The 230,686-nt window shown below is 64.5% G+C and carries 203 protein-coding genes, 2 tRNA genes and 4 other RNA genes (1 of these 209 cut by a window edge); 103 read left to right on the top strand and 106 right to left on the bottom strand.

Annotated elements, in window-relative coordinates; all coding sequences use genetic code 11:
• From H6955_14420 to speE, 3 genes are all read right to left on the bottom strand, one after another.
• Positions 1-621 carry the start of a hypothetical protein gene (locus tag H6955_14420; GenBank protein ID MCP5314750.1) on the bottom strand. It extends 882 nt beyond the left edge of the window, so the window shows 621 of its 1,503 coding nt (coding positions 1-621); the start codon lies at positions 619-621; the stop codon falls past the left edge of the window.
• Positions 622-660: 39 nt separating this feature from the next.
• Complete coding sequence (locus H6955_14415; protein MCP5314749.1) at positions 661-1,473, bottom strand: outer membrane lipoprotein-sorting protein; 813 nt, start codon at positions 1,471-1,473, stop codon at positions 661-663.
• A gap of 211 nt (positions 1,474-1,684) precedes the next feature.
• The gene (gene speE, locus H6955_14410; protein ID MCP5314748.1) at positions 1,685-2,545 is read right to left on the bottom strand and encodes a polyamine aminopropyltransferase; all 861 of its coding nucleotides are present in this window, start codon (positions 2,543-2,545) and stop codon (positions 1,685-1,687) included.
• Between the two features lie 148 nt (positions 2,546-2,693).
• Between speE and speA the strand changes: the two genes are divergently transcribed.
• Together speA and H6955_14400 are read left to right on the top strand one after the other, a co-directional pair.
• Entirely contained in the window at positions 2,694-4,568 is a 1,875-nt protein-coding gene (gene speA / locus H6955_14405) for a biosynthetic arginine decarboxylase (protein MCP5314747.1), read from the top strand.
• 169 nt (positions 4,569-4,737) lie between these two features.
• Positions 4,738-5,067 (top strand): hypothetical protein, encoded by a 330-nt coding sequence (locus H6955_14400; GenBank protein ID MCP5314746.1) that lies wholly within the window; start codon positions 4,738-4,740, stop codon positions 5,065-5,067.
• A 62-nt stretch (positions 5,068-5,129) separates the two neighbouring features.
• Here H6955_14400 and H6955_14395 read toward each other — a convergent pair whose 3' ends face one another.
• Entirely contained in the window at positions 5,130-5,672 is a 543-nt protein-coding gene (locus tag H6955_14395) for a sigma-70 family RNA polymerase sigma factor (GenBank protein ID MCP5314745.1), read from the bottom strand.
• 156 nt (positions 5,673-5,828) lie between these two features.
• Complete coding sequence (locus H6955_14390) at positions 5,829-7,181, bottom strand: sigma-54-dependent Fis family transcriptional regulator (GenBank protein ID MCP5314744.1); 1,353 nt, start codon at positions 7,179-7,181, stop codon at positions 5,829-5,831.
• 190 nt (positions 7,182-7,371) lie between these two features.
• Between H6955_14390 and H6955_14385 the strand changes: the two genes are divergently transcribed.
• Positions 7,372-8,607, top strand: coding sequence for a diguanylate cyclase (locus H6955_14385; GenBank protein ID MCP5314743.1), 1,236 nt, complete (start codon positions 7,372-7,374; stop codon positions 8,605-8,607).
• An 85-nt stretch (positions 8,608-8,692) separates the two neighbouring features.
• Here H6955_14385 and H6955_14380 read toward each other — a convergent pair whose 3' ends face one another.
• The 4 genes from H6955_14380 to H6955_14365 form a co-directional block, all read right to left on the bottom strand.
• Positions 8,693-9,667, bottom strand: a complete 975-nt coding sequence (locus H6955_14380) for a class I SAM-dependent methyltransferase (protein MCP5314742.1) — start codon at positions 9,665-9,667, stop codon at positions 8,693-8,695.
• Positions 9,625-10,008, bottom strand: a complete 384-nt coding sequence (locus H6955_14375) for a DUF423 domain-containing protein (GenBank protein ID MCP5314741.1) — start codon at positions 10,006-10,008, stop codon at positions 9,625-9,627. The genes H6955_14380 and H6955_14375 overlap by 43 nt, the downstream gene beginning before the upstream one ends.
• Positions 10,008-10,559, bottom strand: coding sequence for a hypothetical protein (locus H6955_14370; GenBank protein ID MCP5314740.1), 552 nt, complete (start codon positions 10,557-10,559; stop codon positions 10,008-10,010). Before H6955_14370 ends, H6955_14375 begins: the two co-directional genes overlap by 1 nt.
• An 81-nt stretch (positions 10,560-10,640) precedes the next feature.
• Positions 10,641-11,318 carry a thioredoxin family protein gene (locus H6955_14365; protein MCP5314739.1) on the bottom strand — a complete coding sequence of 226 codons (678 nt, stop codon included), beginning with the start codon at positions 11,316-11,318 and terminating at the stop codon, positions 10,641-10,643.
• A gap of 400 nt (positions 11,319-11,718) precedes the next feature.
• On the opposite strand from H6955_14365, the gene aprB reads away from it, so the two are divergent.
• The 3 genes from aprB to H6955_14350 all read left to right on the top strand — a co-directional run bounded on the left by aprB (position 11,719) and on the right by H6955_14350 (position 15,380).
• Positions 11,719-12,186, top strand: coding sequence for an adenylyl-sulfate reductase subunit beta (gene aprB, locus H6955_14360; GenBank protein MCP5314738.1), 468 nt, complete (start codon positions 11,719-11,721; stop codon positions 12,184-12,186).
• A gap of 47 nt (positions 12,187-12,233) precedes the next feature.
• The gene (locus tag H6955_14355) at positions 12,234-14,237 is read left to right on the top strand and encodes an adenylyl-sulfate reductase subunit alpha (GenBank protein ID MCP5314737.1); all 2,004 of its coding nucleotides are present in this window, start codon (positions 12,234-12,236) and stop codon (positions 14,235-14,237) included.
• 243 nt (positions 14,238-14,480) lie between these two features.
• Positions 14,481-15,380 carry a YkgJ family cysteine cluster protein gene (locus H6955_14350; GenBank protein ID MCP5314736.1) on the top strand — a complete coding sequence of 300 codons (900 nt, stop codon included), beginning with the start codon at positions 14,481-14,483 and terminating at the stop codon, positions 15,378-15,380.
• A gap of 103 nt (positions 15,381-15,483) precedes the next feature.
• On the opposite strand, the gene H6955_14345 is transcribed toward H6955_14350, so the two are convergent.
• From H6955_14345 to H6955_14315, 7 genes are all read right to left on the bottom strand, one after another.
• The gene (locus H6955_14345; protein ID MCP5314735.1) at positions 15,484-15,774 is read right to left on the bottom strand and encodes a hypothetical protein; all 291 of its coding nucleotides are present in this window, start codon (positions 15,772-15,774) and stop codon (positions 15,484-15,486) included.
• Between the two features lie 124 nt (positions 15,775-15,898).
• A complete protein-coding gene (locus tag H6955_14340; GenBank protein MCP5314734.1) occupies positions 15,899-16,288 on the bottom strand; it encodes a sulfur globule protein CV1 in 390 nt (129 codons plus the stop codon).
• Between the two features lie 296 nt (positions 16,289-16,584).
• Positions 16,585-17,349 (bottom strand): phosphate ABC transporter substrate-binding protein, encoded by a 765-nt coding sequence (locus tag H6955_14335; protein ID MCP5314733.1) that lies wholly within the window; start codon positions 17,347-17,349, stop codon positions 16,585-16,587.
• 445 nt (positions 17,350-17,794) lie between these two features.
• Positions 17,795-18,694 (bottom strand): CoB--CoM heterodisulfide reductase iron-sulfur subunit B family protein, encoded by a 900-nt coding sequence (locus H6955_14330; protein ID MCP5314732.1) that lies wholly within the window; start codon positions 18,692-18,694, stop codon positions 17,795-17,797.
• Positions 18,695-18,709: 15 nt separating this feature from the next.
• A complete protein-coding gene (locus H6955_14325) occupies positions 18,710-19,330 on the bottom strand; it encodes a 4Fe-4S dicluster domain-containing protein (protein MCP5314731.1) in 621 nt (206 codons plus the stop codon).
• A gap of 12 nt (positions 19,331-19,342) precedes the next feature.
• Positions 19,343-21,634: a hydrogenase iron-sulfur subunit gene (locus tag H6955_14320; protein MCP5314730.1), complete on the bottom strand. Its 2,292-nt coding sequence runs from the start codon at positions 21,632-21,634 to the stop codon at positions 19,343-19,345.
• A gap of 3 nt (positions 21,635-21,637) precedes the next feature.
• Positions 21,638-22,918, bottom strand: coding sequence for a CoB--CoM heterodisulfide reductase iron-sulfur subunit A family protein (locus H6955_14315; protein MCP5314729.1), 1,281 nt, complete (start codon positions 22,916-22,918; stop codon positions 21,638-21,640).
• A gap of 353 nt (positions 22,919-23,271) precedes the next feature.
• Between H6955_14315 and H6955_14310 the strand changes: the two genes are divergently transcribed.
• From H6955_14310 to H6955_14275, 8 genes are all read left to right on the top strand, one after another.
• Positions 23,272-24,087: a CbbQ/NirQ/NorQ/GpvN family protein gene (locus H6955_14310; GenBank protein MCP5314728.1), complete on the top strand. Its 816-nt coding sequence runs from the start codon at positions 23,272-23,274 to the stop codon at positions 24,085-24,087.
• Between the two features lie 173 nt (positions 24,088-24,260).
• Entirely contained in the window at positions 24,261-24,719 is a 459-nt protein-coding gene (locus H6955_14305) for a prepilin-type N-terminal cleavage/methylation domain-containing protein (GenBank protein MCP5314727.1), read from the top strand.
• Positions 24,720-24,723: 4 nt separating this feature from the next.
• Entirely contained in the window at positions 24,724-27,555 is a 2,832-nt protein-coding gene (locus tag H6955_14300; protein ID MCP5314726.1) for an EAL domain-containing protein, read from the top strand.
• Between the two features lie 211 nt (positions 27,556-27,766).
• Positions 27,767-28,171 (top strand): prepilin-type N-terminal cleavage/methylation domain-containing protein, encoded by a 405-nt coding sequence (locus tag H6955_14295; GenBank protein MCP5314725.1) that lies wholly within the window; start codon positions 27,767-27,769, stop codon positions 28,169-28,171.
• A gap of 196 nt (positions 28,172-28,367) precedes the next feature.
• On the top strand, positions 28,368-29,231 hold the full coding sequence (locus H6955_14290; GenBank protein ID MCP5314724.1) for an alpha/beta fold hydrolase: 864 nt from the start codon (positions 28,368-28,370) through the stop codon (positions 29,229-29,231).
• On the top strand, positions 29,224-31,491 hold the full coding sequence (locus tag H6955_14285; GenBank protein ID MCP5314723.1) for an EAL domain-containing protein: 2,268 nt from the start codon (positions 29,224-29,226) through the stop codon (positions 31,489-31,491). The genes H6955_14290 and H6955_14285 overlap by 8 nt, the downstream gene beginning before the upstream one ends.
• A 134-nt stretch (positions 31,492-31,625) precedes the next feature.
• Positions 31,626-33,743 carry a nitric oxide reductase activation protein gene (locus H6955_14280; protein ID MCP5314722.1) on the top strand — a complete coding sequence of 706 codons (2,118 nt, stop codon included), beginning with the start codon at positions 31,626-31,628 and terminating at the stop codon, positions 33,741-33,743.
• Between the two features lie 162 nt (positions 33,744-33,905).
• On the top strand, positions 33,906-34,589 hold the full coding sequence (locus H6955_14275) for an ABC transporter substrate-binding protein (protein ID MCP5314721.1): 684 nt from the start codon (positions 33,906-33,908) through the stop codon (positions 34,587-34,589).
• A 57-nt stretch (positions 34,590-34,646) separates the two neighbouring features.
• On the opposite strand, the gene H6955_14270 is transcribed toward H6955_14275, so the two are convergent.
• The gene (locus tag H6955_14270) at positions 34,647-35,291 is read right to left on the bottom strand and encodes a DsbA family protein (protein MCP5314720.1); all 645 of its coding nucleotides are present in this window, start codon (positions 35,289-35,291) and stop codon (positions 34,647-34,649) included.
• A 68-nt stretch (positions 35,292-35,359) separates the two neighbouring features.
• Here H6955_14270 and H6955_14265 point away from each other — a divergent pair, with 68 nt between their 5' ends.
• The gene (locus tag H6955_14265; GenBank protein MCP5314719.1) at positions 35,360-35,896 is read left to right on the top strand and encodes a TIGR02281 family clan AA aspartic protease; all 537 of its coding nucleotides are present in this window, start codon (positions 35,360-35,362) and stop codon (positions 35,894-35,896) included.
• Between the two features lie 60 nt (positions 35,897-35,956).
• Here H6955_14265 and H6955_14260 read toward each other — a convergent pair whose 3' ends face one another.
• Positions 35,957-36,346 (bottom strand): HU family DNA-binding protein, encoded by a 390-nt coding sequence (locus H6955_14260; protein ID MCP5314718.1) that lies wholly within the window; start codon positions 36,344-36,346, stop codon positions 35,957-35,959.
• A 153-nt stretch (positions 36,347-36,499) separates the two neighbouring features.
• Between H6955_14260 and H6955_14255 the strand changes: the two genes are divergently transcribed.
• From H6955_14255 to H6955_14245, 3 genes are all read left to right on the top strand, one after another.
• On the top strand, positions 36,500-37,078 hold the full coding sequence (locus H6955_14255; protein MCP5314717.1) for a chalcone isomerase family protein: 579 nt from the start codon (positions 36,500-36,502) through the stop codon (positions 37,076-37,078).
• A gap of 61 nt (positions 37,079-37,139) precedes the next feature.
• Complete coding sequence (locus tag H6955_14250) at positions 37,140-41,207, top strand: cyclic nucleotide-binding domain-containing protein (protein MCP5314716.1); 4,068 nt, start codon at positions 37,140-37,142, stop codon at positions 41,205-41,207.
• Entirely contained in the window at positions 41,204-41,572 is a 369-nt protein-coding gene (locus tag H6955_14245) for a Rieske 2Fe-2S domain-containing protein (GenBank protein ID MCP5314715.1), read from the top strand. Before H6955_14250 ends, H6955_14245 begins: the two co-directional genes overlap by 4 nt.
• Positions 41,573-41,604: 32 nt before the next feature.
• On the opposite strand, the gene H6955_14240 is transcribed toward H6955_14245, so the two are convergent.
• Entirely contained in the window at positions 41,605-41,814 is a 210-nt protein-coding gene (locus H6955_14240; protein MCP5314714.1) for a hypothetical protein, read from the bottom strand.
• A 134-nt stretch (positions 41,815-41,948) separates the two neighbouring features.
• Positions 41,949-42,992, bottom strand: coding sequence for an NADP(H)-dependent aldo-keto reductase (locus H6955_14235; protein ID MCP5314713.1), 1,044 nt, complete (start codon positions 42,990-42,992; stop codon positions 41,949-41,951).
• Between the two features lie 38 nt (positions 42,993-43,030).
• Between H6955_14235 and H6955_14230 the strand changes: the two genes are divergently transcribed.
• From H6955_14230 to H6955_14215, 4 genes are all read left to right on the top strand, one after another.
• Positions 43,031-43,696: a molecular chaperone DnaJ gene (locus H6955_14230; protein ID MCP5314712.1), complete on the top strand. Its 666-nt coding sequence runs from the start codon at positions 43,031-43,033 to the stop codon at positions 43,694-43,696.
• A 33-nt stretch (positions 43,697-43,729) separates the two neighbouring features.
• Positions 43,730-44,548, top strand: coding sequence for a co-chaperone DjlA (gene djlA, locus H6955_14225; GenBank protein ID MCP5314711.1), 819 nt, complete (start codon positions 43,730-43,732; stop codon positions 44,546-44,548).
• A 101-nt stretch (positions 44,549-44,649) separates the two neighbouring features.
• Positions 44,650-44,898: a DUF350 domain-containing protein gene (locus H6955_14220; GenBank protein ID MCP5314710.1), complete on the top strand. Its 249-nt coding sequence runs from the start codon at positions 44,650-44,652 to the stop codon at positions 44,896-44,898.
• A 24-nt stretch (positions 44,899-44,922) separates the two neighbouring features.
• On the top strand, positions 44,923-45,468 hold the full coding sequence (locus tag H6955_14215; protein ID MCP5314709.1) for a transglycosylase SLT domain-containing protein: 546 nt from the start codon (positions 44,923-44,925) through the stop codon (positions 45,466-45,468).
• 21 nt (positions 45,469-45,489) lie between these two features.
• On the opposite strand, the gene H6955_14210 is transcribed toward H6955_14215, so the two are convergent.
• The 4 genes from H6955_14210 to H6955_14195 form a co-directional block, all read right to left on the bottom strand.
• Entirely contained in the window at positions 45,490-46,581 is a 1,092-nt protein-coding gene (locus tag H6955_14210; GenBank protein MCP5314708.1) for a hypothetical protein, read from the bottom strand.
• 78 nt (positions 46,582-46,659) lie between these two features.
• A complete protein-coding gene (locus H6955_14205) occupies positions 46,660-48,225 on the bottom strand; it encodes a sigma 54-interacting transcriptional regulator (GenBank protein MCP5314707.1) in 1,566 nt (521 codons plus the stop codon).
• 364 nt (positions 48,226-48,589) lie between these two features.
• Positions 48,590-51,142, bottom strand: coding sequence for a response regulator (locus H6955_14200; protein ID MCP5314706.1), 2,553 nt, complete (start codon positions 51,140-51,142; stop codon positions 48,590-48,592).
• 178 nt (positions 51,143-51,320) lie between these two features.
• Positions 51,321-51,584, bottom strand: coding sequence for a hypothetical protein (locus H6955_14195; GenBank protein ID MCP5314705.1), 264 nt, complete (start codon positions 51,582-51,584; stop codon positions 51,321-51,323).
• Positions 51,585-52,007: 423 nt separating this feature from the next.
• On the opposite strand from H6955_14195, the gene H6955_14190 reads away from it, so the two are divergent.
• The 3 genes from H6955_14190 to H6955_14180 are packed head-to-tail and all read left to right on the top strand — an operon-like array spanning position 52,008 to position 54,089.
• Positions 52,008-53,471: a phosphomannomutase gene (locus H6955_14190; protein MCP5314704.1), complete on the top strand. Its 1,464-nt coding sequence runs from the start codon at positions 52,008-52,010 to the stop codon at positions 53,469-53,471.
• A 58-nt stretch (positions 53,472-53,529) separates the two neighbouring features.
• Positions 53,530-53,829 (top strand): PilZ domain-containing protein, encoded by a 300-nt coding sequence (locus H6955_14185; GenBank protein ID MCP5314703.1) that lies wholly within the window; start codon positions 53,530-53,532, stop codon positions 53,827-53,829.
• Positions 53,826-54,089 carry a hypothetical protein gene (locus tag H6955_14180; protein MCP5314702.1) on the top strand — a complete coding sequence of 88 codons (264 nt, stop codon included), beginning with the start codon at positions 53,826-53,828 and terminating at the stop codon, positions 54,087-54,089. Before H6955_14185 ends, H6955_14180 begins: the two co-directional genes overlap by 4 nt.
• A gap of 41 nt (positions 54,090-54,130) precedes the next feature.
• Here H6955_14180 and H6955_14175 read toward each other — a convergent pair whose 3' ends face one another.
• Together H6955_14175 and H6955_14170 are read right to left on the bottom strand one after the other, a co-directional pair.
• Positions 54,131-54,802, bottom strand: coding sequence for a hypothetical protein (locus H6955_14175; protein ID MCP5314701.1), 672 nt, complete (start codon positions 54,800-54,802; stop codon positions 54,131-54,133).
• Between the two features lie 58 nt (positions 54,803-54,860).
• Positions 54,861-55,139, bottom strand: a complete 279-nt coding sequence (locus tag H6955_14170) for a YcgL domain-containing protein (protein MCP5314700.1) — start codon at positions 55,137-55,139, stop codon at positions 54,861-54,863.
• A gap of 166 nt (positions 55,140-55,305) precedes the next feature.
• Between H6955_14170 and H6955_14165 the strand changes: the two genes are divergently transcribed.
• Both H6955_14165 and H6955_14160 read left to right on the top strand, forming a co-directional pair.
• The gene (locus H6955_14165) at positions 55,306-55,866 is read left to right on the top strand and encodes a Slp family lipoprotein (GenBank protein ID MCP5314699.1); all 561 of its coding nucleotides are present in this window, start codon (positions 55,306-55,308) and stop codon (positions 55,864-55,866) included.
• Between the two features lie 2 nt (positions 55,867-55,868).
• Entirely contained in the window at positions 55,869-56,375 is a 507-nt protein-coding gene (locus H6955_14160) for a Slp family lipoprotein (protein ID MCP5314698.1), read from the top strand.
• Here the strand turns inward: H6955_14160 and H6955_14155 are convergent, their stop codons facing one another.
• From H6955_14155 to H6955_14145, 3 genes are all read right to left on the bottom strand, one after another.
• Positions 56,376-56,576, bottom strand: coding sequence for a hypothetical protein (locus H6955_14155; GenBank protein ID MCP5314697.1), 201 nt, complete (start codon positions 56,574-56,576; stop codon positions 56,376-56,378). It lies immediately after the preceding gene.
• A gap of 156 nt (positions 56,577-56,732) precedes the next feature.
• Positions 56,733-57,929 (bottom strand): iron-containing alcohol dehydrogenase, encoded by a 1,197-nt coding sequence (locus tag H6955_14150; GenBank protein ID MCP5314696.1) that lies wholly within the window; start codon positions 57,927-57,929, stop codon positions 56,733-56,735.
• A gap of 106 nt (positions 57,930-58,035) precedes the next feature.
• Positions 58,036-59,148 carry a PilT/PilU family type 4a pilus ATPase gene (locus H6955_14145; protein MCP5314695.1) on the bottom strand — a complete coding sequence of 371 codons (1,113 nt, stop codon included), beginning with the start codon at positions 59,146-59,148 and terminating at the stop codon, positions 58,036-58,038.
• An 80-nt stretch (positions 59,149-59,228) separates the two neighbouring features.
• Between H6955_14145 and H6955_14140 the strand changes: the two genes are divergently transcribed.
• The gene (locus tag H6955_14140; protein ID MCP5314694.1) at positions 59,229-60,017 is read left to right on the top strand and encodes an MOSC domain-containing protein; all 789 of its coding nucleotides are present in this window, start codon (positions 59,229-59,231) and stop codon (positions 60,015-60,017) included.
• A complete protein-coding gene (locus H6955_14135; protein MCP5314693.1) occupies positions 60,014-60,565 on the top strand; it encodes a DUF1415 domain-containing protein in 552 nt (183 codons plus the stop codon). The genes H6955_14140 and H6955_14135 overlap by 4 nt, the downstream gene beginning before the upstream one ends.
• A 20-nt stretch (positions 60,566-60,585) precedes the next feature.
• Here the strand turns inward: H6955_14135 and H6955_14130 are convergent, their stop codons facing one another.
• Positions 60,586-60,852, bottom strand: coding sequence for a hypothetical protein (locus H6955_14130; protein ID MCP5314692.1), 267 nt, complete (start codon positions 60,850-60,852; stop codon positions 60,586-60,588).
• A 186-nt stretch (positions 60,853-61,038) separates the two neighbouring features.
• On the opposite strand from H6955_14130, the gene H6955_14125 reads away from it, so the two are divergent.
• Complete coding sequence (locus tag H6955_14125; protein ID MCP5314691.1) at positions 61,039-61,785, top strand: sulfite exporter TauE/SafE family protein; 747 nt, start codon at positions 61,039-61,041, stop codon at positions 61,783-61,785.
• Positions 61,786-61,815: 30 nt separating this feature from the next.
• On the opposite strand, the gene arfB is transcribed toward H6955_14125, so the two are convergent.
• The 6 genes from arfB to H6955_14095 all read right to left on the bottom strand — a co-directional run bounded on the left by arfB (position 61,816) and on the right by H6955_14095 (position 69,535).
• The gene (gene arfB, locus H6955_14120) at positions 61,816-62,229 is read right to left on the bottom strand and encodes an aminoacyl-tRNA hydrolase (protein ID MCP5314690.1); all 414 of its coding nucleotides are present in this window, start codon (positions 62,227-62,229) and stop codon (positions 61,816-61,818) included.
• Positions 62,230-62,231: 2 nt separating this feature from the next.
• Positions 62,232-63,365 (bottom strand): PQQ-dependent sugar dehydrogenase, encoded by a 1,134-nt coding sequence (locus tag H6955_14115; GenBank protein ID MCP5314689.1) that lies wholly within the window; start codon positions 63,363-63,365, stop codon positions 62,232-62,234.
• A gap of 101 nt (positions 63,366-63,466) precedes the next feature.
• Positions 63,467-65,611, bottom strand: coding sequence for a hypothetical protein (locus tag H6955_14110; protein MCP5314688.1), 2,145 nt, complete (start codon positions 65,609-65,611; stop codon positions 63,467-63,469).
• Positions 65,612-65,753: 142 nt separating this feature from the next.
• On the bottom strand, positions 65,754-67,658 hold the full coding sequence (locus H6955_14105) for an ATP-binding cassette domain-containing protein (GenBank protein MCP5314687.1): 1,905 nt from the start codon (positions 67,656-67,658) through the stop codon (positions 65,754-65,756).
• A gap of 65 nt (positions 67,659-67,723) precedes the next feature.
• Positions 67,724-69,232 carry a YifB family Mg chelatase-like AAA ATPase gene (locus tag H6955_14100; protein ID MCP5314686.1) on the bottom strand — a complete coding sequence of 503 codons (1,509 nt, stop codon included), beginning with the start codon at positions 69,230-69,232 and terminating at the stop codon, positions 67,724-67,726.
• A gap of 45 nt (positions 69,233-69,277) precedes the next feature.
• Positions 69,278-69,535 carry an accessory factor UbiK family protein gene (locus tag H6955_14095; GenBank protein ID MCP5314685.1) on the bottom strand — a complete coding sequence of 86 codons (258 nt, stop codon included), beginning with the start codon at positions 69,533-69,535 and terminating at the stop codon, positions 69,278-69,280.
• Between the two features lie 289 nt (positions 69,536-69,824).
• Here H6955_14095 and H6955_14090 point away from each other — a divergent pair, with 289 nt between their 5' ends.
• The 3 genes from H6955_14090 to H6955_14080 all read left to right on the top strand — a co-directional run bounded on the left by H6955_14090 (position 69,825) and on the right by H6955_14080 (position 72,233).
• Entirely contained in the window at positions 69,825-70,508 is a 684-nt protein-coding gene (locus H6955_14090; protein MCP5314684.1) for a hypothetical protein, read from the top strand.
• Positions 70,509-70,579: 71 nt separating this feature from the next.
• Positions 70,580-70,918 carry a P-II family nitrogen regulator gene (gene glnK / locus H6955_14085; protein ID MCP5314683.1) on the top strand — a complete coding sequence of 113 codons (339 nt, stop codon included), beginning with the start codon at positions 70,580-70,582 and terminating at the stop codon, positions 70,916-70,918.
• Between the two features lie 16 nt (positions 70,919-70,934).
• On the top strand, positions 70,935-72,233 hold the full coding sequence (locus tag H6955_14080) for an ammonium transporter (protein ID MCP5314682.1): 1,299 nt from the start codon (positions 70,935-70,937) through the stop codon (positions 72,231-72,233).
• 73 nt (positions 72,234-72,306) lie between these two features.
• Here the strand turns inward: H6955_14080 and H6955_14075 are convergent, their stop codons facing one another.
• From H6955_14075 to H6955_14060, 4 genes are read right to left on the bottom strand one after another with little or no spacing between them, the layout of a single operon-like run.
• Positions 72,307-73,356, bottom strand: coding sequence for a succinylglutamate desuccinylase/aspartoacylase family protein (locus H6955_14075; protein MCP5314681.1), 1,050 nt, complete (start codon positions 73,354-73,356; stop codon positions 72,307-72,309).
• 1 nt (position 73,357) lies between these two features.
• The gene (rimK, locus tag H6955_14070) at positions 73,358-74,263 is read right to left on the bottom strand and encodes a 30S ribosomal protein S6--L-glutamate ligase (GenBank protein ID MCP5314680.1); all 906 of its coding nucleotides are present in this window, start codon (positions 74,261-74,263) and stop codon (positions 73,358-73,360) included.
• A gap of 5 nt (positions 74,264-74,268) precedes the next feature.
• Positions 74,269-74,700 (bottom strand): ATP-dependent zinc protease, encoded by a 432-nt coding sequence (locus tag H6955_14065; GenBank protein ID MCP5314679.1) that lies wholly within the window; start codon positions 74,698-74,700, stop codon positions 74,269-74,271.
• 14 nt (positions 74,701-74,714) lie between these two features.
• Positions 74,715-77,000: a mechanosensitive ion channel family protein gene (locus H6955_14060; GenBank protein ID MCP5314678.1), complete on the bottom strand. Its 2,286-nt coding sequence runs from the start codon at positions 76,998-77,000 to the stop codon at positions 74,715-74,717.
• A gap of 101 nt (positions 77,001-77,101) precedes the next feature.
• Here H6955_14060 and H6955_14055 point away from each other — a divergent pair, with 101 nt between their 5' ends.
• Positions 77,102-77,578 (top strand): DUF4124 domain-containing protein, encoded by a 477-nt coding sequence (locus H6955_14055; GenBank protein ID MCP5314677.1) that lies wholly within the window; start codon positions 77,102-77,104, stop codon positions 77,576-77,578.
• Positions 77,575-78,228 carry an alpha/beta fold hydrolase gene (locus H6955_14050; GenBank protein ID MCP5314676.1) on the top strand — a complete coding sequence of 218 codons (654 nt, stop codon included), beginning with the start codon at positions 77,575-77,577 and terminating at the stop codon, positions 78,226-78,228. The genes H6955_14055 and H6955_14050 overlap by 4 nt, the downstream gene beginning before the upstream one ends.
• 19 nt (positions 78,229-78,247) lie before the next feature.
• Here H6955_14050 and H6955_14045 read toward each other — a convergent pair whose 3' ends face one another.
• Positions 78,248-79,297: a fructosamine kinase family protein gene (locus H6955_14045; protein MCP5314675.1), complete on the bottom strand. Its 1,050-nt coding sequence runs from the start codon at positions 79,295-79,297 to the stop codon at positions 78,248-78,250.
• Between the two features lie 130 nt (positions 79,298-79,427).
• On the opposite strand from H6955_14045, the gene H6955_14040 reads away from it, so the two are divergent.
• Positions 79,428-79,865 (top strand): cytochrome c, encoded by a 438-nt coding sequence (locus H6955_14040; protein MCP5314674.1) that lies wholly within the window; start codon positions 79,428-79,430, stop codon positions 79,863-79,865.
• Positions 79,866-79,878: 13 nt separating this feature from the next.
• On the opposite strand, the gene H6955_14035 is transcribed toward H6955_14040, so the two are convergent.
• Positions 79,879-80,478 carry an HNH endonuclease gene (locus H6955_14035; protein MCP5314673.1) on the bottom strand — a complete coding sequence of 200 codons (600 nt, stop codon included), beginning with the start codon at positions 80,476-80,478 and terminating at the stop codon, positions 79,879-79,881.
• Between the two features lie 523 nt (positions 80,479-81,001).
• Between H6955_14035 and H6955_14030 the strand changes: the two genes are divergently transcribed.
• The 3 genes from H6955_14030 (at position 81,002) to H6955_14020 (ending at position 85,685) form a co-directional block, all read left to right on the top strand.
• Positions 81,002-83,197: a primosomal protein N' gene (locus H6955_14030; GenBank protein ID MCP5314672.1), complete on the top strand. Its 2,196-nt coding sequence runs from the start codon at positions 81,002-81,004 to the stop codon at positions 83,195-83,197.
• A 73-nt stretch (positions 83,198-83,270) separates the two neighbouring features.
• On the top strand, positions 83,271-85,031 hold the full coding sequence (locus H6955_14025; GenBank protein MCP5314671.1) for an arginine--tRNA ligase: 1,761 nt from the start codon (positions 83,271-83,273) through the stop codon (positions 85,029-85,031).
• A 78-nt stretch (positions 85,032-85,109) separates the two neighbouring features.
• Complete coding sequence (locus H6955_14020; GenBank protein ID MCP5314670.1) at positions 85,110-85,685, top strand: SPOR domain-containing protein; 576 nt, start codon at positions 85,110-85,112, stop codon at positions 85,683-85,685.
• A 9-nt stretch (positions 85,686-85,694) separates the two neighbouring features.
• Here H6955_14020 and H6955_14015 read toward each other — a convergent pair whose 3' ends face one another.
• Positions 85,695-86,480: a DUF3530 family protein gene (locus tag H6955_14015; protein ID MCP5314669.1), complete on the bottom strand. Its 786-nt coding sequence runs from the start codon at positions 86,478-86,480 to the stop codon at positions 85,695-85,697.
• Positions 86,481-86,748: 268 nt separating this feature from the next.
• On the opposite strand from H6955_14015, the gene rpe reads away from it, so the two are divergent.
• The gene (rpe, locus tag H6955_14010; protein MCP5314668.1) at positions 86,749-87,438 is read left to right on the top strand and encodes a ribulose-phosphate 3-epimerase; all 690 of its coding nucleotides are present in this window, start codon (positions 86,749-86,751) and stop codon (positions 87,436-87,438) included.
• Positions 87,435-88,127: a phosphoglycolate phosphatase gene (locus H6955_14005; protein MCP5314667.1), complete on the top strand. Its 693-nt coding sequence runs from the start codon at positions 87,435-87,437 to the stop codon at positions 88,125-88,127. Before rpe ends, H6955_14005 begins: the two co-directional genes overlap by 4 nt.
• Before the next feature lie 103 nt (positions 88,128-88,230).
• On the opposite strand, the gene H6955_14000 is transcribed toward H6955_14005, so the two are convergent.
• Entirely contained in the window at positions 88,231-88,569 is a 339-nt protein-coding gene (locus tag H6955_14000) for a sulfur globule protein CV1 (GenBank protein MCP5314666.1), read from the bottom strand.
• Positions 88,570-88,924: 355 nt separating this feature from the next.
• Here H6955_14000 and H6955_13995 point away from each other — a divergent pair, with 355 nt between their 5' ends.
• Complete coding sequence (locus H6955_13995; GenBank protein ID MCP5314665.1) at positions 88,925-90,421, top strand: anthranilate synthase component I; 1,497 nt, start codon at positions 88,925-88,927, stop codon at positions 90,419-90,421.
• A gap of 202 nt (positions 90,422-90,623) precedes the next feature.
• Here H6955_13995 and H6955_13990 read toward each other — a convergent pair whose 3' ends face one another.
• A complete protein-coding gene (locus tag H6955_13990; GenBank protein MCP5314664.1) occupies positions 90,624-93,542 on the bottom strand; it encodes a hypothetical protein in 2,919 nt (972 codons plus the stop codon).
• Between the two features lie 778 nt (positions 93,543-94,320).
• On the opposite strand from H6955_13990, the gene H6955_13985 reads away from it, so the two are divergent.
• The 4 genes from H6955_13985 (at position 94,321) to trpC (ending at position 97,754) form a co-directional block, all read left to right on the top strand.
• Positions 94,321-94,851 carry a PEP-CTERM sorting domain-containing protein gene (locus tag H6955_13985; GenBank protein ID MCP5314663.1) on the top strand — a complete coding sequence of 177 codons (531 nt, stop codon included), beginning with the start codon at positions 94,321-94,323 and terminating at the stop codon, positions 94,849-94,851.
• A 479-nt stretch (positions 94,852-95,330) separates the two neighbouring features.
• Positions 95,331-95,909 carry an aminodeoxychorismate/anthranilate synthase component II gene (locus H6955_13980; GenBank protein ID MCP5314662.1) on the top strand — a complete coding sequence of 193 codons (579 nt, stop codon included), beginning with the start codon at positions 95,331-95,333 and terminating at the stop codon, positions 95,907-95,909.
• A 25-nt stretch (positions 95,910-95,934) separates the two neighbouring features.
• Complete coding sequence (trpD, locus tag H6955_13975) at positions 95,935-96,957, top strand: anthranilate phosphoribosyltransferase (GenBank protein MCP5314661.1); 1,023 nt, start codon at positions 95,935-95,937, stop codon at positions 96,955-96,957.
• Complete coding sequence (gene trpC / locus H6955_13970) at positions 96,957-97,754, top strand: indole-3-glycerol phosphate synthase TrpC (GenBank protein MCP5314660.1); 798 nt, start codon at positions 96,957-96,959, stop codon at positions 97,752-97,754. Before trpD ends, trpC begins: the two co-directional genes overlap by 1 nt.
• A gap of 57 nt (positions 97,755-97,811) precedes the next feature.
• On the opposite strand, the gene crp is transcribed toward trpC, so the two are convergent.
• Positions 97,812-98,483, bottom strand: coding sequence for a cAMP-activated global transcriptional regulator CRP (gene crp / locus H6955_13965; protein MCP5314659.1), 672 nt, complete (start codon positions 98,481-98,483; stop codon positions 97,812-97,814).
• Positions 98,484-98,579: 96 nt separating this feature from the next.
• Here crp and H6955_13960 point away from each other — a divergent pair, with 96 nt between their 5' ends.
• The 3 genes from H6955_13960 (at position 98,580) to speD (ending at position 100,296) form a co-directional block, all read left to right on the top strand.
• Complete coding sequence (locus tag H6955_13960) at positions 98,580-98,999, top strand: OsmC family protein (GenBank protein ID MCP5314658.1); 420 nt, start codon at positions 98,580-98,582, stop codon at positions 98,997-98,999.
• Positions 98,996-99,418, top strand: a complete 423-nt coding sequence (locus H6955_13955; protein MCP5314657.1) for a VOC family protein — start codon at positions 98,996-98,998, stop codon at positions 99,416-99,418. The genes H6955_13960 and H6955_13955 overlap by 4 nt, the downstream gene beginning before the upstream one ends.
• A 65-nt stretch (positions 99,419-99,483) precedes the next feature.
• Complete coding sequence (gene speD, locus H6955_13950) at positions 99,484-100,296, top strand: adenosylmethionine decarboxylase (GenBank protein ID MCP5314656.1); 813 nt, start codon at positions 99,484-99,486, stop codon at positions 100,294-100,296.
• 31 nt (positions 100,297-100,327) lie between these two features.
• On the opposite strand, the gene H6955_13945 is transcribed toward speD, so the two are convergent.
• Positions 100,328-101,167, bottom strand: a complete 840-nt coding sequence (locus H6955_13945) for a symmetrical bis(5'-nucleosyl)-tetraphosphatase (protein ID MCP5314655.1) — start codon at positions 101,165-101,167, stop codon at positions 100,328-100,330.
• 23 nt (positions 101,168-101,190) lie between these two features.
• The gene (gene apaG / locus H6955_13940) at positions 101,191-101,562 is read right to left on the bottom strand and encodes a Co2+/Mg2+ efflux protein ApaG (GenBank protein ID MCP5314654.1); all 372 of its coding nucleotides are present in this window, start codon (positions 101,560-101,562) and stop codon (positions 101,191-101,193) included.
• A 170-nt stretch (positions 101,563-101,732) separates the two neighbouring features.
• Here apaG and H6955_13935 point away from each other — a divergent pair, with 170 nt between their 5' ends.
• Entirely contained in the window at positions 101,733-102,200 is a 468-nt protein-coding gene (locus H6955_13935) for an ankyrin repeat domain-containing protein (protein ID MCP5314653.1), read from the top strand.
• Positions 102,201-102,607: 407 nt separating this feature from the next.
• Here the strand turns inward: H6955_13935 and pdxA are convergent, their stop codons facing one another.
• The 3 genes from pdxA to lptD are packed head-to-tail and all read right to left on the bottom strand — an operon-like array spanning position 102,608 to position 107,119.
• Positions 102,608-103,606 (bottom strand): 4-hydroxythreonine-4-phosphate dehydrogenase PdxA, encoded by a 999-nt coding sequence (pdxA, locus tag H6955_13930; GenBank protein MCP5314652.1) that lies wholly within the window; start codon positions 103,604-103,606, stop codon positions 102,608-102,610.
• A 1-nt stretch (position 103,607) separates the two neighbouring features.
• Positions 103,608-104,921: a peptidylprolyl isomerase gene (locus H6955_13925; protein ID MCP5314651.1), complete on the bottom strand. Its 1,314-nt coding sequence runs from the start codon at positions 104,919-104,921 to the stop codon at positions 103,608-103,610.
• Positions 104,918-107,119 carry an LPS assembly protein LptD gene (lptD, locus tag H6955_13920; protein MCP5314650.1) on the bottom strand — a complete coding sequence of 734 codons (2,202 nt, stop codon included), beginning with the start codon at positions 107,117-107,119 and terminating at the stop codon, positions 104,918-104,920. Before lptD ends, H6955_13925 begins: the two co-directional genes overlap by 4 nt.
• A gap of 685 nt (positions 107,120-107,804) precedes the next feature.
• On the opposite strand from lptD, the gene H6955_13915 reads away from it, so the two are divergent.
• The 7 genes from H6955_13915 to H6955_13885 all read left to right on the top strand — a co-directional run bounded on the left by H6955_13915 (position 107,805) and on the right by H6955_13885 (position 114,083).
• Positions 107,805-108,788 carry a phosphotransferase gene (locus H6955_13915; GenBank protein MCP5314649.1) on the top strand — a complete coding sequence of 328 codons (984 nt, stop codon included), beginning with the start codon at positions 107,805-107,807 and terminating at the stop codon, positions 108,786-108,788.
• A gap of 239 nt (positions 108,789-109,027) precedes the next feature.
• The gene (locus H6955_13910; protein ID MCP5314648.1) at positions 109,028-109,690 is read left to right on the top strand and encodes a hypothetical protein; all 663 of its coding nucleotides are present in this window, start codon (positions 109,028-109,030) and stop codon (positions 109,688-109,690) included.
• A 22-nt stretch (positions 109,691-109,712) separates the two neighbouring features.
• Entirely contained in the window at positions 109,713-109,997 is a 285-nt protein-coding gene (locus H6955_13905; GenBank protein MCP5314647.1) for an HPr-rel-A system PqqD family peptide chaperone, read from the top strand.
• A 29-nt stretch (positions 109,998-110,026) separates the two neighbouring features.
• The gene (locus H6955_13900; protein ID MCP5314646.1) at positions 110,027-110,896 is read left to right on the top strand and encodes an HprK-related kinase A; all 870 of its coding nucleotides are present in this window, start codon (positions 110,027-110,029) and stop codon (positions 110,894-110,896) included.
• A gap of 24 nt (positions 110,897-110,920) precedes the next feature.
• Positions 110,921-112,018, top strand: coding sequence for a nucleotidyltransferase family protein (locus H6955_13895; protein MCP5314645.1), 1,098 nt, complete (start codon positions 110,921-110,923; stop codon positions 112,016-112,018).
• On the top strand, positions 112,015-112,728 hold the full coding sequence (locus H6955_13890; protein ID MCP5314644.1) for an HAD-IA family hydrolase: 714 nt from the start codon (positions 112,015-112,017) through the stop codon (positions 112,726-112,728). The genes H6955_13895 and H6955_13890 overlap by 4 nt, the downstream gene beginning before the upstream one ends.
• Before the next feature lie 47 nt (positions 112,729-112,775).
• A complete protein-coding gene (locus H6955_13885) occupies positions 112,776-114,083 on the top strand; it encodes an ABC transporter substrate-binding protein (GenBank protein MCP5314643.1) in 1,308 nt (435 codons plus the stop codon).
• 33 nt (positions 114,084-114,116) lie between these two features.
• Here the strand turns inward: H6955_13885 and H6955_13880 are convergent, their stop codons facing one another.
• The 5 genes from H6955_13880 to H6955_13860 form a co-directional block, all read right to left on the bottom strand.
• Positions 114,117-114,377, bottom strand: a complete 261-nt coding sequence (locus tag H6955_13880; protein MCP5314642.1) for a hypothetical protein — start codon at positions 114,375-114,377, stop codon at positions 114,117-114,119.
• 101 nt (positions 114,378-114,478) lie between these two features.
• Positions 114,479-115,684 carry an ABC transporter permease gene (locus H6955_13875; protein MCP5314641.1) on the bottom strand — a complete coding sequence of 402 codons (1,206 nt, stop codon included), beginning with the start codon at positions 115,682-115,684 and terminating at the stop codon, positions 114,479-114,481.
• A gap of 8 nt (positions 115,685-115,692) precedes the next feature.
• Positions 115,693-116,454: an ATP-binding cassette domain-containing protein gene (locus tag H6955_13870; GenBank protein MCP5314640.1), complete on the bottom strand. Its 762-nt coding sequence runs from the start codon at positions 116,452-116,454 to the stop codon at positions 115,693-115,695.
• A gap of 138 nt (positions 116,455-116,592) precedes the next feature.
• On the bottom strand, positions 116,593-118,569 hold the full coding sequence (locus H6955_13865; protein ID MCP5314639.1) for a VWA domain-containing protein: 1,977 nt from the start codon (positions 118,567-118,569) through the stop codon (positions 116,593-116,595).
• Positions 118,570-118,616: 47 nt separating this feature from the next.
• On the bottom strand, positions 118,617-119,276 hold the full coding sequence (locus H6955_13860) for a hypothetical protein (protein ID MCP5314638.1): 660 nt from the start codon (positions 119,274-119,276) through the stop codon (positions 118,617-118,619).
• A 62-nt stretch (positions 119,277-119,338) separates the two neighbouring features.
• Between H6955_13860 and H6955_13855 the strand changes: the two genes are divergently transcribed.
• The 4 genes from H6955_13855 to H6955_13840 all read left to right on the top strand — a co-directional run bounded on the left by H6955_13855 (position 119,339) and on the right by H6955_13840 (position 126,390).
• Positions 119,339-119,938 (top strand): endonuclease, encoded by a 600-nt coding sequence (locus tag H6955_13855; protein ID MCP5314637.1) that lies wholly within the window; start codon positions 119,339-119,341, stop codon positions 119,936-119,938.
• A gap of 205 nt (positions 119,939-120,143) precedes the next feature.
• Positions 120,144-120,554 carry a hypothetical protein gene (locus tag H6955_13850; protein ID MCP5314636.1) on the top strand — a complete coding sequence of 137 codons (411 nt, stop codon included), beginning with the start codon at positions 120,144-120,146 and terminating at the stop codon, positions 120,552-120,554.
• The gene (locus H6955_13845) at positions 120,551-121,768 is read left to right on the top strand and encodes a hypothetical protein (GenBank protein ID MCP5314635.1); all 1,218 of its coding nucleotides are present in this window, start codon (positions 120,551-120,553) and stop codon (positions 121,766-121,768) included. The genes H6955_13850 and H6955_13845 overlap by 4 nt, the downstream gene beginning before the upstream one ends.
• Complete coding sequence (locus H6955_13840) at positions 121,768-126,390, top strand: PAS domain S-box protein (GenBank protein ID MCP5314634.1); 4,623 nt, start codon at positions 121,768-121,770, stop codon at positions 126,388-126,390. The genes H6955_13845 and H6955_13840 overlap by 1 nt, the downstream gene beginning before the upstream one ends.
• Positions 126,391-126,532: 142 nt before the next feature.
• Here the strand turns inward: H6955_13840 and H6955_13835 are convergent, their stop codons facing one another.
• The gene (locus H6955_13835; protein ID MCP5314633.1) at positions 126,533-126,937 is read right to left on the bottom strand and encodes an SCP2 sterol-binding domain-containing protein; all 405 of its coding nucleotides are present in this window, start codon (positions 126,935-126,937) and stop codon (positions 126,533-126,535) included.
• 208 nt (positions 126,938-127,145) lie between these two features.
• Between H6955_13835 and metH the strand changes: the two genes are divergently transcribed.
• The gene (gene metH / locus H6955_13830) at positions 127,146-130,844 is read left to right on the top strand and encodes a methionine synthase (GenBank protein ID MCP5314632.1); all 3,699 of its coding nucleotides are present in this window, start codon (positions 127,146-127,148) and stop codon (positions 130,842-130,844) included.
• A gap of 30 nt (positions 130,845-130,874) precedes the next feature.
• Here metH and H6955_13825 read toward each other — a convergent pair whose 3' ends face one another.
• A complete protein-coding gene (locus H6955_13825; protein ID MCP5314631.1) occupies positions 130,875-131,117 on the bottom strand; it encodes a hemerythrin family protein in 243 nt (80 codons plus the stop codon).
• A 135-nt stretch (positions 131,118-131,252) separates the two neighbouring features.
• Between H6955_13825 and H6955_13820 the strand changes: the two genes are divergently transcribed.
• From H6955_13820 to H6955_13805, 4 genes are all read left to right on the top strand, one after another.
• The gene (locus tag H6955_13820) at positions 131,253-132,092 is read left to right on the top strand and encodes a formylglycine-generating enzyme family protein (protein ID MCP5314630.1); all 840 of its coding nucleotides are present in this window, start codon (positions 131,253-131,255) and stop codon (positions 132,090-132,092) included.
• A 100-nt stretch (positions 132,093-132,192) separates the two neighbouring features.
• On the top strand, positions 132,193-133,458 hold the full coding sequence (locus tag H6955_13815) for an HD domain-containing protein (GenBank protein ID MCP5314629.1): 1,266 nt from the start codon (positions 132,193-132,195) through the stop codon (positions 133,456-133,458).
• Between the two features lie 151 nt (positions 133,459-133,609).
• Positions 133,610-134,998 carry a nodulation protein NfeD gene (locus H6955_13810; protein ID MCP5314628.1) on the top strand — a complete coding sequence of 463 codons (1,389 nt, stop codon included), beginning with the start codon at positions 133,610-133,612 and terminating at the stop codon, positions 134,996-134,998.
• Complete coding sequence (locus H6955_13805; protein MCP5314627.1) at positions 134,995-135,747, top strand: slipin family protein; 753 nt, start codon at positions 134,995-134,997, stop codon at positions 135,745-135,747. Before H6955_13810 ends, H6955_13805 begins: the two co-directional genes overlap by 4 nt.
• 13 nt (positions 135,748-135,760) lie before the next feature.
• Here H6955_13805 and H6955_13800 read toward each other — a convergent pair whose 3' ends face one another.
• Positions 135,761-136,237, bottom strand: coding sequence for a GNAT family N-acetyltransferase (locus tag H6955_13800; GenBank protein ID MCP5314626.1), 477 nt, complete (start codon positions 136,235-136,237; stop codon positions 135,761-135,763).
• A gap of 205 nt (positions 136,238-136,442) precedes the next feature.
• Between H6955_13800 and H6955_13795 the strand changes: the two genes are divergently transcribed.
• Positions 136,443-137,714: a DUF1631 family protein gene (locus H6955_13795; GenBank protein ID MCP5314625.1), complete on the top strand. Its 1,272-nt coding sequence runs from the start codon at positions 136,443-136,445 to the stop codon at positions 137,712-137,714.
• 75 nt (positions 137,715-137,789) lie between these two features.
• On the top strand, positions 137,790-140,045 hold the full coding sequence (locus H6955_13790) for a DUF1631 family protein (protein ID MCP5314624.1): 2,256 nt from the start codon (positions 137,790-137,792) through the stop codon (positions 140,043-140,045).
• Positions 140,046-140,051: 6 nt separating this feature from the next.
• On the opposite strand, the gene H6955_13785 is transcribed toward H6955_13790, so the two are convergent.
• Positions 140,052-141,194, bottom strand: coding sequence for a HupE/UreJ family protein (locus H6955_13785; GenBank protein MCP5314623.1), 1,143 nt, complete (start codon positions 141,192-141,194; stop codon positions 140,052-140,054).
• A 229-nt stretch (positions 141,195-141,423) separates the two neighbouring features.
• On the opposite strand from H6955_13785, the gene H6955_13780 reads away from it, so the two are divergent.
• Positions 141,424-143,331, top strand: a complete 1,908-nt coding sequence (locus H6955_13780) for a 5'-nucleotidase C-terminal domain-containing protein (GenBank protein MCP5314622.1) — start codon at positions 141,424-141,426, stop codon at positions 143,329-143,331.
• 52 nt (positions 143,332-143,383) lie between these two features.
• Here the strand turns inward: H6955_13780 and H6955_13775 are convergent, their stop codons facing one another.
• Positions 143,384-144,007 (bottom strand): arylesterase, encoded by a 624-nt coding sequence (locus H6955_13775; GenBank protein MCP5314621.1) that lies wholly within the window; start codon positions 144,005-144,007, stop codon positions 143,384-143,386.
• Between H6955_13775 and H6955_13770 the strand changes: the two genes are divergently transcribed.
• The 5 genes from H6955_13770 to H6955_13750 all read left to right on the top strand — a co-directional run bounded on the left by H6955_13770 (position 143,988) and on the right by H6955_13750 (position 150,733).
• Positions 143,988-144,671 (top strand): ATP-binding cassette domain-containing protein, encoded by a 684-nt coding sequence (locus tag H6955_13770; GenBank protein MCP5314620.1) that lies wholly within the window; start codon positions 143,988-143,990, stop codon positions 144,669-144,671. The two genes, H6955_13775 and H6955_13770, sit on opposite strands and share 20 nt — an antisense overlap.
• Entirely contained in the window at positions 144,668-147,145 is a 2,478-nt protein-coding gene (locus H6955_13765) for an FtsX-like permease family protein (protein ID MCP5314619.1), read from the top strand. The genes H6955_13770 and H6955_13765 overlap by 4 nt, the downstream gene beginning before the upstream one ends.
• Positions 147,146-147,253: 108 nt before the next feature.
• On the top strand, positions 147,254-148,141 hold the full coding sequence (locus H6955_13760; protein MCP5314618.1) for a hypothetical protein: 888 nt from the start codon (positions 147,254-147,256) through the stop codon (positions 148,139-148,141).
• A complete protein-coding gene (locus tag H6955_13755) occupies positions 148,129-150,210 on the top strand; it encodes a tRNA(Met) cytidine acetyltransferase (GenBank protein MCP5314617.1) in 2,082 nt (693 codons plus the stop codon). The genes H6955_13760 and H6955_13755 overlap by 13 nt, the downstream gene beginning before the upstream one ends.
• Positions 150,211-150,271: 61 nt before the next feature.
• Positions 150,272-150,733: a peroxiredoxin gene (locus H6955_13750; GenBank protein MCP5314616.1), complete on the top strand. Its 462-nt coding sequence runs from the start codon at positions 150,272-150,274 to the stop codon at positions 150,731-150,733.
• A gap of 39 nt (positions 150,734-150,772) precedes the next feature.
• Here the strand turns inward: H6955_13750 and H6955_13745 are convergent, their stop codons facing one another.
• The 4 genes from H6955_13745 to H6955_13730 all read right to left on the bottom strand — a co-directional run bounded on the left by H6955_13745 (position 150,773) and on the right by H6955_13730 (position 154,015).
• On the bottom strand, positions 150,773-151,183 hold the full coding sequence (locus tag H6955_13745) for a CBS domain-containing protein (protein ID MCP5314615.1): 411 nt from the start codon (positions 151,181-151,183) through the stop codon (positions 150,773-150,775).
• Entirely contained in the window at positions 151,180-151,530 is a 351-nt protein-coding gene (locus tag H6955_13740; GenBank protein MCP5314614.1) for a P-II family nitrogen regulator, read from the bottom strand. The genes H6955_13745 and H6955_13740 overlap by 4 nt, the downstream gene beginning before the upstream one ends.
• Positions 151,531-151,532: 2 nt before the next feature.
• On the bottom strand, positions 151,533-153,140 hold the full coding sequence (locus H6955_13735; protein ID MCP5314613.1) for a DUF1538 domain-containing protein: 1,608 nt from the start codon (positions 153,138-153,140) through the stop codon (positions 151,533-151,535).
• Positions 153,141-153,307: 167 nt separating this feature from the next.
• Positions 153,308-154,015 (bottom strand): pseudouridylate synthase, encoded by a 708-nt coding sequence (locus H6955_13730; GenBank protein MCP5314612.1) that lies wholly within the window; start codon positions 154,013-154,015, stop codon positions 153,308-153,310.
• Between the two features lie 64 nt (positions 154,016-154,079).
• Between H6955_13730 and H6955_13725 the strand changes: the two genes are divergently transcribed.
• The 5 genes from H6955_13725 to H6955_13705 are packed head-to-tail and all read left to right on the top strand — an operon-like array spanning position 154,080 to position 159,138.
• Positions 154,080-156,386, top strand: a complete 2,307-nt coding sequence (locus tag H6955_13725; protein ID MCP5314611.1) for a response regulator — start codon at positions 154,080-154,082, stop codon at positions 156,384-156,386.
• Positions 156,387-156,390: 4 nt separating this feature from the next.
• Positions 156,391-157,257: a response regulator gene (locus H6955_13720; protein ID MCP5314610.1), complete on the top strand. Its 867-nt coding sequence runs from the start codon at positions 156,391-156,393 to the stop codon at positions 157,255-157,257.
• A gap of 17 nt (positions 157,258-157,274) precedes the next feature.
• Positions 157,275-157,613, top strand: coding sequence for a helix-turn-helix transcriptional regulator (locus H6955_13715; protein MCP5314609.1), 339 nt, complete (start codon positions 157,275-157,277; stop codon positions 157,611-157,613).
• Positions 157,614-157,670: 57 nt separating this feature from the next.
• Positions 157,671-158,747, top strand: coding sequence for a cell division protein ZapE (locus H6955_13710; protein ID MCP5314608.1), 1,077 nt, complete (start codon positions 157,671-157,673; stop codon positions 158,745-158,747).
• A gap of 55 nt (positions 158,748-158,802) precedes the next feature.
• The gene (locus H6955_13705) at positions 158,803-159,138 is read left to right on the top strand and encodes a DUF2782 domain-containing protein (GenBank protein MCP5314607.1); all 336 of its coding nucleotides are present in this window, start codon (positions 158,803-158,805) and stop codon (positions 159,136-159,138) included.
• A 55-nt stretch (positions 159,139-159,193) separates the two neighbouring features.
• On the opposite strand, the gene H6955_13700 is transcribed toward H6955_13705, so the two are convergent.
• Both H6955_13700 and H6955_13695 read right to left on the bottom strand, forming a co-directional pair.
• Entirely contained in the window at positions 159,194-160,147 is a 954-nt protein-coding gene (locus tag H6955_13700) for an HlyD family secretion protein (protein MCP5314606.1), read from the bottom strand.
• A gap of 11 nt (positions 160,148-160,158) precedes the next feature.
• Positions 160,159-160,494 carry a DUF3302 domain-containing protein gene (locus tag H6955_13695; GenBank protein MCP5314605.1) on the bottom strand — a complete coding sequence of 112 codons (336 nt, stop codon included), beginning with the start codon at positions 160,492-160,494 and terminating at the stop codon, positions 160,159-160,161.
• Between the two features lie 497 nt (positions 160,495-160,991).
• On the opposite strand from H6955_13695, the gene H6955_13690 reads away from it, so the two are divergent.
• Entirely contained in the window at positions 160,992-162,044 is a 1,053-nt protein-coding gene (locus tag H6955_13690; GenBank protein MCP5314604.1) for an efflux RND transporter periplasmic adaptor subunit, read from the top strand.
• A complete protein-coding gene (locus H6955_13685; GenBank protein MCP5314603.1) occupies positions 162,037-165,270 on the top strand; it encodes an efflux RND transporter permease subunit in 3,234 nt (1,077 codons plus the stop codon). Before H6955_13690 ends, H6955_13685 begins: the two co-directional genes overlap by 8 nt.
• 383 nt (positions 165,271-165,653) lie before the next feature.
• Here the strand turns inward: H6955_13685 and H6955_13680 are convergent, their stop codons facing one another.
• A complete protein-coding gene (locus H6955_13680; GenBank protein MCP5314602.1) occupies positions 165,654-166,892 on the bottom strand; it encodes a TraB/GumN family protein in 1,239 nt (412 codons plus the stop codon).
• Between the two features lie 45 nt (positions 166,893-166,937).
• On the opposite strand from H6955_13680, the gene H6955_13675 reads away from it, so the two are divergent.
• A complete protein-coding gene (locus H6955_13675) occupies positions 166,938-167,369 on the top strand; it encodes a hypothetical protein (GenBank protein MCP5314601.1) in 432 nt (143 codons plus the stop codon).
• A 9-nt stretch (positions 167,370-167,378) separates the two neighbouring features.
• On the opposite strand, the gene H6955_13670 is transcribed toward H6955_13675, so the two are convergent.
• The 3 genes from H6955_13670 to H6955_13660 form a co-directional block, all read right to left on the bottom strand.
• Positions 167,379-170,921 (bottom strand): PAS domain S-box protein, encoded by a 3,543-nt coding sequence (locus H6955_13670; GenBank protein ID MCP5314600.1) that lies wholly within the window; start codon positions 170,919-170,921, stop codon positions 167,379-167,381.
• Between the two features lie 246 nt (positions 170,922-171,167).
• Positions 171,168-174,215, bottom strand: a complete 3,048-nt coding sequence (locus tag H6955_13665; protein MCP5314599.1) for an EAL domain-containing protein — start codon at positions 174,213-174,215, stop codon at positions 171,168-171,170.
• A 148-nt stretch (positions 174,216-174,363) separates the two neighbouring features.
• Positions 174,364-175,635: a TlpA family protein disulfide reductase gene (locus tag H6955_13660; protein ID MCP5314598.1), complete on the bottom strand. Its 1,272-nt coding sequence runs from the start codon at positions 175,633-175,635 to the stop codon at positions 174,364-174,366.
• Positions 175,636-175,736: 101 nt separating this feature from the next.
• Here H6955_13660 and H6955_13655 point away from each other — a divergent pair, with 101 nt between their 5' ends.
• A complete protein-coding gene (locus H6955_13655; protein ID MCP5314597.1) occupies positions 175,737-177,224 on the top strand; it encodes a YdiU family protein in 1,488 nt (495 codons plus the stop codon).
• A gap of 69 nt (positions 177,225-177,293) precedes the next feature.
• A complete protein-coding gene (locus H6955_13650; GenBank protein MCP5314596.1) occupies positions 177,294-177,977 on the top strand; it encodes a hypothetical protein in 684 nt (227 codons plus the stop codon).
• Between the two features lie 15 nt (positions 177,978-177,992).
• Here H6955_13650 and H6955_13645 read toward each other — a convergent pair whose 3' ends face one another.
• Both H6955_13645 and H6955_13640 read right to left on the bottom strand, forming a co-directional pair.
• Complete coding sequence (locus tag H6955_13645) at positions 177,993-178,694, bottom strand: SIMPL domain-containing protein (protein ID MCP5314595.1); 702 nt, start codon at positions 178,692-178,694, stop codon at positions 177,993-177,995.
• 124 nt (positions 178,695-178,818) lie between these two features.
• Positions 178,819-179,166 (bottom strand): sulfur globule protein CV1, encoded by a 348-nt coding sequence (locus tag H6955_13640; protein ID MCP5314594.1) that lies wholly within the window; start codon positions 179,164-179,166, stop codon positions 178,819-178,821.
• Positions 179,167-179,419: 253 nt separating this feature from the next.
• On the opposite strand from H6955_13640, the gene H6955_13635 reads away from it, so the two are divergent.
• From H6955_13635 to H6955_13625, 3 genes are all read left to right on the top strand, one after another.
• The gene (locus H6955_13635; GenBank protein ID MCP5314593.1) at positions 179,420-180,811 is read left to right on the top strand and encodes an FAD-dependent oxidoreductase; all 1,392 of its coding nucleotides are present in this window, start codon (positions 179,420-179,422) and stop codon (positions 180,809-180,811) included.
• An 83-nt stretch (positions 180,812-180,894) separates the two neighbouring features.
• Positions 180,895-181,500 (top strand): glutathione S-transferase N-terminal domain-containing protein, encoded by a 606-nt coding sequence (locus tag H6955_13630; protein MCP5314592.1) that lies wholly within the window; start codon positions 180,895-180,897, stop codon positions 181,498-181,500.
• A 7-nt stretch (positions 181,501-181,507) separates the two neighbouring features.
• Positions 181,508-182,923 carry a deoxyribodipyrimidine photo-lyase gene (locus tag H6955_13625; protein ID MCP5314591.1) on the top strand — a complete coding sequence of 472 codons (1,416 nt, stop codon included), beginning with the start codon at positions 181,508-181,510 and terminating at the stop codon, positions 182,921-182,923.
• A 30-nt stretch (positions 182,924-182,953) separates the two neighbouring features.
• Here H6955_13625 and H6955_13620 read toward each other — a convergent pair whose 3' ends face one another.
• The 7 genes from H6955_13620 to H6955_13590 form a co-directional block, all read right to left on the bottom strand.
• Positions 182,954-183,145 carry a hypothetical protein gene (locus tag H6955_13620; GenBank protein MCP5314590.1) on the bottom strand — a complete coding sequence of 64 codons (192 nt, stop codon included), beginning with the start codon at positions 183,143-183,145 and terminating at the stop codon, positions 182,954-182,956.
• Between the two features lie 156 nt (positions 183,146-183,301).
• Positions 183,302-184,312, bottom strand: a complete 1,011-nt coding sequence (locus H6955_13615; protein ID MCP5314589.1) for a MerR family transcriptional regulator — start codon at positions 184,310-184,312, stop codon at positions 183,302-183,304.
• A gap of 94 nt (positions 184,313-184,406) precedes the next feature.
• Positions 184,407-184,850 carry a DUF3429 domain-containing protein gene (locus tag H6955_13610; protein ID MCP5314588.1) on the bottom strand — a complete coding sequence of 148 codons (444 nt, stop codon included), beginning with the start codon at positions 184,848-184,850 and terminating at the stop codon, positions 184,407-184,409.
• A 16-nt stretch (positions 184,851-184,866) separates the two neighbouring features.
• The gene (locus H6955_13605; protein ID MCP5314587.1) at positions 184,867-185,424 is read right to left on the bottom strand and encodes a glutathione peroxidase; all 558 of its coding nucleotides are present in this window, start codon (positions 185,422-185,424) and stop codon (positions 184,867-184,869) included.
• 133 nt (positions 185,425-185,557) lie between these two features.
• On the bottom strand, positions 185,558-186,667 hold the full coding sequence (locus H6955_13600) for an osmoprotectant NAGGN system M42 family peptidase (GenBank protein MCP5314586.1): 1,110 nt from the start codon (positions 186,665-186,667) through the stop codon (positions 185,558-185,560).
• 116 nt (positions 186,668-186,783) lie between these two features.
• The gene (gene ngg, locus H6955_13595; GenBank protein ID MCP5314585.1) at positions 186,784-188,508 is read right to left on the bottom strand and encodes an N-acetylglutaminylglutamine synthetase; all 1,725 of its coding nucleotides are present in this window, start codon (positions 188,506-188,508) and stop codon (positions 186,784-186,786) included.
• A gap of 9 nt (positions 188,509-188,517) precedes the next feature.
• Positions 188,518-190,290, bottom strand: coding sequence for an N-acetylglutaminylglutamine amidotransferase (locus H6955_13590; protein MCP5314584.1), 1,773 nt, complete (start codon positions 190,288-190,290; stop codon positions 188,518-188,520).
• 145 nt (positions 190,291-190,435) lie between these two features.
• Between H6955_13590 and H6955_13585 the strand changes: the two genes are divergently transcribed.
• Positions 190,436-190,924, top strand: coding sequence for a MarR family transcriptional regulator (locus H6955_13585; GenBank protein ID MCP5314583.1), 489 nt, complete (start codon positions 190,436-190,438; stop codon positions 190,922-190,924).
• A gap of 15 nt (positions 190,925-190,939) precedes the next feature.
• On the opposite strand, the gene lipB is transcribed toward H6955_13585, so the two are convergent.
• The 11 genes from lipB to H6955_13530 all read right to left on the bottom strand — a co-directional run bounded on the left by lipB (position 190,940) and on the right by H6955_13530 (position 201,670).
• Positions 190,940-191,572, bottom strand: a complete 633-nt coding sequence (gene lipB, locus H6955_13580; protein ID MCP5314582.1) for a lipoyl(octanoyl) transferase LipB — start codon at positions 191,570-191,572, stop codon at positions 190,940-190,942.
• Positions 191,573-191,579: 7 nt separating this feature from the next.
• Positions 191,580-191,846 carry a DUF493 domain-containing protein gene (locus tag H6955_13575; GenBank protein MCP5314581.1) on the bottom strand — a complete coding sequence of 89 codons (267 nt, stop codon included), beginning with the start codon at positions 191,844-191,846 and terminating at the stop codon, positions 191,580-191,582.
• Positions 191,839-192,708, bottom strand: coding sequence for a D-amino acid aminotransferase (locus tag H6955_13570; protein ID MCP5314580.1), 870 nt, complete (start codon positions 192,706-192,708; stop codon positions 191,839-191,841). The genes H6955_13575 and H6955_13570 overlap by 8 nt, the downstream gene beginning before the upstream one ends.
• Before the next feature lie 27 nt (positions 192,709-192,735).
• Positions 192,736-193,872: a D-alanyl-D-alanine carboxypeptidase gene (locus H6955_13565; GenBank protein MCP5314579.1), complete on the bottom strand. Its 1,137-nt coding sequence runs from the start codon at positions 193,870-193,872 to the stop codon at positions 192,736-192,738.
• Positions 193,873-194,237: 365 nt separating this feature from the next.
• The gene (locus tag H6955_13560) at positions 194,238-195,092 is read right to left on the bottom strand and encodes a septal ring lytic transglycosylase RlpA family protein (GenBank protein ID MCP5314578.1); all 855 of its coding nucleotides are present in this window, start codon (positions 195,090-195,092) and stop codon (positions 194,238-194,240) included.
• Positions 195,093-195,110: 18 nt separating this feature from the next.
• Entirely contained in the window at positions 195,111-196,085 is a 975-nt protein-coding gene (mltB, locus tag H6955_13555) for a lytic murein transglycosylase B (GenBank protein MCP5314577.1), read from the bottom strand.
• A gap of 29 nt (positions 196,086-196,114) precedes the next feature.
• A complete protein-coding gene (gene rodA, locus H6955_13550) occupies positions 196,115-197,224 on the bottom strand; it encodes a rod shape-determining protein RodA (GenBank protein MCP5314576.1) in 1,110 nt (369 codons plus the stop codon).
• Positions 197,225-197,250: 26 nt separating this feature from the next.
• Positions 197,251-199,116: a penicillin-binding protein 2 gene (gene mrdA, locus H6955_13545; protein MCP5314575.1), complete on the bottom strand. Its 1,866-nt coding sequence runs from the start codon at positions 199,114-199,116 to the stop codon at positions 197,251-197,253.
• 15 nt (positions 199,117-199,131) lie between these two features.
• Entirely contained in the window at positions 199,132-199,614 is a 483-nt protein-coding gene (gene mreD / locus H6955_13540) for a rod shape-determining protein MreD (GenBank protein ID MCP5314574.1), read from the bottom strand.
• A complete protein-coding gene (gene mreC, locus H6955_13535; protein ID MCP5314573.1) occupies positions 199,611-200,555 on the bottom strand; it encodes a rod shape-determining protein MreC in 945 nt (314 codons plus the stop codon). The genes mreD and mreC overlap by 4 nt, the downstream gene beginning before the upstream one ends.
• Positions 200,556-200,620: 65 nt before the next feature.
• The gene (locus tag H6955_13530; GenBank protein MCP5314572.1) at positions 200,621-201,670 is read right to left on the bottom strand and encodes a rod shape-determining protein; all 1,050 of its coding nucleotides are present in this window, start codon (positions 201,668-201,670) and stop codon (positions 200,621-200,623) included.
• Between the two features lie 219 nt (positions 201,671-201,889).
• On the opposite strand from H6955_13530, the gene gatC reads away from it, so the two are divergent.
• From gatC to H6955_13510, 4 genes are all read left to right on the top strand, one after another.
• The gene (gatC, locus tag H6955_13525) at positions 201,890-202,177 is read left to right on the top strand and encodes an Asp-tRNA(Asn)/Glu-tRNA(Gln) amidotransferase subunit GatC (GenBank protein MCP5314571.1); all 288 of its coding nucleotides are present in this window, start codon (positions 201,890-201,892) and stop codon (positions 202,175-202,177) included.
• A 66-nt stretch (positions 202,178-202,243) separates the two neighbouring features.
• Entirely contained in the window at positions 202,244-203,698 is a 1,455-nt protein-coding gene (gatA, locus tag H6955_13520; GenBank protein ID MCP5314570.1) for an Asp-tRNA(Asn)/Glu-tRNA(Gln) amidotransferase subunit GatA, read from the top strand.
• Between the two features lie 38 nt (positions 203,699-203,736).
• Positions 203,737-205,182 carry an Asp-tRNA(Asn)/Glu-tRNA(Gln) amidotransferase subunit GatB gene (gene gatB, locus H6955_13515; GenBank protein MCP5314569.1) on the top strand — a complete coding sequence of 482 codons (1,446 nt, stop codon included), beginning with the start codon at positions 203,737-203,739 and terminating at the stop codon, positions 205,180-205,182.
• Between the two features lie 138 nt (positions 205,183-205,320).
• On the top strand, positions 205,321-206,358 hold the full coding sequence (locus H6955_13510) for a FemAB family PEP-CTERM system-associated protein (GenBank protein ID MCP5314568.1): 1,038 nt from the start codon (positions 205,321-205,323) through the stop codon (positions 206,356-206,358).
• A 9-nt stretch (positions 206,359-206,367) separates the two neighbouring features.
• Here the strand turns inward: H6955_13510 and H6955_13505 are convergent, their stop codons facing one another.
• From H6955_13505 to H6955_13470, 8 genes are all read right to left on the bottom strand, one after another.
• The gene (locus H6955_13505; GenBank protein MCP5314567.1) at positions 206,368-207,423 is read right to left on the bottom strand and encodes a GGDEF domain-containing protein; all 1,056 of its coding nucleotides are present in this window, start codon (positions 207,421-207,423) and stop codon (positions 206,368-206,370) included.
• Between the two features lie 98 nt (positions 207,424-207,521).
• A complete protein-coding gene (locus H6955_13500) occupies positions 207,522-208,124 on the bottom strand; it encodes a methyltransferase (GenBank protein MCP5314566.1) in 603 nt (200 codons plus the stop codon).
• Positions 208,125-208,151: 27 nt separating this feature from the next.
• Entirely contained in the window at positions 208,152-208,724 is a 573-nt protein-coding gene (locus H6955_13495; GenBank protein ID MCP5314565.1) for a hypothetical protein, read from the bottom strand.
• Positions 208,721-209,461, bottom strand: coding sequence for a molybdopterin-synthase adenylyltransferase MoeB (moeB, locus tag H6955_13490; GenBank protein MCP5314564.1), 741 nt, complete (start codon positions 209,459-209,461; stop codon positions 208,721-208,723). Before moeB ends, H6955_13495 begins: the two co-directional genes overlap by 4 nt.
• Before the next feature lie 41 nt (positions 209,462-209,502).
• The gene (locus tag H6955_13485; GenBank protein MCP5314563.1) at positions 209,503-209,913 is read right to left on the bottom strand and encodes a hypothetical protein; all 411 of its coding nucleotides are present in this window, start codon (positions 209,911-209,913) and stop codon (positions 209,503-209,505) included.
• 63 nt (positions 209,914-209,976) lie between these two features.
• Positions 209,977-210,804, bottom strand: coding sequence for a peptide chain release factor N(5)-glutamine methyltransferase (prmC, locus tag H6955_13480; protein MCP5314562.1), 828 nt, complete (start codon positions 210,802-210,804; stop codon positions 209,977-209,979).
• A 34-nt stretch (positions 210,805-210,838) separates the two neighbouring features.
• Positions 210,839-211,918 (bottom strand): peptide chain release factor 1, encoded by a 1,080-nt coding sequence (gene prfA / locus H6955_13475; protein MCP5314561.1) that lies wholly within the window; start codon positions 211,916-211,918, stop codon positions 210,839-210,841.
• Positions 211,919-212,001: 83 nt separating this feature from the next.
• Entirely contained in the window at positions 212,002-213,273 is a 1,272-nt protein-coding gene (locus tag H6955_13470; protein MCP5314560.1) for a glutamyl-tRNA reductase, read from the bottom strand.
• A 142-nt stretch (positions 213,274-213,415) separates the two neighbouring features.
• Between H6955_13470 and H6955_13465 the strand changes: the two genes are divergently transcribed.
• Positions 213,416-215,164, top strand: a complete 1,749-nt coding sequence (locus H6955_13465) for a tetratricopeptide repeat protein (protein MCP5314559.1) — start codon at positions 213,416-213,418, stop codon at positions 215,162-215,164.
• Positions 215,161-216,009, top strand: coding sequence for a 4-(cytidine 5'-diphospho)-2-C-methyl-D-erythritol kinase (ispE, locus tag H6955_13460; GenBank protein MCP5314558.1), 849 nt, complete (start codon positions 215,161-215,163; stop codon positions 216,007-216,009). The genes H6955_13465 and ispE overlap by 4 nt, the downstream gene beginning before the upstream one ends.
• An 84-nt stretch (positions 216,010-216,093) precedes the next feature.
• On the opposite strand, the gene H6955_13455 is transcribed toward ispE, so the two are convergent.
• Genes H6955_13455 through H6955_13445 form a run of 3 tightly spaced genes read right to left on the bottom strand, consistent with a single transcriptional unit; the run spans position 216,094 to position 218,563 of the window.
• Positions 216,094-216,672, bottom strand: coding sequence for a GNAT family N-acetyltransferase (locus H6955_13455; protein MCP5314557.1), 579 nt, complete (start codon positions 216,670-216,672; stop codon positions 216,094-216,096).
• Positions 216,669-217,607: a GNAT family N-acetyltransferase gene (locus H6955_13450; GenBank protein MCP5314556.1), complete on the bottom strand. Its 939-nt coding sequence runs from the start codon at positions 217,605-217,607 to the stop codon at positions 216,669-216,671. Before H6955_13450 ends, H6955_13455 begins: the two co-directional genes overlap by 4 nt.
• Positions 217,604-218,563, bottom strand: coding sequence for a polysaccharide deacetylase (locus tag H6955_13445; protein MCP5314555.1), 960 nt, complete (start codon positions 218,561-218,563; stop codon positions 217,604-217,606). The genes H6955_13450 and H6955_13445 overlap by 4 nt, the downstream gene beginning before the upstream one ends.
• 690 nt (positions 218,564-219,253) lie before the next feature.
• Between H6955_13445 and H6955_13440 the strand changes: the two genes are divergently transcribed.
• From H6955_13440 to pth, 8 genes are all read left to right on the top strand, one after another.
• Positions 219,254-219,328, top strand: a tRNA-Gln gene (locus H6955_13440).
• A gap of 31 nt (positions 219,329-219,359) precedes the next feature.
• A non-coding RNA gene (locus tag H6955_13435) (RtT sRNA) lies at positions 219,360-219,490 on the top strand.
• Between the two features lie 31 nt (positions 219,491-219,521).
• Positions 219,522-219,652, top strand: a non-coding RNA gene (locus tag H6955_13430) — RtT sRNA.
• A gap of 31 nt (positions 219,653-219,683) precedes the next feature.
• Positions 219,684-219,814: non-coding RNA, RtT sRNA (locus H6955_13425), on the top strand.
• A gap of 31 nt (positions 219,815-219,845) precedes the next feature.
• Positions 219,846-219,976: non-coding RNA, RtT sRNA (locus tag H6955_13420), on the top strand.
• A 193-nt stretch (positions 219,977-220,169) separates the two neighbouring features.
• Complete coding sequence (locus tag H6955_13415; GenBank protein MCP5314554.1) at positions 220,170-221,108, top strand: ribose-phosphate diphosphokinase; 939 nt, start codon at positions 220,170-220,172, stop codon at positions 221,106-221,108.
• 94 nt (positions 221,109-221,202) lie between these two features.
• On the top strand, positions 221,203-221,832 hold the full coding sequence (locus tag H6955_13410; GenBank protein MCP5314553.1) for a 50S ribosomal protein L25/general stress protein Ctc: 630 nt from the start codon (positions 221,203-221,205) through the stop codon (positions 221,830-221,832).
• A gap of 241 nt (positions 221,833-222,073) precedes the next feature.
• Positions 222,074-222,652, top strand: a complete 579-nt coding sequence (gene pth, locus H6955_13405; protein ID MCP5314552.1) for an aminoacyl-tRNA hydrolase — start codon at positions 222,074-222,076, stop codon at positions 222,650-222,652.
• Between the two features lie 77 nt (positions 222,653-222,729).
• Here the strand turns inward: pth and H6955_13400 are convergent, their stop codons facing one another.
• From H6955_13400 to H6955_13385, 4 genes are all read right to left on the bottom strand, one after another.
• A complete protein-coding gene (locus H6955_13400; GenBank protein MCP5314551.1) occupies positions 222,730-225,498 on the bottom strand; it encodes an MMPL family transporter in 2,769 nt (922 codons plus the stop codon).
• A 98-nt stretch (positions 225,499-225,596) separates the two neighbouring features.
• Positions 225,597-227,768, bottom strand: a complete 2,172-nt coding sequence (locus tag H6955_13395; protein MCP5314550.1) for an RNA polymerase-associated protein rapA — start codon at positions 227,766-227,768, stop codon at positions 225,597-225,599.
• 78 nt (positions 227,769-227,846) lie between these two features.
• On the bottom strand, positions 227,847-228,806 hold the full coding sequence (locus H6955_13390) for an outer membrane lipoprotein-sorting protein (protein ID MCP5314549.1): 960 nt from the start codon (positions 228,804-228,806) through the stop codon (positions 227,847-227,849).
• Positions 228,807-229,073: 267 nt separating this feature from the next.
• Positions 229,074-230,411: a UDP-glucose/GDP-mannose dehydrogenase family protein gene (locus H6955_13385; GenBank protein MCP5314548.1), complete on the bottom strand. Its 1,338-nt coding sequence runs from the start codon at positions 230,409-230,411 to the stop codon at positions 229,074-229,076.
• Between the two features lie 190 nt (positions 230,412-230,601).
• Here H6955_13385 and H6955_13380 point away from each other — a divergent pair.
• Positions 230,602-230,686 (top strand) — tRNA-Tyr (locus H6955_13380).

Genomic DNA, 230,686 nt, shown 5'->3' with positions numbered 1-230,686 from the left:
CACCCGGTCGGCCAACGGCAACTCGTCGAGACGTCCCCAGATGACGGTCTGGGTCCCGAGCGTCAGACGGGTACGCTCGCCATGCAGGCGCACATAGCTCTCGCCGTAGTCTGCACCGAGCGTCGAGAAATCATTGTCACCATGCTGGTCGTGGGCATCGGCGCGCGCAGCGAGCTGTAGCTCCCACTGCGGGTTGGCACGCCAGTTGGCCGACACCTCGATCTTGCCGTACAGGGCGCTGTCGGCTTCGGAGTCTGCGTCGGTGAACGCGCCGTATTCGGCCCGCACGTCTTCGATGCGCAGCGTGACAGGCCAATCATTGGCCGCAGGCTGGGCAGTGTCGGCGACGGCTGCGGATGCTGCGGGCGATGCTTCCGCAGGGCCGGTGTCGATGACGATCTCGTCCGGTGCGTCCGCAGGGCCGGCGTCGATGACGATCTCGTCGACCGCGGGCGTCTGGCCGGTGGTGTCTTCGATCAGGATCTCGTCGGCGCCACCGGGCAGCCCATCGACCTCGATCACGATCTCGTCCATCTGTGGGTCGGCGGCGAATGCACCGCTCAGCGCGATACAGGACAACAGCGGCAGCAGGTGGATCGAGCGTGACGGGAAATCTGGCATGGTCGGCGGCCCTTGGTTATTGCAAGTCGATCGCTCGGTCTACGGCCGGTAGGGAATTTCAGCGCTGTCGTTGGACAGGGATTGGCTGGAAAACAGGCGATCCGGGATTTTCTGGTCGTATTTTACCGCCGATTGTGAGATCCGCGTCACATGTCCGCTCTCCAGATCCTCGACCTGGCTCTCCATGACGGTCCAGTAGCCCTGGATGCGCTTGATGCGTTTTGCGGTCAGTCGCTTGATCGGTTTGTCGGAATGGGCCTGGTAGAGCTCGGCGCGCAGCACCAACAGCGTCTGCGGGTGTACCCAACTCACCCGCTTGGTATAGACGGAGTTGTCCGGGTCAACCGGTTCGCTGACCAGTACCTTGCACAACAACTTGCCGAGATGCTCTTCGCCGACCAGGCGATGACGGTCCATGGACACTTCGCGGTCACGCAGGTCTTCGAAGAACAGATCAGATCCGACGAATCGGCCGCCCTTGCGCGCCGACGAGACGCGCCGTACCCGATCCAGCGCCGGCAGATAGAGCCACTGATCGTTGTTGTCGCCGGGATAGTCTTTGGTCAGCAGGCCGACGCCCTGGATGTCCGCAGGGCTGGTAAAGCGCGTCAATGACCAGCGTTCGCCGGGGCCCTTGTCGATCGCCAGCGTGTACATTTCGCGTTCGCGCGGCGCGCGACCCTTTTCGACCAGCGTCATCATCGCGCGCGACGCGAAGTCGTCGCCGTTGGGGGCGTCATACACGGCTTGGGCGAGCGCGCGACCTGCCGTTTCCGCCTGGTCTGCGCCAACCGATCCGGCACACAGCAGCCCGGCCAACAGGGCATACAGCATATTGTGCGGCAGATGCATGGGGTACTCCCGGTGTCGGGACGCGTCCGGAGGCGGCGTCCGCGATGCGTTCGAAAGCGTAGCACAGGGTGTCGAGATGCCCGCTGGCAAACCGTCATCACCCGCCCCGGCAGATCGTGCGGCGGGTCTCCGCTGCAACTCGGTCGTCAACCGGGCTTGCCTCTAGATCGACCCCGCGTGATCGGTCTTTAATGGTGTGCAGCGACCGGCGTCAGCGCCACGTTGTGCGTGCGCGCCTGAAGAACTCCGGCTCGGCGAAGGCCGCGCGGTGGATGTCGACGTTGTAATACTGGGTATCGAACGGCCGTGCTGCGGCATCCGCGTCGCGAAAACCCTGCAACGGTTCGTCTTTGGCGCCGATGGTCGCCGACCACCAGCCGGTCGGATAGATCGGCTGCGGGAAGAACAGCGTACGGCCGTCGACGAAGCCCGCGGTGCGCAGGCTGCGGTAGATGCGTTCGAGTATCGGCATGTGGATCAGCGGCGATTCGCTCTGCTGGACGATCAGGCCGCCGCTGTCGAGCGCGCGGTGACAGGCGCTGTAAAAATCGGCGCTGAACAACACCTCGCCGGGACCGATCGGGTCGGTCGAGTCGACGATGATGACGTCAAGCGACCCCGGTGCCGCGTCTTTCATCCATTGGATTCCATCGATGAACAGCAACTCCGCACGCGGATCCTGGTTGGAGGCGCACAGCTCGGGGAAATGCAGTTCCGCCGCACGGGTCACCACCTCGTCGATGTCGATCTGCACCGCGTGTTCGACCTCGGGGTGTTTGAGCACCTCGCGCAGGGTGCCACAGTCGCCGCCGCCGATGATCGCGACCCGCCGCGGTGCGCGGTGGCTGTACAGTACCGGATGACTCATCATCTCGTGATACAGGAAGTTGTCGCGCGTGCTGACCATGGTGCAACCGTCGATCAGCATCAGCTTGCCGTAGGTGTCCGTCTCGAATACCTCGACCTTCTGGTAGTCCGACTGCTGTTCGAACACCTTCCGACCGGCCCGCAGCGCGAACGCCGATCCGCCGTCCTCACAGATCTCCGTGACCCAATCGTCGTCCAGGCCCATCCCGCTCTCCGCGTTTGACAGTTGTGCGATGGCGCGCACCTTAGCGGCCCACAAGTTGTCCGGCAACCACTCCGTGTGCCGGCGCACCGGGCATGCGTGCGCCGATGAATTCCACGATAATCGACGCTTCACGTACAGAGGGTCGGTCATGTCTGCAAAGGTTGCGTCGGTCCCCCAGACTTACGGAGTTGCACGCTGGGGCGAGGGTTACTTCGGTATCAACGCCGATGGCCACGCGACGGTCCGCCCGAGGCCCGAACTCGACGCAGAGATCGATCTCTACGAACTGGCCTGCAGCCTGACCGCGAGCGGTCTGCGCCTGCCGGTGCTGGTGCGCTTCAACGATATCCTGCGCCACCGTGTGCGGGACCTGTGTGGCGCCTTCCACGGGGCCGCGGAGGCGATCGGCTACCGGGGAGGCTACCGCGCGGTCTACCCGATCAAGGTCAACCAGCAGCGCAGCGTCGTCGAGCAGATCGTCGCTGGCGGCGGTGACTGCGTAGGCCTCGAAGCCGGCAGCAAGCCGGAACTGATGGCGGTGCTGGCGACCGCCCCGCGTGGTGGCGTGATCGTGTGCAACGGCTACAAGGACCGCGAGTACATCCGCCTGGCACTGATCGGTCGCCGACTCGGATTCGCGGTATACATCGTGATCGAGAAGCCCAGTGAGCTCGAGCTGGTGTTTGCCGAGGCCGCGGATCTCGACATAGAGCCGTTGCTGGGCGTGCGCGTACGGCTGGCGGCAGTCGCCACCGGCAAGTGGCAGAACTCCGGTGGTGCGAAATCGAAGTTCGGCCTCTCGGCCGCCCAGGTCCTGACCCTGGTCGAACGTCTGCGCGCGCACGACCGTCTGCACTGGCTGGTCCTGCTGCATTCGCATATCGGTTCTCAGATTCCCGACCTGCGCGACATCCATCGTGGCATCAGCGAGGCGACGCGGTTCTACGTGGAGCTGCATCGCCTGGGCGCGACGATCGAGGTGATCGATGTCGGTGGCGGCCTGGGGATCGACTACGAGGGCAGCCGGTCGCAGCACTACTGCTCGGTGAATTACGACCTTGCTGCGTACGCCGAAGAGGTATTGCGGCCGATCGCGCGGGTCTGTGCCGAGCACCAGCTGCCGCAGCCGATGGTCTTCTCCGAGTCGGGACGCGCAATGACCGCGCACCATGCGGTGCTGGTCACCGACGTGATCGAGCGCGAGCCACCGTTCGTGGAGCCGGCCGATCGCACGCCCGCCGGCGACGATCTGCTGCAGCGTCTGCATGATCTGCTCGGCGCAGTGAACAGCGCCGACGCGCCGCACAGCCTGCAGAATGCCCGCCACCTGATGGCCGAGGCCAATGAGCGCTTCGGCCAGGGCACCATGGGGCTGGCGCAGCGTGCCTCGGCCGAGACCCTGTTCTACGCGATCGCACGCGCAGTGAAGGGTGCGCTGCGCCTGGAGTCGCGGCGTCACCGCGAACTGCTGGAGGAGCTCAACGAGATGCTCGCCGACCGCGTTTTCGGCAATTTCTCGTTGTTCCAGTCGTTGCCGGACATCTGGGCGATCGACCAGATCTTTCCGGTAATGCCGCTGCATCGCCTGGACGAGCGCCCGGACCAGGCGGCGTTGATCCACGATCTGACCTGCGACTCCGACGGCTGCATCGACAGCTACGTCGACCAGGACGGTGTCGAGAGCACCCTGATGTTGCACGCACCCAGGCCGGGTCAGCACTATCTGCTGGGGATCTTCCTGGTCGGCGCCTATCAGGAGATCCTCGGTGACATGCACAACCTGTTCGGCGACACCGATGCGGTGAACATTGTCCTGGACAGTGAGGGTCGCTACCGGCTCGCAGAGCCCGAACGGGGTGATTCGGTCGATGAGCTGTTGCGCTACCTGCATTTCGATCCTGCGGTGATGCTCGAGGCCTATCTGCGCCGGCTGCGTGAACAGGGGGTCGGCGAGGCCTACATCGACAGCTACTACCGGGAGCTCAAGGCCGGGCTGCATGGTTACACCTATCTGCGCAGCTGATTCGATGCCGGCCATCTTCGATACCCGCTATCGGGCGTTTTTCAATGTTGACGAGTGATCTATTCACGAGGCGGGTGCTTGCACGCCGACGGTAGAACGGAATAATCTGCTACGGTGCGTCTATAACGCCAAAAATAATGTCGGGGCGTACCGGTGAGGAGGCTCACAGATGACAATCATTGAAAACCTGCATGGCATGCTCGAGCGCGGGATCGACGGCGCACTGCTGCGGTATTCCCTGGGCAGCGAGTTCCTCAAGGTCGGTGATGCCGATCTGGCGATCATGCACCTGAGGGCGGCGCTGGAACACGATGCCGAATACTCGGCTGCGTGGAAGATGCTCGGCAAGGCGCTGGCGAGCACCGGCGCGCACGCCGAGGCAGTGGATGTATTGGGACACGGCATCGCGGTTGCGGAACGGCGCGGCGACGTTCAGGCGGCAAAAGAGATGGGCGTATTCCGCAAGCGCTCGCAGGCACAGCTTTCCGCTCCCGGCTGAGCGTGCCGCAGGGCACGTCGCGCCTGCGGCCGCCCGGCCCGGTTTTCCCCAGATTTTGGCGATCAGGTATTGCCTTCGAGCATGCCGCGCAGCTTTTCGCGCGCGCGGAACAGCCGCGTGCCGGCACCAGCGACGGAGATCCCCAGGTGTTCGGCAATCTCGCGTTGGGAGTATCCGTAGATCACCTGCATCAGCAACGGTTCCCGGTAGTCCTCCGGGAGCCGCTCGAGTGCGTTGCGCAAGACGAACGCGTCGGTCGATGTGTCGTAGTCCCGGTGCTGCGCGGCCAGCTGATCGGTCGGGACGTCGCTCTCCGGCAGGCGTTTACGCTCAAAACGGCGAGCATTCTCGCGCCGCAGTATGGTCAGCAGCCAGCCCTTGGCGGCGGCATCGTCCTGCAGGCTGTCGAGTGAACGCCAGGCGCGCAGCAGGCTTTCCTGCAGCAGGTCTTCGGCGAGCGAGGCATCGCCGCACAACCAGCGGGCGTATCGATACAGGTCGCGCGTGTGGGTCGTCACCAGGCGATCGAAGCGACGCTCGCGGGTCTCGGTTTGGTCGCGGTCGGTGCTGGGGGTGCACAGGTCGGCGCAGGCGATGGCAGTCATGTCGGTTCCTCGTGGATATCGGATGACAGACTGTTTGCAGCGGACGTGCCAACTTGTAACTAGTTGTTATTGAATGATTTATTTCGTCAACAGGGGTATCTGGCTGAACGTTCCGTTGTAACGAAACGTTAAAATCCATCACCGCCGGCGCGGTGCCTAGGCGTCGCGCGCCGGCAGGCGGAGGCGGTATTTCTGGATCTTGCGGTCCAGTGCCGGGCGGGAGATGCCGAGGATCTCGCAGGAGCGGCCCTTGTGTCCGCCGGTATGGTCGAGGACCCGTTGGATATGTGCCGCCTCGATCTCATCGAGCGACTGCAATGGCGATGCGGGATCGCCCTGAGGCGCACGCCGATCGTCCGCTGGTGCCTGCAGGCGGACGTGCTCGCGCGTGATCGGTCCACCGCGTGACAACACCATCGCCTGGGTCAGGACGTTTTCCAGTTCGCGCACGTTGCCCGGCCAGTCGTGGTCCAACAGCATGGCGAGGGCCTCGTCACTCAGCGCCGGCACCGCCTGATGGTGCTGACGCGCCGTCTTGTCGAGCAACGCCGCGGCCAGCAGCGGGATATCGTCGCGCCGATCGCGCAGCGGCGGCAACGCGATGTTGATGACGTTCAGCCGGTAGGCCAGGTCCTCGCGGAAGGCCCCCTCGCGCACCCGTGCGAACAGGTCGCGATGGGTCGCAGCGATGATCCGCGCCCGCACCGCGATGCTGCGGGTGCCGCCGACCCGCTCGAAGGTGCGTTCCTGCAAGGCGCGCAGCAGTTTCGCCTGCAGCGGCGCCGCGAGTTCCGCGACCTCGTCGAGAAACAGGGTGCCGTCCCCGGCCAGCTCGAAGCGTCCCGGTTTGCTGCGGTCGGCGCCGGTGAACGCCCCCTTTTCGTGACCGAACAGTTCGCTCTCGAGGAGGGTGTCGACGATCGCCGCACAGTTGACCGCGACGAACGGGCCGCTACGTCCACTGTGATCGTGGATCAGGCGCGCGACGATCTCCTTGCCGGTGCCCGATTCGCCGCTGATCAGCACGGTCGCCACATTGCCTGCGCACAGTGCGATCTGTTTGCTGACCTCGAGCATGGCATCGCTGCGCCCGATCAGTTCGCCTGCCGGCGCGGGCCGGGCCGCCGAAGCCGGACGCCGTGCCCTGCGTCCGGCCAGCACCTTGTCCACGGTCGCCTGCAGCGTCGCGGTCTTGATCGGCTTGTGTACGAAGTCGAGCGCCCCCGCTTTGATCGCCCGGATCGCCAGTTCCAGGTCGTGCTGGCCGGTCATCATCACCACTGCGGCATCGGATCGCACCTCGAGCAAGCGGGGCAGCAGCTCGATACCCAGGCCGTCCGGCAGCTGCTGGTCGAGTAGCACGATGTCCGCGTCGGAATCGCGGAACTGCGACAGGCCGTCGCTGCAGTCGACCGCGCATACCGCCTCGAACCCCTGCTCCTCGAAATGCAGCGCCAACATCTGCCGCAGTGCGCTGTCGTCGTCGATGATCAATACGCGGGCCATGATCACGGCATATTAGTGCCGTGGCCTCGAACGCGGTACCTCGCGGGGCGCTTTCGTTAAAGATACTGTCTCGCCGGCCGATCTAGAGTCCCAATCCGCACCCTCGCCAATCGGGGCCTCAGCAACCGTGGACATCCCGCTTGCAGAGCCGCAAACGCTGCATCCTTCCACCGACGTTTGTGGCGAACGCGTCTTGTTGATTGAAAACAGTCGGTCGATCGCAACGATCCTGGCTGCGCGAATCAGTGTCCACGATGCAACGGTCTGCGATATTGCGACCGACGCGGCACAGGCGCTGGTCCATCTGGAGCAACACGCGACCCGTTACTTCGTGGTGGTGCTCGACCTCGACGTCCCCGACCTGTCCGACCGGCCGCTGTTGGGGCGCGCGCAGCAGGCGGGCATTCCGGTGATCGCATTGACCGGGCGGATCGATGCGCAGCGGCGTGACGCGATGTTCGCCGCCGGGGTCGCGGACTACGTGATCAAAGACAATATGGTCGGCATCGATTATGTCGCGCGCCTGGTGAGCCGGCTTCTGCACAACCGCGGGACCAAGATATTGCTGGTCGACGATTCGCGGGCGTTTCGCGATTACCTCGGCAGCCTGCTGCAGCAGCATGGCTACGCGGTGATCAGCGCCTGTGACGGGGTGGAGGGGTTGCAGGCGCTGAATGACGAACCCGATATCCGGCTGGTGATCACCGACTACAACATGCCGCGCATGAATGGTCTGGCGATGGTCTCGGAGATCCGCAAGATCCGCAGCCACGAAGAACTCGCGATCATCGGTGTATCCGACTCGGCGGGACAGGACGTGCTGGCCAGTTTTCTCAAGGGCGGTGCGACCGATTTCCTGCACAAGCCCTTTTCCGTGGAAGAGCTGTACTGCCGGGTCGATCAGAATATCGACATGCTGCGCGTGATCCGCAATGCGCGGGATGTCGCGAACCGCGACTTCCTCACCCGCCTGTACAACCGACGCTACTTTTTCGAGCACGCCAGACGCCTGCACCAACGCGCGAAGTCGGGTGAGATGCAGCTCATGCTCGCGGTGGTGGACGCCGACCACTTCAAGCAAATCAACGACAACTTCGGTCACCAGGCCGGCGACCAGGCGCTGGTCGAGATGGCCACGGTACTGCGGGACCGCATGGACGGTAGGGGCCTGGTCGCGCGCTTCGGCGGCGAGGAGTTCGTCTGTCTGCACCTGTTGAACTGTGGCGCGGAACCCGACGAGTGCCTCGAGGATCTCCGTCGGCGGATCGAGGCGATCGACTTCCGACTCGATGGTGCACGCGTGCCCATTACCGCCAGTATCGGTGCGACCACGAGACTGCATGCCTCGATCGACCAGATGCTGTCGGAGGCCGATGCCGCCGTTTACGAGGCGAAGCGCGCCGGACGCAATCGGGTCGTGATCGTCTGAACCCGGCCGTCTTTGTCGGCCTGCGTGTCGCAGCCAGCCCGATCGATACACCCGCTGTCGGTATTGCAGGTCGCGTACGCGCCGGTCAGCCGCGCCGCAGGATCCAGCAACGGTGCGGAGTGTGGCGGCGAAAGTCGATCGGCACCGTCTGCCCGGTGATCTCGGTCACGGTGGCGAGCTGTGCGACCGCATCGTCGAGATGAAACCCCTGCCGATTGTTCGAAAAAAACAGCTCGCCGCGGGGCGTGAGCAGCTCCAGGGTCGCGCGCAACAGCCCGACATGATCGCGCTGCACGTCGAACGTGGCCTGCATGCGTTTGGAATTCGAAAAGCTCGGCGGGTCGAGCATGATCAGGTCGAAGCGTGCGCGCGCCGCACGCATGCGTTCGATGAACGCCAGCACGTCCGCCTGAACGAAGCTGTGGCGCTGCGGGTCGTCGAGGCCATTGTGCAGCAGGTTGCGCCGGCTCCAGGCCTGATAGGTCGCTGACATGTCGACCGTGACGCTGCGGCGTGCACCTCCCGCGGCCGCGTACACGGTGAAACTGCCGGTGTAGGCGAACAGGTTCAGGAAAACGGCGTCACCGGCCCGCTGGCCGACCATCTGCCGGGTGTCGCGATGGTCCAGAAAAAGGCCGGTATCGAGGTAGCGCATCAGATTGACTTCGAAGCGCAGGCCGCGTTCGGCGACCCGGAAGGACGGTGCCCGTGCCGCAGAGCGTTGGTATTGTTCCGTGCCGCGCTGCCGGCGGCGGTGTTTGATCACCACCTGTGGCGCCGGTACCGCGAGGGTCGCCGACAAGGTCTCGCGAATCGCCGCCAGTTCGGGATCGGTCAACGGGCGCTTGCGTTCGTAGACCTGGACATGGAGCCAGTCCGCATAGCGGTCGATCGCCAGCGGAAACTCCGGCATGTCACGGTCGTAGAGCCGATAGGCCTCGATGCCTTCGCGTTTCGCCCAACGGGCCAGTGCGCGCTGGTTCTTCAGCACCCGGTTGGCGAGCGCCTGCGGGTCTATCACGGCGCGGCGCGAAACGCATGCCAGGCGAGCGCCACCCATCCGACCAGGAACGCCGTCCCGCCGAACGGCGTGACGGCCCCCAGCAGCCGGATGTCGGTGAGCGCCATCAGGTACAGGCTGCCGGAAAACAGCAGGATGCCGACCGCGAACGACCAGCCTGCCAGGTCGAGCGCGCGGCTCGGTCGGCCGCGGTCGGCCAGTATGCCGACCGCCAGCAGCGCCAGCGCGTGTATGGACTGGTATTCGACGCCGGTGCGGAATGCGTCGAGCAGACCGACGCTGAGCAGGCCTTTGAGTGCGTGTGCGGCAAAGGCGCCGAATGCGACCGCGAACAGTCCACACAGCGCGCCGATGAAGATGAATTGGCGGGATGCGTTCATCAATGGAGCTCGAGTCTGCCGAGTTCTTCGAGGATCTGCAGAAGCAATTGCCGGCCTCGTGTGTCGAGTCGTTCGGCGAGGCGATCGGCATCGCGCTCGCCATTGATCATCGGGCGGATCACTGCCGCGAGGCGGCTCAGGTCTCCACCCGCCCGGCTCATCTGTTCTGCCATCTGGCTGATCAGCGTCAGGGCCTGCACGTCGCCACGGGCGGCCGCATGGATCATGTGGGCGAGTCCGGGCGCCGCCAGGGTCGGGTCGGCCGACCGGGTCGGGTCCGGCAGACTGCGCGGATCCTGCAGGCCGCTGAGTATCGCCGTCGCGATCACGCGGTCTTCATCGTCCAGCGCATCGAGACCGCGCAGGTCGCGTTGGCCGTCGGCCATGCGCCGGATCGCTGCGACCAGGGCGTGCCAACCCTGCTCGGCGGCGCCGCGCAACAATGCGTCGAGCCGCGGGCCGCCATCCGTCTGCTGCAGCAGGCGGACGGCTTCGCAGATAAAGCCGGCATGTGCCTGCACGATCTGTTGGTCTCGCTCGGGTAACTGCATGGTCGACGGGGGATCCAGTTGCCGGTCTGCGCAGTCTATCCGACGCCACCCACCCGCGACGACCACCGCTGCGCGTCCCGCTCAAGGATCGGGCGACGTGCCGGCAGCCAGCGATTCCTCGGCGATCTCGCGGACGTCGGCGTCGGCGTCCCCGCTCAGCCGGTCGAGCACCGCGCGCGCCTCGGCGCCGCCGGTCAGGCCGAGGAAATGGGCGGCGTCGGCGCGCAGCTGTGCGTGGGGGCTCTCCGCCAACGTGGCGAGATCCACGACCAGCGACGGCGGCAGCCCTTCGGCCGCCAGCTCCTCGAGTACCGCGCCGATCCCGATGCGTACCGCGTACGGGGTGTCCAGATCACCGGCCAGACGGACCAGCGGCACCAGCAGATGCGGGCTACGCCGGCAGGCGTTGATCACGCTGTCCAGCTGGCCGCCGGCGAGCGCCTCCAGCAGGTAGTCGCGCATGCCGTCCTCGCTGGTCGCGCGCGTGGCCCAACCGGCGAGCTCCTGCTGCGTATAGGCGCCGTTCAGTTCGAACGGGCCTATCCGGATCCAGGGCACGCCCCGTACGCCACGCGCCTCCGCGGCCTCCGGGTGACGGGCGATGTTGGTCACCTCGAGACGGCCGATGCGCCCCTGTTTGACCAGTTCGGCGAGCGCGGCCAGTACCGCCGGGCAATGCGCGCAACCGGTGGCAAGCATGAGTTCGGCATCAGGCGCTTGTTCTGAGACCACTGAAGACTCCCTCTGACGATCCTGCATTGTGTCACACTGATACGGCGTCGATCGCGCCAAGCTGGCCCGCTCAGCCCCGGGGTCGGCGATAAAAAACGAAGTAGAAACAGTCGGTTAATTAGCTGTATTAGAAAAAGAAATAAGGCTAATTTATGCCTGCCGGCCGTAAAACTGTTTGGCCTTTTTTCCCTGCGCTCACTATGTTTACCCACCCCGAGGCCCGGCCGGGCGCCTGCGCGTGAAGACGAGCACGTACCTGACCTGGCAAGTCATCGGCTATCCGGAAGCCGGGTTGCCAGACAGCAGGGCCGAACCGACAGAAGTTTTCGGGTGAGTCCGGTGGACCGCTTCCGGATCACTTCTTAGAGAAATTTGTCGCCCCCGGGCGGCGTCAACACTGCAGTGTAAACCTCAGGAGAAACCATCGATGCCTACATTCGTACGTACCGATAAGTGCGATGGCTGTAAGGGCCAGGACAAGACGGCGTGCATGTATATCTGCCCGCACGATCTGATGAAACTGGACAAGGACGGTTCTGAGACCGGCCATGCCATGAAGTCGTACAACCAGGAGCCGGAGCAGTGCTGGGAGTGCTACTCCTGCATCAAGATCTGCCCGCAGAACGCCATCGAAGCGCGTCCGTACGCAGACATCGTGCCGCTGGGTGCCTCTGTGCAGCCGCTGCGTGGTACCGACTCGATCATGTGGACCATCAAGTTCCGCAACGGCACCATGAAGCGCTTCAAGTTCCCGATCCGCACCACCCCGGAAGGCTCCATCGATCCTTACGGTGGCAAGCCGGCCGCTGACATCAGCAAGATCGGTGAAAACAAGTTTTTCGTCGAAGCAAACGGCTACCGCGCTGGCGATCCGAGCGAACTGATCGCGAAGTAATCGCGCTCCGCACGGAATCAAGAGATTTAGGTAAAGAGGTATAAACAATGGCTGAATTTGGTAAACCAGACGTCGTCGAAGAAGAGGTAGACATCCTCATCATCGGCGGTGGCATGGCTGCGTGCGGTACCGGTTACGAGATCGGTCCGTGGCTCGACGCTGCCAAGGCGCAGGGCGTCGACATCAAAGTCAAGCTGGTCGACAAGGCCGCTATGGACCGCTCGGGCGCCGTCGCCCAGGGTCTTTCCGCAATCAACACCTACATCGGTTCGGAGCAGGACCCGGCGGACTACGCCCGCATGGTCTCGAACGACCTGATGGGTATCACCCGCGACGACCTGGCCTACGACCTGGGCCGTCACGTCGACGAGTCGGTGCACCTGTTCGAAGAGTGGGGCCTGCCGATCTGGAAGACCGACGAGAACGGTGAGCGTCACGACGGTTCGAAGGGCATGACCCCGCTGAAGGACGGCGGCAAGCCGGTCCGCTCGGGCAAGTGGCAGATCATGATCAACGGCGAATCCTACAAGTGGATCGTCGCCGAGGCCGCGAAGAAGGCACTGGGTACCGACCGTATCCAGGAGCGCGTCTTCATCGTCAAGCTGGTCAACGACAAGAACGACAAGAACCGCATCGCCGGTGCTGTCGGCTTCTCGACCCGCGACCACAAGCTGTTCGTCTACAAGTGCAAGGCTGCCCTGCTGGTCGCCGGTGGCTGTGTGAACATCTTCCGTCCGCGTTCGGTCGGTGAAGGCCAGGGCCGTGCCTGGTACCCGGTGTGGAACGCAGGCTCGACCTACGCGATGGCCGCAGAAGCCGGCGCCGAGCTGACCATGATGGAAAACCGCTTCGTACCGACCCGTTTCAAAGACGGCTACGGTCCGGTCGGCGCATGGTTCCTGCTGTTCAAATCGCAGGCCACCAACGCCTTCGGCGAAGTCTACATGCAGCGCAACAAGGAGATGCTGGAAGACTATCCTCCGTATGGTCTGGCCAAGGTTCCGGCTTCCTGCCTGCGTAACCACCTGATGCTGAAAGAGATGCGTGAAGGTCGCGGTCCGATCTGGATGGACACCGTCACCGCTCTGGCGAATCTGCGTGAAACCCTGTCGCCGCGTGAGGTCAAGCACCTCGAAGCCGAGGCATGGGAAGACTTCCTCGACATGTGTATCGGCCAGTGCGGTATCTGGGCGGGTGAGAACATCGAGCCGGAGAAGAAGAACTCCGAGCTGATGCCGACCGAGCCGTACCTGCTGGGTTCGCACTCGGGCTGCTGCGGCATCTGGGCATCGGGCCCGACCGACGTCGGCGCTCCGACCAGCGAAGAGCATCCGGAAAAGGACAAGATCCCGGGTCACCTGCCGGAAGGCTGGAACTGGGGCTACCGTGGCATGACCACCGTCCAGGGTCTGTTCACCGCCGGTGACGGCGTGGGCGCGTCCGGCCACAAGTTCTCGTCCGGTTCGCACGCCGAAGGCCGTATGTGTGCCAAGTCCATGGTCAAGTTCGTCATGGACAACAAGGATTGGAAACCGGAGCTCGACACCGACGTCGACACCCTGATCGAAGAGATCTACCGTCCGGTCCGTAACTTCCTTGAGCACAAGGACTACACCACCGCGATCGACGTCAACCCGAACTACATCACTCCGCGCATGCTGCAGTTCCGTCTGCAGAAGATCATGGACGAGTATGTAGCCGGCGTTGCCACCTACTACACCACCAACGAGCACATGCTCGCACTGGCGGAGCAGAAGCTGGAAATGCTGAAGGAAGACGCCCTCAAGATGCGTGCGAAGGACCTCCACGAGCTGCTGCGCGCGTGGGAGAACTATCACCGCATCCTGACCGCGGAAGCTCACATGAAGCACATCCAGTTCCGTGAAGAATCCCGCTACCCGGGCTTCTACTACCGCATGGACAAAAACTTCGTCGACGAAGAAAACTGGCACTGCTTCGTGAACTCCGTCTACGACAAAGAGTCGAAGCAGTGGACCTGCTTCAAGCGCGCCCACAAGGATCTGGTCGACAAGTCGAAGCTGTTCAAGTAATCATCGCTTGACAGTCTGATGACTGATTGGCCGGGCACCGCAAGGTGCCCGGCTTTTTCGTTTTCGGGCCCGCCTCCGGCGGGTGGACTGCGGCGCCGTACCGCCGACCATCGCCGACGCGCCGCTCTGTCTGCAAGAAGATCAGAAAAACCTTATAATCACCGCCCCTTGCGCCCCGGGGCCCTGCGCTAACGTTCCAGGGTGGGCCAGAAGATACGGCGTTGCGCGCCGAGGACAGATGCCATGAGCGACGAGAAATTCGACATTCCCGACCAGTTCGCCAGTCCCGCCATACCGGCGGTACTGACCGAAGACAGCGTCATCCAGTTCAGGTGCTACAAGGGCATCTCGTGTTTCAATGCCTGCTGCAGACACGCAGACGTGACCCTCGCGCCCTACGACGTGCTGCGGCTGCAGAAGCGCCTCGGCATGAATTCCGAGGAGTTCCTCAAGGCGCACACGGTACCCTTCCAGCTCGACGCCGACGGCGTACCGGGCGTGAAACTGCGCACCGACAACGACGGCGCCTGCCTGTTCCTCGATGGCGACAACGGCTGCAGCGTGTATGAGGACCGCCCGACCGTGTGTCGCTACTATCCGGTCGCGTTGCTGAACATGCGCGAGAAAGACACCTACGAGGCCAAGCAGCAGTACTCGCTGATCCGTGAGGCGCACTGCAAGGGGCACGAAGAGGCGCGCGAGATAACGGTCGGCGAATACCGCAAGGAACAGGGCGTCGAGGAATACGACGCGTTGAACAAGAGTTGGTACGAACTGATCCTGAAGAAGAAGTCCGGCGGTCCCGGTGTCGGCAAGCCGAACGAGATGAGCCTGCAGCTGTTTTTCATGGCCTCGTTCAATTTCGACATGCTGCGGCGCTTCGTCCTCAGTGACAATTTCAAGGCGACCTACAATCTGCCCGCCGAGACCTACGCCGAGGTTGCCGAAGACGACATCGCATTGATGAAGCTCGGGAATCGCCTGATGCGTCAGGCCTTGTTCGGTGAAAAGACCATACCGGAGAACGCCGGCGCCTGGGACAAGCGCGTCGAGGAGCGGAAAGAGGTCTGGGAGGCGCGTGCCAAGGCCGAGATCGAGGCACGCAATGCCAAGCTCGAGGATCAGATGCGCGACGAGACCTGACGCCCGCCTGCCGTTCCGGACTCAACGACCGCGGTCACGGCCGCGGTTTTTTTGTGTCCGGCATCCGCCCGGGTCTCCCGGAGCCGTGTGCGATCCGGGATGTTCAGGTATTCGTGATCTCGCGTCGATGCCGCCAGATGCGGATGAACGGGGCGCCGATCGACAGCAGCAGCACCAGCATCGCCAGTGACAGCCGACCCTGGCTCACCAGCGAGATCACGATCGCGAAGGCCGCCAGCATCGACCAGGTCGAGTCGATCAGCGCCTGGCGAATCATCCGGCGGCGCACGGCTTCCGGTTCCCGTCCGGTGATGAACAGCACCAGCACCGGCAGCAGATAGTGCAGCGGCGCATAGAACGCGGCGATGATGATCCAGACAATGATGTCGTCCACGCGAGATCCTGCGGCAGGGTCGGTCATCCGGGCCCGATGATGACACAAAGACCCCGCACCCCCGGGAGGGATGCGGAGTCAGGCGATCATGCCCACCCCGGGCGCGGGGTGGACAGAAACGCGATCACTTCTTGGTTTCGGTCTTGCTGGACGTGGTCGGAGCGACCGCGCGCGGCGCGTAGCCCCAACCGCCGTAATAGGGACGTCCGCCCCAGCCGCCATAGTAGGGATAGCCGCCGCCATAGCCCCACGGACGGCCGCCCCAGCCGCCGTAATAGGGATAGCCCCCGCCATAGCCCCAGGGGCCGCCGCCCCAGCCACCGTAGTAGGGGTAACCGCCGTAGCCCCAGGGGCCGCCGCCACCCCAGCCGTTGCCACCGAAGAATTCTTCCATCCAGTAGCGCGGGTCCCAGGGGTCGTACGGATTCCAGCCGCCGCCCCACCAGGCGGACGCGTTGCCTGCTGCGGCCAGCAGAACGCCAGCCAACAGCGCGAGCAGGGTCTTTCTGTTCATGATCCTCTCCCTTCTGTGCCAACAATATAAGTATAGGCTAATTTACTTTTTACCTAAACTTCGCGTCCGGCTGTTTGAGAGACGTCAACTAGAGGGCATTTCGAAACATCGCCGCGCCAACGCAGTGCAGGAGGGCGCCGCCAATTTGGATCGCGGGCATAGACCGCAAACGAGGGCGGTCGAGGCCGGCGTTGCCGGATCGCCGCAAAGAAAAATGCCATGGACGGCATTTCTCGAAGGCCGCTCCAGGCCGAAAACGCCCGGTGTGCCGCCCCGGACGGGCCATCGCCCCGGTGTCAGGGGTTGGCCGCCGTGCGCGCCGCGCGCCGCTGTTCGCGTTGCTTGTGGACCAGGCGCAGCGCCTCCAGGTAGGGCACGCTGCCCTGGTTGCGGATGATCTCCCGGCCGGCCCTCGAATGCGCGAAGTCGACAAACCGCTTCACCTCGGCACTGCGCTCGCCGGTTGGATTGACGGCGATGTAGAGGGGGCGGTACAGCAGGTACTCGCCGCTGCGTACCGTGTCGTAGTTCGGCTCCTTGCCCTCGAGATTCAGCATGCGCACATTGCGTTTCCTCGCGCTGCTGATGCCGGTGACGCCGATGGCCGCGACGTTCTGCTCGACCGCCTTCTCCAGCGGGCCCGTCGAAGGAAACACCTTGGTCGCGGCGAACTCGTGATTCGCATCGGCGAACACCAGCTCGCGGAGCGTCAGGCCCACACCCGAGATCTTGCCCTTGCGCACCATCACTTCGATACGGCGGTCGGGGCCGCCCAGCTCGCGCCAGTTCGCAATCCTGCCGTCGTAGATGTCTCGGATCTGCTCCAGCGTGATGTCCTTGACCGGGTTGTCCGGGTGGACGATCACCACGAGGGCGTCCCAGGCAACCGGAACCAGCTGGGCCGTCGACTCCTCGGTACTGTCGAACAGCTTTGGCCGACAGGTGCCGCCCATGTCGACAGTTTTGTCGCTAATGCGTCGAATACCCTTTGTCGCGCCGCCGCCCTCGAGTATGACCTCGACGCCATATTTGCGCTGGTACTCCGCCGCCAACTCGGCCATGAAGGCCTTTTTCGTGATGCCGCAGCCGGCCCAGACCAGGGGCGCAGTGGCCGCTGCGCCGGTGCGAACGACACAGGACAGCATCAGGATGCCGAGCCAGAAAGCGAATCTGTTCATGTCAGGCCCCCTTGGTCAGTGCGAAGAGACGCGCCGCAGACCCCAGTGTCCCAGCCGCCCGAATGTATCCCATCGGCGTAGAAACGCCAAAATTTAGGTCGATTTTTTGGGACCGGATACCCGACTGTGACGCAGTTGGCAGAAGCATGCGATGCGCAGTCCGGTGGACCGCTGGGGGCAGGGTGGCCGGGTCGCGGGGCGGGTGTCCCGGCCCTGCCGTGGGGGCGGCGTGGACCGGGCAAAGAAAAAGCCACTCGACGTGGCTTCTTCTTCGGACACCCGACCCCGAAGGGTCGGGCAGTTCGTTCGGCATCGATTCCGGGAGATTTTACTTCGCCGCGAGTTCCTCGAGCTGTTTCGCCGGGATCACCTGCCCGTCCAGCGCCGCATCCTTGGCCGAGCGGCCATAGGCCACCGACATCAACGTCGAGTAGTACACCACCGGCATCTTGAACTTGGTACCGTAGGTGGCGTTGATCTGGTCCTGATAGACCTCGACGTTCATCTGGCAGACCGGGCAGGGCGTGACGATCATGTCGGCGCCATGGTCGTAGGCCGCCTCAATGATGCCTTTGATCATCGCCTGCGACTTCTCCGGCTCCGAGAATGCCAGCGCGCCGCCGCAGCATTGCACCTTCTTCTCGTAGGTCGGGACCGAATCGCCGCCGAGCGTCTCGACCAGCTTGTCGAGATACTTCGGGTTCTCGTAGCTCTCGCCGGAGATGCCGAACGGCCGGTTGGTCTGACAGCCGACATAGCCGGCGATCTTGATGCCTTCGAGCGGTTTCTTGACCTTGGCGCCGATAGCGTCATAGCCGATGTCCTCGATAAGGACTTCCGCCATGTGCTTGATCGGGGTCTCGTTCTTGAGTTTCAGGCCGGCCTCGGCGAGCGCCGTGTTGGCCTCGGCGAGCAGGCCCTGGTCGTGCTGCAGACGCTCCTGGGTCTCGCGCGTGGCGAGCCAGCAGGCGGCGCAGGTCGCCACGATCTCCTGGCCCGGGTTGTGTTCTTCAGACAGCGCGATATTGCGCGCCGACAACGCCAGGCGCGGCAGCTCGCCGCCACCGGCATAGCCGATCGATGCCGAACAGCAGTTCCAGTCCGGGATCTCGTTCAGCTGGATGTCCAGCTCCTCGCACATGGTCTGCACCGAGACCAGGTAGTTCGATGAGGATGCACCCTTCTGAGAGGAGCATCCGGGGTAAAAAGAATATTCACGTTTTGCCATGGATACCTACTCCTCTCAACCGCCGTGCTTGGCGATACGGGCGTCTTCGAGTTCCTGGGCCTTCTGGATCATCTTCTGCAGGCCGGAGACGTCTTTGACCGAGTGACCGCCGAAAAACTCCATCGGGTTGAGGCGCTTGGCCTTCCACATTGCCAGCCCGATGTCTTTGTTCTTCAGTGCGGTCTTCATGCCTTCGCCAACCTTGAAGTACAGGTCGATCCCGAGCTTGAGCTCGTTCACACGACCCTTCTTCATCAGGTTGTCCCAGAACAGCTGGGCGAATTTCGCCGTCGGCTGTTCCTTCGGCACTATCCCCAGGCGTTTCGCGTAGTGCGCCAGGCCATGCATGATGTGGGTGATCGGCAGTTCGCGCGGGCAGCGCACGATGCAGTTGTAGCAGGAGGTGCACATCCACATCGAGTCCGAGGTCAGCACCTCGTCACGCTTGCCGGCGCGGATCATCATGAAGATCTTCTGCGGTGTGTGTTCCCAGGCGTTGCCCAGCGGGCAGGAGCCGGCGCACACGCCGCACTGCATGCACATCTTGACCCATTCGCCTTCTTCGACGTTCGCCTCAACCTCCCCGAGGAAGCTGTTGCGATATTTTTCGATCATCGCGGTGTTCATATCGCTCATGACGGACCTCGCTTAGAACTTGAACGGGCTCATGCCCACTTTCTCGACGACCTCTTCCATCTCCTTGATCAGGCGCGGTGCGCGCTCGATATCGGTGATGGCGACCTCGTGCACGACCACGCGCTCGGGTTCGAGGTTCAGCGTCGACAGGGTATCGCCGACCTTGGCCATGCGTTCCGCCGCCATGGTCGAGCCGCGCACGAAGTGACACTGGTAGTCGTCGCCGCGCTGGCAGCCCATCATCACGATGCCGTCGTAACCGCTGTTCATCGCGTCGGTGACCCATGACAGCGAGACCGAGCCGAGACAGCGGACCGGGATCACGCGCGCCCAGGGGCTGATCTCCTGGCCACTCATCGCGGCCTGGTCGAGTGCCGGATAGGCATCGTTCTCGCAGGCCATGACCAGGATGCGGGGCTTCTCGGAGAACTCGTCCGGGATATCGACGTTCTTGATCTGCTGGCCGACCGAGTCGATCGAGTAGTTCTCGAACGAGATCACGCGCACCGGGCAGGCGCCCATGCAGGTGCCGCAGCGACGGCAGCGCGACTCGTTGAACATCGGATAACGCTGCTCGTCCTCGTTGATCGCGCCGAAGGGGCATTCCACGGTGCAGCGTTTGCACTGGGTGCAGCCCTCTTTGCGGAACTTCGGGTACGACAGGTCGCCGACACGCGGATGTGCGGCCGAACCCTGTCCGGCGTTGACCGCCGCCTGGATCGCCTTCATCGCGGCACCGGTCGCATCGTCCTGGGCCTGCCTGATGTCCATCGGGCGACGCACCGGGCCGGCGGCGTAGATGCCGGTACGACGCGTCTCGTACGGGAAGCAGATGAAGTGCGAATCGGTGAAGCCCCACTTCAGCTGCGGCAGATCGGTACCCTGGCGGTAATCCAGGTTGAGGATCGAGTCGACGCTGACCGCGGTCTCGCGTGCACTGTTGTCGGCCGCCTTCTCCTCGTCGCTCATGCCTTCCTGCGATTCGCTGGTGGCATACGGGTCCGGCCCGGAGTTCGGCACCATGCCGAGGTCGAGTACCACCAGGTCGGCTTCGAGATTGACGTCCTCGTCCAGGATCAGGTCCTTGAAGTTGACCGTCGCACCGTTGCCGGCGCTGGTCACCTCGTTCACCTTGCCCTTGGAGAAGATCACCATCTGTTGCTGACCGGAGCGGTAGAAGTCCTCGCCGGCGGCACCCGGGGTGCGTAGGTTGTCGAACAACACCGTGGTATCGCAGTCCTTGCCGTTCTGCGCCTTGAAGTACATCGCCTGCTTGATCGAGATGAGGTCGCCGATCCCGGAGTGGTAGGGCAGGTGACCCTCGGCGGTCGACGCCTGGCCGGCGTTCTGCACGAACACCACCGACTTGACCTCTTTGCCATCCGACGGGCGCTTGATCGGGCCGTCGCCGGCCGCCTTGGCCAGCGCCTCGAGTTCGACGTTGGTCACGACATCGGCATTGCCCGAGCCCAGGTACGCGAGCCCGGAAGGATCGAACGCCTTCCAGCCGGAGGCCTGGATCACGGCGCCGAAGTTCTCGGTGGACGTACCGCCGGACTCGGTGGTGATGTCCGCCGAGAAGCGGCCCGGCGCGCCGGAAGTCTTGGTGACGGTGCTGTTCAGGTGAACCGTGATCAGCTCGTTGGCCTCGACCGCCGCGATCATCTGGTCTACATCGTTGTCGAGCGGCAGCGGCAGGTCGACATTGGTGCCGTTCGTTACGCCCGCGGCCGCGGCACGGTACGGGATGCGCTTGTGCCACTGCGCGGCCCAGCCGCCGAGCGCGCCGGTCTTCTCGACGATGTGCACCGGGAAGCCGGCCGCAGCGGACTCCAGTGCGGCGGTCATGCCGGTCACGCCACCGCCGACGACCAGGATGTGCTTGTTGAGCGGCTGCTCACCCGACATCGACGGCTTGTTCATGTACTTGACCTCGGCGCAGGCCATGCGGATGTAGTCGTCCGCCATCTCCTGCGTGGTCTCCTGGTGCTCGTCGGAATCCGGGCGTGACCAGATCACGCCCTCGCGCAGGTTCGCGCGCGACATCGCGACGTCGGGGAAGCTGAACGCCTCGACCTTGGCGCGCCGCGAGCAGGCGGCGATCATGATGTGGGTGGCGCCGTCGTTGTCGATCGCGTCACGGATCATCTGCACGCCTTCCTTGCTGCACAGCATCTCGTGCTGCTGGCAGGTGGCCATCTTGCCGTCACGCTTCGCGGTGGATTCCAGCTGGGCGGCGTCGAGACGCTCGCCAATGCCGCAGCCGGTGCAGATGAAGCCGGCGAATTTCTTGTCGTCTGCCATGGGTTAAGCCTCCGCTCTGGCAACGCGGTTGACGACCTGAATGGCCTTCAGGGCGGCACCGGTTGCGTGCTGTACTGCGCGGTTCACATCCAGGGCATCGGATGCCGAACCCGCGGCGAACACACCGCCGTTGGCGGCGTCGGGCTCGATGAAGCCCTCGCGGTTGATCACGATCTCGACCGGGAAATCGCCTTTGGCGACCGACGGCTCCATGCCGGTCGCGAGCACGACCAGGTCGTGCGGGTTGGCGTAGCGGTGATAACCCTCGGTGTCGACACCGTGGCACACCGGGTTGTCTTCCTTGTCGGCGATGATGTTCGCGACCTTCGACTTGACGAACGAGACGTTGTCCATCGCACGCACGCGCGCATAGAAATCCTCGAAACGGTCGATCGCGCGGATGTCGATGTAATAAATGGTGACCTTCGCGTCGTCGTAGGCATCGACCACGTAGTGGGTCTGCTTCAGCGAGGCCATGCAGCAGATGCGCGAGCAGTGGTACAGGTGGTTGCGGTCACGCGAACCGGCGCACTGGATGAAGGCGACGTTCTTCGCCTCCTTGCCGTCGCTGGGGCGCAGGATCTTGCCGCCGGTCGGCCCCTTGGGGTCGGCCATGCGCTCGAATTCGACGTTGGTGATCACGTTCGGGAAGCGGTCGTAGCCGTACGGCTGGATCTTCGCCGCGTCGTAGGGCTTCCAGCCGGTCGCCCAGATCACCGCGCCCGCCGGGAACTTGATCTCGCGCTCCTGCATGTCGAGGTCGACGGCGTTGTATTTGCAGGCGTCCTTGGCCTTCTGCGCGTCGTCCGTGCCGATGATGCGCGGGTCGATCACGTACTGCATCGGGTGCGCCATCACGTGCGGCAGGTAGGCGCCCTTGCGCTTCGACATGCCGTAGTTGTACTCGTCGTCGAACTCGGCCTCGACGACCTTGGCGCAGTCGCCGCAGCCGGTGCAGTTGTCGTTGACATAGCGCGGGGACAGCTTGACGGTCGCGGTATAGGCGCCGGCCTCACCCTCGATGCCGGTCACCTCGGCCATCGTCAGGATGGTCAGGTTCGGGTTCATCTTGGCGCGGCGCTGGTTGATCTCCAGCCCGCAGGTCGGGTGGCACAGTTTCGGGAAGTACTTGTACAGCTGGCTGACGCGCCCTCCCAGGTAGGGACGCTTTTCGACCAGCACGACCTTTTTCCCGGTCTCGGCGGCCTCGAGTGCGGCAGTCATGCCGCTGATGCCGCCACCGACGACGAGAATGGTCTCGTTGGTGGCTACGACTTCCGTCATGGATAGTCCTCCGTCGCGGATAGTGATGAATCTCGTTCGTCCGCAGGCACCGGATGGGCGCCTGCGGCAGAAGGCCCCGTGGGGCCGGGAATTCGTCTCGACGGCCCGCGCGCAAGCCTCCGCGCTAGGCCGATTTCAGGGACCGACAACGATACTCCCGTTGCCTGACTATCGCTATGCACAAACAATCGAATTTTCCGATGCACTAATAAATAAGGTTCGCGGCCACGCGTGCCCTGCCGACCGCGTCCGGCGGTGCGACGCCCCCAGCCGCCGCGGGGTTGCGCGGGCCGCAAAGGCTGGTAGCCTGCGCGCTCGTGGCCGGGCCATGCCGGGCGCCGCAAACTGCCTCGATCGGGAACGCCAGCGCATTGAAAACCGAAGAAAATTTCATCACCGAGGAACCCTACTACGAGCCGGTCGGCGACGAGATCGCGGTGTTCGATGCCGCCTACCGCAACCAGTTGCCGGTGTTGCTCAAGGGGCCGACCGGCTGCGGCAAGACGCGCTTCATGGAGCACATGGCGTGGCGCCTGCAGCGCCCGCTGATCACCGTCTCCTGCCACGACGACCTGACCGCGTCCGACCTGGTCGGGCGTTTTCTCGTGAAGGGCGGCGAGACAACCTGGGTCGACGGGCCGCTGGCACGCGCGGTGCGAACCGGCGCGATCTGTTACCTCGACGAGGTGGTCGAGGCGCGCAAGGACACCACGGTCGTGATCCATCCGCTGGCCGACGACCGGCGGGAGCTGCCGATGGAGAAGACCGGCGAACTGCTCCGGGCCGCGCCGGGATTCGCGCTGGCGATGTCCTACAACCCCGGCTACCAGTCGGTGCTCAAGGACCTCAAGCAATCGACCCGGCAGCGCTTCGTCGCGCTGGAGTTCGACTACCCCGAGGTGCGGCTCGAACAGCAGATCATCCAGCGCGAGGCGTCGATCGATGCCGAGCAGGCGGCGCGGCTGGTCAAATTCGCCCACATGACCCGCAATCTCAAGGGCCAGGGGCTCGACGAGGGGGCCTCGACCCGCCTGCTGGTGCACGCCGCCAAGCTGATCCACGCCGGGGTCGATCCGGTGGTCGCGTGCCGCGCCGCGGTTGCGCAGGCGCTGACCGACGACCGCGACATGCTGACCGCGGTCAACGAACTGTCCGCGTCGCTGTTCTGAGCGACGCCCCGTCACGGCGGCGCCCTGTCGCCGGATACCCTTCAGAAACCCGTGGCCGGGGCCGATAGCCGAGCTATATGCCGTGCCCTGCCGCGGTCGCTCGACAGGATTTCGATTCCTGGCGGCGTCGCCGGCAGGCGGGGCGTTTGCGCACGAGCCACGGATACCCTCGCATGTTCCGACACCGACAGACCGGGTTCACCCTGATCGAGCTGATGCTCGCGGTCGCGATCCTCGCAATTCTCTCGGCGATCGCGATCCCCTTCTACCGTGGCTACGTGAACGAGGGGCATATCGGCACGGCCATCCAGGACATCCGCCAGATCGAGCTGATCCTCACCGACCTGTACCTCGACAACCGGCCGCCGGCGACGCTGGCCGCGGCCGGTATCAACATGGCCGACCCCTGGGGCAACCCGTACCAGTATCTGTGGATCCGCAACAACCCGGCACCGGGACTGAACGGCAAGCGCCGGCGCGACAAGTCGATGAACCCGGTGAACTCCGACTACGACCTGTACAGCATGGGCGCCGACGGCGAGACCTCGCCGCAATTCACCGGAAAGAAGGCTCGCGACGACATCGTGCGCGCCAACGACGGCGACTTCGTCGGCCTCGCCGAGGACCACTAGCGGCATGCTGGGGCGACTGGTCGATGTCTGGCGGTCGAGCGTTGCGCGGCGCATCCTGCTGTCGTTCGTCATCGCCGCCGCGATCCCGCTGACGGTGCTCGCCGGCAGCGCCTACCTGATGGTCGTCGACCAGCTGCAGGAGCGCGCGCTGCGCGACGCCCACCGCCTGGCGCGCGACGTCGGCATGTCGATCTATGACCGCCTGCGTTTCGTCTCCGACGAGCTGCAGATCCTTGGCCCCCTGTATGCCGACGCCTCGGCGATCGTACCGGACGTCGGCCGACTCGACCTCGAAGACCGCGTGCTGGGGTTCTTTCGGGCGAGCCCGAACGGCGTGGTCACCGGCGCCCTGCCGGTCACCGAGGTCGAGCGCACGACGATCACACGTGCGGTCGCGACCGCCGACCGTGCGCTACCACTGCTGCTGACGATCGGTGAGCCGGCCCGGCAACGCGCGCTGCTGCTGGTCGCGACGAGTGACCGGCGCGGTGACCCGGCATGGATCGGCGCCGAGTTGAGGATGCAGCATCTGTGGGATACCACCGGTGTCGCCGGGCGCGCCGAGTCGGTCTGTGTGCTCGGTCCGCAGCAGTTGCCGGTGTACTGCAACCGGGCCGGTTATGCCGCCTGGCTCGAACAGGCACACGGCCTGATTGCCGAGCGCGGCCGCCCGCGGGCACTGCATCCCGCGCGGAGCGAGCCGGTGATGACCGCGGTCTGGTCGTTGTTTCTCAAGCCCCACTACCAACTCGAACGCTGGAGTGTCGTCTCCGGGGTGCCCGAATCGATCGCGCTGGCCTCGGTGGTGATGTTCGACCGGATATTCTTCGGCGCCGCGCTGGTCGCGTTGGCGCTGGCATTCATCCTCGGCAGCCGTATGGTGCGCGGCAACCTGGAACCGCTGGCGCGCCTGACAAGCGCGACCAGGGAGCTGGCCAACGGGCAGTTCGCGCACCGCGTACAACTGAACTCGGGCGACGAGTTCCAGCACCTGGGCGATGCATTCGACAACATGGCCGGTCAGATCGGCGCCCAGTTCACCGAACTGACCATCCTTGAACGGCTCGATCGCGAACTGCAGGGCGCACCGACCGTCGAGGCCGCCCTGGACGTCGCCGCCGAGTGTCTCGGCGAGTTGATCGGTCCGGGACGCGGTGCCTTCGTCTGCCAGGAACGCTGGCACGCCGCCGGCACCCTGTGGTGCCGGGACTTCGGCGATCACACCGCGGTCGAGGCCTGCGAGGCCCCGGTCGATCTGGCCGGCGATGCGCGCAGTGCATCGGCCGACCTCGCCACGGCATTCAACGACTTCATACGCCAGCGCTTTGGCGCCCTGGGCGGGGCCGACCTGCGCCTGTTTCCGGTCACGTCCTCGGACAACGTCGCGGCGAAGATCATCGTGCGCGGGCAGGGTTCCGACGATGCGATGCAGGTCGGCCGCGTGGCCGACATACTCGGCATCACCCTGGGCAAGCTGGTACTCGAGCGACGCCTGTACCACCAGGCGAACCACGACTGGTTGAGCGGCCTGCCCAACCGGCAGCGCCTCGAGGCGTTGTTCGACGAGTGGGTGGCCGCGAACCAGACCGGGCAACAGCCGATCGGCCTGCTGGCGGTCGGGGTCGACCGCTTCAAGCAGATCAACGACTCGCTCGGTCACTCGGGAGGCGACCAGTTGCTCACCGAGCTCGGGGCGCGGCTGCGCGAGATGCTGCCGCCGCCGTGCGTGGTTGGTCGTCTCGAAGGCGACCAGTTCCTGGTGATGCTGAGCGGCAACGACCTGACCGACCTGCTGAAGCGCCTGCACACCCAGGCCGAGGTGGTCACGCGAGAACTCGATCGGCCCTTCGTCACCGGTCTGCGCGACGTGCGCCTGACGGCGACCATGAGTGCGGCGGTCTTTCCACGCGACGGCGCCAACTTCGATGGGATGCTGCAGAGCCTGGACGCCGCGCGCTACGCGGCGAAGAATGCACGCCGCGGGCGGCTGTTGTTCTTCTCGCCCGAGATGCGCGACGCGATCGCCGGTCGTATGGAGGTCGAGCAGGCGCTCAAGGGGGCGATCGACAACGGTGAACTGGTGCTGCACTACCAGCCGGTCGTGGATGCGCACCGACGGCGTGTGCGCAGCGCCGAGGCGCTGATGCGCTGGCAGCGACCCGGCGTGGGGCTGGTGATGCCCGGCGGCTTCATCGAGGTCGCCGAACAGAGCGGGCTGATCGCCGGCATGGGCGCCTGGGCGATCAACGAGGTCTGCCGGCAGACGCGCGAATGGCTCGACCTGGGGCTGCAGGTGGACACCATCACGGTGAACGTCTCCAGCCTGCAGCTGTCCAGCGACGACATCGAACAACAGGTGGCGAAGGCGCTGCGCGACAACGGCCTGCCGCCCGAGCGACTCACGCTGGAGGTCACCGAGACCGCGCTGATCGGCCAGTTCGACGCGGGCGTCGAGCGCCTGCGGCGCCTGCGCGGGCTCGGCGTGCGCGTGCTGATCGACGATTTCGGGACCGGCTACGCCTCGCTCAAGTACCTCAAGATGCTGCCGGTCGACGGCCTCAAGATCGACCGCCTGTTCGTCAAGGACCTGCCGGAGAGCGCGCCGGACGAGGCGATCGTCACCGCGGTCGTCAGCCTGGCGCGCGCGGCCAACTTGAAACTGGTCGCCGAGGGCATCGAGACCGAGGCCCAGGCCGAGTGCCTGTTCGAAGCGGGCGTGCCATTCCTGCAGGGTTTCCTGTTCGACAAGGCGCTGCCGGCCGATGCATTCCGGGAAAAGGTGCTCGCCGAACAGGTGCTTCGGGGGCGCGGCGCCTCGGCGCTCGCCGGGGGCTAGTGGGCCAGGTGGACAATGGTCCGCTGCCCCCACTAGGCAGCCCATGCCTGAAGCGGCCGGTGTGTGAACCGTGCACGCATCGCGGTGCAAAGATTCGGGCGGGTGGGCCGCTCAACTTGTGGTGAAGGCGCGTTTGAAAGGATATGTTGGCTAAGGAAAACGGCGCCGTCGTCCGCGACGGCCCTCCCGGGAGAAGCAACGCATGGTACGCATGACACAACGCGGGTTCACGCTGATCGAACTGATGCTGGCAGTCGCGATCCTCTCGATCCTTGCGGCGATCGCGATTCCCATCTATCGGGGCTTCGTCGGCGAGGCGCGATATGGCACCGCGATCGAGGATATCCGCCAGATGCAGTTGATCCTCGACGACCTCGCGATCGATCGTAACCTCGCGCGGCTGGATGGCGACAACACCGCCGAACTCGGTGTCTATCAGCAGGCCGGGGGCGCGCTCGCACTGGCCGCCGCGGCACCGGCCGGCGCCACCGCGTGGAACGACCCCTGGGGTCGGATCTACCGCTACCAGCGGCCCGACGCCGCGACGCAGGTCTATGTCCTGTTCAGCCAGGGCCCGGATGCCGGCGACCCGGCCGACGACGTCACCAAGGACTGACACGAGGCCCGCGGCCGGTGCGGCGGGCGTCCTGACAACCCCTCCCGTCCGTTGCCACGAACACCCTTCGTACGGATCGCGTTAGGATCGTATTTCGCAAAGATGGCTTGATCGGGATTCTGACCCGTGTCCAATTTTCAAAATTAGGCTATCTTTTGGTGACTTAGAAAATACTCCTAAAAAACCAGGGGAACTGGTGGCGATAAATGCGCTGATTTTCGGGCTGCTATTGCAACTAGCGGTGCAGCCGGCCGTTGCGGGCAGTGCGCGTATGCACCTCGACGTCGCCCCCGGCGTGGTCGCCGAGGCCGAATACTGGCCCGGCAGCGCCGATCGCGCCGCGATCCTCGTGCTACATGGCTTCCTGCAGACCCACGATTTTCCGACGGTCCGCCGACTCGCGGAGGCGCTGGCCGACGAGGGTTACAACGTCCTGTTGCCCACTCTCAGCCTGGGCGTCGATCGTCGCCGTCAGAGCCTGCCCTGCGAGGCGATCCACCTGCACTCCCTGGAGGCGGATGTCGCGGAGCTGGCGGCCTGGAGCCGCTGGCTGGTCGAGCGTGCCGGCAAGCCGCCGGTGCTGATCGGGCACAGCGTCGGGGGCGTGCAACTGACGGCGCTGCTCGATACCCATCGCGAGCTGCAGTTCGCCGGGCTGATCCTGATCAGCCTCGCGGAATTCGATGCCGAACAGAATCCTGAGCAACTGGCCAGTCTGCGTGCGCGTGCGACGGCCGATCTCGCCCGCGACCCGAACGCCGTGGCCGCGTATGCGCTGAGCTATTGCAAACGCTACGTGACCACCCCGGCCGGCCTGCTGTCCTATCTCGCGTGGGACAGCGCGCGCCTGCAGGACGTGCTGTTGCGTCTGAATCAACCGGTGACGGTGATCTTCGGTCTGTCGGACGATCGCATCGACGCGGCCTGGCTGGCGTCGTTGGGCGACGCCGGTGTCGCCCTGCGGGCGGTCTCCGGTGCCGACCATTTCTTCTCGTCAACGTATGAGTTCGACCTCCTGGACGAGGTGCTGGACGCATTGTCGGAGGTAGCCCATGGCTGAAGGGCGTCACGGGCTGTCGATCGGCGCCTATGCACTGATCATGGTGTTGCTGGTGCTGGCCGCGCTCGGCAGCTACGCGGTGTTCACCTACAGCGAGTTTCAGCGGGTCAAGGCCGACATGCAGGCCACCAGCCATGCGGCCGCGCGCGACGAGATCCTGGTCGCGATGGACCAGCTGCTGCGCGAGGCCGAGGAGACCGCGGAGCGTTTCGCCGCCTGGGAGGAGGTGGGCCAGCAGTTGCGCGTGTCGCGCTACTACGCCTACTGGCGCAACAACCGCATGCTCAATTCGAGCTATCTGCCGGCAACGGTGGTCGGTGCGGAGATCTACGACGGCAGCGGCGAGGTGCTCGCACAGCTGACCGATGGCAGTCTGCCGGCGCGGGTCGCGATCCCCCCACCGCCCAGCTATGTCGATTATTCGACCGTCGCACCGACGTTGCTGATCTACCGCCCGGTGCCGGGGGCCGAAGCGGATGCGGCGCCGCGCGGTTTCGTCGGCCTGCGTGTCGAGTTCCTGCAGCGCCTGCGTGACGGCTTCGCCTATCGCTACGCGAATGCGCAGAGCATCGGGTTCACCCAGACGGAGGCGCGCACGCTGACGTGGAGTGATCTGCGCGAGCACCTGCAGTTCTCGCTGCGCGAGAACCCGATGGGTGACGTGGTGTCCGATCTGCTGTCGGGTGCGATCCTGAACCTCAGCATCATGCTCGGCATCTTCTCGCTGACGCTGTTCCCGACCCTGGTGTACCTGATCGTTCGTCCGTTGCGGGCCATCTCGACGCACATCGACCGTCTCAAGGACAGCCCCGGGGGGCTGATACTCGAAAACCTCGCGGGTATCCTGCCGATCGCCGAGACCGAAAAGATCCGTGCGTCGCTGAATGCCTACCAGAGCCAGCTGCTCGACGTGCACAGCAGCCTCGAGGAGAAGAGCCAGGAACTGTGGGAGATGGCGCACCACGATGCGCTGACCGGCGCCAGGAACCGGCGCGCCTTCGACGAGTTCATGCACAATCTCCCGCAGGCCCTGGGTGAGCGCGATGTGGGCGTGTGTTTCGCGCTGTTCGACGTCAATCATTTCAAGGCGATCAACGACACCTACGGTCACAGCATCGGCGACCAGGTGCTCAAGGTGATCGCCGGTCGCATCAGCTCGGTGCTGCGGCGGGGCGAGGAACTGTTCCGTATCGGTGGTGACGAGTTTGCGGTGGTGTTGCTCGACTGTGACGAGTCGTCGGCGCTGCGCATCGCCGAACGCTGCCATGAAAAGATCGTCGGGTACGACTTCAGCAAGCTGGGCATCCGCGAGCCGCTGCGCATCAGCGCCGGCCTGGCGAATGCACGCATCGACGACCTCGACGACCTGCAGACGCTGCAGTGGAAGGCGGATGTCGCGATGTACCGTGCGAAGCGCCCGGGGCACGCGAACGTGGTGATGTTCAGCGAGGCGCTGGCGCGCGACTCGGCCGGCCTGTTCTCGAGCTGGGTGAACACCGCGGTGTATGACGCGGTCATCTACGGCAAGGGTCTGCTGATGCACTACCAGCCGATCGTCGACCTCGCCGATGGCAAGGTCTGCCACTACGAGGCCCTGGTGCGCATCGCCCAGGACGGTGAGCTGATCCATCCATCGAACATCTTCCCGGTCGTCGAGGCGCGGCGTCTCGAGGTCGAACTCGACCGTGCGGTGCTACGTTGCGTGCTCTCCGACCTCGCCGCCGGCAAGGTCCGTCCGGGTACCGGTGTGGCGATCAACCTGTCCGGACCGACCCTGATCCACGATCAGGTATGCACCTGGCTCGGCGAGTTTGCGCCCTTCCTGAAAGACTTCCGGGTGATGATCGAGGTCACCGAGACCGCGTTGATCACCCAGATCGGCCTGGCCAACGACAACCTTACGCGGCTGCGGCAGCGCGGTTTCGAGGTGGCTCTGGACGACTTCGGCAGCGGTTATTCGTCGGTGCGCTATCTGACCAGCATGCCGGTCGACGTGGTCAAGTTCGACATCAGCCTGGTGCAGGGCCTGGAGGATCGCAGCCATGGCAACATGGTGACCCACCTCGCACAGATCATCCTCGAGGCCGGCCACGAACTGGTCGCCGAAGGCATCGAGGATGCCGCGACGCTGGCCGCGGTGCGGGCAGCCGGTTTCCAGCGTGGCCAGGGCTATCTGATGGGCATGCCGACCGAAAAGGCCGGATTGACCCGGGTCGCGTTCGACAATGTCGCGCAGTTTCCCGGCGACCGCCGCGCCTGAGGGAGCGTCGCGGCAACGCCCAATCCGGCGCAATCCACGCGGTTGATTCGTCGCCCCACGGCGTTTAGCGTCGTCGGACAGGACCCAGCCACCGTCGCCCCCGGGCGTGCGGCGGTCACGCCGGAAGACCCCGCTTGAGCCGTTCACCACTCGATATCGCTGCGATCGTTGCGCGCCTCGACGAATACCTCGAGGTCGAGTTCACGTTCATCCATACCGACGAACTGGCCGCGGTGCTCGCCGCGATGTCGCGTGAACGCCAGGACTTCGTCCTCGAATGGACACGCCGTGCTGCGGCGACCAACACCGAGCTGGCTTTCCAGTTCGCCAATCGGGCCAAGGAGGCATTGCGCGAAGTGGAGCCGGACGTCGTCTCGGCCTGGTGTCTGCACGCGATGGACAGCTACGACAAGGCCGGACTGCAGGTCGCAATGGCGGTGATCCGCGATCTCGACGGTTTCCTCGCCGATGGTCACCAGCGTGCAGCGGGATCACCTTTCGAAGAGGCCGTTCCGGTCTTGTTGCCGTTCGTGCAGGGGCTCGAGGGCCGGCGCCTGAAGATCGAACCGGGCGACTTCGCCTGGACCGATGGCGAGGTGTTGTACCTGCCCGAGATCGTCGCGCATCTCGACAACCGCACCGACAACTTCCAGTTATTCAAGGCGATCGTCGCCCACCTCTGGGCACAGACCCGCTACGGCACCCTGAACCTGGACCTCGCCAGCCATTTTGCCGCGTATCCGTCGCCGGCCCATGCTCAGGCGGTGTTTCATGCACTCGAGACGCTGCGTCTGGATGCGCGTATCGCGGTCGAGCTGCCCGGCCTGCACCGGCGCATGCGGGCGCTCAGCCAGGTGCTGGACACGCCGTCGGACTCGCCGGACTGGCGGCGGGCCGCCGTGCGCCTGGACCGGCCGGACGCCACCGTCGAGTCGAGTCTGGAGCTGCTCGGCGGGCTGTACGCCGGCGCGTCCCCGCCGCAGCGCTGCTACCAGGGGCAATTGAACCCGCAGGCGGCCTGGGACGCGCGCCAGCGACGGCTGGAACGCGACAAGGCACGGCTGCGCGAGAGCCTGCGCGTGATCGCGAACGAGATCGCCGAGGGCCGTGCCGACCGTGCGCCACCCGAGCGCTTCGAGGTCCAGCAGCCGCAGGACGAGCAGCCGTCGGTGCCCCTGCAACTCGAGGTGATGCTCGCGGAGCAGCCGCTGCCGATCCCGGACCGGGTGCGACAGCAGCTGGTGTCGATCCTGCTCGACCTCGGCGAGATCCCGCCGGAATACCTGGTACCGGCCGGCGAGGGGGAATACGATCCGGGGCTGTTCGAAGAGGCCGCGCTGAACCCGGAAGACGTCTGGGCCGGGACCTACCACGAAGAAGGCGCGTATCTGTACAACGAATGGGACCACGCGCGCCAGGCGCACAAGAAGAACTGGTGCGTGTTGCGCGAGATCGAGGTGCCGCCCGGCGACCCGGGTTTCTACCGCGCGACCATGACCAAATATGCGGGGTTCGTGCGCTCGCTGCGGCGCACCTTCGAGATCCTGCGTGGCGAGGACCGCCTGCTGAGGCGCCAGACCGATGGTGAGGACGTCGATATCGATGCGCTGGTCGAGGCCTGGGGCGACGTGCACATGGGACTCGAGATGACCAATCGGCTGTTCACCCGGATGCATCGCGACGAACGCAACATCGCGGTGATGTTCATGGTCGACATGTCGGGGTCGACGCGCGGCTGGATCAACGATGCCGAGCGCGAGGCGCTGATCCTGCTGGCCGAAGCGCTGAACACACTCGGCGACCGGTATGCGATCTACGGGTTCTCCGGCTGGACGCGCAAGCGCTGCGAGGCGTTTCGCATCAAGGACTTCGATGACCCCTGGGACGGCGACGTGATTGGCCGGGTATGCGGCATCGAGCCCAAGGACTACACGCGGATGGGCGCGCCGATCCGGCATCTGGTGCACAAACTGCGTTCGGTCGAGGCGCGTACCAAGTTGCTGGTGACGCTGTCCGACGGTAAGCCGGATGACTACGACCTGGAATACCGTGGCGAGTACGGCATCGAGGACACCCGCCAGGCGTTGTTCGAGGCCCGCCGCGACGGCGTGCATGCGTACTGCATCACGATCGATCGGGAGGGCCAGGGCTACCTGCCGCACATGTATGGGCCGGCGAACTACACCGTCCTGGACGACGTCGCCAAGCTGCCGACCAAGATCTCCGATATCTACCGGCGGATCACGAGCTGACCGGGATTCTCCGCATTGCAATCGCCGGCGCGGCTTGGCAACCTCTCGGCAGCCGCGGCACACCGGCGCGGCGCAGACGCCTGCATCGCGTTGCGGTGTCTGCCCAGCACGCCGTGGCGGTCACCAGGCGCCTGGATTCTTATAACTGACAGGGGGACATCGATGAAATCACGTTATTGGCTGCTCGCCGGCATCTTGTTGGCGGGTGGCGTGCAGGCAGTACCGCACTATGGACCCGGCATCGGACCCGGGCCCGGCGCCTTCATGCGCGGCCCGGCAGGGGCGGCGCAAATGAACACCCCGGCGCTCGCTTTGCGTGCCGGCATGGACAAGCTGTTGAATTTTCTCGACGGCGACCAGCGTCCCAGCGACGACGCACTGACCGGCTTTCTCGACAGCGAGATCGCGCCGTTCTTCGATTTCGACTACATGGCCCAATCGGCCGGGGGGCGCCTGTTCGAACAACTCGATGAGGCGCAACAACAGTCCATGGTCGAGGACATCAAGCACTCGTTCCTGGGCAAGATGGCGGAGAAGCTCGGCGCCTACGAGCAGCAGCAGGTGCGCTTCCTGCCGCCACGCGGCAACAACGGGCGTACCGCGCAGGTCAGCGTCGCGGTCCTCAATCCCGGCAGCTATCCGGCGCGCCTGGATTTCCGTATGTACCGCTCAGGCGACAAATGGCTGGTGTACGACGTCGCGGCGAATGGGCAGAGCGCCATCGTGCACTATCGCACCCAGCTGATGCGTCAGATGCAGGAACAGCGCATGCAGCAGATGCGACAGATGGCGCCGATGCGGCCGCCGATGCCGCCCTATGCTGTGGGGCGCGCGCCGATACGCTGAGGCCTGTTCGGCCAGTTGCCAAGAACCGGGCATTCGCCCGGTTTCTTTTTTTGCGGATCAACCCAAGAGGGCACCGATCGTATCCAGCATCGGGGTGCTGTCCCGATAGTCGATCGGTACCGGCCAACGACCGGTGTCTGTCTGCAGGCGCAGACTGGGAAAGCTGTCCACGCCGAGCGCCCGCGACTGCGTGATCTCCTCATTCAGCATCGCATGCGTCTGCGGGGCATCGAGCAGCGTTGCAAAGCGCCGCTCGTCGAGCCCGACCTCCCCGGCCAGCGCGACCAGTGTCGACGCATCCGACGGATTACGCGCGTCACGGTAGTAGGCATGTTGGATCGCGAGGATCATCGCCGGTTCGCTGTGCGCGTCGATCGACCGCGCGGCGATCACCGCCCGGCATGCCGGCCAGGTACTGCGGCGGGGCTGGCAGGTTCGCCAGAAATCGAAATTGAACCGCGTACCCGGGATACGCTGCTGGATCCTGCGCCAGGTCTGTTGCAGCTGCGTCTGCAGCGCCGCCGGCATCGGCTGGTCGCTGTCGGGCGCCAGGCCGCCGAGCAGGCGGGTCACGCCGATCGTCGGTGGCAGGCGCCCGAGCAGTTCATCGAGTACCGGGCGGAAGCCCCAACACCAACTGCACATCGGGTCATGTACGTAGACCAGTTGGGTCTTTCGGCTGTCGTCTTGGATGTAAGGCATAGCTGGTTTGAACTCGGTCGGCGGCCTGGGTTCAAATGAATAGCATACGGGTATTGCAGTGCAGCACGATGAACCGACCTTCGCCACCTGAAGACAGCTCTCAACGTACCGGACGCATGATGCTGATCTTTGCCTGGGTTGCCGGTCTCGCGCTGCTGACGGTGCTGTTCCAGGATCTGCTGGAGGAGCGATTCAATCCCAATGCGAAACCGCTGGTGCAGGTCGGGCACGACGGCCAGGTCGAGGTGGTGTTGGAGCGCAACGCGCAGGGCCACTATGTCGCAGGCGGCCAGATCAACGGCCTGCCGGTCACCTTCCTGGTCGACACCGGTGCGACCGACGTCGCGATCCCCGAAGCGCTGGCCGACCGGTTGCGACTGGATCGTGTCGGTGGCGGCATCAGCCAGACCGCGAACGGACCGGTGGCAGTCTGGCAGACGGTGCTTGGCCGGGTGCGACTCGGCGACATCGAGCTGCGCGACGTGCGCGCGTCGATCGTGCCTTCGATGGCGGCGCGTGACCCGGTGTTGCTGGGGATGAGTTTCCTTCGGCGACTGGAATTTGCGCAGCGCGATGGGCAGCTGGTGCTGCACCTCCCACGCTGAGCCATCAACAAAAAAACGCCGCACATGGCGGCGTTTTCGTGCGCACGCGCAGGTCGCGATCTAGCGGCTGATCGTGTCCTTCAGCGATTTCAGCGCACTGACCCGAACCACGGTGGACGCCGGCTTGGCCGCAATCTTCATCGGTTCGCCGGTCGCCGGGTTGCGGCCCATGCGTGCCTTGCGGGCCGGCTTTTTCACGCGCCGGATCTTTACGCCGGTGTCGGGGATCGAGAACTCACCCGAGCCACGCTTCTTCATGTGGCCCTCGATCATGCCGCCAAGTGCAGCGAGAACGCCGCCGATGTCTTTCTTCGACAGGCCGGTCGTCTCGGCGAGCGCCGCGATGATCTGGGTCTTTGTCTGCTTGGTCGGGATCGCCTTGACTGCCGGGGCAGCTGCGGCCGTTTTCTTTGCCGCAGTCTTCTTCGCGGCCTTCTTCTTGACTGCCATCTAAGACTCCTACTCGTTGGTGGGGAAAACCGCAGGAAACATAGCATAGAAAACTCGATGCAATGTACAAAAATGCCGTGTTTTAACGTCTCGATCGCAAAAAGCCCGGCCGGATGTGCTAACAATGCTACTGAATGATCCAAGGGGAATGCAGTGACCCAAAGCGCGAGCCGTTTATTGATCCTGTGGTTGTTGCTGTGCGGACCTCTGTATGGAGTCGAGGTCGGTGACACGGCGTTACCGGACGAGGTGCGTATCAACGGTTTCGATGAGCCGTTGGTATTGAATGGTGCGGGCATGCGCAAGAAGCTGTTTATCAGTGTGTATGCGGGCGCGCTGTATCTGCCGCAGCGCCAGGTCGGTGTGGGCGGGCTGTTGTCCGCGCCGCCGGCGAATCGTGTGTCGATGCATTTCGTATACAGCAAGGTGAGCAAACGCCAGCTCGACGAGACGTGGCGCGAGGGATTCGAAAACAATCTGGATGCGGCGCAGCTGGCCGCTGTCGCCGGGCGGCTGGACGATTTCGTCGATCTGTTCCGCGAGATGCATGCCGGTGACGAGGTCTGGCTCGACTACGTACCGGGCCGCGGCACCGAGGTGAGCATCAATGGCCAGTCGCGCGGTATGGTGCCCGGCGGCGACTTCAATGCCGCGCTGCTGGCGGTTTGGCTCGGTCACGATCCGGCCAGCGAGTCGCTCAAGAACGCCTTGGTCGGGGTCGATAAGGACTGAGGGCCGCGGGCGATCGCGGACCCGATCAATTCAGCATTTGAGAATGGATACTGCTTCCCGCATGTCAGAAACGTCGTCCAGCGAGGAAATGGCGCGCCTGCGCGCCCTGGTGCCACTGCACACCTTGCCGGATGACGCCTTCGGCGAACTGATCGAGAGTGCGGCGATCGACTCGGTCTCGAAAGGTAAGTTGCTGTTTAAGCAGGGCGATACCGAGCCACAGCACGTCTATCTGCTGGACGGGACCGTGGCCCTGCTGGCGAACAAGACGGTCGTCGACCGGGTCAAGGCGGGGAGTGACACCGCGCGCTTCCCGCTGGCCCACCAACTGCCGCGCCAGCAGGCGGCGCGCGCCGAATCGCGTGTGCGCGTGATACGCATCGACAGTCGTCGACTCAGCGACATGCTGGCGCGGCTGCAGAAAGTCGACTACCAGGTGTCCGTCCTCGACGAGGCCTCCGACGACGACTGGATGAGCATGCTGCTGCAGTCACCCGTGCTGCAACAGGTCCCGCCTGCAAACATTCAGCAGGTGATGATGAATGTCGAGCAGGTGGAGGTCGCCGCCGGCGAAAACCTCGTCTGCCAGGGTGACCCGGGCGACTACTACTACATGCTGACCAAAGGCCAGGCCGTGGTCACGCGTGATGCAGGTGACGGAAAGGGTCCGTGCGAGATCGTTCGCCTGAAGGCCGGTGACGCCTTTGGCGAGGAGGCGCTGCTCTCGGACGTGCCACGTAACTCCACCGTTACGATGCTCGACGACGGCGAGATCCTGCGACTCAGCAAGGAACATTTCCTGCGACTGATCCACAACCCGCTGGTCCGCCGGGTCGACATGCAGGCGGCGCAGGCCACGGTCGAAAACGGTGCCGTCTGGCTGGACCTCCGCAGTGCGGACGAGTTTGCGGAATCGCAACTCCCGGGGGCGATCAACATCCCGTTCGAAACACTGCGGTACCAGGCCTCAAGCCTCGACGCCGATACCCACTACGTGTTGTGCAGCAACACCGGTACCCGGGCGATGGCCGGGGCTTTCCTGCTCACCGAACGGGGGCTCGAGGTCTCGGTGCTGGAGGGTGGCATCCTGCAGGTCCCGCCGCCGGATTCCCAGCCGGAGCCGGCAGCCCCTGCGTCGGACCAGGCCGATACGATCGACGATGCGGCGATGCAGGCCCGGGTGCGCGACGCGGAGGCCCGCGCCAAGGAGCTGGAGCAGCGCCTCGAGGCGGCGCAACGCGATCAGGAAGCGGTCGCCGAGGAGCGTCAGCAACACCTCGAACAGGTACGCCAGGCGGTCGAACAGGCGCGTCGCAAGCTGGTCGAGACCGAACAGCAGAAGCTCGATGCGCAGGCGGCCCAGGAAAAGGCCTATGCCGAGATGGGGCAGCTGACCAGCAGCCTCGAGGAGCTGCAGACGGAACGATCCTCGCTGCTCGATCGGATGTCGGAGATCGAGGGTCTCGACAAGCAGCTTCAGTCCAGGTTGGGGAAGGCCGAGCGTGAACTGATCGGCGAGCGTGAGCGGGCCGAATCGGCGACCAGCAGCCTCGAGGACCTGTCCGAGCGCCTCTCGGAGGTACTCGAGTCACGTGAACAGGAGCGCGAGCAGCACGACCGCGAACGCGGCGAGCTCAAGGAGGAAATGACGGCGCTGCACATGGAGCTGGAGCAGGCGCAACTCGATATCGAGGAACTGAGCGGCAAGCTTGCCGAAAAGCAGGCCAGTGGCGACAGCGAACAGGCGGCGCAGGCCGAGCTCGAACACCGCCTGTCGTCGACGGTTGAAGAGGCCGACGCCTTGCGTGCGGAGCGCGACGCGCTGCAGGAGCAGATCGATGGCCTGAACGCGCAGCGTACCGACAGTGAACAGGATCGTGCGGCACTGCAGCAGCTCGCGGAAGCGCTGCAGGGCGAGATTGACGCGGTGCGTGCGTCTCTGGCGTCGGCCGAGACCGGTGCGGCCGAAGCCCGGTCGATCGGTGAGCAGCAGGCCGGCGAACTCGAAACGCTGCGTGCAGCGCAGCAGCAGGCGATGGATGAGACGGCGCGGTTGCAGGCCGATCTCGAACAACTGCGTGCCGAGCGCGAAGCGCTGCACAGCGAGATTGCATCGGGCAGCGAGCAGGTCGATGCGGCCTTGCAGCAGGCGCGGGGCGAGATCGAGGCGCTCCAGGCGCGCCTGGACGAGACCGCCGGGCAGGCGGAGCGTGAGCTCACCGCCAGACAGGAGGCGTTGGACGCGCTGAATGCGCAGTTGCAGCAGCGCACGACGGAGCGCGACAACGAGGCGACCGCCCTGGCCGAGGCGCGCGCCGAGCAGGAACGGGTCAGCGAGGCGCTGCGCGCCGCGAATGCCGCCGCCGAAACCGAATTGACAGCGCTTCGCGATGCCAACGCGGCGTTGCAGGCGCGGTTGGAGGTGAGTGACGAGCAGGTCGCCGAGGCGTCCACGCAGGCGCAGGCGCGTGTCACCGAGCTGGAAAGGCAGATGGCCGAGCGCGAGGCCGCCGCGCAGCAAGAGACCGCACAACTGAAGGAGCAGCTCGATGCTGCGACTGCTGCGGAGCAACGCGCGACGGCCGATCTGGATGCGCTGCGTACCCGGCTCGACGAGCAGGGTGATGCGTCCGCCGAACAGCTCGCCCAGGCGCAATCCGCGCTGCAACAGGAACAGGAACAAAGCGGCGCACGTGCCGCCGAACTCGAGGCGACGAAGGCCCAGCTGGCGACTGCCGAGGCGACGCTTGCGGAGCTGCAGAAGGAACAGGCGCAATCCACTGATCTGCACGCGCAGGTCGAACAGCTGGGCGAGGACAAGCAGTCGCTCGAGGCGCAGTTGGCGGCGGCACAGAAATCCGCCGGTGACGAGCAGGCCGAGATGCAGCGGCAGCTGGCCGAACTCGAACAGCGCGTTGGTGAGACCTCCGGGCTTCAGGCGGAGATCGAGCGGTTGCGCGCCGCGCGCGAGTCTGCCGAGCAGCGCCTGACCGAAAGCCAGGCGGCGGCGAACGCAGTGGCAGAGCAGTCACGCCGTGAGCTCGATGAGCTGAGGCACCAGGTCGAGGAACGCAAGATGGCGTTGCTCGCCGCGCGCGAAGAACAGGCCGAACTGATCGAGGCGTTGAATACCGCCAGCGCGGAGCGCGAGGCGCTGCAGCTGGTCGTCAGCGACAAGCAGGATGAGCAGGCACGCCTGGTCGATCTGGAAAACCAGATAAGCGAGGCGCTGCGCGTGCAGCAGAGCGAGGTACTCGCGCACGAGCAGGAACAACGCCGCTTGACCGAGCGGCTCGCTGAAGAGACCGACCGGCGTGGCGCGCTGGAAGAAGAGGTGGGGCGGCTCAAGGCACTGTTGGCGAGCATGGACGAGGACCACACCGCGAGCGACAGCCAGTTGCGGGCCGAGCACCAGGATCTGCTGGACCAGCTCGCGCAGCGTGACAAGGAGGTCGAGCAACTGCGCGCCGTGCTGGAGGAGTATGTCGACCAGATCAAGGCGGTCCAGGCGGAAGGCGGTGCGCACGACGAGGTCGCGGCGCTGCGCGCGGAACTCGACATGGTGCGTGAACAGGCGATCCACGATGTCGCGCAGATGCGCGAGCAACTCGCGGCGGCGGAATCGCAGAAGCGGCGCCTGCAACAGGCGGACGGACGCGAAGCGGTCTCGCTGGAGGTGATGCGTCAGCGCATCGAGGCCCTGGAGACGTCGTTGAACGAGCGCCAACGGCTGCTCGGCGAAGCCGAGGAGTCGCGCCAGATGCTCGAGGATGCGATGGAGGACCGGGATCGTCAGCTCGACGAACTGCGTCGTGAACTGGAGAAGGCGCAGGTGGAGGCCGACGAAGCGGTGTTCAGCCGGCGCGAAGCGGAGACCGCCCGCGATCAGTTGCAGCAGGCCCTCTACCAGCTGCACGAAGATGCGGAACAGGCCAAGGTGACCGACCTGCGAGACGAGCGCCTGCGGCCCAGCCGTCGGGCGATCGGCATCGACAGCGTCGCCGGGTCCGGGCGTTGGGTGAGCGGTCTGCTCGGGGGCGCTTTGGTATTGGGTGCGCTCGAGGTACTCAGTGTCGTCTATGGGCCTGGCGAATTGTTCACGACACTGTTGAACCTCGCCGGTCGATGAGCGACGCGCCGGCGCGACACGCGTTGTGCGCACTCGCCGAGATCCCCGATCCGGGCAGTCGCGGCTTCGAGATCCCGGTAGACGAGGCGCCTCCGGTGCGGTTGTTCGTGGTGCGCAAAGACGGGGTCCTGGCGGCCTATCGCAACAGTTGCCCGCATACCGGGGCTCCGCTCGAGTGGCTACCCGACCAGTTCCTCGACCTGGACAACAGTTTCATTCAGTGCGCGATTCACGGTGCGTTGTTTCGACCGGAAGACGGCTACTGCGTGCGTGGCCCCTGCGCCGGCGGTGCCTTGGAGGCATTGCTGCTGACAGTCGTCGCAGACACGGTATGCGTGACTCTGCCCCCGCCGGACCCGGTCTGACGCGGGTGCCGACAGGGTTGGCGGCGCTCAGGTCAACGCCATTTCGCCAGCAGCGTGGATACGGGCTGTGTCGCGATGTCTGCCGGCGGCAGGTTCTGTGCCGGGCGATCGAGGGTCTCCTCGTGCACGTGCATCAGACGTGGTTCGGCGTGCTCGACCACCGGGGGCGTGTGCGCCGACACCGCGTGAACGGCGTCATCGGGGATCACGGTTCCGGTCGCCATATCGTAGTGCAGTACCATCTGTAGTCTCCCGAGTCGGCCGTCCTGCGGCTCACCGGCAGCAAACCGGCTGGCTGCGTATCAGTACCCTTCAGTCGATTTATCGGCAGTGGCGAGCGACGCTTGAACCGCCTTTCACCCGCCGCACGAGGCGATCACGGACTGGGATTCGGGTGACGGCCATGGATCGACTCGATGTCCTCGAGCAGGCCGGGGCTCAGTTCGAGGCTCACGCTGGCCAGATTGCTCCGCAGTTGTTCGAGCGTGGTCGCGCCGATGATGTTGCTGGTCACAAAGGGTCGACTGGTGACGAAGGCCAGCGCCATCTGGGCTGGGTCGAGGCCGTAGTCGCGCGCCAGCCCAACGTAGTCGTGCGTGGCACGCTGCGCCTGCGGATTCGAATAGCGGTCGTAGTGGGGAAACAGCGTCAGGCGCGCCGATGCCGGCAGCGCGCCGCGGAGGTATTTGCCCGAAAGGACACCGAATCCGAGTGGCGAATAGGCCAACAGGCCGACCTGTTCGCGATGCGCAACCTCCGCCAGGCCGACCTCGAACGTGCGGTTCAGCAGGCTGTACGGATTCTGAATGGAGACCATGCGCGGCAGGCCGCGTTGTTCGGACAGGGCGAGATAGCGCATCAAGCCCCAGGGTGTCTCGTTCGATACCCCCACGTGGCGCACCTTGCCGCTGTCGACGAGTTCGGCCAGCGCACCCAACGTCTCCTCCAGGGGCACGATATCGGCTTCCTCGGCGGGAACATATCCGAGTTGCCCGAAGCGGTTCGCCTCGCGTTCAGGCCAGTGCAACTGATAAAGGTCAATGACATCGGTCTGCAGGCGCTTCAGGCTGGCGTCGACCGCCGCGTGAATATTGGCCCGATCGAGGTGATTGTTGCCGCCGCGGATATACGGCAGCCAGTCGCGGCCGGGCCCCGCGACCTTGGTCGCGATCACCACGCGGTCGCGGCAGCCGCGCTCCCTCAGCCAGCGCCCGATGATGGTTTCGGTGCTACCCATCGTCTCGGGCCGTGGCGGAACGGCATACATCTCGGCGGTATCGATGAAGTTCACGCCGGCATCGAGCGCCATGTCGAGCTGGGCAAACGCCTGCGCCTCGGTGTTTTGTTCCCCGAACGTCATGGTGCCCAGACAGACAGCGCTGACTTCGAGGTCGGTGCCCGGGAGGCGGCGATACAGCATCGGTTACACTCCTGAATTTGCGGTTCCAGTCGAGGCTTATGGAATTTTCCGGCGAACTTTTCCCTACGTCCTGGTTGTGGTTTTTCGCGGTATCGGTCGCCTGGCTGACGAGCCGCGCACTGCGCTGGGCCGATTGGGGCCGATTGCGCGATCCGGCACAGCTGAACGTGTGGCTCGGCTCTGCAGTCGGCGTGTTGCTGCTCTGGGCGTTGCGTACCGAGATCCAGCCCGGTTTCACCTGGCATCTCTCAGCAATGGTGACCCTGACCCTGATGTTCGGCTGGTCGCTCGCGGTGCTGGCCGGCATGCTTGCGCTGTTTGGGACCACCCTGGTCGGTCTCAACGACTGGGCGGGATTCGCGCCGTCGGTGCTGGTGTTCATCATGCTGCCGGCGGTGCTGACGCAGAGCGTACTCGGCTTGGCGCGTGCCTATCTGCCAAAACACTACTTCATCTACGTGTTCATCAATGCGTTCTTCGCCGGCGGCGCGATCTCTTTGATGGTGGCGTTGACCGCAACCGGGCTGTTGCTGCAGTCCGGTGCCTACACGATGCAGCAACTCGGTGATACCTACCTGCTGTTTCTGCCGCTGATGTTCTTCCCCGAGGCCGTATTGAACGGTTGGCTGATATCGATCATGGTCGGGTTCAAGCCGCAATGGGTCGGTTCGTTTCGCGACGAGGAGTATCTGCATGGCAAGTGAACCGTGGGCGACCGGCGGCTGGAGAGGCATGCGATGAGCTGGTGGGGGAAACTGGTCGGTGGTGCCTTTGGCTTCATGTTGGGAGGCCCGCTGGGCGCGCTGCTGGGCGTCGCGCTGGGACACAACTTCGACAAGGGACTGAAGGCGCTACCGCACGCCGGTGGCTTCGAGGCAGGCGACAGGGAACGGGTGCAGACCGCGTTTTTCGTCGCGACCTTCGCGGTGATGGGGCGGGTCGCCAAGGCCGACGGCCGGGTCAGCCCGGAAGAGATTCGCATGGCCGAGTCGATCATGGCGCAGATGGCGCTGGATGCGGCCAAGCGCGATGCCGCGATCAAGCTGTTTCAACAGGGGAAGTCACCGGACTTCGACCTCGACGGCGTGCTCGATCAGTTTCGCCGTGAATGCCATGGACGCAGCACCCTGATCGGCATGTTCATCGAGATCCAACTGCAGGCCGCGTACGCCGACGGACGTATGGATCCCAGTGAGGACCGGCTGCTGTTGCAGGTGTGCGCGCGCCTCGGCGTGTCCGAACTGGATTACCGCCGTCTGCAACGCATGGTCGATGGGGAACGCGGCTTTGCCGGCGGCCGAGCGGGTGCCGGCAGACAGCGCACTGCTACCCCAGCGCGCCCGAGTCTCGATGATGCCTACCGTGTCCTGGGGGTCGAGCGCAATGCCGATGACGCAGCGATCAAGCGCGCCTATCGTCGCCTCCTGAGCCAGCATCATCCCGACAAGCTGGTATCCAAGGGCCTGCCGGAAGAGATGATGAAGGTCGCGGCGCAAAAGACCCACGAGATTCGCCAGGCATACGAACGCATCCGCGAGGCGCGCGGCCAGTCTTGAGTGTTTTGCACGGCGCCTGTGGGCAGCGCCGACGTTGCCGGTTGAGTGTGCCGGTTCGGGTTCGTATGCTTGCACCCACGCGCCGGCCCGCGGCGCACCACCTGCTTACGGAGACCGGAATGACTGATGCGATCGATCCCCTGGTGCTGAACATCCTGTATGCCTGCATGGGGGGATTCCTGACCTTGCTGTTCATGTGGCTCGGATGCAAGGTGTTCAGTCATATCGTCAATTTCAGTATTCCGGAACAGCTCGCTCAGGGAAATCTCGCGGTTGGGATGATGATCATGGGGATCTTCATCGGTATCGGCACCGCGATGGGCCTGGTGATCGGGCTCGGACTGAACTGACCGATGCCGCGCGCCGTCCTATGGCTGCTCGCCGCTTTGCTGCCGGCACTGGCGGTTGCCAGCGTCGGGCAGGCGGTCAAGGACGACCACTGGACCGACGAGTTCGATCCGCTGTTTCGCAAATACACCAAACACTATTTCGGTGCGCATTTCGATTGGCATTGGTTCAAGGCGCAGGCGATCGCCGAATCCGGGCTGAATCCGGATGCCAGCAGCCCGATGGGCGCGCGCGGCATCATGCAGATCCTGCCGAACACCTACGACGAGATCAAAAACCAGATCCCGTTCATCGCCGAGATCGATGATCCGCGCTGGAACATCGCCGCAGGCATCTTCTACGATCGCCAGCTCTACAGGAAGTGGCGCCGTCACGACATCCCGATCCAGGAGCGCCTGAGATTCGCGTTCGGCAGCTACAACGCCGGCCATGGCAATGTACTCAAGGCCTATCGACGTGCGACCAGCAAACAGGGTGAAGTGCGCAAATGGTCGCAGGTCGCACCCTTTGCGCCGAACGAGACACGCCACTACGTCGGACGTATCGAGCGCCTGATGCAGGCCGTCGACTGACCCGCATCAGGCGTCCCGCGATCACTGCTGCCAGTAAGGCGTCCGGTATCCCGGGAACGCGGCCGGGTAGCGCGGTCCGTAGGCCGGCATCCCCGGATAGGGGTAGGGTTGCGGGGGCATGCGGTTCGCCTTGGCGCGCGACTGCTCCATATTGGCCTCGAGCTGTTCGCGCTGGCGGCGCATCATATCGTCGTGCCGCGCCTGGCGCTCCTGCATGTATTCGTCGAAACGCGCGCGCATCGATGCGCGATACTGCTCGACCGTTTCGCCGCCCTCCGCCGGTCCCGCTGCCTCGATGCCGGCGCTCGCCCGCTCCGGCATTTCCGGGGCCGCTGGCGCGGCTGGCGCTTCAGGGGGGGTGGGCGTCGCGGGCGGCGGTGGTGCCTGTTCCGGCAGTTCCGCGAGCTCTTCGGCGGGCACGAAACGCGTTTCGGCGGTCGCCGGCGGCGGGGCGGGGGGCTCGACGGTGGCCGGTTGCGATGCGGGTTCCGCCGGCTGCGCGCCCTCGACGGCCTCTACCGCCACCTCGGGCGCAGCCGCAGGCTCCGGTGTTGCGGGCTCGAGCGGGGTGCTGCCCACCTCGGCAGCCGCCTGCGGTTCGACCGCTGCGGGCATTGCCGGTGCTGCCGGTTGTGCGCTCTCGGCCGGCGGGTTCTGGGGCTGCGCTTCGGGCACCTGCTGGGCACCGATGGCCTGCTGCAGCCGTGCCAGGTCGTCCCCGGATATCGCACGCTGTGGGTCGCGGCGTGCGTCCAGTTTCTCGCGCATTGCCGCGTGGCGGGCGGCGGCCTCGCTTGCGGCACTGTCGGCCGCGGTGCCGGGCCCGGCAGGGGCCGCGGTCTGTGCCGCCTGCGCCAGCCATGGCGGGTCCGCCGGCATGCGGTAGCCGTTGTCCAACGCCCGCTGCCGGAGTTGTGCGTACTGGGCGTTGCGATATTCCTCGCGCGCCTGGCCGTGCAGGTTCTGCATCACCGTGGAGTGCGCGGCGATCTCATCGTCGCTCATGATGCGGAACACCGGCGCCGGGTCGCTGGCGGCCTGGATGCCGGTGGCTGGAACCAAGGCGGCGGCGAGGGTCAACAGACCGACGGCGAACTGCGAGCACTGTGTCATGTCGGATTCCTTGCAGGGGTGCTGAAGATTCGATTTTACCGCGGAACCGCGGCGACGCTAATCCGCCGCAGAACGGGGTCAGTCGGCGCGCTCGATGCCGAGCTTTTTCATTCGCGACCGCAGGGTGCTCGCCGGCAGGCCGAGCACGTCCGCGGCACCGCCCTTACCGGCGATCATTCCGTCGGTATGCCGCAGCACCTGGCGGATGTAGCGCGCCTCGTTGTCCGCGAGGCTGACGAATTCATCGGCCGGCCCGGCTTCAGGGGCGGCCGTCTCCCCCAGGTCGTTGGGCGCGTTGATACCCGAGTAGACCAGGTGGGGCGCGATCGGCACCACCTGGTCGCGCGCCAGAATGGCCGCCCTTTCGATCACGTTCTGCAGTTCGCGGATGTTGCCCGGCCAGTGATAAGACATCAGCAGGCGCATGCCGTCCTCGGCGACCCGGTTGAAGTTGCGGCCCAGGGCGCGCGACTGGTCCGCGAGGAATTTGGCCACCAGCAGAGGGATGTCTTCGCGACGCTCGCGCAACGGCGGTATGGTCAGCGGAAACACGTTTAGGCGGTAGAACAGATCCATGCGGAAGGTCCCGGCCTCGACCATCTCGACCAGGTCGCGGTTGGTCGCGGCGATCACACGCACGTCGACCTTGATGGCGCTCTCCGAACCGAGGCGGCTGATCTCGTGTTCCTGCAACACGCGCAGCAGCTTGACCTGGGCATCCAGCGGCAGTTCGCCGACCTCGTCGAGGAAGATGGTGCCGCCGTCGGCGAGCTCGAAATGGCCCTGGCGCTGTCGGGTCGCGCCGGTGAATGCCCCTTTCTCGTGGCCGAACAGCTCGCTTTCGATCAGGCTGGGGGTGATGGCCCCGCAGTTGACCTTGATCAGTGGCCGGTCGCGGCGCGAACTCAGGTTGTGGATCGCGCGCGCGATCGCCTCCTTGCCGGTACCCGACTCGCCGATGATGAGCACCGAGCTGTTGGTCGGAGCGACCTGATCGACCTGGTCGAGTACCGCCTTCAGCGGCGGGCTCTCGCCGACGATGCTGTCGAACCGCCCCTCGTTCCTCACCTCGGCCTGCAGGTAGGCGTTCTCTGCCTGCAGTCGGTCGCGCAGGCGCTCCACCTCGGCAAGGGCGTCGCGCAGCTGGTGTTCCTGGCGCTTGCGCTGGGTGATGTCGCGGAAGGCCAGCACGGCTCCCTGTACCTCGCCGCCGCGCTTGATCGGTGTACAGGTCCAGCTGACGGCGAAGTGATCGCCCGAATGGCGCCAGAAGACGTCGCTGTCGCTCTGTTTCGCAATGCCCTGTTTGAGCGTCTGGTAGATGCCGGTCTCGATGAAATGGTAGGGACTGCCGTCCCAGCGCGCGTAGAGATGCAGTTCGTGCAGCGAATGCCCGATCAGCGCCTCCTTCGGATAACCGGTCAACTGCACCGCCGCCGGATTGGCGAACGTGATGTCGCCTTCGAGATCGAGTCCGTAGATGCCGTCGCCGACCGAGTCGAGTATCGGCTGGTTGGCCGCCTCCAGCTGCCGGTTGCGCTCCGCCAGTTCGTTGCGCAGGCGCGCGATGGTGAGATGCGTCCCCACCCGTGCAATCACCTCTTCGGCCTGGAACGGCTTCGAGATGTAATCGACCGCACCCATCGACAGGCCCTTGATCTTGTCGTCGGTATCGTCCAGCGCAGACAGAAAGATCACCGCGATGTCCTGGGTCTCCGGGTTCTCTTTGAGCCGCGCGCAGGTCTCGAAGCCGTCGATGCCGGTCATCAGGATATCGAGCAGGATCAGGTCAGGCTGCGCCCAGTTGGCGACCTTCAGCGCGTCTTCGCCGCTCTTGGCGACCAGCAGTTTGTGCCCCAGGCCCTTCAGGGTGCCGAACAGCAGCTGCAGATTGGTCGGATTGTCGTCGACCAGCAGGATGGTGCTGTTGTGGGGCTGCGGAGGATTCAAGGGGAATGCAGGGGCAGACGAATGGTCGCCAGATGATAGGAGAAATGCTTGAACCTTGTCATGCAGGCGCATCCGTCGCCTGCAGTCGGTTGCACAGCTGCCGCAGGCCATCGAAGTCAAACAGGCGCGCCATCAATGCCATGTTGTCGACGTCGGCCCGCGGGGCATCGGGATTGTCGGCGAGCTCGTCGGCCAGCTGGAACAGGTTCGCGACGTCGCCCATGTCGATCGCCTCACGGATACGCAGCGCGGTCTCCTGCGCCAGCACCACCGGCCAGTGCGGTCGTGCGGTTACGGGTACGTCGCGTTGTTCGCCGCGCGGTTCGAAACGCAGACCCAGCAGAGAACCGATCACGTCGAGCAGCTGTCGATCGCTGAACGGGATGCCGAGGAACGCATCGAATCCGAGCTGGTGCGCCATGCTGGCGGCGCCGGGAAACACCTGGGCGCTTATCGCCAGTACCTTGGGCTCACCGAAGGCCGCCTGCCGTCGAAGATCGGTGATTGCGGCATCGCCTGGCAGCCGCACATCCATCACGATCAGGTCGAATGCCTCGTCGGACAGGCGCTGCACCGCCTGCTCGCGGGTATCCAGCGATTCCACGCGGCAACCGGCGTAGCGCAGCAGTGTCGCCAGCATGTTGCGGTTCTCGGTAACCGGGTCGACCACCAGCACGGCGCAGGATTGTCCGGCGGTCAGCTGCAGGCGTGCCGGACGATTGTCGTGTCGGCGCGCGTCCAGGCCGCCGGGAAGTTGTTCGGTCGGCTGTAGCGGGATGCGGAAACTGAATCGGCTGCCGGCACCGGGTGCGCTCAGCACCTGCATCGGTTGTCCGCCCAGCAACGCAATCAGCCGCTGGTTGATCGCCAGGCCGAGACCGGTGCCGTCGATCGCCTGGCCGGCACGCGCCTGGTGAAAGGCGTCGAAGATCGCGTCGATCTTGTCCGACGGAATGCCCACGCCGGTATCGGCGACCTCGAACTGCAGCAGGTCTTCACCGACCGCCTGAACCGCCAGGGTCACGGCTCCCCGGGTCGTGAACTTGACCGCGTTGCCGAGCAGGTTGAGCAGGATCTGCTTGAGTTTAACGGGATCCGTCAGGATCGCCGTCGGCAGGTCGGTCGCGATCTCCAGGTGCAGGGCGAGTCCTTTGGTGCGGGCCCGTTGCGCGACGATGGTCCGCACGTCTTCCAGCAACTGCAGCAGGTCGGTCGGCTGGATGTCGACGCGCATCTGACCGGCCTCGATCTTGGTCAGGTCGAGGATGTCGTTGATCAACGTCAGCAGATGTTGACCACAGCGCTCGATCGCCTCGAGGCTTTCTCGCTGGCTGCTGTTGGCCGGGGTGTCGCGCCGCAGAATCTGTGCGTATCCGAGCACGCCGTGCAGCGGCGTGCGCAGTTCATGACTCATATTCGACAGAAACTCGGATTTCGCGCGGCTTGCCTGCTGGGCCTGTTCGCTCGCCAGGCGCAGCGCCTCCTGGGTCTTGCGCGTCGCCTTTATCTGCCGCATCAGGCGGGTATTGCTCTGTTGGAGATCGGCAGTGCGCGCGGCCACACGCTGTTCAAGCACCTGCTGGGCGTTGCGCAGCTGCTGCTCGCGGTCCCGGATATGCACGCCCATGCGGCGGATCGCCTGTGCGAGACCGCCGAGTTCGTCGTTCGAGGCGACATCCGGTGCGACGGCAAAGTCGCCCTGCGCGATCTGGCGGACGCTGGCGTCCAGCGTCGCCAGCGGGCGCGTGATCTGCCCGGTCGCAACGCCGACGATCACGACGATTGCCAGCAGCGCCAGCAGCAAGCCCAGCGCGAACAGGGTGGCCTCGGTGCGTGCGCGCTGCAAAGCGATTTCGGTCGGCGTAAGCGCAGTGACGCGCCACGGCATGTCCGGCAACTCCGAATTGACGACCCAGTAGGCCACGCCGTCATCGGTACCGCGTACCGTCGCCACGGCACCATCGGCAAGCGGGACGCCGGCCCCGGTTGCGATCCTGGGCAGCGGTGGCGCACCCTGGTCGGGTTCCAGCAGATGGCCATCCGTGTCACTTACGAAAAGGCGCACCGCCGGGCTACGCAGCCGCTCGATCTCGCGGTACAGGTCCGCCGTGTCCAGTTCCACCCAGGATTCGCCGACGCGTTGGCCCTGGTAGTGGATCGCGCGGATGAACTTCAGCGTCGACCCGTTGGTGTGCCAGCCCGGGGGGCGCGATTCGATCTCGTCGGCGGGTATTGCGCGGCCGGCCGGTGCGCCGCGCCGCATGTAGGCGCCACCGGCCGGGGAGTACTGTGCGATGCCGGCCGCCTTTGCGATCGGGGTGCGACGCAATCCGTCGATCAGATGCGCATAACGCAGCGCCTGCGGCTGGTCGGGTTCGGCGATCACGATGTCGCCCAGACTCTCGGCCAACGCCGGCACCTGCGACAGCACCAGTGCCAGGCGGGATGCCTGGTGGCGCGCATGCTCGGAGAGCATATGGCGGGCGTCGTCGCTGACGTAGGCCCGCACGTGGCTGACACCCAGCCAAAACAACAGTGCGAACACCGCCGTCACGGGCAGGAGCGTGGACAGGATGAGCTTGTTGCGGATGCTGCGGCGCGGAATCGTCATCTTGAGGTCGCCCGGTCGCGGGTGCCGACGCGTACTCGTTCGGCGGTCGAGACTGATATTAACGCAAGGCAAAAAAAACCCCCGGGGGATGCGGGGGCTTGAGTTTCCGCACAGACGGAATTCGCGATTATTCTTACTCGGAGAACCTCAGGAAAACATCTGATTCCAGCGCACCGCTTTAGGCGTGATGCCTCTGGTCGTTGTCGCTTCCTTTGCCAAGACCGATCAGCTTGGGCAGCGACAAAACCGAGAACGCGCCGGAAAAAATCACCATGCCAACGATCACCAACGGGGGGACGTTGATGCCCAGTACCGGGCCAGCGATCGCCAGCAGCATGGCGGATAACCAAGCCACCAGGCCGGCCACACTCAACAGAGTTCCGGCGCGGTCATCCGGTTGGTTGGCGCCCGACGGTGAGTATGTAGTGTGCATCTTGTCCACCTTGCTGAATCCTTCGTTTGAGCGCTCAGCGCTGTATTGGCGACATATAAGCAGCAACTGTCGTGCCAGGGAAAATAAATGCTGTGAAAACAGGTTATTAAAGCATTTTCTAATGCACTTTTAAGGCCTGCACGCGGATTGTCGGCGCGAAATATCGCCACGTGCGTGATTCGTCGCGAAATATCGCGTCAGTGTTGATGCCGGCCCCGCGGCCCCCGGATAACGACTGGTGCCGGGTCGTATGCGTGGTCGCTCCGCGGGCCGCCGCCAGCGTGCTCAGGTCCGGTGCGCTGGCGCCGCTTGTCCGCGTGGCCGTCGGGAGGTGGACGGGGCTTCATGAGGATGCGGCGGTCGACGGAGATAGCGTTTAGAATCCGCGGGTCAATGTTGTGTGGGTAGAGGATGACGGAGAAATCTGAGTCGATCGCCATCTCTGATCTGATGGCGCTGAGCGGCGTCGGATTCGGCACCAGCGGGGCGCGGGGTCTGGCGGATGCCATGACGGATCGTGTCTGTTACCTGTACACCGTAGGTTTCCTGCAATACCTCGAAAAGGCCGGCGCCATTCATCCCGGTGACGCCGTCGCGCTGGCGGGCGATCACAGGCCAAGTACGCCGCGAATACTGCTGGCTGCCGCGCGGGCGATTGGCGATCTGGGATACCAGCCGTTGCATTGCGGGAATATCCCGAGCCCGGCAGTGGCGCACTATGCGCTCGGTGAACGCATCGCCAGCATGATGGTGACCGGCAGTCATATCCCCGACGACCGCAATGGGATCAAGTTCAACACGCCATACGGCGAGGTGCTCAAGTCCGATGAGGCCGGCATCCGCGATCAGATCGTTGCGGTGCCGCTCAGCCTGTTCGACGACAAGGGATGCTTCATAGTCCCGGCCGAACCATTGCCGGTAGACGGCACCGCTTATCGTCGCTACGTGGCGCGTTACCTCGACCTGTTTCCCGCCCAGGCATTGGCCGGCATGCGGGTCCTGGTCTACGAGCATTCGAGTGTGGCGGCACGCGCACTCACCGAGATCTTCGGCGGTCTCGGCGCGGATGTCGTGCGCCGTGGTTATTCCGAAGCCTTCGTCCCGGTCGATACCGAGGCGGTGCGCGCCGAGGATATCGCGCTTGCCAGGGAATGGGCGGCCGCGGAGCGCTTCGACCTGCTGGTGTCGACCGATGGTGACGGCGACCGTCCCCTGGTGGCGGATGAGACCGGCACCTGGCTGCGCGGTGACATCGCCGGTATCTTCACCGCGCATTTCCTCGACGCCGATGCGGTGGTGACGCCCGTGAGCAGCAACAGCGCGCTCGAGGCATCGGGCTGGTTCGGCCGTACCCTGCGTACCCGCATCGGTTCGCCGTACGTGATCGAGGGGATGATGCAGGCGGCCGAAGAGGGCGCGCGGCGGGTCGTCGGTTATGAGGCCAATGGTGGATTCCTGACGATGACACCCTTGGACATCGACGGCCGAACGCTGGGCGCGCTGCCGACCCGTGATGCAGTGATCGTCGCGCTGGCCGTGCCGCTGTTGGCGCGTCGCAACGGTGTTCCGGTCTCGCAGCTCGCGCAGCTGTTGCCCGCGCGCTTCACCGCCAGTGAACGTCTCAAGAATTTTCCCACCGAACTCAGCACGCGGCGCATCGCCGAACTGGCCGCCGCCCCCGAGGCGATCGAACGGCAGTTTCCGGATCAGGGCCCGGTGAGGCGCATCGACCTGACCGATGGACTGCGTGTGACGTTCGCCAATGACGAGATCGTCCATCTGCGGCCTTCGGGTAACGCCCCGGAGTTGCGCTGTTATTGCGAGGCGGAGAGCAGCGGCCGCGCACAGCGCCTCAATGCAGAGTGCCTCGACATTCTCGAGGCCTGGCGCGAGTAATCCCCATGCGGTTCATTTCAACCCCGGCCTTCGGTTGATACGGCGAACAGGAGCAGCGATGCAGGACTACCGAGAGAAACGCAACTACCCGCGCATGACGATCGATTGCCCGGCCCGGTTCCAGTTGGTCGATGGCCAGGGTGGCGGGGCGATCGTTAAGAATCTAAGCGGTGGCGGACTGTTGATGTGGGTCGATGGCGATGTTGCCGAGGATTCGGTGATCAAGCTGGAGATCAAGCCGGTCAGCGACATCACGCCGCCGATGATCGCCGAGGTGCGTGTATTGCGGTGCACGCCGGTCGGGGAGAACGAGGGGAGTTTCGCGGTGGCCTGCCAGATCAACCGGATCCTCGGGTGAGCGATGTGCTGGACGAGGTTGTCGCCGAGATCTCGGCGGCGCCTCATTCGGCGGCGTCATTGACGCTGTACGCACTCGTGTCGACCATGGAATTCGAACAGGCGGGGTATCTGTTCAAGCTCGGCAAGCTGCGCGACCTGTCCGCCCCGCAACGCCAGCTTGCCTATCGACTGATGGAACTGATGGTACAGGGCGCCAACCGGGGAGAACGCTGGACGCACGCCAAACAGCAGATGGACGGGTTGGTGCGCAACGGCTGAGGGGCGGGGCCATCGAGCTGCCGCACGGCGGCCCTCCGGCTTTAGCGGACCGCGGGATTCCGGGTCACGCCGTCGGGCATGACGAAGTCACGAGGTGCCTGGTATTCCAGTACCTCGCGTGCCCGGTCATCGATCAGCACCGTCAGCCCGGATTGCGGGTAAAACCAGGTGACCGCGTTCTCGTTTTCCTGTCGCCAGGCGCTGGGCTCGCCGAATCGTTCGCGAAAGAAGTCGGCATCCAGACCGCGCGTGGACGGTATGTAGGTGATCGCCGTCAGGCGGCGCCCGGCATGCTTCGCCGCGGAGTCGTCGACGCTGTATTTCCAGTCGCCGCTGGGCGAACCTTCGCGTTTCCTGCTGGCGTCGCGCAATCCGCGCAATTCGTCGTCCGATGCGGCGAGACCGACGACGACCTTTGCATTCAACGGACCCAATCGCACATTGCCGAAAAACGCTTCGAGTGCCAGCGGACCCGCCGCCGGTTCGAACAGTGCCATCGCCTCGACCGGACCGAATTTCGCGATCGCTTCGGCGAGCGTCGCGGTGCCGAGCTGCAGATCAAATACCCGGCTGGAACCGTCCGGATTCCCGGTCACCTGCCAGGGCAGGTCGGTGCGCGGCCGGACCAGGTCCGGATCGGGGGGGGGTGCAAAGCCGAGAAAGGCGACCAGCAGCAGCGCGACTACCGCGAGAATACCAAGCGGCATCCTCATGCGGTGCCCTGCAGTCCGACGAAGACCTGTGCAGGCCGACCCAGCGTGACCACCTGCATCAATCGGGGTTGCCGTGATAGAGATCGGGTTGCAGACGAGGAGGCATCTGCAGATGAAAGCCCTGGTCGCGCAGGTTGTGCATCACCTGGTCGACATCTTCACGTGCCAGGCGGCGTTTCGCGCTGAGTTCCAGCTCGATCACCAGGATCGGGTCACCAAAGCGTTCGAGTAGCGCCGACGGTACCCTGTCGAAGCCGTTTTCTTCGGCAAGGTAGAGGTACATTTCCTGCTTGCGCGGGCTGCGATAAACCCAGCACGGCAGACTGCTGTCGGTCATGTTCAAATACCTTGGATGGATCGCTCGATTCTACACTCAGGGCAGCGGTCGCGTGGTCGCAATCTTGAGGTGCCCGGCCTGCGTCGAGGGCATCCGCCCGCCGGTCGATGCAAACTCGAGCGTCGCGGCGGCATCCTGTCGTCGAGCGGTGATATGGAGGTGAGTCATGCCTGTCGGGTACGCCTTGAGGGTGGTGGCGGTGAGCGCATGCTGTGCGGTGCTGTTCGCCTGCGCCAGTAAGGTTCCGCAGCCGCTCCGCGAATCGCTGCCCGAGGCGCCTTCGCCGCGTGCGGTGCAGACCGAGCCGCAGCTCTATCTGAGCCACGAGGTGCGTTGGGGTGGTGAGATTCTCGGCCTCCGGAACAATCGCGAGACCACCGAGATCGAGGTCTACGCGCGGCCGTTGTACCGGGATGGCGAACCGCGGCCGGAGGGAGGCGAAAGCGTGCGGTTCATCGCCCGCATCGGACAGTTCCTCGATCCCGCCGAGTTCTCGCCGGGCAAGCGTCTCACCGTGCGAGGCCGGCTGGTACCGGCGGTTACCCGGCCCGTCGGTGAATATCCCTATCTGTTTCCGGTAGTGGCTGTCGACGTCTATAACCTGTGGCCCGAGTATCGCCCCCCCGCAGAGCCGGTCTGGCTGCACGATCCCTATTACGATCCCTGGTGGCCGTGGAGTCCCTGGCGCCCATGGCGGCCCTACGATCGTCCTCCATACTGGTGGTGAGCATGTCACGCGACGGCTTGTTCGGCCTTTTGGTACTGATGCTTCTCGCGGGGTGTGCGTCCTCACCGCGTGATCCCGACAGCGGACCGACCCCGCGGCAGGTCATCGCCGACGGTGACGCGCGTGGCGACGTACATTGGGGCGGGATCGTGGTGGCGATACACAACCTCCGTGACCGCACCCGGATCCAGGTACTGGCACTGCCGCTCGATCGCCGCGGGCGCCCGCGCCCGACCGCGGCCTCGCAGGGACGTTTCTTGATCGACCAGCCGGGCTTCCTGGAGCCCTACGAATACAGCAGGCGACTGATCGAGGTGCGCGGGCGACTCGATGGCTTTGACGAGGAAACTGTCGGTGAGACGGCGGTTCGGTTGCCGGTGTTGCGCGAGGCGGAGCTGAAGGTCTGGCCGCAGGCCGCCGAATGGTCAACGCCCGACTCGCCCCGCATCCAGTTCGGTATCGGTATCAACAATCAGGGCGGCGGTGTCGGGGTGGGCATCGGCTTCTGATCAGGTCTTGCGCGCCACGGACAGTTCGCGACCTTCGATGTGCGCCAACAACGTCATGATGGCCTTGAGCCGGATCGTCAGGCGCGAGCCAGGGTCGATCTGCGGCCCCTTTGGCCGTACGCGTGCGGCGACGTTTTCGCAGCGCGCCGGGAATCTGGACTTTGCGGCCCGAAGCGCGGCGCCGCTCGTTCCCGGTCGCATCGACATCGCCCGCCGGCGCGAGCTGTTCGCGCAGTCCCCCGGGGCACAGCGACAGGTTGCGTTGCAGCTGGATCGACAGCGTGTCTTGTGAGCAGCGTTGCGACCGGTGTTTCGCGGTCTCGTGGTCGTAGGTCCCGCGCCGATCCCGAAGGAAGGTCACAGGCGGGTCCGCAGCAGCGCGGCGATTTCGTCGTCCGTCAGCACCAGGGGATTCGTCTGCATGCTCCCGCCGCGGCAGTGTTCGACGATCCGCGGTATGTCGGCTTCGCGCACGCCGTAGGCGCCGAGACGTGCCAGGTCGAGGCGCCGGGTCCAGTCGTCGAGGAGTTCGATCAGCCCGTCTTGGGCGGCCGATTCGCTGTTGAACAGGCGACCGCAGAGCAGCACCCCGGCTTCTGCGTACTTCTGCAGCGCCGCGCTGTCCGGCGCCCGCGCGCGTAGCGCCAGGATGTTGGTTCGGGTCGCCGCGGCGACCAGCGTGCCGCACACCACGCCGTGCGGGATCGGGAAGAAGGCACCGAGTGGCGATGCGAGGCCGTGTACCGACCCCAGGCCGGATTGCGCGAGGGTGATTCCGGAACACAGTGATGCGTAGGCAAGGCGTTCGAACCCGTGTTCGGCATGCGGATCGTCGGGTGTCCATGCCGACCAGAAACCGTCGCGAAACGCCTGCATCCCGGAGGCGGCCAGTGCGTCGGTAAAAGGACTGGCACGCAGTGAGACATACGATTCGAGCAGCTGCGTGAACGCGTCCATGCCGTTCGCGGCGATCAGGTCCTTGGGGCAGCTCTCCAGCAGTGCGGGGTCGACGATCGCGACTGCGGCGACCAGTCGGTTGTCACGGAAGGATTTCTTGAAACCGTCGTGTCCACGCCGCGACAACACGGCGTTCTTGGTCGCCTCGCTGCCGGTACCGGCCGTGGTCGGGACCGCGATGAACGGCACGGCCGGTCCGGGGTACGGGATGCCGCGCCCGACGCCTTCGAGGTGGTCGAGGACGCTGGTACCGGTGCGCAGCAGCCCGGCGATAGCCTTGGCCGCGTCCAATACGCTGCCACCGCCAACCCCGGCCACGACATCGATCTGGTCGTCACGATGCCTTTGCACCGCTTGGTCGACCGTCTCGGGCGAGGGCTCATCGTCGACCGTGACGTGGCTCCAGCGCAGACCGGCGCCTTCGAAGCCGGCAAGCAGGCGGGGCCAGTATGCGGTTGCCTGCAGCGAGCGCTTGCCGGTGACCAGCAGCACCCGCTGTCCGAAGCCACTCAAAACGGCGGGCAGTTCATCGAGGGTGCCCCTACCGAACCGGATCTCCGGCAGGCGTGCGACCTGGAAGGCGGCGTAGGGGTTCAAGCGGTTTCCACGGCGCGGACGTTTGACATGGCCGCATTATCACCGATCGCGCACGGCGATGCCTGACGGACCTCCCGCGGCGGCGCGCGCCGGCGGGCCTGGCGGATCAGCGCGAGATGACGGCGGCGTCCTGCTCGGAGGCCCCCTGGCTGGCCGGCGGCGGGGCGTTGAGGCGGATGCGCAACGCCAGGTTGTTGCGGGAGTCGGCGTGGCTGAGCGCCTCGTCGAGGGTAATAGCCCCTTCCACGTACAGTTCGTACAGCGACTGGTCAAAAGTGACCATGCCATGTTCCTTGCCCTGCTCCATCGCTTCCTTGAGGTCGTGGATCTTGCCTTTCTGGATCAGCTCGGCGGTGTAGGCGGACTGGATCAGCATCTCGACCGCCGCACGACGGTTGCCATCCGTGGAACTGATCAGCCGCTGCGACACGACGGCACGCAGGTTCATCGACAGGTCGTTGAGGATCTGCTTGTGCGCGCTGTCGGGAAAGAAATTGATGATCCGGTCGAGCGCCTGGTTCGCATTGTTCGCGTGCAGCGTGGTCAGGCACAGATGTCCGGTCTCCGCGTAGGAGATCGCATGCTGCATGGTCGCGGCATCGCGTACCTCGCCGATCATGATGACGTCGGGGGCCTCGCGCAGTGCGTTCTTCAGGGCGCTCTCGTAGCTCATCGAGTCGAGCCCGATCTCGCGCTGGTTCACCACCGATTTCTTGTGGCGGTGCAGAAATTCGATGGGATCCTCGATCGAAAGGATGTGACCGGTGACGTTGGCATTGCGATAGTCGATCATCGACGCCAGCGTCGTGGACTTGCCGGAGCCGGTCGAGCCGACGACCAGAATCAGGCCGCGTTTGGCCATGATCAGTTTCTTCAGGGTCTGCGGCAGGTGGAGTTCTTCGATACTCGGTATCTGTCCTTTGATGAAGCGCAATACCATGGCCGTATCGCCGCGCTGGCGGAACACGTTGACGCGGAATCGACCCAGGCCCTGGACCGAGATCGCCAGGTTGCATTCCATGGTCCGCTCGAACTCGCGGATCTGCTCGTCGTTGAGAATCGAGTACGCTAGTCTGGACACCTCGCCGGGTGCGAGCTTCTTGTCGCCTATCGCCATCGTCTGCCCGCTGATTTTCACGTGCGGGGCGGCGCCGGTGCTGAAGTACAGGTCCGAGCCGTTGCGCTGTACCATCAGGCGGAGATAGGGGGTGAGTTCCATAGCGGGTCCCTGAATATTCGCAATCGACTGTTTCATTCGGCTGCATGGCCGAAAAGTTGAGGAGAATCGTCGTGCCGGAGCTGAGGCTCGCCGGGATTTATCGATATCCGGTCAAATCGCTTTCCGGGCAGTCCGCGTCCGTCCTGCCCGTCGATCAGCGTGGTCTGCAGTTCGACCGGCAGTGGATGCTGGTCGATGCTGAAGGACGTTTTCTGACGCAGCGCCAGCGACCGCGGATGGCGCTGATCCGGACGCATGTCGATACCGACGGCCGGCTATTGCTGCAGGCGCCCGCGATGCCCGATCTGGCGGTTTCAGGTCCGGAGGACGACCGGATCACGGTCAGTGTCTGGTCGGACAGCGTCGCGGCGGCACCGTCTGCGCCGGCGGTCGATGCGTGGTTCAGCGCCTTCCTGGATACACCATGCCGCCTGGTGCGGATGCCCGACAGCGTGCGCAGACCCGTCGATCCGGCCTACGCGCGACCAGGCGACCAGGTCGGTTTCGCCGACGGTTTTCCGTTTCTGTTGATCTCGCAGGCTTCATTGGACGATCTCAACAAGCGGCTCGAAGCGCCGGTGTCGATCCTGCGCTTTCGCCCGAATCTGTTGGTCGAGGGGTGCGCGGCGTTTGCCGAGGACGCCTGGCGTCGCATTCGCATCGGCGGATTGACATTCCGCGTCGCCAAACCCTGTTCACGGTGCACCATCCCGAACGTCGATCTGGACACCGGTGAACGTGGGCGCGAACCTATGCAGACTCTGACGGGTTACCGTCGGCGCGATGGGAAGGTGTATTTTGGGCAGAATCTCATTCACGACGGGACCGGCGAGATCGCCGTCGGCATGCCGGTAGAGCTGCTCGAATGACGGAGCAAGGTGCCGATCAGGCGATCGCGAGTACCCGCCGATGGCTGGAGCGCATCGTCATCGGTCTGTCCCTGTGTCCCTTTGCGGCAGCCCCATTCAACAAGAACCGCATCCTCTACGTGGTGGACGACGCCGATACGCTGGACGCCATCTACGAGGCGTTTCTGGAGACCCTGTACACGCTGTTTACCAGCGACCCGCAGGACAATGAGACCGCGTTGTTGATTCTCACCCGGGGATTGACGGCGTTCGACGATTATCTGGAGGCGCTGGGGCTGGTTGAGGATGCGATCACCGAGGCCGGGCTGGACGGTATGGTGCAGGTCGCGAGTTTTCACCCCGAATACCGGTTTGCCGATGCACCCGCCGACGACCCGGCCAACTACACCAACCGTTCGCCTTACCCGATGTTTCACCTGATACGCGAGGACGGACTGACCGCCGCGCTGGAGTCGCTGCCACACCCGGAACGCATTCCACAGGAGAATATCGAACGCCTGCGTGCGCTGGGTACCGCCCGTATCAAGGCGCTGTTGGAAGGCGACTGATTACCCGACCGTCGCGCGGTCTAACTGCGCAGCGTGATGTTCAACTCCATGTTCACCCGCCCGTCCGGTTCGAGCACGGCGAAGCGTTGGTGGTCGGGACTGACCACGACGGTGACCGGTGGCTCGAACAGCGGTTGGCGCACGAACGCCAGCTGCCATCCGAAATTTTCGACGTTACGTAGTCCAAGTGCCTGTTCTTGCGTCAGCAGAGACTTGATGTTCGCCGGTATCGGCGGACGGTGACCCCGGCGTTCGCTTCGCGCGGCGACATCTGACCCTTGCAACATCTTTTTGCCTCCTGGTTGTGATTCTTTCGATCGATGCTTCCTTGAAGTTCCATCCTAGCCGCAGATTCGCCGCTTGGAAACGCGAACTGCAAACTCAGGAAAACGGTTCACCAGGTGTGGCGTGGCGCGCCTTGAGCTAGTCTGCACCCGATCGTGTGACCGCGGGATGCCGCAAGGGATGTCCTTTTGCAGAACGAACTTCTGTTTGTGTTCGTCGCCGTTTTCGCGGCCTTCGTTCACGGGGCGTTCGGTTTTGGCTTCCCGACGCTGGCCACGCCGCTGCTGGCGTTCGGCTTCGACCTGCGAACCGCGGTGCTGTTGACCCTGGTTCCGACCGTGTCCATCAACCTGGTCAGCATCCTCGCCGAGCGTCACTGGCGCGCTGCGCTGCGAGACTATTGGCCGATCCCGGCATTTACCATCGTCGGCAGCTTCCTTGGGACTCAGCTTTTGCTCAGCGTCGATCCCGAGCCGTTTCGATTTCTGCTTGCCGCGGTGCTGATTGCCTACCTGGTCAGCGACCACCTGCACCGCCCCGAGCGCGTGTTCCGGGTACCGAAATGGGGTATGGCGTTGTTCGGTCTGACGCTCGGCCTGCTGGCCGGGGTGGTCAACATCTTTTCGCCGCTGGTGATCGCCTATGCGCTGTACACGCGGATTCCGGTGGCGATGATGGTGGCGACATTCAATCTCACCTTCATCACCAGCAAATCGGGGCAGATCATCGGGTTCATCACTCAGAACGCGTTCGATCTCGAGGTGGTTGGGGTCGCGGTACTGGCGCTGCCGGTGATCCTGATCGCCCTCTGGGTGGGTATCCGCATGCGCAAGCGGATCGAGGTCGAGACCTATCAGGGCATGCTGCGCGGCGCGCTCTGGGTGATTTCGATCGGGATCCTTGTCGATGCCGGGCGTCGCGTGCTGGTTTCGTGAGGCCGGCCCAAGGTGGGTGTGCGGGGTCGCTCAGTCGTCGACGGTGCCGCGCAGGCGCTTGATGCGGCCGCGGCGCGTCTTGCTGTCCATGCGCCGCTGCTGCGAGGCACGTGTCGGTTGGGTGGCTTTGCGCGACGGCGATGTGCGGCAGGCGGCAACGATCAGTTCGCGCAGGCGGCCGATGGCATCCGTGCGGTTTTTCTCCTGGGTACGAAAGCGCTGTGCCTTGATCACCAGGACGCCGTCATTGGATATGCGCTGATCACGGCTGTGCAGCAGGCGCTGTTTGATCGCATCGGGCAGCGATGAGGCGCCGATGTCGAAGCGCAGATGCCAGGCTGTCGCCACTTTGTTGACATTCTGCCCGCCGGCGCCCTGGGCGCGGATCGGCAGCCATTCCAGCTCCTCGTCGCGCAACGTGATGTTGGGAGTAATGCGCAGCATGCTCAGTCGACCGGCACCAACCGGACCAGCTGCCCATCGGCAGCATCGCTCAACAGGTACAAAAGACCGTCCGGTCCTTGACGGACATCGCGAATGCGCCCGACCGCATCCTCCAGCAGGCGTTCCTCGTGTACCACGCGTTCGCCGTCGATCTCGAGCCGTACCAGCTGGCGGAACTTCAAGGAACCGACGAACAGGTTGCCCTGCCAGCCCGGGAAGGCGGCGCCGTCGTAGAACGCCATACCCGAGGGCGCAATCGACGGTACCCAGTAATACACCGGTTGTTCCATGCCGGGCTTGGTGGTGCCTTCGCCGATCTGCGTGCCGATCCCGTAGTTCACCCCGTAGGTGATGATCGGCCAGCCATGGTTGACTCCGGCACGCGGGATGTTGATCTCGTCGCCACCTTGCGGACCGTGCTCATGCGTCCACAGCCTGCCGGTGACCGGGTGCAGTGCCGCGCCCTGGATGTTGCGGTGACCAAAGCTGAAGATCTCGGGCCGCGTCCCTGGCTGACGCACAAACGGATTGTCGGATGGGATCCGGCCGTCGTCGCCGAGCCGGATCACCGAGCCGGCGTGGTCGCCCAGATCCTGGGCGCGCGGACGGTCGCCGCGGTCGCCCAGTGTGACGAACAGGTGCCCGGCACGGTCGAACACCAGGCGTGAGCCGAAATGTCGCGCGGTGCGCGACTTGGGCAGAAGCCTGAACAGAACCTCGGTCGCCAGCAGCGCATCGCCTTCGAGGCGGCCACGCGCGACGGCGGTGCCGCTGCCGCCCGCTCCGGCCTCCACGTAGCTGAAGTAGATCCAGCGGTTGCGTGCGAAATCGGGGTGCGGCACGACGTCCAGCAGACCGCCCTGGCCGGACGCCGCAATCGCCGGCAGGCCGCCGATCGGGTGCGGCTGCAGACGTCCGTCGGCCGTGATCAATCGCAGCCGCCCAGGACGTTCGGTGACCAGCATGCGCCCGTCGGGCAGGAACGCGAGTGACCAGGGGTGTTCGAGGCCGCCGACCAGCGGCTCGACGCGAAAACGCGCGCGTTCACTGGTTTCGACCTCGCCGGCGGCAACCGGCCGAACGGCGCCGAGTGCAGCAGCCAGCAACAGGAGCGCAATCACGAGAGGTGGCGGCATATCGCGGTCGGGTCGCAGTATCACGCCACCATTGTCGGCGGCGCGCTGCTGTCCTACAAGTCAGGGTGCCGTGACCGACGGCCGGATACCGATGGGTCCGCTCAACGCGTCGCCAGGATCTGCCGGTCTTCCGCGTTCGTTTGCAGTGCCGCGAGTGTCAGGAGACGCTGCTCGATGTCGCCGCGCAGCTGCGCGTCACGAATATCGCGTGCCGCCTGGCGTGCGGGATCTGCGGCGCCGCGCCATGCGAGATTGGTCGCGACCAGCGCCTGCTGGCGATCCGCATCGGCGGCCGGGGTCGAAGGAGGGAGCGGCCCGAGCGCCTCGGCGCGGCCGAAATCGCTGGCGATGATGCGTCGGAACGTGTGCGCCAGGGGACGCGCTGCGTCGAGTGCCGCTTCCGCCTGTTGATCAGCGGCGCGCGGCCTGCCGAGCAGCTCGGCGACCTCGGACAGGCGCGCGTGCGCGCGCGCGCTCACCGCCGGATGGGACACCGCGGAGACGACGCCCAGCGCGGCCACGCGCTGACCGCGCGCGGCGAGGTGCACGGCGAGTTCCCCGAGACGCAGTTCGCTTTGCAGCGGCGCATCGGTGGCCAGACGTGCACTGTCCACGGCGATATCGATCGACCCCAGCGCGGTATAGGTCTGCAGCAGCTGGTCGACCGCCGGCTGGGCATCGGTGTCGGCGGGCAGGGCGTTGATCCCGCTGCGCACCCGTACCGCGAGCCGGCGCGCGGTCGGCCGGTCGCCCGTCGCGTGGTAGGCGCGTGCGAGGTGTGCCAGCGCGATCAGTTGTTCTGTCGTGTGCCCCACGCCCTCCAGTGCAAGGTTGGCTTCGGCGAACCAGCGGCCGGTGTCTGTCGGGTTCGCGGTGGCCGCGCGTTGCGCGGCGATCAGCGCGTACAGCGCGACCGTCTCCGCCGTGCCGGGCTGCGCCGTGCGCATCACGCTCAGCAGGCGCGCATCGGTGGCCTGTCCGGTGTCCGCCTGTCCGGCGGACCGATGCAGGGCGTCGAGTGCCAGCAAAGCCACCACCGAGGCCTCGACATCGTGCTCCTCGAAGGTCCTGCGGATCACCCGCTCGACCGACTGGCGCCGCCCGGCATCGGTCGCCAGGACTTCATGCCCCACCAGCGCCAGCAACGCCGTCAGACGCTCGCCCGGGTCGGCTGCGAGACGTGTGGCTGCGACCGCGTCGTCGATCCTTCCGGCGAGCAGCAGTTGCGTCGCCAGGTTGGTCGCACGCAGAGTGGTCAATGGGGCCGGGAGTGTGGTGACCGACCAGTAGCGCAGCGCCTGGGCGATCTGTTCCGCTTCGCTCATCGATCCCGCGTGGTCAGTACGGGCCGCCTGGCCCGTCTCGTCGGCCTTTTGCCGCGCCGGGCCGGCGGCCGGCGCTGGTGCGTTCAGCCAGGGGGTGGTGTCGACGCCCTCGACAGGCGACGAGGGATCGGCCAGCCGGTCGCCCGCGCCGCCCAGCGCGCCCAACAGGTCGCTGGCGAGGTGCAGCGTCTTGGCATTCTCGGCGACGACCATCAAACCCGGCCGTTCCGGTGCCTGCGTGGCCACACCGGCATCGCCGTCGAAGCCCAGCTGGTGGTTGTAGAGCATGGCGCTACCCACGCCGACCGCGAACACCGAGGCCACCAGGGCGGCCGTTCGCAGGTGGTCGGTAAACCTGCGGTTCAGGCCGAGTTCGCGCCGTACCTGCCGCTCGATCTCCTTGCGCAGCGCCTCTTCCTGCGCCCGCTCCTCGGCTTCGATCGTTTTTCGTTCCTTGGCGCGCTCGATATCGATCAGCCGCTGACGCATGCGCTCGCGTTTGCGCTTCTCGTCGGCGACCTTCGCGAACTTGGCGGCCACCACCCCGCACTCCGGGCAGACCGTCGGTAGTGGCTGGTCGATTGGCAGGCGCACTGCATAGTGACAGGCGTGGCATTGGAAGACGTGTGAGCTGTCCTGTGCGAGGTCCTCCAGCCGCCAGTCCTGCCATGCGGTCTGGGTCGGTTGTGCGGTATCGCGCAGCGTACAGCGCGCGCCCATATGATTCAGGGTGCGCAGCAGGCGCTGTGCCTTGTCGTGACTCGATGTCTCGAACAGGACGGCGCCGGGAGGCTGTTCAAACAGGGTGATGACTTCCTGGGTGTTCAGGCGCAGCAGCCGTTTCACCTGCTGCATGATCTCGACACGGCGGTTGCCCACCGCCTGCGTCCCCTGGAACACAAGCTGGTAGCGCTTGCTCATCGTGGGTCCGTCCTTGCACTCGGCAGATTCTTTTTTGTTGGCGCCATTCTATCGTGGGTCGATGGAACTTTGACGAGTGCGCCGCGATCCGATGCTTTTGTTTCGTGCGGCCGCCCCGGTTGTCCAGCGCCCACGACGCGCCTCAGGCGTTTTTTTCGGCCCTTTCGAGCGACTCCGCGGCGATGAGCCACTGCTCTTCTGCAGCGGCCAGGCGGGTGTCGACGCTGCCCTTGTGCTGCAGCAAGGTCTGCAGCCGGTCCTTCTGGGCCGCTTCGTACACTGCCTGGTCGCCCAGCTGATCCTGCAAGGCGTCGCGTTCACGTTGCAGTTCGTTGAGCAATCCCTCGGCGCGCTGCAGGGCCTGACGCAGCGGCTGCAGCGCCTTGCGTCGCTCAGCCTCGACGCGCTTGCGTTCGCGGCGTTGCTCCGCACTGTCGGCCGTTTTGGCTGCCCCGGCCGGCGGCTGCCGCAGGCTGCGGCCATGCGCGCTCAACCATGCGGGATAGGCGTCGAGTTCGTCGGCGAACTCGTCGACCCGGCCGGCGGAAACCAGCAGCAAGCGGTCGCATGTCAGGCGCAGCAGGTGACGGTCGTGCGACACCACGACCATGGCGCCCTCGAAATCCTGCAGCGCCGTGGCGAGCGCCTGGCGCATGTCCAGATCCAGGTGGTTGGTCGGCTCGTCGAGCAACAGCAGGTTGGGCCGTTGATAGACCAGTATCGCGAGGACCAGGCGCGACTTCTCGCCGCCGGAGAATGGCGCTATCGGTTCCAACGCCTTGTCACCGAAGAAACCAAAGCCGCCGAGGTAGTCGCGCAGCGCCTGCTCGCTGGCCAGCGGATCGAGCTGCTGCAGGTGTTCGACCGGACTGTGCGCCGCCTGCAACTGTTCCAGTTGGTGCTGGGCGAAATACCCGATCGCCAGATGGCGCGCCTCGATACGTTGACCCTGCAGCGGTGCCAGTTCGCCGGCGAGCAGGCGTATCAGCGTCGATTTGCCTGCGCCGTTCGGACCGAGCAGGCCGATCCGGTCGCCCGGATTGAGCACCAGGCGGACCTGCTCGATGATCGCCTGGCCATCGTAGCCCGCTGCGCACTGTTCGATCTGCAGCAAGGGGTGCGGATTCTTCGCCGGTGGGGCGAAGCTGAACTGGAACGGCGAATCGACGTGCGCCGGCGCGATCTGCTGCATGCGCTCGAGCGCCTTGACCCGGCTCTGCGCCTGCCGCGCCTTGGTGGCCTTGGCGCGAAAGCGCTCGACGAACCCGCGCATGTGGGCGATCTCGCGCTGTTGTTTCTCGAACGCCGCCTGCTGGTTGGCCAGTTGCTCGGCACGCACGCGTTCGAACGCACTGTAGTTGCCGGTGTACTGCGTCACGTGCGTCTGCTCGATGTGCAGGATCTGGTTGCAGACGCTGTCGAGGAAATCCCGGTCGTGCGAGATCAGCAACAGGGTTCCGCGAAACTGCCTCAACCAGGCCTCGAGCCAGATCACCGCGTCCAGATCGAGGTGGTTGGTCGGTTCGTCGAGCAGCAGCAGGTCGGCAGGGCACATCAGGGTGCGGGCGAGGTTCAGGCGCATGCGCCAGCCACCGGAGAAGTCGGCGACCGGGCGTTGTTCGTCGTCGGGTCGAAAGCCGAGACCGCTCATCAGGCTCGCGGCGCGGCTGTTCGCCTGATAGCCACCGATGTGATCGAGTTCGGCATGCAGGTGGGCGATCTGTTCGCCGTCGCCGCGCGCCTCGGCGTCGGTCAGCCGTTGCTGCAGCCGCCGCAGTTCCCGGTCGCCATCGAGCACGTACTCGAGTGCAGCCTGACGTGTCGAGGGTGCCTCCTGTTCGACCTGGGCGAGGACCCAGCCGGCCGGATAGCGGACGCTGCCGGTGTCGCTGCTCAGCGCGCCCTGGACCAGTGCGAACAGGCTCGACTTGCCGCACCCGTTGGCTCCGGTCACGCCGGTCTTCTGCCCCGGGTGGATCTGAAAACTGGCCTGTTCGAACAGCAGGCGGGGCCCGCGGCGCAGGGAGACGTTGTCGAACTGGAGCATGTGATCGGTGGCGGGTTCGGGGTGCAGCTCGGGGAACGTCGCATTATAGCGATGCCGAGCCCGTTTCAGGCGCGGTCGAGACGCCGGTATCCGATGGCCTCGCTCAGATGGTGCAGGGCGATCGCCGTGGCGCCGTCGAGGTCGGCCAGCGTGCGGGCCACCCGCAGGATGCGGTGAAACGCACGTGCCGAGAGACCGAGTTTCGCCTGCGCGTCGCCGAGCAGGCGCTCGCCGTGCGGTGGCAGGGCGCAATGGCGTTGCAGTTCGGCCTGGGCGAGGCGTGCATTCGGTCGGCCCTGACGCGCCATCTGCCGAAGCCACGCGGCCTGTACGCGTTGCCGCACGCTGGCGCTCGGTTCCGCAGCGCCCGACAGTCCTTCCAGCAGTTCGTCACGCGCCAGGCCGGGGACCTCGATCTGCAGATCGATGCGGTCGCGCAGCGGTCCGGAGATTCGTCGCTGATAGCGTTCCGTCTGCTGTGGCGTGCAGCTCGCACAGGCGCGGGCAGGGTCGTTCGCGTAGCCGCAGTGACAGGGGTTCATCGCCGCAATGAGTTGAAAATCCGCCGGGAACTCGGTCTGGCGTGCCGCGCGCGAGATCAATACGCGGCCCGTTTCGAGGGGCTCGCGCAGTACGTCCAGCACGCGCCGTTCGAACTCCGGCAACTCGTCGAGGAACAGGATCCCATTGTGCGCCAGCGAGACCTCACCCGGCCGCGGGGTGCTGCCACCGCCGATCAACGCGGCACCGGAAGCGGTGTGATGCGGGGCACGGAACGGCCGCTGGCGCCACAGCGCAATATCGAGCGGCAGGCCGGCGACCGAGCGGATCGCAGCGCTCTGCAGCGCCTCGTGTTCGTCGAGCGGCGGCAGGATGCCCGGCAGACGCTGTGCCAGCATCGATTTGCCGCTGCCCGGCGGCCCCATCATCAGCAGGCTGTGACGGCCGGCCGCGGCCACTTCGAGTGCGCGCTTGGCCTGCGCCTGGCCGGCCACCTCGGCGAGGTCGGGTTCTGGCTGCACCGGGGCCTGTGGTGGCTGCGCCCGGCTCGCGGGGATCTGTTGGCGGCCAGCCAGATGCGCGGCGACCTCCAACAGGTGTCCCGCCGGGTGCAGCGCCAGGTCGCCGGCCAGGCTGGCCTCCGGGAGATTGGCGGTCGGCAGCAACAGGGCGCGGTCATGGTGCCGGGTCTCGAGCGCAAACGGCAGGATGCCGCCGACCGCCCGCAGCGCGCCCGCCAGGCTCAGTTCCCCGACCAGCTCGTAAGGATCCGCACAGCCTTCGGGCAGCTGGCCACTGGCGATCAGTATCCCGACCGCGATCGCGAGATCGAAACGGCTGCCCTGTTTCGGCAGGTCGGCCGGGGCAAGGTTGACGGTGATGCGTCGCGCCGGGAAATCGAAACCGCTGTTGAGCAGCGCGCTGCGCACGCGGTCGCGGCTCTCCTGCACGGCCTTTTCCGGCAGTCCGACGATATTGAACGCCGGCAGGCCGTTCGCCAGATGGGTTTCGACCAGTACCGTGGGCGCCGCGACGCCGAGTGCGGCGCGGCAGCGTGTGCATGCAAATGACATCGACGTCCCTGTTGTAACGCGCCCGGCATCCGGCCGGACGATGGATCATTCCTGCCCGGCGTCGCCATCGCCTTCGAGTGCGGCGACGCGCGCCTCGAGGGCCTCGAGCTTCTGTCGGGTGCGCAGCAGTACCGCCTGCTGCACCTCGAACTCCTCGCGGGTCACCAGATTCAGCCGTCCCAGCGTGGATTCCAGGACGCCGCGCAGGTTGCGCTGCAGATCGTCCTGCAGCAGGTGCAGTCCGCCCGGCAGGTTGTCTGCAAGGCGCCGCGAAAGGTCGTCGAACAGCTTTGGATCCAGCACGGTCTGGCCTCGGGCGTGGCACGGGTTCGGATGCCCGCAGAGTAAAGAAAGCATCGCCTGACTGTCCACCGACGGCACTTCGCACCAGGTTGGTGCATCAACTTGGTGCGGCACCCGAGCGCAGTGCGCTAATGGTGCAGCGCGCCTGCCGCGCGCCTCGTGGTTGTATTGCAACTGTATGAAATTGCATACAAATTAGCCTTTGGCATGGCTCCTGCTTTGCAGCGTCCAGTCGCGTGTATCGCACCGATTAACTCGTTAATTCAATAAACTTTTGGGAGTTGACCAAATGAAGCTGAACAAACTTGCCATCGCGGTCGGTGTGCTCGCGCTGTCGGGAACCGCCACCGCCGAAGTGACCGCCAACATCGGCGCCACCAGCAATTACGTGTGGCGCGGCGTGACCCAGACCGACGATGGCGCAGCGATCTCGGGAGGCCTCGACTACGCCCACGACAGCGGCTTCTACGCCGGCACCTGGGCCTCGAACGTTGACTTCAATGGCGCCAACGCGGAAGTGGACTTCTATGCCGGCTTCGGCAACGAGTTCGACAGCGGACTCGGCTACGACGTCGGTGCCATCTACTACTTCTACCCGGGTGCGGACGATCTGGGCGGCAACGAGGACGAGATCGACTTCGCCGAGGTCTACGCCAGCGTGACGTTCGGCCCGGTCACTGGTGGTATCAACTACACCGTCTACAAGGAAGACGACGACGCCGATACCAACGACATCTACTACTACGTCTCCGCATCGACCGAGGTCGCTCCGACCTGGAGCCTCGGCGGAACCCTCGGCTACTACGACTTTGATGAGAGCGATGCCTACAGCCACGCCCAGATCGACGTCACCAAGGATGCCGGCGACTTCGGAGAGTTCACCTTCTCGCTGTCGCAGATCATCGATGACGACGACCTGGGCCTGGACGACGACCTGATGGTGTTCGTCTCCTGGGGCAAGACCTTCGAGTAAACCGAACAAAGACGACGCGTGCGGACACCGTGACGCGGTGTCCGCCCATCAATACCTAGGAGTAACGTCAAATGAAACTGGTTGCAGCCATCATCAAGCCTTTCAAGCTGGATGACGTGCGCGAGGCCCTTTCCGAGATCGGCGTGGCGGGTATCACCGTCACCGAGGTCAAGGGTTTCGGCCGTCAAAAGGGCCACACCGAACTGTACCGCGGCGCCGAGTACGTCGTGGACTTCCTGCCCAAGATCAAGGTCGAGATCGCCATCGATGATGAGCAGCTCGACCGCGTGATCGAGGCGATCAGTGCCGCAGCGAAGACCGGCAAGATCGGCGACGGCAAGATTTTCATCTACGAACTGAACCAGGCGATCCGCATCCGTACCGGAGAGTCGGGCCCTGAAGCGCTGTAAAGGCCGGGAGTTTCCAATGGAAAACAATATTTTCGAATTACAGTACGCCATCGACACGTTTTATTTCCTCGTGATGGGCGCACTGGTCATGTGGATGGCGGCCGGTTTCGCCATGCTCGAGTCCGGCCTGGTGCGCGCCAAGAACACTACCGAGATCCTGACCAAGAACATCGCGCTGTATGCCGTGTCCTGCATCATGTACCTGGTGTGTGGTTACGCGATCATGTACGGCGGCGACTTCCTGCTGACCAGCATCGCGCTGGATGGCGCCGAGAACGCGGATGCGTTGACCGCGACCGTGCTGAAGGAATCGGCCGAGGCCGGCTTCAGCGGCGACTCGGTCTACTCGGATGCCTCCGACTTCTTCTTCCAGGTGGTGTTCGTCGCAACTGCGATGTCGATCGTCTCGGGTGCAGTAGCGGAGCGCATGAAGCTGTGGTCTTTCCTGCTGTTCGCGGTTGTGATGACCGGATTCATCTATCCGATGGAAGGCAACTGGACCTGGGGCGGCGAGTCGGTGTTCGGCCTGTACAATCTGGGCGACGATTTCGGTTTCTCGGACTTCGCCGGTTCCGGCATCGTGCACATGGCCGGTGCGGCCGCCGCGCTCGCGGGTGTGCTGCTGCTCGGACCGCGCAAGGGCAAGTACACCGCCGACGGTCGTGTGAACGCGATCCCCGGCGCGAACCTGCCGCTGGCCACGCTCGGTACCTTCATCCTGTGGATGGGCTGGTTCGGCTTCAACGGCGGCTCGGTGCTGAAGCTCGGTGACATCGCCAACGCCAACTCGGTCGCGATGGTGTTCCTGAACACCAACGCCGCCGCGGCCGGTGGCCTGGTCACCGCGCTGGTCGTTGCCCGCCTGTTGTTCGGCAAGGCCGACCTGACGATGGCCCTGAACGGTGCGCTGGCCGGCCTGGTCGCGATCACCGCCGAGCCGTCGACGCCGTCGCCGCTGGCGGCCACCCTGATCGGGATGGTCGGCGGCTTCATCGTGGTGTTCGCGATCCTGACCCTCGACAAGATGAAGATCGATGACCCGGTCGGTGCGATCTCGGTGCACGGCGTGGTCGGCTTCTGGGGCCTGATGGCGGTGCCGCTGACCAATGACGGTACCAGCTTCGTCGGTCAGCTGGTCGGTGCCGGTACCATCTTCGCCTGGGTGTTCGCGGTCAGCTTCGTCGTGTGGCTGGTGATCAAGGCGATCATGGGTATCCGCGTCAGCGAGGAAGAGGAGTACGAAGGTACCGATCTCGGCGAGTGTGGGCTGGAGGCCTATCCGGAGTTCACCGGTACCCGCGGCTCGGGCATCTGATCGATCGGTCTTGGCCGATCTGGATACGGGGGCGCCTTCGGGCGCCCTTTTTCGTTGCCCCGGCTGCAGCGGTTCAAACGATCGGCGGTTCCTCGACCAGCTCCGGCGGCGAGATGCCGGTACCCTCGTGCAGTGCGTCGAGATGTTCTTCGAGCAGCGATGTCTGGCGGGTGCGGCCGACATGGAACAGTGCCTCGCCCTCGAACACCAGCGGTAGGTTGGTGCGGCCGATCACCACGCCGTCGTACGGCGCGGTCAGTGGCATCTCGGACTCACCGGTCGGATCGGCGACCACGCCCAGGGTCTCGCCCTTGGCCACCAGTGCACCGAGCTTGGCCTGCGCGCGCAGGATGCCGCTTTGCGGGGCGCGCTGCCAGCTGCTCGAGCGCAACACCGCGCTCGGCCGGCTGGGCCGACGCTTGGTCTCGGGCAGCATCGAGAGCTGGCGCAGCACGTTCAAGATGCCGCGCAGGCCGATCTGGATCGACAGCTCTTCGAAACGCAGTGCCTCGCCGGCCTCGTAGACCATTACCGGCACGCCGATCTCGGCCGCCGCGTAGCGCAGCGAACCGCTTGGGGGTGCCGAGTGCAGCAGTACCGGCGCACTGAACGCCTTGGCCAGGGGTTCCAGGATCGGATCGTTGATGTCCGCACGGACCTGCGGCAGGTTGTCGCGGTGGATGGCGGCGGTATGCAGATCGATGCCGAAGTCCGCGCGACTGACGATCTCCGACATGAATACATGGCCAAGCCGGCCGGCCATCGAGCCGGATTCATTGCCGGGAAAGCTGCGATTCAGGTCGCGGCGGTCGGGGAGGTAGCGCGAACGGTTGTGGAAGCCGAACACGTTGACGATCGGTACCGCCATCAGGGTACCGCGCAGGCGCCGCATCTGTGGGACGCGCAGCACCCGGCGGATGATCTCCACGCCGTTGATCTCGTCACCGTGCACCGCCGCACTGACGAAGATCACCGGGCCATCGTGTCGTCCATGCAACACGTACGCCGGCATCGACACGGGATCATTGGTGTACAACCCCGGCAGCGGCAGGTTGACGGTGTTGCGCGTGCCTGGGGATATGCTCTTGTCACCGATCTGGAAGGCAGGGCGCGCGGTCGCCATCTCAGCCCTTCCCGCGGGTTCTGGTCTTGTTCGGTTGATGGTTCGTCTCGATGAACTGGATGATCAGGCCCGCGATGTCTTTCTGCGTGGCGCCTTCGATGCCCTCGAGCCCTGGTGATGAGTTGACCTCCATCACGACCGGGCCATGATTGGAGCGCAGGATATCCACCCCGCATACGTTCAGGCCCATGATGCCGGCCGCACGTGCGGCGGTGGAACGCTCCTCGGGTGTGAGCTTGATCAGGGTCGCACTGCCGCCGCGATGCAGGTTCGAGCGGAACTCGCCCTCCTTGCCCTGGCGCTTCATCGCCGCGACCACTTTCCCACCGACCACGAGGCAGCGGATATCTGCCCCCCCGGCCTCCTTGATGAACTCCTGGATCAGGATGTTCGCCTTCAGCCCCATGAACGCCTCGATCACGCTCTCCGCGGCCTTCTCCGTTTCGGCGAGTACCACGCCGATACCCTGGGTGCCTTCGAGCAGTTTGATCACCGCCGGTGCCCCACCCACCATCTTCAACATGTCCTGCACGTCGTCCGGGGAGTGGGCGAAACCGGTGACCGGCAGGCCGATACCCTTGCGCGCGAGCAGCTGCAGCGACCGCAGCTTGTCGCGCGAACGCGTGATCGCCACCGATTCGTTCAGCGGGTACACCCCCATCATCTCGAACTGGCGCAGCACCGCGGTGCCGTAGAAGGTCACCGAGGCGCCGATACGGGGAATCACCGCGTCGAATCCGGTCAGGTCTTCGCCCTTGTAATGGATCGACGGGCGCATCGAGGTGATGTTCATGTAGCAACGCAGCACGTCGAGCACGCGCACCTCGTGGCCGCGCTGCTGTGCGGCTTCGACCAGGCGGCGCGTCGAGTAGAGCTTGGGGTTGCGGGAAAGTATCGCAATTTTCATAAGGTTCACCTTTTCGTGGAATCCCGCGCGGACAGGTAGGATGCGGCCGGATCGACGCAGAATCCCCCTGCAACCAGTGCGGTACGCCCCAGCAACATGCGAAAGCGCATGCTGTCGCGGTTGGTCAGGGTGAGCTCGATGTCGTCGTCGAAGTCGAGCAGCACCATGCGGGTATTGATCACCAGGCGGAGTTCACGATGTCCGCCCGAGTCCGTGACCTGTCTTTGGTCCAGGATCTCGGCCTTGCAGTGCACGATCTCGTCGACCTCGCGCTGCAAGGGGTGGACGCCGAAACGCACCATGTCCCGTCCGTGGGCGCGGTACTGCTCGACATAGAACGCGTGCAGACAGGAGGTGCGCGCGCCGGTGTCCACCTTCGCCTTGATGCGCGCGATCCCCAACGCCGGCAGCGCCAGCCACTCCCGCCAGCCGAGCATGCTGTGTTCCTTGTTCACTGAATCCTATCCTGTTCCGGCCGCGGATCCTCGCCTGTGACATCTTTCTGCATGTGGACCACCCTTTGCGGGAACGGTATCTCGATACCGGCTTCGCGAAATGCATCATCGATCGCGAACAACAGATCGCTGCGCACCGACATCTTGTAATCGATATTGCTGATGAAGCAGCGCAGTTCGAAGTCCAGCGAACTGTCGCCGAAACCGATGAAGTACACGAGCGGTGACGCGACCCGCGGGTCGTGCAGCACCACCATCGGGTGTTCGCGCGCGACCCTGTGCAGGATGTCCCTGACCTGGCGCGTGTCTGAACCATAGGCGACGCCAACCGGCACCCGGACCCGGCCGAAGGTGTCCGTCAGCATCAGGTTGGTGACCTGATTGGATATCAGCTCCGAATTCGGTACCAGGACCTCGGCGCGGTCGAAGGTCTGGATCAGCGTGTAGCGGATGCTGACCTTGCGTACATAGCCCTCGGTGCCGCCGACGATGACCCAGTCGCCTGGGCGTACCGGGCGCTCGAACAGCAGGATCAGGCCTGATACGAAGTTGTTGACGATATTCTGCAGGCCAAAACCGATACCGACCGAGAGCGCGCCGGCCACGATCGCGATGTTCTGGAAATCCAGGCCCGCCATGCTCAATGCCAGCATGATCGCGATTCCGACAATCGTATAGCTGGTCAACGCGACCACCGATTGCCGGGCGCCGGCGTCGAGCGTGGTCTTGGTCAGCCAGCGCTCACCGAGTTGTTGGCGCAGCCAACGTGCCAGGGTCAGCAGAACGAGAAATGCGAACAGTGCGGCGATGAGCTTCACCGGTACGATGCGTACCGCACCGATGCTGAAACCGTCGGTGAACAGGTCGCGGACCACACCGGTATCCGATGCCGACACCTGCCAGCTGAACAGCAACCAGTAGCCGAGCGCGATCAAGGTGCCAATCCAGACCAGCCACTTCAATGCACTGAGGCCGGGCACCCGTTCGCCGCGTCGGTAGCCGAGCCATTGACGCGCCCCCGACTGTAGCTCGTTGTCGGCGTCACCGAGTGCGTTGAACAGCAGGCCGAACAGTGTCAGCAGCCACCAGCTGAGCAGCAGCCCGGTCCCGGTGCCGTAGACGCCGAGCGTCAGAAACCAGCCGAGGTTCAGATAGCCCAGCCATTCAGCGAGTGGGCCCGCCAGCAGCGCGATCGCGATCGGCAGTCGCAGGCTGCGCAGCGTCTCGAGGTCCTTGCGCTGAATCAGTCTCTGCACCAGCCACAGCGCGACCATGACGAGGGCGAACAGGAACGTCGCACGCAACAGCAACAGTGCGTCCTCGGCGAGGTAGTCTCCTATGCCGAACAGCTTCAGTGCCATCGCGACGATGATCAGCACCAGCAGCAGGCGCGCCGGCAGGCCTTCCGGGCACTGCAGATTGCCGTGGCATACGAACAGCTGGAGCAGGGGGGCGACGATCACGGAGATCACCAGCGCGCCGCCTATTCCTGCCAGCGGCGCCGCGCCCCCCACGTACAGCGAGATGGTCACCGCCAGAAACACGACCAGCGCCGGCGCACGCCGGCCATACATGTCGGCCAGCACGTTGCGTTTCCGCGGCACGCTGGGCTCGTCCGGGCCCGGCAGCGGAAACTGCTCGCGCAGCACCTGGCCGAACATGAGCGCGACCGGCAACAACAGCGACAGCAATATGAGGCCGACGCCGAGTGCCGGCCACGGCTCGAATACCAGGGGCTTGGCCGGTTCGGTCTGCAGACCGTTGATCACTATGTCGGAAAACGTCTGCCACACCGGGCGTTCGCGGTGCAGAAGTGCACGCGAGAACATCTGGCGGCGCTGCTTGAGCATCTGGTCGCGGGTCTCGCGCGCATTCAGTTCGATCAGGCGACACACCGCCAACTGGCGCTCGGTCGTCTGCTGTTGTTGCTGGAAACGTCGAAGCGCGTCACGCACTTCCGCGGCGGCGCTGCTGTCCGGCTCGCCCAGTGCGGAGATCTTCTGCTGGATGCCGGCGAGGCCCGTCTCGTACTCGCTGACACAGCGTTCTGCACGCTCACGCAGTGCAGCGATCTCCTGCTGCACCTGGGCAAACGCGCGATCGGTGGGCGGTTCCCGTTGCCAGTCCTTGATCAGCGTGTTGATCTGCTTCATTTGCGACTCGGCGCTGGTCGACCAGGTCGCGGTATCGTCTTTCTCGGTCGCCGCGCCCGGCGCGGTAAAGGGCGCGGACAGACACAGCCACAGCAGCAACAGCCGGGAGGCACGCAGCCAGGCGTTCATAAGGGCTTCTTGTCCTGTCGGGCTGAACGGAGGAACCCAACCGCCCGCTGTCGATTGTTGGCTAGCGGTGTCGGTTGAAGGATTGCGGCTATGATAGCCGGATGCGTGCCTGGCGAAACATGCAATTCCAGAACCTGTTGCTCATCGTGTGCCTCGGTAGCCCCTTGCCCGCGGTGGCGGAGGTATATCGGTGGACCGATGAGCAGGGGCGGGTGCACTACGGCGAGCGGCCGCCGGCCGAGGGGGCCAGTGTCGTCGACCTTGATCACAGCGCCCCTGACGGGGCTGTCGACGCCGAATTGGCGAAACGCCAGGCCCGCCAGCGCCGGATGCTGGATGCGTATGCGCATGAACACGAGAAAAAGGAACGCGCAGCGACGCGCGAAGCGGAACGCAAGTCCGCCGATGCAGCCCGCTGCCGCAAGTTGCAGGCGTACTGGCAGCGACTGAATCACGGCGGACCGATCTATTTCAAGCGCGACGACGGCGGGCGCGACTACCTCGACGAGAAGCAGCGCGAGGCGGAGAAGGCGCGTGTTCGTCCGGCCTATCTCGAGGCGTGCGGCAGTCCACCTTGACGGTGTCGGGCGACGCCGGAGATGTCGTGCTGGTACACGGCATGGGGTTGCCGGCGATGTCGCTCGGATTCCTCGCGGTCGATCTGCGGCGTGCCGGCTACCCTGTGCACTTCGTGCACTACCGCACGCGCGCCGCCGGGGTCGAGGGTCTGGTCAGACGTTTTTTGTTGCCGGTTTTCGAACGCTGCAGGCACGACCGGCCGATTCACGTGGTCGCGCATTCGCTCGGGGCCATCCTGGTACGTTGGTATCTGCAGGACGCCGCCCTGCCGACGGGCAGCCGCGTGGTATTGCTCGCGCCACCGAATCAAGGCAGCGAGGTCGTCGATCGCCTGCGCGATTGGCCGCCGTTTCGCTGGTTTGCCGGTGCAGTGGGTCAGCAACTCGGCACAGGCCCGGACGGCATAGTACGTCGCCTGCAGCCGGTAAACGCAGAGGTTGGCGTGATAGCGGCCAACCGATCCCTGCAGCCCTGGTTCTCGCGCATGCTGACCGGCGAAAACGACGGTGTGGTCACGGTGCGCGGCACCCGGCTCCCGGAGATGCGTGATTTCGTCGTCGTCGAAAGTGCGCACAACCTGATGCTGTTCAATGGCACGGTGCGGAATCAGGTGTTGCGTTTTCTGGCCACCGGCCGGTTCTGCCACTGAGCGTTCACGGGTTTTCCGCTCAACATTCCGCGAGCAGTTCCTGCATCATCCGTTCGGCCTGGCCGCCATAACCGCCACCGAACAGATTCAGATGATTGAGCACGTGATACAGGTTGTAGAGTGTCTTGCGCACCCGGTACCCCGGATCGATCGGCCAGGCCTCGCGGTAGGCGGCATAGAAGTCGGCACTGAATCCGCCGAACAGCTCGGTCATCGCCAACTCGGCCTCGCGATCTCCGAAGTAGGTCGCCGGATCGTAGATCGCCGGCGCGCCCGAGTCGGTGAAGCCGATGTTGCCTCCCCAAAGGTCACCATGCAGCAGCGACGCTTGCGGGTTGTGGTCGATCAGTGCCGGGAAGCGTGCCAGCAGCTGTTCGCCCAACACCTGTAACCGGCCACCATGGCCGTTGCGTGCCGCCTCTTCGAGCTGAAAGCCGAGCCGGCGATCGCGCCAGAACGCGGTCCAGTCGGGATCCGGCTCATTGCGCTGCAGGGTCGCACCGATGGTATTGGACCGGTGCCAGCCGAAGGTCGGGTTGTGATGCCGGTGCAGCTCGGCGAGCTGGCGGCCGGCGGTCCTCCAGCCGTCGCTGTCGCCGCGACCCAGGCGCAAAAACTCCAGCACGATGAAACTGTGACGGCCGCTGGTGCCGGTGCAGAGCGCGCGCGGTGCGGCGATGCTGGCGCTGTCCGCCAACGCGTTGAGTCCGTCCGCCTCGGCCTCGAACATCTCCAGTCGCGTCGCATCGTTGGTCTTTACGAACCAGGTCGCATGACCGTCGGTCAAGGCGAACGCCTGGTTGATGCATCCGCCGCCTTGTGCCCGCGGCGCGGAGGCCTGGAACGGCCGGCCGGTCGCGCGGCCAATCTGATCCGCTATGTCGCGCCAAAGATCCACTGCTCGGGTGCTCGTCAATCGGGTGTTCGGACAAAGGGGGTTGGCCGCAGCGGGCGGCCACTCTCGCCCGACAGGGTAAGCGTTCGGGCGCGTGTCCCGCAAAACTGCACACGCCGGTGTTTTCCCGTTTTCGGTAATACCTGCCCGGATCTGGGAATGCGCGAAAACCATTGGATTTTCGTTTTTTCGCCGTGCGTCAGATGATTAGCGCCAGGTTCCCGGTTGGCCCAAAGACTGCATCACAAGGTGTTTGGGTATTTTGTCGCCGTCGGCGGCGGTGCGAATGGGGAAATGCCCGGCAATGATTGCGCGTCTCTTCACGCTGGGACTGGCCGCGTTACTGAGCACCTTGGACTGTCGTGCCGCGCCACCGGATCCAGGGAAGTTGAGCGGACGGGCGCTTGGCCAGTATGTATTCCTGACCTATTGCGCGGGCTGTCACGGCTTTGACGGTCTGGCGTTCTTTCCGTCGGCGCCCTCGTTCGCGATGGGTGACCGGCTCGCGAAGAGCGACATGGAGTTGATGCGCAGCATCCTCAAGGGCCGTAACGCGATGCCCTCGTGGGAGGACAAGCTACCGCTCCGATGGCTGGAGGAGGCACTGGCCTACATTCGGCATGTCGCATTCGCCACCCACGACGCGAGCAGTCCGCCGATCAACCAGATGCCCGAGAGCTTCTTCATTTTCGCGCCGCTGGGGACGGACATGATCCTCGATTGGCCGGTCGACATCCCCTAGGCCGGGTGTCGGTTCAGACTGTGCCACGCGGTTGATGGCCGATGCGTTCCCGCAGCGGACTGCTACGCGGAAAATGCGCGCGCAAAAATGCCATCTGGTCGGCCAGCACATGGCGACCCTGCAGATAGATGTATTCGGCGTGCGTCGGGGCGAACGGGATCGCCAGCAGCTGCATACCCGCCTGCTCCGGCGTGCGCCCGGCCTTGTGGTTGTTGCAACGGGTGCAGGCGGTCACCACGTTGGTCCAGAGGTTCTGCCCCCCCTGGCTCAGCGGCGTCACGTGGTCGCGCGACAGGGCGCCCTGGCTGAATCGGTCGCCGCAGTACAGGCACAGGTGGTCGTCACGCTGGAACAGCGTGCGATTGCTCAGCGGGGGCGTGTAGCTGTCGCGCAGCTGGTGGTTGCCATGGGTAGCCACGATCGAATTGATCTCGATCGTGCTGCGTCTCCGGGTCAGCGCATTGATGCCACCGTGCAGTGTGAACAACGGCTCGCCGCACACGTAGGCGACCATGTCGAGAAAGTGCAGCCTGGCGGCCGCGCGGAAGTCAATCCATTCCAACGGCATTCCGGACGCGTCGGTACGCAGGATCTGCTGTGTAAGATTCGGCACAGGCACCACCTACACGAGGGTTGCCCGGTTATTGCATAGATCTCGACGCGATTTCAAGCGCCGCCCGCGGGCCGGAGAGCGGCGCGCTGCGCGTACCATTGCAGGGGTGACGGTGCGCGCCCGACACGGCCCCACGCAGCTGCGACCGCTGGCTGGTCCGGGCGATATCACCGCTACGCGGCGGGCGGGACGCACGGCCGGGCTAAATCCTGCGCTCACTTATGCACACTTCCCGGGCACCCCGGCAACCCGAGGGTTGTTCCTAAGGTGGGCCCCGGTAGAGCCCCGGTATTATTTGTAACACTTTGATGTATTGGTATTTTTCGGTAGACTCCGTCGCCTCGACAGGGCCCGCTGGAAGATCGCGTGTTGCGACGCAACATGGGTTTCGCAGGGTCCTTCCACAAAGTTATCCACAGATTTCAGCATTGACCACTAAGCCACTGATTGCCCGAGTATTCATTGCGCCGCCTCGCGCGGCCGGCGGGCCACTTCGGCGGATGTCGAGCGGCGCCGGGCGCGCATGAGCGGGCAGGTCGCACAGGTCGCGGTCGCTGCGCCGCTACATTCGCTGTTCGACTACCTGATCCCCGATGGGATGTCCGCGGTTGTTGGCGGTCGCGTGCAGGTGCCGTTCGGTCGTTCGCAGCTCGTCGGTGTCGTGGTTGCCACAGGTGGTGCGAGTGCATTGGCTCCGCATCGCCTCAAGCCGTTGCATACGGTGCTCGACAGTGAGCCGCTGTTCGCCGGGGCGGATCTGGAATTCCTCGCCTGGGTGGCCGCCTACTACCACTACCCGATCGGCGAAGTGGTGGCGGCCGCGTTGCCGGCGCGTCTGCGTCGCGCACTCCCCGTGCTGCCGGCGGGCGAACCGGGATGGCGGTTGACCGGGAAGGGACGTGCGCAACTCGCCGATCCGCCGCCGCGCGCGCCACGCCAGGCTGCTTTGCTGCGTTGGTTCGCGGGGCGCCCTGGCGGTATCGCGACGCGTGACGCGCTGCGCAGCGCGCCGCACAGTGCCGACACAACGCGGGCCTTGCGCGACAAGGGTTGGATCGAGGCCGTCAGCGTGGAGCAGCCTGTCGCCGGGCCGACCACAAGTGCCGCCAGACACACGCTGAACGGCGAACAGGCCGCGATCGTCGCCGCGGTCTCCGCTGACCTCGGCCGGTTTTCGGTCACCTTGGCAGACGGCGTGACCGGGAGTGGCAAGACCGAGGTGTATCTGGAGCTGGCGGCGACCGTGATCCGGCGTGGCGCCTCGGTGCTGGTGCTGGTGCCCGAGATCTCGTTGACGCCACAGTTGCTGCGCCGTTTTCACCGGCGCCTGGGAGACACCGTCTGCGTCACCCATTCCGGATTGGCGGAGAAGCCGCGCGAGCTGGCATGGCAGCGCATGCGGCGGGGCGCCGCGCGTGTGATGTTGGGCACACGGTCGTCGGTGTTCACGCCGATCGCCGACCTGGGACTGATCATCGTCGACGAGGAGCATGATCCTTCGTTCAAGCAGACCGAGGGTCTGCGTTATTCGGCGCGTGATCTCGCCGTGGTCCGTGCCCAGCGAGCCAACTGTCCGCTGGTGCTGGGTTCAGCGACCCCGTCGTTGGAAAGTCTGCGCAATGCCGAGGCGGGGCGTTATCGGCACATGCGACTGGAGCGCCGTGCAGGCGGTGCGCGCAGTCCGCGAATCGACCTGCTCGACCTGCGTGACCAGCCACTGCATTGCGGCGTCAGCGAGCCGTTGCTCGAGCGGGTCGCGACGACGCTGCAGCGCGGTGAACAGGTGATCCTGTTTCTCAATCGGCGCGGATTTGCACCGGTGCTCAGTTGTTTCAGCTGCGGCTGGTTGTCCGATTGCCCACGTTGCGATGCGCGCCAGACGGTGCATCAGGCGACTGGCCAGTTGTGGTGCCATCACTGCGGTGCGCAACGGCCTGTGCCTCGCACCTGCCCTGAATGCGGCGCGAACGACCTGCATCCGCTCGGCCAGGGTACCGAGCGCCTGGAGGGCTTTCTCGCCAAGCGCTTTGCCGGCTATCCGCTGATCCGCCTGGACCGCGATGCGACGGCCCGCAAGGGGAGTCTCGAACAGCAGCTGCAGCGGCTGCACGACGCCGAGGCCGCGCTGTTGGTGGGGACCCAGATGCTGGCCAAGGGTCACCATTTTCCGCGGGTCACGCTGGTCGGTGTGCTGGACATCGATGGGGGTCTGTACAGTGCCGATTTCCGCAGCACCGAACGCCTGGCGCAGTTGCTGGTCCAGGTCGCCGGTCGCGCGGGGCGCGGGGAACGCGCAGGCCGGGTGTTGATCCAGACACGGTTCCCCGATCACCCCCTGCTGCAGACCCTCGTGCGCCACGGTTATCCCGCGTTCGCGCATCAGGCGCTGGCAGAACGCCGCGCATCACAGTTGCCGCCGTACAGTCACCAGGCGATGCTGCGCGCCGAGGCGCCGCACATCGAGCAGGCGCGGAGCCTGCTCGACGAGATCGCCGAATGGGCGAGATCGCACGCGGTCGACGGTGTCGAGATCTGGGGTCCGGTGCCTGCGCCGATGACGCGGCGCGCCGGGCTGCACCGGGTGCACCTGCTGTTTCAGGCCGCGCAGCGTGATGCTTTGCACAGAATGCTCGACCCGTTGCCCGCCTACCTGAGCCGTCTTCCGGCGGCGCGCCGCGCACGCTGGAGTCTCGACGTCGATCCGATCGACCTGTACTGAGCACGGCCGCGTCTGCCGCAGCGGTCGGGTTCCTGGTATCCTCGTGCGCCCTTCATTCGCGCGAACGCCCAGCATGAAATCGCAAATCGCCGTCCTGGTGTCGCAGGCCCTCGAGCAACTCGTCGCCGAGCAGGTGCTCGCGGCCGCCGACATCCAGACACCGGTGATCGAACGCACCCGCGATCCCGCGCACGGAGACTTCGCCACCAACGCCGCCCTGGTCAACAGCAAGGCGGCGAAGATGCGCCCGCGTGACCTTGCCGAGCGCCTCGTTGCGGCGCTCCCGTTGTCGGCGATGGTCTCGGCGGTCGACATCGCCGGGCCGGGGTTCATCAATTTCCGGCTGGCTGACGCCGCGTATCGGCTGCTGATTCCCGAGATCCTCGAACAGGGCCACTCCTTTGGCCGCAGCGAACTTGGTGCCGGCAGACGTGTCCAGGTGGAATTCGTGTCCGCCAACCCGACCGGGCCCCTGCACGTCGGGCACGGCCGCGGTGCCGCCTACGGCGCGGTGGTTGCCGATCTGCTCGACGCCGTCGGCTATCGGGTGCACCGCGAGTACTACGTCAACGACGCCGGGCGGCAGATGGATATCCTCGCGACCTCGGTATGGTTGCGTTATCTCGAGTTGTGTGGCGAGGCGCTGGACTTTCCCAGCAACGGCTACAAGGGCGACTACGTCTGGGACATCGCTGCGACGCTGCACCGCGACCATGGCGACGCCTACCGGCATATCGCTGCCGAGGTGTTCGAGGGCGTGCCGCTCGATGCGCCGGCCGGCGGCGACAAGGAATCGCATATCGACGGATTGATCGCGCGGGCCAAGGCCCTGCTCGGCGACAATCGCTACCGCTTCGTATTCGAGCTCGGCCTGAACGTGATCCTCGACGATATCCGTGACGACCTGAGCCTGTTCGGCGTCGACTACCAGGAGTGGTACTCGGAACGTTCGCTGACCGAGTCCGGCGCGGTGAACAAGGCCATCGACCGCCTGCGTGCCTCCGGTCACCTGTATGAAAAAGCCGGTGCCTGGTGGTTCCGGTCCACCGATTTTGGCGACGAAAAGGACCGCGTCGTGGTGCGCGACAACGGCCAGACGACCTATTTCGCGTCGGATATCGCATACCACATGGACAAGCTCGAGCGGGGTTTCGACCGGGTGATCGACATCTGGGGCGCCGATCACCACGGTTATATTCCGCGGGTCAAGGCGGCCCTGCAGGCGACCGGGGCGGATGCGTCGAAACTGGATGTACTGTTGGTGCAGTTTGCGGTCCTGTACCGGGGCGGCGAGAAGGTGCAGATGTCGACGCGCTCCGGCGAGTTCGTCACCTTGCGGGAGTTGCGCAAGGAAGTCGGCCGCGATGCGGCGCGTTTCTTCTACGTGATGCGGAAATGCGAGCAACACATGGATTTCGACCTGGATCTCGCAAAATCGCAGTCCAGTGACAACCCGGTGTACTACGTGCAGTACGCGCATGCGCGCATTCACGCGGTGTTGCGGCAGGCCGCGGAACGCCTGATCGACGTTGCGCCGAGCGAAGGCGCCGCAAACCTCGAGCAGCTGGTCGAGAGCCACGAGCTCGATCTGTTGAAGGCCCTGTCTCGTTACCCCGAGGTCGTCGAATCGGCCGCGAGCAACGAAGAACCGCATCAGTTGACCAACTACCTGCGTGAGTTGGCAAACGCCTTCCACACCTACTACAACGCCCATCAGTTCCTGGTCGACGACGCGGCATTGCGTGACGCGCGCATCAAACTGATCCTGGCGACCCGGGAGGTGCTGCGCAATGGATTGAATCTGCTCGGCGTCTCGGCGCCCGAGCAGATGTGACAGGTCGTCCTGACGGGTTAAAATCCGTTCCCAAGAAGGACCCCGCCGTCGATCGCTGTGACGCGAGCTGAAACCGCTGTGCCTCGAGACTACAAACACCGCGCGCACAAGAAACCGCAGAAAAAGCCGCTGCCCGGCTGGTTGTGGCTGCTGACCGGCCTGCTGCTGGGCGGCATGATCGTCGGCCTCGTCTGGCTCAAGGGGCAGTCGCTGGACGCGGGCGGTGACTGGGTGGGCGCCAAGCCCGATCGGCCGCCGCAGGGCAAGGCGGCGGCCGCGAAGGTCGTGGAAACCCCGCCACCGCCGAAACCACGTTTCGACTTCTACAGCGAACTGCCGAAGATGGAGGTCGTGGTTCCCGACGAAGAGATCGACCGCCCGGCGCGCGCACCCGAACGCAGTCCGGCAGTGGCCGAGGTCTACCTGCTCCAGGTCGGGTCCTTCCGCCGGGCGCAGGATGCCGACCGCCTCAAGGCGCAGCTGGCCCTGCTCGGTTTCGAGGCCGAGGTCGTGCGCGCACAGCTGAACCCACAGGATGCAAGGTACCGCGTCCGGTCCGGCCCCTATGCCGGGACGCAGGCGCTCAACAGCGCGCGCCGACGGCTCGCCGACAATGGCTTCAAGGGCATCGTGATCCGGGTCGGGGGCGGTTGAATCGGGCGCCTAGCGGCCTGCGCTGTGCGCCGCCAGCCAGGCACGTACGGTGGCCACCAACTGCTCCTGCACGCCGACGAATCCCGCACGGGCGCCGGCCACTGCGACCTGGCGGAAATTGCCGGCGGGCATTTGCGCGCCGGCCCGCCGCCGCGCATCCGCGTTGTCGTCGACTGTCGCGACGTCATTTGCCGCATACAGGTCCAGCACCGGCTGCTGCAGGGTACGCAGTACCGCGAGGCCGCCGACGGCGCTGTCCTCGGTGATCGCCGAGCTGACCAGCACCACACCGAGCAGATCCGAGCTGCCCTTGTCCGCGAGGAACTGCACAGCGACCGGTCCGCTGTCGCCGACGCCGATCACCACCAGCCGCTTCAGGTCCCGCCCGCGCAGCCAATCGAGACCCGCCTGCAGCCGCCCGCTGATCACCGCATGTGTCCCCAGCCAGTCCGCACGCCGCGCGCGTTCGGGCACCGAGGGCAGTTGCAACGACAGTGTCTCCCATCCACCGCCGGGCAGTCCCAGGCGCAGCGGCTGCACCACTTCGTGACTGTCGGCATTGGTGCCCTGGTCGTGCAGTATCACGACCGCGCCGCGTACTTCCGGAAGGTCGCTCGGCGCGTGTAATGCGAAGAAGGTGCCGCCGTCGTCGTTCAGCTCGATCCGCTCGCCGCGCAGGTCGCCGGCGGCGGCCCAGGATGCGGCCAGACGCTGATCGGCAAGCAGATCGCCTGCCGCGTCGCCGGGCGCGAACACACACAGCGCGAGGGCGCTGGCCAAAGCAATGTCTCTCATGCCTGTGGGCTGCAAAGCGATGGGCTTTCCGGTAAAGTCTGCCGTCCGAATCGATCCGGCGGGCCCGAAGTCGGTAAATCCCGGTCTCTCCGGGGCGAGCGGCGGCGCACGGACATTCAGGTCCCGCAACCTGCAGTATTGACGGTTGCGTGCCGCGTGCCATCCCGGGCGCGCGCGATGCCGAATCGAAACAACGTATCTTGGGGCCCGGTTAACCGGGGCGTTCAGCAGAATTTTAGCGCCGGTTGACCGGCTTGGGAGTGACGACATGGCCGATTACGCGATCGCACCGTCCATTCTTTCCGCGGACTTCGCGAAACTGGGCGAAGAATGCGACAAGGTGCTGGCGGCGGGTGCCGATTTCATTCATTTCGACGTGATGGACAACCACTACGTACCGAATCTGACGATCGGCCCGCTGGTCTGCGAGGCGTTGCGCAAGCACGGTATCACTGCGCCGATCGACGTGCACCTGATGGTCAGCCCGGTCGACCGGATCGTCGGTGATTTTGCGGCCGCAGGCGCGACCTACATCACTTTCCACCCGGAGGCCTCCGAGCACATCGATCGCACCCTGCAGTTGATCAAGTCCGAAGGTTGCAAGGCCGGTCTGGTGTTCAACCCGGCGACGCCGCTGAGCCATCTGGAATATGTGATGGACAAGATCGACATGATCCTGCTGATGTCGGTGAACCCGGGCTTCGGTGGCCAGAGCTTCATCCCCTCGGCGCTCGACAAGCTGCGTCAGACGCGCGACCTCATCAAGGCCTCGGGACGGGACATCCGCCTGGAGATCGACGGCGGCGTCAAGGCCGACAATATCCGCGAGATCGCGGCCGCGGGTGCGGACACCTTCGTCTCCGGTTCAGGGATCTTCGGCAAAGGCAAGGATTCCGATCCCAATCGGTACGACAGCGTCATCGCGGAGATGCGCGGCGAACTGGCGAAGGCGGGATGACCCAGGTGTCGACGCAGTCCGCGGTCCTGAAAAGGCCCAAGATGGTGCTGATCGACGTCGACGGCACCCTGGTCGACAGCGTGCCGGATCTGGCGTATTGCGTCGACGAGATGATGAAACGCCTGGGACGCGCGCCTTGTGGCGAGGCCGCAGTGCGCAACTGGGTCGGCAACGGCGTGGAACGCCTGGTCAAACGGGCGTTGCTCGGACAGCTTGACGGCGAGCCCGACGAACAGGAGTTTGCACGCGCCTATCCGTTGTTCCTCGAGTTGTATGCCGAGAATACGTCGAAGCGCTCGTGCCTCTACCCGGGCGTCCGTGAGGGACTCGACTACCTGCGGGCCCAGGGTTATCGATTGGGCTGCGTCACCAACAAGGCGGCCCAGTTCACGATCCCCTTGCTCAAGGACCTGGGGGTGCACGATGCATTCGGCATCGTGGTCTCCGGCGATACCCTGCCGGTGAAAAAACCGGACCCGGGTCCGTTGCTGCACGCCGCGCGCCATTTCGGTGTCAGCCCGGACGATGCATTGATGCTGGGCGATTCCAAGAGTGACGTCACGGCGGCAAGGGCGGCCGGTTTCCAGATCGTCTGCATGAGCTATGGCTATAACCATGGCGAGGACATCCGCCGCTACGCCCCGGACGCGGTGATCGACTCGATGGCCGAATTGAGAGACCTGGTCTGAGGTTTCCGACCCGGTCGCGCCGCCCACCGGGTGTATGAACGCAAAAACCCCGCACCTCGGTGCGGGGTTTTTGCTGGCCGTGCGGCCGGTCAGCGCGGAGTCATTACTCTGCGGCTTCGACCTGCGGGGCAACCGGCGGAACCGGTGCGTAGCCGTACGGGCCATAACCGTAGAACGGCTGCTGGTAGTTGTAGCCGCGGCCCCAGCCGTCGCCGTAGCCGTAGCCGTTGCCGTAGCCGCGCATGTTGGTGTGGCCACGACCCGAGAAGTTCATGCTGAAGGTGCCTTCGCCAGCGGCGTCGCCGGTACCGTCGAACACGCCGTTGGTGTAGCCGTTGCCGGCGCCATAGCCGTTGTTGTAGCTGTTGTCGTAGCCATTACCCCACCAAGCGGAGGCCTGGGTGGCAGCGAGGATGGCAGCGATAGCGATGATCTTTTTCATGTCGTTTCTCCGAGTTTGCTTTTCTGGAACCCGCAGGCCCCTTGGTTTGGTCTGGTTTCCCGCCGGTCTCGGCGGTGAGGCGATACAGCTGCCGTTGAGTTGAAGTATATAAGCAAATGCTAAAATGTCAATATAGAATTTGCGTATGCGGGAGCCCGGTGCCGCCCGGCGGAAACCTCGGGCAGGGTGGCCTTGGCGATAAAGGTTTTTTTGGCTACTGTTATCGGCCTTGCGCCTACCGACACTGCGTACCGATGACCTATCTCGCACACATCAGGACACACTCCGCAGGCCCGCGATGGCGGCGCTGAGTTCGCCGTGCCCTGTCCTGCCGTCTATTTGTGTGGAGTGAACAATGACCCCCGAGCAATTCGCCGCCCTGGTCGACCAGGGCTACAACCGCATTCCCGTGGTCTGCGAGGTCCTCGCCGACCTCGATACCCCGCTTAGCGTCTATCTGAAGCTTGTCGACGGGCCCTACGGGTTCCTGTTCGAGTCGGTTCAGGGCGGCGAAAAGTGGGGTCGCTACTCCATCATCGGCCTGCCTTGTCGGACCATCCTGCGGGTCGTCGGCAACCAGGTGACGGTGCACGATGCCGGCAGCGAGGTGGAGCGGGCCACCGTCGACGACCCGTTGCAGTTCGTCGAGTCGTTCAGGCAGCGCCATCGCGTACCTGAGCTCGATCAGCTGCCGCGCTTCAGCGGCGGACTGGTCGGGTACTTCGGCTACGACACCATCGCGTACATAGAGCCGCGCCTGCGCAACGCCGACAAGCCGGACCCGCTCGGCTGTCCGGACATCCTGCTGATGGTCGCCGACGAGGTCGTCGTCTTCGACAACCTGAGCGGGCGCATGTACCTGATTGTGCATGCCGATACCACCCGTGGAGAAACGCTCGACCAGGCCTTGGCACGCATCGGCGAATTGGTCGAGCGGGTGCAACAGGGCGCACCGCGGCACCGTTCGACGCACCGGCGGACAGTCGATGAGGCCGACTTCGTTTCCGGCTTCACCGAGGCCGGGTTCAAGCGCGCGGTCGAGCGCATCAAGCAGTACATACTGGATGGCGACTGCATGCAGGTGGTGGTCTCGCAACGGTTGTCGATCCCGTTCGGTGCCCGGCCGCTCGATCTGTACCGCGCGCTGCGCGGTCTCAACCCGTCGCCGTATATGTACTTCCTCGATCTCGGCGATTTCCAGATCGTCGGCTCCTCGCCGGAGATCCTGGTGCGTGTCGAAGACGGCGAGGTCACGGTGCGACCGATCGCCGGCACCCGCCGGCGTGGGCGCAGCGAGCAGGAAGACCGTGCATTGGAGGCCGAGCTGCTGGCCGATCCGAAGGAATTGGCCGAGCACCTGATGCTGATCGACCTCGGGCGCAACGATACCGGCCGGGTCGCCGAGGTCGGTAGTGTGCGCCTGACCGACAAGATGGTCGTCGAGCGCTATTCGCACGTGATGCATATCGTGTCGAATGTCGTCGGTCGGCTGCGCACCGGGTTGAGCGCGATCGATGTGCTGCGTGCGACCTTCCCGGCCGGTACCGTTTCCGGGGCGCCGAAGATTCGCGCGATGGAGATCATCGACGAACTCGAGCCGGTCAAGCGCGGGGTCTACTCGGGTGCGGTCGGCTACCTGTCGTGGAACGGCAATATGGATACCGCGATCGCGATCCGCACCGCGGTGGTCAAAGACGGTCAGCTGCACATTCAGGCCGGGGCCGGGATCGTCGCCGATTCGGTGCCCCAGCTCGAATGGGAGGAGACAATGAACAAGGGCAGGGCGATGTTCCGTGCGGTCGCGCTCGCCGAGGCCGGCATCGATCGCTATCCCTGCGACGACGAGGATTGAGCGCGCGGCGCTGCGACCGCGCAGCCGCCGCCTGTTCGCTGGGTGTCCCGCCGTCGAGGCCGTTCACACGCGCGGCAATTCCGCGATGGTCGATGGATCTCCGCGCCGATGCGCCGGAGAAAACAGGGAGGTGGACGGGAAGGTCCACCCCCCTGGCTAGCTGTCACCCTGGGCAACCGTTGCGGTTGCCCAGACGATGGCTTCACTCAGCGGCGTCTCCGGCCTCGTCTTCTTCCAGCCAGCAGGCATAGAAGTAGTTGCCGGCCGGGGTCGAGCGCAGCTGTGCCTCGCCCTGTTGCGAGAACACCCCACCGCTGTCCTTGGCGAGCGCGGTCCAATCCCAGATGACCTCGGGGTCGCTGTGATCGACCGGCTCGTAGCCGTCCTCAGGCAGCACGCCATACGCCGAGTATTCGAACGTCGTACCGTAGTTGGTACTGCGGGCATAGAAGAGGTCCGCTGGCCGACCGATCGGTTCGTCCTCGTCATCCGACAGGTCGGTGTTGACGTTCTCGTCCGCGTTGACCGCCGTGCCATAGGAGATGAACACGACGTTCGGCGCGAGCTTGTCTTCACGCAGGCACGGAGCGGCAGCCCCGCGACGGTCCACGCAGGCCTTGATGGTACCCGGCGGTGACACGACGCGCGGTTCGGCCACGGTGTACTTGGTGTTTTTCAACAGGCTGACGTTGCGCGGCGGTTCCGGGACGCCGGCGGCGTAGTCGGTGCATTCGAGTTCGGCACCTTCACCCTGGATGTCGCCGACACGCTGGCAGTGCTGAGTCAGCACCTTCGCCCGCGGATCGGTGGTCCAGGTCTGGCCGCCATCGAACGAACGCCTGACATAGAAGTTGTACACATCGTTGGCGTTACGCGCAGCGGCCCAGTTCGGCGTCCATGAATAACCCATGACGACGAAGCCACCGCGGATCTGTCCACGGTGCGCGATCGCGTTGTCGTAGGGATTCGCATAGGACTCGTCGAGCAGGTTGGACAGGCTCCAACTCCATTCGGTCACCTTCGGCACGCCGCCTTCGGTGTCCTCGTCCGTCCCCTCCACCGTCACCGCACTCATGTTGGTCACGCGGCCGGCCAGACAGGTCGCCGGATCGTTCACGCCATCGTATGCCGTGCAGGTGAAGTTGCTCGCTGCATAGGGGTTGAGTTTCGGGTTGTAGCCGTCGTCAGCCGGCAGCGAGCCGAGCGGCGCGCTCATGCGGGCGAGCATGATGTCGGAAGGACCGCCCTTGCCCTCGATGCCCTGTTTCCACAGCGCCAGCAGTGGTGTACGGCCGGTGCTCGCAGTGGTCGGCACCATGCCGGCACCTTGCAGCATGAAGCGAATGCGCCGGGCATTCTCGGTCACGTACCGCGAATCGGCCGGGTACAGGTTCGCGAGCGATTGTGCGGGCGTGTAAGGAAGCGCCACGGTATCGTCGAGCCAATAGCTATGACCGTCCGGATCCCGATACGGGCCGTTGACACGCAGACCCGCGGCGATGGTCTCGGGCTTCTTGAAGTCGAAGCTGTGGTAGTAGACGTCTTTGCCCTGGAACAGCGCAAAGAACTCACAGGCCTCCTGGTCCGCATCCGCGATCTGACCATCGCAGTAGTCAGGCACGAATTCGCCCAGCCCCTTGGTCTCCTCGTAGGCGAGGATCGCCCAGGCACCGGCGGTATTGCCCGCGGCGTCGGTATAGGGCTGCAGGAACAGGTTCGGCCGCGAAGCGCCGGTGTCGCCGTTGAGCAGCCGTCCGTCGCTGGCGACGCAGACGTTCTTGTCGTCGACCGTCACGAAGTGATCGCAATAGTCCGCTTTACCCTCGGCGTCCTGGTCGAAGTCGTAGGCGCACCACGGGCGCCCCGGAGACAGGTAGTTGTCTTCGTTGCAGGCCGCGTTGTCGGTGATCCGTACCGGTACCGAGAACGGATACAGGGCGCGTACGCGCGGTGTGCCGTCCTCGTTGGTGTCCTGAGGATCGCCACTCGGTACGTCGGCGGTATCGATCGCGGAGAACTTCTGACCCCAGCCTACCCAGCTGTACCAGACGTCGGTCTGGTTGTTGGTCGTGGCACCGGAGCCGCCGTCGCCCGGTCCCGCGGCACTGCCGAGACGCAGTCCGTCGGGGTCTTCCTGCCAGGCCATCGCAAAGCCGGCACCACCGCCACCGCCCATGAAGATCTGCAGGGCGTCGCGGCTACCCGATGTGAGGCGCTCGGACTTGTAGAGCTGCACGACCGGTGCGCCCTTCGGATCCATGTAACCCAGCTTGTTCATGGTCGCCCGGGAAGCCCAGACGCAGCTGTAGGGCACCTCGCCCAGACCGAGGTCCTGGTACTCGGGATCGGCATCGTAGTCGATCGAGCCCTGGCTGCCGGCCACACCGTACAGGTCCGGATAGACCGGCGCGATGCATTTGTCATCGGCGTCCACGATCGGGTCACCGTTCGCATCCAGGGTGCACTCCGCGTAGGCCGGTCGGCCGGTCGAGCAGAATTTGTCGGTCCAGGATACGGCGATGAAGTTGCCTTTCACCTGCTGGACCGGTTTGCGCGAGTCGCCGTACTTGGTTTCGCCGTCCTCGGTGGAGAACGAGCTGCGGTCGCCGGTCTTGGACAGGTTGTAGCGTTTGTAGGTCGCGCCGTCGTCCAGCGAGACCGCGAGGAAGACGTCCGATACGCCGTAGGGCTCCACTTCCTCCTCGTAGGAAACCACGATGGGCTGGACCTGGCAGACGTTGTCGTCGGCCGTGCCATCCGCATCGGCGACCAGATCGCCGACCAGGCACAGACTCGGGTCCGCCGGGTCGCGGTCATTGAGCGCCGTACCGTCGGCCTTCTGCGCCGGGACATAGATGGTCGCGGCATTCATCTTCGCCTTCGCACTGGCATATTCCGGGTTGTGCGAGACGTTCTTGAGGAAGATGCCGCTGGGACTGTCGGGGTTGGCGACGATCAGCGACTGATCCTCGGCGAGTGGATTGAAGTAGGGGTTGTAGATAACCTTCCTCAGCCAGATGTCGCTGGCGACGATCTCGGGTTCCGCGGCGGCCGCTATGCCGGCCGATGCCGCGAGCACGCACGCCGCCAGGGGTGTGAGCGTTCGTTTGAGGTACATCATTGTAGGTTCCTCCTTGAGTCAACTTCTTGGGTCGGAGGCCGGGCCACAACGGCTTGCGGTGGCGACCCGTTTATAGCGGCACTTTGACTGCGGTGTGCCGGAATTCGAAACTCGTTAATGAAATATATAAACAGCGACTCTATTTTCGTCATTGAGAATCCACACGACGGAATGTATGTCGGTTGCCGACTGTTTGCCGGCTTGTGTATCTCAGTATGTAGGTAGGCTCGGCTTTATTTAGTTCTATATCTTCATGCTAGGCCCGGGTGCCGGCGCGGTGCGGTTGCGTATTTTGACCTGCATCAAACGACCGCGTCGTGAGCGCCGCGTCGACGAACGAAACCCTGTGAATCGATTGATCCACATTAAAGGCCGGCGCAACAGCACTGCGTAGAATGCGCCCATAGCACCGGTCCAGGTGTATCGTCGGGGTGTACGCAATGCCCGGGCGCCGGCGGTGGCTTAATGTCGCGCTGGGGCGAAACGCGCGAAAGGGCGATATATATCTCGACCGGCCAGCCCGCCGACAGCGACTGCCTGGATCGTGGTCGATTGCCCTACTGCGGCTCTGATGAAGCGATGAGGGAGTCGCGTGGATGCTGTATCCCCGATTCGCGGACCTGTCGATACGACACCGATTGTCAGCTTTATTTACAATTGTTCTGGTGCCTTTCAGGCGTGTCCATTTAACTGCATGTAATAACTAAGTAACCTGTTTGTGGCGCGAAACTTGCGAGTCGTCCGACAGGCATAGGTTGCTGAGACGGAGATGTAAAACATGAAAATCAAAACATTCCTGGCCGGCCTGGTGCTGGCCGCCTTTTCGGGTTCGGGTCTGGCAAGCCAGATCGTCCTCGATATCACTTTCGACGCCTTCCCCGAGGAGACGGCATTCGGGCTGTGGGACGCCGCGACGGCGCCCAGCGAGGCGGATTATCTCGCCAATGCCGGTCTTGCGCTGAGTGGCTACGCCTATGACGTGGCAGCCAGTTCGCCGATCGGTTTCGGCGACGGGTACGTCCTCCCTGGCGATTTTCTCGGTGAAGCCCCCGGACCCTGGCAGTTCGTCTGGGATATCGATGTTGGCCACTACACCTTCATGCTCTATGACGACTTCGGCGACGGTATCTGCTGCGCCTTTGGCGACGGCGAGTACACCCTGACGGTGGATGGTGTCCAGGTCGCCAGCGGGGGTGATTTCGGAAGCATCGACAGGGTCGAGTTCAGCGCGGTGCCGCTGCCTGGCAGTCTCGCGTTGCTGAGTCTCGGACTGCTCGGATTCGGTCTGCGCAAATTGCAGACCCGCTGAGCCGGGACGGTTGTAGGCGATACGGGGCCGCACCTCGGGTGGGGCCCCTGTTGCAGTGAAGTGTTCGGCTGTCGCGCCCTCGCGGCGCGCAGCACCCTGTCGCATCCACTCGCGGATGCGTGTCGCGGTTCGACGGACCCGACGACGCCTCTTTTCGGGGCGCCCCCCCTGCATTAATGATGCGATGCGTTCCATCGCGCTGTTACATCGCCGCTGCGGTACGGTGAGGGCGGTTCGGCTGGTATTGCTACTGTCCGGGCGCCCATCGATCGCGCAGGGTCTTCCGCGGCCGCCCAGCGACGAGACCCGCTCGGACAATTTCGACGGCTTCGCGGCTACAGTCGCGACCCATTCTGAGCGACAATCACCGGCTTGACGCGAGCCACGGGGGTTCGACCGCGACTGCGGCCCCCTTCTGTGCTCGGGATGGTCGGCCCATGGCCCGTCGAAGCCAGCGAAACCGAGATGCCAGGTCCCCTATGCTGTTGATGATCGATAACTACGACTCCTTCACGTTCAACATCGTGCAATATTTCGGTGAGCTCGGTGCCGAGGTGAAAGTCGTGCGCAACGACGAGATTGACGTCGCCGGGATCGCGGCGCTGCAGCCGAGGCAGCTGGTGATTTCGCCGGGACCCTGCACGCCGGACCAGGCCGGGGTATCGGTCGCCGCGATCAAGGCGTTCGCCGGCAAGTTGCCGATCCTCGGCGTATGCCTCGGCCACCAGGCGATCGGGCAGGCTTTCGGTGGCCATATCGTGCATGCGCGCGAGGTGATGCATGGCAAGACCTCGCCGATCCACCACCGCTCGGTCGGGGTGTTCTCCGATCTGCCGAATCCGTTCGAGGCGACCCGCTACCACTCGCTGGTGATCGATCGGGCGACCCTGCCGGACTGCCTCGAGGTCACCGCCTGGACCGAGCACGACGGCGGAATAGACGAGATCATGGGGGTCAGACACCGGGAGCTCGACATCCAGGGCGTGCAGTTTCATCCCGAGTCGATCCTCACCGAACACGGGCACCGGATGTTGAAGAATTTCCTCGACGGACGCTGAGGCGAGCAGCAGGGGGGCGTACGAAATGGATATGAAACAGGCGATCGCACAGGTGATCGAGCGACGCGACCTAAGCGGCGATCAGATGACCGCCGTGATGCGCACCATCATGACCGGAGGAGCGACGCCCGCGCAGATCGGCGGTTTCCTGGTCGGGTTGCGCATGAAGGGCGAGAGTATCGGCGAGATAGCCGCCGCAGCGGGCGTGATGCGTGAGCTGGCGTCGGGTGTGGATATCGGCGATCTGGCGAACACCGTGGACATCGTCGGTACCGGTGGCGATGCCTCGGGCACCTTCAACGTCTCGACTGCGAGCATGTTCGTCGCCGCCGCGGCAGGCTGCCATGTCGCAAAGCACGGTAACCGCTCGGTTTCGAGCAAGTCCGGCAGCGCGGATGCGCTCGAGACTGCGGGCTTGCGGCTCGACCTGACGCCTGCTCAGGTCGCGCAATGCGTGCGCGACGTCGGCGTCGGCTTCATGTTCGCGCCGGGTCATCACGGGGCGATGAAGCATGCGATCGGGCCGCGCCGCGAGATGGGTGTGCGCACAGTGTTCAACGTGCTGGGGCCGCTGACCAATCCGGCCGGGGTGCCGAATCAGTTGCTCGGAGTATTCAGCGATCAACTGCTTGAGCCGATCGCCGAGGTCTTGCGTCGGCTCGGCAGCCGGCATGTGATGGTCGTGCATTCGCGCGACGGCCTCGACGAGATCAGTATCGGCGATGCGACCGAGGTGGCCGAGCTCAAGGACGGCGCGGTGCGGCGTTTCACCGTGGAGCCTGAAGATTTCGGCGTGTCCCGCAGTCCGCTCGACAAGATCCGCGTCGACGGGCCCGAGGCCAGCGTCAAGACCATCATCGACGTGCTCGACGACAGGCCCGGTCCCGCGCGCGACATCGTCGTGTTGAATGCCGGTGCCGCGATCTATGTCGCCGGTGTGGCGGCAACGCTGAAGGACGGTATCCACGCGGCTGACCGCGCGATCGCCAGCGGAGAGGCGCGCAACCGGCTCGACCGGTTGGTCGTGCTGACCCAGAGCTTCGAATGATGGATGGGGTCCCGGATATCCTGCAGCGCATCGTTGCGCGCAAACGCGAAGAGATCGCTGCGCGCCGGGCACAGGTGACGCAGGCCGCGCTCGAGGGCCGCCTGGCAGACGCCGACACGCCGCGTGGCTTCGTCGCCGCGTTGCAGGCGAAGGTCGAGGCCGGGCAGGCCGCGGTGATCGCCGAGATCAAGAAGGCCTCGCCGTCGAAAGGTGTGCTGCGCGAGGACTTCCACCCGGCCGAGATTGCGCGCAGCTACGCCGACGGCGGCGCCGCCTGTCTGTCGGTGCTGACCGATATCGATTTCTTCCAGGGCAGCGACGTCTACCTGCAGCAGGCCCGTGCGGCCTGTGCCCTGCCGGTGATTCGCAAGGACTTCATCGTCGACGACTACCAGGTGCTCGAGGCCCGTGCGATCGGTGCCGATTGCATCCTGCTGATCGCGGCCTGCCTGGACGACCGGAGCCTGCGCGCGCTCAACGACCGGGCTCGGGAACTCGGCATGGATGTGCTGATCGAGGTGCACGATGCACAGGAACTGGAGCGCGCCTTACAGACGGACAACCGCCTGATCGGGGTCAACAACCGCAACCTGCGCACCTTCGAGGTGTCGTTGCAGACCACGCTGGATCTGCTCGACCGGATACCCGACGACCGTCTGGTCGTGACCGAGAGCGGCATTCTCGCGCCGAAGGACGTGCGCCTGATGCGCGATCACGGGGTACATGCCTTCCTGGTCGGTGAGGCGTTCATGCGTGCCGAGGATCCGGGCGCAAGGCTCGCCGAGTTGTTCAGCTGAGCGTTGCAAGATCGTCCGCTCGGTCCGCCAGGTGGCGGGCCGGACGGGTACCAGCGATCAGCGGGTGCCGAATACGACGATCGTCTTGCCCTTGACGTGGATCAGGCCGCGCTCCTCGAGGTCCTTGAGGACGCGTCCCGCCATCTCCCGCGAGCAGCCGACGATGCGCCCGATCTCCTGGCGGGTGATGCGGATCTGCATGCCGTCCGGATGGGTCATCGCGTCCGGTTGCTTGCACAGGTCGAGCAGCGTGCCGGCGATCCGCCCGGTGACGTCGAGGAACGCCAGATGGCTGACCTTCTGGCTGGTCGCCGCGAGGCGCTCGGTCAGCTGCCGGCCGAGGGCATAGAGGATGTCCTTGGTGAACGACCGCAGGTCGCCTTCGAACAGTTGTTCGAGCTTGGCGTAGGAGATCTCGGCGAGCTCGCAGGAGCTGCGCGTGCGGACCATCACCGAACGCTTGGGCACCGGGATGAACAGGCCCATCTCGCCGATGAAATCGCCCTTGTTCAGGTAGGTGAGGATGATCTCGCGTCCATCTTCATCCTCGAGGTACACCGTCACCTGACCAGAGACCAGGTAGAACAGGCTGTCGGCCGGGTCGCCGGGGTGGATGAACTCGGTCTTCGCCGGATAGCGCCGACGGTGGCAATGCGCCAGAAAGGGCTTCAGCCAGTCCGGGTCGCGCGGCGGTGGCTGAGCGATGCTATACGGGTTCGTCTGCGGCATGTGTATCGGGTTCGGGCAATATCCGGATTCTAGGCAGGCTGCTGCCGATTGTCGAACTGTGCTAGCCTCGATGGTCGTTTTTGTGACGGGGCGCCGATGAAGGCTAGAGTCAAATGGGTCGACGGGGTGACCATGCTCGGCGAGTCCGGCAGTGGCCACGCGGTGGTGATGGACGGTCCTCCCGAGCACGGTGGGCGCAACCTCGGCGTGCGGCCGATGGAGATGCTGCTGATCGGCATGGGCGGTTGCACCGAATTCGATGTCCTGCTGATCCTGCGCCGTGGCCGTCACCAGGTCAGTTTCTGCGAGGTCGAGCTGGAGGCGGAGCGGGCCGACAAGGACCCCAAGGTATTTACCCGCATCCACGCGCACTTCCGGGTCGGCGGCAAGGGGCTGACCGAGAAGGTCGTCGAGCGCGCGGTCCGCATGAGCGCCGAGAAATATTGCTCGGCGTCGATCATGCTGGCTGCGACCGCCGAGATCACCCACGATTTCGAGATCGTCGACGTCGAATGAACCGGCCCGGCCTGGGATATGGCATGCGTCACGTCGCACTGTTCGTGCGCGACCTCGGCGCCTGCGAGCGATTCTACGTGGAGCTGCTCGGGATGCGTGTCGAATGGCGGCCGGACGCGCACAACGTCTACCTGACGTCGGGGCCGGACAATCTGGCGCTACATCAGGCCGACCCGGCGGCCGAACGTGACACCGCCGGCCAGCGCCTCGACCACATCGGTTTCTTCGTCGAGAGCGCCGAAGCGGTCGATGCCTGGTTCGCGTGGCTGCGCGACCACCAGGTGACGATGCGCAATGCGCCGCGCACCCACCGCGACGGCGCGCGCAGTTTCTATTGTTACGACCCGGACGGCACCCTGATCCAGATGATCCATCACCCTCCGATCGATGCCTGGGAGGCCCGGCGGGACCTTGCTTAGATGCTTGTCGCGACAGGCGTTTTCACGTATTTTGACGGCCGTTTTTTGCCCCGGGGCGAGTAGTGATGCCGCAATCGAAGAAGATCAAGCTGCACGGCTTCAACAATCTCACCAAGACGCTCAGCTTCAATATCTACGACATCAACTACGCGGCGACGCCCGAGCAGGAACGCGGCTACATCCGTTATATCGACGAGGCATACAACGCGGACCGGCTGACCGACATCCTCAACCGGGTCACCGAGATCATCGGCGCCAACGTGCTGAACATCGCGCGGCAGGACTATGACCCGCATGGCGCGAGCGTCACCATGCTGATCTCCGAAGAGCCGATCGTCGCAGAACACCTGTCGAACAGCGAGTCGCCCGGGCCCCTGCCGGAGTCGCTGGTCGGTCACCTGGACAAGAGCCATCTGACGGTACATACCTACCCGGAGAGCCACCCGGACAACGGCATCTCGACCTTTCGTGCCGACATCGATGTGTCGACCTGCGGCCGCATCTCGCCGCTGAAGGCCTTGAACTACCTGATCCACTCGTTCGAATCCGACATCGTGATCATGGACTACCGCGTGCGTGGCTTCACACGCGACGTGAACGGCAAGAAGCACTACATCGATCACAAGATCAACTCGATACAGAACTTCCTCGCCCGCGACACCCGTGAGCGCTACCAGATGGTCGATGTCAATGTGTACCAGGAGAACATCTTCCACACCAAGATGATGCTGAAGGAGTTCGATCTCGACAGCTACCTGTTCGGCGTGGACGTGGACGATGTGTCACCCAAGGGGCAACGCGAGATCGCGAACAAGATCCGCCGCGAGATGCTGGAGATCTTCTACGGGCGCAACATCGCACGCGGGCGTTCAGTGTGACCTGCCGGCCGACATCGGGCCTTTGCCGATGTCAGGCGAATCGACGCGGGTTCTGCCAGCTCGCGCAGGGGGTCGAGTGGCGGACCGGCGGATCGACATCCAGTCTCAGCAGCGTCAGCGTGCCGCCCCATAGGCAGCCCGTATCGAGCGCCCAGACGTTGTGCTGCGCCAGATAGCCGAGCGTCGACCAATGGCCGAACACGATACGCTGGTCGCTGCTCGCCCGGTGCGGGTGTTCGAACCAGGGTACGCGGCCGCGTTTCTGGCTGCCCGGTGGGCCTTTTTCCTTTAGCGCGAGTTTGCCGTCCGCATCGCAGTAACGCAGCCGGGTCAGGCAGTTCGTCGTGAATCGCCAGCGTTCCATGCCGCGTAGTTTCGGGTCCCAGCGGTCTGGCTTGTTGCCGTACATGTGGGCGAAGTACTCCCCGTGTCCGTCACTGCGCAGGACCTGCTCGACTTCGCCGGCGCATCTGAGCGTCGTGGCCAGGTCCCACTGCGGCGGCAGGCCGGCATGCAGGAGTACGAAGTCCAGTTCCCTGTCGTAGTGGACCAGTGGTCGATGGCGCAGCCAGTGCAATAGCTCGTCGCGGTCCGGTGCCGACAGCACCGGCTGCAGACTCGATTCGTCCTTGTGTTTGTCATTGCCGTTTGCCAGCGCCAACAGGTGCAGGTCGTGATTTCCGAGCACGCAGATGGCCGCATCTCCGAGGCCGCGCACGAATCGCAGCACGCCAAGCGAATTCGGCCCCCGATTGACCAGGTCGCCCACGCTCCATAGCGTGTCGCTTGCCGGATCGAAATCGACGGCGTCGAGCGCACTTCTGAGTTCGTCGTAACACCCCTGGATGTCGCCGACCGCATAGATCGCCAATGCTGAACCTGCCGTGCGCTCGGTTAGTGGAGGACGCGCGGCACCGACAGCGCAAAGCGGTCGATCGGGGCCAGGAAAGAACGACCATCATCGGCGACCATCTCGTATTCACCCTCCATGGTGCCGACCGGGGTCTCGATCACGGTGCCGCTGGTGTAGCGAAACACCTCGCCGGGGCGCAGGTAGGGTTGCTCGCCGACCACCCCCTCGCCGCGCACCTCCTGCACCTTGCCGTTCGCGTCGGTGATCAGCCAATGGCGGTTCAGCAGCTTGGCCGGTGCGCTTCCGGCATTGCTGATCGTGATGGTGTAGGCGAATACGTAGCGATCCGCGTCGGGATCGGACTGCTCATCCACGTACACGGTCTCGACACCGATCTCAATCCTGTGATTCATGGGCCCGCCTGCTGGGTTGCTGCGCGACTGCGTGTCTGCTGGAACCTACTGTCACCAAGGGGGAAAAGCAAGGCCGCTACAGGCTGTGCGAATCCTGCCGACAAAGTGTTCGGTGGTTGAGGTGGCGCGCCGCGACATTCATGGATTCTGCGCCCGATCGGGAAATGACGATGCGTGTCTTGTTGCTGATGGTCTTCGGTTTAGGGCTGCTGGCGCCGGCGTGGGCGGTCGACGCAGAGGGCCGGATGGTTGCGGCCGCCGCGGCCGGACGATCCGAGGAGGTTCGCGACCTGCTGGTGCAGGGGGTCGATGCGAACACCAAGAATGGTTCGGGACGACCGGTGCTGGTGATCGCCGGCTTCAACGGTAACCGCCGCACGACGCTGGTATTGCTGGCCGCCGGTGCCGATGTGAACGCTGTGGACAACGGCGGTACCAGTGCCCTGATGGCCGCCAGCGCGCTCGGTCACAGGGAGTTGGTCGATCTGCTGTTGGTCGCCGGTGCCGATGTCAATCTAAAGGATACCGGCGGCAAGACCGCTTTGGCGCGCGCGACCCTGGCCGGGCACGGCGAGGTGGTCAGTGCACTCAAGGACGCCGGAGCCGTGGAAGGCGATGCGGGCGCCGAGAAGAAATGATGGCGATGTGCTTTACTACGTGCACGCAGCGAGGGCGCGTCGCACCTAACATCGCCGACAGTTGTCGCGGGGCTGTGATCTCCCGCACGGCGGCCAGACTCGGTTTGCACGGAGAATCAGGAAACTTTTCATGACGGGGGTTGGTGCGATGCGTAGATCTGTATCCCGTTCCTCCGGCAGGGCGGACCCGTTCGGGTTGCTCGTCTTGGCGGTGGCGCTCGCGTTGACAGTCACAATCGGCATCCAGGCGCGCGCCTCTGCGCCGGATGGCTGGACGGACCTGCGTACGGAAGTGGTTTGCACCGCGCCCTGCGTCAGTCCGGAACAGTCTCGCTGAGTCGCCTCGGCGGCATGCCTGCCGGCTGACGGATCCAGCGGCGTTGTGTGTTCGCGCCGCTGCCGGGTGATCACCCGGTGGTTTCTTGAGCGCTATTTTCGAGCATTTCAATCGCGACACTGATCGCGGCGGCCAGGCTGTCGGGGTTCGCATTGCCGGTTCCGGCGAGATCCAGGGCGGTGCCGTGATCGACGGATGTCCGGATCAACGGCAGGCCCAGGGTGATGTTGACGGCGCTGCCGAATCCCATGTGTTTGAGTACCGGCAGGCCCTGGTCGTGATACATCGCCAACACCACGTCGGCGTCGCGCAGTCGCGGCGGGGTGAATGCCGTGTCGGCCGGCAGCGGCCCCTGTAGCGAGAGCCCCTCGGCGGTCAGCCGCCTCAACACCGGTTCTATTACCTCGATCTCTTCGCGACCGAGATGGCCGCCCTCGCCGGCATGCGGATTCAGACCGCAAACCAGGATGCGTGGTCGGTCGATGCCGAAGCGGTGGCGCAGGTCGTTGTCCAGGATGCGCAGCACGCGTTCGACGCGTTCCGCGGAGATGGCATCGGCCACCGCGCGCAGTGCCAGGTGCGTGGTGACCAATGCGACGCGCAGGCCCGGGCAGCTCAGCATCATCACCGGCCGCCCACCGGCGCGACCCGCGATGTATTCGGTATGCCCGGTGAACGGGATGCCGGCGTCGTTGATGACCCCTTTGTGCGCGGGTGCGGTCACCATCGCGGCGAAGCGTCCGTTGCGGCAGCCGTCGATGGCCAGATTCAGGAGATCGAGGACATAGGGCGCATTGCCGGTATCGACCAGGCCGCAGCGGCTCGGCCTGCGCAGTGGCACCGGTGCGACCCAAAGGTGTCCGGGTGGTGCGGGGTCTTCCGGTGTCCGATCGTCCAGCTCGCGGATCTTCAGCGCTATCCCCAGTTGCGCTGCGCGTTCGTATAGCAGGGCCGGGTCGCCGATCGCGACCAGCGGCACCGGCCAGGCACGCTGAGCGATCTGTGCGCACAGTTCCGGACCGACGCCGGCCGGTTCTCCGGTGGTGATCGCGAGCACCCGGCCGGGCATCTCAGTTCAGGCTGTCGTCCAGGCGCAACTCGATATACGCCTCGTCGCGCAACTTGCGCAGGTAGGCCTGCAGCGCCTCCTCGGCCTTCTCGTCACGGAGCGCCTTACGCGCCTGATCGCGTCGGGTCTGGTCCGTGGCATCAAAATCACGCCGCTCCAGGACCTGCACGATATGCCAGCCGAACTGGGTCTTGAACGGCTGGCTGATCTCGCCGGGCCGCAGCTGATCCATCTGTTCCTCGAATGCCGGAACCAGGTTGCCCGGTGTCGACCAGCCGAGGTCGCCACCCTTGATTGCCGATGCCTTGTCGTCCGAGTTTGCACGCGCAAGTGTGTCGAAATCGTCGCCGCCGAGGATGCGCTGGCGCAGCTGTTCGAGTCGCCGTCGGGCATCGTCATCCGCGGTCACCTCGTTGGTGCGGATCAGGATGTGTCGTGGGTGGGTCTGACGGACGATGTTCGAGGCGCCGTAACGCACGTCTTCCAACTGAATGATATGAAAGCCGCGACCGGCGGCAATCGGACCCTCGGTGTCACCCTTCTGCATCTTGGTCACGTACGGCTGCAACAGCGGGGGCACGCCGTTGAAGTCGATCCAGCCGAGATCGCCGCCCTGCAGCGCGTTCTGGCCGGTGGAGATCTGTTGTGCAATGCGCCGGAAGTCGCTGCCACTGCGCAGCTGCTCGACGGCCTGGGTCGCTTGGCGACGCGCGTCTTCGCGCTCTGCGGCAGAAGCGCCGTCCGGGATCTCTATGAGTATGTAGAGCAGGTGCACCGCGGTACGCCCATCGGCGCCGCCGCTGCGTTCGAGGTAGCTGTCGACCTCGGACTTGGTGACCTGGATGCGGTTGGTCACTTCGCGGTTGTGCAGGCGGCGGATCACGATCTCGTCACGCATGTTGCGACGAAACCCATCGAAATCCACGCCCTCGGCGGTCAGTGCCTCGCGGAGTTCCGCGACGGTCATCCGGTTGTTCTCGGCGATCGCGCTGAGCGCGCGGGTCAAGGTCTCCTCGTCGGCCTCGATGCCCAGGCGCGCCGCCTCGGCAAGCTGCAGCTTGTTCATGACCAGGTTGTCGAATGCCTGCTTCTGGATTACCGGGGTCGTCGGCATCGGCGACACGTTTTTCTGTCGCAGGCGCTGTTCGAGCCGGGTGGCTTCGTCGCGCAACTCGCTCAACATCACGACGTCGTCGCCCACGACCGCGATGATCCGCTCGATCAACAGATTCTCGGGGAGCTCTTCGGCGCCTGCCGAGGCGCTGAACCCGATCAGCAGGGCCGGCAGCAGCAACCGGCATATCAGTCTATTCATTGGTAATCCGTTCGATACCCGTAAATACTGGTGTCCAGGACCTCGTCGATGTCGTCACCCAGGCGGCCCAGCCCGTTCAGTTCCAGCTGGAGGAAGAAGCCCAGGTTGTGATCGTCGCCGGTGCCATCGGTGTACTGCCGCGCCAGTGCGCGCACGCGCCAGCAACAGCGTCCGTATTCGACGCCAAGCAGTGCCTCGAGCAGTCGATCGTCCTGCAGCGAGTGATTGTGTCGGCCGATCACGCTCCAGCGATCACTGACCGGCCAGACGAACGCCAGATCGGTCTGCTCCGTGACTTCGTCGCGCAGCCGATAGGCGAGGTTCAACGTACGCCGGTCCTGGTCGTGATAGGTGATCTGAGCCAGGCCCTGATCGACGTTGCCGCCGTCATCGGCATCCGGGTCCCACTGTATTCCGGCGCGCGCGCGCCAGCCGCCACCCAGCGCGGCCGCAATCTCGCCGACGAACGCCGAGCTGTTGTCTTCGCGCACCGTCTCTCCCGGCAGCGTGACCTCGCGGTCGGCGAAGTACAGTGTCTGACCGACGCTGGCACGCAGCAGTTCCGCGCCGGACTGGTCGCTGAACACGCGGCTGGTGAGCGCCAGGGTCAACTGGTTTGCATCGCCGAAGCGGTCAGGGCCGTTGAAGCGGTTCTCGCGAAACAGGTTGTCGAAATTGAAGTCGAACACGCCGGTGTCGAACACCGGCTGATCGTCCTGGTCGACGCGCGGGACGTACAGGTAGTACAGGCGTGGCTCAAGCGTCTGTGTCGCGGCATTGCCGAAATAGTTCATACCCCGGTCGAAATACAGGCCGCCGTCCAGGCTGAAGGTGCCGGCCAGGGATGAGGGGGAATCGTCGAGGCCCTCGATCTGATCGGTCAGCATGTAGCTGACGAAGTGTGCGCCGACACGTGGTTCGATATAGCCCCAGCTGCGCCGCAGTGGCAGCCCGATGCGCGGGAACAGTTGCACGCGGTGGCCACGTACCGAATCGTCGCGGTAGAAGTTCACGTACTCGGCGTCGAGCAGGTAGTTGGTCCCGGCGAGGCCGTCCGGTTTGAACAGGTCGAGGCGCAGCTGCGGCAGTCGGCTGTAGGGACGGTTGCGTGCCGGGATGCGCTCGTCGATCGTCTGGTATTGCTGCACCCTGCCGAGCAGGTCCCAGTCGTCGCCGAAGTAGCGCAGCTCGCCCGCGCGCTCCAGATGGGTGGTGCTGGTGACCGCGAGACTGCTGCCGAGGTCCTCCAGGTACTGGCTGTCGGAGGCATAATTCAGGCGCAGCGCGCCGGTCAGGCGCGGCGCCAGGCCGGCATTTGCGCGCAGCGAGGCGCTGCCCCGGGCGCTACCGTACTCGCGGTCGTTGGGCAGATAGTCGGCCTTCAATTCGCCGCGGCCCGTCCTGGTCAGGAACCGGAACTCGCCACCCAGCAGCGCGCCGCGCCGCGACATATAGCGCGGTGTCAGCGTCAGGTCGTAGTTTTCGGCGAGGTTGAAGTAGTACGGCACGCTGAGGTCAAAGCCGGTGTTGCCCGTGTGGCCGACCGAAGGCACCAGGAGACCTGAGCGGCGGCGGTTGTCGGTCGGAAAGGTGAACCAGGGGGCATACAGGATCGGGGCGCCCATGAAACGCAGCGTGGCATTGCGCGCGGTACCGAAGCCCTCGTTCTGATCGATCTCGAGGGCGTTGGCGCTCAGTAGCCAGGCGTCGTCGCCAGGTTGGCAGGTGCTGTAGGTGATCTCGTTATACCGGCTGATCCCCGGTCCGACCAGTTCCGCCGACGCGGCATCGCCGCGCGCATGCGCTGCCGGCACACGGTAACTCGCCTGTTCGACGCGTCCCTGCCGGCTGTCGAGCTGATACTCGGCGCGCTCGCCGGACATGCGTATGTCGGGGCGCTGCAGCAGGATGTTGCCGCGGGCGTCGACGGCGGAGGTGAGGCGGTTGACGACCACTTCGTCCGCCTGCAGTCGGGTGTCGCCGCGCACCAGGTCGACGTCACCGTGCAGCGTGGCCTGTTCCGCATTCAGGTCAGCGGCGGCGCTGTCGGCACTCGCCTCGATGGGCAATCCGCTGTCGTCGGTCTCGCTGAGTTGGATACTGGGCGGAGCGCCGACGAGGAGCTGGCAGGCCCCCCAGTCGATGCCTTCATCGAGCGATCTGGTAGTGGCCCGAACAGACGGTTCCGGTTGTCCCACCGCGCCCTGTTCCGTCAGGCCTGCCGCGGGCGTTGCCGCTGGGCCCGGGGGCGCCTCTTTGTGGCGATCGCGCGACGCATCGACCGGTGCGGCGGGTGCGGCCGGCGGTTGTGCCGGGGGTGTTTTCACAGCTGCCGGTGGCGTCACTGCGACCGCCGGTGCCGTGGCAGCGGCCGGCTTCGGGACTGCTGTGGCCGGTTCGGGGACCGCTGCGGCCGGTTCGGGGGCTGCTGCCGCCGGCTCAGGGACTGTTGCGGTTGGCGCAGGGGTTGCTGCGGCCGGCTTGGGGGCTGCCGCGGCCGGCGGCGCTGTGGACGGCTCGACAGCGGTGCCGCATTCCCAGCCGCCACCGATGGCTGCCCGGCAGTCCCATGGCGGCGTTTGCGCGGTGACGGTCGCGTGCAACAGCAGACCCGCGACTGCGACCGCGAGCGGGGAGATCCGGAGGCGGCCTACCGGCGCGGTCGGTGTGCATCCGATGATCCGATGGGTGCGTGGCACGTGGCGCGTCTTCGTGGTGTGGCGTTTATCGTCCGGCAATCCGAGCCCGTGGGTTGCTGATGTCAATGGGACCCAGTGCGCCGGCCGCCGTGGCGGTCCGTTTGGGGTCGCTAAAATCTCATAGAATAAAGGTTTCTTCAATTCCCGCCGGGCCACCCAATCCCCGGCATGCCCGGGGGTCCCGATGCCGCAACGTCTGCGGTTGCTCGAACGCTGGCTGGAACAGTCCTGCCGATTACCGCCCTTTACACTGACCCCCGCGTCGTCCGATGCCAGCTTCCGGCGGTATTTTCGGGTCACGCTGGGCGATGGCTCGACCTACGTCGCGATGGATGCGCCGCCGGAAAAGGAGGATTGCCGGCCGTTCGTCGCGGTGGCCGAACGCATGGCGGCCGCCGGGCTGCATGTGCCGCAGGTCCATCGGCAGGACCTGCAGCAGGGCTTTCTGTTGCTCGAGGACCTGGGTTCGCGGCCCTACCTTCCGGCGCTCGAGGAAAGCAGCGTCGAGCGGCTGTACGGTGATGCGCTGGCGGCGTTGCTGAGGTTGCAGCAGCATGCGCCGAGTGCCGGCCTGCCATCGTACGACCGCGCGCTGCTGATGCGGGAGATGGCGTTGTTTCCCGAATGGCTGCTCGCGCGGCACCTGGGGATTGCGCTCGACGACGGGGAGCGCTCGATGCTCGACGGGGCGTTCGAACAGCTGGTCGTCAATGCGCTGCAACAGCCGGTGGTGTGCGTGCACCGCGACTACCATTCACGCAATCTGATGTGTGTCGAATGCGACAACCCTGGGGTGATCGACTTTCAGGACGCCGTCGCCGGACCGGTCACCTATGATCTGGTGTCGCTGCTGCGCGACTGTTACGTGCGCTGGCCCCCGCAGCGGGTGGACGCCTGGGTCGCTGACTACCACCGCAGGGCTTTCGCAGCGGGCGTCGTCAAGGAAGCCGATCCCGCACGTTTTCTGGAATGGTTCGACCTGATGGGCGTCCAGCGGCACCTGAAGGCCGCAGGGATCTTTGCCCGTCTGCTACACCGCGACGGCAAGCCCGGTTACCTGGCCGACATCCCGCGCACGCTCGGCTACATCGTCGAGGTCGGGCAGCGTCGGCCGGCGGTGCGCCGCTTGGCGGAGTTCGTCGCCGGCCGTGTGCTGCCGGCGTTGTGACAGGCGGCGCTACCGCCTGCCGTCGGGCGACGTTTGATCGCCCGATCCGGGCGTGTAGACTGTCGGCCAGGCCGACCTTGAACACATGTCCTTTGCTTCCCAATCGGCTGTCAGGATAATTGACAGCCGGAGACCTTCGCCGCGGCGGCGCGGAGCGGTGCTCCTTTCGAAACAAAGGGATATGTGTGTGGCATAAATAATGCTAAATAATAGGTCGAGGATTTGGGAGACCGGTGGTAATGGCTGCGCAAGACGACAAGATCTCATCCAACAGACGTAAGTTGTTCAAGGCATTGTCCGCTGCGCCTGTGGTTCTGACGCTGCGCCCCGGGTCGGCGCTGGCGAACGCGAGTGCGCACCAGTGCGTCAAGATCGACCGCGAAGAGCACTCGGGATATCACTGGAAGGGCAAGGAACACGAAAGCGACTTCGAGGATTGCTCAGTAGACGGGGTCTGCAAGGACAAAGTCGACGGTGCGATCTACAAGAAGTTCAAGTACTGGATGCCGCACAGCTCCGAAGACCGCTTCTATACCGGATCCAGCTACAGCGATGCGAGCTGCCCCGAGGTCGTCGTCGAGCACGACAGTGGACAGTTCTTCGATCTGGACGGCAATCAGCTCAACAACGTGCAGCGTATCCAGGACTACTACGGTCAGCCTGCGATCAAGATGACCACCTACGTGAGCGGCCAGGTGCGGACGCTGTGCAAGGTCAAGGGGCAGGACGGTCACGGGGCCTATATCGGCCATACCTCGGATCACGACAGTAAATGGAACGAGGACGGCTACTCCCCGAAGCACAAGCCGACGGGCTGGGATATGGGCGAGAAGCAGAAGATCTCTATGAGCTGCCTGACGTCGTTCCAGGATGCCAAGATGAAGTACTTGGCAAACGGCTGATCCCTCCGGCGCCGCGCGAGCGATGCAACGCCGGTGGCGCCGTAGCGGTCCCGCACCCTTCACAGAAGAATTCGGTAGCGTCTGCGCGGTGTTCGATCCGGCGAGCGGAGAGACGCACTTTCTGACCGAACTGCCCAGCTTGCTGTTGTCCGTGATCGACGATCGCGCCGCCACGCTCGATACCCTGGTCGAACGCCTGGCCGGTGCCGCCGCACTCGATCCGCAGGCGCGTATCCAGCTGTTGTCCGCGATGGAGTACCTTGTGGCCGCCGAGCTTGTAGAATCGACGGTTCCCGAGGTTGACTAGGAACGGCCGGTAACCCGGTCCAAGACCCATTGCCGGAGCAGCAACTGATCTTCGATGCCGGCCCGTTCCGGGTGCGCGTGCGATCGTCCGAGACCGAGTTCAGCGACACGCTCGCGTTCTTCTACGGTGACACCCTGCTGCAGGGCGGCTCGCAGGTGCTCGACTACGATATCGTCGTGCACCGTACCGGCAACCCGCTGCGCCGATGGCTGCGCCCGCAGATCCAGTTCGCGATCGACGGCATCAATCCGTTCGAGCCACATCCGCTCGACAACGCCTTTCCGATGTTCGAATGGGGGCTCAACTGGTGCATCGCGACGAGCGCGCACCGTTACCTGATGCTGCATGCCGGCAGCGTTGCGTTCGATGGCCAGGCGATGCTACTGCCGGGTACGCCGGGTGCCGGCAAGAGCACCCTGTCGGCGGCCCTGCATCTGGCGGGTGCCCGGCTGCTGTCCGACGAGTTCGGTCTGCTGCGCCCGGAATCCGGCGACCTGCTGCCGATGCCGCGCGGTATTCCGCTGAAGAACGCGTCGATCGAGGCGATACTCGCATTCGATGCGGCGGCCCCGCTGGGACCGACCTATCCGAACACGCGCAAGGGACGGGTGCGGCATCTGCGGCCCGCGCCTTCCAGTCTGGCCGAGCAGCAGACCCCGGCAACGCCTCGCTGGCTGGTGTTTCCGCAGTTCCAATCCGGGGCCGACGAACAACTGACACCGCTGGACGAGGTCGAGGCGTTCAAGCAGCTGGCGTTCAATTGTTTCAACTACAAGCTGCTGGGCGAAGTGGCGTTCCGCGCGGTCGCCAGGCTGGTGCGCCAGGTCGACTGCTACCGTTTCACATTCGGTCGTCTGGATCGTGCGGTCGAGCACCTTCGTGCGCTCACCGAGGCGTGAGGCAGTAGGCATGAGGGACCCGGGTTGAACCTGTTGACGCGCTTCCTGCACCGACCGTCGATCGCCGTGCGATGGACGGCCGATGACTGGAACCGGTTCGTCCCGCTCGCGCGCAATGCCCGCCTGCTCGGGCGTTGCCTGGCGCTGTTCGAACAGCACGGGCTGCTCGAAACAGTGCCGCCGCGCCTGCACGACCAGATGCTTGGCGCCCTTCAACTGACGCGTTACGTCCAGGGGCAGGCGCTGCGCGAACTCGCGCAGGTCACGCGCGTGTTGCACGAGGCCGGCATCCGCGTGATGGCGCTCAAGGGTGTCGCCTACCTCGCCGCGGACCTTCCGCCTCGAAGCTGGCGCAATCTTTCGGACATCGATGTGATGGTCGCGGAATCCGATGTCGTTCGCGCCGAGCAGGTCCTCAAGCGCTCCGGCTGGATTCCAAGCGCGGACTACGATGCCTATGACCAGCACTACTATCGCGACTGGATGCACGAGGTGCCGCCGCTGGTCCATTGTGATCGCGACGTCGAGGTCGACCTGCACCACAATCTGGCACCTCCGGTCAGTCGGATCCGGATCGATGCGGCCCTGCTGTGGGAGACTGCCGTCGGTGTCGATCACGCGTCGGGTGCCGCGATCCAGCTGCTGGCGCCGACCGACATGCTGTTGCACAACGCGATCCACCTGTTCATGAATGACGAACTGCGCGGCGGTCTGCGCGACGTGGTGGATTTCCGCGATCTGTACGAGCATTTCCTGGCGCAGGATCCGGCGTTCGAGCAACGGCTCACCGCGCGTGCCGCACAGCTCGGCTGCGGGCGCCCCCTGTACTACGCGATGACCACCGCGCAACGGCTGACCGGTCTGCAGCCTTCACCCGCGACATTCGATGCCGTGGCCATGCACGCGCCCACGCCGCTGATCCGGCGATCGATGCACTGGTTGATCGAACAGACGCTGGCGCCGGCCGGCATCGGTCTGTGGCGCAGCGCGCTGGCACAACGCCTGCTGTTCGTGCGTTCGCACTGGGTACGCATGCCCCTGCCACTGCTGCTACGACACCTCTGGCACAAGGCGCGCAAGCGGCATGCGGCAGCGACGCCGATCGAGGAGACGCCCGGTTGAGTGCGACCTCGTTCGGGCATGTCCGGCTGATCTGTTTCGACCTCGACGACACCCTGTGGCCCTGTCGTCCGGTCATCGACGCGGCCGAGGCGGAGAGCTACCGCTGGCTCGGACAGCGCGCCCCCGGTCTGGTCGCGCGTTTCAGTCTCGACGAGTTGCGCGCGCATCGCCTCGCGCTGGCGGATGAATCGCCCGAGATCGCTCACGATCTCACCGCCGTGCGGCTGCGATCGCTGGCGGTGCTGCTGAATGAGACAGGGTATGCGGCCGATCTGGCCGACCAGTCGACCGCGGTATTTCGCCGGGCGCGCAATCGGGTGACACCGTATCACGATGTCTTGGAGGCGCTTGCCGCCCTGCGTCCACACTACACGCTGGTCTCCGTCACCAACGGCAACTCGCAGATCGAACACACGCCTCTGCACGACAGCTTCGACATCTCCCTGACCGCCGCCGAGGTTGGCGCGGCCAAGCCGCACCCCGAGATCTTTCATGCAGCGAGTCGCCGCAGCGGCATACCGCTGCAGCGCTTTCTGCATGTCGGTGACGATCCCGTGCGCGACGTGCAGGCCGCCCGGGCACTGGGCCTCGCGACCGTCTGGGTGAATCGTGATGCGCAGCGCTGGCCGCGGCCCCTGCCGCCCGCCGATCTGGAGGTCGGGGACCTGGCCACCCTGGTGTCGCACCTGCTCGGTGAGGCCCCGTCGTAGCGTGATTGTCTAGGATTGAACGCAGTGGCCCCGTGAGGGTGGGGCGGATGCGGGGGACCAACAGCGTGGCGATCGAACGGAATCCATTTCGACAGCAACTCAAGGTATATGGCCCGGCCGCACTGCTGGTCGTGGCGGCTTTCGCGTTGGCCTACCAGTTCATCCAGCCGGCACCTCCCAGCCACGTCGTGATGGCGACCGGCGCGATCGACGGCGCCTATCATGCCTTCGCTCAACGTTACGCGGCCTATCTGGCACGCGAAGGGATCACCCTCGAACTGCGCCCCACCGCGGGATCGGTCGAGAATCTCAAGCTGTTGCGGACCGGCCAGGTGTCGCTGGCCCTGGTGCAGGGTGGTATCCAGGACGAGGTGCAGGAACCTGCGCTGGTGTCGCTCGGCAGCGTCTACTACGAACCCTTGTGGCTGTTCCTGCGCCGACAACACAGCTATCCGCTACTGCGCGATCTGGTCGGTCGCCGGATTGCGGTCGGACCCGAAGGCTCGGGTACCAGGGCACTGGTCGGTCGACTCCTGCGCGACAACGGCGTGGAAGATGCCGGCAACTGGCAGGCGCTGGGCGGGCAGTCGGCCGCGGACGCCTTGCTCGCCGGCGAGGTGGACGGCGCGTTCTTCGTGACCTCGGCGCAGAATCCACTGATCGGCCGCCTGTTGAAGCATCCGGACCTGATGTTGTTCGATTTTGCGCGGGCCGCGGCGTACGGTCGGCGCTACCGGTTCTTGAACCATGTCGAACTGCCCGAGGGCGTGGTCGATCTCGCGGCCAACGTGCCGGCGCGCACGGTGCGCCTGGTGGCGCCAACCGCGAATCTCGTCGCCCACCCGGACCTGCACCCGGCGGTGGTCGATCTGATGCTGCAGGCGGCCGACAAGGTGCACCGCGAGGGCGGCTGGTTCGAGGGACGGGACGAGTTTCCGATGCCGTCCCTGCTGGCATTCCCGCTCAGCAAGGAAGCGGACCGGTTCTACAAGCATGGACCACCTTTCCTGCAGCGCTTCCTGCCGTTCTGGGCCGCTTCGCTGGTCGACCGGCTGAAGGTCATGCTGCTACCCCTGCTGGTGCTGCTGTTCCCGCTGCTCAAGGTCATGCCGCCGATCTACACCTGGCGCATGCGTGCCCGGGTGTACCGCTGGTACCGCGAACTCGAAAAGGCGGAACAGCAGTGGGCCGATGGCTCGCGTGACCGCACCGAAGTGCATGGTGCACTCGACCGACTCGAGGCCGAGGTACAGCATGTCAATGTACCGCTGTCGTTCACCGATCAGCTCTACCACCTGCGCCAGCACATCGATCTGGTACGGCGGCGAATCGACGCGGGATCCGGCTCGCGCTGAGCGGATGCCGCCCGCCCGGCCGGCCCCGGGGCCTCAATCACGGAAGAACAGATAGAAGCCGTAGTCGACGTCGCGGTCGTATGGCTTGCGCCAGTATCGCGGGTAGTAGTATCGGTCCTCGCGGTGGTCGCGCCAGTCACGGCGAGGGTGGCGATGTTTGTGGCGATGGCCTTCGTGGTGGCTGTGGCGGCTACGGTCCCAACCGCGATCGTAACCATCGTGTGCCAGCGCGCTGCCGGAAATGCCGGCACCTGCGGTCAGCAGGGCAATCAGCAGGATGTTCGAAACCTTCATGTCTGCTCTCCCGTTCGTTTTGACGGATCACTGGAGATCCTGAGAGCAAGATTGGACTCGTATCGCTGAACCTAAGCTGAATGGTGCCTGTGACCGGGTGCTCAGATCTCGCGCAATCCCTCCGATGGCTCGATGCGCGAGGAGCGCCACCCGGCAAGCGCGGCCGCGAGGATGGCTGCGCCCAGCGTGAGTCCCAGTGCCAGGCCGTAGTGACGCGGCAACAGTACGCATACCTCCTGGCCGGTTGCGAGTTGTCCGGCGAGCATGTTGTTGATTGCGAATGCCGCCGCAAAGTAGATCCCGATCGCCAGTGCCCAGCCGAACAGTCCGGTATAGAACGACTGCGCGACCGGGAACCAGACGATGTCGCTGGTACGGAAGCCGACCAGCCGAAGGACCGACAGTTCTTTGCGCTTGCGGTCTACGTTGGCCCACAGACTGGCCCCGAGCGACAACGAGAATCCGATCAGGCCGATCACCGCGATCGCCCAGTAGATCGCCGACAGGTTGCGATCCATGCGCATCACCAGATCGATGTCGCCGGCCTTGGTGCGTACCTCGACGCCCTGGTGGTTCAGGTCGTCCTTGATCGCCGCCACGTCGTAGATCGACCGCGTGTACAGTCGGAAACCCGGATAGCTGCGTTGCCCGTCGTTGGGGGTGCCCTGCCAGCCGAGTGCCGGTACCGCACGCCCATCGCGGAAGTCCTCTATCGCCTCGACCAGGCGGATGTCCGCGAACACGCCCTCCCGGGCGAATGCCGCCACCGGGGCGACGGCAACGACGTTCAGCTCGAGATGCTGGCGTTCCTTGCGGCCGCCGTATTGACGGGTCACGCTGCCGTTGATCCTGCCCCCGGCCGCCACCTCCAGCTTCTCGGCCACCGCCTGCGAGACCACCACGTCGCGCAGGCCGTCCGGGATCGCATCGTCGGCCGGCAGTAGCGGGTCGCCCCTGCCCGAAGGGATCAACTCGGCGCGTATGATGCGGGTTGATTGCTCGCTGTCGAGCTCGATGGTCGCCGCGATACTGCGGGTGCGGGGCACCAGGAAAGCGATGTCGCTGCGGCGTTGCATATTGCCGAACCAGTCGAGATCGAAGTGACCGCTGCTGACAGGGCGTACCTCGCGGTTTTCGGGATTTTCGACCAGTTGCTCGAGCATGCCGCCGACGATGCCGAATTTCAGTCCGAACAGCACCAGCATCGGGCCAAGTACCGCAGCCAGCGCAAGTACGAAGCAGCCGGACATCTGCCACTCATGGGCGTAGTCACGGGTCGCGAGACGGAAGGTTTTGAACAAGCGCATGGGTCGGTTCAGCCGTTGACGACGGTTTCAGTGGTGCGCCCGTCCTTGGAGCGATGTGTGTGATGGGCGAGCCGTCGCAGACCGAGGCGCTTGATGTGGCGCCAGGCATGGCTGGCGACGACCACCGTGATATTGCGCTCCTCGGCCAGCCCGATGAACAGCGACATGATCTTTTCCGCGGCGAACGGGTCGACCGACGCGGTCGGTTCGTCGGCGATCACGATCGAGGGTTCGTGTGCCAGTGCCCGGCCGATCGCGACCCGCTGGCGCTCGCCGACCGAGAGCGTCTCCGGGAGTTTGTCCAGATGGCGGGCGATGCCCAGTTCTCGCGCCAGGGTCTCGACCAGGTCGCTGTCGCCGAGGCCGAGCACGCCACGTGACAGGGCCATGTTGTCGCGCACCGTGAGGTAGGGCAGCAGTCCGCCGGTCTGCATCACGTATCCGATATGCCGGCGGCGCAGATCGCTGAGGCGGTTGAGCTGTCTCTTCTTCCACATCGTGGTGACATCGATCGCGTCTTTTTCCGGTTCCGGCCGGAACATGAACGCCGCCATGCCGGTCGGCTGGGCGATGAACGCCAACATGTCGAGCAGCGTCGATTTGCCACACCCGGACTCGCCGATCAGTGCGATCTTCTCGCCCTGGTTGATCTGCAGCGCGGGCACACGCAGGCGGAAGGTGACGCCTTCAGAGGCGCGGTCGCGCACCACGTCGCGCAGGTGGTAGACAATCGGCTTGGCCTTGTTGCGGGCTTGAAAGACGTTTTCCACGGGTACCTTTGAGTTGTCATGGGTGTGGCCGCTCACTGTGCGGCGTGGCGCCGGGCGACGTCACGACCACGGCTTGTGCCGTGCGCCGACCGGTCCCGCTGCCACTGCGCACGACCGCGGCCGCGCGCTATGGTTGGTTCAGGGCAACATCTCCAGTGCCACCGGGAATACGGCGTCGCCGTCGACCGGGCCGCCGTCCAGGCTCACCCAGAGGTCGGTGTGGTCATGCAACGCGCGGTAGTAGCTGATCTTGTCTTCCAGGTGGTGCAGGAACTCGATCTGGCGGCGTGCCGGCCAGGTCTCCCAGTCTTCGAGCGACAGGCTCATGACCTCGCCGGTATACGGCAGGTCTTCGATGTACTCGCGCATGAAGCCAAGGTCGGCGAGGCTGTTGCCGGCACCGGCAGTCGTGGCCGTGGTGCTGCCGAGCTGCGTCGGGTCGCGCGCGATCGTGGCGGCGAGGCTCTTCAGCTCGTTGAGGAAGTTCTGCGGTGACAGCAGGCCTTCCTCGGCGGTCTGCAGCACGCCGCGCAGGATATCGTGCAGGTCGGACAGCTGGTCGCGGGTGAGCAGCACGCGCACGTCCAGCGTCCGCTGTTCCGGGTTACGGATATCGCGATCGAGCAGCCAGGCATTGAACACGCTCGGGATCTTTCCGCCTTCACCGCGCTGCAGGTATTTCATGCGCAGTGCATAACCGAGTTTGGCGACCTTGCTCTGCAACGCGGCCAGGCGCGGATTCTCGCTCGGCGGTGGCGATGCCGGTTGCGGCGGTAGCGGTTGCGCACCGGCCGCCATCTGCACCTGCATCGTGATCTGCCCGGCGAGGGTGTCCAGCACCTGGCCGAACTCCTGGACGTCACCGGTCGGCACCGCGTAATACAGGCTGCCGATCCCGGGAAACTTGGCCAGTTCCCGGTATTGTTCCGCAGCGCTTGCGTGGTCGGCCTTGTTGGCCTCGGTCAGCAGGTGCAGCACGAAGATAGCGACCCCTTTCTCGCGCGCCAGCTGGCGCAAGGCCTGCGCATCGAGCCCGGTGCTGGACAGCGGATCGTCCGGCAGGCGCGGTCCGGCATCCGTGACCAGGACCAGGTAGCGCGCCGCATGCGTCGACCAATCCATGTCGTCGAGCGCTTTCTTGACGCCGGCGAACGCATCTTCGATGAAATCCTTGCTCGATACCTTGGCGGCGCTGAGATCGTTGACGTTGGCGACGAAGGTGCCGGGATTGCGCCCCTGATCGAGATCCACGTAGGTGCGGGCGAGGTATTCGAGCTCCGGCACGGCCTGCGGCGAGTCGCGAAACGCGACCAGGCCGAAATTGACGTTGCCCAGCAGGCCGGCATCTCCCAGCGCGTCGTAAATCTTCATCACGGCCTCGCGGGTGCGGGCGATGTATGGATCCATCGACAGGGTCGCGTCGATCGCGAACACCAGCCCGGCGCGGTAGGCGCTGTCCTCGGCGGCCTGTGGCGCGGCGCTGGGTTTGGCCGGCTCGGCAGCAGGGGTCACCGGCGGGGGTTCGGGTGGCGGCAGTGGTTTGTCGCTGTCCAGCGGCACGCTCGATACCTCGAGCAGTCGCGCCTGTTCGCTGCCCAGATACAGGTCTTCGTGCTGCAGGATCGGCACCAGATAGAAATTCTCGCGGATGTCCAGCTTGCCCGGTGGCTGGATCGCGACCACGGGCGAGTCCTCGGGCGATTCGCCGGCGACGGCCGCCTTGTACAAGGCGTCATAGCGTGTCAGATCGCGGGTCTTCGCGAGTTCGCGCGCGGTCGCGGCATCACTGAACAACAGTGCGCGGTCGTGCCCTGTCGGGTCGCGGAACGCAACCGTAAGGCCCTGCGCCCAGCTGAGTGTGTCCTGGGCCTTGACCCAGCCGATGGTCCCGCCGTGCCGGTCGGTCCCGACCTGCAGCCATTCGCCATCATTGCCGGTCTTGCGCGCGTAGACATAGTAGGCGGTGAACGGCGTCACCTCTTCCCCTGCTCCCTGTCCGGCCTGTTGCTGCAGGCTGGCACCGGGGATCGACAGGACACGCTGGTAGAGCGCTTGTTTTCCGGGCATCAGCAACGGCTGATCGGCGGCCTGAGCGCCTCCCGATACCGTGACCATGAGCGCCAGCAGCAGCGCGACCGGCGCTGCCGCGGCTGTGCGCAGCTTCATTGCCACAGCAGGGCGATCCGCTGCGCCTGGACGTCACCATCGGCCGCCAGTTCCTCGACCCGGCTGCGCATCGCGGCCAATTGCTGGGCCGCCTCGCGGCTGCCGTTCTGGGCGGCGACCTGATACCACTTGTGGGCCTGGGTCAGGTCGGCGGCCTCGAATACGCTGTTCTCCGGATCCCGGGTATAGGGATCGGCCTGGGTGGCCAGTGCGAGCGCCGCGTCGGCGTGCCCTTCGCGCGCGGCGAAGAAATACAGCATATAGGCGTCCGCCAACTCTCCGTCCGCCTGGGCCTGTTGGGCCGCGTCGTAGACCTCTGCCAGATCGACCGCACCCCGGCTGCGCATCTGGGTGATCAGCGAACGCGCCCGCGAACCCGGGCGGCCGACCCGCGGTCCGGCCGCGGTCGGCTCGAGTTCGATGCTCGGGTCGCTGACGATCGGCGGTGCCACCGGTTGCAGCAGGCTCGGCGCTGCCGGTGGGGCCTGGGCGACCGAAGGCGCATCCTCGGGCGCATCGCCCGGCACCAGCCAAACGCCGATGGCAGTCGCCACGGCGACCAGTGCGATCAGTTTCCAGGGGCCCGAGCGGTGTGACGGCTCGCTGTCGGCCAGCTCGGTCTCGACCAGGGGCTCATCCATTTGCGTGGCACTCACTTTATCTTTGCTTTCGGTAGGGGGATTATCCCGGACTCGGTGTCGACAGAAAAGGAGCCGGCGTGAAGCGCGTCATATTTGGCCTAATGTTTTTGCCGGTGGTCGCCGCGGCGGCACCGCACGGCTATCTGGATACGATCCCGGTTTTCTGGCGCACCCTGTATCCGGACGGCGGGGAGGGATTGTACTGCGGAGAGCGATTTGCAGCGCGCGACCGAAGTTACAACATCGAACACGTGTTCCCGATGAGCTGGGTAACCAAGACACTGGGTTGCGGCGACCGCGACGCCTGTCGAAGAAACAGTCGCCGTTTCAACGAGATCGAATCGGACATGCACAACATGTACCCGGCAAGAAAGGATCTCAACAAGGCGCGCGGTTCCTATCCCTATCGCGAGATCCGCGGCGAGCACTGGGTCGAACGCCACTGCGATTTCGAGATCGATTACCGCGCGCGGGCGGTCGAGCCGCGTCCCGCCGTGCGTGGCGACATCGCGCGTGCGATGTTGTACATGGCCGATCGTTATGATCTCAAGCTGTTCGAGCGCCAGCGGCGCCAGCTGCTCGAATGGCACCGCGCCGACCCACCGGATGCCGCAGAGCGCCGGCGCAATCGCCGTATCGCGGACGTGCAGGGTAACGCCAACCCCTGGATCGACTGAATCCACTCGCCGGGGCGAACCTCCGTCACCCGGACGCACGCAGCTCAATCTTGACCGGCGTCGGTCGACATATCCATCACGGCGACAATCCGAAAAGAATGATGGATCAACCTGGGGAATCAAATTCGCTTTGTGCGCGGATCGCGCAGCGCAAGAGCGGTGCGCGCTGCCGCGTGGGCGAAGGTCGGGCAGACCGGTGAGGCGGATGGTCGGCGGATTGGTGTTGTGCCTCGCGCAGGCGGTCGGTGCGTCCGGCGGCATCTGGGTGGTCGGTGCCGGGGACGCACGGATCGGACCCCTCAGCCGGCAGCAGGTCGCCGAGCTGTTCCTCAATCCCACGGAGAACACTGTCGGCCTCAAGCCGCTCGACCGCCAGGACCCGGCGTTGCGCGAGCGCTTCTACCGCGGGGTCAGCGGTATGTCTCCGGCAAGCGTACGCGCGTACTGGGCGAAACGGGTGTTCACCGGCCGCGGCAGGCCGCCGGCCATGCTCGACACGGACAGCGTTTTGCAGCGGCTCGCCGAAGACCCGAAGGCCGTGACCTACCTGCCCGCCGGTGAGCTGCCGGACGGTGCGGTGTTGTTGCTCCAACTGGACACGGAGAAAGGCGAATGAGGCATGCGATTCGTCTATTGACAACCCTGCTGGGTATTGTCCTCGCGACACCTGCCATGGCGTTGGACGCCCGATTCGCCGGGTTTGGGACCGCCAGTCTGTCGTGTTTCGGCAGCGAGGCCGCGGATTTCGTGAACAACGATCAGCCGGAGGGACCGGGGCGCACACGCGACTGCGACAGCGGACTCGACTCGATGCTCGGTGTGCAGCTCGACGTCGACCTCTCCGAGACCTTCGACGCCGGCGTGCAGCTACTCGCCGAGCGCAACGTCGACGGCGATTTCGATCCGCGGGTCTCGGTCGCGCAGCTGCGCTGGCATCCGTCGGCGACGACAACGGTGCGTGTCGGACGCATGCCGAGCGCTTCGTTCCTGCACGCGGAGGACCGCCGGGTGCGTTATGCGCTGCCCTGGGTGCGGCCGCCGCTGGAGGTCTACGGGATGCTGCCGGTGTTCGTCCAGGACGGCGTCGACGTCCTGCACGTCAGCCCGTTCGGCACCTGGACCGGCGAGTGGCACCTCGGTGTCGCGCAGTCCGATTTCGAGTACCCGGTGCCGAGCATCGGCGATACCGGTGAGGTCGAGTCCGAGGCCGTGTTCGGACACCTGCTGTTGCGCCGCGGTGGTACCCAGTTCAAGGCCGGGTATGCCTTTGGAAACATGACTGTGCACCAGGCGCAGCTCGATGCGTTTCACGACCTGCTCAACAGTCTCGGTCCGGTCGGGCAGGACATCGCCGACGATATGTCCGTGAAGGATGTGCGCACGCATCTGCTGACGTTCGGTGCCAGCCACGAACGCAACGACTGGCTGCTGATGGGCGAGTTCGGTTACCGCGCGATCGAACGCGGCCTGCGCGACCAGTTCGGTGCCTACGTGACCGTCGGCCGGCGTTTCGGTCCCTGGATGCCGTATTTCACGCTCGGTCGGCGCTGGACCAATGGCGATGACACCGACAGCCGCGCGGCGATGTTCGGTCCGCAGATCGAGGCCGCGGTGGAGGGCTTCCTGGCCACATCGAAGTGGGACAGCGAGAGCGTGTCCCTCGGATTGTCGCGCGAGCTCGGGCGGCAGGCGACGCTGAAGTTTCAGGCCGACTGGGTCAAGCCCGACGACGACAGCTGGGGACTGCTGACCAACCATGGTCCCGACTACGACTTCGCCCACCCCGACAGTGACTGGCTGTTCACCCTCAGCCTGGACTTCGTGTTCTGATGGAGCGGGGATGGTTGCATTCGCTGCGCTTCCGGCTGATCGCCGGCAGCATCGTTGCGCTGCTGGTCCTGTTCGGGCTGGTGAGCCTGAACACCTCCCGGGTACTGCACGAATTCGCGCTGGAAAACACCCGCCAGGTGATCGCGCAAACATCCGAGACGCTCAATCTGCATCTGGTGGAGCACACCGGCGACACGGGTTTCGCCGAAATCGAAGACTATCTGAATGGCCTGATCAGCGGCGACGAGCAGGGTGTCGTGTATCTCGCGCTGCTCGCCGAAGACGGCCGCGTACTGGCGCGCAGCCGCACCAGCCCTGACCCCCTGCCCGATACGATGCAGCCGGTCGAGCAGCAGATACGATCCGGCATGGTGCACGTCAGGCAGCCGATCCTGTTGGCCGACAACCAGGTCGGCACGCTGCATTACGGACTGAATACCCGGTTGCTGCGCGATACCAACCGGCGGCTTCTGCAGCAGAACCTCACGTTGCTTGGTGCGGGTCTGATCGGCACCATCGCGCTGCTGGTCCTGATCGGCGTCCGCGTCGGCACCCAGTTGGGGCGCCTGGTACACGCCAGTCGCGCGCTCGCCGCCGGGGTGCACGAGACGCGCGCACTGGAGACCGGCCACAACGAACTGTCGCTGCTGGCGCGCAGCTTCAACCAGATGGCGGATGCCGTCGCCGAACGCACCGCTGCGCTGCAGGACAGCCAGGCGCAGTTGACCGCGATGATCGACAACCCGTCACTGCTGATCGGCCTGCTCGACACCGAGGGCAACGTGTTGCAGGTCAACACCGCGGTGCTGGCGCTGAACGATACACAGATGAGCGACATACAGGGTCGCCCCGCGTGGCTGAGCCCGGTGTTCTCACACGACCCCGATGTGCAGCGTCGCGTCCGCGAGGCGGTACAGCGTGGAGCCGTCGGCGAGGCCAGCCAGTTCGAATTGACGTACCAGACCAAATACGGGGTACGGATCGCGGATTTCAGCCTGCAGCCGGTGCGCAACACGCGCGGCGAGGTGGCGTGGCTGGTGCCGTTGGGCCTCGATGTCACCGCACGGGTCGAAGCGGGAGAGCTGCAGCGGGTCTCGGAGGAACGCCTGCGCGCGACGCTGGAGCATTCGCCGAACCTCGCGGTGCAGTGGTTCGACCGTCGCGGGCGCGTGGTGTACTGGAACGCCGCCTCCGAGCGATTCTACGGCTGGAGCGCCGACGAGGCGCTCGGCAAGACGCTCGACGAGTTGTTGTATACGCCCGAGCAGGCACAAGAGTTTCTCGCGCTCATCGACAAAATCGCGACCAGCGGAGAGCCGGTGGGGCCGATCGAGTCGCCGGTGCACAGGCGCGATGGCGAGCGGCGCTGGGTCGAGGCGACGGTGTTTCCCATCCCCGGGGATACGCCGGACAACCCACTGTTCGTCTGCATGGACATCGACATCAGCGCGCGCAAGCAGGCGGTGGTGGCACTGGAACGCGAACGCGGCTTCCTCGGTACCCTGGTCGAGACGATCCCCGACCTGGTCTGGCTGAAAGATCCCGACGGCGTCTATCTGGCCTGCAACGTGCGTTTCGAGCGTTTCTTCGGTGCCCCGTCCGCGGAGATCGTCGGCAAGACCGATTACGATTTCATGGACGCCGAGCTCGCCGAGTTCTTTCGCGCCCACGATCGCCGGGCGATCGCAGCCGAGGCGCCGCAGGTCAACGAGGAATGGGTCACGTTCGCCGACGACGGACACAAGGAGCTGCTCGAGACCACCAAGACGCCGATGTACGACGCGCAGGGGCAGTTGGTCGGCGTGCTTGGCGTCGGGCACGACATCACCGAGCGCAAGCGCATGGAAGACGATCTGCGGCAGAGCGACGAACGGTTCCGCACCTTGTTCGAACGCTCGCCGGATCCGGCATGGATCATCGACGACAACCAGTTCGTCGAGTGCAACACGGCGGCTGTGCAGGTCATGCGCGGCCAGAACCCGCGCGACATCCTGGATCGGCATCCGTCCGAGCTCTCGCCCGAGGTCCAGCCGGACGGTGAGACATCTTTCGACAAGGCGGAACGCATGATGGGCCTGGCGATGGACAAGGGCATCCATCGCTTCGAGTGGACCCACCGCCGGCTCGATGGCAGCGAATTCATCGCCGAAGTCACCTTGTCGCGGATCTCGCTGTCCGACCACGCGGTGATCTATTGCATGTGGCGTGATATCACGGACCGCAAGCAGGCCGAACTGGAACTCGAGAGCTACCGCGAAGATCTCGAGGCCCTCGTCGTGAAACGTTCCGGTGAGCTGCGTGACAGCCAGCGTCATCTGCAGGCGATCATCGACAACCTGCCGGCGGTGTTCTTCACGAAGGGCGCCGACGGTCGCATGTTGATGGTGAACCGCATATTCGAGACCGCGGTCGGCATCCCGCGGGAGCGAGCGATCGGCCGTACCGATCGCGAGGTCTTTCCTGCGGAGGCGGCCGCGGAGATCATGCGCGTCGACCAGGAAGTGCTGTCCGGTACCAGCGCCGTGACCTTCGAGGAAGACGTGCCGCATCCGGACGGGACCCTGCACCACTACCTGACGACCAAGGCGCCGCTGTTGGACGACCAGGGGGCAGCGTACGCGCTGATCGGAATCGCGACCGACATCACCCGTTTCCAGCAGATGCAGCAGGAACTTGCCAAGGCGCAGGCGATCGCCCACGTGGGCAGCTGGCGCGTGGATGTCCTGCGCGATGAACTGACCTGGTCGGCGGAGACCTACCGGATCATGGGTGTTGAGGCCGGCACTCAGTTGCGTATCGACGATTTCATGCAGCGGGTCCACCCGGACGACCTCGCTGCGGTCAGTGCGGCCTGGCAGGCCGCACTGACCGGTGCTGGCTACGACATCGAACACCGGATCCTGGTGGACGGCGGGGTCAAATGGCTGCGTGAACAGGCCGAACTACAGTTCGATGCCGACGGTCGCGCTCTCAGCTGTATCGGCTCGGTGCAGGACATCACGGACATCAAGCGGGCCGAGCAGGCGACCCGGGAGGCGCTGGCCGAGGCGCAGCGTCTGGCGCGGGCAAAGAGCGATTTTCTGGCCAACATGAGCCACGAGATCCGCACCCCGCTCAACGCCGTACTGGGCATGGCCAGGATCGGTCTGCGCAAGACCGGGCAGCACGCGACCCATGACCTCTGGGAACGTGTCATGGGCGCCGGCGAGCACCTGCTCGGGGTGGTCAATGACATACTCGACTATTCCAAGATCGAGGCCGGAAAGTTTCAGATCGACCAGCAGGCGTTCGATCTGGCATCGGTGATCGACAATGCATTGGACGCCGTTACCGAGGTCGCCTGGCAGAAAGGCCTGGCGTTGCATCGGCGACAGGCCGATGACCTGCCCGAATGGGTCAGCGGGGATCCGCAGCGCCTGCAGCAGGTTTTGGTGAATCTGCTCTCGAATGCCTGCAAGTTCACTGAACTCGGCGAGGTCGGTCTCGAGGTGGCGCGAAACGGGGGTCGCGTCGAATTCGCCGTCGTGGATACCGGCATCGGCATGACCTCCGAGCAGCTTGCGCGCGTATTCAAACCGTTCGAGCAGGCGGACACATCGACGACCCGTCGCTACGGCGGTACCGGTCTCGGTCTGGTGATCAGTCAGGACCTGGCACGACTGATGGGTGGCGAGATCGTGGTACAGAGCACCGCGGGCGAAGGTAGTCGGTTCACCCTGCGGCTGCCACTGCCGGCCGTTGGTGCACCGGAACGTCACGACCAGCAAGCCGCCCAATCCGGCGGTGGTCAACGCCTCCAGGGGATCCGGGTGCTGGCCGCCGAAGACGTCGAGACCAATCGCCTGATCCTCGGGGATCTGCTCGAGTTCGAAGGGGCCAGCGTGGAGTTCGCGGAGCATGGCCGGCGTGCGCTTGATCTGGTAACGCAGCGCGGGGCGGAGGCGTTCGACGTCATCCTGATGGACCTGCAGATGCCCGAGATGGACGGTTACGAGGCGACTCAGCGGATCCATGCGATCGCACCACGGATCCCGGTGATCGGCTTGACCGCACACGCCATGTCCGAGGTGCGCGACCGCTGCCTCGCCGTCGGCATGGTGCGTCATATCGCCAAACCGTTCGATCCCGAGGAACTGACGCAGTCGATCCTCGATTGCGTGGAGGTGACCGGGCACACGGCCGGTGGTGCCGTGCCACCGGGTTCGCACAAGCCCGTTCCGACGGCCCCGGCCCCGGCACCGGTCGCCCAGGATCTGGCAGACGGCAACCTGGTCGACTGGACTGGCCTGCTGGCCCGCTTCGGCAACCGCAAGAGCTTCATCGCGCGGCTGGTTGATACAGCGCTGTCCAGCCATAGGGAGGGTCCGGCCAAGCTGCTGGCACAGATCGAATCCGGTGACCTGGAGGGTTTGGCGTTCAACGCACATGCGGTCAAGGGGCTGGCCGGCAACCTCGCGGCGGATGCCGTCCAGGAACTGGCCGCACGCACCGAGAAAGCGGCCCGTGCCGGCCAGGCCGAGGCGGTCGCACTGGCAGCCGAGCTCGCCGAGACGCTCAAGCGGCTGCTCAACGAACTCGAGCGGCATGCTGGTGCCGCCGAACGCGAGAGTGAGGTCGGCTGAAGCCCGACAGGTCCCCGGGCCAGAAACAACGACGAGGTAGAAAGCCGCCCCCAAGTGCTCAGCCGGGGGGGTGCAAATGAAAAACCCCGACCGACGGTCGGGGTTTGTGGTCACCGATCCAGCGGTGCGGCGTAGCGCGGTCTCAGTCGGTATCGATCTGCTTCATCAGTGCGAAGCTCTTGACGAACGGACCGGCCATGCGCGGATCCTTGATCATGCTCTTGAAATCGCCACTCAGGAACTTGAGCTTGCCCATCGCAAATGCGGTACCGAGGCCGGCCATCCCGATGCCGTCGGAGGCCCACTTCATCCAGTTGTCGCGATCGGCACGCATGTCCCAGTCGGGCTTGGTGCCGTCGTAGTCACCGGCTCGTACGCACTCGCCGTTCTCTACGACGAACACGCCACGCGGCTGGTCTTCGTTCTTGAATCCGCAGGTGATGACGGAATTGAAACCGATCTCGGACAGGCGGCCCTTGACCTCGGGGTCCGCATTCCACGCTTCTTTAAGGCTGTTCATCCAGTCTGCGGAAAAGAGTTCTGCCATTCTGATTGCCTCCTCAGGTAATTGCACAGCGGTCCCAACCGTTGGAACCGGCGCAATCTAATCACAGGCCCGGCAGCAGGTGTCCTCAAAGCTGCTTATGCGTCGGGCGCCGGGATTTATTTGCTTTTTCCCGACTGCCGCGGCTAGCGCGGCGGCGCGTCACGGTGGCCTGTATACTGCACGCCTTCGTCAACTGAACCCGACCGTCATGCCGCGCGACTGCACAGCCCAACTCAAGGCCCTGATGGCCGAACGTATCCTCGTCATGGACGGCGCCTACGGCACCATGATCCAGCGTTACAAGCTCGACGAGGCGGCGTATCGCGGCACGCGCTTCGCCGACTGGCCGAGCGACCTGAAGGGCAACAACGACCTGCTGACACTGACCCGGCCGGATGTGATCACCGAGATCCACGAGGCCTATCTCGCCGCCGGTTCAGACATCATCGAGACCAATACCTTCAGCGCGACGCGCATATCCATGGCGGACTACGGCATGGAATCGCTGGTGCGCGAGCTGAACGTGGAATCGGCGCGCCTGGCACGAACCCTGGCGGATCGCCACTCGACAGCGGAAAAGCCGCGTTTTGTCGCCGGTTCGGTCGGTCCGACCAACCGCACGGCCTCCATCTCGCCCGACGTCAACGATCCGGGTGCACGCAATGTCACGTTCGACGAGTTGGTCGAGGCCTATGCGGAGGCGATCGATGGGCTGATCGACGGCGGTGTCGACCTGCTGCTGATCGAGACCATCTTCGACACCTTGAATGCCAAGGCCGCCGTATTCGCCACCGAACGGGTATTCGATGCCAAGGGTTTCAGGCTGCCGATCATCCTGTCCGGCACCATCACCGACCAGTCGGGTCGCACCCTGTCGGGCCAGACCACCGAGGCGTTCTACAACAGCCTGCGACATGCCAGGCCTTTGGCGATGAGTCTGAACTGCGCACTGGGACCGGACCTGCTGCGTCAGTATGTCGAGGAGATGTCCCGGGTCTGCGAGACCTATGTCGCGACCTATCCGAACGCGGGGCTGCCGAACGAGTTCGGCGAATACGATCTGACGCCCGAGGATATGGGTCGGCACATCGGTGAATGGGCGGATGCCGGTTTTCTCAACTTGGTGGGTGGATGCTGCGGCAACACGCCGCCACATATCGCGGCGATCGCCAAAGCGGTGGCCGGAAAAAGGCCGCGACTCGTGCCGGCGATTCCGGCGGCCTGCAGGCTGTCCGGCCTCGAGCCGCTGAACATCGACAAGGCGCTGAACTTCGTCAACGTCGGCGAGCGGGCGAACGTGACCGGCTCGGCCAGGTTCAAGCGCCTGATTCTCGAGGGTGACTACGAAACCGCACTCGACATCTGTCGCGAACAGGTCGCGAACGGTGCCCAGGTGATCGACGTGAACATGGACGAGGGCATGCTCGACGGAGTCGCCGCGATGCGGCGTTTCCTGAACCTGTGTGCGGGCGAACCGGATATCGCCAAGGTGCCGGTGATGATCGACTCATCGAAGTGGGAGATCATCGAGGCCGGTCTGCAGTGCGTGCAGGGCAAGTCGATCGTCAACTCGATCTCGATGAAGGAAGGCGAGGGCAGGTTCCGTGAGCAGGCCACCCTGTGCCGGCGTTACGGTGCCGCGGTGATCGTGATGGCGTTCGACGAGGTCGGCCAGGCCGACACCCAGGCCCGCAAGGTCGAGATCTGTACGCGTGCCTACCGGATTCTGGTCGACGAGATCGGCTTCCCGCCCGAGGACATCATCTTCGACCCGAATATCTTCGCGGTCGCGACCGGCATCGAGGAGCACAACAACTACGGTGTCGATTTCATAGAGGCGACGCGCGAGATCAAGCGTACGCTGCCGCATGCCCTGGTGTCCGGTGGCGTGTCCAACGTGTCGTTCTCGTTCCGTGGCAACAACCCGGTGCGCGAGGCGATCCACGCGGTGTTCCTGTACCACGCGATCCAGGCCGGCATGGACATGGGGATCGTCAACGCTGGTCAGCTGGCGGTGTACGACGATCTGCCCGAGGCGCTGCGGGACGCGGTGGAGGACGTGATTCTCAACAGGGATCCGGAGGCCGGTGAGCGGTTGGTCGAGCTCGCGCCGCGGTACGCCGGCGAGGCGCATGCCGAGAAGGTCGAAGACAGGGAGTGGCGCAGTTGGCCGGTCAACAAACGCCTTGAACATGCACTGGTCAAGGGCATCACACAGTTCATCGAAGACGACACCGAGGAGGCGCGCCGGCAGGCCGAGCGGCCATTGCACGTGATCGAGGGGCCCTTGATGGACGGCATGAATGTCGTCGGCGACCTGTTTGGGGCCGGCAAGATGTTCCTGCCACAGGTGGTGAAGTCGGCGCGCGTGATGAAGAAGGCGGTGGCCTATCTCGAACCCTACCTGGAGGCCGAGAAGCAGGAGATGGCCGCGGCCGGCGGCACGCTGAAGAGCAACGGCCGGATCCTGATGGCGACCGTCAAGGGCGACGTGCACGACATCGGCAAGAACATCGTCGGCGTGGTCCTGCAATGCAACAACTACGAGGTGTTCGACATCGGTGTGATGGTCCCGGCCGAGACCATCCTGAACAAGGCACGTGAACACGACGTCGATATCATCGGACTTTCCGGGCTGATCACACCCTCGCTCGACGAGATGGTGCACATCGCGAAAGAGATGAAGCGCCAGGGATTCACGCTGCCGTTGATGATCGGTGGTGCGACCACGTCGAAGGCACACACCGCGGTGAAGATCGACCCCGAATACGAACACGGTGCCGTGTATGTCGCCGACGCCTCGCGAGCGGTCGGTGTCGCGAGCGCCCTGCTGTCGGACGAACAGAAACCGCAGTTTCTTGCCGAGACACGCGCCGAGTACAACGAGGTGCGGCTGAGGCGCGCCGCGAAGGCCGAAGCGGCAAGCCTGGTCTCGATTGCCGAGGCCCGCGCCAACGCGACGCCGGTCGACTGGGCGGCGGCACCGATCTCAACGCCGGCCCGGCTCGGCGTGACGGTGCTCGACGACATCGATCTCGCGCAGATCGTGCCGTATATCGACTGGACCTTTTTCTTCCATGCCTGGCAGCTGAAAGGTCGCTATCCAAAGATCCTCGACGATCCGGAGAAGGGCGAAGAGGCACGCAAGCTGTTCGCCGATGCCCAGGCGATGTTGAAACGCATCGTCGGCGAGAAATGGCTGCGCGGCGCGGCGGTGGTCGGTTTGTTCCCGGCGAACGCGGTGGGTGACGACATCGAGGTCTACACGGACGATACGCGCAGTGAAGTGAAGCTGAGGCTGCACAACCTGCGCAAGCAGGGCAGACAGCCTGCGGGGCACTACAACGAATCGCTGGCCGATTTCGTCGCGCCGAAAGACAGTGGCGTCGCCGACTACATCGGCGGTTTTGCGGCGACCGCCGGTCTGGGTATAGACCCCAAGTTGAAGGAGTTCGAGGCCGACCACGACGACTACCACGGCATCATGCTGAAGGCGCTGGCCGACCGTCTTGCCGAGGCGCTGACCGAATGGCTGCACGAAAAGGTGCGCAAGGAACTCTGGGCCTATGCACAGGACGAGTCGCTCGACAACGCGCAGCTGATTGCCGAGCGCTATCAGGGGATTCGCCCGGCGATGGGTTATCCGGCATCGCCCGATCACAGCGAGAAAGACCTGCTGTGGGAGCTGCTGGATGCCGAGACCAACACCGGAATCTGGCTGACCGAGTCGAAGGCGATGGTGCCGACCGCGTCGGTCAGCGGCCTGTATTTCGCGCATCCGCAGGCAAGGTATTTCGCGGTCGGCAAGCTCAACCGTGACCAGGTCGAGGACTATGCGGGACGCAAGGGCATGCCGGTGGCGGAAGCCGAACGCTGGCTGGCACCCAACCTCGCATACGAACCCTGACAGCAGTCGCCGCCGAAGCGGCCGGTCTCGTCAATCGTCGTGCGGGTTGTCGCTGCTGCCGGACAGTATGCCGCGCAGCCGTGCCGTACCTATGACCTGCAGCACCACGCCACAGCCGACGAAAAACACGACGGCGGCCATCAGCGAGGCGCGTACCGGGTCGCCCTGGGCATCGCTTTCATACAGGAAGGCCGCCACCAGGCAGCCGGCCGCGCCGAGATAGCAAAGCAGGGCGACCGCAAAGGCGAATTTTTGAGCGGGGTGACGCGACATATCCGGTTCCCGGTGCGTTCGAGGTCGCTAGCTTACCCCGGTCGGCGGAACCGCACAGCAACCGCGAATCCGGGATGCCAGTGGGGTTGTCGGTCTTCCCGATGCACTACGCTGAGGAGGTGGAGGTGTCCGATCATGCGACTACCTGTTGCGCTGTTGGCGGTCTCGATCATCTGCCCCTTGACCACCCTGGCGGCGCCGGTGGTCGAGAACGCGTTCGGGATGCGCTTCGTCGAGTTGCCGGCCGCGACGTTCTGGATGGGTTCCGTCGATCTCGCCGAGGCGCGCGCGGATTTTCCCGACCCGGCCGATGCCGACATCGCCGATGAGGGGCCGGCGCACCGTGTGACCCTGTCCAAACCGACGCTGATGGGCCAGACGGAAGTCACCCAGCGGCAATGGCTCGCGGTCATGCAGAATCGTCCAGGACCGCCGTCGCATTGGCAGCGTGACGACTGGGCGGAGCTGCCGGTGGTCGGCGTGAACTGGTTCATGGCACAGCGTTTCACCGAGGAACTCGGTCTGCTCGATCGCGCCTACCGCTACCGTCTGCCGACCGAGGCCGAGTGGGAATATGCCGCGCGTGCCGGGAGCGACGGGTTGAGGCCGATGCCACTGGCGCAACTCGGGGAACACGCCTGGTACATCGACAATTCGGGTGACTTACCGCACCCGGTCGCCGGGAAGCGGGCCAACGCGTTCGGTCTCTACGACATGCTCGGCAATGCCTGGGAATGGGTCGCCGACCGTTATGCCCGCGACACCTATGCGCGGCGCGCCGCGGCGCCGGGCAGTGCGCCGGATCCGCAAGGTCCCGAACTGGGCGAGCGGCGCGTTCGTCGCGGCGGTTCCTACCACTGTCCGCGTCACCTGGTGCGACCAGGCTACCGCACTGCCGACGATCCGGAACAGCGGTACTCGGTGCTCGGTTTCCGGGTGGTCGCGGTACCACGCGCCGGCGACGACGCACGCTAGCCGGCGCGCCGCGCAGACCGGCTCGCGACCTCCCTGGGTAATCTAAAGTATTACAGGCGTGTGTCGCTGTTTCTGGCGGGACACCCGGACACCGTTGTTTATGGAATTCAAGATCGATCTCGTGCAGGTCGTTCTCGCGCTGGCCGACGCGCTCGACCTGGTGGGGATCGACGAGGTCGCGCATGGCAAACGCGTCGGCTACATGGCGTTCAAGTGCGCGGAGGGCGAGGGCCTCGCGAAGGGCGGGCGCGAACGCCTGTTCGGTATCGGCCTGTTGCACGACTGCGGCGTTTCATCGAGCCGCGAACACGCCCATCTGGTCACCGAGATCCAGTGGCAGGGCGCGGAGGGTCACGCCGCGGAAGGGGCCGGGTTGCTGCGTGGTTTTCCGCCGCTCGCCGACTATGCCGAGGTGGTGCGCTACCACCATACCCCGTGGGATCGCCTGGAACGGTTGGACGGGGTCGACCCGGCCGCACGCCGCGAGGCCAATCTGATCTTTCTGGTCGACCGCGTCGACGCGCTGGCAGCGGCGCATTACTCGGTCGACCTGCTCGAGCAGATCGACCCGATACGGGACTGGGTAAAGCGCAATGCCGGAACCCTGTTCGTGCCCGACCTGGTCGACCTGTTCCTCGACGTCTCGGCATCGGAGGCGTTCTGGATGATGCTCGAGCCGCCTCACCTCGAACGTTTCGTGTTCGACATGGAGCGACGCGCGGATTCGCGCGAACTGTCGTTGCTCGAGGTCAAGCAGCTCGCAGCATTGTTTGCGCACGTGGTCGATGCCAAGAGCGAGTTCACCGCGCGCCATTCGCTTGGGGTCGCGAAGCTGGCGCGGTATCTCGCGCAAAAGACCGCACTCACGCCTTTGCAGGTCGAAAAGGTCGAGATCGCCGGGCTGCTGCACGACATCGGCAAGCTGCGCATCCCGGATGAACTGCTCGAGAAGAACGGTGCGCTGACCGACGCGGAACGGCGCACGATGCACCGTCACAGCTTCGAGACCTACCAGGTACTGCGTCGCATCGAAGGCCTTTCCGATATCGCGCTGTGGGCCGCCTACCATCACGAGACCCCGACCGGAAAGGGATATCCGTTTGGTCGCAGTGGTGGGGCCTTGAGCCTCGAGGCACGCATCATCGCTGTCGCGGACGTATTTCAGGCGCTGGCGCAGCGCCGACCCTATCGAGGCCCGCTTTCGCCCGACCAGATCGTCGAGGCGTTGCACGGTTTCGTCGCCCAGGGGAGGCTCGACGCGGCGATCGTCGCACTCGTGTCTGCCGACCTGGCGGGTTGCTACCAGGCCGCCGTGGCGGTCGAGCGCACCGACCAGGCGGTACTCGGCGACAGCGCCGTCGGCTGATCCGGTCGTCGCGGCACCGCCACCCGGGCATTCGCTGGTTGACCTGCTTCCGTGTCTGAACAACCCTTTAGACAGGTCGTTGCTGTCGTTTCCGCAACGTGACTGCGCTAGAGGTGTTGCCGTGCTGCGTGCAGGGAATCTGTGGTGGGGGTTGTTGCTGTTCGCGGTCGTCGCGGGCGCCGCGTACGCGGTTGAGGATACGTCCTCGTCCCGCCGCAGCGCGGTGTTGCTCGAGATCGACGGGACCATAGGTCCGGTAACGGTCGAGTATTTTCGCGATGGCCTGCGCAAGGCACGCGAGCGGGATGCGCCACTGGTCTTGCTGCGCATCGATACGCCCGGCGGCCTGGACGCCGCGATGCGCGACATCGTCAAGGAGATCCTGGCGTCGCCGCTACCGGTCGTCGGCTTCGTCGCACCAGGTGGGGCGCGCGCGGCGAGCGCCGGCACCTACATCCTGTACGCCTGCCATGTCGCAGCGATGGCGCCGGCAACCAATCTCGGCTCTGCAACCCCGGTGCAGATCGGTGGTCTGCCCGGTCTGCCCGACGGGGCCGATCAGCCGACGCCTGAACCGGGCGAGGCCGATGGGGGGCGAAAGCCCGCCGATCATGGCCAGCGGCCGGTGTCGGGCGGCGCGATGCAGCGCAAGATCGTCAATGATGCGGCGGCTTTCCTGCGGGGACTCGCGGTGTTGCGCGGACGCAACGCCGAATGGGCCGAGCAGGCGGTCCGCGAGGCCGGCAATCTGACCGCGGACGAGGCCCTGCAGCGCGGGGTCATCGACCTGGTGGCGGCCGATGTGCCACGGCTGCTCGCGCAGATCGACGGACGCGAGCTGTCACTGCCGGGCGGTACGACGACGCTGCGGACCGACGGCCTGGAGATCGAGACGTTTGCGCCCGACTGGCGGATCCGCATCCTGTCGGCGATCACCGACCCGAACATCGCCTATGTGCTGATGCTGATCGGCATCTACGGACTGATCTACGAACTGGCCAATCCCGGTGCCATCCTGCCGGGCGTGATCGGTGCGATCGCGTTGCTCACCGCGCTGTATGCGTTTCAGGCCCTCCCGGTCAACTACGCGGGTCTGGCGCTGCTGGCGTTGGGCGTGGCCTTCATGGTGCTCGAGGCCTTCGTGCCGAGCTTCGGGGCACTCGGCATCGGGGGCGCGATCGCGTTCGTCGTCGGATCCCTGATCCTCTACCGCGACGAGGCGGGGCAGATCGGCGTCGCGATACCGCTGATCGCGACCTTCGTCGCGCTCAGCATGGCGCTGTTCCTCGGGGTGCTCGGTTATGCACTCAAGACACGCCGCAGGCCGGTGGTCAGCGGCCGCGAGGAGATGCTCGGTGCGACCGGCGTGGCGGAACAGGATTTCGCTGACACCGGCCGGGTGTGGGTGCACAGTGAGAGCTGGACCGCGACTACCCGGGCACCGCTTCGGCAGGGACAGCGGGTCAGGGTGATCGCGATACAGGGCTTGCGCCTGGAGGTGGAGCCGTTGCTGGGTACAGGGGAGGACCAGGAATCATGAATGCAGTGACACTTGGAATCGTGTTGTTCATCGGCGCGCTGCTGCTCGCGTCGATCAAGATCCTGCGCGAATACGAGCGCGGCGTGGTGTTCTTTCTCGGCCGGTTTCAACGCGTCAAGGGACCCGGGTTGATCATCATCATCCCCGGGATCCAGCAGATGGTGCGCGTGGACCTGCGCACCGTGACCATGGACGTGCCCACCCAGGACGTGATCTCGCGCGACAACGTCTCGGTCAAGGTCAATGCGGTGCTGTACTTCCGGGTCGTCGATCCGGAGCGCGCGATCATCCAGGTCGAAGACTACATCATGGCCACCAGCCAGCTGGCCCAGACAACGCTGCGATCGGTGCTGGGGGCGCATGAACTCGACGAGATGCTGATGAATCGGGATCAGCTCAACCACGATATCCAGGCCATCCTCGATCAGCAGACCGATACCTGGGGGATCAAGGTATCGAACGTCGAGATCAAACACGTGGACCTCGACGAATCGATGATCCGTGCGATCGCGAGACAGGCCGAAGCGGAACGCGAGCGGCGCGCCAAGGTCATCCATGCCGAGGGCGAACTGCAGGCCTCCGAAAAGCTGTTGGCGGCGACCGAGGTGCTGACCCGCAACCCGGTCAGCATCCAGCTGCGTTATCTGCAGACACTCAGCGAGGTGGCGAATTCGAAGGGCTCGACCGTGGTGTTCCCGTTCCCGCTGGAATGGGCCGGGATGCTCGGCGGCCGGGATGAATCACGCTGAACGCGTGCCCAGTTCAGTTGCCGGTTGCCGCCGGGTCGATGACGAAGCTGTAGCCGTGCCGTTCGAAACCGAGACGGTCGTAGAAGGCGTGCGCGCCGTCGCGCCGCAGATTCGACGACAGGGCCAGCTTGTAACAACCCTGTTCTCGGCACAGTCGCAGGGCCTCGGCGATCATCGCGGCCCCGACGCCCTGCTGCCGCGCCGCGCCGGCCACGACGATGTCCTCGATGACACCGCTGGGTGTTCCGGCGTGACCCAGGGTGCGCAGGATCAGCAGGGTGAAGGTGCCGACGATGCGTCCATCGCGCTCGGCGACAGACAGCCGCAGATCGGGGTTTTGCGCCAGCCGCTCGTACAGCCGGCGTGCCTCGGCCAGCCCGAGCACCCGCCCGTCATCCATGTCCGGCTGCGCCAGCAGGGTCAGTATCGCCGGCAGATCGTCCGCGGCAGCGGCGCGGAAGACCAGGTCGCTGTGAAGTTTCTCGTGCATCGTGCGGACGAGGATCGGATAGCGCGGCGCCTCAGGCAAGTGCGCGATGCGCCGGTGGCGATCCGGGTCGGGTGGTGCGCGTCAGGGATTGGCTCAATTCGGCCGTGAGTCGGACGCTAACACCGTTAATTCGCAAAAAAGCCAATCACAGCCACTCGCTGGCACCGGACCAATGTCAGGGAATCCAGACACCAAAGGGGGCGGAGTGCCGAATTCCGCAGAACGCCGCCGCTACACGCGTTACCCGATCGAACTGGCGGGACGGCTCGCCGTGCGTGGGGCCGGCCGGCAGCCCTGCGTGGTCCGCGACTATTGCGGAGGCGGTCTGCTGTTGCAGCAGCCGGCGGCAGCGAGGCCCGTGCCCGGGCTGGCAGTCGGCGACCCGCTCGAGCTGACGGTCGATCTGTTCACCGGGCGGGGCATCGAGCCCACGGCACTGAGTGGCCGGGTTGCATGGGTCAACGGGGAGTACCTGGGGCTGGCGTTCCAGCAACCGTCGGATGCATTGGTCGCGGTATTGCGGCGGCATGACCGGCTGGCGCGTGGCGACCAGCAACGCACCGCAACCCAATCGGGGGGCGAGGTGCGCTGCCTCGCCAAACTGCGGCATGTGGCGCAGGGGGCATTGCCCGGCATCCTGCGCGAATTGCTGGCGCAGACTGCGGAAAGGCTGATCGAAGCGGCCGATGCCGCTGCGTCGAACCGCGAGCTGCAGCAGCTCTACAGCGACATGCATGCGTTGGACGCTGTGCGCGACGGCGACCTGCTGCAGCAACGGGTGTTGGACAGGGCGCTCGGGGCGACCGCGGAAGCGGACGAAGCATCGACACCCACCGGGGAGCTGACGCTGGTCGAACCGGACGACTTCGAACGCTGGCTCGAGGCATCGCGCGCCGCGACTGTCCTGCAGGGCCTGTTCAAGGCGGAGATCACCGCGCTTGGGTCGCGCCTGGCACAGCTGCGCGGCACGCCAGCGGCGACTGACGTGATGCTGCCGTTCGTGCCCCAGCATTTCACCAGGGCCCTGCAGGATGTCGCCGATGAACTCGATCTCGGTCGGTCGAGCCGCGGCGTACTGTTCGAACAGGCGATCAAGGTGCTCGGTGCCCGGCTCGGCGATCTGTATGCGGACTTCGAGGCGGCACTGGACGGGCTCGGCGCTCCCGCAGCGCGCGCCGCTTTTGTCCCCGGCCGGCCGGCGGCCGGCGAGGCAGTGGCCGCCGGCGCCCCGGTCGCGCGGCCCGATCCGGCCGCCGCCGCCGCAGGATCGCGGGTGCCGGTCAGCGAGGTTGCGCCCGTCGCCCAGGTCCCGGCGCCGCCCGCGGCAGCGGGGATCTCGCCGCTGGCGATCGATGCTGCCGAGCTGGCCGAACTGTTGCAGCAGGAGGCCGTGCAGCGCCAATCGCTGGTCGAGGAGCTGTTCGGGCACCTGGCCGAGATGCCGAACATGACCGACAGCCTCGCTCAGTGGCTGTAGGAACTGGACGCACCGCTGGTCCAGGAGGCGACCGAAAACCGCGGGTTCTTCCTGGAAGAACAGCACCCGCTGCGGGTGATCGTCGATCAGCTTGCCCATCTTCAGAGTTTCCGTCCCACGCCGGATGCCGATCCACGCACCGACACCTTGCGCCAACGCGTGACCCAGCTGCTCGAGCCGGTCCGGCGTGGCGAGGCCGACGACGCGGTCCTGCAGGCGATAGCCGATCAGGTCGGCGCATTGACCCTCGAGCAGAGCCGCCTGTATCAGCGGCGGGTCGAACGCGTCTCGGAGGCCAGCGCCGGCCGGGACCGTGTGCGCCGGGCGCGCCTGGCGGTCGCCGAGGAACTCGACCGGCGCTACGCCGGCAAACAGGTACCCGAGGTCGTCGCGGAACTGATCGATGTCGGCTGGCGTGCGGCGCTGGAACTCGCCTGGTTGAACGGCGCCGAACAGGAGCAGCGTTATGCCCGGCACCTCGCGGTCCTCGACGCCGCGGTGACGGCACTGGGCGGGGATGCTCACGACCCGGCGGCGCCGGTGATCGCGCCACAGGCGTTGTTCGATGCAATCGCCAGCGAACTTGGCTCCACCGCATTCGATCCGTTTCGCCGCACCGCGTTGGAGAACCGCTTGCGCGCGGAGTTGTTCGATCCCGAGGCGCGCCCGAAGCTGGTCGAGATGCCGGCGCAGGCGCGCGCGGCCGGTGCCGACCGGCCCGAGCCGCCAGAGGGGGTCAACCGGCACACCTGGCAACGCCTGCTCGACCGGTGCATGGCGGTCGCGGTCGGCGACCGTGTGCGTCTGCTGGATGCGCCCGAGGGACGCCAGGCATTGCGCGTCGCCTGGATTCGCGACGATCACACCCAGTTCGTACTGGTCGATCACCAGGGCCTGATGGCACGCGACATAGAGCTGCCCGAACTCGCGCTCGGTCTGCACCGCCGCCGCATCCTCCTCGAACAGGTCGACGGCCGGCCGGCGAGCGACCGTGCGGTGGAAGCGATGTTGCACCGCATGGAGGGGCGCCTGGTGTACCAGGAGGCGCACGACTCGTTGACCGGCCTGATCAATCGACGACAGTTCACCACCGCGCTGGAACAGGCGCTCGGGGTAGCCGACGGCGGCGCCGGTGTGCTGGTATGGATCGACGTCGATCAGTTCCGATTGGTCAACGACATCCACGGCTACGACACCGGCGACCGCCTGTTGATCGCGTTGGCGCGCCAGCTGGACAAGGCCCGTGGCGCGAAAGTCGCCGGGCATCTCGGTGGTGACCGGTTCGGTGTGTTGCTCCCCGAACTGACCGGGGTCGATGGCGAACACTGGGTCGAGGAACTGCGCCGCGCGGTGGCGGCGATGCCGTTCGATTGGAAGGGACCGCCGATGGCGTTGAGCCTCTCGGTCGGGATCGTCGATCTGAGCGGCGACAGGGGCGGTGTCGGCAGTGTGCTGCGCGCGGCGGAAAGCGCCATCACGGCGGCCAAGGCGGCCGGCGGTGGACAGGTGTACGTCTATCGTGAGGACGATCCCGAGATCGCACGCGAACAGAGTGCGGTGCAGTGGGTGGTGCAGGTCGACGAGGCACTGGACCGCGGTCGCCTGCAGTTGCGTTGTCAGCCGATCGTTCCGATCCGTCCGGACCGGGCGCTGCAACCGCATTACGAGGTGCTGTTGGGGGTCGCCAACGGCGCCGGCGAACTCTTGCCGATCGCGCAGTTCATCGAGGCGGCGGAGCGGTACAACAGGATGCGCGCGGTCGACCGCTGGATCGCGCGTACCGTCATCGAGCAGATCGCGAGCGGGCGCGAGCTGTTGCCGATGTTGCACGGCTTTGCGATCAACCTGTCCGGGCAGACGGCGAACGATCCCGGTTTTGTCGCCTTCATCCGCGAGCTGTTCGAACGCCATGCGATCGACCCGTCGTGGGTCAGCTTCGAGATCACCGAGACCGCGGCGATCGCCGATCTGTCGAATGCCGCCGGGATCGTGCGTGACTTGAAGGCACTCGGCTGCAAGGTCGCGTTGGACGATTTCGGCAGCGGTTCGGCGTCTTACTCCTACCTCAAGGAACTGCCGGTCGACTGGCTGAAGATCGACGGCGTGTTCGTGCGCAAGGTCGCCGAGAGCATGGAGGATCTCGCAGTGGTCAGGTCGATCAACGAGATCGGCCATTTTCTCGGCAAACAGACGATCGCCGAGTATGTCGCCGACAACACCATACTCCGGCGCGTGCGCGAGATCGGTGTGGATTTCGGCCAGGGGTACGCGATCGCCCCGCCGTTGCAACTGGACGAACTGTTCCAGCAGGCATCGACCGGCGCGGCCTGACCGCGTTCACCAGCTGAAGCGTTCCCAGGTCCAGTACAGACCCACGCCCGAGATCACCAGAGAACCGGGGATCACCACCAGCGCCCGATAATACGGACGCCGGCCGAACCAGATGCCGAGTACGCCGAACGCGAGTGCGATGACCGCGAGCTGGCCCAGTTCCACCCCGACGTTGAAACCGATCAGGGCACTGGCGAACGCGTTGGCCGGCATGCCGAAGTCCGAGAGCATGCTGGCAAAACCCAGGCCGTGCAGCAGGCCGAAGCCAAACACCAGCACCAGGCGGCTCTTGTGCAGGGTGCGGTGCCAGACGTTCTCCACCCCGACGTAGGCGATCGACAGCGCGATCAGCGGCTCGACGACGCGAGCGGGCAGCTCGATCATGCCGGTCATCGCCAATGCCAGCGTGATCGAATGCGCGACGGTGAACATCGTCACCTGCCACAACAGCGGCCGGATCCGCGTGCTGAACAGAAACAGCCCGAGCACGAACAGGATGTGGTCGAGTCCGTTCGGGACGATGTGGTCGAACCCGGCCCCGATGTATTCGCCCAGCACCTCGAGCGTGCCGGGCGTGCGAAACACCTCCTCCAGCGAGAAGGGATCGCTGCGGCGGTCGTCCCGGATCCATTGCCACGACGACCAGTGCCACTGCTGATTGGCCTCGTCGACCTGGCGCACGCGCACGGCGTTGTCGCCGAACGCTGCCGGGTAGTACCAGGTGAGACTGCGCGTCTCGGTCGGGATGTCGCCTTCGAGCACGATCAGCGATATCCGCGGGACCTTGGTGTAGCCGGGTACCGGGATATCCACCTGGGTGATGCTCGGCGTGGCGCGCTGGCCGTCGAATCGCAGTTCGACGGTGTCCAGCATGAGTGCCTTGAACGGCTCGAAGGCCTGCGCCAGTTGTTCCGCCTCCAGTGCCCGCAGCCGGTCATACTCGTCCGCGTTCGGCGCCTGGGTGGTGTCCTTGTACTGCGCGTTGATGCCGGTCAGCAGCGCCTCGATGCTGGCGCGCAGTTCGACCCGGTAGTGGCCGCCGGCGAACACGCTCACCTCGACCAGCGCCGGTTTGACGACATCTGCCGCGAGCAGCGGCGACATCACCGACAGCGACAGTGCCAGCAGAAATCGTAGGGGAATAAACATCGACCGGCAGCGTCTTATTCGGATCGGCAGAAGTAACTGCATGTTCCGCGTCAGACTATCAGCAAAGTCCAATATTGTTTTTGCGGGTAGAGGACACAAGGCCGCATTGTTACACTGCAGCGCCTGCCGACGCGATCATGGATTCGGCGTAACGCAGCGCGGCTGACAGGCCGTCGGGTGTCGTGACGAATCCTCCAATCCCGAACCATTCAAGTACGAGAAAAGCGATATGCCAAAGATCGACCGCCGCGATTTCCTCAAGCTGATGGGCCTGGGTGCTGCGGCCACCGCAGCCCCGATCATTTCGAACAAGGCGTTCAGCGGTGAACAGATGCCGCAGGGTTTCTACGAACTGCCGATGCGAGGCAATGTGCGCATCCTGCACATCACCGATGTGCACGGCCAGCTCAAGCCGGTCTACTTCCGCGAGCCGAACGTCAATCTCGGCGTCGGCGATGCGCTTGGCAGGCCGCCACACCTGGTCGGAAAGAAGCTGCTCGATGCCATGGGCCTCAAGCCAGCGACGCCGGAGTCTTATGCATACACCTACCTGGATTTCGATGCCGCGGCGCTGAAGTACGGCCGCACCGGCGGCTTCGCGCACGTCAAGACGCTGCTCGACAAGATGCGCGAACAAGCGGGTGGCCGGGAGAACACCATCACGATCGATGGTGGCGATCTCTGGCAGGGTTCGGGAACCGCGCTGTGGACGCGCGGCGTCGACATGGTCGAGGCGTCCAACATCCTCGGTCTCGACGTGATGGTCGGACACTGGGAGTTCACCTACAGGGAAAACGAGGTGCTATCCAACGTCGCCCTGTTCAAGGGTGATTTCATCGGTCAGAACGTGCGCGTCAAGGAGACCTCACTGTTCGGTGACGAATATCCCGCACTGGTCGAGAAGTTCGACGGTCGGGGCCTGTATGACGAAGACGCCGGTTATGCGTTTCAGCCGTACGTGATCAAGGAGATCAACGGTGCCCGCATCGCGGTGGTCGGCCAGGCCTTTCCGCGCACCGCCAATGCCAACCCGCAGGAATTCTTCCCCGATTGGTCGTTCGGTCTGCGCGAGGACGACATGATCGAGCTGGTGCAGAAGATCCGCGAGGAAGAGAAGCCGCACGCGGTGGTACTGCTGTCGCACAACGGCATGGACGTCGACATCAAGATGGCCGAACGTGTGCCCGGCCTTAACGCGGTGTTCGGCGGTCATACCCATGACGGCATACCGCAGCCGCTCAAGGTGAAGAACGTCGAAGGACACGAGTGCTGGGTGACCAACGCCGGCTCCAACGGCAAATACGTCGGCGTGATGGATTTCGACGTCCAGGACGGTGAACTCAAGGGTATGCACTACAAGATGCTGCCGGTGATCACCGACTGGCTGCCGGCCGACAAGGAAATGGAGGCGTTCATCAACCAGATGCGCCAGACCAAGTACGACGAGAACATCGTCGAGTCGCGCCGCAAGGATCTGTTCTTCAACAAGACCCGCCTCGGCAAGACGTTCGAGGAGATCCTGTCCGAGAAACTGGCGATCGCCGACCGCCTGCTGTACCGGCGTGGCAACTTCATGGGCACCTGGGACCAGGTGCTGTGCAATGCGCTGCGCCATGAATTCGATGCCGATATCGCGCTCTCGGCCGGCGTGCGCTGGGGGACGACGACCCTGGAGGGTGACTGGATCACGATGGAAGATGTGATGACCCAGTGCGCGATGACCTACGGTGAGACCTATGTCACCGAGATGACCGGGGCAGACATCATCAACATGCTCGAAGGTGTCGCCGACAACCTGTTCGACCCGGACCCCTATCTGCAGTCCGGGGGGGACATGGTGCGTGTCGGGGGACTCGACTACACCATCGATCCGTCGCAGAAACTCGGTCACCGGATCACCGACATGAAACTGGACAACGGTCATGTGATCGAGGCCGATCACAAGTACAAAGTCGCCGGTTGGGCGACTGTGAACCGTACCCCGGAGGGTCGACTGATGTGGGACGTGGTGCGTGACTACATCGTCGCCAAGAAAGGTCCGGACAATGTGCTCAAGCTGCCCAAGATCAACCACCCGAAGCTGGTCAACGTGAAGTCCAACCCGGGGATCGCCGATTATCCGGGCGAGTGGTCCTGAACAGCGGCAGGCCACGCGGCACGAGAATCCCGCCTTATCGGCGGGATTTTTTTCACTCGCCAGGCTGCAGCAGCGGGACGAGTTGTGGCCAGATGTTGTCGAGTATTCGCGGTTGCGCCTCGGCGCCCGGGTGAATGCCATCCGGCTGCATCATGGCGCGGGTCTCGGCGACCCCGGCGAGAAAGAAGGGTACCAGCGCGACGCCGTGCTGCCCGGCCAGATCCAGGTAGATGCGGTGGAACTTCTCACCATAGTCCCTGCCATAGTTCTGCGGTAGGCGGACGCCGAGCAGCAACAGGCGGGCACCGGCCGAACGCCCCATGGCGATCATCTCCTGCAGGTTGTCGCGGGTCTGTTCGAGGCCGAGGCCGCGCAGTCCGTCGTTGCCGCCGAGCTCGATGATCAGGACAGCAGGACGCTCGCGTTCCAGCGTGGCGGGAAGGCGGGTCAGGCCGCCACGGGTCGTGTCGCCGGTGATGCTGGCGTTGACCACCTCGTGGCCATGGCCCTCTGCCTGCAATCGCTGCTGCAACAGGGCCACCCAGCCCTGGCGTTGCTCGATACCATAGGCCGAACTCAGGCTGTCGCCGAGCACGACGATCTTCGGCGTCGCCGACGCGGCCGCCGACAACAGACAGATACCGACAGACAGAAAGATGCATAGCAGGGTTCGCATTTCGGCAACGGCTTTGGGCAAACGGGTGAGCATGGCGGACGGCCGCGATCTCGACATCCTCTCGGCGATCGACCTGCAGGTCAACGCCGGCGAGGCTGTCGCCATCCTCGGGCCGTCCGGATCGGGCAAATCGACCCTGCTGGGGCTGCTGGCCGGTCTCGATCTACCGACCGATGGGCGGGTGGAGTTGCTCGGCGAGGATCTCGCCGCGCTCGACGAGGATGCACGGGCGGCGTTGCGCGCCGGGCAGGTCGGATTCGTGTTCCAGTCGTTTCAGCTGCTGCCGGGCATGACCGCTCTTGAGAATGTCGCCCTGCCGCTGCAGATCGGACGCACACCGGACGCCCGCGCCCAGGCCGAGCGTCTGTTGCGCGATGTCGGACTGGGTGAGCGTCTCGCCCACCTGCCGCGTCAGTTGTCCGGTGGCGAGCAGCAGCGGGTGGCTTTGGCGCGGGCATTCGCCGGCGAGCCGCTGCTGCTGTTCGCCGACGAGCCGACCGGCAATCTGGACGCCGACAGCGGCCGGCGCATCATCGAACTGCTGTTCGATCTGCGCGACCGCGCCGGCAGTACCCTGCTGCTGGTCACGCATGATCAGGCGTTGGCGGATCGTTGCGACCGCGTGCTGAGACTCGAGGCCGGTCGACTGCAGGACGCGGCATGAAGTCCACGCAATGGGGACCGCGGGCCTGGTACGCGGCGCTGCGCGATCCGGGCTTGCGTCTGTTGCTCGCCGCGGTGCTGGTCGCTGTCGCTGCGCTGACCTCGGTCGCCTTCTTCGCAGACCGCGTCGAACGCGCGCTGGTCGCGCAGGGCGCCGCGCTGCTCGCGGCGGACCTCGTGGTCGAGCACGGCGAACCGGTACCGTTGAGCTGGCTGGCGCGCGCCGACCAACTCGGCCTCGCGCGTGCGCGCACCGTGACCTTTCCGAGCGTCATCATCGCCAACGGCCGGCCGCAGCTGGTACAGGTCAAGGCCGTCGAGCCCGCGTATCCATTGCGCGGCCGGCTGCAGGTCGAGCGTGCCGGCGGCGAGCGAACCGACCGGCCGCCGTCGGTCGGCGAGGCGTGGCTGGAGGGGCGCCTGCGTGATCGCCTCGGTGTAACGATCGGCAGCGCCGAGATCGCGCTCGGCGAACTGCATCTGGACGCGGCCGGTCTGCTGGTCGACGAGCCGGACCGCGGTGGCAACCTGTTTCAGCTCGCACCGCGCCTGATGATCCACTACGCGGATGCCCAGCGCAGCGGCCTGCTCGGACCTGCCAGCCGGGTGAAGTATCGCCTGCTGTTGGCCGGCGAACCGCGCGCCGTGGCCGAGATGCGCGACTGGCTGAGCGAGCGGTTGCCGCGCGGTGCCGAGATCGCCGATCTGGAGAACGCACGCCCGGAGCTGCGCACCGCGCTCGAGCGTGCGCGCCGTTTCCTGAGTCTTGCGGCACTCTGTGCGAGCCTGTTGGCCGGTGTGGCGATCGTGCTGGCGGCGCGGCGGTACGTGGATCGTGCACTCGACGGTGCCGCGGTGCTGCGTACGCTGGGGATGAGCGGTGCGGCCGTGCTGCGCTGGCACTTCGGAAGGTTGACCGTGGCGGTGTTGCTCGCGACCTTGCTGGGCAGTCTGGGTGGCCTGCTCGGGCAGCAGGCGCTGGTCATGCTGCTCGGGGACTGGTTCGGGGAGGCATTGCCGCCACCCGGCATGCGCCCGGTGCTGGTCGGCGTGTTGTTCGGTCTGGGAATGACGATCGGCTTCGCGCTGCCGACCCTGCTGCGCATCGGGCGGGTGCCACCGCTGCGGGTGCTGCGCCGCGAGCTCGATGCGCCGGGGCTGGCCAGTTGGGCGGTATGGTCGTTGGCCGGACTGGCCTTTTTCGCATTGATCGCGTGGCAGGTGCGGGACATGCGCCTTGCGGTCGGCATGGCGCTCGCGCTGCTGGTCAGCCTGGTGGCGCTGATGCTCGCCGGGCGCGGGTTGCTGGCGCTGATCGCCCCGTTGCGCCGCACCGGCGGCAGTGCGGCGTTCGGGCTCGCGGCGCTGACCCGTTACCCCGGATTGACGTTGCTGCAACTGAGCGGTTTCGGTCTCGGTATCACCTTGCTGTTGCTGCTGACCGTGGTGCGGATCGATATCGTCGACACCTGGCGCGGCAGTCTGCCGCCCCAGGCACCGAACAACTTTCTGATCAACCTGCAGCCGGATGAGCGAGAGGCGCTGCAGCAGCTGCTCGACCGGCGTGCGATCCCGAATTCCGGTCTGTATGCGACCACGCGTGCCCGCCTGGTCGCGATCAACGGCAGCGACATGGACCCGGAGTCGTACGATGATCTGCGTGCGCGTCGGCTGGCAGCGCGCGAGTTCAATCTCGGTTTCAGCGCGACGATGCAGAGCGACAACCGCGTGCTGCAGGGTGCCTGGTGGTCCGGTCGCGACGCGGCCCCGCAGTTCTCCGTCGAGCAGGGCATCGCCGATCGCCTCGGTATCCGTTTGGGCGACATGCTGACGTTCGAGGTCGCCGGGCTCAGGGTGCAGGCGCCGGTGACCAGTCTGCGCTCGGTGTCCTGGGATTCATTCAACGTCAACTTCTTCGTTGTCGGGACGCCGGCGATGGGTGCGGGGCTGCCGTTGACCTACCTGACCAGCCTGTACATCGATCAACACAGCGAAGGCCTGACCCTCGAACTGACCCAGCGTTTCCCGGCAGTGTCGGTGATCGACGTGCGACCGATCCTCGAACAGGTCCGGGATATCATGGAACGTGGTGCGCTGGCGGTCGAGATGGTGTTCCTGTTCACGCTGCTCGCGGCCGGGCTGGTGACCTTTGCCGCGACCCAGGTGACCCGCGACGAGCGCGCCCGCGAGGTCGCGGTGATGCGCACCCTGGGTGCGTCGCGGCGCTGGCTGTTGGCTGCAGTGCTGACCGAGTTCGGGGTACTGGGCCTGATCGGCGGGTTGCTGGGTGCCCTGCTGGCGAGTACCGCCGGATACCTGATCGCGGTGCAGCTGTTCGACCTGCCCGGCACCCTGAGCGCGACCGCCTGGTGGATCGGCATTGTCGCCGGGACCCTGGTGGTCGCGGTGGTCGGCTGGCTGGCGACCCGCCGTCTGCTTGGCGTACCGCCGCTGCGAGTGCTTAACTCAGGGTAGGCGAGGCGATTTGGGGAGATCCGGTTTGACGAGGGCCGGCCCGCGCGGCGGCGATACGGCAACAGGGCCATTGGGTGACCGACCCGCGTCAGCGGCGAGGTCGCCCGCATGGGCGGAGACGTGGCGATGATCGTCGAGTGTTTCGCGCGTCGCATCATGGCTCCGTTCCAGGGCGTGCTGCAGATGATCCGGGTCGGCGCCGGCGAGGCGGAGAGCGTCGACGGGCGCCACTGGGTGCTGTATGCGGCGCATCCCGATATCCTCGCGCATTCCGGTCTGTCCGAGGTGCGGTTCGGTACCTGGTCGACGGCCACCGGGCTGCGTCGCGCGGTCGTGCGCGGCACCGCCGCGGGCAGCCTGATCGAGCGTATCGGGCAGCCGCTGATCGGCGCCCTCGAGGCGTTTGCCGGACAGGCGCCGTTTCCGCTCCACGACCGCATGGAATATTGGCTGGTCGACGGACTCAGCGGCCGCCCTCTGATACTGCTCGACAGCCTGTTGGCGGATGAGCCGGTACCGCCGGCGGAGCCGCCGAACTGGTTGCCGGGCAAGGCCGCGCGTGACGAGTTCGCCGGGCTGGCGGAACTCGAGCAGATGCTGATCCGGCGCGCCGGGCCGCGTCCGCGCGGCCTGTGGTTCGAACGCGACGACCAGGGTGGTGGCCGCGACCCTGAACAGCGGTACCATCCGCCGCAGTATTTCCCGCGCCTGCTGTTGACCACCGACTGGCCGGAACCCCGGCAGCGAACCCTGGCACGTGCCTTCATCGACTGGTGGTCACCGGCGCTGCTTCAATTGCAGCACCTCAGTGACAGCGAACGCGGCAGCCTCGAACGTGCGGCTGCCCAGCGGGCTGGCGTGCTCGCGCGCCTGTTCCGCCTGTATCCAAAGACCATCGACGAGGACCTGATCAGGGTCGCACGCGTACAGGCGAGGATGCAGGCATCCCGTTCCAGCGTCGCGCATTACGAGGAACCCTTCCTTTGGCTCGAATAACGGCGCTGCCCCGCCGTCTGGTGGTGGCATGCGCTGAGCCGCGGGTCAGCGAGGCGTGGCTGGCCGCGCAGTTGCCGGACGTCCGCGCGGGGGTGCTGTGGATCGCCCGGCAGGCGCCCGAGGGGATCGACGCGGTCGGGCCGAGCGAGGTCCTGCAGCGTCTCGGGGACGAGTGCCGGCTGCTGGTGTACAACGCGTTCGACGGTTTCCATCCGGACGCGTTCGCCGCCGCGCTGGGTATGTTGCGCGGCGGCGGCGACTGCGTCCTGCTGGCCCCCCCGCTGGGCGGATGGGCCGGCTTTGCCGATCCCGACCGACGCCGTTTCGCCGCCTACCCGCACCTGCCCGACGCGATGCACGGGTACTTCCTCGAGCGGCTGGCGCGCATCTGGGGCGACCACCCGGCGGTCCGTCTCTGGTCGCCGGGCGAAACGCTGCGTGTGCGCCTGGCACCAGTTGACGACGACGGTGGTTTCGCGCTGCACGACGAACAGCGGGCGGTGGTCGCGGCGATCGAACGCGTGGCGCACGGCCATGCACGCCGACCGCTGTTGCTGACCGCGGACCGCGGGCGTGGCAAGTCGACCGCGCTGGGGATCGCTGCGGCGCGCCTGCTGCTCGATGGCCTGCCGCGGGTCAGTGTGGTCGCCCCGCACCGGGCGGCGGCAGCGACGCTGTTCCGGCATGCCGCGGCACATGCCGGCATCGCGTTTCACGGGGTCGCGGACCTGGCGATCGGCGATGGCGAGCTGCGCTTCTGCGTGCCGGTGGACCTGGTCGATGGCGAGCACGACGCGCCCGGCCTGGTGATCGTCGACGAGGCGGCGGCACTGCCGGTCGCGGTGCTCGGCGACCTGCTCGAGCGGGCCAACCGCCTGGTGTTCGCCACCACGGTGCATGGCTACGAAGGCAGTGGGCGCGGATTCGAATTGCGCTTTCGCGCGCTGCTCGACCGGCGCATGCCACACTGGCGCGCGTTGCACCTCACGATGCCGGCACGTTGGCCGGCCGATGACCCGCTGGAGGCCGCGACCCATGCCGGATTCCTGCTGGATGTCGAACTCGACGAGTCGCCTCCGGCCGTGGCCCCGGTCATCGACGTGCTCGGCCCCACCGATCTCCTCGCCAGTGAGTCGCTGTTGCGCGCGGTGTTCGGTCTGCTGGTGAACGCGCACTACCAGACGCGCCCCTCGGACCTGCGCCAGCTGCTCGACAACCCGGACGTGTCCATCTGGATAGCGCGTGCCGAAGGCGCCGTCGTCGGGGTGCTGCAATGCGTCACCGAAGGCGGATTCGATGCGTCGATGGCGCAACAGGTGTTGAATGGTGCGCGCCGCCCGCGCGGGCACCTGCTGCCGCAATCGCTGGCGGTGCATGCGGGAATAGATGCCGTACTCGCACAAAAGGTGTTGCGCATACAACGCATCGCTGTACACCCCCAGCGCCGTCGCCAGGGCATCGCCCGTGCCCTGCTCGAAGCCGCGGCGGCCCGGGCCGGATCTCTGCACTACGACCTGCTCGGTTGCGCGTTCGCCGCCGACGCGCCGCTGTTCGCATTCTGGGATGCGCTCGGCTTCGCGCCGGCACGATTGGGGGTGCGGATCGATCCGGCGAGCGCCGCACACACGCTGTTCATGTTGCGCGGATTGAGCGAGCCTGGACAGGCGTTGAGCGCGGAGGCGGCACGATGCTTTCGCGCGGATCTGCCGTGGTCGCTGGGCGCGATTCACGCACAGCTGGACGCGGGCCTGGCCGCGGACCTGTTGCGTGGCCGTAACTGCGAAGACCTGACCTTGTCGGCCGATGATCTGGAGACGCTGCGACGTATCGCGATCGGTGTGCGGCCGGTCGAGACGGCCGCCGGCGTGCTGTGGCGGGCACTGCTGCATATCGCCGCGGACGGCGTTGCCGCGACCGACGCGTTGGCGCCACTGCTCGCATGGCGACTACAGTGCCATTCCGTCGCATCGGTCTGTCGGCGGTATGCGATACAGGGCGGGCGTGCGCTCGAGCAAAGCCTGTTTGGTGTGCTGGCCGCACTGACCGGTGCGGGCCCGGTGCAAGGTTGACGGGTGTCGGCATGCGACATAAATTCGGCCACGGACAGAACAATTAGAGAGAGGGGGGGCTATGTTGAAGACAGGCGATACCGCGCCGGAATTTGAGCTGCCGGATGCCGATATGGCGATAGCGGATTCCGCGAGCCTCGTCGGGAAACCCTACGTGATCTATTTCTACCCGAAGGACGATACGCCTGGCTGCACCATGGAGGCCCTGGAGTTCACCGAACTGATGGATGAGTTTGAACAACGCGGTGTGTCGGTGATCGGGGTGAGCAAAGACAACTGCGCGAGCCATGGCGCCTTTCGCGACAAGTACGGCATCAATATCCGCCTGCTCGCAGACGTCGATGGTCAACTGTGCGACGCCTACGGTGTGTGGCAGGAAAAGGAAAAGAACGGTGAGAAAAAGATGGGCATAGTCCGCTCGACCTTCGTGGTCGATGCGCAAGGGCGCATCCGCGAGGCCATGTACGACGTGAAACCCAAGGGCCACGCAGAACACGTGCTCGAGATCGTGCGCTCGCTGTAAACAGATGCACCGTGTGGTCGACCGCTTTTGCGGTCGCGCCTATTCGCTTACCAGCGATTTCATTCCCTTGATGACGATATCGGCGTAACTCACGATACCGATCACCTGGCGATTTTCGACCACGGCTGCGCGGTTCAGGTGATAGCGTTCGAACAGCCTGGCGCAATAGCGAATGTCCATCGCCGGATCCACACCTATCAGCGGCTTGTGCATGATCTCGTAGATGTTGACCCGGTCGGGGGCACGATTGCGGGCCAGCACGTCGGTCGCGATGTCCTCCAGTTCGACGATGCCAAATTCATCGTCGTCGTTGCGCTTGCGTACGATCAGCGCCTTGGTGTCGATGTGTTTCATACTGCTCAACGCATCCGCGACGGTCGCGAGGCCGTCGACCGTGTCGAATTGGGTCTTCATCACGTCGCGCACGCGCACCACTTCGGGGCCGGTCATAGTTCTTCCTCAACAATTTCATGGAGTTTGGCAACCTGCGCGGTCACCCCAACGGCGTCTTCGACGTCGATCTGAATGGCGATGCCCGAACCGGGTTTGGAGTCGAATTCGCCCGCGTCGGCAATGCCTTCCAGGATGTGGCGCGCGAGGTGTTCCTCGACCAGGAACATCAGCATGTCGCGCTGGGTGTCCAGAGACAAGCCGAAAAAGGTCTTCGCCTCGACCAGGCCCTCGCCGCGAGCGTTGTTGATCACGGTCGCGCCGGTGGCACCGGCGTTGCGGGCCGCCTTGAGCACGGCATCGGTCTTGTCGTCGTTGACGAAAGCGATCAGCAGTTTGAAATGCATGGTCAGGTTCCTCGGTTGGATCCGTTCGTGCGTTTCGCACGCCACTCGGAGAGTTGCGCATAGGCCATTACGGTCATCATCGGAAACAGGCTGGCGAAGGCAATCAGGCCGAAACCGTCCAGCAACGGGCTGCGACCCGGCACCGTACTGGCGAGCCCCAGGCCCAGGGCCGCAACCAAGGGTACCGTGACGGTCGAGGTCGTGACACCTCCCGAGTCGTATGCGAGCGCAATGATCAGTCGTGGTGCGAAAAAGGTCTGGATGACGACCACCACATATCCCGCGATGATGAACCAGTGCAGCGGTGTGCCGGATACGATGCGGTAGGTGCCCAGCGCGATGCCGACCGCGACGCCGAGCGCCACGGCGACACGTAGTCCCAGCACGCCGATACTGCCGGCCGAAACCTGGTGGGCCTTGATGGCCACGGCGAGCAGCGACGGTTCGGCGATCGTGGTTGAGAACCCGATCGCGAACGCGAACAGGTAAACCCATCGGTAGTCCCACCAGCCGAACGCGTAGGCGTGATGCGTGACATCGGCGATGAACACCGGGTCCGTGAGTTGTGCGGCCATCAGCTTGCCGAGTGGAAACAAGGCCAACTCCAGGCCGTCGAGAAAGAATGCCAGACCGAACAACACATAAATGAATCCAATCAACACTCTGCCCAGGTGTGGGATCGGTCGGCGCAGAACGAAGATCTGGAAACCGAAGATGATCACCACGATGGGCACGACGTCGCTGATCGTTCCGTTGAGCGTCGTGAACAGTCCGCCGAGGGCGCCGGGCAGGCTCTGCAGCCAGTCGAGCATTGAACCAAACAGCCAATGCCCGGCGTTAGCGATCGGGTCGATCACGATACCGACCAAGGCCTCCACCTGGGCGGCGGCGGCGCGGAACGCCACGCCGAAAGGTCCATCGAGTTGCTGCGCATTGTCGCCGAATCCGAACGTGCCGTAGCCCATTACGAAGATCATCGGCGTCAGCGATGCGAACGCGATAAGCCCGAAACCATCGACCATCGGGTTACGCCCCTTGATCGACGACGCGAGCCCGACGCCCAGCGCGGTGACCAGCGGCACCGTGATGGTCGAGGTGGTGACGCCGCCGGAATCGTAGGCGATACCGATGATCTCAGGGGGGGCGAACGCCGTCATGATGATGACGCCGACGTAGCCGGTGATGATCAGGTAGTGGATGGGCCATCCACGGATGATCCTGAGGACCCCGATCAGGATCGCAAATCCCACCGATAGCGCGACGGTCAATCGCAGACCGTCTGCGTAGTCGGCTTTCGCAATCTCCGTGTCGGCGATCACCCGACCGGCCGCCGCCACCTCGGCGGCCTCTTCGGCCACTGCTATCAAGGCCGGTTCGGCGACCGTGGTGCCGAAACCCAACGCGAAGGCGAACATCAGCAACCAGCTCAGCGAGCCCTTGCGGGCAAAGGCATAGGCCATGCTCTCGCCGATCGGGAACAGGCCACTCTCCAGGCCGCGCACGAACAGTGCCAGACCGACGATCACAAACAGCGTACCCAGGAGGATGTCGTACAGGTTGGGAATCGGCTGACGCAGCACCAACAGCTGGAAAAATCCGATCACCACCATGATAGGCAGGAGGTCGCGCGTACTACCGAGCAACGGATTGATGAGCTGTCTGAGTCTATTCACTCGCGTCAGGTTGCCAAATCCGCCGGCCTGCCGCCAGCGCCTGCCGCCGGCCGAACTTGATCCCGGTTAACAAAAGCCAAATCGGGCCGAGAGGGCGCTACCGGTCAGTCTCGAAGCAATGTGCTTGGTGTGACCTCGAACAGCGCGGCCACGCGCAACCAGTCGGCGTCGGGCGGCGCGCTGATCGCGATCGGTGTCCCGTGAAACGGATGCACGAACGCCAGTCGCTGTGCCTGAAGCAGCATACGTTGCAGACCGAGGTGTTCGCGGAACAGGCGGTTGTGCGGTCCGTTGCCATGCGTGGTATCACCAATCAGATGATGCGATATGTGCTTCAGGTGCCGGCGGATCTGCTGCCGGCGCCCGGTCAGCGGCTTGACGCTGATCAGCGAATAGCGCGCCGAGCGATAGGGAGGCACGGCGATCGGCAACTCCAGTGTCGCGAGCTTGCGATAGAGGGTCGTTGCGGCCTGGGCGACACGGTTGCCATCGTCGTCGGCCACCGGGTGGTCGATCAGGCCATAGGGCTCGGTCCAACCGCGGACCACCGCGAGGTAGCGTTTGTCGACGCGGCGTTGCTCGAAGGCGGTGGCGAGCCGCCGTGCGGCATCGGCACTGCGGCCGAACACCAGCACGCCGGAGGTTGCGCGGTCGATCCGGTGTACGGGAAACACCCGTTGCCGTAGCTGGTCACGCAGCTGCTGCAAGGCGAACACCCGATCGCGTGCGATCGCGGTGCGGTGTACGAGCAGACCCGACGGCTTGTCGATCGCAACGTAGAACGGATCGCTAAATAGGATGTTCAGCGGCATGGGTAAGCTGCGCCGTGGGCCTGCGGGGATTCTAATCCAAGTCGCCAGGCGCTAATGTGCGCGCATGTCGTTGCGCATGCGTATCCTGTTGTTCCTGTTTTTGTTCGGCCTGCTGCCGCTGATCCTCGCGGTGGTCATCAACCTGCCGTTGGTCCTGGAGCGCGTGGACCTGTTCTACCGCCATGCCTTCCTGCAGAACCTGCGCGCCGACTTCAGCGATCTCGATCAGCATCTCGCCAGCCGCGATGCGAGCGTGCGCCTGCTGGCGAAGCTGCCCGAGCCCGGGGCGCTGGTAGGCAGCGACGCGGATCTGAACGATGCCGAGATAGACCTGGCGCGCGCGCGTTACACGCAGTGGATCAACCGGATCCTCGGTGAGGAGCGCGACATCACCGAGATCCTGTTTCTCGATGAGGACGGCATTCAGCGTTTCTGGCTGGAGCGCGAGACGGGTACCGGGAAATGGGTGCCGACCAGTCGTCGCCTGCGCGGTGTTCCGCCCGACCAGGTTGCGCTGCTGTTGTCCGGGCGCATGACCAACGTGGTGCTGAGCCCGTTGCGTATCGATCTCGACGCGGATGACCCGGCACGCGTGTTCACGCTGCAGCTGTTGAGTCCCATCGCCGCGGCCACACCGGGAGAACCGCCGATCGGCCTGGTCGCGATCACGCTCGACATCGCCGGCCTGGTGAGGCGCGACCAGAAGACCCTGTGGGTGCACGACGACGGAAACTACCTGCACCTGCCCGACGTGCCTTCGCACGACGGCAATGCGTTCGACGACTACCCTGGGCTCGCGGAGGATTTCAAGGCAAACCGGGTCGTGTTGTGGGAGAAAGGCGACCGGCGCGCGATCTGGGTACCGATGTTTCGCACCGTCGATGGTCGCACGCTGTGGGTCGGGCGACCGGTGGACGACGAACCTCTGCAGGTGTTCCGCACCGAGATCGTGCTGCGTGTCCTGTTGATCGTGCTCGGCCTGGTGGTGATGCAGTTCGTGGTCGCGCGTTGGATCACACGGCGTGCCGAGCGGATCGGGCGCGACCTCACCGAGGGTGTCCAGCGGACCCTGGAGTCGGACCAGCCGGTGGTGTTCGACTGGTCCGGTTCGCCCGAGTTGCGCCAGCTCGCCGCTGACCTGACCCGGTTGTCGCGTACCCACGCCAGCCAGACTCGCAACCTGCGTGAGCATGCCCGTGAGCTCGAAGCGACCAACCGTTACAAATCGCAGTTCCTGGCGAATGTCAGCCATGAACTGCGCACCCCACTGAACTCCATCCTGTTGCTGTCCAAGCTGCTGGCAGGCAAGCACGAGGAATTGGGCGAGGAGTCCCGCCAGCAGGCCGATGTGATCCACAAGGCGGCGTGCGACCTCAAGGCGCTGATCGACAACATACTCGATCTGTCGCGCATCGAGGCCGGCCGGTTGGATCTGCACCTCGAGAAGGTCGTTTTGAGCGAACTGCTCGAGGACCTGCGGCTGCTGTTGGATCCTCAGTTCGAGGCCAAGGGGCTGCACCTGGAGCTGCACATCGACCCCGGTACCGCCGTGCGGATCGAGACCGACGTCGAAAAGGTCCGCCAGGTGCTGAAGAATTTTCTCGCGAACGCGGTCAAGTTCACCGAGCACGGCAAGGTCACCTTGCGCGCCTCCCCGGCGCAGGCGCCCTACCGGGTTGCACTGTCGGTGCGCGACACCGGAATCGGCATCGCGCCCGGGAAACAGGAGGCGATCTTCGAGGCGTTCCAGCAGGCCGATGGTTCGACCAGCCGGCGATACGGGGGCACCGGCCTGGGCCTGACGATCAGCCGGCAGCTGGCCGACCTGCTGGGTGGCGAGATCCGGTTGGTCAGCGAACTCGGCCGCGGCGCCGAATTCACCTTGCTGCTGCCGGCGGTCTGCGGTGGCACCGACCAGCAGCCTCCGACCGCGGGCCGCGCAGTGCTGCCCGCGCCGGAAGTCGAGGCACCGCCGGTGCCCAGCGACCTGCGTGGCCTGCACGTGCTGCTGATGGAGCCCGATGTCCGCAGTCAGCTGCGACTGAGCGGCATATTGCACAGTTGGGGGATGCAGCTGCACCTCGCAGACGATCTCGAAGAGGCCAATGAGACCCTCGATGAGCTTCAGCGGGTCGATTTCCTACTGATAGATGCCCTCATGCCCGACGATAGTGCCTGTGTTACGATCCAGAAAATGCGCGAAAACCTGGGCAGCGGCTGTGTCGTGATCGGCCTGATGCCGGCGAGCCGCGAGGACGCGCGCGAGACCTGTTTGCGGCAGGGGGCGGACGATTTCATAACGATGCCCTGCGATGCCAATGACCTGGCAGAGGTGTTGATGCGCCATCTGCGGAAGCATGCCGAACAATGATCGGATGAAGCGTTACTCCGGATTCAAACTGCTGGCCGTCGACGACAACGAGCACAACCTGTTCACGTTGCGTGCGCTGGTGCAGCAGCATATGGACGTCGAGATCCTCGAGGCGCGCGGCGGTGCCGAGGCGCTCGAGATCGCCCAGGCACATCCGGATATCGATTTGATCATCCTCGATGTACAGATGCCCGAGGTCGATGGCTTCGAGACCGCGCAGATGCTCAAACTGCGCAAGAAGACCCGCGACATCCCGATCATCTTTCTGACAGCCGCGTTCAAGACCGAGGAATTCCAGCGCAAGGGCTACGATGTCGGTGCCGTCGACTATCTCCTGAAGCCGATCGATGACAACCAGTTCCTTAACAAGATCAGTACCTATTTCAGGCTGATCGAGAAGGAACGGGAACTCAATCGGGTACTCGAGGAGAAGGTCGCCCAACGCACCGCCGAGCTCGACCAGGCCAAGCAGTACCTCGAGAACATTCTCAAGTACATGGGCGAGGCACTGCTGGTGCTGTCGCCCGACGGGGTGATCCGCGAGGTCAACCCGGCGGCGTGCGACATGCTCGGATACCCGCGTGACGAACTCATCGGCATGTCGATCGGGGATGTGTTCGAAGAGGAAGGCGAGGATCAGGCGGGCGCCTTCATGGGCACCTGGCTGGAGGCACTGATCCGTACCGGTGCCCTGCGTGACATCGATGCCGCGTTCATCGCGAAGAGTGGTGAGCGCATCCCGATACTGTTTTCCCGCACCGCGGTGATGAATGCCGATGGTGGGATCGGCGATATCATCTGCATCGCCAAGAACATGCGGGGTTATCGCAAGGTGGCCGGGCAGGCGGATGCCTCGACTGCGGCTGGCTGAATCTGTAGGAGCAAGCAATGACAGAGCCCAGAGACCCGCAAGTGCCCGAAGACGAAGATCCGACCATGACCGCGAATGCGCTCAAGGCGATGGCACATCCCTTACGCTGGAAGATCCTCTGTACCCTCGGTGACCGGGAACTCTCGGTCGGCGAGATCGTCGAGCAGACCGGTACCTCGCAGAGCAATATCTCGCAACACCTCGAACAGCTACGCAACAAGAACATCGTCACTTCGCGCAAAGAAGCGAATCGGATCTACTACCGCATTCGCAATGGCAAACTGCTGGAGTTGATCGGTACGATGCGCACCGTGTTGTGCCCGACCTACCTGGACGATCGCTACCCCGGTAGTTGAGCTGCCTGCCGGGTCCCCCTCCACCATGCGGCAACGCATCGCGTCTTGCAGCCCGGTATGTCATTGACTGCATTCTACGAACGACGCCTGGCCGCTGACGGCCTGATCGCGGACGCCCACCAGCGCCAGGCGGTGGCGGCATTCGATCGTCTCATAACCGACCTGGATCGGCCTGCAGTCGGCGGCTGGAAGCGCTGGTTGCGGCCGGCCGAGCCGCCGGTCAGGGGCGTCTACCTCTGGGGCGGGGTAGGGCGCGGCAAGACGTGGCTGATGGATCTGTTCCATGACAACCTCGACGGCGTTGCCAAGACCCGCTTGCACTTCCATCGTTTCATGCAGTTGGTGCACGCCGAAATGGCGGCGATCAAGGGCAAGCCGAATCCCCTGCAGATCGTCGCCGCGCAGATGCGTCGCGAATGGCGCTTGTTGTGTCTCGACGAGTTCAACGTGGTCGATATCGGCGATGCCGTGATCCTGGCCGGTTTGTTGCGCAGCCTGTTCGAGCAGGGCGTGGCGCTGGTGACGACGTCCAACGTCGCGCCCGAGCATCTGTATCGCGACGGCATCCAGCGCGCCAGTTTTCTGCCGGCGATCGATCTGTTGAGCCGGCACACCGAGGTCGTCGAGTTGGCCGGGGAGCGCGATTTCCGGAAGATGATCCTGGAACAGGAGCGTGTCTACCATTGGCCGCTCGGCGCGGAGACCGACGCCGCCCTGGGTGCGGAATTCGACAGACTCGCGAACACCGATTCCGAAGGCCCGGGTGACCTTGTCGTCAATGGCCGCACGATGCCTTACCGCAGGCGAGCCGAGGATATCGTCTGGTTCGATTTCGAAGCATTGTGCGGACCGCCGCGCAGCCAGAACGACTACATCGAACTGGCGCGTTGTCACCAGACCGTGTTCATGTCGGACATCCCGGTCATGGGCGGTTCCCGGGATGATCGGACGCGACGCTTCATCTTCCTGATCGACGAATTCTACGATCGTCGTGTGAAGCTGATACTGAGTGCGGAGGCGCCGGCGGCGAGACTGTATATCGGAGAGCGCCTGGCGTTCGAGTTTCAACGTACCGTGAGCCGCCTGACCGAGATGCAGACCGCCGCCTATCTCGGCCGCGCGCATCTCGGTTGACGGCAGCATTTGCGGCGCCGGCCGCATTCAAACAATGAACAGGGGGGGATCAAAGGTGGAAACGCGCATCGGTTCGGGCGGGTTCAAGCGGTCGGCGGGTGCATGCGCGCAGGCGATACTGGGCGGGGGCGTTGCGATGCTGCTGGCCGCCGCCGCAACGGCGGAACTGCCGGCCGACGTCCTCGAGCCGAGCGTCACGATCGAGGAATTCGCCAACCGCAGCGAGGAGGCCTATTGGCTGAACAAGCGCAAGGCGGCGATCAAGGTCACACCGAAGCATGGTTCGCCCTACTACCTGGTCGATCCCGATGCGGACGGCGCCTACGAGATGCGGCGTGCGGGCCCCGACATCGACAACAAGCCCAGCATGTGGAAATTGCTGCAGTGGTGATGTCGGCGTTGCCCGTCTGCCCGGGACCGCGCGTCCCGGCTGCCGGCGGCGCGTATCAATGCATCGGGAATACGTAGTTCAACCACGCGGCCATGCGCAGCAGAACCTTGCGCATGATTCCCACGTGGTGAAAGTGGTCCGTGTAGATCGCGGCCTGTCCAAAGGTGCCGCTCGGTAGCGTGTATTCGTGAAACGCGGGGTCCGTGATCTCGATCGCCACCGGTACGCGTCCGGCGCTGCGTTCCTGGTCGAAGCGGATGAAGTTGGCATCCGGTCGGACCTGACCCTCGGCGATCGCGGGCAATACCTCGCGGACCCTGCCCTTGAAGATCACCCCGGGAACCGCGTCCAGTGCCAACTCGGCCTCGCTGCCCTGGATCAGTCGCAGCAGACTGTTCTGGCGAAACCATCCGAAGTAGATCCGCTCTTCCTGATGCAGGAAGTACATCACCGGGCTGATCGCCAGCGGGGTGGCCATCATGCCCGGACGCAACGCCAGCTGAGTGACCACGCCGTCGCTGGGCGCTGTGACGATCGTCTGTTGCAGATCGAAGCGCGCATCCGCGAGCTTGGCCTGCAGTTCGTCGACACGCGCCCGCGCCTCGTCGGCCGCGCGCTCGCTGCCGACCTTCTTGCGGAACAGTTCCTCGGCACGGTCGAGGTCCTTGCGTGCCGCGAGCAGCTCGGCATCCAGGCCGTTGACGGCCTCTTGAAACGGCTCGGGGTCGATCTGGAACAGGATATCGCCCTTCTTGACGGGTGTGTTCGGGCGGATCGGCACCTCGACCACGCGTCCGCGCACCTCGGAGATGATCGGCGTCGTGACGTAGTACTGACGAACCGTCTCGGAATAGGGATGGTTGTAGTTCATCAGCAGCAACAGCGTGCCGATCAGCACGATGCCACCGAGCACCGCGGTGGGTACGGTCCACTTGTTCAGCGGGACCTTGAAGACTTTGAAGACGACGACGCAGAAGGCGGCGTACGTGAGGATCAGCAACAAATCCATGGCGGGTCAGATCACTGGTCTGTGGGTTGTTCGAGTGCCACGAGGCGTTGCCGGATCGCAAGCAATTCGGCCTGCATCTCCGAGAGCTGTGCGTCGGAACCCGATGGCTGTGTCTGGAATCCCCAGCCACGGTCCGGGCGATAGAGGGTCGCCCAGATCCACAGGAAAGGCCAGATCGCGTGCAGCGTGAACAGACTGATCCAGCCGGCGACGTGCAACGCATCCTGGTGTGGGTGGTTACGGTGTTTGGCAATCTCGTAGGGGATGTCGTGGATCGCGATGATCCCGTAGAACAACACCACGACCACGAACACGAGCATGAAAAGGGCGAAGTAATCGAGAAACACCAAACACACTCCTGGGAAGTCGCGTCGGTATGCCGGTGCCGGTCGGGCCGTCGCGACGGTTCGGGGCATCCGGGTCGTCGCGATCTTCAGCGGATCGCCGGGTCCGCCGATGGGCAGGGATCGGGACGCACACCGGATCCTAGCGGCTAACGCGGCCCGCGACCAGCCGCAGGCATACCACCGAGATGCCCGATCCGGCTGTCGCATGAATAGGGCGGCCGGCGGAGTACGCGGGCCGACTTGGTCGCGGCGCGATACGCCGGCCTCTGGGTCGCCGATCCCGGGGACTGGAGATCGCCCGCCGGCGCCGGTGCAGCGCCGGCGGGTAGGCATCGCTCAAGGCGTCATTTCGATTTCGTTCAGCGGCTTAGATTCCCGACCGGCGGTATTGTCTACACTCACCCAAGCCGCAGCGGGAGCGTCCGGCTCGGTTGTCTCTTGATCGAAAGATAAAAATATTTTATATTAGCAACTATTAAAATACCGGATTTGTCGCGATGATGGGAACACCTCGTTGGATGGGTTGGGTGGCTGCCGTGCTGGGCCTGCTGGCCGGATCGGCGCAGGCCGCCGAGTTGGCAACGGTGCCGGTTGCACGGGCGGATCTGCCACGCGTGTACCGCCTCGACGGGGTCGCCGAGGCGACCCAGCGGAGTACCGTATCGGCGCAGACCGCGGGGCGCGTGCTCGCAGTGGCGTTCGACGTCGACGATTTCGTTCGGCAGGGCGACGTGATCGTGCAGATCGATGACAGCCAACAGCAGGCGTCGGTACGCCAGGCGGAGGCGAATCTGCGTGCTGCGGCCGTCAAGCGCCAGGATGCGGCCCAGGAACATGAACGCGTGCGCGGCGCATTTGCCAAGGACGCCCTCCCCAAGGCGGACATGGACAGGGCGACCGCCGCCCTTCAACAGGCGCGTGCCAACGAACAGGCAGCCGAGGCCTCACTGCAACAGGCCCGTCAGGAGCTCGCCTATACACACGTGACGGCCCCGTACAACGGTATCGTCACCGAACGCCTGGTCGAGGTCGGCGAGACCGTGCAGCCGGGCAAGCCGCTGATGACGGGGCTGTCGTTGGACAGCATGCGGATCAGCGTCGACGTACCGCAGAACCTGATCGAATCGATCCGCAAGGAGCGCAAGGCACAGGCGCAGATCAATGACCAGTGGATCAGTGCCGAGGACATCACCGTGTTCCCGGTCGCCGACCCGCGTTCGGACACCTTCGAGGTCCGCTTGCAGCTGCCCGCGGGCACCGAGGGCATATTCCCCGGCATGTACGTGAAGGTCGGCTTCGTGGCCGGCGCCGAACCGAGCCTGGTGATCCCGCTGTCGGCGGTGGTATTTCGCTCGGAGATGATCGGCGTCTACGTCGTCAACGGCGACGGCAAGATCCACCTGCGGCATATCCGGCTCGGCAGCTCGGCCGGTGCCGAGCATGTCAGCGTGCTGTCGGGCCTGAGCGAAGGGGAATTGGTTGCAACCGACCCGGTGGCCGCCGTGATCCAGCTGAAATCGCAGCGCGCGGCGCGGGTGGACAATGAATAAGCTCGGCCTCTCGGGCGGGGTCGCCCGGCGGTTTCAGGCCACCCAGATCACGCCGCTGTTGGCGGTGGTCGGCCTGCTGCTCGGGGTCTTTGCGGTGCTCGTGACACCCCGCGAGGAAGAACCGCAGATCAACGTCACCTTCGCCAACGTCTTCATCCCCTTTCCCGGTGCCTCGGCGCGCGAGGTCGAGAGCCTGGTCGCGTCGCCGGCCGAGCAGGTGCTCGACGAGATCGACGGCATCAAGCACGTCTATTCGTCGTCGATGCCCGGCATGGCGGTCCTGACGGTGCAGTACGAGGTCGGCGAGGATCGTACCGACGCGATCGTCCGCCTGTTCAGCAAGATCATGTCGAACCAGGACTGGCTGCCGCAGGGTACAGGCGTTGGATCGCCGATCGTGAAACCGAAAGGGATCGACGATGTGCCGATCGTCACGGTGACGCTGTGGGCCAGGGACGCGCAGACCGGTGCATTCGAACTCGGCCAGGTGGCACACGCGATCGAGTCCGAACTCAAACGCGTCCCGGGTACGCGTGACATCTACACGATCGGAAGCCCGGACCACGTGGTCGCCGTCGAACTCGATCCTCAGGCACTGGCGGCCCGCGGGCTCGATCCGCGCGACCTGCGGATCGCGCTGCAGGCGGCCAACACGACCCGCGACAACATCCGTGTGCTGGCGAACGACAACGAGCTGCTGGTCCAGGCCGGGGTGTTCCTCAGCCATGCCGACGAGATCGGCGAACTGGTGGTCGGTGTTCATGATGGCAAGCCGGTGTTCCTGCGGGACGTCGCCAGCGTACGGCGTGGACCCGAGGATCCGCGTAGCTATGTCTGGATCGGGGCCGGTCCGGCCTCGACCGACGCGCAGTTGGGCGAGGCAGTCGAAGCGCCCGCCGTGACACTCGCCATCGCCAAAAAGCCCGGCACCAACGCGGTGGAGATCGCGCAGCGGGTGATCGAGCGTTTCAACCAGCTGCAGGGTATCTACATCCCCGACGGGATCGGTGTGCAGGTGACCCGCGACTATGGTGAGACGGCCGACGTCAAGGCCAAGAAGCTGATCAGCAAACTGGTGTTCGCGACTGCATCGGTGGTCCTGCTGGTGTTGTTTGCACTTGGCTGGCGCGAGGCAATCATCGTCGGTGCGGCGGTGGTCGTGACCCTGGCGATGACGCTGTTCGCATCCTGGGCCTGGGGATTCACCCTGAACCGGGTATCGTTGTTCGCGTTGATATTCTCGATCGGGATCCTCGTGGACGATGCGATCGTCGTGGTCGAGAACATCCACCGCCATCTGACGCTCGGCGTGCATAGGTTGCGCGAGGCGATTCCGGTCGCGGTCGACGAGGTCGGTGGACCGACCATTCTCGCGACCTTCACGGTGATCGCGGCGCTGCTACCGATGGCCTTCGTGACCGGCCTGATGGGCCCGTACATGAGCCCGATCCCGATCAACGCCTCGCTCGGCATGATGATCTCGCTGGTCGTGGCATTCGTGTTCACGCCGTGGATGAGCAATCGCATGCTGTCCAAGGTTGCCGACGGTCTCGCGGCCGGCGGCCATGGACACGACGAGAGTCCTGGTCTGGACCGGTTTTTCGACCGCGTCATGTCGCCGTTTCTGCTCGGAATCAAGGGTCACCGCAATCGCTGGAAGCTGCTGATCGGCATCCTGGTGCTGATCGCCGCCTCGCTGTTGCTGGTGGTGAACAAGGCGGTGATCCTCAAGATGCTGCCATTCGACAACAAGTCGGAGTTCCAGGTAGTCCTCGATATGCCCGAGGGCGTGAGCCTGGAGCGGACCTCGCAGGTCCTGAACGAGATCGGCGCTTATCTAGCGACCGTGCCGGAGGTGACCGATTACCAGGTGTATTCCGGGACCGCCGCACCGATCAGCTTCAACGGTCTGGTGCGCCAGTACTATCTGCGCGAGGGCGCCAACCTGGGCGACGTTCAGGTCAACCTGGTCGATGCGAAGCACCGCGATCGCAAGAGCCACCAGATCGCGCTGGCGGTCCGTGAACCGGTGCAGGCGATCGCCAGGCGGCACGGCGGCAATGCCAAGATCGTCGAGGTGCCACCGGGTCCGCCGGTGATGTCGCCGCTGGTGGCCGAGGTCTATGGCCTCGACTACGAGGGCCAGATCGCCGCCGCGAAGGCGCTGCGCAGCACCTTCGAGAGCACGCCCGACATCGTCGATGTCGATGATTCGGTCGAGTACCCCTCCGAGAAGGGCGTCGTACTGGTCGATCGTGCCAAGGCCGCACGCCTCGGCGTGCCGCAGAGTGCGGTGGTCGACGCATTGGGTATCGCGCTCGGTGGCGAAGACATGAGCTACCTGCATGCGACCCATCTGAAGTACGCCTTGCCGATCCGGGTGCGTTACAGCGAGGCCGATCGGGCCGACCTGTCGCAGGTGCTGGCGCTCAAGGTGCGCAGCCAGTCGGACGAGCTGGTGCCATTGTCCGAGGTGGTCGCCGTCGTGCCCGCCGTGCGTGAGTTCAGTATCCAACACAAGGATCTGCTGCCGGTGGTGTATGTGACCGGCGACATGGCGGGCAAGACCGACAGCCCCTTGTACGGCCTGTTCGAGATCTCCGCGCGTCTGAAGGACGAGAACGGGCCAGAGCAGTGGTTGCTGTCACAGCCGCTCAATCCGTATGACTACAGCATCAAATGGGACGGCGAGTGGCAGGTCACCTATGAGACGTTCCGCGACATGGGCATCGCCTACTCGGTCGGGTTGCTGTTGATCTACCTGCTGGTCGTCGCGCAGTTCCGGTCCTATCTGGTCCCGTTGGTGATCATGGCGCCAATCCCGCTGACGGTGATCGGCATCCTGCCGGGTCACGCGATCATGCAGTGGTTGACCGGCGGGGGGCAGTTCACCGCGACCTCGATGATCGGCATGATCGCGCTCGCCGGGATCATCGTGCGCAACTCCATCCTGTTGGTCGATTTCATCAACCAGGAGGTGCGGTCCGGAGTGCCGTTCGACCGCGCCGTGGTGCGTTCGGCGGCGGTGCGTGCCAAGCCGATCGTGCTCACCGGTCTCGCCGCGATGGCGGGCGCGTTCTTCATCCTGGACGACCCGATCTTTTCCGGGCTCGCGGTGTCGCTGATCTTCGGTCTGTTCGTGTCGACGATCCTGACGTTGATCGTGATCCCCGTGGTCTACTATGGCGTGATGCATACGCGGCTGACCGCGATCCACGCCGACTGAGGGTTCGCGGGCACCACACAGAACAAACCCCGCAGGTGCGCGGGGTTTGTTCTGCACAGTTATCCTCCGAGGAAAACCTCTTCGGCGAACCCTTGGTACCGTCGCCCCTTGGGGAGTCCGCAATCCCGATCTTCTCTGCCGTGGCAGACAATGCGCTGTTCAACCGGTGCTGTGCCCCGGCAAACCGGTCGGGCTGGTTCCCCAAGCGGTGCGACATCGCCGATCCCTGTCGGCGTACGGTGTCGGGACGAGCCCGACAGTTAAAGCCTAATCGCCAGGGCCCGGCTGTACAGTTGGGGTTTCCCCTAGGGGATCCCCCTGGGGGCAACTAAGGCGTTGATTCGACGGCATTCCAGCGGAAATTCCGGTGTATTCGCGTGCCTTCAAGTGTTAAGTCGATCATAGATCAGGAAGCCCGCCAGATAGGTGCCGACGGCCGATCCCAGGGTGCTGAGCAGGAATACCAGCAGGGTGCGGGATACCCGGTTTCGCCACCAGCCGCGCAGCTGTGCGGTGTCATGCCGCAGCCGGCCAAAATCACCGACCCGAGGCTTGCGCAGCCACAGTTCCGCCGCCGCGGTGACCATCCCGGCACCGATCGTCGGATTGAGCGAGGTGATCGGCGCCGCGACGAACGCGGTCAACACGGTCAGTGGATGGGCCGCCGCGATCAGCGCGCCGAGCGCCGACAGACCTCCGTTGATCAGCACCCAGTCACGCACGAGCAGCCATCCGAGGTCCGGGTTGCGCGTAAATCCGAGATAAAAGCCGAACGCAACGAGCGCGACGATCAGCCAGGGGATCGTGCGCGGCCAGCGTGCGCTGGGCGGTACCGTGTCGAGTTCACCCAGCACCGTCTCCGGCGGCAATGGGCTGTCCAGTTGCGCCGTGATGCCTTTCAAATGGCCGGCGCCGACCACCGCAAGAATCGCCCCGGCGGGGTTCTGCGCAGCGGCCTGCCGCAATTTCGCCGCCATGTAGCGGTCGCGCTCGGCGATCAACGGCTGGTACAGGTCGTTCCGGTCGTGTGCAAACTCGGCAAAGGTCGTCTCCAGCACATCGCCTTCCTTGAGATGTTCGATGTCGTCTTCGCTGACATTCTCACGCGATACCAGACTGGCCACCAGGCCGCTGAACAGTACCGCGCGACGCCACCAGCTGAGGCTGCGGGCGGTGCGTTTGAGCGTGATGCCGATCTCGCGATCGATCAGGATCACCGGCAGGCCATGCCGCTCGGCCAGGTCTATCGCCATGCGCATCTCGGCGCCCGGCTCGATGCCGAGTTGTTCGCCGAGGCGTTGCTGGTAGGCGGCCATTGCCAGATTTGCCATGACCATCGTGGCCTTGCCTTCGCGAAAGACCTGCATCAGGTCCAGGTCGGCGAGACGGTCGGGATTGTTCAGCGCGTCGAAACGGCTGGGGCAGAGTTCAATCGCGACCGCGGTATAGGCGCCGCTGTCCAGCGCTTCCGCGACCTGCTGTGCGCTGCTGCGCGAGATGTGCGCGGTGCCGAGCAATGCGACCCGGGTGTCGCCGAGCCTCAGCTCGCGCAGCAGGCTCGCGCTACCGGCGGCATCGTGATCGGTTGAGGTGATATCGGTTTCCTGGTCCACGCCGCGCATGATACCAGCCCGCGAACGGTGACAGCCGCAGTACCACTGTTTACCATGCGACGACGAATCCACGATACCGTACCGCCGATGCGCCTGCTCACCCTTGTGTCGATTCTGCTGTTGCTGTTGGGCTGCAAAAGCAACCCTGTCACCGACCTGCCCGATCCGCTGTATGCGAAGGTCCGGACATTCGAGGATGTCGTACGTTGGGGTGCATTGGAGAAGATGTACCTGTTTCTCAAGTACGATCCCGAAGCGCCACCCGTGCAGATTCCACCGGGACTCGACAACGTGCGCGTCACCGGTTACGAAGAGGCCGGCCGGATGACCGAGATATCGCCCGGCCGGTGGGCACAGACCGTGGTGATCGACTACGTGCTGACCGACCGCCAGGTCGTACGACAGGTCGTTGACCAGCAGGTCTGGGTGAGCGATGACGAGGGCAAGTCGTGGTATCGCGAGAACCCGGTACCCGAGTTTCGTTGAGCGGATCGATCAGCCAGCAGACTGATCCAGCCAGCGCAACAGGGTCCCGTACAGCGCATCCGGGTCGACCGGCTTGGTGAGGAAGTCGTTCATGCCGGCCGCGAGGCAGCGCTGGCGGTCTTCTTCGAATGCGTTCGCTGTGAGCGCGATCATCGGCGTCGTCGCATGGCCAGTGAACCGTCGGATTGCGCGCGTGGCTTCGAGGCCGTTGGCATTGGGCATCTGGATATCCATCAGTACCGCACCGTAGGCGTTTCCCTGCGCGAGGCGTTGCGCCTGAATCCCATCGTCGGCGACATCGACCCGCAGGCCCACGTCTTCGAGCAGCATGCGGATGATCTCCTGGTTGACCGGCTCATCCTCGGCGACCAGCACGCGACGCCCGGCGTACCGTTGAGTGAGGGCCTGTTCGGCGTTCGCTGTGAGCAGGGGCTCTGGTGCCACAGTGGTCATGCTGCCCTTGTCCAATATGACGGTGAACCAAAAGGTGCTGCCGCGTCCCGGGCTACTCTCCGCGCCGGCTTTTCCGCCCATCAGGCCAGCGAGTTTCCGGGTGATTGCGAGTCCAAGACCGGTGCCGCCGTACTGACGGGTATCCGTATTGTCTGCCTGCTGAAAAGAGGTGAAAAGCCTGGCCAGCTTGTCGGCCTCAATGCCGATGCCGGTGTCGCTGACCTCGAAACGGACGCACAGTTGCGTGTCTGTTTCGGATTCCTGAAGAGCACGCAGCACGATCGTGCCGGACTCGGTGAACTTGACGGCATTCGCCGCGTAGTTCAGCAACGCCTGCTGCACGCGTGGTGCATCACCCAGCAGTGGCTGCACGGCAATCTGCTGATCGATCTCGAGCTCAAGCCCTTTGGCCTGTCGTCGCTCCTCGATCAAAGCCGCGACATTGTGAATGACCCGGGTCACGTCGACCGCGATGTGTGCGAGTTCGAACCTGCCGGCCTCTATCTTGGAGAGGTCCAGGATCGCATTGATGACCTCCAGCAGATGTTCCCCGGCACCTTGCAGCTTGCGTAGCTGGCTGGCCTGCTGGGTGGTCACGCCCGAACGCTTGATCAGACTGGCCATGCCGAGTATCGCGTTCAAAGGGGTACGGATCTCGTGGCTCATGTTGGCCAGGAAGGTCGTCTTGGTGCGGTTTGCCGATTCCGCCGCATCGCGTGCCGCCACCAGTTCGGCGGTACGTGCAGTCACCTGCTGCTCGAGCAGTTCCCGATGTGCCTGCAATTCCTGCTCGGCGAGTTTTTGCCTGTCGATGTCGACGTGCACCCCGGTCATGCGTAGCGGTTCGCCCTGCGGGTCGCGTTCGATGATCAGGCCGCGGGCCTGGATCCATTTCCAGTATCCCAGTTTGTGACGCAGGCGGTATTCGACAACGAATTCATCGCGTTCGCCGCGCATGTGCTCCTGTACCAGCTTCATCACGTTGCGCCGGTCGTCGGGGTGCAGATTGTCCGCCCAGGCCTGGTAGGTGTTCGGGAACTCTTCGTCGGCGTAGCCGATCAGCATCTTCCACAACGGTGAAAAGTACACGTGATTGGATTGCACGTCCCAGTCCCATACGCCGAGGCCGCTGCCTTCCAACGCGAACTTCCAGCGCGCCTCCGCCTCGCGCAAGCGACCTTCGGCGACCTTCTGCTGGGTCACGTCGGTCCAGATCGCGACCACGTAGGTACGTCCGCCCACCCGCACCGGACGGTTCGTGACCCGCATGTGCAAGTCATGTCCTTTCTTGTGCCGGTGCAGGGTCTCGAAGTCGCCGACACCATCGTCGGCGATCTGCCTCATCATCCTGCGTATCGTGGTTGCATCGAACGCCGGGTTGATCTGCGACAGTTCCAGCTGGGCGAATTCCTCCCGTTCGTAGCCAAGGGTCGTGCACGCGGCGTTGTTGAACTCGACGATGTCCAGCGTGTTCACGTCGATCAGCACGATCCCGTCGGCGGCCTGCTGAACCAGGGCATCGAGTCGTTCGCGACTCTCCTTGATCACCTGCTCAGACCGGAAGCGCTCGCTGATGTCGGTGAAGATGGTGGCAAAGCCGTTGTTGCGCCAGGGTGCCACGGAGATCGAAAAGTGCATGTCCAGCGGCGCGAAATAGGTCTCGAACAGCGTCGGTCTTTGGGTCGATACGACCTGCGCGAATGTCTCGAGGTAAGGTGGCGATACGACCCCGTAAGCCTCGCACGAGAGCTTGTTCACGACGCGCTCCCGACTGACGCCAAGGATCTCCGCGAAGCGTGGATTCACGTCGATGATACGGTATTCGGTCGCGACGCCGTGCCCGTCGGCCACCATCTCGTGCAGGGCGACGCCCTCGGTCATGTTGTTGAACAGGGAGTGAAAGCCCGATTCGCTGTCGCGCAGAGCCGCTTCTGCAAGCTTGCGGTCGGTAATGTCCCTGCACACCGTGAACACCACGGGGCGACCATCGACAATGACCCCGCTGGCGCCAACCTCGACATCGAACTCTGTGCCGTCTTTGCGCCGATGGCGGGTTTCGAACCGCGTGTTGACCTGGGAAAGATCGGCAAACTGTTCGCGTATCTCCTGCTGGCTGAACGTCGCTTCCCAGTCCCAGGTGTGCAGCTGCAGCACCTCGTCGGGCGCGTATCCGAGCATCTCGGCAAAACGTCGGTTGGCCTCGACCACGCGATGTGACCCGTCGATGATCGCAATGCCGTCGACCGATGCCTCCATCAGGTGCTGGCGACGCGCGTCCATGGCGCGCAATGCCTGCTCGGTCACCAGCCGGGCACTGACGTCATGTGCCATGGCAATCACAGCAGGGTCGCCCGAGTAGCTGCCGCGCGTCAGGTGCATCTCGACCGGGAAGACCTCGCCGTCACGTGCGGTCCACATCAAAAAGCGTTGCGCGGTACCCTGAGCCGCGTCGGCGAAGCGGCGCCCCAAGTCGGCAGGATTGTTGCGCCCGGGCGCTGCGAGATCCGACAGTGAGCACCCGAGCAGTTGCTCGCGCGGCATTCCGTACATCGACGAAGCCGCGCGATTGGCGTCCAGCACCTGTCCGTCCAGGCTTTGAACGAAGATCGTCTCATCGACGCTGTCGAACAGGCTGCGCCAATTGCGCTCCCGCGTGCCCGCTGCATCCTCGGCGTCCTGCCGGGCAGCATCGTGCACGGTGATGTCCGAATACACGCCTGTGCTGATCCAAGGCCTGCCGCGCGCATCCCACAGCTCGGTGCGTCCGACGGCACGAAGCCAGCGCCAACCGTCCGTTTCGCGGACACGGAACGCGATGTCCAGTGGTCTCCGGCCGGCGATGGACGCCTCGATCCCGGCCTGCACGCGGCGCATGTCCTCGGGATGCAGTCGGGACAGCAGCGTACGCAGCCGTATCCCCGCCGCCACCTTCTGCGCAGCGCCGGGGAGCCCTGCGGGCACGCCGGTCGCACGCAGCCGATCGGCGGCGTGGTCGTATCTCCAGGTGCCGACGCCCAGCGCTTGCAGGGACTCGGCCAGGATGGCGTCGCGCCGGCCGTCGATGGGCGGGTCGGTGGTGTCCGGCACGGCGTCGGTCACCCGGGTTCGGCAGCGAAATTGAGGCCTCGCGGATCTCTCATGGGACGTGTCCTGTGTGGTTGCACCGCATCGATATGGATGCGTCCCCGCCGGAAGGCGGAATGTCTGTTAGATCGGCGCGACTTCGGCAATCTGGAGACCGCCGAACCCTCCACCCAGCGTGCCGCCGGGCGGCCCAATGGCGGCGTTGTCGGGCGCCTCGTGCGCCAACAGCCGCAAGTCTCCGGGGCGGGTGAGGCCGGTCCCTCAGTCGGTCCCGGTCTGGGTCACTGCAAGTACCACCGGTGCGGCGACGCCATAGCCCTGTGCGTAGTCGACGCCGATGCGACGCAACTCCGACATCGTGGCGGCGTCCTCGACGAACTCTGCGATCGTGCGCAGGTTCATCGCGTGGCCCACGTCGTTGATCGCGTTGACCATGACCCGGTCGATCGGGTTCTGGGTGAGGTTTCTTACGAACTCGCCGTCGATCTTCAGGAAGTCGACGGGAAGGGCCTTCAGGTAGCCAAAGCTCGACAAGCCGCTGCCGAAGTCGTCGAGCGCAAAGCGGCAGCCGTCGCCCTTGAGTTCCGTCATCAGGTCTATCGCCGATGACATGTTGGCGATCGCGGCGGTCTCGGTGACTTCGAAACACACCTGGCGGGGATCGATGTCGAACCGTTTCAGTTGTTCGCGGATATAGCCGAGTGTGGCATCGTCGGCCATCGTTTCACCGGACAGGTTGATGCTGAACCAGCCCTCCGGATTGCCCGGCCACAGGAGCTGGGAGCGCTGCATCAACTGGAAAGCCCGGCCGATGATCCAGCGGTCGATCTCCGGCATGATGCCGTACCTTTCCGCAGCCGGTATGAACGCATTCGGCGCGATCAGTTCGCCGTTCTCGTCGAGCATGCGAACCAGGATCTCCTGGTGCATATCCGCGTGGTTGCCGGCGTGAACCGGAACGATGGACTGCCCGAACAACACCAGGCGGTCGTCGGTGATCGCCTTTTGGATACGCGAGACCCACTGCATCTCGCCACGCCGTGTGGTGAGCTCGGCGTCGTCGCGCAATGAGAGATGGACACGACCGCGACCCTTCTCCTTCGCCAGGTAGCAGGCCGAGTCCGCGGCGCTCATCGCCGCCTCGACGCTCTCCAGTTGGGCGTCGATCGATGCGACGCCGATGCTTGCCCCGATCTTGAAGGTGTGTTGTTCCCAGACGAACCGGAAACTGCGGAGCGTCTCCAGCAGGCCGTCGGCGATGGCGCGCGCCTTCTGTGGGCCGCAATCGCGCAACAGCAGACCGAACTCGTCACCACCCAGGCGCGCCAGGCAGTCGGTCTTGCGGGTCTTCTTCTGTAGCAGCTTGGTCAGTTGTCGCAGCAGTTCGTCGCCTGCCACGTGTCCGCAGGTGTCGTTGACCACCTTGAACTGATCGAGATCGACGTAAAGAAAGGCGTGCTCGGAGTCGTCGGCGCGACTGGCACGCAGCGCGTCGCGCAGTTCCATCTCGATGACGCGGCGGTTGACCAAGCCGGTCAATGCATCGTGCGAGGCTTGGTAGGACAACTGCACCGCCAATTCCCTCGTCGCGGTGTCGTCGTGAAATACCAGCACCAGTCCGACTCCGCGGCCGCTTTCGTCGCGTATGCGTGAAGTGGAGTGCTCCACCGTCAGCGTCTTGCCATCGCGCCGGGTAAGTTCGGTGTTTTCACTGTGCTGTTGCTCGCAATCACCGGCAAGGCAGCTCGCGAAGGCCGGTCTGCTCCCGGACCTGTCCATGTCGCGGGCGTCGAACACCTCACCGAGGTGCATGCCGGCGGCTTCGGCCAGCGTCCAACCGGTCAGCTGTTCAGCGGCCGGGTTGAGATATTGCACGCGACACTGTGCATCGGTGGTGATCACGCCATCGACGATCGAGCGCAAGGTTACCTGCGCCTGGTCGCGCTGGTACTGCAGCGCCTGCTCCGCGGCCTGGCGCTGTGTGATCTGCTGCTGCAGGGCGTCGACCGTTTCGCTCAGTGAATGCGTGCGTTGCGCGACGATAAGCTCCAGCTGACCCTGGTAGTCCCTGAGCTTCGCCTCCGAATGCTCGCGCCGCGCGACCTCCTGTTGCAGCGTCCCGTTGGTCTGCGAGAGTTCGCTCAGACCGTTGTCGATCGCACGCTGCAGGCGGCCTCGTGTGATGCTCCAGGCGGTGAACAGCAGGATCTCGACGACCAGGAAACCGAATGCGCCGATGGCCAGATTGGTCTTCAGCGTCTTGTCGGCGGCCGCGAGCGGGCCACTGGCATCGCGCCACGCCACGACCATTCCGATCGGCGGCTGTGAAGGATCAATGGTTCGGAGAAAGTCGCGGAACGGGAAGCTGTAGACGCCGTAGGGCGTGCCGTTGATCCGGACGATCTCTGCCTGCCGTCCGCCGAGTGTCGCCGTGACTTCTCGGTCCTTCAGCATCTGCCGGACCGTCGGTTCATCCGACGTGGCCTCGATGAACCATTCGCCGGCCAGCGGCCGTTGTTTGAGCAGTTGCGCCGCGTACGCCGGCCAGTGGGTGCGCCGGAAATGGGCTTCGGTCATCAGTACCGCATACAGGGTCCCGGTGTCCGTCTCGAGCATTTGCAGCATCTGGGCGAACGAGCTGCCGGCCTCGAGGGCGCCGACGACCTGTGCCGGCGCATCTTGGTCCCCGTCGGTGGTGATCGGCACGACGCCACGGATGCCCGGATAGACCCGCCCCGACTCGAACCCCTGGGTCGGCTCGTTGTTGCGGATGGCATGTGTGATCGTGTGCCGCACCGACGACAGGTCATCACCGAACTTGGAGGGCTCGTGCACGCGCAGAAACGACGTGTCGCCGGGCCCCAGATGGAAGTGCAGCTGACGTACCTGGTAGTCGCCGGTGATCTTCTGCCAACCGGGCGAGATCAGGTCGAACAGGCGCTGTCGCAGGGCGGCGGCACGTTCGCCGCCGCGGCCGCCACCCTCCTGTTCGACAGCGCGACGGCCCTCGACAAACAGCGCCTGTACCGCGGGCTGGTTGGCCAGATAGGCGGCGAACTGCTGCATCTGCAGGCCCTGGTTGCGCAGATTGAGTTGGAATGTGGTCTCCTGGCGGACGCCGTCGGCGGTCAGGTTCTCAAGCACCACCGCATGGGTGGAGTGGTAGTTGAAGTAGATCAACAGCGCGTCGCTCATCGCGATGATCAGGCTGACGACCCAGAACGCTCGGTCGACCCGACGCGGACCGCCGGCGACTCGGCGACTGGAGGGGGCGGTGGTGGTCGCGGCAGCGTTCGGCAGTTCTGGCATCGATGTGTTCGCGGCGACTGTGCTGTGCGCCGAACGCACAGCGGTGTGTCGTTTATAGCGACCGCAGCGCGTTCGACTTGAAGGTCGGGTGGCAGGCCATCAGGGCAGGGAAGGTGCTTCGGATAGGCGGTAAAACCCGGGGTCAGGATCAGCGTGCGTCAGGTGCCTGCCCGTCGTTCAACAGCGGTTGCAGTGTCGCGACGACTTCATCGCTATTCCAGTCGAACGCGCCGAACACCGCGTACCGAATCCGGTGCTGACGATCGAGTACCAGCGTCGTGGGGAAGGCATAGACACCCCAACGCCGCAGTGCGTCGCCCTGGGTGTCCATCAGTACAGGGAACTCGACCGGCTTGTCCTTGAGAAAGGCGCGCATCGTCACGGCGTCCTCGCCGACATCCACGGCGAGGATTTCCATGCCGTGGGGCTGCAGCCTTCGGTAGAGGCGCTGCAGTGAAGGGATCTCCTCGACACAGGGAGGACACCAGGTGGCCCAGAAGTTCACCAGTACCACGCTGCCACGCAGATCGTCGAGCCTGATCAGGTCACCGTCCAGACTCGGCAGTGCAAGGTCGGGTGCGTCCCGGATCTCGGCGACCGGGCGTAGCAGCGTGCTGCCGTCGGGACGCTGTGGCGGCAGGGCATCGCCGTGCAGCGGGGCGGGCTGCGGGGGCGTGCCACCGTACCCGGCGAGGAGCTCGAGCGCCTGCAGCAACACCTCCGGCAGCCGCCGTGTCATCGCCTCTTCGGCCGGGCTGAAGTCCACTCGCGCATGGAAACCATCGGATACCCGCTCCAGGACGTGCACAAACACGGGGCTGCCGCCGTGCTCCAGCGCGCGCACGTCGTCGGCCACGTGCCAGAAACCCGCCGATTCCCGGGGCTGCAGGATGTATACGGGCAGGTTGCTGGCTGTGGCGATCGGCAGGTAGTCCGCGGTTTCGCCGCCCTGGGGTGTGCGCAGATAGAGATTTGGACTGAACGCGAGCAGGCCGCCGAGCCTCGAGGTGTCGTCGGTCGCGGTCTGCCACGCACGTACCGTGGCCAGGGCCAGCGCCACGCTGCGTCCTTCGGCCATGAAGTACAGGGTCTTGTCGGTCTCGGCGAGCGCCGCTTTCAATACGGCGCCGACGGCGGCGGGGTCGACATCGTTCAGGCTGTAGCGGCCGGTCGGCAGGAACCAGGCGGAATGCAGATCGGGTGACCAGACCTCGACGCCACGCGCGGCCAGTGCCGTGGCCAGTGCACTGCGGCGCGGCGTGGTGCCGAATTCGCTCGGCAGCCAGATCATCAGCCGCTCGCCCGCCGCCGGATAGACCTGTACCGGTATCTCGTCGCCCTGGTCCGTCGTCACCACCCGTTCGGCGAATGCGCTGCCACTCTGCGCAAGCAGCACCACCAGAATCAGGATACGTGTCATCGGGAGGAGGATCGGGTTTCGAAACGGATGGTCGATTATAGGAGATTCCCGTGCCACTCATGGGTTGATCGACGGCCACGTGCCTCGCAGCATGCGTCGCAATGAAACACCTGGACGAGCTGCAATTCGACAACACCTACGCGCGGATGCCGGCGGGGTTTCACACCCCCGTGAGACCCAGCCCGCTTCGGGGTAGCCATGTCGTCGGCGTGAGCGAGGCGGCCGCCGGTCTGCTCGATCTGGATCCCAACGCCCTGCGCGACGCGTCGGCGGTGGCGGGCCTGGCCGGGGTTGCGCCATTGCCTGGCGGCGATCCCGTGGCGATGTGCTACGCGGGACACCAGTTCGGACGTTATGTGCCGCAGCTCGGCGACGGCCGGGCGATCGTCCTGGGCGAGGTGGTCAACGGCCAGGGTCAGCGTTGGGAGTTGCAGCTGAAGGGTGCCGGATTGACGCCGTATTCACGCGATGGCGACGGTCGTGCAGTGCTGCGTTCGAGCATTCGTGAATACCTGTGTTCCGAGGCGATGCATGCGCTGGGCATTCCAAGCACCCGCGCACTCTGTCTGTTCGACAGCGACGAGGAGGTCTACCGCGAACGCATCGAGCGCGGCGCCCTGTTGGTCCGGATGGCGCCCAGCCATGTCCGGTTCGGTTCGTTCGAGGTGTTCTATTACCGCGGTCAGTATCGCCAGCTTCGCCAGTTGGCTGACTACGTGATCGGCCACGATTTTCCGCAGCTGCAGGATGCGTCCACCCCCTATCTCGACCTCTTGCGCGAGGTGGTGCGGCGTACCGCCAATCTGATCGCCGCCTGGCAACTGGTGGGCTTCGCCCACGGCGTGATGAATACCGACAACATGTCCATCCTCGGCCTGACGCTCGACTATGGGCCGTTCGGATTCCTGGATGCCTACGATCCCGGCTTCGTGTGCAACCATTCCGACTACCATGGCCGATACGCGTTCGATCGCCAACCGTCGATCGGCCTCTGGAATCTCACCTGCCTGGCGCAGGCGTTGCTGCCGCTGATCGACGCCGAGGATGGCGAGGCGGCAGCCGAACAGGCCCAGGAGGTACTGGCTGAGTACCAGCCGACCCTGGCCGCGACCTATGCGGCCGGCATGAATGCGAAACTCGGGCTGCGCGATCAACGCGCCGGGGACCAGCAGCTCGCCGAGGATCTTCTCGGCTTGTTCGCCGAGAACCGGGTCGATTACACGAATCTGATGCGCGACCTGAGCGGTCTTGCATTGCAGGATCCGGAGCGCGACGGGCCGCTGCGTGACCGATTCGTCGATCGGCCGGCGTTCGATCGCTGGTTGCGGGTCTACCGTGCGCGGCTGCGCGCCGAAGGCAGCGAAGATACGTCGCGGGCCGCCAGGATGCGTGCCGTCAATCCGCGCTACATCCTGCGCAACTACCTCGCACAGCAGGCGATAGAGGGCGCCGAAGTTGGCGACTACAGTGAACTCGAACGGTTGCAGCGGGTGCTGGCGCGCCCCTTTGACGATCAACCGGAGATGGCCGCCTATGCGCTCGAACCGCCGGACTGGGGGCGGCATCTCGAGGTGAGTTGCTCGTCGTGACCACCGACCGGGCCCGGCCGGTTAAGATCATCGGCCCGGTCCAAACCCACCCCATGACGCGAGACAGCGATGCACGCGAATTTCAGTCAACGCCCCGGGCGCCACGAGCGACACTACCGGCGCAAACTCGGCAATCCGCTGTTCGGTGATCTGTCCGCTGAGCCGGACGGCGGGGTACTGTTGGAGATGCAGCGCCACGATCACGAGGAGCTGGTGGCGTTTCTGACTGAATTGCGGCAGGTGGTCACGCGGGCGGCGGAACTGGCGCCGAACGCGGGCAGCGATGTCGTGTTGGGATTGAAGGAGGATCTCGATCGCTTGTACGAGACCTCGGCGGGGCTGGCCGAGGATCACACCTCGAACCAGGCCGCGATTGCGCAGCTGATCGAGGTCGTCATGCGCAACGTCGAGCGTGCTGCGGGATCCGATCCCCAGGCGTCGAAGGAATTACACGACGAACGCGCGGCGCGTGCGGCGCACTTCGGCCTGTTGGCTCATCCTCTGGTTGCCGACCTGCTGCACCCGCAGACCACGATCGAACCCGGTGAGCTGGCCGCTACGCTGTTGAGTGCCGATGCGGAGGCGCTTGCGGCGGCGCTGGAGTTGTTCGATCTGGAGCAGCTGAGCACTCTCTACGCCGATGCCGAAAACCACCTGGCGCGGATAACGGCGGCACCCGCCGCGGCAGCAGACCGGCTTTTGCAGATTGCCGCACGGCTGAACCTGCTGCGCAGGCAGGCAACCTTCAACTGATGAGGCCGACGGCGATCAGTCGGCGTTCAGTTCGATCTCGCCGCTGACCGTGACGGCGATCTTGCGTGTGCCCGCCTCGAGGCGCACCGGCGCGACCGATGCCTCCATCGGCGCGGCCGCCATCGTCATGCCACGCGCCAGAGGCATGGGTCGGTCACCGCTGTCGTCGATATTGAGACGCACCAGCCGAAAGCCGCTGCGCTTCAAGGTCTTGGCGACATGTTCCGCGCGTGCCTGAAACCGGTCCAGGGCGGTCGCGGTCAACTCGTCGAGCCGGCTCCGGCGTTGCGAATCGGAGAGTTCGTAAGCGATCGACATCACCTGCAGGCGTGACTGCAAGGTCGCGACCAGGTCACCGAGCGCGCGGCCATCGGTGCTCTCGAGGCGCAGCGACTGCATGACCCGCCAGCCGCGGACGCTGTTCTTGTCGTACACCGCTTGGGTCTGGTAACCGAGCGTCTGCACCTTGACCGCTGGTACGCCTTTTGCCGTTCCCAATGCCCAATCGATCTCGCGGTTCACCTGGTCGGCCGGCGTCACGGCGTCACGGCCTTCGGCCTGCGCGAACAGCACCGCGACCATCAGGTCATTGTCGACCTCGGTCTCGGCGGATTCATTGAGACTGACCCGGTTGTATTGCGGTTGCTCGGCGCTCAGCGTCGGTGCCGACAACAACAGCCAGGCGCCGAACAGTGTTGCGGCCCATGTCCATCGCATCGTGGTTCTCCACTCGCCTGATGATCCGGGCAGCATAACAAGTGGCGGCGGACGTGGCGCACAAAAAACCCCGCACCGGGGTGCGGGGTTCGTGCTGGCCGTTGGGCCGGTAACCGCGGAGCGATTACTCGGCGGCTTCTGCCTGCGGAGCAACCGGAGCAGCCGGCGGCATCGGTGCATAGCCGTACGGGCCATAACCGTAGAACGGCTGCTGGTAGTTGTAGCCGCGGCCCCAACCGTCGCCGTAGCCGTAGCCATTGCCGTAGCCACGCATGTTGGTGTTGCCACGACCCGAGAAGTTCATGCTGAAGGTGCCTTCGCCAGCGGCGTCGCCGGTACCGTCGAACACGCCGTTGCTGTAGCCGTTGCCGGCGCCATAGCCGTTGTTGTAGCTGTTGTCGTAGCCATTACCCCACCAGGCGGAGGCCTGGGTGGCAGCGAGGACGGCAGCGATAGCGATAACTTTTTTCATGTCGATGTCTCCGAGATTCTGATGGATGGGCAATGGCCCGATGGTTCAAATTGATTGCCGCCTGTGCGGGGCGGTCGGCGATCCTGTGCACCGATGGACGTGAAGTATATTAGAAAATTATAAAATAGCAATATTTTTTTCGGTCACAAGTATTGGTGCGCTGCATCAATGGCCAGGCGTCAAGAAACCTCATGAGACCGCGCGGCGGGTGCCCGCTATGCTGCACAGAAGTGCAGGTGGGGAGGTTGTTGCTTTGAGCCAGGTATTCGATTTGCTGATCGTCGGCGGCGGTGTAACCGGCTCCGCTCTGCTCTATCTGACATCGAAATACACCGACATCCGGCATGTCGGCCTGCTGGAGAAGTATGCGGCACCGGCGCGCGTCAACTCACTGCACAGCAACAACAGCCAGACGCTGCACTGCGGCGACATCGAGACGAACTACAGCCTGGAGAAGGCGCTGAAGGTGCAGCGTGCCGCGCGCATGGTCGAGAACTATGCCACCACGCAGCCGGATATCGACCATCTGATCTTCCGTTACCCGAAGATGGTACTCGGCGTGGGTGCTCGCGAATGCACGCAGCTGCGGCAACGGTTTGCGACCTTGTCTCCCCATTACCCGAACCTGCGGCTGCTCGAGGCCAAGGACATCGCGCGCATCGAGCCGGCGGTCGCCTATGCGAACGGCCGTCCGCGACCCGACGAGATCGTCGCCCTGGGTTCGGAGAACGAGTACACGGCGGTCAACTACGAGGCCTTGTCGCGCTCGTTCGTGCGTCAGGCGCAGCGCTGCGAAGGCAAGTCGGCGGTCGTCGAGTACAACCAACGGGTCCGGCACATCAAGACGCAGGGCGAATTGTTCGTGATCGAGACCGCCACGACCAGCTTCCAGGCGCGGGCAATCGTGGTCTGTGCCGGTGGCCACAGCCTGAAGCTCGCGCACGACCTCGGCTATGGCCACCATTACTCGGTGCTGCCGGTGGCGGGAAGCTACTACTTCACCCCGCAGGTGTTGCGCGGCAAGGTGTACACGGTGCAGAACGACAAGCTGCCGTTCGCCGCGATCCACGGCGACCCCGACGTGATGGTGCCGGGCAAGACGCGCTGGGGGCCGACCGCGTTGGTGCTGCCCGTGCTCGAACGTTACAACTGGGAGACGCTTAAGGACTTCATGCGCGTGTTTCGCTTCGACCGCAAGGTATGGGACGTGTTGTACGACCTCCTGAAGGTGCCGGACATCCGCAACTACATGCTGAAGAACTTCCTGTTCGAGGTGCCGGTGCTGCGGCGCGGTCTGTTCCTCAAGGATGCGCGCAAGATCGTCCCGGACCTGCGCTACCGCGACCTGAGATTTGCGCACCATGTCGGCGGTATCCGCCCGCAGTTGATCGACAAGGACAACCGCCGCCTGATGATGGGCGAGGCCAAGATCGATACCGGAGTCGGCGCGATCTTCAACATGACACCGTCGCCGGGGGCGACCTGTTGCCTGGAAAACGCCGAGGTGGACATGCGCGCCGTCGCCGAGTACCTCGGGGCCTCGGTCGATGATGCTCGGTTCGCCGCGGACCTGCTGGGCAGCGACCAGCGCCACCAGGGCAGCGACCTGCCATCGCATATCATCAGCGGCGCGGACGCGGCCTGATCAAGACAGGCGCACGGCCGATCGCTGGGCAGTCCGGCATCGGCCGCCGATAATCCACGCACTGGAAACAGGGAGCAGCGCCGATGCTGTTGCGCCATTCGCATACCTCGCCGTTCGTACGCAAGGTCACCGTGATGCTGCACGAGACGGGTCTTGCCGACCGCGTCGCGCTGGAGACGGTCGACGGCTGGGCCGAACCGGAGGTCCTGACCTTAGACAACCCGCTGTCGATGGTGCCGACACTGGTCCTCGAGGACGGCAGCGCCCTGTACGACAGCGGCGTGATCTGCGACTACCTGGATGGCTTGCACGAGGGTCCGCGGATGATTCCGGCCGGGGGTGCGGGACGCTGGCAGGTCCTGCGCGAACAGGCGCTGGCGGACGGGGTCCTGGAGTGTGCGGTGTTGATCTTCGTCGAACGCAGCAAGCGCCCGGCGGAGAAGCGCTGGGACTGGTGGATCGAACTCAAACAGCGCGCGATCACACGCGCGCTCGACGGCCTGGAGGCCGGGGCGGCCGGGCTCACCGGGCGCATCGACCTCGGCACCCTGAGTCTCGCCGTCGCCCTCGGCTATCTCGATCTGCGCGGGGCAGTCGGCGATTGGCGCGCGACGCGGCCGCGCCTGGCGGCGTGGTACGCCGGGATGGCCGACCGTGCGTCGATGGTCGCCACGGCGCCGCCGACCTGAGGCGCCGGTGTCGACGGCGATCCTCTGGCTGCGGCGTGACCTGAGACTGCAGGACAACCCGGCACTCGCCGCGGCATGTGCGCGGCATGCACGGCTGGTCCCGGTCTATATCCATGCCCCTCACGAAGAGGCCCCCTGGGAACCGGGCGCCGCGTCGAACTGGTGGTTGCACCATGCGCTGGAGGACCTCGACCGCCAACTCGGCGGGCGCCTGGTGGTGCGCGAGGGTGACAGCCTCGCCGTGTTGCAGGAGTTGATCACCCGTACAGGTGCGCAGGCAGTGTACTGGAACCGCCTGTACGAGCCGGCGCTGATAGCGCGAGACACCACGGTGAAACAGGCGTTGCGCAGCGCCGGTATCGAGGCGGTCAGCCACAACGCCGCGCTGTGGTTCGAACCCTGGGAGGTCGCCAACAAACAGGGTGCGCCGTTCCGCGTGTTCACCCCGTTTTGGCGGCATCTGCTGGCGCGCGGGCTGCCGGACCGGCCGGTCGAGGGCGCGAACTTTGCCGACCGCCTGGCATCGCTTCGGCAACTGGCCCCGCTCGGCGGTGGCGACCTGGCATCGCTGCGCCTGCTGCCGCAGCGGCGTTGGGATGTGGGTATCGCGGACGCCTGGGTGCCGACCCGCGCAGCTGCCGAGGGAAGGTTGCAGGAGTTTCTCGCGACCGACCTGCGGCACTATCCAGATGGCCGGGACCGGCCGGCTGCCGACCGCGTTTCGCGCCTTTCGCCGTATCTGCATTTCGGACAACTCGGTCCGCGCGAGGTCTCCGCGGCGTGTCGAGGGGGGCGGCATTCGGCGGCGGAATTCCTGCGCGAGGTGGGCTGGCGCGAGTTCGGCCACCATCTTCTCTACCACTTTCCCCACACCGCAGACCGTCCGCTCGATACGCGTTTTGAACAATTTGCGTGGCGTACCGACGACCGTCAGCTGCATGCCTGGCAGCGTGGTCAGACCGGCATCCCGATGGTTGACGCCGGCATGCGTCAGCTGTGGACCACCGGTTGGATGCACAACCGGGTGCGCATGCTGGTCGCCTCATTTCTGACCAAGAACCTGCTGTTGCCCTGGCAGCACGGCGCTCGCTGGTTCTGGGACACGCTGGTCGACGCCGATCTGGCGAGCAACACCCTGGGCTGGCAATGGACCGCCGGATGTGGCGCCGATGCAGCGCCGTATTTCCGGGTGTTCAACCCGGTCGTGCAGGGTGAAAAGTTCGATCCGGCCGGGGACTACGTGCGCCGCTGGATACCGCGGCTCGGGGATCTGCCCGATCGCTGGGTACATCGACCCTGGGAGGCGCCGACCGAGGTGCTGGAGGCGGGGGACGTGCGCCTGGGACAGGATTATCCGCAGCCATTGGTCGATCTGCGGGCAACCCGCGCACGCGCGCTGGAGGCCTGGGGCGGGATCAAGTAGGCCACCGCGGGTAGACCGCGGCGGCGTCGATCAACGCGTTTTATTCAGTACCGCGGCGGTCGTGATACCGGCGGCGAGCGTCGGTTTCGGGAGTTTTGCCTCGAGCTGATAGGCGGCGCGCCGTTGCAGGTAGGCACCCTTGCGCAGGTCACCGTGGTGTTGCTCCGGGGCGGCCGCGTCGTACGGCCACTGCTCCGCGAGCGAATCGAATTGGTGTTTCATCAGGCCCTCATCCACTTTTGGGGTCGGCGCTCTGCCACGGCGCCTGTTATGGGCGGCATCCAATCTGCCGCCGCGTACTTTATAGACCACCACGATGAAAAGTGTATGAACGCGCGTCCGTAATGTGCGCCGAGTCGCTGTCTATCCTGATCGAGATCAAGTGGCGGGCGAACCGGGGTGCGCCTCGTTCCCTTTTTTCTCCCCGGCCAGGCGGATCCCCTCCACCTCGGCGAGCCGCTCCAGGGCGACCTCCATCAGCCAGCGTGCGCGTGCGGTCATCAGGTGGAGGTAGCCGTGCAACGCCGCGTCTTTGCGACTCGACACCTCGCACCGGGCGCTGTATTCCTCGAAGGCGACCAGTTGCTCGATCAGGCCGGCGGTGTGATGTGGGCACTCACATTCCAGACTCGTGGCGGCCTGCGACACGTGGACCAGCTGCTCACGTGTGAACCGACGGGGCGGAACCGGCTCGTCGCTGGGACTCTGCGGATTCCAGGCCGGCGGCTGCCAGTCCACATGGCGGGTCTGGTTCAGCAGGCACTGTTGCCACAGGTGCTCCAGTGCCACCGGCGCGCGCAGGGTCTGCAGGCCGAACCGCTGCAGCTGGGTGACGATGTTGGACGGGCTGAACGCATAGATCACAGTGATCCGTCGGGCGCGTTGGCGCAATGCGGGGTCGCCGAGTGCGCGCGCGATGCCGCGATCGAGAAACGGCAGTTCGATCACCAGGGTATCGCAGGTGGTCTCATCTTCGAGAAACGCGTCGAGGTCCGTGTAGGCCCCGGCGAGTTCGAGCCCCTCCGGCAACCGCTCGACATTGCAGGCACGGACGGAGATCGCCTGGCCGACGACGCAGACCTCGTGTTGACCGGTGCCGGGCGGCGGCAGGTTGGCCGGCTGGGCACTGTTCAGGCGGTGATTCAGGTCGTCGACCGACAGGTTGGCGACGGTGCTGATCGCGTGACCCTGGTCGACCAGCGTCTTGATCATGGTCAGGCGGGTGACGTCCGTCTGGCTGTACAACCTGCCACCTTTCGGGGTGCGTTCCGGTTGCACTATGTCGTAGCGACGCTCCCAGATCCGCAGGGTGTCTGGCGAGATCCCGGTCAGGCGCGCGACTGCGCCGATTCGATAGTTGCCGCGGGTATCGTTGTGCTTCCCGGTCATGTCCTCTACCTCCAGGTGTGCGCCCACGCCGGTCGGGTTGTCGCCAGTTTCACAGCTGCGCACTGCCGCACCGGACCGACCATCGGTACGCCGATCAAGACGCCTGCTGTACGAAGGGCACAGCGGTCAGCAGGCACAGGATCACGCCGCCGGTCAGCTGCAGGCGCAGGGTGCGGTAGGCGTCGTCCAGCACGGGCAGCAGGTAGCGATCGACGATCAGAATCAGGCCGAACAGCGCAGCGAAACCGAGCAGGGCAGCGCGGCCGGGCAGCGCCAACAGTGTCCAGGCGATCAGCGCCGGCATGATTCCCCAGCGCAGCCGGGCATGCTGCAGGCCGTCCCGGTCGTCTGACGCGACCCCCCAGTGCACGGCGCCCAGGAAACTGGCGATGACTGCCGCATAGTGCCGAAGGGTTTCGTGAGCCAGGTGCGACCATTCGACGGGCACGGCGAAGACGAGCACCGCGCAACAGCCGGCAAAGGGGACCAGGCCCGCATAGCCCAGCCAGCGCCGCTCGGTCTGCCAGGTGCTGCTCATCGGCGGGTACGTCTCGTCACAGCAGCCGCTCGATCGCCCGCACGACGCTGCCGCTCTGTGGCGACGTCCAGCTCAGGAAGTCGTCTGCCAGCCGGCCTTCGCGGTCCAGCAGGTACTTGTGGAAGTTCCATTTCGGGTAGCGACCTGCCGCCGCGGCCAGACCTTCGAACAGCGGGTCAGCCGCGCCCTTCCTGACGCGGCTCTTGGCGAACATCGGGAACTTCACACTGTAGGTGAGGCGGCAGAAATCCTGGATCTGCTGCTCGCTGCCGGGCTCCTGGCTGCCAAAGTCGTTGGACGGAAAGCCGAGCACGACCAGGCCACGTTCGCGGTATTTCTCGTACAGCGCCTCCAGCCCCTCGTACTGACCGGTGAATGCGCACTTGCTCGCGGTATTCACGATCAATACGACTTTTCCGCCATAGGCGGCCTGCAGGTTCACCAGCTCGTCGCCGCCCAGGCGACGGACCTCGTGATCGAGCAGGTCGCCGTCGGCGGCCGCGGCTTGGTGCGGACCGAGGCCGAGCAGTGCCAGCAGTGGCCCCGCCTTGACGAACATCTGTATAGGTTTCATCCCGACCTCATGCGACCGTTTGACCGAACTTCGTTGACCACCAGTCTAATTTACCTGGACATTTTTGCAATGTCCCGGTTTGTGAGGTTTATTTTTTATACAAAACCGGTTCATCGGCTGGCGGAGTCGTGGCTCAGGCGGGTTGCATCGGGAATCCCGTGCGTGGACCGATGTCGTCCTGGTCCCTGAGGAACAGCGGTGGCGATTGCATGTACACCGTGACCAGCCGGGTCAGCGATTCGAGGGCATTCCAATGGATGCGCTCCCAGCCGTGCGAGCCGTCGACACCGAAGGTCGCCAGCGCGGTGCGCAGGTCGGCACCGGCCTCGACTGCGGAGGCGCTGTCCGACCGGTAGTAACGGAACACATCGCGTTGATAGGGGATCTGGAACTCCTGACACAGACGGATCATGTAGTGCGTCAGGTGGTAGTCGAAGGGTCCGCTGAGGTCGGCCATGCAGATGGTCACGCCGAACTCGCTGGAGTTCTGTCCGGGCGCCGTGGTGCCGTTGTCGAGCGTCAGCATCTCGGCGACGTCGCCGTGCAGTGCCGCGGAGGCGCCCGAGCCCACCTCTTCGGAGATCGTGAACAGGGGATGGCAGTCGACCGGCAGCTCGATGCCGCTGTCGATCACTGCCTTCACGGCGCCCAGCAGCACAGCGGCGCCCGCTTTGTCGTCCAGGTGGCGGGATACGATGAAGCCGTTTTCGAGCACCTCGGGTTGTGGATCGACGGCCACGAAGTCGCCGACATGTACCCCGAGCTTCATCAGGTCCTGCTGGGACTGGCAGAACTCGTCGACCCGCAACTCGACGTTCTGCCAGTTGGACGGCTGCTTGTCGACCTCGTCGGCAAAGGTGTGGCCCGAGGCCTTGAGCGGCAGGATGGTGCCGCGGTGCGAGCTGATGTCGGTGAACAGCGTGACCCGCGCACCTTCCGCAAAACGCGCGTTCCAGTGCCCGACCGGTACCAGCTCGACCCGGCCGTTCGGTTTCAACGCCTTGACCATGGCGCCCAGGGTATCGATATGTGCGACCACGGCCCGGTCCGGGCTGCTGCGCTGACCCTTAAGCGTCGCACGGATGGCGCCGCGGCGGGTGAGTTCCACCGGGACGCCCAGCCGGTCGAGTTCGTCGGCGACGAGATGAACCGCACGGTCGGTGTACCCGCTTGGGCTCGGCGTGTTCAGCAGCCTGAACAGCGCGTCCTGGATATAGGTCTGGTCGATGGGAAGCAGTTTCATGGTCGATCTGGACTCTTGTTTTCTCGCAGTCGTCGCAATTCTTCACCGCGGGCCCTTGCACGTGGCCAGGTCCGCGCGGTCGGGCCGGACCGGCGGAGATCGCCGCACGGCGCCGGCTAGCGCCCCGCGGTGTTCGGGAAAAGCAGGTCGACGAAACGCTCGGCCGTCGGCTGCGGTTCGTGATTGGCCAGGCCGGGACGTTCGTTGGCCTCGATGATCACATATTCCCCCCGATCGGGGCGGGATACGATGAAATCCAGGCCGGTCACCGGGATGTCGAGCGCTGCGGCGGCGTCGACCGCGGCCTGTCGCAATGTCGGATGCAGGCGCGCGGTCACGTCGTGAATCGTTCCCCCGGTGTGCAGATTCGCCGTCTTGCGCACGACCAGACGTTCGCCGTAGGGCAGCACCGCATCGAGCGTGTAGCCGGCTTCGGCGATACAGCGTTCCGTCTCCTGGTCGATCGGAATCGTACTCTCGCCACCGGTTGCCGCCGCGCGTCGCCGGCTCTGCTTTTCGATCAGCGTACGGATGCTGTCCATCCCGGTGCCCTGTACCTGCGGGGGTTCACGGGTCGCCGCGGCGACCACCTGGCCATCGATCACGATGATCCGAAGGTCGACGCCCTGGACGTATTCCTCCAGCAGCACCGTGTCCGAATACTGGCGTGCGGTCGCGATCGCATCGTGCAGCGCGACGCGGTCACGCACGTCGACGCTGATGCCGGCGCCCTGTTCGCCGCGCGCCGGTTTGACGACCACGGCACCATATTCGTGCAGGAACGCCTCGGCCTGTTGTTCGTCTTCGACCCGCAACTGGGCCGGCACACGCAAGCCGGCGGAGCCCAGGACGCGGTGCGTGACCGCCTTGTCGTCGCAACGGCTCATCGCGATCGACGTGGTCAGTTCGCTCAGCGATTCGCGGCAGGTGACGGTGCGGCCGCCGAGTGCCAGTTCGAAGAAGCCCGCCTCGGCATCGATGACGTTGACACCGATCCCGCGCCGCTGGGCTTCGCGCGTGATGATGCGCGCGTAGGGATTGAGCTTGTCCTGTGGCTGTGCGCCGACGAACAGCGGCTCGTTGAACGAGTTCTTGTTTTTCACGGTGAACAGGTTGATGCGCTCGAATTTCAGTCGCTCGTATAAGCGGATCGCCTCACGGTTGTCGTGCATTACCGAGAGATCCAGATAATCGCGGCCGCGCATGATGAAGAACTCGGCCATGTGTCGAACCAGCGCCTGACCCACGCCCGGATGATGCGACTGTGGATCGACCGCCAGCGCCCACAGGCTGGCGCCCTGCTCGGGATCGCCGAACGCCTCGACGTGATCGATGCCGGTCGCGGCGCCGATCAGTTCGCCGGTCCGCACATCGGAAGCGACGAAGTACTGCACCGCGCGCGAGGTGCGGTGGTTCCACATGAAATCGACCGGCGGCGGGATCATCTGGCGCGAAAGATAAACGCGGTGCACCGCTTCGGCATCCTCCAGCGTGTTCAGCAGCCTGACCGTATAGCCGCGTGGGCGCAGTCGGCTGACCTTGTAGCGGTGCAGCCACAGACGATAGGTGTGTGAAGGATCCAGAAACAGGTTGTGCGGTTCCAGTGCCAGCAGGACATGCGGGTCGCGCACGTAGAACGCGATATCGCGTTTGCCCGGTGTCTCGGCGAGTAGTTCGTCCGCCAGTCGGCGGTTGTCGCGGAAGGTGTGGGCGAAGATCAGGCGTCCCCATCCGCAGTCGACCACCGCATCGGCCCGCGGCATCTCGCGGCTGGCGGCGTCCCTGATGCCATGCACCCGTTGGCGGTCGAGACGGCTGCGGTAGTGCTTGGGCCTGTTCATCGGCGATCCTCAGATTCCGTGCGCCTGCAGCCACAACTCGAGCAGCGCGATCTGCCACACCTTGGAACCGCGCAACGGCGTGATATGGCGCTTCGGATCCGCCATCAGCCTGTCCAGGTAGTCGTCGCGGAACAGCCCGCGCTGCCTGGCTGCGGGGCGGTCCAGTGCCTCGCGCACAAAGGCCAGGTAGGGTCCTTCCAGATATTTCAGTGCCGGTACCGGGAAATAGCCCTTGGGCCGGTCGATCACCGCGGCCGGAATCACCGTGCGCGCGGCCTCCTTGACGACGCCCTTGCCGCCGTCGGCGATCTTGTACTGTGCCGGAATCCGCGCCGCGAGTTCGACCAGTTCGTGGTCGAGAAAGGGTACCCGGGCCTCGAGCCCCCAGGCCATGGTCATGTTGTCGACCCGTTTGACCGGGTCGTCGACCAGCATGATCTGGGTGTCCAGGCGCAGTGCCTTGTCGATCGCGCGGTTCGCCCCGGGTTGCGCAAAATGGCGTTCAACGAAGGTACGGCTGTGATCATCGCCTGCGAACCCCGGGTCGACGGCCGCGAGGAACTCCGCATGGTCGCGATCGAAGAACACGCGCGAGTAGTCGTCGACCGGCTGCTCACTCTCGAGCAGCGGCGGATACCAGTGGTATCCGGCGAATACCTCGTCTGCACCCTGACCGCTCTGCACCACCTTGACGTGCTGGGCGACGTGCTCGGACAGCAGGTAGAACCCGATCACGTCGTGGCTGACCATCGGCTCACTCATCGAGCGGATGCAATCACCAAGTGCCGGTAGCAGGCGACCGGAATCGACGCGGATCTGGTGGTGTTCGGTGGCGAAATGCTGCGCGACGATATCGGAGTATTGGAATTCATCACCGGCTTCGTCGTCGACCGCCTCGAATCCGACCGAGAAGGTATTCAGTCCGCGCTGGCCCTGTTCAGCGAGCAGTCCGACGATCAGGCTGGAATCGAGTCCTCCCGATAGCAGGACACCGACCGGGACATCGGCCACCAGGCGGCGTTCGACCGCCCGGCGCAGTGCATTCAGGGTGATCTCCTGCCAATCGCCATAACTCAGGTCGCGTTCTTCGGCGCGTGGTCCATAATGCAACCGCCAGTAGCAGTGATCGCGACTGCGGCCGCCGGCGTCAATCACCCTGACGGTGGCGGGTGGCAGTTTGCGTACGCCATTGAGGATCGTATGCGGTGCCGGCACCACCGCATGGAAGCTCATGTAATGATGCAGCGCGACCGGGTCGATCGTGGTATCGATCCCCCCGCTGGCCAGCAGCGCCGGCAGGGTCGAGGCGAAGCGCAGGCCGTTGTCGAGTTCGGTGTAATACAGCGGCTTGATGCCGAGCCTGTCGCGGGCGAGGATCAGTCGGCCGCTGTCGCGTTCCCAGATCGCGAACGCGAACATGCCGTGGAACCGGTCGACACAGGCGGTGCCCCAGGCCGCGTAGGCCTTCAGGATCACCTCGGTGTCGCCCGAAGAGAAGAAGCGGTATCCGAGACCTTGGAGTTGCACGCGAAGGTCGCGGAAGTTGTAGATGCATCCATTGAACACGATGCCGAGACCGAGTTCGCTATCGATCATCGGCTGCTGTGCGTGTTCCGAGAGGTCGAGGATCTTGAGGCGTTGGTGCCCAACCGCCAGGGCCCCCGACTGATGGATGCCACTGCCGTCAGGACCGCGGGGAAACAGGACGCGATTCATTCGCGCGATGGACTCTACCGACGGCAGGCTGCCGTCGAAGCGGATTTCACCGGATATACCGCACATTTCGGGCTCCGCTGATCGGCATACATTATTTAGGAGCCTAAACAATTGTCTCGGCGGGTTCAAACGCATGTACCGAAAAACTGCGGAAGAATAGCGGTAATGCGGCGGATGCCGCAGGGGGGAATCTTTGAGCATGAAGCATTCGATGGAGGTGCCGGAGGCCATGTTGGTGGCCCTGCGCCGAGTAATCAGGGCGATCGACCTGCATTCGCGCAGCCTGGTGCAAAGCCATGGGTTGACCGGTCCGCAGTCGCTGGTGCTGCGCGAGGCGATCGCTGCACGCGGGTTGACGGCCGGGGATCTGGCCCGGCGCGTCAGCGTCAGCCAGGCGACGATCACTGATGTCGTGAAACGCCTGGAATCGAAAGGTCTGGTACGCCGCACGCAGGACAAGGTCGACCGAAGACGTGTGCTGATCACCGCGACCGCACGAGGCAGCAAGCTGTACGCCGCGGCACCTCCGCTGTTGCAGGAGACTTTCGTGCAGCGATTCGCGGCGCTGCGAAGTTGGGAGCAAAACATGCTGCTGGCTTCGGTGCAGCGCATCGCGGAACTGATGGATGCCGAACAGCTCGATGCGGCACCGGTACTCGCCAGTGGTGCATTGGCGGCGACCAGCGACAGTGCAGACTGAGCGCCCCGGTGGGATCTACCCTGGTTGTACGCGGTAGTCCAGCGCGCGCGCCAGGCGGGAAGCCAGTTCGTCGCCGAGCGATGCCGGCTGCTCGTCCATGCCGAGCACCTGCGTGCTGGTGACCTCGAGTCCTGCGTGGCCACACGGGTTGATGCGTCGGAACGGTTCCAGCGCGTTGGTCACGTTGAGCGCGAGACCGTGATAGGTGTAACCGCGTCGCACCCGCAGTCCGAGTGACGCGATCTTGCGCCCATCGACATAGACACCGGGGGCATCGGCACGTGCCGACGCGGCGATATCACGCGCCGCCAGGAGTTCGATGATCGACTGCTCGATCCGACTCACCAGGCCGCGCACGCCGAGTCCCGTCTCGCGCAATCCCAGCAACAGGTAGATCACCAGCTGTCCCGGTCCGTGATAGGTCACTTGACCGCCGCGGTCGCTGTGTACGACCGGGATGTCGCCGGGATCCAGTACGTGTTCCGGCCGCCCAGCCTGTCCCTGGGTGAACACCGGCGGATGTTCGACGATCCAGAACTCCGACGGAGTGTGCTCGGTGCGCGCGTCTGTGAAGTCGCGCATCGCCTGCCAGGTCAACCGGTAGTCACGCAATCCGAGGTGCCGGACGATGAGGGGCTTGTCCGACATTCAATGATTACAGCCGCACCAACACCTTGTCGTGTGCGGTCAGGTCGTCGTAGATCGCGTCGAGTTGTTCACGACTGTCGGCGACGATTGTGATGCTCACCGAGACGTACTTGCCGCCGCTGCTGGGTCGCAGGCGCAGGCTTTCATGTTGCACGGTGTTGCAGTGCCGCTCGATGATCTCGACCACCAGCTCGTGAAAGTGCCCATCATCCTGGCCCATCGCCTTGATCTGGTATTCGCAGGGAAACTCGAATCCCTGCGGCTGCTCAGCCATCATGGCATTCACCCCCCCGGCGGAGGCGCTCCTTGCACGCCTGGAACAATGCATCCATGCGTCGCCAGAGTTCCCCCGGACGGCCGTCGGCGACCGGTTGGCCATTGAGTTCCACCACCGCGGCGACCTCGCGTGTCGAGCTGGTCAGCCAGATCTCCTGTGCGGCGGTGAGGTCAGTCGCATCGATCGTGGCCTGTGCGTAAGGAATGCCTTCCTCGGCCGCCAGCTCGAGCACCAGGTCGCGCGTGATGCCGGGGAGCAGCTCGGCGCTGTCGGGGGGGGTGATCAGCAGGCCCTGCTTGACGATGAACAGGTTGCTTGCTGTGCCTTCCATCGCGGCACCATCGCGGATCAGGATGGCCTCGTCGGCGCCTTCGGCGCTGGCACGTGCGCGCGCCAGCACGTTGGCCAGCAGGGTGGTGGCCTTGATGTCGCAACGGTGCCAGCGTATGTCATCGAGGGTGACGACGCGGATGCCGCGCGCTGCCACACCGGCGTCGCGCGGCGGGTTCGCGCTGGTAAACGCGATCACGTTCGGTATCACCTGCTTCGGAATCACGTGGTTGCGATCGGGATAATCGCCACGCGTGACCTGCAGGTAGATCGACTGGTCCTGTCCCGGCAGCTGTTGGGACAAGCGCTCGAAGACCGTCCGCCACTGGCTGTGGCTGAGCGGATTCTCCATGCCGATCGCGGTCAGGCTGCGATCGAGGCGGCGCAGGTGGTGATCGACCCGAAAGGGGATGCCGCCGTAAGCGGGCACCACTTCGTACACGCTGTCGCCGAACAGCAGGCCTCGGTCGGTGATCGGCAGGCACGCCTCGCCGCGTGGCAGGAATTCGCCGTTTAGATAGGCCAGCAGTTCAACGCTCACGATTGCCCGGCTCCTCTACTCCAGCATCAACAGGACGCTGTCGACTACGGTTCTCCAGATACCGCCTTCAGGTACGTCGTCCAGCGCGATCAGCGGATGACGCGCAAACACCTCGCCGTCCAATTCGACCACGACCTCGCCGACCTTCTGTCCCTTGTCGATCGGTGCCTGGATCTGTGGCTGGATCTCGGTGCGCGCATTGAGCTTGTCGTATTGGCGTCGTGGAATCGTGACGAACAGGTCCTTCGCCAAGCCGATTGAAACCTCTTCCTGTTCCCCCATCCACACGCGTGTACGTACCAGTCGGTCACCCGCGCCGTAAAGGCGGTGGGTCTCGTAAAAACGGAAGCCGTAATTCAGCAGCGACTGGCTCTCGCTGAGGCGCGCCTTTTCACTCTCGGTGCCCATTACCACCGACACCAGACGCATGTCTTCGCGTTTGGCCGACGCAACCAGGCAAAAACCGGCAGACTCGGTGTGCCCGGTCTTTACGCCGTCGACCGAATCATCGCGCCACAACAGGTTGTTACGGTTGTGCTGACGGATGTCGTTGTACGTGAACTCCTTGACCGCATACAGCTTGTACAGTTCCGGAAACTCCCGGATCGACGCCTCGGTGACTCGGACGATGTCGTGCGGCGTCGTGTAATGGTCGGGGTCCGGCAGTCCGGTCGCATTGACGAAGTGTGTGTCGTGCATTCCGAGGCGGCGGGCATGGTCGTTCATCAGATTTGCGAACGCCTCCTCGCTGCCGGCGACGTGCTCGGCGAGCGCGACGCTGGCGTCGTTGCCCGACTGGATGATCATGCCTTTCAGCAGATCCTCGACGCTGACGCGCGTGTTGACCTCGATGAACATGCGCGAGCCGGGGGTCTTCCAGGCCTTCTCGCTGACCAGCACCTGGTCGGAGAGTTTGACCGAGCCGTCGCGTATCTCGCGGAACACCGCGTACGCGGTCATGATCTTGGTCAGGCTCGCCGGTTCCAGGCGTTGCTCGGCGTCCTTCTGCGCCAGAATGCGATCGCTGTCCATGTCGATCAGCAGGTAGCCGGATGCATTGATCTCGGGGGCTGCGGGGATGGTGGGATTGGCCCACGCTAGGATCGGTGTCAGAAGACACAGGAAGGTGCTGGTGATGAGGGCTTTGTACACGTTACTTCACTTGCTGGCTGGTTGTGGCGATGCGGTACACGGTGGGCATGGCCCCGTTCCGGCGTGCCGGATGTGAGAATTCGAACGGCTCGCGCGATCCACGTGAGCGCCTTGTGTCGGCGACATTCTAACGTCGGCGGGCGCAGTCGGTCAGGGTGATATCCCTAAAGTGTGCTTGGAAAATTGGAGGTGACCGCGCGGCGCAAACATGCGTCACCGTTTCCGACGGCGGCAAGCGATTGAAAATGAAGGAAACCGAAAACCGCGATCTCGGATTGCCGTTCAGAGAACATTGTCACAGACGGCATTTTTCCGAGTCCGTTCAAGTGCCGGCGCATGGCCGGTTTTGCGACTGGACAAGGGTCTTAGTCGATGACTACCAGCGGCTCGGCGATGCCGAGTTGATGCATCTGCAGCGTGACCTGGTCGGCGACCTCGACAGAGTTCAGCGGCCCCACCTGCACGCGGTGCATGGCGCCGGCTGCGGTTGCAGCGGCAATCACGCGGACCTGGCGGGACAGCGCCTGTTCCAGCCGCGTGCGCAGTCGCCGCGCATTGGCGTCGCTGCTGAACGCCCCGGCCTGCAGGTAGATACGCGGGGCGCCCGAATCATCGCCTCCCGGCCTGCCGGCAGGCGCGGCCGGCGTGTCCTTGCGGGCGACCCGGATGGTCGCCGGCTTCGGTGCGCCGGGCTCGATCGCGCGGATCTCTACCAGCGCGGTGCCCTTACCGAGCATGCCGATGCGCGCGGCGGCCGCATACGACAGGTCGATGATGCGGTTTTCGTGGAACGGGCCCCGGTCGTTGACCCGCACGATCACCCGCTTGCCGTTCTCGAGATTGGTGACCTCCAGGTAGGTGGGGATCGGCAGGGTGCGGTGGGCGGCCGACATCGTATACATGTCGTATACCTCGCCGTTCGAGGTGCGCCGGCCGTGGAACTTGCGTCCGTACCACGAGGCGATGCCGCGTTCCACGTGCCCTCGGCTGCTGGACAAGGTGTGGTAGCGCTTGCCGAGCACCACGTAGGTCTCGGGGTTGCCGCCACGGCTGATCGGTTCGACGCGAGGCACCGCATCCGGTACGTGACTGGTGTCACGGTGTTCCCCGGGGCCGTCGCGTTCTCCGGGGAGGTCGGTCAGGCGTCCACCACAGCCACCCAGGACAGCTCCGAGCATCAGCACTGCAAGGATCGGTAACAGACGACGCGCCGAGGTCATTCGCATCATGGTGGTGCCTCAGCCGGTACCTTGCTGCACGGTCGTCGACTGGGCGAATGCCTGGCGGATCGCCTCGCTCAGCTGGTAGACCGCCATCGCGTACTTGCTGCGCGGGTTGTAACGCATGATCGCGTAGAAATTGTCCAGGCCGACCCAGTACTCCGTGCCATCGTTGGTTTCCAGGTCGATCAGGCTGAACTTCGCGCCGGGTGGCAACGGCGTCGCGGTGGTGATCCCCGCATCGGCCAGTTGCTCGGCGGTCAGGCTGGGTTTCGCACCGGCATCGAGCAGGGCCTGAACCCGTTCCGTAGCGCCCTGCGCCGGCAGGGTGACCGGTTGGCCGGCCTTCCAGCCGCCCTTCTTGACGAAATAGTTCGCGACGCTGCCGATCACGTCGTCGGTGCTGTGCCAGATGTCGCGGTGCCCGTCGCCGTCGAAATCGACCGCGTAGGTGCGGAACGAGTCCGGCATGAACTGCGGCATTCCCATCGCCCCGGCATAGGAACCGGTGGGCATGACCGGTTCGATCCTTTCCTCACGGGCGAAACGCAGAAAATGGCTGAGCTGTTCCCGGAAGAACTCGCCACGTTTCGGGTAATGGAAGCCGAGTGTGTGCAACGCATCCAGCACGCGGTAATTGCCGGTGTGTGCGCCGTAGCGCGTCTCGACACCGAGGATCGCGACGATGATCTGCGGGGGTACGCCGTACTCGGCCTCGGCACGTGCCAGCGCCACCGCGTGTTGCCGCCAGAACGCGACACCACCCTGAATCCGTGATGGAGTGAGGAAGATGTCGCGATACTCGCTCCAGTTCAGTACCCGTTCGGCGGGACGTGAGATCGCCTCGAGGATCGGCTTGCGGACCTGCGCCTTGTACAGGGTCCGCGTCAGTTCGCGCTCGTTGAACCCGTGGCGCTTGACCATCTGCTGAATGAACTCGGCGCGCAGCTGGTCCGGTGTCTTGGCCTGGGCCAAGTTTGCCAGAGCAAGCATCAGGGACAGGGCGAGGACTCGATACATCGTCAGGTCGGCAACAGTTTGCGGTGAGTATGGATGGACATCAGGATACCGAAGCCGGCCATCAGGGTCACCAGGGAGGTGCCGCCATAGCTGATCAACGGCAGCGGCACGCCGACCACCGGCATCAGGCCGGTGACCATTCCGGTGTTCACCAGCACGTAGACGAAAAAAACCAGGGTCAGGGCGCCGGCCAGCAGGCGGGTGAAGGTGTCCTGGGCCCGGGTTGCGATATACAGGCCGCGACCGATCACGAACAGGTAGATCGCCAGCAGAAACAGTACGCCGATCAGCCCGAATTCTTCCGACATCACCGCGAAGATGAAATCGGTGTGTCGTTCCGGGAGAAAATCCAGTTGCGACTGGGTGCCGTTCAGCCAGCCCTTGCCGTACAGGCCGCCCGAACCGATCGCGATCTTCGATTGGATGATGTGGTAGCCGGCACCGAGCGGGTCCTTTTCCGGATCGAGAAAGGTCAACACGCGCTGTCGCTGGTAGTCGCGCATCAGGTACCAGACCACGGGCGCGGCGCCCGCCGCGGTCACGACGAGCCCGCCAATCAACTGCCAGCTGATACCGGCCAGAAACAGCACGAATATCCCGGCGCTGCCGACCAGAACCGCGGTGCCCAGGTCGGGTTGCTTCGCAATCAGCGCAACCGGCACGACGATCAGCATTGCCGCAATCGCCAGGCGGTGCCAGCTCGGCGGCAGGCGCTTTTCGGCCAGATACCAGGCGATCATCAGGGGCACCGCCAGTTTGACCATCTCCGAGGGCTGGAACCGGACGAAGCCCAGGTCGAGCCAGCGCTGCGCGCCTTTGCCGATCTCGCCGAACGCCAGCACCATGACCAGCATCGCGACGCCAACCGCGTACAGCCAGGGACTCCAGCGGCGCAGCGTGGCCGGGTCGAGCTGGGCAATCGCGAGCATCACCAGGAAGGCGAGCAGTATACGTACCGCCTGGCGCTCGACCTGGTCGAGGTTCTGACCGGACGCGGAGTACAGGACGATCAGTCCGAACCCGCACAGCACCAGCAGCCCGACCAGCAGCGGCAGATCGATGTGGAATACCGCCAGCAGCCCCTGACGGCGATTGGGATTGGTGGGCGTCAGATCACCAAGCTGGCGCGGCAGGTAGTTCACGATTTGCTCTCCCTCGAAGGAGTGTCCTGGGCGGGTTCCTTCGGCAGCAGGTACGCATCCATGATCGCACGGGCGATCGGCGCGGCAACCGAACCGCCGTGTCCGCCGTTCTCGACCACCACCGCGACCGCGATCTGTGGGTCATCGGCTGGCGCATAGGCAATGAACAGTGCGTGGTCACGCAGTTTCTTTTCGAGTTCCGCCTCGTCGTATTCCTCGTCCTGGGCGACCGTGAAGACCTGCGCGGTGCCGGTCTTGCCGGCGATCTTGTATCGCTCGGAGCGGATGCGTTTGGCGGTGCCGCGCGGGCTTTCCACCACATGGAGCATGCCTTGGCGAATGTCTTCCCAGTTCTGCTGCAGCGCGATCGGGATCTGGTGCACGCTCGGTGGGATCGGCGTGATCTCGCCGGTGTCGCGCGACTGCAGGTAGTCCACGACGCGTGGCGTGTAGAAGGTGCCGTTATTGGCGATCGCTGCCGTTGCGGCCGCCAGCTGCAGCGGGGTGGCGAGGAAGTAACCCTGCCCGATCCCCATGATCAGTGTCTCGCCCGGATACCAGGGCTGACGCCGGGCGCGGCGTTTCCATTCACGCGACGGCAGCAGGCCGCCCGATTCCCCGGTCAGGTCGATACCGGTGCGCCCGCCGAATCCGAAGCGTGCAAGAAAACCGTGCAACCGGTCGATGCCGAGTTCGTAGGCGAGCTTATAGAAAAACACGTCGCACGACTGGACGATCGCCGAGTCGATGTCCATCGGGCCATGACCGCCTTTTTTCCAGTCCCGGTATCGATGCACATTGCCGGGCAGCTGGAAGAACCCCGGGCAGTACACGCTGGTATCGTACTGGATGGCGCCCTGTTCCAGTCCCGCCAGACCCATGAAGGGTTTGACCGTCGACCCCGGTGGATACTGGCCGTGCAGTGCACGGTTGTAGAGCGGTCGGTTCTCATCCTTCTGCAGGGCATCGTAGTTTTTCGTGCTGATGCCCTCGACGAACAGGTTCGGGTCGTAACCGGGCTGGCTGACGAATGCCAGCACACCGCCGTTCTTCGGGTTGATCGCGACCGCGGCCCCGTTGTTGTCGCCGAATGCCTGCATCGTGACTTCCTGCAATGCGATGTCCAGGTGCAGGTGCACGTCGACACCGGGTTCAGGAGCGTTCTGTTCAAGGGTGCGGACCTTGCGTCCCGCGGCATTGACCTCGACCTGTTCCAGGCCGACGACTCCATGCAGCGCGGATTCGTAGGTCTTCTCGACGCCGTTCTTGCCGATATGGCTGGTGCCGGCGTAGTTCGACGCATCGATCTGCTCGATGTCGCGCTGACTGATGCGTCCGACATAGCCCAGCACATGCGCGGTACTCAGGTCGTGAGGATAATGACGCAGCAGCTGGGCCTTGATGTCGACCCCGGGAAAGCGATGGCGGTGCACAGCGAACTGGGCGGTCTCGTCCTGGCTGAGATCGACCCGGATCGGCACGCTGTCGAAACGCCTCTTGCGTTTCTTGAGCTGCCAGAATCGATCGAGGTCCTCTTCGCCGATCTCGATCACCTTGGACAACTCGCGCAGCGTCCAATCCAGGTCGTCGACCTGTTCCGGCGTGATCTCCAGGCTGTAGGCCGGCCGGTTCTGCGCGAGCAGCACACCGGTACGGTCGTAGACCAGTCCCCGTGTAGGCGGTATCGGTAGCACCTTGACGCGGTTCTCTCGTGAAAGCGTCGTGAAATGCTCGTGTTCGACGACCTGCAGCTGGAACAGGCGCCACGCGAGTACCGCGACCGCGAACAGCACCAGCATCCCGGCGACGATCGCGCGGTTCAGGAAGTCCTGGCTCTCGCGTATTGTGTCCTTGAGCTGCATCGGTCAGCCGCTACCTCAGCTCACCTTGAAGTGCCGACGGATCTTGCGCAATGTGACGAATACCCAGGGCCAAAGCAAGGTGCCGATCAGCGGTACTGTCCAGTAACCGAGTCCGGGAGCGATGCTGCGCGTTGCGCCGGTGATCCATAGCGCCAGCAGGTGGTCGATCACCAGCAGTACAAGGATGCCGAGCGACTGCTGCCAGAGCGGAAACACCCGGATGCGCTGGTGCAGCTGTATCGCGATGAAGGTCACAACCGACAGGCCGAGCGCGTGCTGTCCGAGCAAGGTGCCGGTGAGTACGTCCAACACGATTCCGGCGATGAAGCCGCTGCCCACGCCGACCCGGTGCGGCAGTGCGATGGCCCAGTACAACAGCACCAGCGTGACCCATTGAGGCCGGAACGGCCGTGCCCATTCCGGCATCGGTAGGATGGTCAGCAGCATCGCGACACACAGGGTGAGCACGATAACCAGTCGCCCCTGGCCGCCGCTCATCTGTCGAGCTCCACGCCTTCCGTCTGTTGTTCGATGTCCCGGGGCGTCGCCTCGGTGGTGGATGCCCGACGGGCCGGCTGCACAGCGGGTTCGGGCGTTTCGCGGGCGACCGGCACCTCGTTGGGGATGGTCCAGACCAGCAGGACCTCGCGGCTGCGATCGAGGTGGGCGCGCGGTTGTGCGAGCACGGTGGAGAACGGCGCATCCGGTGAGCGGTCGATCTGCGTGACGGTCGCGACCGGGTATCCGGGCGGAAACTTGCCGCCCAGGCCTGACGTCACCAAGAGATCACCCTCGACGATGTCCGAATTGGTGGGCAGGTAGGGCAGACGCAGCTGATCGATGCGGCCGGTGCCGACCGCGATGGTGCGCAGGCCGTTGCGCAACACCTGCACCGGCAGCGCATGACTGGTGTCCGTTATCAACAACACGGTCGAACTCAGCGGCGTGACATGGGCGACCTGGCCCATGACCGCGTGCGCGTCGAGGACCGGCTGGCCTTCGAAAACGCCGGATACCGATCCTTTCTTGATCGTCACCTGTTGCTTGTAGGGGTCGAGATCCACCGAAGACAGCTCCGCGACCAACACGCGGTCACCTACCTTGAACGACGAATCGACCAGGTCGCGCAGGCGCATGTTTTCGGCCTGCAATGACTCGTATTTCTGCAGTTCTCCCTGCAGGCGCAGGTTTTCGTCCAACAGGCGCCGGTTCTGCACGAGCAGCGTCTCGCGGCTGGTCGTGGTCTCGCTCAGCCAACGGCTCGTCGTAAACGGCAGATCGGCCAGGAACTGCAGCGGATAGGTGAAGAACGCGAGTGCGCTGCGCAGTTGTTCGAGGTGGTGGAACCGGTGATCGACCACGAGGAGGATCAGGGACAGGATGACAGCCGCCACCAGGCGGGTGGTTTGCGAAGGGCCTGCAGCAAAGATCGGCTTGATGGTGACGCTCCCCGTTCTTGCAGTCTGCCTCGCGCGAGCCGATGTTCACCGGCTGCGTGCGCGGTTCACTCTACCGTAAAGATATCGCCCCCGCGTTCGTCCATCATCTCGAGCGCCCGACCGCCGCCGCGCGCGACGCAGGTCAGGGGGTCTTCGGCGATGATCACCGGCAAACCGGTCTCTTCCTCGATCAAGCGGTCCAGATCCTTCAGCAGGGCGCCACCACCGGTCAGCACGATACCGCGCTCGGCGACGTCGGCCCCGAGTTCCGGTGGTGTCTGCTCGAGCGCCTTCTTGACGGCGTCGACGATGCCCGAGAGCGGCTCCTGCAACGCCTCGAGGATCTCGTTGGAACTCAGGGTGAAGCTGCGTGGCACGCCTTCGGCGAGATTGCGACCCTTGACCTCCAGCTCGCGCACCTCGTTGCCGGGATAGGCCGAACCGATCTCCTTCTTGACCCGCTCGGCAGTCGCCTCGCCGATCAGGGTGCCGTAGTTGCGGCGCACATAGTTGATGATCGCTTCGTCGAACTTGTCCCCGCCGATACGCACCGAGTTGGAATACACGATGCCGTTCAGCGAGATGATCGCGACTTCCGAGGTACCGCCGCCGATGTCGAGCACCATCGAGCCGCGTGCCTCGTCGACCGGCAGACCGGCCCCGATCGCCGCGGACATCGGCTCCTCGATCAGGTACACCTCGCGTGCACCGGCCCCGGCGGCGGATTCCTTGATCGCGCGCCGCTCGACCTGGGTGGATCCGCACGGGACGCACACCAGGACGCGGGGGCTCGGACGGATCAGCCGCGATTCGTGCACCTTATGGATAAAATACTGCAGCATCTTCTCGGTGACCGTGAAGTCGGCGATCACGCCTTCTTTCATCGGCCGGATCGCGGTGATGTTGGCCGGTGTACGGCCGAGCATCTTCTTCGCCTCTTCGCCGACTGCCGCGACCGACTTGGGTCCGCCCGGACCACGATCCTGGCGGATCGCGACGACCGAGGGTTCGTTCAGCACTATGCCCTGATCGCGCGCATAGATCAGAGTGTTGGCGGTGCCGAGATCGATCGAAAGGTCGTTGGAAAAGAGCCCACGAATACGCCGAAGGAACATGCTGTGACTTCCGGTGGACGGCCGGGCGACCCGTCTGAACAAGCCACGGCCTTGGGTGTTTATGCGTCGTGCCGGGCGTCCCCGGCCCGGGAAGACGCGTAATCTAACAACGGCCCCCGGCTTCGGCAAGCACGCCGGGCAGCGGTTGCTACCGAGGTGGCGTCGGAATGTGGTAATTTCCCGAATCCGTTTCAGCCATACCGCATTCGGTAATCGAGTATGTCGTTATCAGCCGATGATGTCGCGAAGATCGCCCATCTGGCCAGGCTCGCGGTGACTCCGCAAGAGTCGGCCGCGCTGGGTGCGGAGCTCTCGAAGATCCTCGATCTGGTCGCGCAGATGGATGCGCTGGATACCTCGTCGGTCGATCCGATGGCGCATCCGCTGGAGATGGCGCAACGTCTGCGCATCGACGAAGTGACCGAACGGGATGAGCGCGAACGCTACCAGGCCAACGCGCCGGCCGTGGAGAACGGACTGTTTCTGGTCCCCAAGGTGATCGAATGACGCCGTCGGGGTGCGCCGTCGGCGTGCCGTGGTCACCGTCACTGAACATGGATTGCACCTAGTCCGATGCACAACAAGACCCTCGCGGAACTCTCGACCGCATTGCGCCAAGGCGAACTGTCCAGCGTCGAGCTCACCGAGCACATGCTGCAACGCATCAACACACACGATGCGACGCTGAACAGCTTCGTCACCGTGTGCGCCGATTCGGCGCTCGCCCAGGCCAGGGCCGCGGATGCGCGGATCGCCGCGGGCGAGGTCGGCCCTTTGACCGGGATTCCGATCGCCCACAAGGACATCTTCTGCACGCGCGATGTGCGCACCACCTGCGGTTCTCGGATGCTGGAGAACTTCGTATCGCCATACGATGCCACCGTGGTCGCGAACCTGCAGCGTGCCGGCGTGGTGATGCTCGGCAAGACCAACATGGACGAGTTCGCGATGGGCTCGTCGAACGAGACCAGCTACTACGGTGCGGTGCGCAATCCGTGGGACACCGCCACGGTGCCGGGTGGTTCCTCAGGTGGATCCGCGGCGGCGGTGGCGGCGCGACTGTGCGTTGCCGCGACGGGCACGGATACCGGCGGTTCGATTCGCCAACCGGCCGCGCTGACCGGGATCACCGGCCTGAAGCCCACCTACGGCCGCTGTTCGCGCTGGGGCATGATCGCGTTCGCGTCGTCACTCGATCAGGCGGGGCCCATGACCCGCAGCGCGGAAGATGCGGCGCTGATGCTGGGCGGCATGGCCGGCTTCGACGAACGCGACTCGACCAGCGCCCAGCGTCCGGTCGACGACTACGTCGCTGCGCTCGATCGCCCGATCCGCGGGATGCGCATCGGGGTCGTCAAGGAATTCATGGGAGACGGGCTGGATGCCGGGGTCGGCGCCGCAATCGGCCAAGCGATCGACGAACTGGCCAAGCTCGGTGCCGAACCGGTCGAGATCAGCCTGCCGAATGCCGGGCTCTCGGTCCCCGCCTATTATGTCGTCGCACCCGCTGAATGCTCGTCCAACCTGGCACGCTTCGACGGCGTGCGTTATGGCCATCGTTGCGACGATCCGAAAGATCTCGAGGATCTGTACAAGCGTTCACGCTCCGAGGGCTTCGGCGCCGAGGTGAAGCGGCGGATCATGGTCGGCACCTATGCATTGTCCGCGGGCTACTACGATGCCTACTACCTCAAGGCGCAGAAGGTGCGTCAGCTGATCGCCGACGACTTTCGTGATGCATTCGAACGCTGCGACGTGATCGCCAGTCCGACTGCGCCCGGGACCGCATTCCGGCTCGGCGAGAAGGCCGACGATCCGGTCTCGATGTACCTGCAGGATATCTACACGATCGCGGTGAACCTCGCCGGGCTGCCCGGCATTTCGATTCCGGCGCCGACGAGCGGGGGTATGCCGGTCGGCCTTCAGCTGATCGGCAACTATTTCGACGAGGCGCGATTGCTGAACGTCGCGCATCAGCTGCAGTCGGTGACCGACTGGCACCGCCAGGCGCCGGCGGCATTTGCCTGAGGCAGATCGTCAACAGCATCAGAACGCGGGTAACTGTCATGCAATGGGAAACCGTCATCGGTCTGGAGATCCACACCCAGCTTGCGACGCAGTCGAAGATCTTTTCCGGGTCGTCGACCGCATTCGGCGCCGACCCCAACACCCAGGCATCGTTGATCGATCTCGGTATGCCGGGTGTGCTGCCGGTATTGAACCGCGAAGCGGTGCGCATGGCGGTGCGGTTCGGAACGGCGATCGGCGCACAGATCACCCGTCGCTCGATATTCGCGCGCAAGAACTACTTTTACCCCGACCTGCCCAAAGGCTATCAGATCAGCCAGTACGAGTTGCCGGTAGTGGGCACCGGGCAGGTTGAAGTGGTACTCGAGGATGGCAGCGTCAAACCGGTCGGTGTGACCCGTGCCCATCTCGAAGAAGATGCGGGCAAGTCGTTGCATGAGGACTTTCACGGCATGACCGGGATCGATCTCAACCGGGCCGGCACGCCGCTGCTCGAGATCGTCTCCGAGCCGGATATGCGCTCGGCGAAGGAGGCGGTGGCCTACGCGAAGAAGATCTACCAGATCGTGACCTACATCGGGATCTGCGACGGCAACATGCAGGAAGGTTCCTTCCGCATGGATGCGAACGTCTCGGTGCGTCCCAAGGGCCAGGCCGAGTTCGGTACGCGTGCCGAACTGAAGAACATCAACTCGTTCCGCTTTCTCGAGAAGGCGATCAATTTCGAGGTCCAGCGCCAGATTGAGGTGATCGAGGACGGTGGCAAGGTTGTCCAGGAAACGCGCCTGTACGACGCGAACAAGGATGAGACGCGTTCGATGCGCTCCAAGGAAGAGGCCAACGACTACCGCTATTTCCCCGACCCGGACCTGTTGCCGCTGGAGATCGATGCAGCCTTCATCGACGAAGTCATCGCGGGGATGCCGGAGTTGCCCGACGCGCGGCGTGCGCGCTTCGAGGCCGAATACGGCCTCTCGGCCTATGACGCCGACGTGCTGACCAGCAGTCGGGCGCAAGCGGATTACTTCGAGGCCGCGGTCGACGGCGGCGGCGATGCCAAGCTGGTCGCCAACTGGGTAATGGGTGACCTGGCCGCGGCGCTCAACAAGGATGGTGTCGAGATCGCTGCCAGCCCGGTCGCTGCGGCGGCGCTGGGTCAGCTGGTCGCAAGAATTCGCGACAACACCATCTCCGGCAAGATCGCAAAAGACGTGTTCGCCGCGATGTGGGCCGGCGAGGGCGGCGCGGATCAGGTCATCGAGGCTAAAGGTCTGAAGCAGATCACCGATACCGGGGCCATCGAGTCGCTGGTCGACGAGGTGCTCGCGGCAAATGCCGCACAAGTCGAAAATTACCGCAACGCGGCGCCCGACAAGCAGCCGAAGATGCTTGGGTTCTTCGTGGGCCAGATCATGAAGAAATCGCAGGGCAAGGCGAACCCGCAACAGGTCAACGAGCTGCTGCGCAAGAAGCTGAACGGCTGATACCCGCGCGGCGCACGATCTGCACCGCGGCATCGGGGAGGCCGCGTGCCGCAGGTGCCGAATATCCTGGGCTCGCGTGTCCGGATTCGCGGTCGTTGCCGGTCCGTGGTGGGTCGACCGTATTCGTGAAGGTGAACAGTGGTGAGTGAAATCGAGGTCCGCAGTGCATCCGAGGCAGACGCCCAGGTCTGGGACGCGTATGTCCTGGCGCACCCGCACGGGACCTTCTTCCACCGCTACGGCTGGAAGCGCCTGATCGAATCGACCTACCGCTATCCCGGCCATTACCTGCTCGCCGAACGTGACGGTCGGTTGTGCGGCGTGTTGCCGCTGGGGGAGGTCAAACACCTGCTGTTCGGGCATTCGCTGATATCGGTACCCTTCTGTGTCTACGGTGGCGTGCTGGCCGACGACGACAGGGTGCGCGGGGCGCTCGAGTCGCATGCGATGGCACTCGCCGATCGGCTGCGGGTCAGCCACCTGGAGGTTCGCAACGAGCGACCGATGCGCGACGACTGGCAGCGCAAGGACGGTCTTTACGTGACCTTCAAGCGCGCGTTGAGCGCCGACCACGACGAAAACATGCAGGCGATCCCCCGCAAGCAGCGCGCGATGGTGCGCAAGGGGATCAAGGCCGGCCTGGTCGGCGAGCTCGATGACGGCGTCGAACATCTTTATCGGGCGTATTCCGAGAGTGTGCGCAACCTGGGCACACCGGTGTTCCCCAAGGCGCATTTCCAGGCGATCCGTGCCGAGTTCGGCGATGACGTCGATGTGGTCACCGTGCGTCACGAAGGTCAGGTCGTGGCGTCCGTGATGAATTACTACTTCCGCGATCAGGTACTACCGTTTTACGGCGGCGGTATCTCGGCGGCGCGCGACCTCGCGGCGAACGATTTCATGTATTGGGAAGTGATGCGGCGTGCGGTCGAGCGCGGTTGCCGGGTGTTCGATTTCGGTCGCAGCAAGCTCGACACCGGGTCTTATCGATTCAAGAAGCACTGGGGCTTCGAAGCCGAGCCCCTGCACTATGAGTACTATCTCGTGCGTGCCACCGAGATGCCCGACCTGAATCCGAACAATCCCAAGTACAGGCTGTTCATCAACGCGTGGAAACGGCTGCCGGTCGGCGTCAGCCGCATGATAGGGCCCTGGCTCGCACGCGGGCTCGCCTAGCGCCCGTCGTCATCCCGGTGGGGCGACGACCACGCAGTTGCGCCCCTGCTTCTTGGCGCGGTAAAGCGCCTGATCCGCACGATTGATCAGGTCCATCATGTCTTCGCCCAGCTGGTAGGTCGCGACGCCGGCCGAGATCGTGATCCGGCCCAGCGGTTGCTTGCTGTCGGCACGCACCAGTTGTGCCTGCTCGACCGATCGGCGGACTGCATTGGCGAGCGCCTCGGCACCCTTCGAACCGGTCGACGGCAGCAGCAAGGTGAACTCTTCGCCACCGTAGCGCGCGGCGATGTCCCGGCCCTTGATATTTTTTTGCAGCGACTGCGCGACGAACCGGATCACCCGGTCACCGATCAGGTGCCCATGGTTGTCGTTGATCGCTTTGAAGTGGTCGATATCCAACATGACCAGCGACGGCGGGTCGCCAGCCGGCATTTCGATGATCGCCGCGTTGACGTAATCGATCAGCGCGAAGCGGTTGTAGAGACCGGTCAGCGGGTCGGTGACCGCGCGCTTGCGCTCCTCCTGAAGTTGCTCCTGGAGTTCCTCGATCTCCTTGGACTTTTCTTCGAAATGGGTCTGCATCTTGGTGGTCGCGACCTGCATCGTGTGGGTCTCGACCACCAGTACCTGCAGCAACCTCGTGACCTCGTCAAAATCCGTTTTCTTGACGATCTCCTTCGCGAATCCGCCCAGTTTGCCTTCGAACGTGTTGGCATCGTCGCCGGCTGCGTGCAGGGCGCCGCAGACCTCGGCCAGGACCTTGCCGAGGCCCTCCCGAACCATCTCGACATGTGCGATATCGTGTTCGGCAACAAAGTCGCGGTACAGCTGGGTGTTGATGACCGCGGTGAAGGATTGTCCCTCGGCGATCAGGCGGTCGATCTCGGCGCTCAGTGCCGGGTTGTCGCCGCCGACGTAGGCATACCAGATGGCGTAATTCTGCGGTGTGGCGGGTATGCCGTGGCGAGACATCTGTGGGACCGTGAGACGCAAGCGCTCGGCAGCGGCGCCCAATTCGGGGTTCGCCGCCTCGCGGCCGCCAGCGTTTTGGTTGTCCGCCACTACTGCAATCCTTATGGTGTCGCTTGCCTGCGTATCGGTTCCGGCCATCCAAACTTTAAATATACGTGGAGACGCCGCGACCCGCCGACACAGGGCCTTCAGTCCGGTCGTTCCGCCATCGCCACCGTGTAATGCCTGCCCTGTTTGATCTTGCGGTGATTGCCGAACACCTCGACGAACGCACGTGCGATGAATTCCCGCAGGCCGCTGATCACGACCACGTAGAACCGGCCTCCAGGTGAGAGGCGGTTCAAAATATCATGAAAAAACAGATAGTAATGTTCCTTGCTGGTCTTCGCGGGCAGATTCGTGACCACCAGTGAGAACGACTGCGGGGGGACGTGGCGGAGGCCGTCGCTGAGCATCGCTTGTGCGTTTTCGATGCGATTGCGTTTCGCGTTCGCGTTGGCATATTCCACGGCGACGAAATCCTTGTCCACCATCAGGCAGTGACCGTGCGGCGCGGCGCGGGCGATCGCCAGGCCGAGCGGGCCATAGCCGCAGCCCAGGTCGAGCGCGCGTTCGTCCGGTCGCACCTCGAGATGCTGCAGCAACAGGCGCGTGCCCTCGTCGATCCCCTTGGGCGAAAACAGTCCCCAGGTGGTATGGAACTGCAGCCGGTGGCCCAGCAGTTCCTCTTCGAAAACGATGTCTTCGCGCAGGCGATCGGGGTCGATCGGCGGACGTTTCTGCTTGGCCATGTCGCGGTCTTTCCGGCGTGAGTGGTGTCAGTCCCGGGCGGCGCCCGGGGCGTGTTCCGCCAGCCAGAGGGCGATCGCCTCCAGGTGGCGCTCGATGTCGCTGAAGCGGTGGTCGCCGCCGGGTATCTCTACCACGTCCTGACCGGCGTAGAAATCCGCCGCCTCGCGGTGGTCGAGCAGTTCGTCACCCTGTTCGATCATCACCAGGTAGCGTTCCGCGGGCGCCAGATGCGCGCGCTGCATGCCCGCCAGCTGTTTCACGTATGCGTCGTCGACCTCAAACCGGGCGTCGTCACACCAACGTCGCTGCGCACCCCGGTGTGCGGCGAGCAGTGCGTGCGGTCGGACCACCGGATTCAGCAGCACGCTTGGCAGCGCATACTCGGCATTCAGTCGGGTGGCGTAGTAGCCGCCCAGCGAGGAACCGATCATAGCCCCGACGCGGTAGCGTCGAATCAGCGAACCCAGCTGGACGATTGCCGCTTCGGGAGTAAAACACAGATCGGGCGCGATCAGGTGCCGCACGCCGAAACGACGCCGCAGTGCGAGCGACTTGTTGCCCCAGCCGCAGCTGCCGAAACCGTGGATGAACAGGATCACGGCGCGCACACCGGGCATGCGGGGTCGGCACGCAGGCGGATCTCCCGCCATTGCGCATGCAGCCCATCGAACAGCAACAGACGTCCGTCCAGTCCCTCGCCGGCGCCCGACAGTCGCTTGATCGCCTCGAGCGCCTGCATCGACCCGATCACGCCGACCAGCGGCGCGACGACGCCATTGTCGCTGCACCTCTGCTCTTCTTCGCCTTCGTCCGGATACAGACAGCGGTAGCAGGGGCCGCCCGGACGGCCGCCAAACACCGTCACCTGGCCCTCCCAGCGAATTGCGGCCCCGGAAACCAGCGGCGTCTGGCTTGCCTGACAGGCCCGGTTGAGCGCGAACCGGGTGGCGAAGTTGTCGCTGCAGTCCAGCACCAGGTCTGCGGCGCCGACTGCGGCATCGAGTTCGGCACCCTGCAGGCGTGTCGCACGCTCGAGCAGCCGGACATCGGGATTCAGGGCGTTGAGGCGCGTCGCTGCGGAGTCGCATTTCGACCGGCCGATATCCGGCGTCGCGTGCAGGATCTGGCGTTGCAGGTTGCTCAGGTCGACCCGATCGTCGTCAACCAGCTCCAGGGTCCCGACGCCGGCTGCTGCCAGGTACATTGCGACCGGCGAGCCGAGGCCACCCAGGCCGACTATCAGCGCGCGGGCCTCGTTCAGCCTGCGCTGGCCCTCGATGCCCAGTTCGGGCAACAACAGGTGACGGCTGTAACGTAACAGGTCCCGGTCGTCCATCGCTGCAACCGGGTCACATCAGCGCGCCGTTGAGAGGCGCTCTACAGATAGCGGCGCCAATGCTCGGGCCGGTCGTCCTGACAACCGTGATCGCGCTTGCGATAGCGGTTCACGAACACCTTCTGCGTGCAGTTGGATTCGCCTTTCGCACATCCGAGGTTGGCGCGCTGCGTCTCCTCGGTGTAGTGGTAGAGGGCCCGCTTGATCTTGTGAACCAACCGGTTGTCGAGGTGAAAGCCCCCTTTTTCGAGCAATGCCTCGATGTCGTACAGGCAGATCACGAGCAGGTGGTATGTGACCTGCAACATCCCTTTGTTGACGACCTCGACCTGTTCGACCCCGTCGATCTCGATGAGATAAGCGGCTGCCGACCCGACCTGGTCCGGGTCGGGATGCAGGGTGCACAGCGCGATTTCACGTTGCTTGAACAGGCTGTCGCCGGCTTTGTCCATGGACGCAATGCTGTGCCGAAAGTCCGTACCGGTCAAGGGGTTTGGTCGTTCCCCGGGGCTCCGTCATCGGGTCTGGAGGCGCCCGCCGGAATGGCGTGCCTTGCCCGCCAGGTCCCGTTCGGTGACGACCTGATGAAAACCGTGGTGCACCAGGAGTGCGCGGACGCGTTCGCCCTGATCGAAGCCATGTTCCAGCCACAGCCAGCCTCCATCGCTCAGGATCGACGGTGCCTGCGCGGTGATCGAGCGGATCGCATCCAGGCCGTCGTCACCGGCGGCGAGCGCGGTGCGCGGTTCGAAGCGGACGTCGCCGCGCCCGAGATGCGGGTCGCCAGCGGCGATGTACGGCGGGTTGCTGACGATCAGGTCAAACTGCGCCGCACGCGTAATCGGCGACAACCAGTCGCCGCACAACAGGCTCAGGTTGCTCAGCTGCAACCGGCGTGCATTGTCCGCGGCCACCGTCAGTGCAGGCAGCGATCGATCGGTCGCGACGATATGCCATTGCGGCCGCTCGTGTGCAAGGGCGAGGGCAATCGCGCCGCTGCCGGTGCCGAGATCGAGCACGCGCGCTGTCCGCGGAAGATCGAGCCGCAGTACGATCTCGACCAGCTGTTCGGTCTCGGGCCGCGGGATCAAGGTGCTGTCGTCGACCCTGAGTGGCAGCGACCAGAATTCGCGCTCACCGGTCAGGTGTGCAACCGGCCGTCCTTCCAGGCGCGCCGCGACCAGGCGCGCAAACGCTTCGGCTTCCTTGTCATTGACCCGGTACTCGGGATGCGCGTACAGCCAGCTGCGGTTGTGCCCGAGTGCGTGCGCCAGCAGCACCTGGGCGTCCAGCCCCGGCGACTCGCTGACTGCCGCCAGCGCGTCCGCGGTGCCTGCCAGCAGCCCGCGCACCTCCGCGCGGACGGCGTCCTTGGACTCATTCACTGCCCAGCGCCGCGAGCTGCTCCGCCTGGTACTCGTGGGTCAGCGGATCGATCACCTGGTCCAGCTCGCCCTGCATGACCTCGTCGAGCTTGTACAGCGTGAGGTTGACGCGGTGGTCGGTGAGTCGGTTCTGCGGGAAGTTGTAGGTGCGGATACGTTCCGAGCGGTCACCGCTGCCGACCTGCAGACGGCGATCCTCGGCGCGGCTGGCGGCGGCGCTTTCCTGTGCCGCGGCCAGCAGGCGCGACTTCAGCAGCGCCATCGCGCGTGCCTTGTTCTTGTGTTGCGAGCGCTCGTCCTGGCATTCGACCACCACCCCGGTCGGCAGGTGGGTGACACGCACCGCGGAATCCGTGGTGTTGACGTGCTGGCCGCCGGCGCCCGACGAACGGTAGGTGTCGATCCGCAGGTCGCCGGGATTGATATCGAACTCGTCGACCTCCTCCGCCTCGGGCAGGATCGCGACCGTACAGGCCGAGGTGTGAATGCGGCCCTGCGACTCGGTCTCCGGGACTCGCTGCACACGATGCGCGCCGGACTCGAACTTGAGCCGCGAGAACACGCCCTGACCGACGATCCGCACCACGACCTCCTTGTAGCCGCCGTGTTCACCGAGGCTCTGGCTGATCATCTCGGTCTTCCAGCGGCGCTGCTCCGCATAACGCAGGTACATCCGCAGCAGGTCGCCGGCAAACAGTGCAGCCTCGGCACCGCCGGTCCCTGCACGGATCTCCAGGTAGGCGTTGCGCTCGTCGTGCGGGTCTTGCGGCAACAGCAGGCGCTGCAGTTCCGGCTCGAGTTGGTCCAGTGTCCGTCGAGCGTCGCGACAGGCGTCCGCGGCCAGCTCCGCCATCTCCGGGTCGTCGAGCATCTCCTCCGCGCTGTGGAGTTCTGCCTCGGCATCGATGAAGCGCTGGTAACAGCGGCTGACCGGTTCGACCTGGGCATACTCGCGACTCAGGTCGCGAAAGCGGTTGCTGTCGTCCTGGGTCTGCGGGTCGGCGAGCAACACGGTGATCTCTTGAAAGCGATCCTGAATATGCTCGAGCTTGCTGCGGATGCTGGTCTTCATGCGGGGCCGGGGGTGCGTGAACGGGAAAGGGTCGTCCGGGTGGCTGCGGGCGCCGTGACGGGGCCCGCGAAGCGCGGGAGTCGCTAGTCGTTGCCGGACTTGGGCTGTCCGAGCTGAAACAGCGCGTTCGCGGCCTCGAGCAGTTCGTGGCGGCCGTTGCAGCCGGCCTCGCGCAGCTGGGTGCTCGGTGTGTGCAACAGCTTGTTGGTCAGCGTCTGGGCGAGAAAATTCAGCGCCTCGTCGGCTGGCCTGCCGGCGTCCAACATGCGTTTCGCCTTGATCAGCACCTCGTCGCGGATCTCTCCGGCCTGGCGGCGATAGTCCTGGATCAGCCCGACCGCATCCAGCGAGCGCATCCACGAGACGAACTCGTCAACCTGGAAGGTGATGATCTCCTTGGCCTGCTCGGCGGCTTCGCGGCGGGAACGCAGGCTCCCCTGGATGACCTCGTCGAGGTCGTCCACGGTATACAGATAGACGTCTTCGAGGTCGGCGACCTCGGCCTCGATGTCGCGCGGCACCGCGATATCGACCATGAAGATCGGGCGGTGGCGGCGCCGTTTGAGAGCGCTCTCGACGCTGCCCTTGCCGAGTACCGGCACCGGGCTGGCGGTCGACGCGATCACGATATCCGCCTCGGCGAGATGCGCCGGGATCTCGGTCAGGCCGATGGCGAAGGCGTCGAACTGCGAGGCCAGTTCCTGGGCGCGCGCTATGGTGCGATTGGCGACGATGATCCGCCCGATGCCGTTCTGTGTCAGATGGCGTGCGGCCAGGTCGATCGTCTCGCCCGCACCGATCAGCAGCGCAGTCTGTTCGGACAGGTCGGCGAAGATCTGCCGCGCGAGGCTGACGGCGGCGAACGCCACCGAAACCGGGCTGTCACCGATCGCGGTGTCGGTGCGCACCTGCTTGGCGGTACTGAATGCATGTTGAAACAGGCGGGTGAGGATCTTGCCGGTACGCCCGGCCTCGTTGGCGGTTTGAAAGGCGTTTTTCACCTGGCCGAGGATCTGCGGTTCGCCGAGGATCAGCGAATCGAGGCCGCTGGCAACCGACAACAGGTGCTGGATCGCGCGGTGCCCCTCGTGTGTATAGAGGTAGGGCGCGACGTCTTCCACCGCAAGGCCGTGGAACCCGGCCAGCCATTCACGGGTCAACTCGAGTGCGTCGTCCTCGGCATCGCAATACACTTCGGTGCGGTTGCAAGTCGACAGGATCACCGCCTCGTGCACCGCCGAAAGATCGGTCAGGCTGCGTAACGCGCCGACGATGATATCCGGGCCGAATGTGACCCGTTCCCGGATGCTTACCGGGGCGGTCGTATGGTTGAGTCCTATCGCGAGTAGCGACATAGTGATCGGCGGATTCTGGACGTCGAGGCGGAAATTTTGAGATATCAAGGGGTTGAATGCAAGTGGAAAGGCCTTTTATCGAGTGCGGCGCAGGCCATTTCAGGCATTTCCGCGTACCAGCCTATCCGGTAATCTACGCGCTGTGAAAACGCTACTTTTGTGCCTCGGGTTGGTGTCGCTGCTTGCCACCCAGGGATGCCAGACGATCAAGCAGGCGACGAGCGCACCGGCTGAAACCAAAACCGACGCGAAAGCGGCGCCGGTATTGCCTTTTCCGGAACCCGAACCGGTCAAACGCGAACTCGACGAGGATCTGATCTACAGCTACCTGGTTGGTGAGATCGGGGCCCACCGCGGTGAGTTGCGCCTTGCGCAGACCCACTATCAGCATGCGGCGATCCTGGCGCGCGATGCCTATGCGGCGGAACGTGCCACCCGGATCGCACTGCACCTCAAGGATTACCAGTCGGGCCTGGCGGCGGCACGCCGCTGGGTCGAGCTGGCGCCCAACGACATCACCGCCCGGCAGCTTGCGGCCGTTTTGTTCCTGCGCAACAAGCAACCGGACCTGGCGGGCGAGCAGCTCGACGCGCTGATCCGGATTGCCGATGCGCGGGGGGTCGATGGCTACCTGCATGCCGCCGGGGCGCTCAGCGTCGAGGTGGACCGCGCCGGTGCCGAACAGCTGCTCCAGGATCTGCACGAACGGCACGCCGACGACGTGCGGTCATTGTATGCGGTGGCTGTCTTGCAGGCCGCCCACCGTCGCTTCGCCGAGGCCGAAACGGGCCTCGTCGACGTGATCAAGCGCAAGGCGGACTGGGAGCAGCCGCGCATCCTGCTGTCGCGGGTGTTGGTGGCGCAGAACCGGCGCGACGAGGCCCTGGCGCTGCTCAGCAAGAGTGTCCGCGAATATCCCAAGAGTGTGTTGTTGCGCACGACCTACGCCCGCATGCTGGTGGACGCCTCCGATTACCCGGGCGCGCTCGCGCAGTTCAGGTCACTCCACGAACTGCAGCCGGACGACGACGAGGTGACCTTCGGCTATGCGATGCTGGCGACCCAGCAGGAGCGGTGGGACGAAGCGCGGCCGTTGTGGCAGACACTGCGCGGTCAGGCCGATCGACGCGACGAGGCGAGTTACTACCTGGCGCAGATCGAGGAGCGCAACGGCAACGACGATCTGGCCGTCGGTTTGTTCGGCAGCGTGACCGGGGGTGAGCTCAAGGTCGACGCGGTCATGCGGTCCGCGCAGATCCTGGCGCGTACCGGACGGCTCGAGCAGGCCCGCGAGAAACTGCAGCAGGCACGGATCGCGAACCCGGGGCGTGCCGCCGATCTGTACATCGCAGAGACGCAACTGGTGCAGAAGCACGGCGATCGCGACGAGGCACTCGCACTCTATGAGACCGCGCTGACCGCGTTTCCGAGTAATCCGGACCTGCTGTACAACCGCGCGCTGTTCGTGATCGAGCTGGGCAATTTCGAATGGATGGAGCGGGATCTGAAGCACCTGCTGGAGGAAGACCCTGACCATGCGGACGCGTTGAACGCGCTCGGATACACCCTGGCTGATCGTAACGAGCGGCTTGACGAGGCGTTCGCCTATATCGCGCGGGCTCTGAAGTTGCGGCCGGACAGCGCAGCGATCCTCGACAGCATGGGCTGGGTGCTCTACCGGCAGGGTGACCTTGCACAAGCCTCGATCTATCTGCGTCGTGCCTTGCAGCTCAACCAGGACGACGAGATAGCAGCCCACCTCGGTGAGGTACTGTGGATCCGCGGCGAACACGACAATGCCCACGAAGTCTGGCGCGACGCCCTGGTCCACAAACCCGACAGTGAAAAGATCCGCGCGGTGATGGAGAGGCTCAAGGTCAACCCGGAATGACCCGCGGGGGCAGTTGGCCGGCACCGGCCAAACTCAACCTGATGCTGCGTATCGTCGGTCGGCGGGACGATGGCTATCATCTGTTGCAGACCGTTTTCCAGTTCATCGATCTGCAGGATCGTTTGACGTTCGAAGCGCGCTCCGATGGGCAGGTGGAGCGGGTCAGCCCGGTATTGGGTGTCCCGGCGGACGACGACCTCACCGTACGCGCAGCGCGACTGCTGCAACAGGTCTGTGGGGTCGACAAGGGCGTTTCGATACGCATCGAAAAGCGGATTCCGATGGGCGGCGGCCTGGGAGGCGGCAGCTCGGATGCCGCGACGACCCTGGTCGCGTTGAACCGGTTGTGGGGGTGCGGTCTGGACGAGGCGGAGTTGATGCGGCTCGGCCTCCAGCTTGGTGCGGATGTGCCGGTCTTCGTTCACGGTCGGGCCGCCTGGGCGGAGGGCGTCGGCGAACAGTTGAGCGACATTGCACCGTCCGAGTCGATCTACCTGTTGCTTACGCCGCCCGTACATGTGGACACGGCTGCGGTCTTTCGGGATCCCGATCTGCAAAGGAATTCTCCCAAGATCACGCGAGATGAATTTCTCTCGGGTGTGACAGGGAATGACTGTTTGGCGGTGGTCAAGACACGTTATCCGTTGGTTGCTCAATGCTTCGACTGGTTGACGGAGCGGGCAGGGGCAAGGCTGACCGGTACCGGTGCCGGATTGTTCGCGGAATGCGCCGACCGCAAGGAGGCGGAGCGACTGCTTCGGGAGTTGCCGCCGGGAGTGCCGGGGTTCGTCGTGCAGGGGATGAACCGCTCACCGTTGCTCGACGCTGTCGCCCGGTCGGCATGAAATGCACGCTGGGTCGTTGCGGCCCCGCGCCTGCTTCCTTAACGAATCCCCGTTCTGATGTGGCCTCGAACAGTAGTTGGCCGTTTAGAGGGGGATGCGTACTTTGAGCGGCTGTTTGCGGCGCAACGGATTCATCTCAACAACCAGGGCGATGCGGCCCCAGTTGGCTTTCTCGAATGCCTTTATCGATGGGCGATTGGAATGCCAGATACGTGCATACAGTCGGCTGAATCCGTCATTCAGCATGTCCACCGCGGAACGTGCGATGAGTTGTGACGCTACGCCTCGGCCGCGCACTTCAGGCACTGTTATCACCTGGACCAACTTCGCCTCGGATTCGCGCAGTGGCCAGAAGTTGCGTTGCCGGTAACGTTCGCCATACCAATAGGCACACAGGCCCACGAGCTGGTCACCCTCATAGCATCCATAGAGGCGCGAACCAGGCCCGGCATACCACGCCTGTTCCCGGATCTTGGGATGTTCGGCGGATTCGACGTCAGTTTGTCCGACAGTTCTGATCTCAAACTGCGCAGCGTTCGATGGCGACGTCACGCGCGCTTTGCGGTTCGCCTCAAATGCATAGATGAAGTAGGGGGCGTATCCTCCCGAAACGAAGTCCAGGATGCCTTTCAGCGCGGTCTGCGTCACCTGTTTGATGGTCATGCCCTGGAGCGCAGCAAGCGCTTGATCTTCGCCTTTACTCCCAGACGTTCCAGAGTGTTGCCCGCGATGCGCGACAGATTGTCCATGGTGTGGTGTGCATGAATGAGCAGGCTATTCGCAAAGGTCCTTCGCAGGAAGATGACATTGGCACAGAGTCGCTGGTCGGTTGAAAACAAGAGCTTGTGTGCCGATTCGCCTTCGGTGAAATCGAAATAACGAAATTTTCCTTCCCCCAGCAACTGTTCGGTTGCCAGCCACTGCAGTACGGTACCGACCGACAAGTGGCTGTAGTCCGGATCGTAGCCGAGATAGGCATAAATCACGGCGTCGTCTTCAACGGGGCAATACAGGTAGGAAACCGGCCTATCTCCGTCGAACAAGATGTAGGCTCTGAGCTGGTCCTTTCCGGCAAGCTCTTCTGCCTCCCTCCTGAACGAATCGGAGTCAGGGATTCCTGCATCCAGCAGGCGTTCCTGGTAGGTCTTTTCCGAAACCTTGCGGGCGAGCGCAAAGAATTCGCTCATGTCGGCCGGCGTAGCGAACATCTTCCACGAGATCCTGCCGCCGCTGTGGGTCTCGAATTTCTTTACTTTCCTTTTCAGCGTAGATCGCGTCTTCGACGAAAACTTCGCGAGATAGTCGTCAAAAGACTGCTGAAGGTCGATGTAACAATGTCGGTATTGCTTGACGGTGTACACAACGTAGGAATCCGTCACGCTGATCGCCGGCAGGGTGTCATTTATCTGCAGCCCGCGAACCATGAAACCCCGGCTCCCCTCGGCCAATGGTTCGTCCGGAGGTTGTGGCGCATCCACGGGTGTCTGGCCCGGTGCAAGCGGGTTTGCCCACGCCTGCAACGGCAGTGTCACCCTGAAAAGGGTCAGGTCGCTAAGCGAGAACTTGAGCGTCTCGTTTCGAACGGAAAGGTATCTCATGAGAAGCGTCGGCGATAGATCTGTTCGGCCATTCGGATGCCTGTCTTCCAGATCGGCGACGACAGCGGCTTGCCCTGAGCAGCGCTGGTTACCGGGGTCAGGCCCTTGAATCCCCGGGTGTCGAAGACATCCCGATGCCTGTCTAGAAAAGCGCACAGTTTGTGGAACCGCCGTACCACGACGTCATCCTTTCTTTGTTTGGCCTGATTGAGCAGTTCGAAATTGTGAAAAAGAATCACGAACGAATCCAGTCCCGCATCCAAAGCTTGGCGCAACAGCCCGACCATCTCGCCGTAGGAGCAGGCTCCCACCTGCGCGTGTCGCAAGGAACCCGTGCCGTCATCGAAAACCGTCATCGGATACTCGAACACGCCGTCGCATTCGGTCGGATTCAACAGTGTCGTACCCGGGAGTACGCCGCTGTCCGGTCCGAACATGCTGGCGTTGTAGCTGGAATCGAACGAAACGTTGTTGTTGGCCAACGCGACGAGTGTGTCTGCATTGAACGCGAAGCTACCGGCCCGAAATGCGTTCGTTTCGGCAGCGCCCGCTTCGTCGAGCAATCTCAGGCCGTGTCCCACCAGCGTGGTCTGTTCGTCGCGGGTGAAGTAACGCATGTGTTGGCGCTTCTTCGAGGTATCCTGCAGAAGCGGCTGCCTCGATTCGTCGACCCACTCGGTGTGCATGTGGAGCTGAATCTCCTGCCCGGCGTCGTTCAACAGCCCAACTATCTCTTGCAGCGGCTGAATGCCGAATCGGCTGGCGAACAGCGGCTCCACAAAAAAGACCCCGTTCAAGCCGTGTTGGTTGAGCACGTCAACAATATGCGGGAGGCCGTATCGCCCCTTGCTGGTGGGACCGTAGATGTAGCGTTGGAAGGCTTCGGGGAAGCGGCTATCCAGATCGTTCCAGCCGTCGCACCAGACTTCCACATCTACAGTAAAGAATACATTCATCGGGAATCCGTTCGGAACGTGCGGCGTGATTCGCCTGCGCGAAAAGATCGCCCGCGAGGGTTGGGTTGACTGGGTGCTGGATGCGAGAGCTGATCGTGCCGATTTTCTCTGGAATACGACACGCAGGGTACCCTGGCGCGTGGTTGAAGGGTACCGGTGATTCGCATAGACCGCCTTTCTTTGTCGCGTCTCATGATGTCGGACAGAGTCGCCTGGCAGTCGCCAGGTGAATCAGAGACCTTCGCAAGACCAGGCGCCCTGACGGTCTGGTCTGCGGCTCGGCACATGAGCGGTCGACACCTGGAGGTCCGGCGGTGCATCGATCAAGGCTTCCGCGGTTCTCGGTCGGGTGCGTCTTGGTACGGGCGTGCCTCGCGGCCCGTGTTGAGGATTCGGCTTCGCCTCTTTCCGGGCAGGGGGCGCCACAAGCGGGGTAGGGTGGCGCCAACGCCGGTGCCCGCCGAACGGATAGATGGATCGACAATCCTCCGGCGCCCCGGGGTCCGACCGCCGTGGCGTGGACCATTGCCCAGTTTGTGGTACTATCCCGCGCTTCGAAATTCACCGCCTTTTCGTCCTGAGTTTGGTCTGTCAAAAGGCTGCAGCGGGGGGCGACGCCGGGGACGGCACGGGGTATGGTCCCGGCGATGGCCGTCGGCAAGGCGATCGGTCGTGGATTGCCGAGACTTTTGGGGCGTAGCCAAGCGGTTAAGGCACCGGACTTTGACTCCGGCATCCCAGGTTCGAATCCTGGCGCCCCAGCCAAAAATCGTGGAGGGCCGCGGAGCGGCCGGGCGCCGAGAGTGCGGGCGACAGGATGAGAACCGTCAAGGTTCGACGGAGGTGCGGAGCACCGAAGAACGTCGCGCTTGTCGCGGCGGCCCGAAGGGCGAGGGCGAAGCCCGAGTAATCCTGGCGCCCCAGCCAAAAATCGTGGAGGGCCGCGGAGCGGCCGGGCGCCGAGAGCGCGGGCGACAGGATGAGAACCGTCAAGGTTCGACGGAGGTGCGGAGCACCGAAGAACGTCGCGCTTGTCGCGGCGGCCCGAAGGGCGAGGGCGAAGCCCGAGTAATCCTGGCGCCCCAGCCAAAAATCGTGGAGGGCCGCGGAGCGGCCGGGCGCCGAGAGCGCGGGCGACAGGATGAGAACCGTCAAGGTTCGACGGAGGTGCGGAGCACCGAAGAACGTCGCGCTTGTCGCGGCGGCCCGAAGGGCGAGGGCGAAGCCCGAGTAATCCTGGCGCCCCAGCCAAAAATCGTGGAGGGCCGCGGAGCGGCCGGGCGCCGAGAGCGCGGGCGACAGGATGAGAACCGTCAAGGTTCGACGGAGGTGCGGAGCACCGAAGAACGTCGCGCTTGTCGCGGCGGCCCGAAGGGCGAGGGCGAAGCCCGAGTAATCCTGGCGCCCCAGCCAAAAATCGTGGAGGGCCGCGGAGCGGCCGGGCGCCGAGAGCGCGGGCGACAGGATGAGAACCAGCTGGTTCGTTGTAGGCGCGTGGCACATGGATAGGTTTCGCGCTGAGCAGATTGTATGGGGCCGCCGTTACTGAATTGTATTGGACGGCTGTCCGAGCGACCGATGGGAGCCCAAGGTGTCCACCTCCGGCATGATGGTTTTTTCGGGTAACGCCAATCCGCAATTGTCGGTCGACATTGCGGCCTATCTGGACATTCCACTTGGCAAAGCGGCGGTGGGTCAGTTCAGCGATGGCGAGACCATGGTCGAGATCCAGGAGAACGTGCGAGGCCGCGACGTGTTCGTGGTACAGCCAACCTGCGATCCGACCAACGACAACCTCTTGGAGCTGTTGGTGATGATCGACGCGTTGCGTTGGTCGTCGGTGCGCAGAGTCACCGCAGTGATTCCGTACTTCGGTTACGCTCGGCAGGATCGCCGTCCGCGCTCGGCACGCGTGCCGATCACGGCACGTCTCGCGGCCAAGATGATCGGCACCGCGGGCGCAGATCGCGTTTTGACGATGGACCTGCATGCCGATCAGATCCAGGGATTTTTCGATATCCCGGTGGACAACGTGTATGCGTCACCGATTCTGCTCGGTGACATCTGGCGGCAGAAGTACGACGACCTGATGGTCGTGTCGCCGGACGTCGGGGGGGTGGTGCGCGCACGGGCGCTGGCCAAGCGCCTGGACGATGCGGACTTGGCGATCATCGACAAGCGCCGACCACGTGCAAACGTGGCGCAGGTGATGAACATCATCGGGGACGTGGAGGGCCGCACCTGCGTGCTGATCGACGACCTCGTGGATACTGCTGGGACCCTGTGCAAGGCGGCCGGTGCATTGAAGGACGCCGGCGCGGACAAAGTGGTTGCGTATTGTACGCACCCGGTCCTGTCGGGGCCGGCGGTAACCAATATCGAGTCATCACGTCTGGATGAATTGGTGGTGACGAACACGATTCCGCTACGCGAAGACGCGGCGGCGTGCAGCAAGATTCGTCAGTTGTCGATTGCGGGCCTGCTCGCGGAATCGATCCGGCGGATCAACAATGAAGAATCGGTCAGTTCACTGTTCGTGGACTGAGGCGTGGCGGGATTTCCCCGCGTGAGTTGCGTCCGACATGGGCCTGGTCGCGGGTCGCGGACGTGTTGTTTGTGTCTTTAACGAGTGACGAGACATGCAAGAGAACTTTGAAATCGAAGCAGTGTCCCGCAGCGATCAGGGGAAGGGTGCGAGCCGCCGCCTGCGTCGCGAGGGACTGGTACCGGGGATCATCTACGGCGGTGGCAAGGACCCCGAGATGTTTGCCACCAAGCACAATGAGCTGATTCAGCATCTGGAACATGAAGCGTTCTATTCGCACATTTTGACCGTCAAAGTCGACGGCAAAGGGCAGCGGGTCGTACTGAAGGACCTGCAGCGCCACCCGGCCAAACCGTTCGTAGTGCACGTCGACCTGCTGCGAGTCGCGGAAAGCGACCGCATCAAGATGCACGTACCGCTGCATTTCCTCAACGAGGCATCCTGCCCGGGAGTGAAGGCCGGTGGCCAGGTTTCGCATACGATCTCCGATGTCGAGGTGATTTGTGCGGCCAAGGACCTTCCGGAGTACATCGAGGTCGATCTCGGCAACCTGAACCTGGGCGATATCCTGCACCTGACCGACCTGAAGATGCCGGAAGGCGTCGCATTGGTGGCGCTCAGCCACGGAGATCCCGCCGAACATGATGCGGCGGTGGTCTCGATTCATGCTGCGCGAGGTGGCGCTGGTGAGGCGGGTGAAGAAGAGGAGACTCCCGCCGAGTGATTGTATGCCGGCTGTCCTGCGGACAGCCGGCCTGGGTCCTACAGCGGCGGCTTCGGCCGCCGTTTTTTTTGCTGATCGTGCAGCCGGATCAAGCCTGTGAACCGGCCGGCGTGCGGCGCACAGCGTCGTGATCACGGGGGGGGGCGCCACAGCGCACTCATCGCGAACCCCGGTGTCCTGCCGGTTGCGGTGATCTGCAGCGCACGCATCGGCCTGGCGGCAACTGCCGATGGGGCTATCGATGGCGACAATTCAGTGTGTCGTTGGCTTGGGGAATCCTGGCCCGAAGTATGCGGACACCCGGCACAACGCCGGCTTTTGGTTTGCGGACCGGTTGGCCCGCGCCTACAACGCAGACCTACGGAACGAAAACAAATTCAGTGGCGACGTGGGGCGCTTGCGAACACCGGTCGGCGAGTGCTGGTTGGTTAAACCCTCGACGTTCATGAACCACAGCGGTCGCACGGTAGCGGCGCTGTGTAACTACTACCAAATCGCACCCGAAGAACTGCTCGTGGTGTATGACGAACTCGATCTGGCGCCAGGCGTGATGCGCCTGAAGACCGGCGGTGGGCATGGTGGACACAATGGCATGCGCGATATCTGCAACGCCCTAGGTACCCAAGGGTTCCATCGCCTGCGCATCGGCATCGGGCATCCGGGCCACAAGGATGCGGTGGTCGGTTATGTGTTGTCGCAGGCGGGGAAAGACGAGCGGGCGCTGATCGACGACGGCATTGCCGAGGCAGTGCACCATTGGGAGACGATTCAGGCGGGCGACCTGCAGAGGGCGATGAACGATCTGCATACCAAGACCTGAAGCGGTCTCGGCGAATTGGATCAATCGAATCTTGTGAGCACCCCCTCCGGCTGAGCGGAGGGGGTGCATTTTGGCGGTCAGTCGTGGTTGAAGACGTATCGTGGTTTGAACCAGCTGACCATCAGCGGCAGCAACATCAGTGCTGTGAACACGTCGATGATCAACGCCCAGCCGATGTAGATGCTCAGACCCCAGGTGTTGGCGAGTGTAGTGCCGACCAGCGGGATGAATGAGCCAAGCAACACGATGATCGAAACGATAACGGCCGACCCCGTCGTGTTCTGCGTGTTGCGCAGTGCCTGCAGCCAGTTGCCGCCGGTCGCGGTCATTTCCTCGCGCAGCCGCGAGACCATGTAGATCCCGTAGTCGACCCCGAGGCCCATCGCGATGGACAGCGTCACGAGCAGGTGAAACGCGAGGTTGCCGGACCAGTTCTCCACCGACGTGAAGTAACCGCCCAGGCCGTACTGCGCGAACAGGGTGATCAACAGCGTCAGCGTCAACATCCCGGACACCAGTACTGAGCGGAACATCACTGCAGCGATAATGAAGATCGCCAGTGCGGTCTGCAGCGGACTGATCAGCCAGTTCACCATGGCCACTTCGCGGGTCGCCTCGGTCGCGCCGAGGAAGCCGCCGATGCCAGGACGCACATAGTCGGGGCCTTCCACCGAGAGCTCGTTGGTGTCGCCGGACGTGTCTTCATTGCGTAGGCCGAAGTTGACCTTGGCGAAGCCCGGGTCGTTCTTGTGCTCCTCGATGTACTGCTGGATGTCCATCGTCACTTCGTGGGTCTCGACCGGATCCATCGTGTTGATGAAGCCGAGGATGACGCCTTCGTTCCAGGTTTCGGTGTCGACGAACGAGTCCATGTCCCCGGCCGAGGTCATCGCCTCGAGCAGGCCGTTGTAGGTTTGCACGATCGCATTCGGGCTGCGGTCATCATCCGGGTCGATTCCGAGCAGATAGTCCTTGTTCGGAACACGCAGATCCGAGAGCCGGGTCGGTTCGCCCACCTCGGCGGCCAACAGCATGTTGACCAGCCTTACGTATTGCGTATAAGACCCGGTGTAGCCGACGAAGCGGTGAGCCCGCAGCCAGTTCTCGAACTTCTCGATGTCCGTGTGCAGTTCGACCTCGTTGAATACTCCCTGTGGCCCGCAGGCTTCGGCATCCCAGCAGGCCATTTCTGTCTTGTACTTCTGACAGGCCGCGGCCTTCTCTTCCTTGTTTTCTATGTCGTAGATCGAGTCTGGGAAAAACTCCTCGAGACAGCCGCGGACATTCTCGACTTTTCCTCGAATGGGAATAGACACCGAAATCACACCGGGCATGATTTCGTTGAGCTGGACGAGATCTTTCCAGGTGGGCGAACTGCCCTTGAACGCCGCGCGCGCGTAGTTGATGCCCTTCTCGACGCCCGGCATGTAGTCATTCTCTTCAGCGAGCTTGACGGCATCCTCCGGGATTCCTTCCCAGTTGAGCAGGTTGGTGTAGTACGCCGACCATGCGGTGACCGCGACCACCACGCCGATCGGCAGCCATTTGCCGGGTCCGGTGACGATACGCGTGAGCAGCCCGCCCACGGCCACTTCCCAGCCGTGTCCTTCCTGCGACTGGCAGCATTCCCTGCTCGGCGGCATCAGCGTGAGCAGCAGGGGGATGAGGGTTGTTGTGGTGAGCAGCAGCGTGAGCATGCCGAACACACCAAAGTACGCGTAGTCCTTGTAGAACGAGATATCGACGGTAGCCAGCGTTGCGAAGCCCACCATGTCGGTCACGATCGACAGCGTGGCCGGGATGATGGTGTGACGGATGGCTTCGCGTGCGGCGAAGGTCGCATCGCCGCTCTGGCCGTTCTCCAGCATGAAGCGTCGCGTGACCTGCACCGAGTGTCCGATGCCGATCGCAAGCAACAGCATCGGTGTCAGCACCATCATGGTCGTCAGCTTGAACGCGGTGAATCCCATCAGACCAAGGGTCATCGCGATGGTCATGCCGACGCCGATCAGCGGTAGCAGGGCTCCGCGCCAGTTGCGGAATTCCACCCACAACACGACGATGACGATGGCGATCGAAATCGTGAACAGCCACCAGTGGTCCACCAGATCCGCCAGCATCCAGGCAAGGAAATACGGTTCGCCCGCGACCAGGAGCTCGATGCGGTCGTCGGCGCCGTATTCGTCCATCATGGCGCGCACCTCGCGCACCCACGGCAGGTAGATCTCTTTAACTTCGTCGGTGTAGTCGGCTATGACATAGGCGGCCTTGGCGACGCAGAAGTCCTTGTCATAGTCCTCGTAGGCGCAGCGATTGCCATCGGCATCCCACATCGACACCAGCATCGGCGCCATCACCGGGTTCGTCTTGACACCCTCGCGCAGAAAATCGAGCTGTTCCCTGGCTTTCTCCGGGTCGTCACTGATGCCCTCGGTCGGGATCAGTCGCTTGAAGACCAAGCCGTTCTCATCGGTGCCCATGTACTTGATCTTCTGCGACGCAATGTCGATGAAGTTCGCCGGGCGTGAATGGGGCAGGGCCTCGAGTTTGTTGTGGATCTCCTGGATCTTGTTGATGAACCAGGGTTGCCAGATATCGCCCTCCTTGATCTTGAGGGCGAACACCATCAGGTTGCCCATGCCGAACTTGTGTTCGGCGTACAGGTTGGTCGCGACATAGCGGTTACTCGCCGGCAGCAGCGTATCGGGGTCGTTGCGGATGTCGAGCTGCGGCACATAGATCGCACCCGCGACGGTGCAGACGAGTAGGAAAGCGATGATCGGCCAGCGGAAACGCAGCACGAAGTCCGCGTACCGGCTGGCCCAGGTGTTGTTTTCTGTGGTCATGATCCTCAAGCCCTGTCAGTTTCTAGATCTGTTCGGCAAAAAAAGCGGCGTCGACCGAGGCCGAACGCCGCTTTTGCGGAGCTTACGTCAGGTTTTCATTATTCGATGATGTACTTCAGTCCGACCTGGATGTTCGAAGAATCTTCGAACTGGCCGAATGTGGTGTCCTCGTCACCCCAGTAAAGGTTCAGTTCACCGGTGACGATCAACTGATCGGACAGTGAGTACTCGGCATCGAGCCGGTTCCAATAGCCGCCGCCCTCTTCAAAGATGATGATGTTGTTGACGCGACCCAGCTGTGCGGCACCGAAAGGCTTGGACAGGAACAGCGAGTAGAACTCCTTGTTCTTCTCAGCCTGATTCAGGCCGTTGGTCAGGTGAAGCGTTGCGAAGTCCGCGGTGTAACGGCTGCAGTCGATGGTGTTGGTGCCCTGGGTAACGCATCTGTCCGGTTCATCGATGTAGTCGAGGTTGCGGAACTGGATGAACTGCGCGCTCACCAGCAGGTTGGTCAGTACCGTGACATCGGCACCCAGCACGTACTTGAAGTAGTCGGCCTCTTCCATCTTGAGTGCATTGGTGAGATCGCCGATCGACAGCAGGTACTTGTCGACGACAGGCTGCCGCTCTCCCTTGTCGTACAGGAACTCGCCGCGCAGGACGATCGGTGTGTCGCCGACGTCGAGTGCATAGTCGAACGAGGCGCCAATGCTGTGAACGCGGTGAGAGGTCTCGGTGAAATGCAGTGTCGGTGCGCCAGCGCCCGGGCTGCCATCCAGCGTCGCGGGGTTCAGTGCCCCGTAGTAGTTGCCTGCATCATCGTGCAACAGGATCGTGGTCGGATTGCCCAGGTCGTGGTTGGCGCGTGCCTGGTCGCGGGTAAGGGCGGTCGATGCGTCCGGCAGGAAGCTATCGTCCGGCTGGATACCCGGCGTGCCGTTCGAATCGATGACCATCGTCGCGGCACGCTGCACGGTCAGCTCGTTTCCATCCTTGCCGCGCCAGCTCAGGTCGATGGTCGGATTCGAGCTGTAGTGGTAGAAGTAGTTCACCGAGAAGTTCAGGCCGTTTTCGAGACTGGCGCGATAACGACCGCCGATATTGGGCTCCTCGCCGTAGTCGCGTTCCCAGGTGGTGTCGATGCCACCCAATCCGGTTGGATTGCTCGGGTTGAACTCGGTGAAGGTGTTGAAGGTCGCGAACGTCGCATTGGACATGTATTCGAACGCGGACGATGCCTTGTTCGGTGTCCAGGTGACGTCGGTGAAGTTCGGGCCATTGACCGCGAGCAGGTTGGTGACGTTGTAGTTCCCGTTCGGATCCACCAGGCCCGCCGGGAAGCCCGGCTGGCCGGTAAAGCCGTTCTGGGCAAAGGCGTTCAACAGAATGTATCCAGGTGCCGCATTCGGGTCGGTCGGCACGGTCGGAGTAATCTGTCCCGGATTGCTGGTCGCGTCCCAGAAACCGCTGGCGAAGCCGTCCACCGTCAGGCCGCCGAAGACGGTGAGGCCCGGAGCGAAGAATCCGCCGCCGGTGAATGCCCCGTTCATCGCTGCGGCGTTGAAGGTGGCCGCGACCTCACTCAGTGCCGGTGCGATGTTGTAAAAGCCGTTCACCCGACCGGAGATGGAGTCGACGCCCTTCATCATGAACGGGTGGCCGCTGTCGCCATTGGAGTTCAAGCCGGGAATCTTGTTTTCCTCGGACTGGGAGACGATCAGCTGGATGTTGCCGCCGTTGTCGAGATAGCGCTCGGCATTGACCATCCAGACCGGTATGCGCGAATCCTCCAGGGAGTTCTGGTTCAGTTCGCGGAAATCGGTCGGGTTGATGATGTCGAGCAGCTTGATGCCGTCAGCCGTTCCCCACACTACCTGCTGCTTACCGAGACGCAGGTCCCAGCCGCCGGCACTGGTGTCGACATACAATTCCCGCAGGTAATCGTTCTGAGTGTAACTGCGGTGGTATTTGTAGTCCGCGTTGACGCCCTTGCCATCGACCACAGGCCGGAGTTCGGCATGCCAAGTGGCCGATTCGCCGAGATCGCCGTTGAAGAAGATGCGCGCTGAGTTCTCGAACTTCATCAGGTCGCCGGCATCGTGCTCACGATCGTCGAGCATGCTTCGCGCCTGGCCGGTGACCTGCCCGGAATTGATGAAGAAAGCGGTCTCGTTTTTCAGCTCGGCCGAGACCTGGACTTCCGCCTGCACGCCCAGGGGCGCGGCAAGCAGGGTGGCCACGGCCATCCCCAATGGTGACTTCTTAAACATTCAATGACTCCCTACACGCTCCGCGCGTGACTGCCTCGCCGGGGGCTGTGCCCCGGCTGATTGTTTTTTCGATGGATCTCAACGCTTGATCTTGCGCAGCGTGGACTCCGACCACCAGTTGGCTTCATAGGTCTCGTCGACACGGTTGACGTTCGCTGGAATCACCGCCCAGGTCTGGTTGCCGGTAGCCAGCGTCTTGCCATACCAGTAACCCCAGCCAACCGCGCGCGGGTCGTCCGATTTGCCCAGCGGTACCCAGTCGCGGTCGATGACCTTCACCTGCTCGCCGTTTTTGAAGTACTCGCTGCGGTAGTCGGCGAAGGTCTTGGTGTCGATGTAGGAGATCCGGTAGTCGTACCACCATCCTTCGAACTTGGTGGTGGATTTCACCTTGTACACCTCTTTTCCCTTGGGGCTGCAGGAGCCGGACTTGGGGAGGCCGGTGGTGTAACGGGTCTGTTCGTCGTCGTTGATGGCGATGTAACCGAGGCAGTCGTTGAAGGCCTCTTTGCCAAGCAGTTCGTGGGTTTCGTGGAACGGTTTGCGCAGCGCCACGTCACCGAACGTAAAGTCGGAGCCGCCCCATGCGTCGTCGTGTGCGGGCTGGGCGAAGCGCCGGATCTTGCGCAGTGCGGGCAGCCAGATCATGTAGGACTGGCTTTTCGCGTCGTCCTGGAAGTCCGTGATCAGCATGCCGGTGCCCTTGAGCTTGCCCGAACGAAAGATCGCCAAATCTTCCGCCTTGGTCGCGTCGTCAGCGGGATAATCGTTGTTGAGATAGCGCTCCAGGGTGTTGGTCGTGGGCGTCTTGCCTTCCCCCTTGATTACCAGCACGGTGATGTCATCGTCCTGCTTGGTGATCGCGTAGTTCTTGAACGCGTAGAAATGATTGACGAAATACACCTGCTCCATGATCTGGTCGGCGGTCAGATTGCCGCTCGGGTAGGGCAGATCTTTGGGCACGCCGGCAATGGCGGTGAACGAGAGCGTGGTAGACAGGGTGAAGGCCGCGATTCCGGCCCTAAGGATTTGACGCATTTTGGTTCCTCTCAGCGAACGAATGGGTACAGACGCGTATCGCCCGATCCGATCATGCCCGCCAAGGGGTATGCCGAATCAGCTGGGTTCAAAGACTGCAGCGCAATATTGGCGCGTCCTGCGCACGGGTATTTTTTTATTTTTTATCAGTATTTACAGAATCTAAGTTGCCCAGAGAATTTTACATTGACAGATGTCAATCATCCATCATTTTTGCGCCAGCCAGGCGTTGCGCCTGGCTCTCTTATCACCGGGCGGTGAGGGAATTCAGGCAGGACGTGCCGGTTGGCGACCGATGCTGTAGTGGGTCAGGCCGGCATCGGTGAGCGCTTTCGGGTCGTAGATGTTGCGCCCGTCAAACACAACGGGATGCCGCAGTGTCTCGCGGATGGCCGCGAAATCAGGGCTGCGGAACTCGATCCACTCGGTGACGACCGCCAGGGCGTCAGCGCCTTCCAGTGCGGTATCGGCATGTTCACAGATCTCCAGATCCGGTCGCTCGCCATATAAGCGTCGGGCTTCCTCATGAGCGATCGGGTCGAACGCGCGCACCTTGGCGCCTGCATCCCAGAGCGCCTCCATCAAGGTGCGGCTCGACGCGGCACGCATGTCGTCGGTGTTGGGCTTGAAAGCCAGGCCCCAGAGCGCGATCGTCTTGCCAGACAGTTTGCCTTCGAAGTAATCGCTGATCTTGTGGAACAGCAACTCCTTCTGTCGGTGGTTCACGGCCTCGACGGCATGCAGCAACTGGGGCTGATAGCCGACGCCGAGTGCGGTCTTCTCGAGCGCCTGCACGTCCTTCGGAAAGCATGAGCCGCCATAACCGCAGCCCGGATAGATGAACTGGAAGCCGATGCGCGGGTCCGAGCCGATCCCGATGCGCACCTTCTCGATGTCGGCGCCGAGGATCTCTGCGATGTTGGACAACTCGTTCATGAAGCTGATCTTGGTCGCGAGCATCGCGTTCGCAGCGTACTTCGTCAGTTCGGCCGAGCGAATGTCCATGAACAGGAGGCGTTCGTGATTGCGGTTGAACGGTGCGTACAGCTGACGCATCGCCTCGATGGAACGCGGGTTCTCGGTACCGACAACGATCCGGTCGGGCTTCATGAAATCGGCGATCGCGGCGCCTTCCTTCAGAAACTCGGGGTTCGAGACGACGTCGAAATCGATATCGACCCCGCGCTGCCGGAGCGTTTCACGAATGCGGTTGGCGACTTTGTCGCCGGTACCTACGGGTACCGTGGATTTGTCGACCACGATCTTGAAATCGGTCATGTGTTCGGCGATGGATCGTGCCACGGCGAGGACGTACTGCAGATCGGCAGAGCCATCTTCGTCGGGCGGCGTGCCCACGGCGATGAACTGGATCTGGCCGAAATCCACGCCCGTCTTGGCGTCCGTCGTGAACAACAGCCGCCCGGCCTCGCGATTGCGCTTGACCATCTCGGTGAGGCCCGGCTCGTAGATCGGCACGCCGCCGCCGTTCAGCAGGTCGATTTTGGCGGGATCCACGTCCACGCACATGACTTTGTTGCCGACTTCGGCGAGGCAGGTGCCGGTGACGAGGCCGACATACCCACTTCCAAAAACAGTGACTTTCATGGTCTGCTAACGATCCTGGCTAATAAAAACAATGGCTTGGGGCGGTGCGTGCAGTGCCCCAGGTCGGACAGCGCATGCGAGCGCCGCATGCTAGCACATGGCTTTTCCAGGTTGGCGTGTCGGCTGAAAGATCATTTTCTTCCGCGGTTGACAGTGGGCTGTCGTTACCAGAGAATACCGCCTCTTTTTTGGAGGGGTTCCCGAGCGGTCAAAGGGATCAGACTGTAAATCTGACGGCTCAGCCTTCGGAGGTTCGAATCCTCCCCCCTCCACCA

This window comes from Chromatiaceae bacterium, from assembly GCA_024235395.1.
Classification (GTDB): Bacteria; Pseudomonadota; Gammaproteobacteria; order Chromatiales; family Chromatiaceae; genus Thiosocius.
Note: the sequence above shows the minus strand (reverse complement) of the source record. Positions and strands in the feature narration are given on the sequence as shown.

Coding starts and splice junctions, on each gene's coding strand:
- H6955_14415 (MCP5314749.1), bottom strand. CDS start 1,473: ATGCATCTGCCGCACAATATGCTGTATGCCCTGTTGGCCGGGCTGCTG.
- speE (MCP5314748.1), bottom strand. CDS start 2,545: ATGGGCCTGGACGACGATTGGGTCACGGAGATCTGTGAGGACGGCGGA.
- speA (MCP5314747.1), top strand. CDS start 2,694: ATGTCTGCAAAGGTTGCGTCGGTCCCCCAGACTTACGGAGTTGCACGC.
- H6955_14400 (MCP5314746.1), top strand. CDS start 4,738: ATGACAATCATTGAAAACCTGCATGGCATGCTCGAGCGCGGGATCGAC.
- H6955_14395 (MCP5314745.1), bottom strand. CDS start 5,672: ATGACTGCCATCGCCTGCGCCGACCTGTGCACCCCCAGCACCGACCGC.
- H6955_14380 (MCP5314742.1), bottom strand. CDS start 9,667: ATGGGTGGCGCTCGCCTGGCATGCGTTTCGCGCCGCGCCGTGATAGAC.
- H6955_14375 (MCP5314741.1), bottom strand. CDS start 10,008: ATGAACGCATCCCGCCAATTCATCTTCATCGGCGCGCTGTGTGGACTG.
- H6955_14370 (MCP5314740.1), bottom strand. CDS start 10,559: ATGCAGTTACCCGAGCGAGACCAACAGATCGTGCAGGCACATGCCGGC.
- H6955_14365 (MCP5314739.1), bottom strand. CDS start 11,318: ATGCAGGATCGTCAGAGGGAGTCTTCAGTGGTCTCAGAACAAGCGCCT.
- aprB (MCP5314738.1), top strand. CDS start 11,719: ATGCCTACATTCGTACGTACCGATAAGTGCGATGGCTGTAAGGGCCAG.
- H6955_14355 (MCP5314737.1), top strand. CDS start 12,234: ATGGCTGAATTTGGTAAACCAGACGTCGTCGAAGAAGAGGTAGACATC.
- H6955_14350 (MCP5314736.1), top strand. CDS start 14,481: ATGAGCGACGAGAAATTCGACATTCCCGACCAGTTCGCCAGTCCCGCC.
- H6955_14340 (MCP5314734.1), bottom strand. CDS start 16,288: ATGAACAGAAAGACCCTGCTCGCGCTGTTGGCTGGCGTTCTGCTGGCC.
- H6955_14335 (MCP5314733.1), bottom strand. CDS start 17,349: ATGGCCGAGTTGGCGGCGGAGTACCAGCGCAAATATGGCGTCGAGGTC.
- H6955_14330 (MCP5314732.1), bottom strand. CDS start 18,694: ATGGCAAAACGTGAATATTCTTTTTACCCCGGATGCTCCTCTCAGAAG.
- H6955_14325 (MCP5314731.1), bottom strand. CDS start 19,330: ATGAGCGATATGAACACCGCGATGATCGAAAAATATCGCAACAGCTTC.
- H6955_14320 (MCP5314730.1), bottom strand. CDS start 21,634: ATGGCAGACGACAAGAAATTCGCCGGCTTCATCTGCACCGGCTGCGGC.
- H6955_14315 (MCP5314729.1), bottom strand. CDS start 22,918: ATGACGGAAGTCGTAGCCACCAACGAGACCATTCTCGTCGTCGGTGGC.
- H6955_14305 (MCP5314727.1), top strand. CDS start 24,261: ATGTTCCGACACCGACAGACCGGGTTCACCCTGATCGAGCTGATGCTC.
- H6955_14300 (MCP5314726.1), top strand. CDS start 24,724: ATGCTGGGGCGACTGGTCGATGTCTGGCGGTCGAGCGTTGCGCGGCGC.
- H6955_14295 (MCP5314725.1), top strand. CDS start 27,767: ATGACACAACGCGGGTTCACGCTGATCGAACTGATGCTGGCAGTCGCG.
- H6955_14285 (MCP5314723.1), top strand. CDS start 29,224: ATGGCTGAAGGGCGTCACGGGCTGTCGATCGGCGCCTATGCACTGATC.
- H6955_14275 (MCP5314721.1), top strand. CDS start 33,906: ATGAAATCACGTTATTGGCTGCTCGCCGGCATCTTGTTGGCGGGTGGC.
- H6955_14270 (MCP5314720.1), bottom strand. CDS start 35,291: ATGCCTTACATCCAAGACGACAGCCGAAAGACCCAACTGGTCTACGTA.
- H6955_14265 (MCP5314719.1), top strand. CDS start 35,360: ATGAACCGACCTTCGCCACCTGAAGACAGCTCTCAACGTACCGGACGC.
- H6955_14260 (MCP5314718.1), bottom strand. CDS start 36,346: ATGGCAGTCAAGAAGAAGGCCGCGAAGAAGACTGCGGCAAAGAAAACG.
- H6955_14250 (MCP5314716.1), top strand. CDS start 37,140: ATGTCAGAAACGTCGTCCAGCGAGGAAATGGCGCGCCTGCGCGCCCTG.
- H6955_14245 (MCP5314715.1), top strand. CDS start 41,204: ATGAGCGACGCGCCGGCGCGACACGCGTTGTGCGCACTCGCCGAGATC.
- H6955_14240 (MCP5314714.1), bottom strand. CDS start 41,814: ATGGTACTGCACTACGATATGGCGACCGGAACCGTGATCCCCGATGAC.
- H6955_14235 (MCP5314713.1), bottom strand. CDS start 42,992: ATGCTGTATCGCCGCCTCCCGGGCACCGACCTCGAAGTCAGCGCTGTC.
- H6955_14230 (MCP5314712.1), top strand. CDS start 43,031: ATGGAATTTTCCGGCGAACTTTTCCCTACGTCCTGGTTGTGGTTTTTC.
- djlA (MCP5314711.1), top strand. CDS start 43,730: ATGAGCTGGTGGGGGAAACTGGTCGGTGGTGCCTTTGGCTTCATGTTG.
- H6955_14210 (MCP5314708.1), bottom strand. CDS start 46,581: ATGACACAGTGCTCGCAGTTCGCCGTCGGTCTGTTGACCCTCGCCGCC.
- H6955_14205 (MCP5314707.1), bottom strand. CDS start 48,225: ATGGGTGCGGTCGATTACATCTCGAAGCCGTTCCAGGCCGAAGAGGTG.
- H6955_14200 (MCP5314706.1), bottom strand. CDS start 51,142: ATGACGATTCCGCGCCGCAGCATCCGCAACAAGCTCATCCTGTCCACG.
- H6955_14185 (MCP5314703.1), top strand. CDS start 53,530: ATGCAGGACTACCGAGAGAAACGCAACTACCCGCGCATGACGATCGAT.
- H6955_14175 (MCP5314701.1), bottom strand. CDS start 54,802: ATGAGGATGCCGCTTGGTATTCTCGCGGTAGTCGCGCTGCTGCTGGTC.
- H6955_14170 (MCP5314700.1), bottom strand. CDS start 55,139: ATGACCGACAGCAGTCTGCCGTGCTGGGTTTATCGCAGCCCGCGCAAG.
- H6955_14165 (MCP5314699.1), top strand. CDS start 55,306: ATGCCTGTCGGGTACGCCTTGAGGGTGGTGGCGGTGAGCGCATGCTGT.
- H6955_14160 (MCP5314698.1), top strand. CDS start 55,869: ATGTCACGCGACGGCTTGTTCGGCCTTTTGGTACTGATGCTTCTCGCG.
- H6955_14155 (MCP5314697.1), bottom strand. CDS start 56,576: ATGCGACCGGGAACGAGCGGCGCCGCGCTTCGGGCCGCAAAGTCCAGA.
- H6955_14145 (MCP5314695.1), bottom strand. CDS start 59,148: ATGGAACTCACCCCCTATCTCCGCCTGATGGTACAGCGCAACGGCTCG.
- H6955_14135 (MCP5314693.1), top strand. CDS start 60,014: ATGACGGAGCAAGGTGCCGATCAGGCGATCGCGAGTACCCGCCGATGG.
- H6955_14130 (MCP5314692.1), bottom strand. CDS start 60,852: ATGTTGCAAGGGTCAGATGTCGCCGCGCGAAGCGAACGCCGGGGTCAC.
- arfB (MCP5314690.1), bottom strand. CDS start 62,229: ATGCTGCGCATTACTCCCAACATCACGTTGCGCGACGAGGAGCTGGAA.
- H6955_14115 (MCP5314689.1), bottom strand. CDS start 63,365: ATGCCGCCACCTCTCGTGATTGCGCTCCTGTTGCTGGCTGCTGCACTC.
- H6955_14110 (MCP5314688.1), bottom strand. CDS start 65,611: ATGAGCAAGCGCTACCAGCTTGTGTTCCAGGGGACGCAGGCGGTGGGC.
- H6955_14105 (MCP5314687.1), bottom strand. CDS start 67,658: ATGCTCCAGTTCGACAACGTCTCCCTGCGCCGCGGGCCCCGCCTGCTG.
- H6955_14100 (MCP5314686.1), bottom strand. CDS start 69,232: ATGTCATTTGCATGCACACGCTGCCGCGCCGCACTCGGCGTCGCGGCG.
- H6955_14090 (MCP5314684.1), top strand. CDS start 69,825: ATGAAGCTGAACAAACTTGCCATCGCGGTCGGTGTGCTCGCGCTGTCG.
- glnK (MCP5314683.1), top strand. CDS start 70,580: ATGAAACTGGTTGCAGCCATCATCAAGCCTTTCAAGCTGGATGACGTG.
- H6955_14080 (MCP5314682.1), top strand. CDS start 70,935: ATGGAAAACAATATTTTCGAATTACAGTACGCCATCGACACGTTTTAT.
- H6955_14075 (MCP5314681.1), bottom strand. CDS start 73,356: ATGGCGACCGCGCGCCCTGCCTTCCAGATCGGTGACAAGAGCATATCC.
- rimK (MCP5314680.1), bottom strand. CDS start 74,263: ATGAAAATTGCGATACTTTCCCGCAACCCCAAGCTCTACTCGACGCGC.
- H6955_14065 (MCP5314679.1), bottom strand. CDS start 74,700: ATGCTCGGCTGGCGGGAGTGGCTGGCGCTGCCGGCGTTGGGGATCGCG.
- H6955_14060 (MCP5314678.1), bottom strand. CDS start 77,000: ATGAACGCCTGGCTGCGTGCCTCCCGGCTGTTGCTGCTGTGGCTGTGT.
- H6955_14055 (MCP5314677.1), top strand. CDS start 77,102: ATGCGTGCCTGGCGAAACATGCAATTCCAGAACCTGTTGCTCATCGTG.
- H6955_14045 (MCP5314675.1), bottom strand. CDS start 79,297: ATGGTTTTCGCGCATTCCCAGATCCGGGCAGGTATTACCGAAAACGGG.
- H6955_14040 (MCP5314674.1), top strand. CDS start 79,428: ATGATTGCGCGTCTCTTCACGCTGGGACTGGCCGCGTTACTGAGCACC.
- H6955_14030 (MCP5314672.1), top strand. CDS start 81,002: ATGAGCGGGCAGGTCGCACAGGTCGCGGTCGCTGCGCCGCTACATTCG.
- H6955_14025 (MCP5314671.1), top strand. CDS start 83,271: ATGAAATCGCAAATCGCCGTCCTGGTGTCGCAGGCCCTCGAGCAACTC.
- H6955_14015 (MCP5314669.1), bottom strand. CDS start 86,480: ATGAGAGACATTGCTTTGGCCAGCGCCCTCGCGCTGTGTGTGTTCGCG.
- rpe (MCP5314668.1), top strand. CDS start 86,749: ATGGCCGATTACGCGATCGCACCGTCCATTCTTTCCGCGGACTTCGCG.
- H6955_14005 (MCP5314667.1), top strand. CDS start 87,435: ATGACCCAGGTGTCGACGCAGTCCGCGGTCCTGAAAAGGCCCAAGATG.
- H6955_14000 (MCP5314666.1), bottom strand. CDS start 88,569: ATGAAAAAGATCATCGCTATCGCTGCCATCCTCGCTGCCACCCAGGCC.
- H6955_13995 (MCP5314665.1), top strand. CDS start 88,925: ATGACCCCCGAGCAATTCGCCGCCCTGGTCGACCAGGGCTACAACCGC.
- H6955_13990 (MCP5314664.1), bottom strand. CDS start 93,542: ATGATGTACCTCAAACGAACGCTCACACCCCTGGCGGCGTGCGTGCTC.
- H6955_13985 (MCP5314663.1), top strand. CDS start 94,321: ATGAAAATCAAAACATTCCTGGCCGGCCTGGTGCTGGCCGCCTTTTCG.
- H6955_13980 (MCP5314662.1), top strand. CDS start 95,331: ATGCTGTTGATGATCGATAACTACGACTCCTTCACGTTCAACATCGTG.
- trpD (MCP5314661.1), top strand. CDS start 95,935: ATGGATATGAAACAGGCGATCGCACAGGTGATCGAGCGACGCGACCTA.
- trpC (MCP5314660.1), top strand. CDS start 96,957: ATGGATGGGGTCCCGGATATCCTGCAGCGCATCGTTGCGCGCAAACGC.
- crp (MCP5314659.1), bottom strand. CDS start 98,483: ATGCCGCAGACGAACCCGTATAGCATCGCTCAGCCACCGCCGCGCGAC.
- H6955_13960 (MCP5314658.1), top strand. CDS start 98,580: ATGAAGGCTAGAGTCAAATGGGTCGACGGGGTGACCATGCTCGGCGAG.
- H6955_13955 (MCP5314657.1), top strand. CDS start 98,996: ATGAACCGGCCCGGCCTGGGATATGGCATGCGTCACGTCGCACTGTTC.
- speD (MCP5314656.1), top strand. CDS start 99,484: ATGCCGCAATCGAAGAAGATCAAGCTGCACGGCTTCAACAATCTCACC.
- apaG (MCP5314654.1), bottom strand. CDS start 101,562: ATGAATCACAGGATTGAGATCGGTGTCGAGACCGTGTACGTGGATGAG.
- H6955_13935 (MCP5314653.1), top strand. CDS start 101,733: ATGCGTGTCTTGTTGCTGATGGTCTTCGGTTTAGGGCTGCTGGCGCCG.
- pdxA (MCP5314652.1), bottom strand. CDS start 103,606: ATGCCCGGCCGGGTGCTCGCGATCACCACCGGAGAACCGGCCGGCGTC.
- H6955_13925 (MCP5314651.1), bottom strand. CDS start 104,921: ATGAATAGACTGATATGCCGGTTGCTGCTGCCGGCCCTGCTGATCGGG.
- H6955_13915 (MCP5314649.1), top strand. CDS start 107,805: ATGCCGCAACGTCTGCGGTTGCTCGAACGCTGGCTGGAACAGTCCTGC.
- H6955_13910 (MCP5314648.1), top strand. CDS start 109,028: ATGGCTGCGCAAGACGACAAGATCTCATCCAACAGACGTAAGTTGTTC.
- H6955_13905 (MCP5314647.1), top strand. CDS start 109,713: ATGCAACGCCGGTGGCGCCGTAGCGGTCCCGCACCCTTCACAGAAGAA.
- H6955_13885 (MCP5314643.1), top strand. CDS start 112,776: ATGCGGGGGACCAACAGCGTGGCGATCGAACGGAATCCATTTCGACAG.
- H6955_13880 (MCP5314642.1), bottom strand. CDS start 114,377: ATGAAGGTTTCGAACATCCTGCTGATTGCCCTGCTGACCGCAGGTGCC.
- H6955_13875 (MCP5314641.1), bottom strand. CDS start 115,684: ATGCGCTTGTTCAAAACCTTCCGTCTCGCGACCCGTGACTACGCCCAT.
- H6955_13865 (MCP5314639.1), bottom strand. CDS start 118,569: ATGGTCACGGTATCGGGAGGCGCTCAGGCCGCCGATCAGCCGTTGCTG.
- H6955_13850 (MCP5314636.1), top strand. CDS start 120,144: ATGGTCGGCGGATTGGTGTTGTGCCTCGCGCAGGCGGTCGGTGCGTCC.
- H6955_13845 (MCP5314635.1), top strand. CDS start 120,551: ATGAGGCATGCGATTCGTCTATTGACAACCCTGCTGGGTATTGTCCTC.
- H6955_13840 (MCP5314634.1), top strand. CDS start 121,768: ATGGAGCGGGGATGGTTGCATTCGCTGCGCTTCCGGCTGATCGCCGGC.
- H6955_13835 (MCP5314633.1), bottom strand. CDS start 126,937: ATGGCAGAACTCTTTTCCGCAGACTGGATGAACAGCCTTAAAGAAGCG.
- metH (MCP5314632.1), top strand. CDS start 127,146: ATGCCGCGCGACTGCACAGCCCAACTCAAGGCCCTGATGGCCGAACGT.
- H6955_13825 (MCP5314631.1), bottom strand. CDS start 131,117: ATGTCGCGTCACCCCGCTCAAAAATTCGCCTTTGCGGTCGCCCTGCTT.
- H6955_13820 (MCP5314630.1), top strand. CDS start 131,253: ATGCGACTACCTGTTGCGCTGTTGGCGGTCTCGATCATCTGCCCCTTG.
- H6955_13815 (MCP5314629.1), top strand. CDS start 132,193: ATGGAATTCAAGATCGATCTCGTGCAGGTCGTTCTCGCGCTGGCCGAC.
- H6955_13805 (MCP5314627.1), top strand. CDS start 134,995: ATGAATGCAGTGACACTTGGAATCGTGTTGTTCATCGGCGCGCTGCTG.
- H6955_13800 (MCP5314626.1), bottom strand. CDS start 136,237: ATGCACGAGAAACTTCACAGCGACCTGGTCTTCCGCGCCGCTGCCGCG.
- H6955_13785 (MCP5314623.1), bottom strand. CDS start 141,194: ATGTTTATTCCCCTACGATTTCTGCTGGCACTGTCGCTGTCGGTGATG.
- H6955_13780 (MCP5314622.1), top strand. CDS start 141,424: ATGCCAAAGATCGACCGCCGCGATTTCCTCAAGCTGATGGGCCTGGGT.
- H6955_13770 (MCP5314620.1), top strand. CDS start 143,988: ATGCATAGCAGGGTTCGCATTTCGGCAACGGCTTTGGGCAAACGGGTG.
- H6955_13775 (MCP5314621.1), bottom strand. CDS start 144,007: ATGCGAACCCTGCTATGCATCTTTCTGTCTGTCGGTATCTGTCTGTTG.
- H6955_13765 (MCP5314619.1), top strand. CDS start 144,668: ATGAAGTCCACGCAATGGGGACCGCGGGCCTGGTACGCGGCGCTGCGC.
- H6955_13760 (MCP5314618.1), top strand. CDS start 147,254: ATGGGCGGAGACGTGGCGATGATCGTCGAGTGTTTCGCGCGTCGCATC.
- H6955_13750 (MCP5314616.1), top strand. CDS start 150,272: ATGTTGAAGACAGGCGATACCGCGCCGGAATTTGAGCTGCCGGATGCC.
- H6955_13745 (MCP5314615.1), bottom strand. CDS start 151,183: ATGACCGGCCCCGAAGTGGTGCGCGTGCGCGACGTGATGAAGACCCAA.
- H6955_13740 (MCP5314614.1), bottom strand. CDS start 151,530: ATGCATTTCAAACTGCTGATCGCTTTCGTCAACGACGACAAGACCGAT.
- H6955_13735 (MCP5314613.1), bottom strand. CDS start 153,140: ATGGTGGTGATCGGATTTTTCCAGCTGTTGGTGCTGCGTCAGCCGATT.
- H6955_13730 (MCP5314612.1), bottom strand. CDS start 154,015: ATGCCGCTGAACATCCTATTTAGCGATCCGTTCTACGTTGCGATCGAC.
- H6955_13725 (MCP5314611.1), top strand. CDS start 154,080: ATGTCGTTGCGCATGCGTATCCTGTTGTTCCTGTTTTTGTTCGGCCTG.
- H6955_13720 (MCP5314610.1), top strand. CDS start 156,391: ATGAAGCGTTACTCCGGATTCAAACTGCTGGCCGTCGACGACAACGAG.
- H6955_13715 (MCP5314609.1), top strand. CDS start 157,275: ATGACAGAGCCCAGAGACCCGCAAGTGCCCGAAGACGAAGATCCGACC.
- H6955_13710 (MCP5314608.1), top strand. CDS start 157,671: ATGTCATTGACTGCATTCTACGAACGACGCCTGGCCGCTGACGGCCTG.
- H6955_13700 (MCP5314606.1), bottom strand. CDS start 160,147: ATGGATTTGTTGCTGATCCTCACGTACGCCGCCTTCTGCGTCGTCGTC.
- H6955_13690 (MCP5314604.1), top strand. CDS start 160,992: ATGATGGGAACACCTCGTTGGATGGGTTGGGTGGCTGCCGTGCTGGGC.
- H6955_13685 (MCP5314603.1), top strand. CDS start 162,037: ATGAATAAGCTCGGCCTCTCGGGCGGGGTCGCCCGGCGGTTTCAGGCC.
- H6955_13680 (MCP5314602.1), bottom strand. CDS start 166,892: ATGCGCGGCGTGGACCAGGAAACCGATATCACCTCAACCGATCACGAT.
- H6955_13675 (MCP5314601.1), top strand. CDS start 166,938: ATGCGACGACGAATCCACGATACCGTACCGCCGATGCGCCTGCTCACC.
- H6955_13665 (MCP5314599.1), bottom strand. CDS start 174,215: ATGCCAGAACTGCCGAACGCTGCCGCGACCACCACCGCCCCCTCCAGT.
- H6955_13660 (MCP5314598.1), bottom strand. CDS start 175,635: ATGACACGTATCCTGATTCTGGTGGTGCTGCTTGCGCAGAGTGGCAGC.
- H6955_13655 (MCP5314597.1), top strand. CDS start 175,737: ATGAAACACCTGGACGAGCTGCAATTCGACAACACCTACGCGCGGATG.
- H6955_13650 (MCP5314596.1), top strand. CDS start 177,294: ATGCACGCGAATTTCAGTCAACGCCCCGGGCGCCACGAGCGACACTAC.
- H6955_13645 (MCP5314595.1), bottom strand. CDS start 178,694: ATGCGATGGACATGGGCCGCAACACTGTTCGGCGCCTGGCTGTTGTTG.
- H6955_13640 (MCP5314594.1), bottom strand. CDS start 179,166: ATGAAAAAAGTTATCGCTATCGCTGCCGTCCTCGCTGCCACCCAGGCC.
- H6955_13630 (MCP5314592.1), top strand. CDS start 180,895: ATGCTGTTGCGCCATTCGCATACCTCGCCGTTCGTACGCAAGGTCACC.
- H6955_13620 (MCP5314590.1), bottom strand. CDS start 183,145: ATGAAACACCAATTCGATTCGCTCGCGGAGCAGTGGCCGTACGACGCG.
- H6955_13615 (MCP5314589.1), bottom strand. CDS start 184,312: ATGACCGGGAAGCACAACGATACCCGCGGCAACTATCGAATCGGCGCA.
- H6955_13610 (MCP5314588.1), bottom strand. CDS start 184,850: ATGAGCAGCACCTGGCAGACCGAGCGGCGCTGGCTGGGCTATGCGGGC.
- H6955_13605 (MCP5314587.1), bottom strand. CDS start 185,424: ATGAAACCTATACAGATGTTCGTCAAGGCGGGGCCACTGCTGGCACTG.
- H6955_13600 (MCP5314586.1), bottom strand. CDS start 186,667: ATGAAACTGCTTCCCATCGACCAGACCTATATCCAGGACGCGCTGTTC.
- ngg (MCP5314585.1), bottom strand. CDS start 188,508: ATGAACAGGCCCAAGCACTACCGCAGCCGTCTCGACCGCCAACGGGTG.
- H6955_13590 (MCP5314584.1), bottom strand. CDS start 190,290: ATGTGCGGTATATCCGGTGAAATCCGCTTCGACGGCAGCCTGCCGTCG.
- H6955_13585 (MCP5314583.1), top strand. CDS start 190,436: ATGGAGGTGCCGGAGGCCATGTTGGTGGCCCTGCGCCGAGTAATCAGG.
- lipB (MCP5314582.1), bottom strand. CDS start 191,572: ATGTCGGACAAGCCCCTCATCGTCCGGCACCTCGGATTGCGTGACTAC.
- H6955_13575 (MCP5314581.1), bottom strand. CDS start 191,846: ATGGCTGAGCAGCCGCAGGGATTCGAGTTTCCCTGCGAATACCAGATC.
- H6955_13560 (MCP5314578.1), bottom strand. CDS start 195,092: ATGACCTCGGCGCGTCGTCTGTTACCGATCCTTGCAGTGCTGATGCTC.
- mltB (MCP5314577.1), bottom strand. CDS start 196,085: ATGCTTGCTCTGGCAAACTTGGCCCAGGCCAAGACACCGGACCAGCTG.
- mrdA (MCP5314575.1), bottom strand. CDS start 199,116: ATGCAGCTCAAGGACACAATACGCGAGAGCCAGGACTTCCTGAACCGC.
- mreD (MCP5314574.1), bottom strand. CDS start 199,614: ATGAGCGGCGGCCAGGGGCGACTGGTTATCGTGCTCACCCTGTGTGTC.
- H6955_13530 (MCP5314572.1), bottom strand. CDS start 201,670: ATGTTCCTTCGGCGTATTCGTGGGCTCTTTTCCAACGACCTTTCGATC.
- gatC (MCP5314571.1), top strand. CDS start 201,890: ATGTCGTTATCAGCCGATGATGTCGCGAAGATCGCCCATCTGGCCAGG.
- gatA (MCP5314570.1), top strand. CDS start 202,244: ATGCACAACAAGACCCTCGCGGAACTCTCGACCGCATTGCGCCAAGGC.
- gatB (MCP5314569.1), top strand. CDS start 203,737: ATGCAATGGGAAACCGTCATCGGTCTGGAGATCCACACCCAGCTTGCG.
- H6955_13500 (MCP5314566.1), bottom strand. CDS start 208,124: ATGGCCAAGCAGAAACGTCCGCCGATCGACCCCGATCGCCTGCGCGAA.
- moeB (MCP5314564.1), bottom strand. CDS start 209,461: ATGGACGACCGGGACCTGTTACGTTACAGCCGTCACCTGTTGTTGCCC.
- H6955_13485 (MCP5314563.1), bottom strand. CDS start 209,913: ATGGACAAAGCCGGCGACAGCCTGTTCAAGCAACGTGAAATCGCGCTG.
- prfA (MCP5314561.1), bottom strand. CDS start 211,918: ATGAAGACCAGCATCCGCAGCAAGCTCGAGCATATTCAGGATCGCTTT.
- H6955_13470 (MCP5314560.1), bottom strand. CDS start 213,273: ATGTCGCTACTCGCGATAGGACTCAACCATACGACCGCCCCGGTAAGC.
- ispE (MCP5314558.1), top strand. CDS start 215,161: ATGACCCGCGGGGGCAGTTGGCCGGCACCGGCCAAACTCAACCTGATG.
- H6955_13455 (MCP5314557.1), bottom strand. CDS start 216,672: ATGACCATCAAACAGGTGACGCAGACCGCGCTGAAAGGCATCCTGGAC.
- H6955_13450 (MCP5314556.1), bottom strand. CDS start 217,607: ATGAGATACCTTTCCGTTCGAAACGAGACGCTCAAGTTCTCGCTTAGC.
- H6955_13445 (MCP5314555.1), bottom strand. CDS start 218,563: ATGAATGTATTCTTTACTGTAGATGTGGAAGTCTGGTGCGACGGCTGG.
- H6955_13415 (MCP5314554.1), top strand. CDS start 220,170: ATGATGGTTTTTTCGGGTAACGCCAATCCGCAATTGTCGGTCGACATT.
- H6955_13410 (MCP5314553.1), top strand. CDS start 221,203: ATGCAAGAGAACTTTGAAATCGAAGCAGTGTCCCGCAGCGATCAGGGG.
- pth (MCP5314552.1), top strand. CDS start 222,074: ATGGCGACAATTCAGTGTGTCGTTGGCTTGGGGAATCCTGGCCCGAAG.
- H6955_13400 (MCP5314551.1), bottom strand. CDS start 225,498: ATGACCACAGAAAACAACACCTGGGCCAGCCGGTACGCGGACTTCGTG.
- H6955_13395 (MCP5314550.1), bottom strand. CDS start 227,768: ATGTTTAAGAAGTCACCATTGGGGATGGCCGTGGCCACCCTGCTTGCC.
- H6955_13390 (MCP5314549.1), bottom strand. CDS start 228,806: ATGCGTCAAATCCTTAGGGCCGGAATCGCGGCCTTCACCCTGTCTACC.
- H6955_13385 (MCP5314548.1), bottom strand. CDS start 230,411: ATGAAAGTCACTGTTTTTGGAAGTGGGTATGTCGGCCTCGTCACCGGC.